Origin of the sequence: Halarchaeum nitratireducens, from assembly GCF_014647155.1 — an archaeon.
Lineage (GTDB): Archaea > Halobacteriota > Halobacteria > Halobacteriales > Halobacteriaceae > Halarchaeum > Halarchaeum nitratireducens.
Genome location: NZ_BMOQ01000005.1, coordinates 108,518 through 327,636, shown reverse-complemented (window position 1 = coordinate 327,636; position 219,119 = coordinate 108,518). Strand labels below are relative to the sequence as shown.

Annotated in this window: 247 protein-coding genes, 1 tRNA gene, 1 other RNA gene and 4 pseudogenes (2 of these 253 running past the window's edge); 126 read left to right on the top strand and 127 right to left on the bottom strand. The window is 68.7% G+C overall.

The features are described from left to right. From IEX91_RS10830 to folP, 4 genes are all read right to left on the bottom strand, one after another. Nucleotides 1-34, bottom strand: the start of a protein-coding gene (locus IEX91_RS10830) for a cryptochrome/photolyase family protein (protein WP_188878938.1). Its footprint begins 1,376 nt before the window's first position; only the first 34 of its 1,410 coding nucleotides appear in the window; it begins with the start codon at nt 32-34; its stop codon lies off the left edge, out of view. A gap of 45 nt (nt 35-79) precedes the next feature. After that, complete coding sequence (locus IEX91_RS10825) at nt 80-871, bottom strand: SDR family NAD(P)-dependent oxidoreductase (protein ID WP_188878937.1); 792 nt, start codon at nt 869-871, stop codon at nt 80-82. 67 nt (nt 872-938) lie between these two features. Further along, a complete protein-coding gene (locus tag IEX91_RS10820) occupies nt 939-1,610 on the bottom strand; it encodes a 6-hydroxymethylpterin diphosphokinase MptE-like protein (protein WP_188878936.1) in 672 nt (223 codons plus the stop codon). A gap of 146 nt (nt 1,611-1,756) precedes the next feature. Continuing rightward, nucleotides 1,757-2,887, bottom strand: a complete 1,131-nt coding sequence (gene folP, locus IEX91_RS10815) for a dihydropteroate synthase (RefSeq protein ID WP_188878934.1) — start codon at nt 2,885-2,887, stop codon at nt 1,757-1,759. 94 nt (nt 2,888-2,981) lie between these two features. Between folP and IEX91_RS10810 the strand changes: the two genes are divergently transcribed. After that, a complete protein-coding gene (locus IEX91_RS10810) occupies nt 2,982-3,743 on the top strand; it encodes an RNA methyltransferase (RefSeq protein WP_188878932.1) in 762 nt (253 codons plus the stop codon). Here the strand turns inward: IEX91_RS10810 and IEX91_RS10805 are convergent. Continuing rightward, nucleotides 3,737-4,387 (bottom strand): hypothetical protein, encoded by a 651-nt coding sequence (locus tag IEX91_RS10805; RefSeq protein WP_188878930.1) that lies wholly within the window; start codon nt 4,385-4,387, stop codon nt 3,737-3,739. The genes IEX91_RS10810 and IEX91_RS10805 overlap by 7 nt on opposite strands. Nucleotides 4,388-4,481: 94 nt before the next feature. Further along, on the bottom strand, nt 4,482-5,492 hold the full coding sequence (locus IEX91_RS10800) for a DMT family transporter (RefSeq protein ID WP_188878928.1): 1,011 nt from the start codon (nt 5,490-5,492) through the stop codon (nt 4,482-4,484). A 198-nt stretch (nt 5,493-5,690) separates the two neighbouring features. On the opposite strand from IEX91_RS10800, the gene IEX91_RS10795 reads away from it, so the two are divergent. After that, entirely contained in the window at nt 5,691-6,182 is a 492-nt protein-coding gene (locus tag IEX91_RS10795) for an Lrp/AsnC family transcriptional regulator (RefSeq protein ID WP_188878927.1), read from the top strand. A gap of 33 nt (nt 6,183-6,215) precedes the next feature. Here the strand turns inward: IEX91_RS10795 and gatE are convergent, their stop codons facing one another. The 4 genes from gatE to IEX91_RS10775 all read right to left on the bottom strand — a co-directional run bounded on the left by gatE (nt 6,216) and on the right by IEX91_RS10775 (nt 11,783). Then, the gene (gene gatE, locus IEX91_RS10790; protein WP_188878926.1) at nt 6,216-8,090 is read right to left on the bottom strand and encodes a Glu-tRNA(Gln) amidotransferase subunit GatE; all 1,875 of its coding nucleotides are present in this window, start codon (nt 8,088-8,090) and stop codon (nt 6,216-6,218) included. A gap of 36 nt (nt 8,091-8,126) precedes the next feature. Then, entirely contained in the window at nt 8,127-9,629 is a 1,503-nt protein-coding gene (locus tag IEX91_RS10785; protein WP_188878925.1) for a PH domain-containing protein, read from the bottom strand. After that, nucleotides 9,626-10,099 carry a PH domain-containing protein gene (locus IEX91_RS10780; protein ID WP_188878923.1) on the bottom strand — a complete coding sequence of 158 codons (474 nt, stop codon included), beginning with the start codon at nt 10,097-10,099 and terminating at the stop codon, nt 9,626-9,628. Before IEX91_RS10780 ends, IEX91_RS10785 begins: the two co-directional genes overlap by 4 nt. A 268-nt stretch (nt 10,100-10,367) precedes the next feature. Continuing rightward, entirely contained in the window at nt 10,368-11,783 is a 1,416-nt protein-coding gene (locus IEX91_RS10775) for a class II fumarate hydratase (protein WP_188878921.1), read from the bottom strand. A gap of 153 nt (nt 11,784-11,936) precedes the next feature. Between IEX91_RS10775 and IEX91_RS10770 the strand changes: the two genes are divergently transcribed. Genes IEX91_RS10770 through IEX91_RS10755 form a run of 4 tightly spaced genes read left to right on the top strand, consistent with a single transcriptional unit; the run spans nt 11,937 to nt 16,256 of the window. Next, nucleotides 11,937-13,265, top strand: coding sequence for an ABC transporter substrate-binding protein (locus IEX91_RS10770; RefSeq protein ID WP_188878919.1), 1,329 nt, complete (start codon nt 11,937-11,939; stop codon nt 13,263-13,265). Nucleotides 13,266-13,272: 7 nt separating this feature from the next. Continuing rightward, nucleotides 13,273-14,244 carry a carbohydrate ABC transporter permease gene (locus IEX91_RS10765; RefSeq protein WP_188878918.1) on the top strand — a complete coding sequence of 324 codons (972 nt, stop codon included), beginning with the start codon at nt 13,273-13,275 and terminating at the stop codon, nt 14,242-14,244. Beyond that, on the top strand, nt 14,241-15,110 hold the full coding sequence (locus tag IEX91_RS10760) for a carbohydrate ABC transporter permease (protein ID WP_188878917.1): 870 nt from the start codon (nt 14,241-14,243) through the stop codon (nt 15,108-15,110). Before IEX91_RS10765 ends, IEX91_RS10760 begins: the two co-directional genes overlap by 4 nt. Before the next feature lie 6 nt (nt 15,111-15,116). After that, on the top strand, nt 15,117-16,256 hold the full coding sequence (locus IEX91_RS10755; RefSeq protein WP_188878916.1) for an ABC transporter ATP-binding protein: 1,140 nt from the start codon (nt 15,117-15,119) through the stop codon (nt 16,254-16,256). A 326-nt stretch (nt 16,257-16,582) separates the two neighbouring features. On the opposite strand, the gene IEX91_RS10750 is transcribed toward IEX91_RS10755, so the two are convergent. From IEX91_RS10750 to IEX91_RS10735, 4 genes are all read right to left on the bottom strand, one after another. Next, nucleotides 16,583-19,006 (bottom strand): coiled-coil domain-containing protein, encoded by a 2,424-nt coding sequence (locus IEX91_RS10750; protein WP_188878915.1) that lies wholly within the window; start codon nt 19,004-19,006, stop codon nt 16,583-16,585. A 196-nt stretch (nt 19,007-19,202) separates the two neighbouring features. Beyond that, nucleotides 19,203-19,439, bottom strand: coding sequence for a BolA family protein (locus IEX91_RS10745; RefSeq protein WP_188878913.1), 237 nt, complete (start codon nt 19,437-19,439; stop codon nt 19,203-19,205). 76 nt (nt 19,440-19,515) lie between these two features. Further along, nucleotides 19,516-20,496, bottom strand: coding sequence for a flap endonuclease-1 (gene fen, locus IEX91_RS10740; protein ID WP_188878911.1), 981 nt, complete (start codon nt 20,494-20,496; stop codon nt 19,516-19,518). A 24-nt stretch (nt 20,497-20,520) separates the two neighbouring features. Then, nucleotides 20,521-21,105: a GNAT family N-acetyltransferase gene (locus tag IEX91_RS10735; protein ID WP_188878910.1), complete on the bottom strand. Its 585-nt coding sequence runs from the start codon at nt 21,103-21,105 to the stop codon at nt 20,521-20,523. 87 nt (nt 21,106-21,192) lie between these two features. Here IEX91_RS10735 and IEX91_RS10730 point away from each other — a divergent pair, with 87 nt between their 5' ends. The 3 genes from IEX91_RS10730 to IEX91_RS10720 all read left to right on the top strand — a co-directional run bounded on the left by IEX91_RS10730 (nt 21,193) and on the right by IEX91_RS10720 (nt 23,037). Continuing rightward, the gene (locus IEX91_RS10730; protein WP_188878908.1) at nt 21,193-21,597 is read left to right on the top strand and encodes a DUF3054 domain-containing protein; all 405 of its coding nucleotides are present in this window, start codon (nt 21,193-21,195) and stop codon (nt 21,595-21,597) included. Between the two features lie 137 nt (nt 21,598-21,734). Next, on the top strand, nt 21,735-21,998 hold the full coding sequence (locus IEX91_RS10725; protein ID WP_188878906.1) for a hypothetical protein: 264 nt from the start codon (nt 21,735-21,737) through the stop codon (nt 21,996-21,998). A 40-nt stretch (nt 21,999-22,038) separates the two neighbouring features. Next, nucleotides 22,039-23,037, top strand: a complete 999-nt coding sequence (locus IEX91_RS10720; protein ID WP_188878904.1) for an ornithine cyclodeaminase family protein — start codon at nt 22,039-22,041, stop codon at nt 23,035-23,037. 3 nt (nt 23,038-23,040) lie between these two features. Here IEX91_RS10720 and menD read toward each other — a convergent pair whose 3' ends face one another. The 3 genes from menD to IEX91_RS10705 all read right to left on the bottom strand — a co-directional run bounded on the left by menD (nt 23,041) and on the right by IEX91_RS10705 (nt 26,881). Continuing rightward, nucleotides 23,041-24,798, bottom strand: a complete 1,758-nt coding sequence (menD, locus tag IEX91_RS10715) for a 2-succinyl-5-enolpyruvyl-6-hydroxy-3-cyclohexene-1-carboxylic-acid synthase (RefSeq protein WP_188878903.1) — start codon at nt 24,796-24,798, stop codon at nt 23,041-23,043. Further along, entirely contained in the window at nt 24,795-26,168 is a 1,374-nt protein-coding gene (locus IEX91_RS10710; RefSeq protein ID WP_188878901.1) for an isochorismate synthase, read from the bottom strand. Before IEX91_RS10710 ends, menD begins: the two co-directional genes overlap by 4 nt. A gap of 107 nt (nt 26,169-26,275) precedes the next feature. After that, on the bottom strand, nt 26,276-26,881 hold the full coding sequence (locus tag IEX91_RS10705; RefSeq protein ID WP_188878900.1) for a sulfite oxidase-like oxidoreductase: 606 nt from the start codon (nt 26,879-26,881) through the stop codon (nt 26,276-26,278). Nucleotides 26,882-27,043: 162 nt separating this feature from the next. On the opposite strand from IEX91_RS10705, the gene IEX91_RS10700 reads away from it, so the two are divergent. The 3 genes from IEX91_RS10700 to IEX91_RS10690 all read left to right on the top strand — a co-directional run bounded on the left by IEX91_RS10700 (nt 27,044) and on the right by IEX91_RS10690 (nt 30,012). Further along, on the top strand, nt 27,044-27,256 hold the full coding sequence (locus tag IEX91_RS10700) for a DUF7120 family protein (RefSeq protein WP_188878898.1): 213 nt from the start codon (nt 27,044-27,046) through the stop codon (nt 27,254-27,256). A gap of 67 nt (nt 27,257-27,323) precedes the next feature. Then, a complete protein-coding gene (locus tag IEX91_RS10695; RefSeq protein ID WP_188878897.1) occupies nt 27,324-27,602 on the top strand; it encodes a UPF0058 family protein in 279 nt (92 codons plus the stop codon). A gap of 43 nt (nt 27,603-27,645) precedes the next feature. Continuing rightward, nucleotides 27,646-30,012, top strand: a complete 2,367-nt coding sequence (locus IEX91_RS10690; RefSeq protein ID WP_188878896.1) for a DUF7527 domain-containing protein — start codon at nt 27,646-27,648, stop codon at nt 30,010-30,012. Here IEX91_RS10690 and IEX91_RS10685 read toward each other — a convergent pair. Then, entirely contained in the window at nt 30,009-30,314 is a 306-nt protein-coding gene (locus tag IEX91_RS10685) for a hypothetical protein (RefSeq protein ID WP_188878895.1), read from the bottom strand. The two genes, IEX91_RS10690 and IEX91_RS10685, sit on opposite strands and share 4 nt — an antisense overlap. Nucleotides 30,315-30,542: 228 nt before the next feature. Between IEX91_RS10685 and IEX91_RS10680 the strand changes: the two genes are divergently transcribed. From IEX91_RS10680 to IEX91_RS10670, 3 genes are all read left to right on the top strand, one after another. Next, the gene (locus IEX91_RS10680) at nt 30,543-31,913 is read left to right on the top strand and encodes an adenylosuccinate synthase (protein WP_188878894.1); all 1,371 of its coding nucleotides are present in this window, start codon (nt 30,543-30,545) and stop codon (nt 31,911-31,913) included. Nucleotides 31,914-31,997: 84 nt separating this feature from the next. Next, complete coding sequence (locus tag IEX91_RS10675) at nt 31,998-32,192, top strand: methytransferase partner Trm112 (protein WP_188872891.1); 195 nt, start codon at nt 31,998-32,000, stop codon at nt 32,190-32,192. Between the two features lie 54 nt (nt 32,193-32,246). Then, nucleotides 32,247-32,795: a DUF7524 family protein gene (locus tag IEX91_RS10670; protein WP_188878893.1), complete on the top strand. Its 549-nt coding sequence runs from the start codon at nt 32,247-32,249 to the stop codon at nt 32,793-32,795. Here the strand turns inward: IEX91_RS10670 and IEX91_RS10665 are convergent. Continuing rightward, a complete protein-coding gene (locus tag IEX91_RS10665; protein WP_188878892.1) occupies nt 32,792-33,964 on the bottom strand; it encodes a DR2241 family protein in 1,173 nt (390 codons plus the stop codon). The genes IEX91_RS10670 and IEX91_RS10665 overlap by 4 nt on opposite strands. After that, the gene (locus tag IEX91_RS10660) at nt 33,961-34,857 is read right to left on the bottom strand and encodes a CbiX/SirB N-terminal domain-containing protein (protein WP_188878891.1); all 897 of its coding nucleotides are present in this window, start codon (nt 34,855-34,857) and stop codon (nt 33,961-33,963) included. The genes IEX91_RS10665 and IEX91_RS10660 overlap by 4 nt, the downstream gene beginning before the upstream one ends. Before the next feature lie 147 nt (nt 34,858-35,004). On the opposite strand from IEX91_RS10660, the gene IEX91_RS10655 reads away from it, so the two are divergent. From IEX91_RS10655 to corA, 5 genes are read left to right on the top strand one after another with little or no spacing between them, the layout of a single operon-like run. Then, nucleotides 35,005-35,508: a DUF7523 family protein gene (locus IEX91_RS10655; protein WP_188878890.1), complete on the top strand. Its 504-nt coding sequence runs from the start codon at nt 35,005-35,007 to the stop codon at nt 35,506-35,508. A gap of 50 nt (nt 35,509-35,558) precedes the next feature. Continuing rightward, nucleotides 35,559-37,037: a cysteine--tRNA ligase gene (gene cysS, locus IEX91_RS10650; protein WP_188878889.1), complete on the top strand. Its 1,479-nt coding sequence runs from the start codon at nt 35,559-35,561 to the stop codon at nt 37,035-37,037. A gap of 45 nt (nt 37,038-37,082) precedes the next feature. Continuing rightward, nucleotides 37,083-37,733 carry a DUF6517 family protein gene (locus IEX91_RS10645; protein WP_188878888.1) on the top strand — a complete coding sequence of 217 codons (651 nt, stop codon included), beginning with the start codon at nt 37,083-37,085 and terminating at the stop codon, nt 37,731-37,733. Nucleotides 37,734-37,779: 46 nt separating this feature from the next. Continuing rightward, nucleotides 37,780-37,950: a hypothetical protein gene (locus IEX91_RS10640; protein ID WP_188878887.1), complete on the top strand. Its 171-nt coding sequence runs from the start codon at nt 37,780-37,782 to the stop codon at nt 37,948-37,950. Further along, entirely contained in the window at nt 37,947-38,927 is a 981-nt protein-coding gene (corA, locus tag IEX91_RS10635) for a magnesium/cobalt transporter CorA (protein WP_188878886.1), read from the top strand. The genes IEX91_RS10640 and corA overlap by 4 nt, the downstream gene beginning before the upstream one ends. Here the strand turns inward: corA and IEX91_RS10630 are convergent. The 4 genes from IEX91_RS10630 to IEX91_RS10615 all read right to left on the bottom strand — a co-directional run bounded on the left by IEX91_RS10630 (nt 38,924) and on the right by IEX91_RS10615 (nt 42,425). After that, a complete protein-coding gene (locus tag IEX91_RS10630) occupies nt 38,924-40,171 on the bottom strand; it encodes a tripartite tricarboxylate transporter permease (protein WP_188878885.1) in 1,248 nt (415 codons plus the stop codon). The genes corA and IEX91_RS10630 overlap by 4 nt on opposite strands. Nucleotides 40,172-40,364: 193 nt before the next feature. Then, nucleotides 40,365-40,712 (bottom strand): 50S ribosomal protein P1, encoded by a 348-nt coding sequence (rpl12p, locus tag IEX91_RS10625; protein WP_188878883.1) that lies wholly within the window; start codon nt 40,710-40,712, stop codon nt 40,365-40,367. Nucleotides 40,713-40,742: 30 nt separating this feature from the next. Continuing rightward, nucleotides 40,743-41,789: a 50S ribosomal protein L10 gene (locus IEX91_RS10620; RefSeq protein ID WP_188878881.1), complete on the bottom strand. Its 1,047-nt coding sequence runs from the start codon at nt 41,787-41,789 to the stop codon at nt 40,743-40,745. Continuing rightward, the gene (locus IEX91_RS10615; RefSeq protein ID WP_188878880.1) at nt 41,790-42,425 is read right to left on the bottom strand and encodes a 50S ribosomal protein L1; all 636 of its coding nucleotides are present in this window, start codon (nt 42,423-42,425) and stop codon (nt 41,790-41,792) included. It lies immediately after the preceding gene. Between the two features lie 201 nt (nt 42,426-42,626). On the opposite strand from IEX91_RS10615, the gene IEX91_RS10610 reads away from it, so the two are divergent. From IEX91_RS10610 to IEX91_RS10600, 3 genes are all read left to right on the top strand, one after another. Beyond that, nucleotides 42,627-43,334: a thioredoxin domain-containing protein gene (locus IEX91_RS10610; RefSeq protein WP_188878879.1), complete on the top strand. Its 708-nt coding sequence runs from the start codon at nt 42,627-42,629 to the stop codon at nt 43,332-43,334. 70 nt (nt 43,335-43,404) lie between these two features. Next, the gene (locus IEX91_RS10605; RefSeq protein WP_188878878.1) at nt 43,405-43,842 is read left to right on the top strand and encodes a plastocyanin/azurin family copper-binding protein; all 438 of its coding nucleotides are present in this window, start codon (nt 43,405-43,407) and stop codon (nt 43,840-43,842) included. A gap of 135 nt (nt 43,843-43,977) precedes the next feature. Further along, the gene (locus IEX91_RS10600; RefSeq protein WP_188878877.1) at nt 43,978-44,940 is read left to right on the top strand and encodes a transcription initiation factor IIB; all 963 of its coding nucleotides are present in this window, start codon (nt 43,978-43,980) and stop codon (nt 44,938-44,940) included. Nucleotides 44,941-45,074: 134 nt separating this feature from the next. Here the strand turns inward: IEX91_RS10600 and IEX91_RS10595 are convergent, their stop codons facing one another. The 7 genes from IEX91_RS10595 to IEX91_RS16535 all read right to left on the bottom strand — a co-directional run bounded on the left by IEX91_RS10595 (nt 45,075) and on the right by IEX91_RS16535 (nt 49,552). After that, nucleotides 45,075-46,091 (bottom strand): NADP-dependent oxidoreductase, encoded by a 1,017-nt coding sequence (locus tag IEX91_RS10595; RefSeq protein WP_188878875.1) that lies wholly within the window; start codon nt 46,089-46,091, stop codon nt 45,075-45,077. Between the two features lie 69 nt (nt 46,092-46,160). After that, nucleotides 46,161-46,370 (bottom strand): hypothetical protein, encoded by a 210-nt coding sequence (locus IEX91_RS10590; RefSeq protein WP_188878873.1) that lies wholly within the window; start codon nt 46,368-46,370, stop codon nt 46,161-46,163. 51 nt (nt 46,371-46,421) lie between these two features. Continuing rightward, on the bottom strand, nt 46,422-47,390 hold the full coding sequence (locus IEX91_RS10585; protein ID WP_188878871.1) for a Gfo/Idh/MocA family protein: 969 nt from the start codon (nt 47,388-47,390) through the stop codon (nt 46,422-46,424). A gap of 49 nt (nt 47,391-47,439) precedes the next feature. Further along, the gene (locus IEX91_RS10580) at nt 47,440-47,781 is read right to left on the bottom strand and encodes a rhodanese-like domain-containing protein (protein ID WP_188878870.1); all 342 of its coding nucleotides are present in this window, start codon (nt 47,779-47,781) and stop codon (nt 47,440-47,442) included. A 2-nt stretch (nt 47,782-47,783) separates the two neighbouring features. Next, nucleotides 47,784-48,077 carry a sulfurtransferase TusA family protein gene (locus IEX91_RS10575; RefSeq protein WP_188878869.1) on the bottom strand — a complete coding sequence of 98 codons (294 nt, stop codon included), beginning with the start codon at nt 48,075-48,077 and terminating at the stop codon, nt 47,784-47,786. A gap of 44 nt (nt 48,078-48,121) precedes the next feature. After that, a complete protein-coding gene (locus IEX91_RS10570; RefSeq protein ID WP_188878868.1) occupies nt 48,122-49,291 on the bottom strand; it encodes a YeeE/YedE family protein in 1,170 nt (389 codons plus the stop codon). Between the two features lie 129 nt (nt 49,292-49,420). Further along, nucleotides 49,421-49,552 (bottom strand): hypothetical protein, encoded by a 132-nt coding sequence (locus IEX91_RS16535; protein WP_268238698.1) that lies wholly within the window; start codon nt 49,550-49,552, stop codon nt 49,421-49,423. 39 nt (nt 49,553-49,591) lie between these two features. Between IEX91_RS16535 and IEX91_RS10565 the strand changes: the two genes are divergently transcribed. Then, nucleotides 49,592-49,897 carry a helix-turn-helix transcriptional regulator gene (locus IEX91_RS10565; RefSeq protein WP_188878867.1) on the top strand — a complete coding sequence of 102 codons (306 nt, stop codon included), beginning with the start codon at nt 49,592-49,594 and terminating at the stop codon, nt 49,895-49,897. A gap of 16 nt (nt 49,898-49,913) precedes the next feature. On the opposite strand, the gene IEX91_RS10560 is transcribed toward IEX91_RS10565, so the two are convergent. Continuing rightward, nucleotides 49,914-50,531: a molybdenum cofactor guanylyltransferase gene (locus IEX91_RS10560; RefSeq protein ID WP_188878866.1), complete on the bottom strand. Its 618-nt coding sequence runs from the start codon at nt 50,529-50,531 to the stop codon at nt 49,914-49,916. An 85-nt stretch (nt 50,532-50,616) separates the two neighbouring features. On the opposite strand from IEX91_RS10560, the gene IEX91_RS10555 reads away from it, so the two are divergent. Further along, nucleotides 50,617-51,069, top strand: a complete 453-nt coding sequence (locus IEX91_RS10555; RefSeq protein ID WP_188878865.1) for a hypothetical protein — start codon at nt 50,617-50,619, stop codon at nt 51,067-51,069. Between the two features lies 1 nt (nt 51,070). On the opposite strand, the gene IEX91_RS10550 is transcribed toward IEX91_RS10555, so the two are convergent. Both IEX91_RS10550 and IEX91_RS10545 read right to left on the bottom strand, forming a co-directional pair. Then, on the bottom strand, nt 51,071-51,721 hold the full coding sequence (locus IEX91_RS10550; RefSeq protein WP_188878864.1) for an RAD55 family ATPase: 651 nt from the start codon (nt 51,719-51,721) through the stop codon (nt 51,071-51,073). A gap of 69 nt (nt 51,722-51,790) precedes the next feature. Next, the gene (locus IEX91_RS10545; protein WP_188878863.1) at nt 51,791-52,735 is read right to left on the bottom strand and encodes an NAD-dependent epimerase/dehydratase family protein; all 945 of its coding nucleotides are present in this window, start codon (nt 52,733-52,735) and stop codon (nt 51,791-51,793) included. Between the two features lie 98 nt (nt 52,736-52,833). On the opposite strand from IEX91_RS10545, the gene IEX91_RS10540 reads away from it, so the two are divergent. Beyond that, complete coding sequence (locus IEX91_RS10540) at nt 52,834-53,388, top strand: tRNA (cytidine(56)-2'-O)-methyltransferase (protein ID WP_188878862.1); 555 nt, start codon at nt 52,834-52,836, stop codon at nt 53,386-53,388. Here the strand turns inward: IEX91_RS10540 and IEX91_RS10535 are convergent. From IEX91_RS10535 to IEX91_RS10520, 4 genes are all read right to left on the bottom strand, one after another. Continuing rightward, a complete protein-coding gene (locus IEX91_RS10535; protein WP_188878861.1) occupies nt 53,377-54,027 on the bottom strand; it encodes a helix-turn-helix domain-containing protein in 651 nt (216 codons plus the stop codon). The genes IEX91_RS10540 and IEX91_RS10535 overlap by 12 nt on opposite strands. Before the next feature lie 57 nt (nt 54,028-54,084). Beyond that, nucleotides 54,085-54,366: a hypothetical protein gene (locus tag IEX91_RS10530; protein ID WP_188878860.1), complete on the bottom strand. Its 282-nt coding sequence runs from the start codon at nt 54,364-54,366 to the stop codon at nt 54,085-54,087. 104 nt (nt 54,367-54,470) lie between these two features. Next, on the bottom strand, nt 54,471-54,848 hold the full coding sequence (locus IEX91_RS10525; protein WP_188878858.1) for a hypothetical protein: 378 nt from the start codon (nt 54,846-54,848) through the stop codon (nt 54,471-54,473). A 48-nt stretch (nt 54,849-54,896) separates the two neighbouring features. Further along, the gene (locus tag IEX91_RS10520) at nt 54,897-55,262 is read right to left on the bottom strand and encodes a hypothetical protein (protein ID WP_188878857.1); all 366 of its coding nucleotides are present in this window, start codon (nt 55,260-55,262) and stop codon (nt 54,897-54,899) included. Between the two features lie 298 nt (nt 55,263-55,560). Between IEX91_RS10520 and IEX91_RS10515 the strand changes: the two genes are divergently transcribed. The 6 genes from IEX91_RS10515 (at nt 55,561) to IEX91_RS10490 (ending at nt 60,803) form a co-directional block, all read left to right on the top strand. After that, complete coding sequence (locus IEX91_RS10515) at nt 55,561-56,076, top strand: transcription factor (protein ID WP_188878856.1); 516 nt, start codon at nt 55,561-55,563, stop codon at nt 56,074-56,076. Further along, nucleotides 56,077-56,751: a DUF2110 family protein gene (locus IEX91_RS10510; RefSeq protein ID WP_188878855.1), complete on the top strand. Its 675-nt coding sequence runs from the start codon at nt 56,077-56,079 to the stop codon at nt 56,749-56,751. It begins immediately after the preceding gene. Between the two features lie 2 nt (nt 56,752-56,753). Continuing rightward, entirely contained in the window at nt 56,754-57,491 is a 738-nt protein-coding gene (locus IEX91_RS10505) for a DUF5803 family protein (protein ID WP_188878854.1), read from the top strand. 95 nt (nt 57,492-57,586) lie between these two features. Beyond that, entirely contained in the window at nt 57,587-58,273 is a 687-nt protein-coding gene (locus IEX91_RS10500) for a competence/damage-inducible protein A (RefSeq protein ID WP_188878853.1), read from the top strand. A gap of 216 nt (nt 58,274-58,489) precedes the next feature. Beyond that, nucleotides 58,490-59,581, top strand: a complete 1,092-nt coding sequence (locus IEX91_RS10495) for an ATP-NAD kinase family protein (protein WP_188878852.1) — start codon at nt 58,490-58,492, stop codon at nt 59,579-59,581. 193 nt (nt 59,582-59,774) lie between these two features. Next, entirely contained in the window at nt 59,775-60,803 is a 1,029-nt protein-coding gene (locus tag IEX91_RS10490; RefSeq protein WP_188878850.1) for a phosphate signaling complex PhoU family protein, read from the top strand. Here IEX91_RS10490 and IEX91_RS10485 read toward each other — a convergent pair whose 3' ends face one another. Next, nucleotides 60,804-62,117 (bottom strand): LEA type 2 family protein, encoded by a 1,314-nt coding sequence (locus IEX91_RS10485; protein WP_188878849.1) that lies wholly within the window; start codon nt 62,115-62,117, stop codon nt 60,804-60,806. Nucleotides 62,118-62,205: 88 nt separating this feature from the next. On the opposite strand from IEX91_RS10485, the gene IEX91_RS10480 reads away from it, so the two are divergent. Genes IEX91_RS10480 through IEX91_RS10465 form a run of 4 tightly spaced genes read left to right on the top strand, consistent with a single transcriptional unit; the run spans nt 62,206 to nt 63,918 of the window. Continuing rightward, the gene (locus IEX91_RS10480) at nt 62,206-62,373 is read left to right on the top strand and encodes a DUF7525 family protein (RefSeq protein WP_188878848.1); all 168 of its coding nucleotides are present in this window, start codon (nt 62,206-62,208) and stop codon (nt 62,371-62,373) included. A 50-nt stretch (nt 62,374-62,423) separates the two neighbouring features. Then, nucleotides 62,424-62,648 carry a DUF7123 family protein gene (locus IEX91_RS10475; protein ID WP_188878847.1) on the top strand — a complete coding sequence of 75 codons (225 nt, stop codon included), beginning with the start codon at nt 62,424-62,426 and terminating at the stop codon, nt 62,646-62,648. A 43-nt stretch (nt 62,649-62,691) separates the two neighbouring features. Further along, nucleotides 62,692-63,102 (top strand): SRPBCC family protein, encoded by a 411-nt coding sequence (locus IEX91_RS10470; RefSeq protein WP_188878846.1) that lies wholly within the window; start codon nt 62,692-62,694, stop codon nt 63,100-63,102. Between the two features lie 6 nt (nt 63,103-63,108). Then, nucleotides 63,109-63,918 carry a nitrilase-related carbon-nitrogen hydrolase gene (locus IEX91_RS10465; protein ID WP_188878844.1) on the top strand — a complete coding sequence of 270 codons (810 nt, stop codon included), beginning with the start codon at nt 63,109-63,111 and terminating at the stop codon, nt 63,916-63,918. Nucleotides 63,919-64,132: 214 nt separating this feature from the next. On the opposite strand, the gene IEX91_RS10460 is transcribed toward IEX91_RS10465, so the two are convergent. From IEX91_RS10460 to IEX91_RS10435, 6 genes are all read right to left on the bottom strand, one after another. Next, nucleotides 64,133-64,279, bottom strand: a complete 147-nt coding sequence (locus tag IEX91_RS10460) for a hypothetical protein (protein ID WP_188878843.1) — start codon at nt 64,277-64,279, stop codon at nt 64,133-64,135. Between the two features lie 77 nt (nt 64,280-64,356). Further along, complete coding sequence (locus IEX91_RS10455; RefSeq protein WP_188878842.1) at nt 64,357-65,172, bottom strand: RIO1 family regulatory kinase/ATPase domain-containing protein; 816 nt, start codon at nt 65,170-65,172, stop codon at nt 64,357-64,359. A 484-nt stretch (nt 65,173-65,656) separates the two neighbouring features. Next, a complete protein-coding gene (locus tag IEX91_RS10450; RefSeq protein ID WP_188878841.1) occupies nt 65,657-66,916 on the bottom strand; it encodes a Glu/Leu/Phe/Val family dehydrogenase in 1,260 nt (419 codons plus the stop codon). Between the two features lie 45 nt (nt 66,917-66,961). Next, complete coding sequence (locus IEX91_RS10445; protein ID WP_188878959.1) at nt 66,962-67,810, bottom strand: class 1 fructose-bisphosphatase; 849 nt, start codon at nt 67,808-67,810, stop codon at nt 66,962-66,964. 127 nt (nt 67,811-67,937) lie between these two features. Further along, entirely contained in the window at nt 67,938-70,472 is a 2,535-nt protein-coding gene (locus tag IEX91_RS10440) for a heavy metal translocating P-type ATPase (RefSeq protein ID WP_188878840.1), read from the bottom strand. Nucleotides 70,473-70,481: 9 nt separating this feature from the next. Next, complete coding sequence (locus IEX91_RS10435; RefSeq protein WP_188878839.1) at nt 70,482-71,255, bottom strand: sulfite exporter TauE/SafE family protein; 774 nt, start codon at nt 71,253-71,255, stop codon at nt 70,482-70,484. A gap of 118 nt (nt 71,256-71,373) precedes the next feature. Between IEX91_RS10435 and IEX91_RS10430 the strand changes: the two genes are divergently transcribed. The 3 genes from IEX91_RS10430 (at nt 71,374) to IEX91_RS10420 (ending at nt 73,003) form a co-directional block, all read left to right on the top strand. Then, nucleotides 71,374-71,958, top strand: coding sequence for an LOG family protein (locus IEX91_RS10430; protein WP_188878838.1), 585 nt, complete (start codon nt 71,374-71,376; stop codon nt 71,956-71,958). 73 nt (nt 71,959-72,031) lie between these two features. Then, nucleotides 72,032-72,316, top strand: a complete 285-nt coding sequence (locus tag IEX91_RS10425) for a DUF7111 family protein (protein ID WP_188878836.1) — start codon at nt 72,032-72,034, stop codon at nt 72,314-72,316. An 81-nt stretch (nt 72,317-72,397) separates the two neighbouring features. Further along, nucleotides 72,398-73,003, top strand: a complete 606-nt coding sequence (locus tag IEX91_RS10420) for a DUF420 domain-containing protein (RefSeq protein ID WP_188878835.1) — start codon at nt 72,398-72,400, stop codon at nt 73,001-73,003. On the opposite strand, the gene IEX91_RS10415 is transcribed toward IEX91_RS10420, so the two are convergent. Genes IEX91_RS10415 through cyoE form a run of 4 tightly spaced genes read right to left on the bottom strand, consistent with a single transcriptional unit; the run spans nt 73,000 to nt 76,801 of the window. Then, a complete protein-coding gene (locus tag IEX91_RS10415; protein WP_188878834.1) occupies nt 73,000-73,764 on the bottom strand; it encodes an ABC transporter permease in 765 nt (254 codons plus the stop codon). The genes IEX91_RS10420 and IEX91_RS10415 overlap by 4 nt on opposite strands. Nucleotides 73,765-73,816: 52 nt before the next feature. Beyond that, nucleotides 73,817-74,737 carry an ABC transporter ATP-binding protein gene (locus IEX91_RS10410; RefSeq protein ID WP_188878833.1) on the bottom strand — a complete coding sequence of 307 codons (921 nt, stop codon included), beginning with the start codon at nt 74,735-74,737 and terminating at the stop codon, nt 73,817-73,819. A 49-nt stretch (nt 74,738-74,786) separates the two neighbouring features. Further along, complete coding sequence (locus IEX91_RS10405; RefSeq protein ID WP_188878831.1) at nt 74,787-75,437, bottom strand: DUF7546 family protein; 651 nt, start codon at nt 75,435-75,437, stop codon at nt 74,787-74,789. Nucleotides 75,438-75,442: 5 nt separating this feature from the next. Further along, nucleotides 75,443-76,801, bottom strand: a complete 1,359-nt coding sequence (gene cyoE / locus IEX91_RS10400) for a heme o synthase (RefSeq protein ID WP_229772843.1) — start codon at nt 76,799-76,801, stop codon at nt 75,443-75,445. 139 nt (nt 76,802-76,940) lie between these two features. Here cyoE and coxB point away from each other — a divergent pair, with 139 nt between their 5' ends. From coxB to IEX91_RS10370, 6 genes are all read left to right on the top strand, one after another. Next, complete coding sequence (coxB, locus tag IEX91_RS10395) at nt 76,941-77,804, top strand: cytochrome c oxidase subunit II (protein ID WP_188878827.1); 864 nt, start codon at nt 76,941-76,943, stop codon at nt 77,802-77,804. 115 nt (nt 77,805-77,919) lie between these two features. Beyond that, nucleotides 77,920-78,786 (top strand): cytochrome c oxidase subunit 3, encoded by an 867-nt coding sequence (locus tag IEX91_RS10390; protein ID WP_188878825.1) that lies wholly within the window; start codon nt 77,920-77,922, stop codon nt 78,784-78,786. Nucleotides 78,787-78,841: 55 nt separating this feature from the next. After that, the gene (locus IEX91_RS10385) at nt 78,842-79,198 is read left to right on the top strand and encodes a DUF7541 family protein (RefSeq protein WP_188878824.1); all 357 of its coding nucleotides are present in this window, start codon (nt 78,842-78,844) and stop codon (nt 79,196-79,198) included. A gap of 46 nt (nt 79,199-79,244) precedes the next feature. Continuing rightward, nucleotides 79,245-79,493 carry a DUF6684 family protein gene (locus IEX91_RS10380; RefSeq protein ID WP_188878822.1) on the top strand — a complete coding sequence of 83 codons (249 nt, stop codon included), beginning with the start codon at nt 79,245-79,247 and terminating at the stop codon, nt 79,491-79,493. A gap of 73 nt (nt 79,494-79,566) precedes the next feature. After that, nucleotides 79,567-81,330 (top strand): cbb3-type cytochrome c oxidase subunit I, encoded by a 1,764-nt coding sequence (locus IEX91_RS10375; protein WP_188878820.1) that lies wholly within the window; start codon nt 79,567-79,569, stop codon nt 81,328-81,330. Between the two features lie 225 nt (nt 81,331-81,555). Further along, nucleotides 81,556-81,852: a DUF7520 family protein gene (locus IEX91_RS10370; protein WP_188878818.1), complete on the top strand. Its 297-nt coding sequence runs from the start codon at nt 81,556-81,558 to the stop codon at nt 81,850-81,852. Nucleotides 81,853-81,858: 6 nt separating this feature from the next. Here IEX91_RS10370 and IEX91_RS10365 read toward each other — a convergent pair whose 3' ends face one another. The 18 genes from IEX91_RS10365 to IEX91_RS10280 all read right to left on the bottom strand — a co-directional run bounded on the left by IEX91_RS10365 (nt 81,859) and on the right by IEX91_RS10280 (nt 101,139). Then, nucleotides 81,859-82,524: a haloacid dehalogenase type II gene (locus IEX91_RS10365; RefSeq protein ID WP_188878816.1), complete on the bottom strand. Its 666-nt coding sequence runs from the start codon at nt 82,522-82,524 to the stop codon at nt 81,859-81,861. Nucleotides 82,525-82,590: 66 nt separating this feature from the next. Further along, nucleotides 82,591-84,591 carry an acetate--CoA ligase gene (gene acs / locus IEX91_RS10360; RefSeq protein ID WP_188878815.1) on the bottom strand — a complete coding sequence of 667 codons (2,001 nt, stop codon included), beginning with the start codon at nt 84,589-84,591 and terminating at the stop codon, nt 82,591-82,593. A gap of 283 nt (nt 84,592-84,874) precedes the next feature. Beyond that, entirely contained in the window at nt 84,875-85,681 is an 807-nt protein-coding gene (locus IEX91_RS10355; protein ID WP_188878813.1) for a CBS domain-containing protein, read from the bottom strand. Between the two features lie 88 nt (nt 85,682-85,769). Next, entirely contained in the window at nt 85,770-87,224 is a 1,455-nt protein-coding gene (locus tag IEX91_RS10350) for a DHH family phosphoesterase (RefSeq protein ID WP_188878811.1), read from the bottom strand. A gap of 49 nt (nt 87,225-87,273) precedes the next feature. Then, nucleotides 87,274-88,746 carry an NADH-quinone oxidoreductase subunit N gene (locus IEX91_RS10345; protein WP_188878809.1) on the bottom strand — a complete coding sequence of 491 codons (1,473 nt, stop codon included), beginning with the start codon at nt 88,744-88,746 and terminating at the stop codon, nt 87,274-87,276. Then, entirely contained in the window at nt 88,747-90,264 is a 1,518-nt protein-coding gene (locus tag IEX91_RS10340; protein WP_188878807.1) for a complex I subunit 4 family protein, read from the bottom strand. It lies immediately after the preceding gene. Nucleotide 90,265: 1 nt separating this feature from the next. Then, complete coding sequence (gene nuoL / locus IEX91_RS10335; RefSeq protein ID WP_188878806.1) at nt 90,266-92,299, bottom strand: NADH-quinone oxidoreductase subunit L; 2,034 nt, start codon at nt 92,297-92,299, stop codon at nt 90,266-90,268. A 1-nt stretch (nt 92,300) separates the two neighbouring features. Next, the gene (gene nuoK, locus IEX91_RS10330) at nt 92,301-92,603 is read right to left on the bottom strand and encodes an NADH-quinone oxidoreductase subunit NuoK (protein WP_188878804.1); all 303 of its coding nucleotides are present in this window, start codon (nt 92,601-92,603) and stop codon (nt 92,301-92,303) included. Then, nucleotides 92,603-92,899: a hypothetical protein gene (locus IEX91_RS10325; RefSeq protein WP_188878802.1), complete on the bottom strand. Its 297-nt coding sequence runs from the start codon at nt 92,897-92,899 to the stop codon at nt 92,603-92,605. The genes nuoK and IEX91_RS10325 overlap by 1 nt, the downstream gene beginning before the upstream one ends. Beyond that, entirely contained in the window at nt 92,896-93,171 is a 276-nt protein-coding gene (locus tag IEX91_RS10320; RefSeq protein WP_188878800.1) for an NADH-quinone oxidoreductase subunit J, read from the bottom strand. Before IEX91_RS10320 ends, IEX91_RS10325 begins: the two co-directional genes overlap by 4 nt. After that, a complete protein-coding gene (locus tag IEX91_RS10315; RefSeq protein ID WP_188878799.1) occupies nt 93,168-93,629 on the bottom strand; it encodes a NuoI/complex I 23 kDa subunit family protein in 462 nt (153 codons plus the stop codon). The genes IEX91_RS10320 and IEX91_RS10315 overlap by 4 nt, the downstream gene beginning before the upstream one ends. Further along, complete coding sequence (locus tag IEX91_RS10310; RefSeq protein ID WP_188878798.1) at nt 93,626-94,678, bottom strand: complex I subunit 1/NuoH family protein; 1,053 nt, start codon at nt 94,676-94,678, stop codon at nt 93,626-93,628. The genes IEX91_RS10315 and IEX91_RS10310 overlap by 4 nt, the downstream gene beginning before the upstream one ends. Beyond that, nucleotides 94,678-96,354: an NADH-quinone oxidoreductase subunit D gene (locus tag IEX91_RS10305; protein WP_188878797.1), complete on the bottom strand. Its 1,677-nt coding sequence runs from the start codon at nt 96,352-96,354 to the stop codon at nt 94,678-94,680. Before IEX91_RS10305 ends, IEX91_RS10310 begins: the two co-directional genes overlap by 1 nt. Next, nucleotides 96,351-97,055 carry an NADH-quinone oxidoreductase subunit B gene (locus IEX91_RS10300; RefSeq protein WP_188872812.1) on the bottom strand — a complete coding sequence of 235 codons (705 nt, stop codon included), beginning with the start codon at nt 97,053-97,055 and terminating at the stop codon, nt 96,351-96,353. Before IEX91_RS10300 ends, IEX91_RS10305 begins: the two co-directional genes overlap by 4 nt. Further along, nucleotides 97,052-97,447, bottom strand: coding sequence for an NADH-quinone oxidoreductase subunit A (locus tag IEX91_RS10295; protein ID WP_188878795.1), 396 nt, complete (start codon nt 97,445-97,447; stop codon nt 97,052-97,054). The genes IEX91_RS10300 and IEX91_RS10295 overlap by 4 nt, the downstream gene beginning before the upstream one ends. Before the next feature lie 95 nt (nt 97,448-97,542). Then, nucleotides 97,543-98,130 carry a 5-(carboxyamino)imidazole ribonucleotide mutase gene (gene purE, locus IEX91_RS10290; protein ID WP_229772845.1) on the bottom strand — a complete coding sequence of 196 codons (588 nt, stop codon included), beginning with the start codon at nt 98,128-98,130 and terminating at the stop codon, nt 97,543-97,545. A 39-nt stretch (nt 98,131-98,169) separates the two neighbouring features. Beyond that, nucleotides 98,170-99,294 (bottom strand): 5-(carboxyamino)imidazole ribonucleotide synthase, encoded by a 1,125-nt coding sequence (locus tag IEX91_RS10285; protein ID WP_188878794.1) that lies wholly within the window; start codon nt 99,292-99,294, stop codon nt 98,170-98,172. Nucleotides 99,295-99,387: 93 nt separating this feature from the next. Next, a complete protein-coding gene (locus IEX91_RS10280) occupies nt 99,388-101,139 on the bottom strand; it encodes a flippase activity-associated protein Agl23 (RefSeq protein ID WP_188878792.1) in 1,752 nt (583 codons plus the stop codon). Between the two features lie 123 nt (nt 101,140-101,262). On the opposite strand from IEX91_RS10280, the gene ribH reads away from it, so the two are divergent. The 3 genes from ribH to IEX91_RS10265 are packed head-to-tail and all read left to right on the top strand — an operon-like array spanning nt 101,263 to nt 103,276. Next, nucleotides 101,263-101,673 carry a 6,7-dimethyl-8-ribityllumazine synthase gene (ribH, locus tag IEX91_RS10275; RefSeq protein WP_188878790.1) on the top strand — a complete coding sequence of 137 codons (411 nt, stop codon included), beginning with the start codon at nt 101,263-101,265 and terminating at the stop codon, nt 101,671-101,673. A gap of 3 nt (nt 101,674-101,676) precedes the next feature. Beyond that, nucleotides 101,677-102,819: a pyridoxal phosphate-dependent aminotransferase gene (locus tag IEX91_RS10270; protein WP_188878788.1), complete on the top strand. Its 1,143-nt coding sequence runs from the start codon at nt 101,677-101,679 to the stop codon at nt 102,817-102,819. Nucleotides 102,820-102,859: 40 nt separating this feature from the next. Beyond that, complete coding sequence (locus IEX91_RS10265) at nt 102,860-103,276, top strand: GIY-YIG nuclease family protein (RefSeq protein ID WP_188878786.1); 417 nt, start codon at nt 102,860-102,862, stop codon at nt 103,274-103,276. A 109-nt stretch (nt 103,277-103,385) separates the two neighbouring features. Here the strand turns inward: IEX91_RS10265 and IEX91_RS10260 are convergent, their stop codons facing one another. Further along, the gene (locus IEX91_RS10260; RefSeq protein WP_188878784.1) at nt 103,386-104,039 is read right to left on the bottom strand and encodes an RAD55 family ATPase; all 654 of its coding nucleotides are present in this window, start codon (nt 104,037-104,039) and stop codon (nt 103,386-103,388) included. A gap of 101 nt (nt 104,040-104,140) precedes the next feature. Continuing rightward, on the bottom strand, nt 104,141-105,799 hold the full coding sequence (locus IEX91_RS10255; RefSeq protein WP_188878783.1) for a potassium channel family protein: 1,659 nt from the start codon (nt 105,797-105,799) through the stop codon (nt 104,141-104,143). Nucleotides 105,800-105,887: 88 nt separating this feature from the next. Between IEX91_RS10255 and IEX91_RS10250 the strand changes: the two genes are divergently transcribed. Both IEX91_RS10250 and IEX91_RS10245 read left to right on the top strand, forming a co-directional pair. After that, nucleotides 105,888-106,121, top strand: coding sequence for a heavy-metal-associated domain-containing protein (locus IEX91_RS10250; RefSeq protein WP_188878781.1), 234 nt, complete (start codon nt 105,888-105,890; stop codon nt 106,119-106,121). Nucleotides 106,122-106,327: 206 nt separating this feature from the next. Further along, nucleotides 106,328-106,603 carry a MarR family transcriptional regulator gene (locus IEX91_RS10245; RefSeq protein WP_188878779.1) on the top strand — a complete coding sequence of 92 codons (276 nt, stop codon included), beginning with the start codon at nt 106,328-106,330 and terminating at the stop codon, nt 106,601-106,603. On the opposite strand, the gene IEX91_RS10240 is transcribed toward IEX91_RS10245, so the two are convergent. After that, the gene (locus tag IEX91_RS10240; protein ID WP_188878778.1) at nt 106,600-106,962 is read right to left on the bottom strand and encodes a winged helix-turn-helix transcriptional regulator; all 363 of its coding nucleotides are present in this window, start codon (nt 106,960-106,962) and stop codon (nt 106,600-106,602) included. The genes IEX91_RS10245 and IEX91_RS10240 overlap by 4 nt on opposite strands. A gap of 114 nt (nt 106,963-107,076) precedes the next feature. Between IEX91_RS10240 and IEX91_RS10235 the strand changes: the two genes are divergently transcribed. Continuing rightward, complete coding sequence (locus tag IEX91_RS10235) at nt 107,077-107,709, top strand: uracil-DNA glycosylase family protein (protein ID WP_188878776.1); 633 nt, start codon at nt 107,077-107,079, stop codon at nt 107,707-107,709. Between the two features lie 44 nt (nt 107,710-107,753). Beyond that, nucleotides 107,754-108,707, top strand: a complete 954-nt coding sequence (locus IEX91_RS10230; RefSeq protein ID WP_188878774.1) for a mechanosensitive ion channel family protein — start codon at nt 107,754-107,756, stop codon at nt 108,705-108,707. Between the two features lie 47 nt (nt 108,708-108,754). Here the strand turns inward: IEX91_RS10230 and IEX91_RS10225 are convergent, their stop codons facing one another. The 3 genes from IEX91_RS10225 to IEX91_RS10215 all read right to left on the bottom strand — a co-directional run bounded on the left by IEX91_RS10225 (nt 108,755) and on the right by IEX91_RS10215 (nt 111,248). Then, nucleotides 108,755-109,567 (bottom strand): PGF-CTERM sorting domain-containing protein, encoded by an 813-nt coding sequence (locus IEX91_RS10225; protein ID WP_188878772.1) that lies wholly within the window; start codon nt 109,565-109,567, stop codon nt 108,755-108,757. A 94-nt stretch (nt 109,568-109,661) separates the two neighbouring features. Next, nucleotides 109,662-109,871, bottom strand: a complete 210-nt coding sequence (locus IEX91_RS10220; RefSeq protein WP_188878771.1) for a DUF7543 family protein — start codon at nt 109,869-109,871, stop codon at nt 109,662-109,664. Continuing rightward, nucleotides 109,872-111,248 (bottom strand): NAD(P)/FAD-dependent oxidoreductase, encoded by a 1,377-nt coding sequence (locus tag IEX91_RS10215; RefSeq protein ID WP_188878770.1) that lies wholly within the window; start codon nt 111,246-111,248, stop codon nt 109,872-109,874. It abuts the gene before it with no gap. A gap of 113 nt (nt 111,249-111,361) precedes the next feature. Here IEX91_RS10215 and IEX91_RS10210 point away from each other — a divergent pair, with 113 nt between their 5' ends. Both IEX91_RS10210 and IEX91_RS10205 read left to right on the top strand, forming a co-directional pair. Continuing rightward, the gene (locus IEX91_RS10210; RefSeq protein ID WP_188878769.1) at nt 111,362-112,108 is read left to right on the top strand and encodes a ribonuclease H-like domain-containing protein; all 747 of its coding nucleotides are present in this window, start codon (nt 111,362-111,364) and stop codon (nt 112,106-112,108) included. Between the two features lie 44 nt (nt 112,109-112,152). Further along, nucleotides 112,153-112,488, top strand: coding sequence for a DUF5789 family protein (locus IEX91_RS10205; RefSeq protein ID WP_188878768.1), 336 nt, complete (start codon nt 112,153-112,155; stop codon nt 112,486-112,488). A gap of 218 nt (nt 112,489-112,706) precedes the next feature. Here IEX91_RS10205 and IEX91_RS10200 read toward each other — a convergent pair whose 3' ends face one another. From IEX91_RS10200 to IEX91_RS10185, 4 genes are all read right to left on the bottom strand, one after another. Next, a complete protein-coding gene (locus IEX91_RS10200) occupies nt 112,707-113,786 on the bottom strand; it encodes a PfkB family carbohydrate kinase (protein WP_188878767.1) in 1,080 nt (359 codons plus the stop codon). Between the two features lie 6 nt (nt 113,787-113,792). Then, nucleotides 113,793-114,470: a phosphoglycolate phosphatase gene (locus IEX91_RS10195; RefSeq protein WP_188878766.1), complete on the bottom strand. Its 678-nt coding sequence runs from the start codon at nt 114,468-114,470 to the stop codon at nt 113,793-113,795. 181 nt (nt 114,471-114,651) lie between these two features. Next, the gene (locus IEX91_RS10190; RefSeq protein WP_188878765.1) at nt 114,652-115,092 is read right to left on the bottom strand and encodes an acyl-CoA thioesterase; all 441 of its coding nucleotides are present in this window, start codon (nt 115,090-115,092) and stop codon (nt 114,652-114,654) included. Nucleotides 115,093-115,135: 43 nt separating this feature from the next. Further along, on the bottom strand, nt 115,136-116,245 hold the full coding sequence (locus IEX91_RS10185; protein ID WP_188878763.1) for a M24 family metallopeptidase: 1,110 nt from the start codon (nt 116,243-116,245) through the stop codon (nt 115,136-115,138). Nucleotides 116,246-116,368: 123 nt separating this feature from the next. Between IEX91_RS10185 and IEX91_RS10180 the strand changes: the two genes are divergently transcribed. The 3 genes from IEX91_RS10180 to IEX91_RS10170 all read left to right on the top strand — a co-directional run bounded on the left by IEX91_RS10180 (nt 116,369) and on the right by IEX91_RS10170 (nt 118,453). Then, nucleotides 116,369-116,632: a hypothetical protein gene (locus IEX91_RS10180; RefSeq protein ID WP_188878762.1), complete on the top strand. Its 264-nt coding sequence runs from the start codon at nt 116,369-116,371 to the stop codon at nt 116,630-116,632. Further along, nucleotides 116,629-117,807 (top strand): MFS transporter, encoded by a 1,179-nt coding sequence (locus IEX91_RS10175; RefSeq protein ID WP_188878760.1) that lies wholly within the window; start codon nt 116,629-116,631, stop codon nt 117,805-117,807. Before IEX91_RS10180 ends, IEX91_RS10175 begins: the two co-directional genes overlap by 4 nt. Nucleotides 117,808-117,868: 61 nt before the next feature. Beyond that, nucleotides 117,869-118,453, top strand: a complete 585-nt coding sequence (locus IEX91_RS10170) for a DUF6663 family protein (protein ID WP_188878759.1) — start codon at nt 117,869-117,871, stop codon at nt 118,451-118,453. On the opposite strand, the gene IEX91_RS10165 is transcribed toward IEX91_RS10170, so the two are convergent. Beyond that, complete coding sequence (locus IEX91_RS10165; RefSeq protein WP_188878757.1) at nt 118,423-119,340, bottom strand: ketopantoate reductase family protein; 918 nt, start codon at nt 119,338-119,340, stop codon at nt 118,423-118,425. The two genes, IEX91_RS10170 and IEX91_RS10165, sit on opposite strands and share 31 nt — an antisense overlap. Before the next feature lie 127 nt (nt 119,341-119,467). On the opposite strand from IEX91_RS10165, the gene IEX91_RS10160 reads away from it, so the two are divergent. Next, nucleotides 119,468-121,261, top strand: coding sequence for a DUF7261 family protein (locus IEX91_RS10160; RefSeq protein ID WP_188878756.1), 1,794 nt, complete (start codon nt 119,468-119,470; stop codon nt 121,259-121,261). A 3-nt stretch (nt 121,262-121,264) separates the two neighbouring features. On the opposite strand, the gene IEX91_RS10155 is transcribed toward IEX91_RS10160, so the two are convergent. After that, nucleotides 121,265-121,870, bottom strand: coding sequence for a HalX domain-containing protein (locus IEX91_RS10155; RefSeq protein ID WP_188878754.1), 606 nt, complete (start codon nt 121,868-121,870; stop codon nt 121,265-121,267). 283 nt (nt 121,871-122,153) lie between these two features. Here IEX91_RS10155 and ppc point away from each other — a divergent pair, with 283 nt between their 5' ends. From ppc to IEX91_RS10140, 3 genes are all read left to right on the top strand, one after another. After that, nucleotides 122,154-124,871: a phosphoenolpyruvate carboxylase gene (gene ppc, locus IEX91_RS10150; protein ID WP_188878752.1), complete on the top strand. Its 2,718-nt coding sequence runs from the start codon at nt 122,154-122,156 to the stop codon at nt 124,869-124,871. A 234-nt stretch (nt 124,872-125,105) separates the two neighbouring features. Continuing rightward, nucleotides 125,106-126,137, top strand: a complete 1,032-nt coding sequence (locus tag IEX91_RS10145; RefSeq protein ID WP_188878751.1) for an ABC transporter ATP-binding protein — start codon at nt 125,106-125,108, stop codon at nt 126,135-126,137. Then, nucleotides 126,134-126,913 carry an ABC transporter permease gene (locus IEX91_RS10140; protein ID WP_188878750.1) on the top strand — a complete coding sequence of 260 codons (780 nt, stop codon included), beginning with the start codon at nt 126,134-126,136 and terminating at the stop codon, nt 126,911-126,913. Before IEX91_RS10145 ends, IEX91_RS10140 begins: the two co-directional genes overlap by 4 nt. Here the strand turns inward: IEX91_RS10140 and rtcA are convergent. Next, entirely contained in the window at nt 126,903-127,943 is a 1,041-nt protein-coding gene (gene rtcA, locus IEX91_RS10135; RefSeq protein WP_188878749.1) for an RNA 3'-terminal phosphate cyclase, read from the bottom strand. The genes IEX91_RS10140 and rtcA overlap by 11 nt on opposite strands. Before the next feature lie 77 nt (nt 127,944-128,020). Between rtcA and IEX91_RS10130 the strand changes: the two genes are divergently transcribed. Next, on the top strand, nt 128,021-128,572 hold the full coding sequence (locus IEX91_RS10130) for a DUF1684 domain-containing protein (protein WP_188878748.1): 552 nt from the start codon (nt 128,021-128,023) through the stop codon (nt 128,570-128,572). A gap of 129 nt (nt 128,573-128,701) precedes the next feature. Here the strand turns inward: IEX91_RS10130 and IEX91_RS10125 are convergent, their stop codons facing one another. From IEX91_RS10125 to IEX91_RS10105, 5 genes are all read right to left on the bottom strand, one after another. Continuing rightward, nucleotides 128,702-129,682, bottom strand: coding sequence for a transcription initiation factor IIB (locus IEX91_RS10125; protein ID WP_188878747.1), 981 nt, complete (start codon nt 129,680-129,682; stop codon nt 128,702-128,704). A 478-nt stretch (nt 129,683-130,160) separates the two neighbouring features. Further along, entirely contained in the window at nt 130,161-130,586 is a 426-nt protein-coding gene (locus tag IEX91_RS10120; protein WP_188878745.1) for a DUF7112 family protein, read from the bottom strand. 50 nt (nt 130,587-130,636) lie between these two features. Then, complete coding sequence (locus IEX91_RS10115) at nt 130,637-131,683, bottom strand: ABC transporter permease (RefSeq protein WP_188878743.1); 1,047 nt, start codon at nt 131,681-131,683, stop codon at nt 130,637-130,639. After that, entirely contained in the window at nt 131,676-133,481 is a 1,806-nt protein-coding gene (locus IEX91_RS10110; protein ID WP_188878741.1) for an ABC transporter permease, read from the bottom strand. Before IEX91_RS10110 ends, IEX91_RS10115 begins: the two co-directional genes overlap by 8 nt. Then, nucleotides 133,478-134,365: an ABC transporter ATP-binding protein gene (locus IEX91_RS10105; protein WP_188878739.1), complete on the bottom strand. Its 888-nt coding sequence runs from the start codon at nt 134,363-134,365 to the stop codon at nt 133,478-133,480. The genes IEX91_RS10110 and IEX91_RS10105 overlap by 4 nt, the downstream gene beginning before the upstream one ends. Before the next feature lie 103 nt (nt 134,366-134,468). On the opposite strand from IEX91_RS10105, the gene IEX91_RS10100 reads away from it, so the two are divergent. Beyond that, nucleotides 134,469-135,035 carry a hypothetical protein gene (locus IEX91_RS10100; protein ID WP_188878738.1) on the top strand — a complete coding sequence of 189 codons (567 nt, stop codon included), beginning with the start codon at nt 134,469-134,471 and terminating at the stop codon, nt 135,033-135,035. A gap of 4 nt (nt 135,036-135,039) precedes the next feature. Here the strand turns inward: IEX91_RS10100 and IEX91_RS10095 are convergent, their stop codons facing one another. Then, nucleotides 135,040-135,804 (bottom strand): helix-turn-helix transcriptional regulator, encoded by a 765-nt coding sequence (locus tag IEX91_RS10095; RefSeq protein WP_188878737.1) that lies wholly within the window; start codon nt 135,802-135,804, stop codon nt 135,040-135,042. 84 nt (nt 135,805-135,888) lie between these two features. Next, on the bottom strand, nt 135,889-136,488 hold the full coding sequence (locus tag IEX91_RS10090) for a lysylphosphatidylglycerol synthase domain-containing protein (protein WP_188878735.1): 600 nt from the start codon (nt 136,486-136,488) through the stop codon (nt 135,889-135,891). Between the two features lie 113 nt (nt 136,489-136,601). On the opposite strand from IEX91_RS10090, the gene IEX91_RS10085 reads away from it, so the two are divergent. Further along, nucleotides 136,602-137,600 (top strand): succinylglutamate desuccinylase/aspartoacylase family protein, encoded by a 999-nt coding sequence (locus tag IEX91_RS10085; RefSeq protein ID WP_188878733.1) that lies wholly within the window; start codon nt 136,602-136,604, stop codon nt 137,598-137,600. Here the strand turns inward: IEX91_RS10085 and IEX91_RS10080 are convergent. Together IEX91_RS10080 and IEX91_RS10075 are read right to left on the bottom strand one after the other, a co-directional pair. Then, a complete protein-coding gene (locus IEX91_RS10080; RefSeq protein WP_188878731.1) occupies nt 137,597-138,280 on the bottom strand; it encodes an SOS response-associated peptidase in 684 nt (227 codons plus the stop codon). The two genes, IEX91_RS10085 and IEX91_RS10080, sit on opposite strands and share 4 nt — an antisense overlap. 267 nt (nt 138,281-138,547) lie before the next feature. Further along, nucleotides 138,548-139,408 (bottom strand): universal stress protein, encoded by an 861-nt coding sequence (locus IEX91_RS10075; protein WP_188878730.1) that lies wholly within the window; start codon nt 139,406-139,408, stop codon nt 138,548-138,550. A gap of 116 nt (nt 139,409-139,524) precedes the next feature. On the opposite strand from IEX91_RS10075, the gene IEX91_RS10070 reads away from it, so the two are divergent. From IEX91_RS10070 to IEX91_RS10055, 4 genes are all read left to right on the top strand, one after another. Beyond that, nucleotides 139,525-140,283, top strand: a complete 759-nt coding sequence (locus IEX91_RS10070) for a DUF2797 domain-containing protein (RefSeq protein ID WP_188878729.1) — start codon at nt 139,525-139,527, stop codon at nt 140,281-140,283. 41 nt (nt 140,284-140,324) lie between these two features. After that, nucleotides 140,325-141,317, top strand: a complete 993-nt coding sequence (locus IEX91_RS10065) for a DUF7490 domain-containing protein (protein WP_188878728.1) — start codon at nt 140,325-140,327, stop codon at nt 141,315-141,317. Continuing rightward, nucleotides 141,314-141,658, top strand: coding sequence for a hypothetical protein (locus IEX91_RS10060; RefSeq protein ID WP_188878727.1), 345 nt, complete (start codon nt 141,314-141,316; stop codon nt 141,656-141,658). The genes IEX91_RS10065 and IEX91_RS10060 overlap by 4 nt, the downstream gene beginning before the upstream one ends. 62 nt (nt 141,659-141,720) lie before the next feature. Further along, nucleotides 141,721-142,143: a hypothetical protein gene (locus IEX91_RS10055; protein WP_188878726.1), complete on the top strand. Its 423-nt coding sequence runs from the start codon at nt 141,721-141,723 to the stop codon at nt 142,141-142,143. Between the two features lie 4 nt (nt 142,144-142,147). On the opposite strand, the gene IEX91_RS10050 is transcribed toward IEX91_RS10055, so the two are convergent. Both IEX91_RS10050 and IEX91_RS10045 read right to left on the bottom strand, forming a co-directional pair. Beyond that, complete coding sequence (locus IEX91_RS10050; RefSeq protein ID WP_188878725.1) at nt 142,148-143,248, bottom strand: glycosyltransferase; 1,101 nt, start codon at nt 143,246-143,248, stop codon at nt 142,148-142,150. Then, on the bottom strand, nt 143,249-144,304 hold the full coding sequence (locus tag IEX91_RS10045) for a glycosyltransferase family 4 protein (protein WP_188878724.1): 1,056 nt from the start codon (nt 144,302-144,304) through the stop codon (nt 143,249-143,251). A 73-nt stretch (nt 144,305-144,377) separates the two neighbouring features. On the opposite strand from IEX91_RS10045, the gene IEX91_RS10040 reads away from it, so the two are divergent. From IEX91_RS10040 to IEX91_RS10030, 3 genes are read left to right on the top strand one after another with little or no spacing between them, the layout of a single operon-like run. Then, nucleotides 144,378-144,653, top strand: coding sequence for a ribonuclease P protein component 4 (locus IEX91_RS10040; RefSeq protein WP_188878723.1), 276 nt, complete (start codon nt 144,378-144,380; stop codon nt 144,651-144,653). A gap of 52 nt (nt 144,654-144,705) precedes the next feature. Then, nucleotides 144,706-144,948: a YhbY family RNA-binding protein gene (locus tag IEX91_RS10035; protein ID WP_188878722.1), complete on the top strand. Its 243-nt coding sequence runs from the start codon at nt 144,706-144,708 to the stop codon at nt 144,946-144,948. Beyond that, nucleotides 144,945-145,871 carry a mechanosensitive ion channel family protein gene (locus IEX91_RS10030; RefSeq protein WP_188878721.1) on the top strand — a complete coding sequence of 309 codons (927 nt, stop codon included), beginning with the start codon at nt 144,945-144,947 and terminating at the stop codon, nt 145,869-145,871. The genes IEX91_RS10035 and IEX91_RS10030 overlap by 4 nt, the downstream gene beginning before the upstream one ends. Before the next feature lie 191 nt (nt 145,872-146,062). On the opposite strand, the gene ffs is transcribed toward IEX91_RS10030, so the two are convergent. After that, nucleotides 146,063-146,377, bottom strand: an RNA gene (gene ffs, locus IEX91_RS10025) — signal recognition particle sRNA. 166 nt (nt 146,378-146,543) lie between these two features. Here ffs and IEX91_RS10020 point away from each other — a divergent pair. Next, nucleotides 146,544-147,592, top strand: a pseudogene (locus tag IEX91_RS10020) (RNA-guided endonuclease TnpB family protein). A gap of 287 nt (nt 147,593-147,879) precedes the next feature. Next, the gene (locus tag IEX91_RS10015) at nt 147,880-148,155 is read left to right on the top strand and encodes a DUF5798 family protein (protein ID WP_188878720.1); all 276 of its coding nucleotides are present in this window, start codon (nt 147,880-147,882) and stop codon (nt 148,153-148,155) included. Between the two features lie 35 nt (nt 148,156-148,190). On the opposite strand, the gene IEX91_RS10010 is transcribed toward IEX91_RS10015, so the two are convergent. Continuing rightward, nucleotides 148,191-148,601, bottom strand: coding sequence for a CoA-binding protein (locus IEX91_RS10010; protein ID WP_188878718.1), 411 nt, complete (start codon nt 148,599-148,601; stop codon nt 148,191-148,193). Nucleotides 148,602-148,644: 43 nt separating this feature from the next. Then, a complete protein-coding gene (locus IEX91_RS10005; RefSeq protein WP_188878717.1) occupies nt 148,645-149,475 on the bottom strand; it encodes a geranylgeranylglycerol-phosphate geranylgeranyltransferase in 831 nt (276 codons plus the stop codon). 98 nt (nt 149,476-149,573) lie between these two features. On the opposite strand from IEX91_RS10005, the gene IEX91_RS10000 reads away from it, so the two are divergent. The 3 genes from IEX91_RS10000 to IEX91_RS09990 all read left to right on the top strand — a co-directional run bounded on the left by IEX91_RS10000 (nt 149,574) and on the right by IEX91_RS09990 (nt 152,410). Then, nucleotides 149,574-149,648: transfer RNA gene (locus IEX91_RS10000), tRNA-Arg, on the top strand. Between the two features lie 597 nt (nt 149,649-150,245). Then, complete coding sequence (locus IEX91_RS09995) at nt 150,246-150,440, top strand: hypothetical protein (protein ID WP_188878716.1); 195 nt, start codon at nt 150,246-150,248, stop codon at nt 150,438-150,440. A gap of 98 nt (nt 150,441-150,538) precedes the next feature. Beyond that, entirely contained in the window at nt 150,539-152,410 is a 1,872-nt protein-coding gene (locus tag IEX91_RS09990; RefSeq protein WP_188878715.1) for a hypothetical protein, read from the top strand. A 437-nt stretch (nt 152,411-152,847) separates the two neighbouring features. Here the strand turns inward: IEX91_RS09990 and IEX91_RS09985 are convergent, their stop codons facing one another. Both IEX91_RS09985 and IEX91_RS09980 read right to left on the bottom strand, forming a co-directional pair. Then, nucleotides 152,848-153,846 carry a hypothetical protein gene (locus IEX91_RS09985; protein ID WP_188878714.1) on the bottom strand — a complete coding sequence of 333 codons (999 nt, stop codon included), beginning with the start codon at nt 153,844-153,846 and terminating at the stop codon, nt 152,848-152,850. Further along, nucleotides 153,846-154,091 (bottom strand): hypothetical protein, encoded by a 246-nt coding sequence (locus tag IEX91_RS09980; RefSeq protein WP_188878713.1) that lies wholly within the window; start codon nt 154,089-154,091, stop codon nt 153,846-153,848. Before IEX91_RS09980 ends, IEX91_RS09985 begins: the two co-directional genes overlap by 1 nt. Nucleotides 154,092-154,302: 211 nt before the next feature. On the opposite strand from IEX91_RS09980, the gene IEX91_RS09975 reads away from it, so the two are divergent. The 8 genes from IEX91_RS09975 to IEX91_RS09940 all read left to right on the top strand — a co-directional run bounded on the left by IEX91_RS09975 (nt 154,303) and on the right by IEX91_RS09940 (nt 160,076). Continuing rightward, nucleotides 154,303-154,677 (top strand): hypothetical protein, encoded by a 375-nt coding sequence (locus IEX91_RS09975; protein WP_188878712.1) that lies wholly within the window; start codon nt 154,303-154,305, stop codon nt 154,675-154,677. Further along, the gene (locus tag IEX91_RS09970; protein WP_188878711.1) at nt 154,677-155,066 is read left to right on the top strand and encodes a hypothetical protein; all 390 of its coding nucleotides are present in this window, start codon (nt 154,677-154,679) and stop codon (nt 155,064-155,066) included. Before IEX91_RS09975 ends, IEX91_RS09970 begins: the two co-directional genes overlap by 1 nt. Before the next feature lie 71 nt (nt 155,067-155,137). After that, nucleotides 155,138-156,631, top strand: coding sequence for a hypothetical protein (locus tag IEX91_RS09965; RefSeq protein WP_188878710.1), 1,494 nt, complete (start codon nt 155,138-155,140; stop codon nt 156,629-156,631). Between the two features lie 2 nt (nt 156,632-156,633). Continuing rightward, entirely contained in the window at nt 156,634-156,840 is a 207-nt protein-coding gene (locus IEX91_RS09960; RefSeq protein ID WP_188878707.1) for a hypothetical protein, read from the top strand. Nucleotides 156,841-156,895: 55 nt separating this feature from the next. Further along, complete coding sequence (locus IEX91_RS09955; protein WP_188878705.1) at nt 156,896-157,468, top strand: hypothetical protein; 573 nt, start codon at nt 156,896-156,898, stop codon at nt 157,466-157,468. Next, entirely contained in the window at nt 157,458-158,327 is an 870-nt protein-coding gene (locus tag IEX91_RS09950; RefSeq protein ID WP_188878704.1) for a hypothetical protein, read from the top strand. The genes IEX91_RS09955 and IEX91_RS09950 overlap by 11 nt, the downstream gene beginning before the upstream one ends. Continuing rightward, nucleotides 158,317-159,276, top strand: coding sequence for a hypothetical protein (locus IEX91_RS09945; RefSeq protein ID WP_188878703.1), 960 nt, complete (start codon nt 158,317-158,319; stop codon nt 159,274-159,276). Before IEX91_RS09950 ends, IEX91_RS09945 begins: the two co-directional genes overlap by 11 nt. A 140-nt stretch (nt 159,277-159,416) precedes the next feature. Next, nucleotides 159,417-160,076 (top strand): hypothetical protein, encoded by a 660-nt coding sequence (locus IEX91_RS09940; RefSeq protein WP_188878702.1) that lies wholly within the window; start codon nt 159,417-159,419, stop codon nt 160,074-160,076. Nucleotides 160,077-160,096: 20 nt separating this feature from the next. Here the strand turns inward: IEX91_RS09940 and IEX91_RS09935 are convergent. Continuing rightward, nucleotides 160,097-160,885 (bottom strand): annotated as a pseudogene (locus tag IEX91_RS09935) (hypothetical protein); the annotation flags it as partial. A 330-nt stretch (nt 160,886-161,215) separates the two neighbouring features. Then, a complete protein-coding gene (locus IEX91_RS09930) occupies nt 161,216-161,545 on the bottom strand; it encodes a MarR family transcriptional regulator (protein WP_188878700.1) in 330 nt (109 codons plus the stop codon). Between the two features lie 367 nt (nt 161,546-161,912). Between IEX91_RS09930 and IEX91_RS09925 the strand changes: the two genes are divergently transcribed. The 6 genes from IEX91_RS09925 (at nt 161,913) to IEX91_RS09900 (ending at nt 165,441) form a co-directional block, all read left to right on the top strand. Next, nucleotides 161,913-162,947, top strand: a complete 1,035-nt coding sequence (locus IEX91_RS09925) for a tyrosine-type recombinase/integrase (RefSeq protein WP_188878698.1) — start codon at nt 161,913-161,915, stop codon at nt 162,945-162,947. A gap of 571 nt (nt 162,948-163,518) precedes the next feature. Next, nucleotides 163,519-163,992: a hypothetical protein gene (locus IEX91_RS09920; protein ID WP_188878697.1), complete on the top strand. Its 474-nt coding sequence runs from the start codon at nt 163,519-163,521 to the stop codon at nt 163,990-163,992. 238 nt (nt 163,993-164,230) lie between these two features. Continuing rightward, on the top strand, nt 164,231-164,743 hold the full coding sequence (locus IEX91_RS09915; protein WP_188878695.1) for a hypothetical protein: 513 nt from the start codon (nt 164,231-164,233) through the stop codon (nt 164,741-164,743). Further along, nucleotides 164,740-164,994 carry a hypothetical protein gene (locus IEX91_RS09910; RefSeq protein ID WP_188878694.1) on the top strand — a complete coding sequence of 85 codons (255 nt, stop codon included), beginning with the start codon at nt 164,740-164,742 and terminating at the stop codon, nt 164,992-164,994. Before IEX91_RS09915 ends, IEX91_RS09910 begins: the two co-directional genes overlap by 4 nt. Further along, the gene (locus IEX91_RS09905) at nt 164,987-165,148 is read left to right on the top strand and encodes a hypothetical protein (RefSeq protein WP_188878693.1); all 162 of its coding nucleotides are present in this window, start codon (nt 164,987-164,989) and stop codon (nt 165,146-165,148) included. The genes IEX91_RS09910 and IEX91_RS09905 overlap by 8 nt, the downstream gene beginning before the upstream one ends. After that, nucleotides 165,145-165,441, top strand: a complete 297-nt coding sequence (locus IEX91_RS09900; protein WP_188878692.1) for a hypothetical protein — start codon at nt 165,145-165,147, stop codon at nt 165,439-165,441. The genes IEX91_RS09905 and IEX91_RS09900 overlap by 4 nt, the downstream gene beginning before the upstream one ends. 302 nt (nt 165,442-165,743) lie before the next feature. On the opposite strand, the gene IEX91_RS09895 is transcribed toward IEX91_RS09900, so the two are convergent. Continuing rightward, nucleotides 165,744-166,358 (bottom strand): tyrosine-type recombinase/integrase, encoded by a 615-nt coding sequence (locus IEX91_RS09895; protein WP_188878691.1) that lies wholly within the window; start codon nt 166,356-166,358, stop codon nt 165,744-165,746. A 147-nt stretch (nt 166,359-166,505) separates the two neighbouring features. Here IEX91_RS09895 and IEX91_RS09890 point away from each other — a divergent pair, with 147 nt between their 5' ends. The 4 genes from IEX91_RS09890 (at nt 166,506) to IEX91_RS09875 (ending at nt 167,824) form a co-directional block, all read left to right on the top strand. Beyond that, a complete protein-coding gene (locus IEX91_RS09890) occupies nt 166,506-166,703 on the top strand; it encodes a DUF7557 family protein (protein ID WP_188878689.1) in 198 nt (65 codons plus the stop codon). Beyond that, the gene (locus IEX91_RS09885) at nt 166,700-167,098 is read left to right on the top strand and encodes a PIN domain-containing protein (protein WP_188878688.1); all 399 of its coding nucleotides are present in this window, start codon (nt 166,700-166,702) and stop codon (nt 167,096-167,098) included. Before IEX91_RS09890 ends, IEX91_RS09885 begins: the two co-directional genes overlap by 4 nt. A gap of 194 nt (nt 167,099-167,292) precedes the next feature. Continuing rightward, on the top strand, nt 167,293-167,568 hold the full coding sequence (locus IEX91_RS09880; protein ID WP_188878687.1) for a ribbon-helix-helix domain-containing protein: 276 nt from the start codon (nt 167,293-167,295) through the stop codon (nt 167,566-167,568). Beyond that, nucleotides 167,561-167,824 (top strand): type II toxin-antitoxin system RelE family toxin, encoded by a 264-nt coding sequence (locus IEX91_RS09875; protein ID WP_188878686.1) that lies wholly within the window; start codon nt 167,561-167,563, stop codon nt 167,822-167,824. Before IEX91_RS09880 ends, IEX91_RS09875 begins: the two co-directional genes overlap by 8 nt. Before the next feature lie 92 nt (nt 167,825-167,916). Here the strand turns inward: IEX91_RS09875 and IEX91_RS09870 are convergent, their stop codons facing one another. From IEX91_RS09870 to IEX91_RS16290, 12 genes are all read right to left on the bottom strand, one after another. Continuing rightward, nucleotides 167,917-168,291: a hypothetical protein gene (locus IEX91_RS09870; RefSeq protein WP_188878685.1), complete on the bottom strand. Its 375-nt coding sequence runs from the start codon at nt 168,289-168,291 to the stop codon at nt 167,917-167,919. Nucleotides 168,292-168,470: 179 nt separating this feature from the next. Further along, on the bottom strand, nt 168,471-169,637 hold the full coding sequence (locus tag IEX91_RS09865) for a hypothetical protein (protein WP_188878683.1): 1,167 nt from the start codon (nt 169,635-169,637) through the stop codon (nt 168,471-168,473). Next, nucleotides 169,634-170,422 (bottom strand): hypothetical protein, encoded by a 789-nt coding sequence (locus IEX91_RS09860; protein WP_188878682.1) that lies wholly within the window; start codon nt 170,420-170,422, stop codon nt 169,634-169,636. The genes IEX91_RS09865 and IEX91_RS09860 overlap by 4 nt, the downstream gene beginning before the upstream one ends. Beyond that, entirely contained in the window at nt 170,419-171,018 is a 600-nt protein-coding gene (locus tag IEX91_RS09855) for a hypothetical protein (RefSeq protein WP_188878681.1), read from the bottom strand. Before IEX91_RS09855 ends, IEX91_RS09860 begins: the two co-directional genes overlap by 4 nt. A gap of 3 nt (nt 171,019-171,021) precedes the next feature. Beyond that, nucleotides 171,022-172,797 (bottom strand): twin-arginine translocation signal domain-containing protein, encoded by a 1,776-nt coding sequence (locus IEX91_RS09850; protein WP_188878679.1) that lies wholly within the window; start codon nt 172,795-172,797, stop codon nt 171,022-171,024. Between the two features lie 2 nt (nt 172,798-172,799). Beyond that, nucleotides 172,800-173,222, bottom strand: a complete 423-nt coding sequence (locus IEX91_RS09845) for a hypothetical protein (protein ID WP_188878678.1) — start codon at nt 173,220-173,222, stop codon at nt 172,800-172,802. A 107-nt stretch (nt 173,223-173,329) separates the two neighbouring features. Then, nucleotides 173,330-173,815 (bottom strand): type IV pilin, encoded by a 486-nt coding sequence (locus IEX91_RS09840; protein ID WP_188878675.1) that lies wholly within the window; start codon nt 173,813-173,815, stop codon nt 173,330-173,332. Nucleotides 173,816-173,821: 6 nt separating this feature from the next. Continuing rightward, a complete protein-coding gene (locus IEX91_RS09835; protein WP_188878673.1) occupies nt 173,822-174,292 on the bottom strand; it encodes a type IV pilin in 471 nt (156 codons plus the stop codon). 3 nt (nt 174,293-174,295) lie between these two features. Further along, nucleotides 174,296-174,724: a type IV pilin gene (locus IEX91_RS09830; RefSeq protein WP_188878672.1), complete on the bottom strand. Its 429-nt coding sequence runs from the start codon at nt 174,722-174,724 to the stop codon at nt 174,296-174,298. 3 nt (nt 174,725-174,727) lie between these two features. Continuing rightward, complete coding sequence (locus IEX91_RS09825) at nt 174,728-175,150, bottom strand: type IV pilin (protein WP_188878670.1); 423 nt, start codon at nt 175,148-175,150, stop codon at nt 174,728-174,730. 326 nt (nt 175,151-175,476) lie between these two features. Beyond that, nucleotides 175,477-175,800, bottom strand: a complete 324-nt coding sequence (locus tag IEX91_RS09820) for a repressor phrH2 (RefSeq protein ID WP_188878669.1) — start codon at nt 175,798-175,800, stop codon at nt 175,477-175,479. Nucleotides 175,801-175,804: 4 nt separating this feature from the next. Continuing rightward, nucleotides 175,805-175,954 carry a hypothetical protein gene (locus IEX91_RS16290; RefSeq protein WP_229772840.1) on the bottom strand — a complete coding sequence of 50 codons (150 nt, stop codon included), beginning with the start codon at nt 175,952-175,954 and terminating at the stop codon, nt 175,805-175,807. Nucleotides 175,955-176,263: 309 nt separating this feature from the next. On the opposite strand from IEX91_RS16290, the gene IEX91_RS16630 reads away from it, so the two are divergent. Beyond that, the gene (locus IEX91_RS16630) at nt 176,264-176,683 is read left to right on the top strand and encodes a PadR family transcriptional regulator (RefSeq protein ID WP_326838238.1); all 420 of its coding nucleotides are present in this window, start codon (nt 176,264-176,266) and stop codon (nt 176,681-176,683) included. Then, entirely contained in the window at nt 176,680-176,895 is a 216-nt protein-coding gene (locus tag IEX91_RS09805; protein WP_188878666.1) for a hypothetical protein, read from the top strand. Before IEX91_RS16630 ends, IEX91_RS09805 begins: the two co-directional genes overlap by 4 nt. 5 nt (nt 176,896-176,900) lie before the next feature. On the opposite strand, the gene IEX91_RS09800 is transcribed toward IEX91_RS09805, so the two are convergent. Then, nucleotides 176,901-177,221, bottom strand: a complete 321-nt coding sequence (locus IEX91_RS09800; RefSeq protein ID WP_188878663.1) for a hypothetical protein — start codon at nt 177,219-177,221, stop codon at nt 176,901-176,903. Nucleotides 177,222-177,297: 76 nt separating this feature from the next. Between IEX91_RS09800 and IEX91_RS09795 the strand changes: the two genes are divergently transcribed. Genes IEX91_RS09795 through IEX91_RS09770 form a run of 7 tightly spaced genes read left to right on the top strand, consistent with a single transcriptional unit; the run spans nt 177,298 to nt 179,761 of the window. Next, the gene (locus IEX91_RS09795) at nt 177,298-177,483 is read left to right on the top strand and encodes a hypothetical protein (RefSeq protein ID WP_188878661.1); all 186 of its coding nucleotides are present in this window, start codon (nt 177,298-177,300) and stop codon (nt 177,481-177,483) included. After that, nucleotides 177,476-177,607, top strand: a complete 132-nt coding sequence (locus IEX91_RS16530; RefSeq protein ID WP_268238692.1) for a hypothetical protein — start codon at nt 177,476-177,478, stop codon at nt 177,605-177,607. Before IEX91_RS09795 ends, IEX91_RS16530 begins: the two co-directional genes overlap by 8 nt. Continuing rightward, on the top strand, nt 177,600-177,884 hold the full coding sequence (locus IEX91_RS09790) for a hypothetical protein (protein WP_188878659.1): 285 nt from the start codon (nt 177,600-177,602) through the stop codon (nt 177,882-177,884). Before IEX91_RS16530 ends, IEX91_RS09790 begins: the two co-directional genes overlap by 8 nt. Further along, the gene (locus tag IEX91_RS09785; RefSeq protein WP_188878657.1) at nt 177,881-178,300 is read left to right on the top strand and encodes a hypothetical protein; all 420 of its coding nucleotides are present in this window, start codon (nt 177,881-177,883) and stop codon (nt 178,298-178,300) included. Before IEX91_RS09790 ends, IEX91_RS09785 begins: the two co-directional genes overlap by 4 nt. Further along, on the top strand, nt 178,297-178,491 hold the full coding sequence (locus tag IEX91_RS09780) for a hypothetical protein (RefSeq protein ID WP_188878656.1): 195 nt from the start codon (nt 178,297-178,299) through the stop codon (nt 178,489-178,491). Before IEX91_RS09785 ends, IEX91_RS09780 begins: the two co-directional genes overlap by 4 nt. Then, the gene (locus IEX91_RS09775; protein ID WP_188878655.1) at nt 178,488-178,721 is read left to right on the top strand and encodes a DUF7389 domain-containing protein; all 234 of its coding nucleotides are present in this window, start codon (nt 178,488-178,490) and stop codon (nt 178,719-178,721) included. The genes IEX91_RS09780 and IEX91_RS09775 overlap by 4 nt, the downstream gene beginning before the upstream one ends. Beyond that, on the top strand, nt 178,718-179,761 hold the full coding sequence (locus IEX91_RS09770; RefSeq protein ID WP_188878653.1) for a tyrosine-type recombinase/integrase: 1,044 nt from the start codon (nt 178,718-178,720) through the stop codon (nt 179,759-179,761). Before IEX91_RS09775 ends, IEX91_RS09770 begins: the two co-directional genes overlap by 4 nt. Before the next feature lie 251 nt (nt 179,762-180,012). On the opposite strand, the gene IEX91_RS09765 is transcribed toward IEX91_RS09770, so the two are convergent. Next, entirely contained in the window at nt 180,013-181,200 is a 1,188-nt protein-coding gene (locus tag IEX91_RS09765) for a sensor histidine kinase (RefSeq protein WP_188878652.1), read from the bottom strand. A 113-nt stretch (nt 181,201-181,313) separates the two neighbouring features. On the opposite strand from IEX91_RS09765, the gene IEX91_RS09760 reads away from it, so the two are divergent. Both IEX91_RS09760 and IEX91_RS09755 read left to right on the top strand, forming a co-directional pair. Further along, nucleotides 181,314-182,732, top strand: a complete 1,419-nt coding sequence (locus IEX91_RS09760; RefSeq protein WP_188878651.1) for a lamin tail domain-containing protein — start codon at nt 181,314-181,316, stop codon at nt 182,730-182,732. A gap of 79 nt (nt 182,733-182,811) precedes the next feature. Beyond that, nucleotides 182,812-185,157, top strand: a complete 2,346-nt coding sequence (locus tag IEX91_RS09755; protein ID WP_188878650.1) for a PAS domain S-box protein — start codon at nt 182,812-182,814, stop codon at nt 185,155-185,157. Here the strand turns inward: IEX91_RS09755 and IEX91_RS09750 are convergent, their stop codons facing one another. Beyond that, a complete protein-coding gene (locus IEX91_RS09750) occupies nt 185,158-186,327 on the bottom strand; it encodes an NAD(P)/FAD-dependent oxidoreductase (RefSeq protein WP_188878649.1) in 1,170 nt (389 codons plus the stop codon). It lies immediately after the preceding gene. A 43-nt stretch (nt 186,328-186,370) separates the two neighbouring features. Beyond that, nucleotides 186,371-187,348, bottom strand: coding sequence for a phosphomevalonate decarboxylase MvaD (gene mvaD / locus IEX91_RS09745; RefSeq protein ID WP_188878648.1), 978 nt, complete (start codon nt 187,346-187,348; stop codon nt 186,371-186,373). A gap of 188 nt (nt 187,349-187,536) precedes the next feature. Between mvaD and nth the strand changes: the two genes are divergently transcribed. Further along, a complete protein-coding gene (nth, locus tag IEX91_RS09740) occupies nt 187,537-188,223 on the top strand; it encodes an endonuclease III (RefSeq protein WP_188878647.1) in 687 nt (228 codons plus the stop codon). Here the strand turns inward: nth and IEX91_RS16815 are convergent. Further along, nucleotides 188,187-188,471, bottom strand: a pseudogene (locus IEX91_RS16815) (hypothetical protein); the annotation flags it as partial. The gene nth and the pseudogene IEX91_RS16815 overlap by 37 nt on opposite strands. A 305-nt stretch (nt 188,472-188,776) precedes the next feature. On the opposite strand from IEX91_RS16815, the gene bioB reads away from it, so the two are divergent. Then, on the top strand, nt 188,777-189,838 hold the full coding sequence (gene bioB / locus IEX91_RS09735) for a biotin synthase BioB (RefSeq protein WP_188878646.1): 1,062 nt from the start codon (nt 188,777-188,779) through the stop codon (nt 189,836-189,838). Between the two features lie 7 nt (nt 189,839-189,845). Here the strand turns inward: bioB and IEX91_RS09730 are convergent, their stop codons facing one another. The 3 genes from IEX91_RS09730 to IEX91_RS09720 form a co-directional block, all read right to left on the bottom strand. Further along, nucleotides 189,846-190,580 (bottom strand): NAD(+)/NADH kinase, encoded by a 735-nt coding sequence (locus IEX91_RS09730; protein ID WP_188878645.1) that lies wholly within the window; start codon nt 190,578-190,580, stop codon nt 189,846-189,848. 60 nt (nt 190,581-190,640) lie between these two features. After that, the gene (locus IEX91_RS09725; RefSeq protein WP_188878644.1) at nt 190,641-191,942 is read right to left on the bottom strand and encodes a M28 family peptidase; all 1,302 of its coding nucleotides are present in this window, start codon (nt 191,940-191,942) and stop codon (nt 190,641-190,643) included. A 66-nt stretch (nt 191,943-192,008) separates the two neighbouring features. Then, complete coding sequence (locus IEX91_RS09720; RefSeq protein ID WP_188878643.1) at nt 192,009-192,278, bottom strand: MTH865 family protein; 270 nt, start codon at nt 192,276-192,278, stop codon at nt 192,009-192,011. A 93-nt stretch (nt 192,279-192,371) separates the two neighbouring features. On the opposite strand from IEX91_RS09720, the gene IEX91_RS09715 reads away from it, so the two are divergent. The 3 genes from IEX91_RS09715 to IEX91_RS09705 all read left to right on the top strand — a co-directional run bounded on the left by IEX91_RS09715 (nt 192,372) and on the right by IEX91_RS09705 (nt 196,302). Then, nucleotides 192,372-193,436 carry a polyprenyl synthetase family protein gene (locus IEX91_RS09715; RefSeq protein WP_188878642.1) on the top strand — a complete coding sequence of 355 codons (1,065 nt, stop codon included), beginning with the start codon at nt 192,372-192,374 and terminating at the stop codon, nt 193,434-193,436. A gap of 87 nt (nt 193,437-193,523) precedes the next feature. Then, entirely contained in the window at nt 193,524-194,576 is a 1,053-nt protein-coding gene (locus tag IEX91_RS09710; RefSeq protein ID WP_188878640.1) for a M42 family metallopeptidase, read from the top strand. A gap of 463 nt (nt 194,577-195,039) precedes the next feature. Then, the gene (locus tag IEX91_RS09705; RefSeq protein WP_188878638.1) at nt 195,040-196,302 is read left to right on the top strand and encodes a digeranylgeranylglycerophospholipid reductase; all 1,263 of its coding nucleotides are present in this window, start codon (nt 195,040-195,042) and stop codon (nt 196,300-196,302) included. A 4-nt stretch (nt 196,303-196,306) separates the two neighbouring features. Here the strand turns inward: IEX91_RS09705 and IEX91_RS09700 are convergent, their stop codons facing one another. Further along, nucleotides 196,307-196,993 carry a hypothetical protein gene (locus IEX91_RS09700; protein WP_188878637.1) on the bottom strand — a complete coding sequence of 229 codons (687 nt, stop codon included), beginning with the start codon at nt 196,991-196,993 and terminating at the stop codon, nt 196,307-196,309. A gap of 199 nt (nt 196,994-197,192) precedes the next feature. Further along, nucleotides 197,193-197,939, bottom strand: a complete 747-nt coding sequence (locus IEX91_RS09695) for a proteasome assembly chaperone family protein (protein ID WP_188878636.1) — start codon at nt 197,937-197,939, stop codon at nt 197,193-197,195. Nucleotides 197,940-198,047: 108 nt separating this feature from the next. Here IEX91_RS09695 and IEX91_RS09690 point away from each other — a divergent pair, with 108 nt between their 5' ends. Next, complete coding sequence (locus tag IEX91_RS09690; protein ID WP_188878634.1) at nt 198,048-198,956, top strand: RsmB/NOP family class I SAM-dependent RNA methyltransferase; 909 nt, start codon at nt 198,048-198,050, stop codon at nt 198,954-198,956. Then, nucleotides 198,956-199,513 carry a DUF7122 family protein gene (locus IEX91_RS09685; protein WP_188878633.1) on the top strand — a complete coding sequence of 186 codons (558 nt, stop codon included), beginning with the start codon at nt 198,956-198,958 and terminating at the stop codon, nt 199,511-199,513. Before IEX91_RS09690 ends, IEX91_RS09685 begins: the two co-directional genes overlap by 1 nt. Here the strand turns inward: IEX91_RS09685 and IEX91_RS09680 are convergent. Next, nucleotides 199,510-201,021, bottom strand: a complete 1,512-nt coding sequence (locus IEX91_RS09680; RefSeq protein WP_188878632.1) for a DUF790 family protein — start codon at nt 201,019-201,021, stop codon at nt 199,510-199,512. The two genes, IEX91_RS09685 and IEX91_RS09680, sit on opposite strands and share 4 nt — an antisense overlap. A 54-nt stretch (nt 201,022-201,075) precedes the next feature. Here IEX91_RS09680 and IEX91_RS09675 point away from each other — a divergent pair, with 54 nt between their 5' ends. After that, entirely contained in the window at nt 201,076-201,441 is a 366-nt protein-coding gene (locus tag IEX91_RS09675) for a hypothetical protein (protein WP_188878631.1), read from the top strand. A gap of 39 nt (nt 201,442-201,480) precedes the next feature. Here the strand turns inward: IEX91_RS09675 and IEX91_RS09670 are convergent, their stop codons facing one another. Next, nucleotides 201,481-202,824 carry a DEAD/DEAH box helicase family protein gene (locus tag IEX91_RS09670; protein ID WP_188878630.1) on the bottom strand — a complete coding sequence of 448 codons (1,344 nt, stop codon included), beginning with the start codon at nt 202,822-202,824 and terminating at the stop codon, nt 201,481-201,483. An 85-nt stretch (nt 202,825-202,909) separates the two neighbouring features. Between IEX91_RS09670 and IEX91_RS09665 the strand changes: the two genes are divergently transcribed. The 7 genes and pseudogenes from IEX91_RS09665 (at nt 202,910) to IEX91_RS16525 (ending at nt 209,761) form a co-directional block, all read left to right on the top strand. After that, nucleotides 202,910-203,563 carry a nucleotide exchange factor GrpE gene (locus tag IEX91_RS09665; RefSeq protein WP_188878629.1) on the top strand — a complete coding sequence of 218 codons (654 nt, stop codon included), beginning with the start codon at nt 202,910-202,912 and terminating at the stop codon, nt 203,561-203,563. Nucleotides 203,564-203,727: 164 nt separating this feature from the next. After that, a pseudogene (gene dnaK / locus IEX91_RS09660) lies at nt 203,728-205,602 on the top strand (molecular chaperone DnaK); the annotation flags it as partial. A gap of 121 nt (nt 205,603-205,723) precedes the next feature. Continuing rightward, the gene (gene dnaJ / locus IEX91_RS09655) at nt 205,724-206,884 is read left to right on the top strand and encodes a molecular chaperone DnaJ (protein WP_188878626.1); all 1,161 of its coding nucleotides are present in this window, start codon (nt 205,724-205,726) and stop codon (nt 206,882-206,884) included. A 51-nt stretch (nt 206,885-206,935) separates the two neighbouring features. Next, nucleotides 206,936-208,057, top strand: a complete 1,122-nt coding sequence (locus IEX91_RS09650; RefSeq protein ID WP_188878625.1) for a pyridoxal phosphate-dependent aminotransferase — start codon at nt 206,936-206,938, stop codon at nt 208,055-208,057. Between the two features lie 50 nt (nt 208,058-208,107). Beyond that, complete coding sequence (locus tag IEX91_RS09645) at nt 208,108-208,602, top strand: NUDIX hydrolase (RefSeq protein WP_188878624.1); 495 nt, start codon at nt 208,108-208,110, stop codon at nt 208,600-208,602. A gap of 189 nt (nt 208,603-208,791) precedes the next feature. Beyond that, on the top strand, nt 208,792-209,538 hold the full coding sequence (locus tag IEX91_RS09640) for a competence/damage-inducible protein A (RefSeq protein WP_188878623.1): 747 nt from the start codon (nt 208,792-208,794) through the stop codon (nt 209,536-209,538). An 88-nt stretch (nt 209,539-209,626) separates the two neighbouring features. Next, entirely contained in the window at nt 209,627-209,761 is a 135-nt protein-coding gene (locus IEX91_RS16525) for a hypothetical protein (RefSeq protein ID WP_268238690.1), read from the top strand. 56 nt (nt 209,762-209,817) lie between these two features. Here the strand turns inward: IEX91_RS16525 and IEX91_RS09635 are convergent, their stop codons facing one another. The 3 genes from IEX91_RS09635 to IEX91_RS09625 form a co-directional block, all read right to left on the bottom strand. Further along, nucleotides 209,818-210,999, bottom strand: a complete 1,182-nt coding sequence (locus IEX91_RS09635; protein ID WP_188878622.1) for a redox-regulated ATPase YchF — start codon at nt 210,997-210,999, stop codon at nt 209,818-209,820. Nucleotides 211,000-211,046: 47 nt separating this feature from the next. Then, the gene (locus tag IEX91_RS09630; protein WP_188878621.1) at nt 211,047-211,478 is read right to left on the bottom strand and encodes a VOC family protein; all 432 of its coding nucleotides are present in this window, start codon (nt 211,476-211,478) and stop codon (nt 211,047-211,049) included. 162 nt (nt 211,479-211,640) lie between these two features. Beyond that, nucleotides 211,641-212,486, bottom strand: a complete 846-nt coding sequence (locus IEX91_RS09625; protein ID WP_188878620.1) for an acyltransferase — start codon at nt 212,484-212,486, stop codon at nt 211,641-211,643. Between the two features lie 90 nt (nt 212,487-212,576). Here IEX91_RS09625 and IEX91_RS09620 point away from each other — a divergent pair, with 90 nt between their 5' ends. After that, nucleotides 212,577-212,780, top strand: coding sequence for a DUF5800 family protein (locus IEX91_RS09620; RefSeq protein ID WP_188878618.1), 204 nt, complete (start codon nt 212,577-212,579; stop codon nt 212,778-212,780). 45 nt (nt 212,781-212,825) lie between these two features. Continuing rightward, complete coding sequence (locus IEX91_RS09615) at nt 212,826-213,137, top strand: SHOCT domain-containing protein (protein ID WP_188878617.1); 312 nt, start codon at nt 212,826-212,828, stop codon at nt 213,135-213,137. Nucleotides 213,138-213,152: 15 nt separating this feature from the next. Here IEX91_RS09615 and pan1 read toward each other — a convergent pair whose 3' ends face one another. Further along, nucleotides 213,153-214,361 (bottom strand): proteasome-activating nucleotidase Pan1, encoded by a 1,209-nt coding sequence (pan1, locus tag IEX91_RS09610; RefSeq protein WP_188878615.1) that lies wholly within the window; start codon nt 214,359-214,361, stop codon nt 213,153-213,155. 135 nt (nt 214,362-214,496) lie between these two features. Between pan1 and IEX91_RS09605 the strand changes: the two genes are divergently transcribed. The 4 genes in view from IEX91_RS09605 to IEX91_RS09590 are tightly spaced (at most 42 nt apart) and all read left to right on the top strand, a layout consistent with a single transcriptional unit that may run on beyond the window. Further along, the gene (locus tag IEX91_RS09605) at nt 214,497-214,751 is read left to right on the top strand and encodes a MarR family transcriptional regulator (protein WP_188878613.1); all 255 of its coding nucleotides are present in this window, start codon (nt 214,497-214,499) and stop codon (nt 214,749-214,751) included. Between the two features lie 42 nt (nt 214,752-214,793). Beyond that, nucleotides 214,794-216,287, top strand: coding sequence for a metallophosphoesterase family protein (locus IEX91_RS09600; protein ID WP_188878612.1), 1,494 nt, complete (start codon nt 214,794-214,796; stop codon nt 216,285-216,287). Beyond that, a complete protein-coding gene (rad50, locus tag IEX91_RS09595; protein WP_188878611.1) occupies nt 216,284-218,968 on the top strand; it encodes a DNA double-strand break repair ATPase Rad50 in 2,685 nt (894 codons plus the stop codon). Before IEX91_RS09600 ends, rad50 begins: the two co-directional genes overlap by 4 nt. 37 nt (nt 218,969-219,005) lie before the next feature. Continuing rightward, nucleotides 219,006-219,119 carry the start of a hypothetical protein gene (locus IEX91_RS09590; protein WP_188878610.1) on the top strand. It continues 225 nt past the right edge of the window, so only the first 114 of its 339 coding nucleotides appear in the window; its start codon is at nt 219,006-219,008; its stop codon lies off the right edge, out of view.

Sequence of the window (219,119 nt, the reverse complement as noted above, 5' to 3'; positions counted from 1 at the left end):
GGCGGAGATCCTGCCGGTGCCAGAACAGTTGCACGGGTGGGGAGTCGGCCGGCGTCGGCATAACGGTACTGTCCTCGGCTCAGCGATCGGGCACCTCGTACGTGTTCGGCGTCCCCGTGATGCGGACGGACTGGCCGTCGACGAACGAGGCCGCGTCGCTGGCGAGGAAGCGCACGAGGTCCGCGACCTCCGCGGGCGTCCCCCACTTCCGGTCCGCGTTCCCGCGATCGATCTCGGCGTCCAGCCCGAAGTTCTCACGGAGCTTCTCCGTGGCGATGAAGCCCGGCGAGACCGCGTTCGCGCGGACGTCCGCGTCCGCCCACTCGCGGGCGAGCGATCGCGTGAACGCGATGACGCCGGCCTTCGCGGCGCCGTACGGGCCCATGTTCTCGACGCCGTACTCGCCGGCCATGCTGGCGACGTTCACGACCGCGCTCGGTCCGCCCGCGCGCAGCGCGTCCGCGAAGGCGTGCGTGACGTTGTAGACGCCCGTGAGGTTGACCCCGATCGTCTCGTCCCAGAGTCCGGGTTCGTACTCCCCCGTGGGAGCCATCGCGGCGTTCCCGCCCGCGTTGTTCACGAGGACGTCGACGCCGCCGAACGCCCCTTCGGTGGCCTCGGCGAGCGCCGCGACGTCGTCGCGATCCGTTACGTCCGCCTCGACCGGTTCGACGTCGCCCGGGAGGGCCGCGAACGCGTCCGAGACGGCCTCGACGTCACCGAGCGTACGCGAGCAGACGACGACGTCCGCGCCGTCCGCCGCGAAGACCTCGGTGATCGCGCGTCCGATCCCCGCCGACGCGCCCGTGACGACCGCCGTCTTTCCGTCCAGACCGCTCCGCGATCGCACCGCGTCCGTGGTCTCGTTCACGTCCGAGTCGAAGCGCCGACCCGCGGTTAAAGCCCGAGACCGCGGAGAGGGTCACGGGTTCCGACGGTCAGGGGAGCCAGTCGAGGTCCCGGTGACCGTCGAGGATCGGATAGCGCTCGTCGCGGCGATCCTCCAGCCACGTGAGGAGGCGCGCCGCCCACCGGAGCTTGCGGCGTTTCGCGTCGTCCGGGGCGTCGTCGAAGTCCCAGCCGGCGAAGCGCAACCGCTCGGCGCCGACGGCGTCCGCGAGGAACGCCGCCCGGTCGCCGTCGGTGAAGCCGCCGAAGTTCCGGACGCCGTCGACGGGCCGGGCTTGCGTCGTGCCGAGGACGTTCGCGCCGTCGAGTTTCGGCACCCACTCGGCCACGAGGTCGCGGTTGTCGCCGTGGGCGTGCGCGGCGACCGGCGTCCCCTCGCGGGCGAGCTCGCGGCTCGTCTCGGGGTTCTTGTCGAGGTCGGTGACGTGGACGTCGACGGCGAGACCGCGTTCGCGCAGGACGTCCGCGGCGGTCGAGGCGGCGAAGACGCGATCGGCGTCCGCGACGGCGTCGAGGTCGTCCGGGAGCGCGGGCGCGGCGCCGACGACGGCGACCGTCTCGCCGGTCGCGTCGAGGCGCGAGACGTCGAAGTCACTCACGAGCGCGGCGAGCTCGTCACGCGCGGCCTCGTCGCCGTCGCGGTCGTAGCCGAAGTCGCGGAGGATCGCCTCGTAGGCGGGTTCCCACGTGTGGAACTGCACGGGTGACTAGTCGGCGTGGGGGCGCGAGAAATTTTTCGGGTCGCGGTGGTTCGAGCCGAGCCCCCGCAGTTTGTAGTGTACTCCTACCAGCGCGGGGCCTCGGCCTCCAATCCGGGGTTGCGGGGCTTCCGGCATAAGCTTTCTCGTTACTCCACGCTCGACCGGATCTCCCCGGCAATCCCCGCGAGCGCCTTCGACGCGCTCGTTATCCGGTCCGCGAAGGCCTCCAATTCCGTCGTCGTGCCGGCGACGAAGAGCGTCTCGTGGCCCGTGCAGACGACGTCCGTGTCAGACGCGGCGCTGACGAGCGTGTGACGCATGTCCGCGGGTGGCCGAACCTCGTAGGCGTGCGCGACCGCGTCCTCGGCGGCCGCGGCGTTCCCGCCGAGACGGGCGATGTGGCGCTCGGCCTCCCGGACGGTCGTGACGTCGAGTTCCTCGACGGCCCGGTCGCGGTGGCGCTCGCGGGTGAAGGCGTGGCCGACGAGGGCGGCGTCGCGGGTCTCCGCGACGTCGTGCGTTCGGATCACGTGCGCGCCGCGCTCGACCGCCATCGACGTCGCGGCGAGCGAGACGGGGAGGGCCTCCTCCGTCGAACGACCGGCGATGTCGCGCAGGAAGTTCTTGCGGTTGATCGAGACGAGGATCGGGCGACCGTATCCGCGGAACTCGCGGAGGCGCTCGAAGGTCTCCCGATCGTCGGCCAGCGTTTTCGCTTCGCTCCATCCACCGAAGGCCGGATCGAGGATCGTCTTCTCCGTGAAGCCGTTGCGCGCGAGCGCGTCGTAGATGTCGTCGACGTCCTCGATCGCGCCGGGGCGTTCGAGGTCGGGCGGCGACGCCATCTTCACGACCGCGGCGTCATGTTTCTCACAGACGGCAGGCATCTCGGGGTCCGCGAAGCCGCAGACGTCGTTGACCATGTCGAACCCCGCTTCGAGGGCCGCGTCCGCGACCGCCGCGTAGCGCGTCTCGATGCTGAAGGTCACGTCGTCGGCGCCGTCGACGCGCTCGATCGTCTCGATGGCCGTGTCGAGGCGTTCGAGCTCCGCCGCCTCGTCCAAGACGTCGAGGCGCTTGTTCGCGGATTCGAGGCCGACGTCCACGATGTCGGCCCCCTCCGCGACGAGCTCCGACTCGACGTAAGCGGCGGCCTCGTCGGGGTCGTCGAAGACGCTCGGCGAGTACGGAGATTCCTTCGAGACGTTCAACACCCCCATGATACGCGGGGGGTGGTCGTCGCCGATCCGCAGGCCGGCGGCGTCCACGGTGTGCATACGTGAGCCCGCGGCGGCCAACGCTATAGAACCCGCGGTCCATCGTGCCGGCGGTGCGCGCCCCTTTTGTCGACACGGCGGCTATCGGGTAGCGATGGGAGCCAGCCCCCCCGCCGTCGCCGTCGTGGACGCCGAGACGTCCGGGAACGTCGGCACGATCGCCCGCGCGATGAAGAACTTCGGCTTCGAGGACCTCTACCTCGTCGATCCGCCGGACCTCTCTCGGGAGTCGGAGGCCTACGGCTACGCCGGGCAGGCGCGAGAGGACGTCCTCCCCGACGCCGAGGTGGTCGACCTCAACTTCCTCGTCGAGACCTTCCACACCGTGGGCTTCACCGCGATCACGAACGAGGACGCGACCAAGCACGTCCGCTTCCCGTTCCGAACGCCGGACGAGCTCGCGGGGAGCCTCCGCGACGTCGAGGCCCCGACGTGTCTCGTCTTCGGACGCGAGCGCGTCGGCCTCCACAACCGCGAGATCGAGCGCTTCGACGAGGTGTGTTCGATCCCCGCGAGCGCCGACTACCCCGTCCTGAACCTCGGGCAGGCCGCGACCATCGCGCTCTACGAACTCCGCGACCTCACCGTGGACGAGACCCAACTGCCGGACGTCGCCGTCCACCGCGCGACGGAGGACGAGATCGAGGCGTTCTACGACCACTTCGACGACTTCCTCTCGCTCGTTGACTACCCCGACGAGAAACAGGCGAAGACCGGCCGGATGCTGCGTCGGATCCTCGGGCGCGCGCACCCGACGGGCCGCGAAATCAACACCCTCCACGGGATCCTGCGCCGCGCACGCTGGCACATCGAGGGCAACGGCCGGAAGGACTCCGTCGACGACGACGGTTACTGACGTCGGGTCTCGCGCTTGACGCGCTCGCGATAGACGGAGAGACACCCCCAGACGACGAGCGCGACGGCGAAGCCGTACGCGGCGATCTTCGGGACGGTGTAGGGGTCGGGGACGCGCTCGGTGGCGACGGTGCGGACGAGCGCGTAGCCGTCGTCCGTCCGGAGGACGGCCGCGGGGTACGACTGCCTGCTCGTCGCGTTCCCGTCGAGGGCGTCGCGGATCGGCGCGGGAGCGTCGGCGGGCGCGACCGCGAGGTCGGCGGCGACGGCGCGCGCCGAGACCGGCGTCGCGTTCAGCGTGAACGTCTCGCCGTCGATGCGGGCATCGAGGCGGTAGTACTGGTCACCACGGTCGTCAGCGAGGAATCGGACCTCGGTGAGACGTTCGACCTCCGGCGGAACCTCGTCGACGGGCCGGGTGACGGTGTCGTTCGCGGCCTGTCGGACGACGGTTAGCTGCGAGTCGACGCCGTACCCGACCGCTGGAAGGTGGTAGAGTGAGTGGACGGCTTCGCCGTCGTCAGCGCCGAACGGCGTCGCTCCGTAGGTGTACTGCGTGTCGAGGCCGGGCGGGTCGCCGACGACGGGCTGCGTGAGGATCGCGAGGCCCACGAGGAGCGCGAGAAGGGTACGTGCGGAGACCATACCGAACCGAACGGGCGCGCGCCCGATAATACGATCGGCGTCGCCCCACACCACGCTCCGTTCGCGTCTCCGTGCCTCCGACGGGGCGGACGCGTCAGTCGTCGGCGCGCTCGTAGCCGTGCCGGCCGCTCGACGGGACGTGCTCGCTGTGGACGAGGCGGACGTAGGCGAGCCGGGCGCGCTCGCGGGCGTCGTCGAAGACGGCGAAGCGGTCGCGTTCGACGACGACGAAGCCGGTGAAGACCGCGAGGAAGCCGACGGCGGTCGTGGGGCCGACGCCTTGACCGAGCAGGGCGACGCTCATCACGGTGGCGACGACCGGTTCGAGGTAGCTGACGAGGTGAACGGTGCTCGGACCGGCCCGATCGAGGAGCTCGAAGTAGAGGAGGAAGGCGAGCACACCCGAGATGCCGGTGAGGTAGGCGAGGGAGGCGATCGATCCGGGGGTCCAGTGGATCGCGGCGAACGACTCGCCGCGGAGGCCCGCGCCGCCGAAGAGCAGCGCGGCGCCGACGAGCATCGTCCACGCCTGCATCGACCGGAGGGGGAGCGACGTGGCGAGCGGGCGAGTGAGCACGCCGCCGAGCGCGAAGGTCGCGGTACCGAGGACGACGAGGCCGACGGGCACGAGGCCGACGCCAGCGAGCGCGCCACCGCCGGGTGCGGCGATCGCGACGACGCCGAGGATCCCGAGGCCGAACCCGACGAGTTCGACGCCGCCGATCGAGTCCTCCGAGAGGACGAGGCTGGCGAAGACGGCGGTGAGGATGGGTGCGAGCGAGACGATGACGGCCGCGACGGCGCCGGGGACGTGACGCTCGCCGAGGTAGAGGAGCCCGTGATAGACGGCGATGACGAGGACGCCGCCGATGGTCACTTGGAGCCACTCGGCGCGCGTCCGCGGGAACCAGCGCGCGGTCGTGTAGGCGGCGTAGCCGAGGACGACGAGACCGGCGATCCCGAAGCGGAGGGCCGCGAAGAGCAGCGGCGGGAAGGCGTGGAGGCCGGTCTGGATGGCGACGAACGACGTCCCCCAGAACGCCGCGAGCGCCACGAACATCGTGGCGGTGGTGCGGGGGCCGTGGAGGGTATCTGCGAGAGACATCTGTCTACGAACGGGTAGTGGACGAGCGGTGTTAAACTTGTCTACAAAGACTTCAGTATAACTGGGATATTCCTCTAACCTAATGCATTACGATGAGAAATGTACGGTATCACGGCGCACGTCGGTGGCGCCTCCGGTCGGGTCGAGCGGTCGCGCCGTCCCGGTGGAGTATTACGGCGGTCGCGCGATCGGTCCCGTATGGACGAACGGGACGTGCGCCTCCTGAAGGCCATCTCCGACCTCGGTACCGGAAGCCCCGAGCGGCTCCACGAGGAGACGGATATCCCCGTCTCCACCATCCACTACCGGCTGAACAGTCTCCGCGAGGAGGGAATTATCGAAAACGACCTCTACGATCTCGACCTCGACGCGCTCGGTCTCGGCGTCACGGTCGTCATCGAGGTGTACACCTCTTACAGCGGGAGCTACCGCGGCGTCGCGGCCGAGCTCGAGGAGATCGAGGGCGTCACGCAGGTCTTCTTCACGATGGGCGAGTACGACTTCATGGTCCTCGCGCGCCTCCCCGACTCGGACGCCGTCGAGCGCCTCATCACCGACTTCGAGGCCATCGAGGAGGTCGACCGGACGAACTCGACGTTCGTCACCTCGCGGACGAAGGACACGCCGCGGCCCCTCCAGGCCTACTCGCTCGACACGCTCGTCGACGCGCTCGTCGACGAGTCGGAGTGATCTCTAAAACGCCGTCGGAACCTCGGGCTCGGTTCAGCTCCGCTTCTGTATCTCCTCGCGCAGCACCTCGCTGACGAGATCGCCCTCCGCCTTCCCGCGGAGCGCGCCCATGGCCTCACCCATCAGACCGGAGAACGCCCCCATGCCCTCCGCCTCGATCTGCTCGGCGTTTCGCTCGACGACGTCGACGACGGCCTCGCGCACGACGTCCTCGTCCGCCGAGCCCAGACCCGCTTCCTCCGCGGCTTCCGCGGCCGTCCGATCCGGCTCCTCGGCGAGCGTTTCGAGCAGTTCGGGGACGCCCTCCTGGGTGATCTCGTCGTCGGCGACGAGATCGAAGACGCCGTGGAAGTGCTCGTCCGCGAGGTTTTTCACAGGTATGCCGTCGCGCCGGAGGCTCGTCACCGTCGACTCCACGGTGCGTGCCGCGAGGTTCGGGTCCACGCCGCGTTCCACCGCGTCCTCGAAGAGCCGCCATCGCCGCCCGTAAGCGACCTGCTCGGCGACGTCCTCGTTCAGGTCGAACTCCGCGACGTAGCGCTCGACCTTCTCCGTGAGGAGCTCGGGGACCTCGATCTCGCTCGGGTCGGGCTCGACGGGCGGGACGTCCGTCTCGGGATACATCCGCGCCGCGCCGGGGAGCGGACGGAGGTACTCCGTCGTCCCGTCCTCGTTCGCCCCGCGGGTCTCCTCCGGGACGCCCTCGATCGCGGTCCGCGCGCGGTCGGCCGCGGCCTCCGTCGCGCCGCGAGCCACGTCCGCCTCCGCGGCGACCATCGCCACGGCGTCCTCGGGGCCGGCGTCGACCGCCTCGCGCAGGGCCTCGACCTCGTCCTCGGTGACGCCGTACGCCGGCAGTTCGTCCGTGTGGAAGATGCCGCCCGCGCCGTGGCGTTTCGCGTGGTCGGAGAGCTCCGTCCCCAGCCGACGGTCCGGCTGGAGCTCCCGTCCGACGATCCCGTTGAAGCCGTAGAGCGGCACCGCGAAGACCAACCCACCGGCGTCGAGCGCCCCGCGGACCACCGAGGACTCCGTGTCCGCGAAGACGTCCGTGACGTCCTGGACCTCGCCGACCGAGGCGTCGCGTTCGTCGAGCTCGTCGGCGATCTCCAGGAGTCGGACCTGCCGTTGCACCTCGAAGCGCACCAGGTCGTCGATGTCGTCGAGGCTCTGGACGCCCTTCATCTCGACGCGCGCGCCCTCGGCGATGGAGACGTTCACGTCCTGTCGGATCGTCCCGAGGCCGCGTTTGACCTGCCCGGTCGAGCGCAGCAACATCCCGATGCGCTCGGCGGCCTCGCGGGCCTGCTCGGGGCTGCGGATGTCGGGCTCCGTGCCGATCTCGACGAGCGGGATGCCGAGCCGATCGAGCGCGAACGTCGCGCCCGAATCGCTCTCCTCGACGCGCGCCGCGGACTCCTCTTCCAGCATCATGTCCTCGATGCCGACGGGTCCCTCGCTCGTCTCGATCTCGCCGCCCTGCGCGACGAGCGACGAGCGCTGGAAGCCGCTCGTGTTCGACCCGTCGATGACGACCTTGCGCATCACGTGGGCCTGATCGAGCGGCGTCATGTCCATCAGCGCCGCGACCTCGAGGGCGACGTCGAGCGCCTCCCCGTCCATGCGGTGGGGGGGCTCGTCGTCCTCCTCGACGAGACACGTCGTGTCGAAGCCGAGGTACTCGAACTCGCGTTCGACCTGCGACTCCTCGAGGGCCGCCTCGTCGATCTCGCCGAGCTCGCTCTTCGTCGGGTGGAGGTAGCGCGTGAACGTCCGCGTGTGTTCTTCGGGTTCGCGTCGCGTCGTCGGGCACGCGCAGAAGAGCTTCGTCGCCGTATCGAGCTGCTGGTGGATCTCGAGGCCGGCGACCAGCCCCAGGTCCTCGTAGTCGAAGTCGCCGTCGGTCATTACGTCAGGATGTGCGGCCGAACCGTAAAAAACCGTTCAGTGCGAGTCGTCCGCGTCGCGTCGCGCACCGACGGCCGCCCACGCCCGTTCTACGACGCGATCCCGGATCTCCCTCGCGCGCGCGGCGTCGTAGTCGGGCGCCACCGCGTCGCCGCCCGCGGTGTCGATCGCCACCGACGCGAGGTCGCGCCGCCGCTGGAAGAGCGTCGCGCTCACCGCGGCCGTCTGAACCCGATCGTGCGGGAGGACGCGCGTCCGGCGCGTCCAGAACCCCCGACGGACGACCGCGTGGTCGTCGGTGAGGGCGACGCCGACGTTCCGCCACTGTAGGTGTGCGGCGACCGGTGCGAGGACGAGGAGGAGCGCGGGCGCCCACGCGTACGGAACCGGCGTGAAGAGCGCGTCGACCGCCGCCGTGAGCGCGAGGAGACCGCCGACGCCGAGCGCGTAACGGATCGCGTACCGCTCTCGCGCGCGCGTCGGCGGGCGCTCCATCGCCACGTCCGCGAACGGTTCGAGGTCGCGGGCGAGCGAGAAGACGTCAGCCCGAGTCGCCAGGGGCACCGCGGCCGCCGACCCGCCGGTCGTGTTCGACCCCACGGATCCGGCGGTCACGACCGACAGCGACGCGTACCCGAACGCGCGTTCGAGCGCCGTCTCCTCGACGGCGAGCGTCTGGAGCTTCTCCAGCGGGATCGTCCCCGTGTAGCGCCGGCCGAGCCCGCGTTCGTACCGGAGGTCGTCGCCGGCGCGCACGAGTCGGAACGCGTAGTAGCGCGCGAACGTCCGGGCCGCGCTCGCCAGCCAGAGTCCGACGGCGGTGAGGAGCGCCACGAGGAGCGCGACGACGGTCGTGACGCCCGCGAGGTCGCCGACGAGCGGGGCCAACAGCGGCTGGACGACCGGCTGGGCGACGAAGACGACCGAGAGGAGCCGCACGTCGAAGGAGAGCGCGCTGGCGAGCAGCAGCCGACGGTGCCCGAGATCGAAGATCACTTCGCTCGCGTCGTCCATCGCGCCCCCCACCACGTCGCCCGTCGAACCCGCCGTCCCGCCGGCGCGTACGCCGTCCGAGCCCTCGGTCACCTCGTCCGCATCCGCGGCCGCGCGCTTCAGCCGCCTGAGCTCGGTCTGGAGGTCCTCGGCCGCCGCGGCGCTCACGCACTCCAGCACGGCCTCCGTGTCCCCACCGCCCGCCGTCTCGACGCGGACGGTGGCGAGTCCGAGCACCCGCTGTCCGATCGTCCGCGAGACGTCCACGTTCTGGACGCGCTCGATCGGGATCTCGCGCTCGCGCCGCGACAGCACGCCCGATCGGAGTTCGAGCGTCGTCCCCGCGAGGGCGTACGTGAAGCGCCGGTAGCGCGCGACCTCGTAACCGACGAGGACGAGGAGGGCGAGCGCGAGCGCCACCACGATGAGTCGCCGATCGACGAACGGGATCGAGGCCGCGCCCGCGAAGCCGACGACGACCCCCCAGCCGAGGTTCACGGCCCGCCGGCCGATCCGATAGACGACGGTGAGCGGGTGGAGTCTCATACGGCGTCGGTGGGTTCGCTCTCGATGGCGAGATCGCGCAGGCGTTCCTGCAGGGTGGTCGCGCGCTCGGCGGCCAGCCCCGGGATCGAGACGTCCGCGCCGCGCGACCCCGCGGTGTAGACGACGACCGTCCCGAGCCCGAGGAGGCGTTCGAGGGGGCCGCGCTGGCTGTCGACGTGCTGGACGCGGACGTACGGGACGATCGTCTCGACGCGCGTGAGGACGCCGCGCTCGATGTAGAGCGTGTTCGTGCGGACCTCGTACCGCCACGAGCGATACCGGAGGCCCGCGTAGGCGACGCCGAGAACGAACACGACGCCGAAGACGGCGCCCGTGACGACGAGCGGTGGGAGGGCGAGCGAGAACGGGTCGACGAACGCGATCGCACCGGCGACGACGGCGACGACGGCCGCGGTGACGAGCGCGCCGGCCGACCACTGCGCGAGGACGCGGGTGTGGAGGCGCTCCATACCTCGGCGTTCGGGCGCGCGATGAAAGAACTCGGGGGTCGCGACCGAGCGCGCCAACCTGCTGTCGAGGTCGTCGTCCGTCGGCGTGTCACGCGGCCCCGCGCTCGGGTGATCCCCCCGCTATCACGCGATGACGCGGCCGTCCGACGGTCCGCGTGGCCGACTTCGCGCCTCCATTCGAGACCGCGCGTCGTTCGGTTCCGCGTTGCTCGCGTGCCGGTCGCCGGCGCTCCCTCCCGCTCTCCTCGCGCCGACGCCGCGCGTCGGCTTACTCCTCGTCGCCGAGGATCCCGCGGCGCGTCATCTTCTCCGGGTCGAGCACCTCGTCGGCCTCCGCCTCGGTGAGGTACCCCTCCTCGACGGCGACCTCGCGGACGGTCTTGCCCTCCGCGATGGCCGTCTTGGCGACCTTGCTGGCCTTGTCGTAGCCGATCGCGGGGTTGAGCGCGGTGGCGAGGGCCATCGAGCGTTCGACCTGCGCCTCGCAGTGCGCCTCGTTCGCCTCCAGTTTCGCCACGAACTTCTCCGCGAACGCCTCGCTCCCGTTAGCGATCAGCGTCGCGGATTCGAGGAAGTCGAAGGCGAGCACGGGCTTGTAGAGGTTGAGGTCGATCTGACCCTCCGCGGCCCCCGAAGAGATCGCGGCGTCGTGGCCGACGACCTGCTTGTGGACCTGATTGATCGACTCCGCGACGACCGGGTTGATCTTCCCCGGCATGATCGAGGAGCCGGGCTGATTCTCGGGCTGTTCGATCTCGCCCAAGCCGTTGCGCGGGCCGGAGGCGAGCAGTCGGAGGTCGTTCGCGATCTTGTTCAGGCTCCCCGCGACGGTGCGGAGGGCGCCGTGGGCCTCGTTCATCGCGTCGTGGGCGGCCTGCGCCTCGAAGTGGTTGTCCGCCTCGCGGAACTGGACGTCCGTCTCCTCGCTGATGTACTCGGCGGCGCGCTCGGGGAACTCGGGATGGGTGTTGAGCCCCGTCCCGACGGCGGTCCCGCCGAGGGCGAGCTCGCGGAGGTGCGTCTTCGTGTTCTCCACGCGAGCGAGCCCCTTCTCGATCTGGGCGCGATAGCCGCCGAACTCCTGACCGAGCCGGACCGGCGTGGCGTCCTGCAGGTGGGTGCGCCCGGTCTTGACGACGCCGTCGAACTCCTCCTCTTTGGCTTCCAGGGCGCCGACGAGCGTTTCGAGGGCCGGACCGACGTCCTTCTCGACGGCGACGAGCGCGGCGACGTGCATCGCGGTCGGGATGACGTCGTTCGAGGACTGCCCGAAGTTCACGTGGTCGTTCGGGTGGATCTCCCGCGTGCCGACCTCGCCACCGTAGATCTCCGTCGCGCGGTTGGCGATGACCTCGTTGGCGTTCATGTTCGTCGAGGTCCCGGAACCCGTCTGGAAGACGTCGACGGGGAACTGATCGTCGTGCTCGCCCGCGATGACCTCGTCCGCGGCCGCGATGATCGCCTCGGCCTTGTCCTCGGGGACAGTGCCGAGATCGCGGTTGGCCTGCGCGGCGGCCTTCTTCACGGCGCCGAGCGCGTGGACGAACGCGGGCTGAAAGCCCCGCCCGCTGATCGGGAAGTTCTCGACGGCGCGCTGGGTCTGTGCGCCCCAGTAGGCGTCCGCGGGGACTTCCATCTCGCCCAGGCTGTCCGACTCGATCCGGTAGTCTCCGTCGTCGCTCATGGGCGGTGGGTCGCGCGGCGGCGCGTAAAACCCACCGGTCCGCTCCGGCGTCGAAACCCACCGACGCGCTACGTCCGCTGTCATGACTGACTCGGACTGTTGTTAATAATAACTATTTTGTAGCTGAGCGACCCAGCTCCTAACGAGCACACCATGACAGAAAACGATTCGGACGAGCGGCTTTCGCGGCGACACTACCTGACGGCAGCGGGTGCGACGGGCGTGGCGGCGCTGGCGGGCTGTGCAAACGGCGGGGGCGGGGGCGGGAGCGGAGGCGGCGAAGGTGGCAGCGGCGGGTCGAACGAACTGGAGATCCTGCACGGATGGACGGGCGGTGACGGGCAAGCGGCCTTCCAGAGCATGCTGGAAGGGTTCAAGCAGGCGTACCCGGACGTCACGGTCAACGACAAGGCGATCGGCGGCGGCGGGAACACGAGCCTGAACACGCGTATCAACGTTCGGCTCGGCAACGACAACCCGCCGAGCTCGTGGGCGGAGTGGCCCGGGAAGAACCTCCTCCAGTTCACCGAAGCGGGCCTCCTCGGCGACATCGAGGAGTCCGTCTGGAGTCAGAACGACATGAAGGAGGCGTACGTCTCCGGGCCCCAGGAGGCCGCCAAGCCCGACGGTATGTACGTCGCCGTGCCGACGAACATCCACCGGATGAACAACCTCTTCTACAACCCCTCGGTCGTCGAAGAGGCCGGTGTCGACGTCAGCGCCATCGAGACGCCGAGCGACCTCACCGACGCCCTCGCGCAGGTCGAGGAGAACACCGACGCCGTCGGCATGGCCCAGTCCAGTCAGTCCCCGTGGACGACGCTGCAGCTCTGGGCGGCCATCTACCTCGGTCAGGCCGGCTGGGACACCTACCAGCGCTTCATGGCCGGCGAGGCCGACGTCGGCCCCATCGCCGACGCGTTCAAGACCCTCAACGCCTACAGCGACTACTTCAACTCGGACGCCGGCACCGTCGGCTGGCAGGAGGCCAACAACCTCATCATCAACGGCGGCGCCGCCTTCTTCCACCAGGGCGACTGGGCCGCCGGCATGTACGCCGGCACCGACGACTTCGAGTACGGCACCGACTGGGACTGCGTGACGTTCCCCGGGACGGACGGGCTGTACGCGCTGAACATGGACTCGTGGGTCTTCCCGTCGAACAACCCCTCGCCGGAGGCCACGGAGAAGTGGCTCACCTACGTCGGCACCAAGGACGCCCAGGTCCGTTTCAACACGGAGAAGGGCTCCATCCCGCCGCGCAGCGACGTCTCCATGGACGAGTTCGGCGAGTTCCAGACCAACCAGTACAGCGACTTCCAAGAGTCCACGGCCCAGCCCCCGAGCGTCGCGCACGGGCTGGCGACGACGGCGGAAGTCCTGAGCAACCTCCAGACCGCTATCAGCCAGAGCTACTCCGGCTACTCCGATTCGGCGGCCGAGGAGACCGCACAGGCCTTCGTCGACGCCTTCGACAACTGAGCGAGCGATGCGTGGAAAGCTCGCAGCGTATCTCGGCCGGCTCGTCCGCCGGAACCGGATTCGCGCCGACGGCGGCGAGGTGAACGCCACCCGCGACAGCGGGCTCGTGAGCGACGAGTTCACCTCGTCGCTCCCGTACTGGCTCCCGCCGTTCGTCGTGATGGGGCTGGCCGTCTACGGGGCGATCCTCTGGAACTTCTTCCTGAGCCTCACGGACTCCTCGGGGTTCGGCGCGCCGGACTACGCGAACCTCGACTTCGAGATGTACGCGAGGGCGTTCGCCGATCCCGTCTTCATCGGGGCGTTGCGAAACACCTTCGCGCTCCTCGTGGCGTTCACCGTCCTCTGTCTCGTCGTCGGCCTCGTCGTGGCCGTCCTCGTCGATCAGGGCATCCGCTACGAGAACACCTTCCGGACGATCTACCTGCTCCCGATGGCGCTCTCGTTCGTCGTCACCGCCCAGTTCTGGCTCTGGATGTACAACCAACAGAACGGGCTGGTGAACATCATCCTCGGCGTCGTCGGCCTCGGCCCCTACGAGTGGATCGGGAACCCCTCGCTCGTGCTCGGCGCGGTCGTCTTCGCGCTCATCTGGCAGTTCAGCGGCTACGCGATGGTCGTCTACCTCGCCGGCCTGCGCGCGATCCCGACCGAGCAGTTCGAGGCCGCGCGCGTCGACGGCGCGACCACCCTCCGCATGTACTGGCGGGTCATCATCCCGCAGCTGAAGGGTGCGACCATCTCGGCGTCCGTCGTCCTGATGGTGTTCGCGCTGAAGGCGTTCGACTTCCTCTACTCCCTCACCGGGAGCTACTACCCACCGAAGGGGTCGGACATTCTCGCGACGATGATGGTTCGGCAGGCGTTCGTCGCCAACAACCGGGCGTACGCCGCCGCGATCGGGATCATGCTGTTCGCGCTGGCGCTGGTCGTCGTCGCACCGTACCTCCTCTACCAGTACCGCGCAGGTGAACTATGACAGATACGAACACATCCTCCGGACGGAGTTGGCGCTCGACGGCGCTGTACGCCGTCCTCGTCCTCCTGGTGGTCTTCTACCTGCTGCCCCTCTGGACGGGGCTGATGACCTCCATCAAGGCGGACGTTCTCGCGACCGCACCGTTCCTCCCGCCCGCGCCCGCCGGTTTCACGAACATCCACTGGACGCGCGCGATCAACGCGCTCGCGGGCGGGTTGGTGAACAGTCTGATCCTCGCCATCCCGGCGACGATCCTCTCCGCCCTCCTCGGGAGCATGGCGGCCTACGGGCTGACGACCCTCGATTGGCGCCACCAGGTGCCGATCCTGATGCTGTTCATCGCCGGGATCTTCATCCCCTATCAGGCCGTCCTCATCCCGCTCTCGAAGTTCTGGGCGTCCGTCGTGCCCGTGAGCGACCTCGTCGGCTACGTCGGACTCGCCGGCTGGGTCGGCGATCTGATCGGCCTCATCCTCTCGCACGTCGCGTACGGGATCCCGATCTGTACGCTGCTCTTCCGGACCTACTACAAGGACTTCAACGGGGAGATGATCGAGGCCGCGCGGATCGACGGTGCGACGACGCACACGATCTACCGCCGGATCATCCTCCCGCTCTCCGTGCCGATGTTCGCGGTGACGCTCATCTATCAGTTCACCCAGGTCTGGAACGACCTCCTGTTCGCGCTGGTGCTCGTCGGCCCGGGGGCGGGTGCGCCCGTCACCGTCCCGCTCAGCCAACTCGGTGCGAGCCTCTCCGAGGTCGGCTTCGGGATCCGGATGGCCGGCGCGTTCGTCGCCGCGCTCCCCACGATCATCGTCTACGTCCTGTTCGGCGACCAGTTCGCAGAAGGGGTCTCCACCTAACACACTATGGCTAGACTCGAACTCGACGACATCACGAAGCACTTCGACGACGACGGCGAGACTATCGTCGCCGTCGACGACGCCAGCATCGACATCGACGACGGCGAGTTCCTCGTCCTCGTCGGCCCCTCCGGGTGTGGGAAGTCCACCACCCTCCGGATGATCGCCGGCCTCGAAACGATCACGGAGGGCGAACTCCGCATCGGCGGCCGACGCGTCAACGAGGCCAAACCCCGCGACCGGGACATCGCCATGGTGTTCCAGTCGTACGCGCTCTACCCGCACATGACGGTGCGGGAGAACATGAGCTTCGGTCTTGAGGAGTCCACCGACCTCTCCGAGGCCGAGATCACCGAGCGCGTCGAGTCCGCGACGGACACGATGGGCATCAGCGACCTCCTCGATCGGAAGCCCTCGGAGCTCTCCGGCGGCCAGCAACAACGCGTCGCGCTCGGGCGCGCGATCGTCCGCGAGCCCGAGGTCTTCCTCATGGACGAGCCGCTCTCGAACTTGGACGCGAAGCTCCGCGCGCAGATGCGCACGGAGCTCCAGCGTCTCCAGGAGGACCTCGACACCACAACCGTCTACGTCACGCACGACCAGACGGAGGCGATGACGATGGGCGATCGCATCGCCATCCTCAACGACGGGATCCTCCAGCAGGTCGCCACGCCGCTCGAAGCCTATCACGCGCCCGCGAACCAGTTCGTCGCGGGGTTCATCGGCGAGCCGTCGATGAACTTCTTCGACGTCGACCTCGAGGGCGACTCGGTCGTCGGCGACGGCCTCGACTACCCCGTGAGCGACGACGTCCGCGCCAAACTCGACACCGACGCGCTCGTCCTCGGCATCCGCCCGCAGGACATCGAGCTCGTCGACGCGGTCGAGTCGGGTCACGACGTCGCCGTCACCGTGGACGTGGTCGAGCCGATGGGCGACGAGAACAACGTCTACCTCACGTTCTCGGACACCGCGGGGAACGAGACGTTCATCGCCAACGTCGACGGCCGGACGCTCGTCGACGAGGGCGACGACATCGTCGCGCGCATTCCGGAGGAGGCGGTCCACTTCTTCGATCGTCGGAGCGGAGAGGCGCTACGCAACCGCGAGTTCGACGGCGACGCCGACGTCGACCTCTCGCTCTAAGCGCTCTCGTCTCCACGCGCCTCGACGGCCGGTATCGGTGTGACCTTGTACGGGCCGACCCGCGTCGTGGTTCGGAGACGACGCTCCCCGGCGCGTCTTGCCGACACATCGTCGCTTAGATCGGGAACGGTCGCCCCCGAGCCGACCCTGTTACCGTCCCGCACCGTGTGAGTAGACCGGGAGCCATCGCCGATCCGAAGACCTCATCAAGTGAGAAAGACACCCCGCGATGCGGTCGCCCTTTTCGATGACGTGTGGTTCGTTCTCACCGCGGACGAGCCGATCTCGGGACACCGGCGGGGAACGGTGGCGATGAGACCGGCGTATCAGTCCTCTTCGGTGACCAAGCCGTTCTTGATGCCGCTGACTATCTCTTCGAGGTCCTCGGAGTCCGCGTCGATGTCGATGTCCAGTGAGAGCGCGTGAGGTTCGGACGCCGGACCCGATTCGTTCGCGGCGCCGTTACCGGTGACGCGCGCTGCCGCGTCCTGTGCCTGCTCTGCCGCCTCGCGGGCCTCGCGAGCGGCCTCTCTGGCTTCCTCGGCCGTCTCGGCGATTTCCGTGACGAGTTCCCCGACAGACTCGACGTCCGAGAGGTCTTCGAGTCCGCCCGCAGCCGCCTCTGCGGCCGCGTCCTCGGTTTCCGCCGCGACGGCTTCGGCTTCCGAGGCCGTCTCTTCGGTCCCGGCGGCTCCCTCCTCAGCAGCCGCTTCGACTCCGTCGGTCGTCTCTTCGACTGCTTCGTCGCTCGCCTCATCGGCCTCTTCGCCCGCCGCCGGCTCTGCCTCGCCGGCTCTCTCCGTGGCTTCTCCCTCCGTCGTCTCCGACCCCTCCTCGGCCACCGCCTCTTCTGACTCGTCGGACGGCGACTCCGCAGTCCCCTCGTCGGATTCCGCGGTCTCCTCCGCGGGCTCGGTCGCGTCCTCCGGTTCCTCGTCGAGGGAGATCGTGATTCCCGGGCCCGCGCCGATGTCGATCCGGACGGTGTCGTCCTCCTCGGAGAGCTCGACCGAACCGCCGTCGGGAACGGGGTCCCCGACACCACCGTCGGCCTGTAGGTCGTCGGACCCGGACGTTTCGCCGCCTTCGTGGCCCGAACTCCCCGTGTCGATTTGGATCCCGTCGGGAAGGTCGACGTCCCGTAAGTCGGCGTCACTATCGAGGCTGATTTCGGTGCCGGACTCCTCGTCGACGGTTATCTCCACGCTCGGCTCGTCGCCGACCGAGATCTCGATCTTCCCGGCGTCCTCGAGGAGGTCACGCGTCACCTCCTCGGCTGCCTCCGCGACGTCCCCACCGGTCCCCTCCACGGCCTCGGTGAGCGCCTCTTCGGCCTGTGACGCGGGCTCAGGGACGTCCTCGGCCGCTGGCTCGTCAGCTTCGGCCTCCTCGGCACCGTCCTCCGCGGCTCGGGCGGCCGCCTCCGTGGCTGACTCGGCGGTCGTCGTCTGAGCGCTCTCGGCGAGGTCCTCGACGGTTTCGGCGGCGTTCGCCGCGGTCTCGGCGGCGCGTTCCACCTCGTCCGCGGCGTCCTCGACGACCTCGCGGGCGGTTTCGGCCGCGGTCTCCCGTGCCGACGTTCGAGCGACCTCACGCGCGGTCTCGCGGGCGGTTTCCGCCGCGGTCTCTTCGATCGACTCCTCATCGACGGTCTCCGACTCGACCCGCTCCGCGACCCGACGTGCCGTCTCGGCGGCCTCCTCGGCGGTCGTCGCGGTCGTCTGCAGGTCGTCGGCCGTCCTCTCGACCACGTCGGTCGCGGTTTCCTCCGCGAGGTCGCGAGCGACGTCCGTCGCCCGTTCCTCCGCGACGTCCGCGGCGGTGTCGGCCGCGACGTCCGCGGCGACCTCTTCGGCAGCCGACGCGGCGGTCTCTTCGACCACCTTCTCGGCCGTCTCCCTCGCTGCTCGGCTGGCCGCGGCCCGTGCGGTATCGGTCACGACCCGTTCGGCGATGTCCTCGATCGTCTGCTCGATCCGTTCGGACGCGTCCGCCGCCCCGGTTTCATCCGTCGCGTACTCGGCGGCAGAGGCCGCTCGATCGGCGACGCCGGCCGCCTCTTCGGCGGTTTCCCTGGCCGTCTCGACGTCGGCAGAGACGCGTTCGGGAGAAGCCTCCTCGGCGGACCCGACGGGCCCGTTCGCTTCGCTCCCGGCGACCTCCCCGCCGGGGGCTTCTCCGGACTCTCCCGTCGGCCGGTCCGTCGCCTCGACTGCGTCCTCGGACGTCTGGTCGGCCACCGCGGACGCGGAGGACTCAGGGAGTCGGAGCCGGTCGTCCTCGTCGCGCTCCACCAGGCCCGCCCACTCGTAGAGATCCAGTAGCGTCGTCACCCCCGTCCTGACGCGGCTGGTCTCCAGATCCTGACCGGCCAGGTCGGCGACGATCGGTACGAGCTCCGCTGCCGTCGTGGGGTTCCTATCGAGGACTCCCCGGACGTCCTCGGTGAGTTCCCAGTCGGACAGGAGATCCCGCATTCGCTCGCGGCTCCGCTCCCCCTCGCCCTCGGTCAGCGCTGCGGCGATCTCCTCGCCGGCGTCGGTCAGTCGGTGCTTCTGCCGATGGGGCTCGATGATCCCGAGCTCCTCCAGAAATCTGGTCTGGCGCCCGACTGCGTCGGAGACGCTGGTGACGTCCTCGACGTCCGAGGTGTAACGGGGCTCGTCGTCGGCGCCGGCCTCGGCCCACCCGCCGATGATCTCTCGGAGGGTGTCGAGACTGACGCCCTTCGGAATGTGGTGTTCGGTCATCGGCCGAACGTTTCTGAGGATTCATCAAAGATTCAACGGCCGGAACGGTCGGGGCGAATGGCCGGCCGTCGGTCCGCGAGACCGACACGGCGCTTCGAAAACGAAGCGCGGACCGGTCGCGTTCGCACGGAAGCGGCGGATCTGAACAGGCCCCCGCGTCTCGCCGCGGATCGCCGTCCCGCGGCCCTCGTCGACGCTACTCCTCGGGCGTCTTCGTCGTCAGTTCGAGCGCGTGGATCTCCGTCGTCATCGCGTCGCCGAGCGCGTCGTACACCTGCTGGTGTTGATCGACGATGGTCTCGCCCTCGAAGGACGGCGAGACGACGGTCGCGGCGAGGTGGTCGTCGTCGTGTTTCCCCCGCGCACGGGTGACGTCGGCGTCGCACTCGGGCAGCCGGTCCTCGATCCGTCGCTGGACTTCCTCTGGACTCATGGACGGAGAATGGGCGCGCGCGGACAAAAGGGACGCGGAGACGCGAGCGATCGGTCGTCGCCGGCCCGCGATCGCCTCAGGTCCAGCGGTCGAGGCCGGTCTGCGTCACGGACTCCTCGATACGCTCGAAGGCGCGCTCGATCTCGTCCGCGGCGATCCCCCAGTCGTCGACGAGGTAGTCGCGCGCGGCGTCGAGGTCCGGGTCGACGTCGTCGTCGTAGTCGTAGTCGTCGGTGACGTCGGGATCGAGGAAGAGCTCGCGGATGCGATCGGCGTCGTCGATGTACTCGTCTTCGTCATCGAGGACGGCCCAGAGGTCGCCGTGCTCTTTGACGGCCTTCAACGCGGTCTTCGGGCCGTAGCCGGGGAGTCCGTCGTTGAAGTCGGTGCCGCAGAGGATGCCGACGTCGACGAGTTGCTCCCACGTGACGTCGTGTTCGGCGAGGGTGGCCTCGAAGTCCATGCGCTCGACGTCGCCCGTGCTCGTGAGCTGGCGCAGCGTGAGGGGCGCGCCCAAGAGCAAGCAGTCGTAGTCGTCGCTGCCGACGTAGCGGACGTCCTCGTCCGTCCGGGCCATGTGGGAGGCCTGGGCTTCGCCCTCGGCGGGCGCCTCGATCATCGGGACGTCGAGCAGGCGGAGGAGTTCGCGCGTCGTCTCGTGGATGACGTCGGTGAGGCGCTGGGTCTGCGAGTCGAGGCGCGCGACTTCGAGGGCGTCGCCCGCCTCGCGGGCTTCTTCGAGTTTCGCCTCGCGTTTCTCGCGCTCCTCGCGGCGCGACTCGACCTCCTCGTCCTTCAGGCCGACGACGCGGCCGTCGAAGACGAAGACCGGCGTGAGATCGTTCTCGAAGAACTTCGGGAGGCCCCGCACGACGCCGATCAGGTTCGGGACCTCGGTCCCGTCCGCGGTCGTGTACGCGTCGTCGCGGGTGAACCTGACGGTCGTCGTGAGGTACTTGTAGAGCCAGTTGTGGGCGTCGACGGCGACCGCCCCGTCGAGCTCGTCGAATCCGACCTCCTCGATGACGGCGAGCTGCCGGAGGTCCGCGTTTCCCATACCCGCCCTATCGGCGCGCGGGCCTTAACGCTCGCCTTCGCCGGCCGGCGCGTCGACGATCGGCGGCGGACCGTCGCGCGAGTCGACGAAGGCCCGCTCGTCGTCGCTGAGGTCGCGTTCGCGGTAGACGTCGAGGCCGGCCGCGTAGCGCGCCTCCCGTTCCTCGCACGGCCGTTCGAGGACGAGCTCCGCCAGTCCCGCCCGCTCGCCCGTGTAGCTGAACCCGGCCTTGTGGAGCGCCTCGTAGGCGTAGGGATTGTTGACGTCGATGCGGACGCGGGCGTAATCGTCGCGGAGGCGTTCGGCGGCGAACGCACAGAGGCGCGCGCCGATCCCCTCGCCACGCCGGTCGGCCCGAACGGTGACGTAGCGGAGGACGGCGGCGTCGGGATCGGCGTGGTGTCGATTGAAGGAGACCGCGCCGAGCACGCCCTCGGCCTCGGCCTCCCGGGCGTCGGGCGGCCATCCCTCGCGGTCGAGCACCCCGTCCGCGACGGCGACGGCCGTCCCGGCGTCGCCCGTGACGAACTTCCCGGCGTAGGCGAAGCGCCGCCAATCGAGTCGGAGGCGGGGGGCGTCCGGGGGCCGTCCGAGCAGGGCGAACTCCATGCCCGTCGTGGGGGCCCGACGCCCTTGTGGGTGGCGTCGCTTCGGGCGAACCGATACGGGAAAGCCCCGACCGACCCAAGCGCGAGTATGTCGCTCCTCGACGTCGATCGCCGGACGGTCCGAGCGTTCGCCCTCGCCGACCTCGTCGCCATCGTCGCGTTCGTGCTCGTGGGCGAGTACCAACACGGGATGCTCGTCTACACCGCGACGCACCCGCTTCGCTTCCTCGGCGTCCTCGCGCCGTTCCTCGTCGGCTGGATCGTCGCGGCACCGCTCCTCCGGGCGTACAGCGTGCGGACGCACGACCCCCGCGGACTCGTCGGCTGGACGCTCGCGTCGTGGCTCGCGGCCGACGTGCTCGGGCAGGTCCTCCTCCTCTCGGGCGCGTTCCCGATCGGCTACGACCCGATCTTCGCGGTCGTGGTCGCCGTCTTCGGCTCGCTGTTCCTCCTGCTCACGCGCGGCGTGACCCACGCGACGCTGCGCCGCTGAGCGCGTGCCGCTTCTCGTCAGTTTCGACCGATACTATCGAATCAGCCGATCTATAAGTTATAGGTTGCGTACCCAGTAGTAACAGGTCAACTATGCAAAACACTTATATATGATCTCTGCATAGTACGAAATACATTATGACGAGTTATTACGACCACATCTTGGGCCTGATCCCCCTCGCGTTCGTCGCCGTCGCCGCGGCGGTCACCATCTTCGGCTACTCGACGACGGTCGCGATACCCGCGGCGGGTGGTGTGGGCGTCGTACTCGTCGGTCACGCGCTCTTCGTCCGCGGTCCCACGGACGAGTCCGCGGGCGTCTCCGCGAGCGCGAGCGCGAGTACCCCCGTCGGACCGGGCGCGTCCCCGGACGACCGATCCCCGATGCCGGCTGCCGAGTAACCCCTCAACCCTTTTCCGCACGGTCGTCTAACCGTCCCGTATGACCGACTGCCTCTACCTCGGGAGCGGCGACGTCGCCGACCTCGCGGAGCCCGCCGAGTACGTCGCCGCCGTCCGCGACGCCTACCGTCAGCGCGGCGAGGGCGCGCCCGCCGAGCCCCGAACCAAGCTCGTCAGCGAGGAGCCGCCGGGGATGTTCACGACGTACGCCGCGGTGCTCCCCGAGACCGGCGCGATGGGCGGCTACATGTACGGCGCGGGCTTCGGCGATCGCGACGCGTGGTTCGTGGCGCCGGTCTTCGACGCCGAGAGCGGCGAGCCGCTCGCGCTCCTCGACGGCGCGAGCATGAACCCCTTCAAGACCGGCGCGGTCGGTGCCGTCGGGACGGACGCGCTCGCGCGCCGCGACGCCACCTCGCTCGCCATCATCGGAAGCGGCGCGCAAGCCCGCGGGCAACTGCGCGCCATCGACACCGTCCGGGACTTAGAGACCGTGTGGGTCTACTCCCCGACGAAGGAGAACCGCGAGGACTTCGCGGGCGAGATGAACAAGCGCCTCGACGCCTCCGTCGCCGCCGTCGCCTCCTCCGCGGCCGCCGTCGAGGACGCCGACATCGTCGTCACCGCCACGAACGCGTCCGAACCGGTCTTCGACGGCGACCACCTCGAACCCGGGGCGCACGTCACCGCGATGGGACAGTACGACCCCGAGAAGCGCGAGCTCGACGCGCGCACCCTCGAACGCGGGACGTACGTCCTCGACCTCGCGGCGCGCGCCGAGACGGACGCCGGCTCGTTCATCCAGGCGAAAGCGGAGGACGCGGTCACCGACGCGGACGTCTACGGCGAGCTCGGGGACGTCCTCGTGAACCGACTGCCGGGGCGCGAGGACGACGAGGAGATCACGATCTTCGACTCCGGCGGCACCGCCATCGAGACCGTCGCGGCCGCGCACATGCTCTACGAGCGCGCCGCCGAGGCGGATCGCGGACAGACGATCGACTTCGCGCCCGCGAGCGAGGCGCTCACCGGCGAGTGACGGTCACTCGTCGAGGCGAGCGACGACGCGCTCCCTGATCGACTCGCGCGTCCGGTGACTCCGTTCGGCGTCCGAGGTCACCTCGATCACTTGCGTCCCGTCGCTCGCGAGGCTCGCGCGATAGGCGTCCGCGAAGTCGTCGCCCGCCCCGACGCGAACGTAGTCGAAGCCGTAGAGCGCCGCGGTCGGCGCGAAGTCGAGGCCGTGGGGCGTCCTGAACTGCCCCTCGAACGGCGGATCGAAGGCCTCGATGGGGAGCATGTGGAAGATGCCGCCGCCGTCGTTGTTGACGAGGACGATCGTGGCGTCGACCCCGCAGCGTTCGAGCGCGAGCAGTCCGTTCGCGTCGTGGTAGTAGGCGAGGTCGCCGATCAGGAGGACGAGCGGCTCGTCCGTCGCGCTCCCCGCGCCGAGCGCCGTGGAGGTGATCCCGTCGATCCCCGACGCGCCGCGGTTGCCGAGGACGGTGAGAGCGGCGTCGCGGGGCGCGGCGAAGCGATCGACGTCGCGGACGGGCATGCTGTTCGAGACGACCAGCGTCGCGGGGTCCGGGGCGTCCGCGACGACGCGGCGCGCGATCGCGCCCTCGAAGCGTCCCTCCGCGGCCGTGACTTCGGCCGCGTGGACGCGTTCGGCGCGCTCGAACCCCGGCCAGTCGGCGCTCTCCGTATCGAGGCGTTCGGCGAGTTCGACGGCGAGCAGTCCGGGGTCCGCCGTGACGAGATCGGTCGCGCGGAACGTCGCCTCGCGCCACTCGCCGGCGGGGTCGACGACGAACTGTCGCGCGCCCTCCCGAGCGAGATAGCGACGCAGGGGCTTCGAGGTCGGCGACGCCCCGGTTCGAACGACGACGTCCGGGGCCGGCCAGGCCGCCGTGACGCGCTCGTCGAGGTAGCCGTCGTACGCGCCGTAGACGGGAACGTCAGCGGTGTGCGGCCCGTAGCGGAGCCCCGAGAGCGGATCGGCGAGGATCGGGAAGCCGCTCGCCTCGGCGAGCGCGACCAGCGCGGGCGCGTACCCCCGGTCTGTCGGCCCGGCGACGAGCAAGCCGCGCTCCGCGTTCGTGATCGCCTCCGAGAGGGCGGCGAGCGCGCTCTCGTCGAGCGCCATGCGTCCCGCGGTCGTCGCCACGAACGGACCGTCGCGCCCGCGGGCGGCCAGCGGGTGGTCGTCCGCCCACCCCTCGGGGACGGCGTGTGGCGAGTCGTCCGGCACCGCGGTCGGTTCGAGGGGTTTGGCGAACGGGACGTTCAGGTGGACCGGGCCGGGGTGCGTCCCCGTCGCGGCCGTCACGGCCCGATCGACGCGGACGCGCAGCGAGCGCAGCGTGCGGTCCTCGACGGCGGGCTCGGGGAGGTCGTCGTAGTAGCGGACGGCGTCGCCGTAGAGCTTCTCCTGATCGATCGTCTGGTTCGCGCCGCTGTCGCGGAGCTCGGGCGGGCGGTCCGCGGTCAGGGCGACGAGCGGCACGCGGGCCTGACTCGCCTCGATCACGGCCGGGTGGAAGTTCGCGGCCGCCGTCCCCGACGTGCAGACGAGCGCGACGGGGTCGCCCGCGCGCTTCGCGCGCCCGAGCGCGAAGAACGACGCCGAGCGTTCGTCGAGGTGAGAGAAGACGACGAGGTCGGGGTGCGCGTCGGCGGCGACGGTCAGCGGCGTGGATCGGCTCCCGGGCGCGACGCAGACGGACGACACGCCGGTCTTCGCGAGCTCGTCGACGAGGACGCGCGCGTGGAGCGTCGCGCGGTTGGGCGCGCTCACGCGTCGCCGCCCCCCGAGCGCGCGTCCGTTCCGTCGTCTCCGTCGTCCTCGAAGACGTCGAGAATCGGTCGGTACTTCAACTGGACCTCGTCCCACTCGGTGTCCGGGTCGGAGTCGGCGACGATGCCCGCGCCGGCGAACGGACGGACGCGCGTCTCGTCGGCGAGCGCGGAGCGGAGCGCGACCGCGAACGTCCCGTCGCCCGACCGGTCGAACCACCCGACCGGCGCGGCGTACCACCCGCGATCGAACGTCTCGGTCTCCCGGATCACGCGGAGCGCGGCGTCCGGCGGGAGCCCGCCCACCGCGGGCGTCGGGTGGAGCGCCTCCACGAGGGTGAGGACGTGCGCGTCGCTCGATGCCGTGATCGGCGTGAAGAGGTGCTGGACGGTTTCGAGCTTGCGGACGCGGCGCTCGCCCGTCTCGACGGCCGTCGCTACGTCGGCGAGCTGGTCGCGGATCCGCTCGGCGACGACTTCGTGCTCGTGGCGGTATTTCGACGACGAGCGGAGGTCGGCCGCGAGCTGCTGATCCTCGTCCGGCGTCCCGCCGCGTCCGACCGTCGCCGCGAGCGCGCCCGTCCGGAGGGCGTCGCCGTCGCGGGTGACGAGGCGCTCGGGCGACGCGCCGAAGAACGCCGCGCCGTTCGTCGGCCGGAGCGCGAAGCGAAAGCACGAGGGATAGGTGTCTCCGAGGCGCGCCATCGCGTCGGGGAGCGAGAACGCCCCGGCGAGCGTCACGTCGAGCGCCTGGGCGAGCACCACCTTCTCCAGTTCGCCCGAGCGAATGCGGCCGGTCGCGGCGCGCACCTGCTCGCGCCACTCGGCGCGCGACGTCGTGCGCTCCGTCGCGACGACGCCGGGGGGCGACGCGGCCGCGCGCTCGTCGGGCGCGAAGCGCTCGGTCACGTCCCGAAGCGTCCGCTCGACGGCCGACTCGCTCGCGTTCTCCCCGTGCGCGTTCACGGTCAGCCACGTCTCGCCGGCCCCGGTGACGACCTGCACGTGCGGGAGGACGAACGCGGCGGTCGGGAAGCCGTCCCACGGCCCCGTCCCCGCGTGGCCGTCGTGAAAGGCGAAGCCGCCGAGGAAGCGCGGCCGGGCCACCGCGGGGGCGTCCGCGGGGCGGTCCGGCGACGCGAGCACGTCGTCGGCGCGTTCGCGGACCGCTCCGAAGCGTTCCGCGCCGTCGGCGGTCACCTGCGCCGCGGCCCCGTAGCCGACGACGCCGGGTTCGTCAGGCGCCGTCCACACGGCGTTCGGCCGCCCGAGCGTCCGCAGTACGCCCGTCAGCGACGCGTCCGGCAGGCGGACCGTCCGACTGACGAGCCGTGCGGTGTCGGCCCGTGCGATACCCTCGCGTGAATCCATCTACTACGGACTCGGAGTGCGCGCGCCTTAGCCCCTACGACCGACGACGCGTCGGCGCGCTCGACCGCGGGCGCCGCCGCCCGACGAACCGATCGAGGGCGGCAGCGTCACGAGTAGCGCTCCTCGCTCCACGGATCCGCGGTCACGGAGTACCCCCGCTGCTCCCAGTAGCCCCGCTCGGGCTCGGTGAGGAGCGTGACGCCGTCGACCCACTTCGCGCCCTTGTAGGCGTACTTGTGCGGAGTGACGACGCGCAGCGGTCCGCCGTGTTCTCGCGGGAGGGCGTCGCCGTCGTACCCCCACGCGAACAGCACCTCGTCGCGCGCGACGGCGTCGAGCGGGAGGTCGGTCGTATAGCCGTCGAGGGCGTGGAACATGACGTGCACGGCGTCGGACTCGACGCCGACGGCGTCGAGGAGCGACGTCGCGGTGACGCCCGTGAACTCGCAGTCGAACTTGCTCCAGCCGGTGACGCAGTGGAAGTCCTGCCGTTGCGTCTCGCTCGGGAGCTCGCGGAACTCCTCCCACGTGAACGATCGGGGCCGCTCGATCGCGCCGCCCACGTCGAACGACCACGTCTCCGGGTCCCAGTCGGGCGTACCCCCCATCGAGAGCACGGGGAAGCGTTCGACTTCGCGCTGGCCCGGCGGGAGGCGCTCGTCGCCGAACTCCCGATAGAGGGCCGTGACGTCGCGCACGTCCGTCTCGTCCATACCGACCGACACGTCCCGAACGCCCCTGAGCGTACCGGTACCGGGAACCAACGCAATACGGAGAGGGAACTATGTTTTCGGATACAGTAATGATAATTCCTCTAATAGTCAAATCGCCCCGCCAAGCTTATACCAAGCGACGCCAAACCTCGGAGTAGACGAATGCCAAAGGTCGAAATCAACATCCCCGACCACATCGAGATGCAGATCGCCCAGCTCGTCGAGCAGGGCGAGTTCCTCACGCGGGAGGACGCGATCAAGGACCTCCTCTCCGCCGGTATCAAAGCGTACAAGACCAGCGGGCCGATGGACGAGGACGAGCCGGGCCTCGAGGACGAGGGCATGATGGGCCACGACGACGAGTACGTCTTCTAACTCGCCTTTTCACGTGTGTGACCGGCTGGCGAGCAAGGTTTAACCCTCGCTGTGTCCAATTCGCGGTATGCACAAGGACGAACTGCTCGAACTCCACGAGGAGATGGTGGAGATCAAAGAGACGTTCTCGGGGTACGAGGGCGTCGACGCGAGCGTCTTCGAGCCGTACGAGGAGCTCGACATCGACCCCTCACACGTCCACAAGTCGAAGAGCGAACACAAGCACGCGGTCTTCGTCCTCGGTAACGCGCTGGCGGTCGCCATGAGCGAGGACGAGTTCTCCAACGCCGGTCGGATCTCCAAGCGCATGGAGGAGCTCGCGGACGACGCCGGCGGCAAGCTGTAGGTCTCCGGAAAACGTTTTACGTCGGTGCCGCCACGGGGGGCGTATGCAGACACGCACGGCCGAGCGCGTCGAGTCGTGGGACGCCCGTCCCTACGAGGGCGGTGCGGACGCGCTCGCCCAACTCGCGGCCGCGGACTTCTCCGGCGTCGTCGCCGCCGGCGGCGCGCACCTCTTCTTCGTCAACGGCCGCGCCGTCGCCGTCGCCGACGGCACCGTCGCGGACGTCGTCGAGGGGTCGGGCGAGGCCCGAAGCGCACCGGAACGGTCCCTCTCCCTCCTCTTGGCGATGCACGAATCGGACGGCGAGACGCGCGCACGCTACTACACGAACGAGACGCCGCTCGCAGAGACCGACGAGGCGCTCCGCGACGCGGGGTTCACGGGCTACGTCGAGCTCTCGGAGAACGTCCTGAGCGGCGACTATTACGTCGCCTACTACGGCGGTCGCTCGTTCCCCGTCGCCTTCGTCGGGAACGTGCCGACGGTGCTCACGGGCGAGGAGGCGTTCGAACGCGCGGCCGACGAAGTCGGCGTCTACGACGTCGTCTCGGTCGACTTCGACTTCCCGGACCTCCCGGAACCCGAGGAGTCGGTCGACGGGACCGACGGTGCGGCGGCCGGGGCCGGCGGCGACGACGCGACGAGGGCCGGAGCGGACACCGAGGTGCGCGGCGACGACGCGGCGACCGTCGGTGGCGCGGCGCTCGCGGACGAGAACGACAGGGTCGACGACGAGGACGCGCACGAGAGCGACGACGCCGGTGGAGAGGGAACTCGCGAGCGCGACGTCCCCGACGAGCTCGCCATCGCGGCCGCCGGACCCGCGGACGACGAAGGGGCCGACGCCGACGGTGGCGCAGGCGGAACCGGCGACGAGAGCCCGGGCGAGGCTGACGACGAGAGCCGGGACGGGACCAGCGACGAGGACGCGGACGACACCGACGCCGGGGATTCCGGTGGCGAATCGGACGCCGCGGCGCTGGAATCGCTCGGGGCCGGTAGCGACTCTCCGGTCGACGCCGACCGCGACGACGGAGCGAGCGATCGACGGGGGGACGTGACGAGCGAGCGTGACGCGCCGACGGCCGACGCCGAAGAGACCGACGCCGTGCAAAGCGACGGTGAAAGGACTGAGACCGCGGAAAGCGACGACGGGGTTGACGTCGGGGCGACGGCGGACGCGCGGACGACGGGACGCGACGCGCCGACGGCCGACGACAGACCCACGGGGGACGACGAACGCCCCGGCTCCGTCGGGGCCGACGAGACGTCTCCGGCGGATTCGGGGCCGGACGCCGATGACGCGGGCGCGGACGGCGACGGGGTCAGAACCGGAACGAAAGCCGACGACGACGCCGACGCCGACGCTGACGGACCGGCGCCGGAGAACGGGACGGAGCGCGTCGGGGTGGCCGAACGCGAGGTGCACGTCGCGGAACTGCGGGAGGCGATCGAGGAGCGAGAAGCGCGCATCGCCGACTACGAGGACCGCCTCGCCGAGCGTGCGGAGCGAGTCGAGACGCTGACGGAGCGGGCCGAGACGGCCGAGGCGGCGGTGGAGGAACGCGACGCGGAGCTCGATCGGCTCCGCGCGGAGCGCGACGACCTCCGCGAGACGGTAGCGACGCTGGAGGATCGCGTCGCGGAGCTGGAGTCGGCGCTCGACGCCGCGGGCGGGCGGGTCGATCCCGCGACCGAGCTCGACCCCGAGACGGCACTCGCGGGGACGAACCTCTTCGTGCGCTACGAGTCGAAGGCCGAGCCGACCCTGGACGCGCTCGGGGAGGCCGACCCCGAGGCGATCGACGCGAACCTCCGGCTCGAACACCACACGAGCTTCGACGCGGTTGACGCCACGGTGTCGGGCGACGACTATCGGACGTTCCTCGAAGCGTCCGCGCCCTATCGGTTCGTCTCGTGGGTCGTCCGCGACCTCCCGTTCGAGATAGACGAGACCGGGCACCGGACCGGCCTCGCGGAGCTCTACGAGGCGATCCCGGAGATCGACCGCGCGGAACTCGACGGGACGGTGGCGGTCGGGACCGAGAGCGGTGAGACGGTGACGGAGTCCTTCGACGTCGTGTTACGCGACGGCATGGGCGATCCGCTCGCCGTCGCGGCGCTGAACACCGGCCGCGGCCCCGTCGACGGCGACGAGATGGAGGCGTTGACGGCGGCGGCGTCGCGGATCAGCGAGGGCGTGGAGACGCTGACGGCGGCGTTCTACGTCACGGCGTCGTTCTTCGAACCGGACGCGCTGGAAGCGGCGAACGATGCGACGTCGGACGGCAGCTTCCTGCGGCGAAGCGAGAAGGAGAGTTACGTGAGAGTCGCTCGCAAACGCGGCTACCACCTCTGTCTCGTGGAGGATCGCGCGGGATCGTTCCACGTGACCGTGCCCGGGCTCTAGTTCTCCGCTTCGGCGGGGGCCTCGATCTTCATCGACTGGAGCTTCTGGACGGTCTCGTCGACCTTCTCATCGAGTTCCTCGACGAACTCGTGGGTGTGGTCGGTCGTGATCGCGCCCTGACTGGAGGGCTCGATGAGGTTCTCCTCTTCGAGGACGCGGAGGGAGTAGCGGACCTTGTGGTGCGGGTAGCCCGTCTCGTTGGACATCTTGACGATCCCGATGGGCTCGTTCTCGATGACCATCCGGAGCACTTCGAGATGGCGTTCGAGCATATCAACCTCTTTCTCAAGCCGGTCTATCATGGCATTTGTTAACTCGTCGGGACAGCGTTTAAAGGTTGTCCTACGCCCCGGAGAGTGCGGGCGTGTCCCGTGGTTTCACACGGGGAGGGCTTACGTCTTTCTGCCCCGATTAGTGGGCCCGTACGTGGGTAGCCAAACGAGCTCGATACCGCGACGTGTCCACGTCTGTGTACATCTCGGGAACGGGGACCGTAACGAGTTTCACCGAGGGGGCGAAACGTCCGGCGTATGACCGTCACCATCGTCGGCTCGCAGTTGGGCGACGAGGGCAAAGGCGGCGTCGTCGACATCTTCGGCGACGCCGTCGACGTCGTCGCCCGCTATCAGGGCGGCGACAACGCCGGCCACACCGTCGTGCACGAAGGCGAGGAATACAAGCTCTCGCTCGTGCCAAGCGGTGCCGTCCGCGGCAAGACCGGCGTCCTCGGCAACGGCTGTGTCGTCAACCCCGCCACGCTCTTCGAGGAGATCGACGCCCTCCGCGAGCGCGGCCTCGACCCGGACGTCCGGGTCGCGCGTCGCGCACACGTCATTTTCCCGTACCACCGCGTCCTCGACGGCATCGAGGAGGAAGCCAAGAGCGAGGACGGCGAGGAGGTCGGCACCACCGGACGCGGCATCGGCCCGACCTACGAGGACAAGGCCGGCCGGCGCGGCATCCGGGTGGGCGACCTCGTCGACCCCGACCTGCTCCGCGAGAAACTGGAGTACGTCGTCCCGCAAAAGCGCGCGCTCGCCGAGGACGTCTTCGGCGTCGAAGTGGACGAGGCGTTCGATATCGACGCCCTCCACGCCGAGTATTCCGAGTACGCCGAGCGACTCGTCGAGGAGGGCATGCTCGTGAACGCCGGCGACTTCCTCGCCGACCGCCTCGACGACGACGCGAACGTCATGTTCGAGGGCGCGCAGGGCACCCTCATCGACATCGACCACGGGAACTACCCCTACGTCACGTCCTCGAATCCGACCGCGGGCGGCGCGTCGACGGGGACGGGTCTCGGCCCCGGCGTCGTCGGCGGCGACGACGGCGACGTCGTCGGCATCGTGAAGGCCTACCTGACGCGCGTCGGAAGCGGCCCGCTCCCCACCGAACTCGGCGGCGTCGAGGGCGACACGCCGGACTACACGCCGGGCGAGGGTCGCGAGGAGGAGCTCGCCACGTACATCCGAGACGAGGGCGGCGAGTACGGCACCGTGACCGGCAGACCGCGCCGCGTCGGGTGGCTCGACCTCCCGATGCTGCGTCACGCCACGCGCGCGAACGGCTTCACCGGCGTCGTCATCAACCACCTCGACGTGCTCGCGGGGTTGGACGAGGTGAAGGTCGGACGCGCCTACGAACTCGACGGCGAGACGGTGTCGACGATCCCCGCGACGACGGAGCGCTGGGCGGCGTGCGCTCCCGTCTTCGAGACCTTCGACGGCTGGGAGGCCTTCGACTCCGAGGTCGTCGCCGCGGAGGGATACGACGCCCTCCCCGCGAACGCGCGCGCCTACGTCGAGTACGTCGAGGACGAACTCGGCGTGCCCGCCTACGCGCTCGGCGTCGGACCCGGCCGCGAGGAGACGGTCGTGCGGACGAACCCCTTCGAGGCGTAACGCGCGCAGCGAAGCGGCGGGCCGTCACCGACGACCGCGGAAAGTGAGGAAGGCTTTTGGGTGGCCGCCACCCACCCACGAGGCATGAAGCGGGACCTCATGGACATCATCTGCTGTCCGCTCGACAAACACGACCTCGACCTCGACGTCGAGTCCGAGGAGGACGACGAGGTCGTCGCCGGGACGCTGACGTGCACGGACTGCGGCGAGACCTACCCGATCGAGGACGGCATCCCGAACCTCCTCCCGCCGGACATGCGCGAGGAGACCCCGGCGTAGCCCGCCGAAGCGGACGAAGCTTTTTGCTGTCGGGCATCGTCTCCCCGGCCGCACGTGCCCCTGACGCTCACGGTCGACCTGAACGACGGCCGCGCGCACGCGTTGGCCGCCTCGCCGGTCCCGTTCGAGGCGGACGGGTCGTTCGCCGTCGAGATCCGTAACCACGGCGCCGGGAGCCACGTCCACATCCACACCGACGAGGCTCTCTCGCGGGTCGCGCGTCCGGCGGGCGGCAACTACTACGTCCCGCCCGAGTCGCGCGAGCGGATCACCGTCTCCGTCGGAGAACCCGGCCCGCGTCCGGTCGAGGGGACGCTTCGGATCGCCGCAGGCTACGGGGCCGAACGCCTCGAGATCCCCGTGCGGATCGTCGAGCGCGACACGCCGGACACGGTCGAGGTCGACGAGTCGCTGGGGGAGGTCACGACGCCGGAGGAGCGCGACGACGGACCGGACCCGCGGGCGTTCGTCCCCGCGGCGATCGCCGTGGTCGGCCTCGCGCTCGCGGTGCTCGCCGTGTTACTTCTGAGTGAACTCGTCGGGGTCGTGGTCGGCGCGCTCGCGCTCTGCTGTGGCGTCGCGGCCTGGTACGCGCTCCGCTAGGAGTCGATGCCGAGGTCGCGGCCGCGCTTCGCGCGCAAATAGCGCACGCGATAGCGGTTCGCACCGTCGTCGAGGTCGGCCTCGCGGACCTCGTCCACGCGGTCCTCCGCGACGGCGTCGACGAGATCGCCGAGGCCCTCGACCTCGCTCTCCGAGAGCGTCACCTCGTGGGTGTCCTCGGGCTCGCCTTCGAGTTTCGTGAACTCGCGGGCCGCCGCGACGAACAGCGAACACGGCTCCCGGCAGGGGAACTCGCCGTCGCCCCGCGGAACGTCGAGTTCGGTGCCGGCGTCGTGGTCCCACTCACGGCGCTTCAGACACTGACTGTCGACGCAACAGGCCTCGGCGGCCCACGTGAGCGCCTCGGTCGGGAGGTCGGAGACGAGGCCGTAGATGCCGGTCTGTCGCGCCGCCGTCTCGCGCCAGTGGGTGACGTCGAGGGCCCCCTCGCGCTCGCGGTGCCAGTTGGCCACCGTGGCCGGGTAGACGAAGTCGACGGTATCGACGAGGGCGTCGCCGTCGAGTTCGACGAACTGCCAGCCGTGCGGGAGCGAGGGCGCGGTGGAGAGCGGCCGGTAGCGCCCGCGGTCGTCGTACTTGACGAGGTCGTGGGCCGCCCCCGGATCGCGGAACGCGTCGAGGTCCCGCGGGTCGGCGGCGGCGTCGTCCCGGTGGCGGACGTCGTAGACGCGCTCGCCGCCCGCATCCGCGAGGCGAACGCGGATGCGGAGCTCGCCCCACGTCCGGGCGCGGCCGCCGTCGCGGAGAGCGGCGAGGCGCTCGCGGGCGTCGACGGTCGCGTCGTCGCCGCCTTCGTCCCCGTCGGTGTCCCCGCGCTGCGCGCCGTCGCCTCGTCCCGCGTCGCTGTCCCCCTCGGTGTCGTCGCCACTTTCGGCGTCGTCAGTCCCCGCGGCGTCCGCGCCCTCCAGCCACCGGAGGAACGCCCGCCGTGCGGTGCCGCGCCCGCCGACCGTCTCCGCCCAGTACCGCCAGTTGGCGACGTACGGATCCCCGTCGGCGAGCGCGGCGAGCTCGCTCGTGTCGATCCCGCGCTTCGAGACCTCGGGCGTCTCGAAGCGGTAGCCGTAGGCGGTGTCCTCGACGACGAGACCGTCGAAGTCGATCCCGTCGCCGGCCGCCTCGATCAGGGCGGCGACGTCGCCCGTCATCGCGATCGCCCCGTCGCCGTCCCGGTGGTCGCCTCCGGCCCGCTCCGCGTCCGTTCGCGCACGGCCGCGATGGCGTCGGCCACGTCCGCGCCCGCGTCGGCCGCGCGTTCGAGGACGACGTCCGCGACGAGCGGTTCGGTGCCGACCGCGCCGGCGTACCAGATCCGGACGCCATCGACGGCCGTCGGGACGTCGTACCCCCTCCGATAGTCGTCGGTGAGGCCCAGGTCCTCGGGGATGTCCTCCCGGGTGTGGAAGCCGTCCGCGACGAAGAGCGGCACGACGACGACATCGTCGGTCTCGAAGAGCGTCGCCACGTCGTCGACTTCGGGCTCCTCGTCCATGAACACGGCGCGGACCTCCGCGAACAGCCCGCTCCGGCGGAGGCGATCCGCGTGGTAGTGGATGGCCTTCGCGGAGTTCTCGTTTCGCTCGGTGCCGTGGCCGACGACGGCGAGGCCGAAATCGGCGAGGTCACGGTCCTCGGTGATCGAGCGCGCGCGCTCGACGATGACGTCGCCCATCGCGTCGTGCGTCCCGACCGGCCCGCAGTAGTGGACGGTCTTCTCGACGTCCGCGGCGCTCAGCGTGGCGTGGTCGGCGTCGGTGCCGTCCGACTCCCAGTCCGAGACGTTCCACCCCTCCAAGCGGAGCTCGCGCGGGATGACGCGCTCGGTGAAGTAGCCCTCGGAGACGAACAGCGGCACGACGTACACCTCGTCGGATTCGAGGGTTCGCAACACCTCGCGGAACGACGGTTCCTCCTTCCAGAACGCCTCGCGGACCTCGTCGAACGCGCCGGTGGCGCGAATCGTCTCGGCGTGCGCGAACGTCGGTTCGCTCGACCCCGGGTTGAGGTGCGAGCCGTGGGCCGCGATGACGAGCGCTTGCATGTCCCGCAGTTGGCTCGCGCCGACCTTAGGACCACCGTCTCTCCCGACCCTCGCCCGGGGACGTACCCGAGGCGGAATCGCCGCGGCGTCGTCCGGCGCGCGTCCGCACGAGAAGAGTTACCCCGTCGCCGTGTCTGCGGTGTGGGTATGACCGAGACGCTCGCCGAGCGCGCACGCGAAGCGCTCCGGGATCACCCGTTCCTCGTCACGGCGCTACGCGCCGGCGTCGTGAACTACGCCGCCGCGGCGCGGTTCCTCGACCTCGACTCCGACGCGGACGTCGAGGCGGCCGCGACGGCGCTCCGACGGTACGCCGACGACCGCGAGGCGTACGCCGTCGAATCGCGCGACGCCCGCGTCACCATGGAGAGCGGCCTCGGGCGCGCGGAAGACGCACCCGACGGCCTCCTCTCGGTGAACGGCGTCGGATTCGCGCCGGGGGAAGGGACGCTGACCGGCGTCATCGCCACCGGCGACGTGGACGCGGCCGCGCTCGGGTCCGTGCTCGGTCGTCTGGCGACTGACGGCATCGAAATCGAGGCCGCCGGCGTCGCGGGCGACGGCCTCCTCGTCGTCGTGAGCCGTCGCGACGGCCCGGACGCCCTGCGCGCGGTCGAGGCGGCGCTCGCCGCCGTACCGACGACGGCGTGACGGCAGCGAGAGCGATGGTTTAACCACCGGGGTCGCCCTATCCGGCGACCATGACGCTGCGCGTGCGCAACACGCTCTCCGGCGAGACCGAGGAGTTCGTCCCCCAGGACCCCGACGACGTCCGCCTCTACTACTGTGGGCTGACGACTTCCGACCCGCCGCATCTCGGCCACGCACGCTCGTGGGTGCACGTCGACGTGATGAGCCGGTGGCTCCGCCACCTCGGCTACGACGTCCACCACGTCGAGAACTTCACCGACGTGAACGAGAAGATCGTGGCGCGCGTCGGGCGCGACGGCGACGACGAGAACGACGTCGCCGAACACTACATCACGGAGATCCTCGACTCGATGCGCGCGCTCAACCTCGAACGCACCGAGGTCCGCCCGCGCGTCTCCGAGCACATCCCGGAGATCGTCGACCTCGTCGAGACGCTCGTCGAGACCGGCCACGCATACGAGTCGAACGGCTCCGTCTACTTCGACGTCACCACCTTCGACGACTACGGGAAACTCTCCAATCAGGACTTAGCGCACATCGAAGAACAGGGCGACCCCGACGAGCGCTCCGAGAAGCGCAACCCCGCGGACTTCGCGCTGTGGAAGGCAGGCGGCGTCGACACCGACGCCATCGAGCGCCACCGCGGGCACGACCACCCCGGGACGCCCGCTCACCCCGAGGGACAGACGTGGGAGTCACCGTGGGGCGAGGGCCGTCCCGGGTGGCACATCGAGTGCTCCGCGATGAGCATGACGCACCTCGGCGAGACCCTCGACATCCACGTCGGCGGGCGCGACCTCGTCTTCCCGCACCACGAGAACGAGATCGCCCAGTCGGAGGCCGCAACCGGCCACACGTTCGCGAACTACTGGCTCCACTGCGCGCTCTTCGAGATGGACGAGGAGAAGATGAGTTCGAGCCTCGGGAACTTCATCACGGTGCGAGACGCCGTCGACGAGTACGGCCCGAACGCCCTCCGCCTGTTCATGGTCTCGGGCACCTACAACAGCAGGCAGACGTACTCCGAGGCGGCCATCGACGAAGCCGTCGAGCGCTGGGAACGCCTCTCGCGGTCGTACGACGACGCGGTCGCCGCCCTCGACTCCGTCGACGCGCACACGAAGGCCGTCGACGACGAGCTTCGCGAGGCGGCCGAGACGGCGACGGCGGACTTCGAGGCCGCGATGAACGACGACTTCAACACCCGCGAGGCGCTGCGCGCGCTCTCCGATCTCGCCTCCGCGCTCAACGTTCACCTCGCCGAGCGCGACGACTACGACTATCGCGGACTCCGCGAGGCCGTCGAGGCCATCGAGACCTACGGCGGCGGCGTCCTCGGACTCTCCTTCGGCGACGAGCCCGGCGGCGACGTCACGCTCGCCGAGGACCTCGTCGAGCTCGTGGTGGACCTCCGGGAGGAAGCGCGCGACGCCGGCGAGTACGAGCGCGCCGATCGCCTCCGCGACGAACTCGACGCGCTCGGTGTGACCGTCGAGGACACCGACAGCGGGCCGACGTATCGTCTCTGACGGCCGATATCCTTTTTCCCGGATGGCGTGTAGGCGGGTTCGGACATGCGAGAACGTATCGTCGCGGTCGCGGGAGTGGTGTTGCTCGTCGCCTTCGCCGGCTGTTCGGCGCTCACCGGGGGACCGGTCACGTTCGGCGCCGATAAGGCCACGGTGAGCGAGCAGGCCCTCTCCCAGACCGGTTACGAGGAGCAGTCGGTGAACGAGTCCGTCATCACGCGGAACGTCAGCGCGGCCGACCAGTCGAAGACGGTGAAAGTGACGAACTGGATCGCGCAGTACGACCGGTCGATAGACCTCGGGCCGCTGGGCTCGCAGCGCGCCGCGGTGTTCAGTACCGTCGCCACCCCGCAGGTGAACGTCCTCGGCCAATCGTTCAACCCGATCGGCGACTACCCACGCGAGCAGCTCGTGATGATGCTCCAGTCGCGCTACGAGAGCATCGAGAACGTACAGCCCGTCGGGAACTACTCGACGACGATGCTCGGGCAGAACACCACCGTCGGGAAATTCAGCGCCGACGCCCAGCTCGTCGGCGGGGGGTCCGTCGACGTCTACGTCCACGTGACGCGCGTCCAGCACGGCGACGACTACGTCCTCGCGATCGCCGTCTATCCACAGCGTCTCGACGACAGCGAATCCGAGCACGTCCGGACGCTCCTCGACGCCGTCGAACACGCGACCGAGAGCGAGTAGCGAGGCGACGACAACGCTTTTGCTCGGCCCGGTCGACCCACGCGGTATGGATCGGATCGCCGGGGTCGGCCTCGCCCTCAGCGCGCTCGGCGCCCTCGGATACGTCGCGGGCGTCCTCTACGCCTACCCCGGCCGCGCGTTCACCATCACGGCGGTCATGGTCGGGATCACGCTCTGTGCGATCAGCGAGGGGCGTCTCGTCGGGGGCGGTGAATGACCGTCGAGGCCGTCGTCTACGCCGCCGGCGGGGTGACGACCTACGACGACATCGACGCCGCGAAGGCGGCCGCCGGGACGACGTGGGTGCGGTTGTTCGACCCGACGCCGGACGAACTCGAACACGTCGCGTCCGTCTACGGCCTCCATCCGCTCACCGTCGAGGACGTCCAGAAGGACATTCGACCGAAGGTCGAGGAGTTCGACGACCACACGTTCGTCCTCGTGAAGGCCGCCCGCCTCGCCAGCGGCGACACCTCGTTTCGCGGCGAGCTCCTCACGAACCCCATCGGACTCTTCCTCGGCGAGGACTGGCTCGTCACGTACGCGACCGACGACTGCGCGGCCGTCGAACGGACGTGGCGGTTCGTCCGCACCGAGGACGACCGCGTCCTTCAGCGCGGCCCGGACTTCACCGCCTATCGGATCGTCGACGCCGTCGTCGACGACTACTTCGGGGCGCTCGACGACGTCGAGGACCGCCTCGAATACGTCGAGGACACCGTGCTCGACGAGACGGAGGCCGACGTCCTGACGGAGATCAACGACGCCCGCCGCGAACTGCTCGCCCTCCGCAAGCTCCTGTGGCCGACCCGAGACGCCATCGGCGTGCTCTCCCGCGGTGACCCGCCACAGGTGCGCGCGGAGACGGAGAAGTACTACCGCGACGTCTACGATCACCTCGTCCAGCAGGTCGATCTCGTCGAAACGTACCGGGATCTCGCGGCCGGCGCGCGCGACATCTACCTCAACACGCTCTCGATGAGCACGAACGAGGTGATGAAGAAGCTCACCGTCGTGGCGACGATCGTCCTCCCGCTCACGCTCGTCGTCGGCGTCTTCGGGATGAACTTCGCCGACACGCCGTGGAACATGCCCGAGCTCGCGTGGCCGTACGGCTACCCCGCCGTCATGATCGGGATGGGACTCGTCTCCCTGATCCTCCTCTGGTACTTCCGCCGCGAGAGCTGGCTCTAAGCGACGAGGAGCGGGACGATGAGCACGCCCATCAGGTGGACGCGACGCGCGCCGAAGTGCGGCGGGACGAACCCGAGACCGGTCGCGCCGGCGAGCACCGCGAGTCCGGTGGGGCCGGCGAGAACGACGCTCAGTGCTGCGACGAGGACGCACGCACCCGCACAGACCCACGCGGTCGGGAGCGACGCCACGGCGGCGAGATAGCGTTCCCCGATAGCGACGACGAGGACGACGCCTACGGCGGCGGCGAGGAGGAGGCAGGCGACATAGAGCGAAAGGTCGAGCGGGGCCGCGCTCCGATCAAGCGCGACGACGACGCCGGTGTGCGCCTCGCCGAGGGCGACGAACGCGAAGAGAGCGAAGATCGTATTACTAGTATTGACGCCGCTCGTGGCGACGAGGAACGCCCGATCGCCGGTCTCCTCGTCGAGTCCGGGGAGCACAGCGAGCGCGACGACGGCCGCGACGGCGCTCGACACGCCGGCGACGTAGCTCACCGCGGCGCCGGCGACGGCCCCCGCGAGCGCCGCGAGCGACGTGATCGGTTTCGGTGCACGGATCGCGGCGTCCGTCTGCGCGGGCGGCCCGCGACCCCGCAGCGCCGCGAGCAGCACGGGCAGGCCGAACAGCCCCGCGAACGCCGGCATCAAGAGGTCCCCGTCACCGAGCAGCGGGTTCGTCTGGAGTCCGAGGGCGACGAGTCCGAAGGCCCCAGTGAGCGCGAACGCGAACGCGGCCCCGACCCGCCGGCGGCGCGTCGGCTCGGTGCACACGAGGAAGACGACGACGGCGGCGAGGAGGAGGGGGAGGTGCGCCCGGACGGCGGGCGCGAGCGGGCGAACGAGGAGCGTGATCGGCCACCCGAGGACGCACGCGAGCAGGGCGGCCGCGCCACTCCCGAGCGCCGAGAGCCGGAGCGCCTCGCGTCCCCGACCGTCGAGGACGAGGCGGTGACCCGGAAGCGTCGACGGCGCCATCGCGGCGTCGGGCACGCCGAGCGCGAGCGCCGGCACGACGTCGAGGATCGAGTGGACGACGCCGGCCACGAGTATCGCCACCGCGACGCCGCGTGCCGGCCCCGGTACGAGAGGCGCCGCGGCCGCGAGCAACACGGCGAGCGTGTTCACGTGCAGGCCGGGCGTCAGCCCCGAGCACGTCCCGAGGCCGATGCCGACCGCGACGCAGGCCAGCGCGGCCGCCGTCGACTGCGTTTCCAGACCGAGGCGGACGCCGAACGCGTACATCGGACCGGAGTGGGCGCGCCCTCGCACTTGAACGCGCGCCACCGCTGGCACCTTCGGGGCCGTAGAGCCGAGGTATCGCGCAGTCCCGTCGAGGTATCGATTGGACGCCGGGTACTCTCTCGATTGGACTGCACGACGCCGTCGCTACGCGGCGTGCCGTCGAAAGAAAGAACGTGATTCGAGTCGCGGACGGTTAGCCGAAGAGGTCGCCGAGACCCTCGCCGGAGGCCTCCTCGTCCTCTTCGTCGCCGCCTTCGTCCGCCTCGTCGGCGGCCTCTTCGTCCTCGGACTCCTCTTCGGTGTCCTCGGACTCCTCCGCGGAGCCGCCGGACGCGGCACCACCGGAGGCGCCGGCGGCCGGGACGGCCGCGGCGGACTCGATGGCCTCCTCGATGTCGACGTCCTCCAGCGCGGCGACGAGGGCCTTGACGCGGGACTCCTCGACATCGACACCGGCGGCCTCGAGAACGGCCGTGACGTTGTCCTCGTTGATCTCGTCGCCCGATTCGTTCAGGATGAGCGCAGCGTAAACGTATTCCATTGTTCTAGGGGTGTTGTGGGTGTGGTATAGTCAGTCGCCGAACATGTTTCCGAGGCCTTCCGCGCCGTCGTCCTCGTCGCCCTCGTCGTCGGGCTCCGCGGAGTCGGAGTCGGCTTCGTCGGTCTCGGTCTCGTCGGCGTCCGATTCGTCGTCGTCGGGCTCCGCCGCGGGCTCCGCGGGCGCTTCGACGCCGCGGAGCTCCTCGGGGAGCGCGTCCTCGTCGTCGATGTTGGCGGCGAGCGCGCGAACCTGCGCGTCGGCCGTGCTGACGAGGTCGTCCATCAGGTCGGGGCTCTCGATCGCGGCCTCCAGACCGACGCTCTTCGCCTCGCCCGCGGCCGTCTGCAGCATGGCCGGGACGGTGGCGGCGGTCGGGTACTCGGCGTTGATCGAGAGGTTGCGCGCCGAGGCGACGGCGGACTGGATGTCCGCGCGGTACTCCTCGACGTCGATCGCGAGGTCCTCGGGATCGAAGAGGACGCCCTCGCTGTAGACGCTCCGGAGATCGAGACCGACCTCCTTGGGTTCGATACCGAGCTCGCCGAGGACGTTGGCGACGTCGTCCGAGACGACCTCGCCCTCCTCGGTGACGACCGAGTCGGAGAGCACCTGAATGGAGCCCTCCTGGATGCGCGCGTCGGCACCGATCTGCTGGAGTTCGCCGACGAACGGACCCGGATCGATCCCGGTGTCACCCTCGGGGATGACGATGTCATTCGGGGCGACCTCGCCCGCGTTGATCGGCGCGGGCGTCTTCGAGGCCTCGAGCTCCTTGTAGAGACCGAACGGGTTGTCGTTCGTCCCGACGAGCCCGACCTGGCCGGTGAGGAACTCGGAAAGCTGTTCGAGGCCGTCGTCGACCTCGTCGAGCGCGCGAGCGAGGAGCGTGTTCCGGCTCATCCGGAGTTCGGCGCTCCCGTGGAGCTCGCGGCGCATGTCCTGGAGCTGGCGCGAGGGGATGCCCGCGACGTTGACGACGCCGACGGAGTCGTAGGAGCGGAGGAACTCGGTGAGTGCCTCGACCTCCTCTTTCTTCCACTCGGGGATCGTCTCGGTGGTACGCTCGGATGCGGACATTTAGGCCACCTCTACGGACGGGCCCATCGTCGTCTTCACGTAGATGGAGTCGACGTTGAGCGGGCCCTTCTCGAGGTTCGCGTGCAGTCGGCGGACGATCACGTCGATGTTCGACGCGATCTCCTCCGCGCTCATGTCCTCCGCACCCACGCGGGTGTGGAAGGTGCGCCGGTCGCGCGAGCGGAGCTGCACGGTGTTTTTCATTCGATTGACGGTCTCGACGACGTCGTCGTCGGGCTGGAGCGGGGTCGGCATCTTCCCGCGGGGACCGAGGACGGTACCGAGGTAACGACCGATGTCCTGCATGAGGGAGGCTTCGGCGATGAAGAAGTCCGTCTCATCGGCGAGGTCCTTCGCAGCGTCATCGTCGTCGCCGAGGTCTTCGAGGTCGTCCCCACCGAGGACGTCGTCTGCGACGTCCTCGGCGCGAACGGCCGTCTCGCCTTCGGCGAATACCACGATGTTCGTCTCCTGTCCGGTGCCCGACGGCAGCACGACGCTCTCGTCGACGCGGTTCGACGGGTCGTTGAGGTCGAGGTCACGAAGGTTGATCGCGAGGTCGACCGTCTCGCGGAAGTTCCGCGGCGGTGCCTCGTCGATCGCGTTCGCAACTGCCTCTTCTATGTTGTCTGCCATCTTTCACCTCCGTAGTGTGTCTGCCCCCGTCAGGGGAGCTGCTACGGGTCAGTGAAACAGGCTACGCCTGTCTCCTCTGAAGGGAAGCGGATGCGACGCATAAAAGCGTCGTTTCAACGGCCCCGTGGGCCGGTCTCACGTCCGCACGGGACGGCGTCGCGAGGCGGTGAGCCTATGCGTCGCACCCCCGTTCGACGACACATGCGAACGCGACGCGACGTGCTGGCGACGGCGAGCGCACTCGGCGCGGGACTGCTCGCGGGTTGTACCTCTAGCGGCGACGGCGAGTCGACCGGGTCGGGCGGCTCGACCACGACGCGGGACCTGCTCGACGTCGACGTCCCCGACGACCCGGACGTCGAGACGGTGGACTCGCTCCCGACGCCGGTTCGGGGCGACCCGGACGCCGCCGTGACCGTCCAGGCCTTCGAGGATTACGCCTGCCCGCACTGTGCGACCTACTCGAACGAGGTCGTCCCGCGGCTCGTCGAGTCGTACGTCGATCCCGGCGAGGTCCGCTACGAGCACCACGACTTCCCGCTCCCGGTGAACGAAGAGTGGTCGTGGGCGGCGGCGAACGCGGCCCGCGCGGTGCAGGACGCCCTCGACGACGCGGCGTTCTTCGAGTACGCGGCGACGCTCTTCGCCCATCAGGACGCGTACGTCGGCGCGGGCGCGACCGGCTACGACTACCTCGGGACGGTCGCGGACGACCTCGGTGCGGACGCGACGACGGTCGTCCGGGCCGCGAAGGGCGGCGCGTACGATCCCGTACTGGAGGCCGACCGGCAGGCCGGCCGCGACATGGGCGTCCGGGGGACGCCGACGGTGTTCGTCGACGGCACCGCGACCGACGACCCGGGGTACGACGCGATCAGCTCGGCGATCGACGACGCGCGCTCGGCCTGACGGGCCGGCGCGAGACCCGAGAGCGATCACCGACCGACACGCGTTTTCTCGCGCGCGGGCTAGGGCGCGTGTGCGACGACGAACGTATCTGTCCGGCGTCGGTGCACTCGCCACGACCGGACTAGCCGGCTGTGGTAGCGATGCGTCTACGGCGTCGACATCGACGACGCCGCTCCCGCCCGACACCGTCCGGTGCGCGCTCGTCGACTACGCCTTTCGGCCGGGGACCGACGAGCCGTTGGTGATCGACGCGGGGACAACCGTCCGTTTCGTCTGGCGGAGCAACGGCCACAACGTCGTGCCGACGGAGAAGCCCGCCGGGGCCGACTGGACGGGCGAGCCCGAACTCCGCTCGCGCGGTCACACGTACGACCACGAGTTCACCGTCCCGGGCACCTACCACATCGTCTGCGAGCCCCACGTCAACCTCGGGATGGTGGGGGACATCGTCGTCACGGAGTCGGGGGGCGCGGCGACGACCGGCGGCGCGAACGACACGCGGGAGTGACTCACACCCGCGTGATGGCGGATCGGATGCGGAGATATCTACCGGAGACGCCCCGTACCACCGTTGTGTGCCGAAAGAGACCTATATCCGACTGGGCAAAGGGCTTAAATCTATCGGTGTCATTGGTCATCATACATGGCACGCCGCAGCCGCCAGCAGGAGCGAGACGTCGAGGCGGAGACGACCGACGGGGAGCAGGAGGAGACGCGCACCTGTCCGGAGTGCGAGTCTTCCAACCTCTCGGTGAGTGCGGACCAGGGTGAGCTCATCTGTGAGGACTGCGGCCTCGTACTAGAGGAGGACAACGTCGATCGGGGGCCGGAGTGGCGCGCGTTCAACCACTCCGAGCGCCAGCAGAAGAGTCGGGTGGGCGCGCCGACCACCCAGACGATGCACGACAAGGGGCTGACGACGCAGATCGACTGGAAGGACAAGGACGCCTACGGTCGCTCGATCTCCTCGAAGAAGCGATCGCAGATGCACCGTCTGCGAAAGTGGCAAGAACGCATCCGCACGAAGGACGCCGGCGAGCGAAACCTCCAGTTCGCGCTCTCCGAGATCGACCGGATGGCCTCGGCGCTCGGCGTCCCGCGCTCGGTCCGTGAGGTCGCGTCCGTCATCTATCGTCGCGCGCTCAAGGAGGACCTCATCCGCGGGCGCTCCATCGAGGGCGTCGCCACGTCCTGTCTCTACGCCGCCTGTCGAAAGGAAGGCATCCCGCGCTCGCTTGAGGAGGTGGCCGAGGTATCCCGCGTCGACCAGAAGGAGATCGGGCGCACCTATCGGTACGTCGCCCAAGAGCTCTCCTTGGAGATGGAGCCCGTCGACCCCAAACAGTTCGTGCCGCGCTTCGCCAGCGAGCTCGAACTCAACGAGGAGACGATCGCCAAGGCCAACGAGATCATCGACATCTCCGCCGAGCAGGGCCTCCTCTCTGGGAAGAGCCCGACCGGCTTCGCCGCCGCCGCGATCTACGCCGCCAGCCTCCTCTGCAACGAGAAGAAGACCCAGCGCGAGGTCGCCGATGTCGCGCAGGTGACCGAGGTCACCATCCGCAATCGCTACCAGGAGCAGATCGAAGCGATGGGCTTCGAGTAACGGCGCGGTCGAAACGGGGACGACCGGACCGACGCGTACGATCCGCCGAACTCCACAGGACACGGTCCTGCGTGCTCGACGGCTCGTAGCGCCGTCGAACGTGGAGAGATCTATCGTTCTCGCGTGCCCGACGCTTACGCGTCGGACTCGGCCTCGACCCGCACCACCTGCTTTCCGACGTTCTCGCCCTCGAAGAGGCCGACGAAGGCGTCGGGGGCGTTCTCCAATCCGTCCACGACGGTCTCGCGGAACGCGACGTCACCGCTCTGCACCCACCCGACGAGGCGTTCGGTCGCCTCGGCGAACCGCGGGGCGTAGTCTCCGACGAGGAACCCTTCGACGCTCGCGCGCTTCTCGACGAGCGTGTGGAGTTTCCGCGGGCCGGTCGGGACGCCCTCGTCGTTGTAGAGGGCGATCTGTCCGCAGACGGCGACGGACGCGCGGACGTTCAGGTGGTCGAAGACCGCGTCCGTGATCGGGCCGCCGACGTTGTCGAAGTAGCCGTCGACGCCGTCCGGGACGGCCTCGGCGAGTGCGTCGGCGACGTCCGCGTCGGCGTAGTTGATCCCGGCGTCGAAGCCGAGGTCGTCTTCGAGGTGCGCGACCTTCCCGTCGCTCCCGGCGATCCCGACGACGCGACAGCCGTTCAGTTTCGCCAGCTGGCCGACGACGCTTCCGACGGCCCCCGCGGCCGCGGAGACGACGACGGTGTCGCCGGGGTCGGGGTCGAGCACGTCAGTGACGCCGAAGTACGCGGTGCGGCCGGGCATCCCGAGGACGCCGAGCGCCGCGGAGTCCGAGACGTCACCCGTATCGACGCCGACGAGGTCGTCGCCGTCGGCGACGGCGTAGTCCGCCCACTGGAGGTTCCCGGTGACGGTGTCGCCCGCCGCGAAATCGGGGTGGTTCGACTCGACGACCTCGCCGACGACGGCACCCTGAAGCACGTCGCCGACGGCCCAGGGGTCGGCGTACGACTCGCCCGCGCGCATCCGACCGCGCATGTAGGGGTCGACGCTGAGATAGCGGGTACGAACGAGCACCGCACGCGGGCCGGGGTCGGGGACGTCCGCCTCGACGAGTTCGAAGTCGTCGTCGGTCGGTTTCCCCTCGGGGCGACGCGCGAGTACGAACTGCCGGTTCGTCACCATACGTCGGTACTGGGTGTCGACCCGGACGTGCGTTGCGGTAGCGGCGTGATCCGTCGCGGGCCGGCCGACTCAACGCTCCGCGGGCCGCCAGGTTCCGCCGTCCCACTCGACGCGCCCCTGCGTTTCGAGGCGGTTCAGACAGCGTTCACAGAGCTGCATTCCGAATCCGTCGGTCGTCACGTCCGCGTGTGCGGCCAGGTCGCGCAGTCCCCAATCGTCCTTCTCGGCTACCGCGAGCAGCGCCTCGTAGATGTCGTCCTCGACGTCCGAGCTCGGCATGCGTGTAGGTGACACCCCGATAACACATAAACGATGTGCCTGCTCCGCGGCTCAGAGCGTGACGCGCTCTCCGGTGGCGGCCGCCTCGGCGAGCGCGTCGATCGCGCGCATGTTGGCGAGCGCGTCCGCGCCGTCGGTGCGAGGCGTCATGCCGCTCTCCACGCAGTCGGCGAAGTGTTCGGCCTCGCGGGCGTACTGATCGACCGGCTCGAACGTCTCCGTGACGGTGCGCCCGTCGCGGCCGTAGCGGAGTTCGGCGGACGCGTCCGCGGGGACGTTGAACGCCGGGGTCGCCTCGATCCAGCCGTCGGTCGTCTCGATCCGGTAGCGCTGGTGTTCGGGGGCGTCGAACCAACAGCGGAGGGTGGCGCTCGCGCCGCCCTCGTACTCGAACGTCCCGGCGAGGCGGGTATCGACACCGCAGTCGCGGCTGTCGTACGTCGTCGCGGTGACGGCGTCGGGTTCGCCGAGGAAGGTCCGGAGGGCGTTGACGGGGTAGCACCCGACGTCCATGAGCGACCCGCCGGCGAGCCCGGGTTGGAGTCGGACGTCCGCGGGATCACCGCGGAGGGGGAAGCCGAACGACGCGGACGCGGAGACGACGTCGCCCATCGCGTCGAGGAGGCCGTGGACGCGTTCGGTGCGCGGGTGGTAGCGGTACATGAACGCCTCCATGAGGGTGACGCCCCGGTCGGCGCAGTAGTCGACGACGTCGCGGGCCTCGTTCGCGTCGCGCGTGAGGGGTTTCTCACAGAGCACGTGGAGTCCGGCGTCGGCGGCGCGCGTCGTCCACTCGGCGTGGAGGGCGTTCGGCAGGGGGTTGTAGACGGCGTCGATGTCCGCCTCGAGGAGTGCGTCGTAGCTCCCGTAAGCGTCGGGAATGTCGTGTGCGGTCGCGGCCGCGGCGGCGCGCTCGGCGTCGCGCGAGGCGATGGCCGCGACCTCGTGTTCGGTCCGGGCGACGCCGGGGACGAAGGAATCGAGCGCGATGTCCGCGGTGCTGAGGATACCGAAGCGCATACCGGCCCGTCGCGGGGCCGACACGAAAAGCTGTCCGTCGCCCCCGCCCTCAATCGCTCCCGGCGTCGAGGGCGTCGACGTCGTCCGCGACCTCGACCTCCCCGTCCCACTCGTCCATGCCGCCGGCGACGCTGTAGACGTCGTCCGCGTCGCCGTACTCCTCGACGAAGCGAGCGGCCTGCTGGGAGGACTTGCCGATGTAGCAGAGGAACGCGACGGTGTCGTTCCACTCGCGCTCCTCGACGGTCTCTTCGAGTTCCTCGAGGGTGAGGTTCTCCGCGCCGGGGACGTGGCCCTCTTCGTAGGCCTCGGGGTCGCGGATGTCGACGAGCGTGAAGTCCTCGTCGTCGAGTCGCTCGCTGGTCTCGGCGGGGCTGAGTTCTGCGGGCATGATCAGTTCTTCCGGAGGTAGATGCGGTAGACGCCGTCGCCGCTGCGCCAGACGGTCGCTTCGGCGTCGTCGCCGACGGCCTTCGGGACGTTCTCCGTGCAGGGGACGTGGTCCGTCTCCTGAACGAGGAGTTCGTCCGATTCGAGCTTCTGGAGGCCCTTCTGCGCCTCGACCTGCGGGTACGGGCAGACCTCGCCCATCATGTCTTGGGTGCGGTCGGCGTTCTCGTAGAGTTCCTGTGCGGTCTCGTCGTCCAGTTCGTCGGGGGAGTCAACAACGTCGTCGATGGATGGCATTGGTGTGTCGTAGTCGGTGGAGGGGTGTCTGTCTGACGGTTCCGTTAGATCGCGCAGCCGACCTCGCGGTAGATCCAGTGGGTCATCACGTAGACGCCGGCGATGATGCCGACCGTCGCGATGAACGAGTGGACGGAGAGCTCGGCGAGCCCGGAGTAGATGTTCCCGATGTTGCAACCGGGGGCGAGCCGGGAGCCGGCGCCCATGGCGAACCCGCCGAGGACGGCGTTCGGGAGCCGGCGCTTGCGCGGCATGCGAAGCGAGAAGTCGCCGCTCCAGTACGCGGCGAGCGCGGAGCCGAGGATGAGGAAGGCGATCATCACCATGTCGACCGTGACGCCGACGCCGGCGCCGCGGAAGAGGACGGACCCCCAGTAGGCGAACGAGCCGGCGTCGACGCCGGCGAGCGAGAGCAGATAGCCGCTCCAGCGGGCCTCGGGACCGGTGACGCCGACGATCGAGACGCTCGTGAACCAGATGAGCGCGAAGACCGAGATGCCGAGCGCGGCGGTCCGCGGGTCCCACGGGCGCTTGCTCGCGGCGACCGGATCGGCCCACGCGTCGCGGAGGCCTGCGGCGTACGCGCGCGTGCCGGCGGCGAGGCGCTGGAGGCCGACGACGGGCGTCCCGACGATCGTCGCGGGACGGGCCTCGGCGGCCGTCGCGCGCTCGCTCCCGCCCGCGTGCTGGCGACCGAGGACGGTCGCGTAGGCGAGCGTGGCGACGACGGCGACGGCGATGGCGAGGAGGCCGGCCGGGACCGGGGAGATCTCGAACAGCGAGACGCCCTCACCGAACGTCAGCGAGGCGAAGTACGTTGACTGAAGCGACGGGAACGCGATCACGAAGGCGACGTACCCGACGCCCATGAACAGCAGGGTGAGCCAGTACTGGACGTACCCCTCGCCGGCGCGGTAGAGCGTCCCCGAGGCGCAGGCCCCGGCGTACGTCATCCCAACGCCGAAGACGAACCCACCGACGAGGCCGGTGAGCCCCCAGCCGGGGGTCCAAAAGCCTTGGAAGTAACCGAACTGATAGGCGGTGCCCCAGAACACCATCGTCACCAAGACGGCGGCGATGACGCCCTTCGTGACGCGGGTGTCCTTGTACGCGAAGAGGTCGCGGAAGGCGTTGACGAAGCAGAATCGGCCCTTCTGGAGGCAGGCGCCGATTCCGAGGCCGACAACGGCCGCGATGAGCAGTTGTGATACCACGGGTGACCTCCGCTATCGGTTTCAGTGGGATAACTGGCCGCATTACGGTACGACTGTACCGTCACCGGTGACGCTCCGTCGAGAGCGTCGGCAACGGATTCCGGTTATTCGATGACGATCGATGATGCGCTACGACGCCCGCGCGTGCCGGGCGTCCGACGCCGAGCGCGTCGCCAGCGAGACGACGCCCGCCGCGCCGCCACCGGTGCCCGCGGCGCGATCGGCGAGGACACCACCACTGACCGGGGTCACGTTGGCCACCGGAGTTAAACGGCGTTCGATCTTCCGTTCGGACACGCGATGCACGACCTCACCGGCTTTCAGCGCGACCTCCTCTTCGTTACCTGCGGGCTGGACGAACCCAACGGACTCGACATCAAGGACGAACTCGAGGAGTACTACGGGACGGCGATCAATCACGGCCGACTCTACCCGAACCTCGATACGCTCTGCGAGAAGGGGCTCGTCGATAAGCGCAAGCAGGACGAACGGACGAACGCCTACTCGCTGACCAGACGGGGTCGGCGCGAGATCATCGACCGCGAGAGCTGGGAACACCAGTACATCTCCGCACTCCTCGAAGAGGAGGCGGAGCGCGCCCGGTGACGGCCCGTCCCTCTTTTCAGCGTCGGCGCAGCCGGTCCTCGGCGGCGTCGAGCGCCGCTCGCGTGTTCAGGTTCGTGAACGCGCCCGGAGCCGCGTGCGTCCCGATCGCGGCCTCCCGGACGGCGCTCGCGTCGAGGGCGTCGAGCGCCGCGTCCGCGCGGCGTCGCCCCCCGTCGAGCGCGCGCTCGATCGCGTCGAGGGCCGGTTCGACCTCGTAGACGGCGTGGAGCGGTTCGGGGTACCCCTCGCGGTACGGCACCGCGGCCTCGCGCGCCGCCGCCCGATCGAAGAGGTAGCGGACGAACGCGGGGTCGACGAACGGCACGTCGCAGGCGACGACGAACGCGCGCTCGGCGTCCGTCGCGCGCAACCCCGCCCCCATCCCGGCGAGCGGCCCCTCGCCCGCGCGGTCGGGCGCGTCGAGGGCGTACGTCACCGGCCGCGGGTAGTCGGCGAGCACGTCCGCGATCACGGCGCGCTGGGCGGGCCGGCAGTTCACGACGAGCGACTCGACGGGGCCGGCGAGCCGGTCGGCGACCCGGCGGATTAGCGGCGTTCCGGCGAGCGACGCGACGGCCTTATCGCGCTCACCGAACCGGGTCGAGCGACCGCCCGCGACGACGACGGCGTGCACGCCACACCGTCGGTGCGCCGCGTACAAGAACGCTCTGACGGCCGAGGGGGTAAGATTAACCCCACGCCGCGTCACACGGACACGTATGAACGAGGAAGCCGAGGCGTTCGTCGACGCGCTCCGGGACGCCGACGTGGGTCGGATCCGGCGCGCGATCGCGTACGACGGGGAGGCGTACGATCACCTCTACACCCGCGACGACGTCGCGGACGCCCAGACGCCCGAGGAGATCGAGGAGACCACGAAGAACCTCATCCTCAAGGGCTTCGACGACGAGCTCGACCAGCCCGAGTTCTCCCGCTTCGGCCACCTCGACCTGAGCGTCCGGTGGTTCCACGAGGTCGTCGTCCTCCAGGTGCCCCTCGGGCAGTGGAGCGGCGTCATCGTCTCCTTCGATCGCGACAGCGTCGTCGACACGGGCGCGTTCACCGACATCGCGCTCGACTACATCGAGAATCCGGCGAGCGAGCTCCGCGAGTCCGAGGGCGAACCGGAGGGCGAGGAACTCGACGACGCCGTCGAGGAGCAGTTCTCCTGACTCAGTAGGGGATCCACTCGGTCGGCGACGACGTCACGCCGACGACGCGGAGCTGGCGCTTGCCGTCCTCGTTCGTCCGCGTCTGCACCATCCCGTCGAAGAGCGGCGCGAACCGATCGAAGGCCTCCCGGTCGCCGAGTTCGATGAGCGCGAACCCGAGCTGTCCGGCCGACTGGATCCGGCCGGTGTAGACGTGGAGGAACCGGAAGAGCCGGCGCGGCTCCGTGTACATCAGCATCGTCGGAATGGAGACGAACCCGGAGCGGACGCGCTCGACGCCCCCTTCGTCGAGCGCCTGAAAGAGCCCCGCAGAGCGGATCCCGATGTCGGTCACGTCGCCCGGAGAGGACGCGTAGCGGATCCACCGCTTGTCCCGGACGTCCTCGCCGCGCTCGCGCGTCACGCAGTCGACGACGCCCGCCCGTCCCTCCGCGACCGCGTCCGCGAGCGGTGCGGACTTATCGAGCAGCCGCTCCACGTCGTCGCGCATCGTGACGACGAGCGCGCCCTCGCCTCGACGGCAGCCCGACTCGACGAGCGAGAGCGCGAGGTCACGTTTCCCGGTCATCGGCGGCCCGCCGATCATCAGGTTCGTGCCCGCCGGGATCTCGTCGATCGGGAGGGCGTCGCCCACGTCGTAGCTGTCCCCCATCGGCCGACACGTTCGATCGACGGGCGTTAAAACGTACCGACCCCCGCGCCGGGCGCGACCCGTCCCCGCTCAGGCCTCGCGCTCCGCGCGTATCTCCGCCGCCAGCTGCTCGGCCGCTTTCCTGACCGCCTCGTCGCTCGACTGACTCGGCTCCCACCCCAGCGCCGCGAGCTTCTCGATCGAGAGGCGCATCTTCGGCACGTCGCCCGTCCAGCCGCGGTCCCCGCCCGTGTACGCGTAGTCGGGGTCGCAGTCGAGGACGTCCGCGACGACGTCCGCGATCCGATTGACGGACGTCGTCGTCCGCGTCCCGAGGTTGTACGTGTTCACGTCCCGGTCGGCGTGCTCGACGACGTACTCGATTGCCTCGACGCACTCCTCAACGTGCATGTAGGACTTCTGCTGGCGGCCGTTTCCGAGGATCTCCAGCTCCCTGGGGTCTTCGAGGAGCTTCTCGATGAAGTCCGGGACGACGGTCCCGCGCTGGCGCGGCCCGACGATGTTGGCGAACCGGAAGAGCCACACCTGGAAGTCGTAGGAGTGGCCGTAGACGGAGAGCAGTCCCTCGTCGGCGAGCTTCGACGCGCCGTAGATACTGATCGGTTCGAGGGGCGCGTAGTCCTCGGGCGTCGGCATCGGCGCCTCGCCGTAGACGGTCGATGAGGACGTGAACGCGATCTTCGAGGCCCCGACGTCCGCCATCCGTTCGAGGACGTTGTACGTCATCGCTTGGTTCTCCTCGAAGAGCGTCCGGTCGTCGTCGAAGTTCGTGTCCGTGTACGCCGCGAGGTGGAAGACGACGTCCGTGTCAGCGGGGATCGTGTCGGCGGTCTCCGCCGCGTCGCGGAGGTCGGCTTCGACGAAGTCGACGCCCTCGGGCACCGCCGCGCGCTCGCCCTTCGAGAGGTCGTCGACACCGATCACGCGGTTGTCAGCCGTCAGTCGCGCGGCGAGGTGCGAGCCAACGAGGCCCGCAACGCCCGTTACGACGACGGTCCGGTCCGTGAGGTCCATGGATCATCGAACGCGAGGCGGTGCAAGTGCCTTTTCCTTTCTCACCCCCCGCGCCGCGTTCCGTAAGCCGTTACCCACCCACGCCCCTCGAATGCGGTATGCAGGACGACCCCGAAGTCGCCGTGCTCCGGTTCGGCCACCGACCGGGACGCGACGACCGGATGACGACGCACGTCGGGCTCACGGCGCGCGCGCTCGGCGCGGACCGCGTGATCCTCCCGGACAACGCCGGCCAATCGCTGGAGACGATCCGCGACATCACGACGCGCTTCGGCGGCCCGTTCGACGCCGAACTCGACGACTCGCAGGCGGCGACGATCCGCGACTGGGATGGCCGGGTCGTCCACCTGACGATGTACGGCGAACGCGTGCAGGACGTCGAGGGCGAAGTCCGCGCGGCCCGCGAGGAGACCGACGAGCCCCTTCTGATCGTCGTCGGCGGCGAGAAGGTCCCCTTCGAGGTGTACGACGAGGCCGATTGGAACGTCGGCGTGACGAACCAACCCCACTCGGAGGTCGCCGGCCTCGCCGTCTTTCTCGATCGGCTCTTCGAGGGCGACGAACTCGAACGCGAGTGGACCGACGCCGAGCAGGTCGTCGTCCCGGAGGAGACGGGCAAGACAGTCGTCTCGCCCGACGAGCTAGAGGAGTGAGTACCGAAGGCGGGAGAGCGGGTCGGCGACGCGCTCGGCCAGTCGGACGGTGAGCGTGAACGGATCGAACGCGTCGCCCGCGAGCCGATATCGGCCGTCGTCGTCACGCTCGACGGTGCCGCGGGCGTCGAGGACGGCGAGCGCTTGCCGGACGCGTGCGGTCTCGACGCCGAGGCCGTCCGCGAGCGCGGCGGGCGCTCGGGGTTCGTCGCGGAGCGCGCGCAGGCACTCGCCCGCGAGGTCCGCGTCCGCGAAGGCGTCGGGATCGACGCCAGTCTCGTCGACCGCCCGGGGCTCGTGGGATCCGCGCGCGGTCTCGGTCGCGCGCGGCGTCGCGCCGGACCGCCGGGCGAGCGCGTCGAGGGCGAACCAACACGCGAGCGGGACGGCGACGAGGGCGACCCAGCGCGCGCCCCGCACGAGCGCGAGCGCGGCGAACGCACCCGATACGATGGCGAGCGTCGCGTGCCGGGCCGCCGTCGCGGCGTCGTACCGCTCGCCCGCGGCCTCGGCGAGGCCGACGGCGAGCGCGGCGAGGCCGACGGCGAGTGCTACCGGGTACTCGAAGCCGATGGCGAGCGCGAACCCGCCGAGGACGGCGGCCTCGGCGGCGCGCCAGCCGAGGGTGCGCGTCTGCATCACGGGCGGGTTTCGACGCGTCGCGCGAAAAGCGCCCCGGTCAGCGGCGGCGTGGCGTCACGCCGCGTCCGACCGGTCGCGGAGGGCGCGAACGGCGATCAGGGTCCCGGCGAGCACGAACCCGGCCGCGAGGAGCGTCATCAGCGGTGCCGACGAACCCGCGTACGCGTAGAGGCCGGCCGCACCGAACGCGACCGCACAACACCCCCCGACGACCGATCGGACCCACGCGGGAACGCCGAACGCGGCGGCGACGGCCGGTGCGATGGACGCCGCAATGAGGACGGTAAGGAGGAGAGCAAAGCCGGCGACGGACCACCCGATGAGGACGGTCAGCACGGCAGCCGTAACGACCCAGAACGCGACTCTACGGGCGAGTTCGCGTTCGTTCGCGGCCGTGCGGAACGACGGAGGGACATGTGAGAGACGTCTGCTCTCGAACGCTAAACCGTTTCGCCGTTCACACGGCGGTCCAGGTCTCGGAGGGCACGAAACAGCCCGCGCACGCCCACGACAGCGGCCCCGACGCCGACGAGCACCAAGAGGACGGCGTGCGCGTCGACCCCCCAGTCGGCGATAGCGACCCCGAGGGCACAGAGAGCGGCGCCACTGGCCGCCTTCCTGGACCGATACGGAACGTCGAACGCGTCCGCGAGGGCGGCCGAGAACGGGACGGCGACGCCCGACGCCGCGAGGACGGTGAAGCCGCCGAGCGACTCGCCGCTCCAGAACGTGACCGCGACGGCGACCACCAGCCAACCGGCGAGGACGCCCGCGTTCGTGTGCTCGCGAAGGGCGTCGGGGAACTCGTGAAGTGACACGGGCGAATGATTGGTCGCCTGACTGCTAAGCCGTTTTCGTCGGCGCCGTCACGTGGCGGCCACCGGCGAGTCGCGAAACGCGCTGGCGAGGCTCACGAGACCGAGGAGCACCAGCACGACGGAAGCGACCGTGGCGCCGAGGCCGGCGCTCCCCGCGTCGAGGAGGAGGGCGGCCGCGCCCATCGCGATCACGCAGATCCCGACGACCGCCTGTCGGATCCACCCGGGGACGCCGAGGACGACGGACGCGACAAAGAGGAGTTCGACCCCGAGCATCGCGGCGTAGCAGAGGACGAACCCGACGGGCGACCAATCGTTGACGACCGTAAGGGCGAGGGCGACGACCGCCCAGAGGAGGGCGTGGCGGACGAATCCGCGCTCGCGAGTGGCTTCTCGGAACTCTCGGAGGGACACGTTGACGAGTCGACACCGGGGCGTGATGAATCCTCGGTGCGCCTCGACGGCGTCTCAGGACTCGCGGCTCGGTCTCACTCCCCGCTCGTGTGTACCGAGACCTCGCTGCGCGCGGCTCACACATCGCTCACGGTCGTTCGCTCCCCGCTCGCTCTAAACGCGGCGTCACCGGAACGCACCGCGTTCCGGTTGGCGCACGAGACGCAGTGCGTCTCGTGAACGCCCTCGCCATCGCTCGGCCCCGCGTGCATCGTACCCGATGGTATTAAGGGTCGCTCGGCCCCGAGTTTCACGCATCATGGCTTTCGAGGGGTTGTTGGAGGACCCAGTCGTACAGAAATACCTCCACGAGCTTGTCGGACCGAAGGGGATGCCGGTAGCGGCGGCACCGCCGGACGGCGAGGTGACGGACGAGGAACTCGCGGAGCGCCTCGACCTCGAACTGAACGACGTCCGCCGGGCGCTGTTCATCCTCTACGAGAACGATCTGGCGACCTATCGGCGGGTGCGAGACGAGGACTCGGGGTGGCTCACCTACCTCTGGACGTTCCACTACGAGAACGTCCCGGGGAACCTCCACGAGGAGATGGAGCGACTGCGCGAGGCCTTAGCGGAGCGTCGGGAGTACGAGCGTGACAACGAGTTCTACCTCTGTGAGGTGGACTCGATCCGCTTCGAGTTCGACGAGGCGATGGACTTCGGCTTCGAGTGCCCCGAGTGCGGTTCGCCCCTGGAGGCGATGGAGAACGACGAGATGGCCGAGGCCATCGACGAGCGTCTCGAAGCGCTCGAAACCGAACTGGGTATCGTCTGAATGGTCGTTCTCGCGACGAAAGTCTACGTCGAGGGCGACGCCCGCGAGCGCGCGCTCGACTCCCTCGGATCGCTCGTCGGCAACGCCCTTGGCGACCTCGACGTCTCCTTCGACATCGGGCTGCGCCACGACGGGTTCCCGTCCGTGACGCTCGACGGGGACGACGCGCCCGTCGCCCGCAACGTCCTCCGCGAGGAGTGGGGGACGATCACGCCCGAGTTCGCCGACGGCGAGACGTACGTCGGTACCCTTGAGGCGTGGGACGACGACGGCTTCGTCCTCGACGCCGGTGAGGAGGTTCGGATCCCGGCCGACGGCATCGGCCTCGGTCCCGGGACGCCCGAGCAGGTCCGCACGCGCTTCGGGCTCGTCCAACACGTCCCCCTGCGCTTCGTCTACGACGCGACGGACGGCCACGAGCTCGCGGACGCGGAACGCGACCGACTCTACGACTGGACGCGCGCGGAGTCGGGGCGCGTGAACGTGAACTCGGCGACGCGCGCCGAAGTGCGCGCGACCGTCAACCGCGCGGGTCACGCCCGCGACATCGTGACCGTCGAGCGCCTCGGGCTCCTGGAGCAGAGCATCGTCTGCCGGGAGGACACGGACGCGCCGGGGCTGCTCGCCAGCATCGGTGAGTACGTCCCCGCGGAACTGCTCTGCGTGGTCCCCTGACGATGCGACGGCGCTGGCTCCTCCTGCTCGCGGCGGTCGGCCTGCTCGCGGTGAGCGCCGGCTGTCTCGGCACGAGCACGGTCAGCGATCAGCAGCTCAACCAGAACGCGACGTACGAGTGGAACGCGACCCAGGCGCAGAACGCCTCGGCGGTCGTGAACGCAACCGGCGGGCAGTACCGGGCGGTGTTGAACGTGACCGGAACGAACGGGAGCGCGATGCGCTTCTCGCAGACGAGCCAGTTCACCGGCGAGCAGCCGATCCCGATCCGCGCGATCCAGTTTCGCTACCCGAACGGAACGGTGGTGAACGCCACCGCCATCGACGTCTCGCAGTCGCGCGACGCGGTGACGGTGACGCCGCCCGGTGATCGCGGGCAGTTCGCGTACACCGCGCCGATGGGCGATCGGTCGCTCGACGTGCCCGTTGTCCTCCCGGAGCGATCACACGAGGTGATCCTCCCCGCGGGGATGCGCGTTCGCGTCCCCGTCTTCGGGAGCGTCAGTCCCGGCGGGTACGAGCGGACCATCGTCGACGATCGCGTGCACGTCCGCTGGGACAGCGTGGACGCCGAGTCGCTCAGCCTCCAGTTCTTCTTGCTGCGCGACGTCTACCTCTTCGCGGGACTGCTCGCGCTCGGCGGACTCGTCGCCGTCGGCGGGATCGTCTACTATCGGCGTCAGATCCGTCGCCTCGAACGCGAGCGCGCGGAGAGCGGCCTCGACGTCCGCGAGGAGTGAAGGCAGGGCAGACCCGGTGATCGCCGCCCGGCTCCCCGTCCCCACCGGCGTCGACGACGGGCGCTTTTTTCCCACCGCGGTGCGGTGATCGGCTCATGGACGTGGCCGTGTTGACCGTCGGCGACGAAGTGCTCGCGGGAGAGACGACGAACACGAACGCGGCGTGGCTCGGCCGCCAACTCACCGAGCGGGGCGCGACGGTGGCGCGCGTCGTCGTCGTCCCCGACGAGCGCGAGACGATCGAGACGACCGTTCGCCTCCTCTCGACGGGCTACGACGCCGTGATCGTCACGGGCGGCCTCGGGCCGACGCCGGACGACGTGACGATGGCCGGGGTCGCGGCGGCGTTCGACCGCGATCTGATCGCACACCCCGACGCAGTCGCGTACTTCGAGACGCGCGACGGCTACTCGAACGCGGACGCGGACGCGACGGCCCTCCCCGAGGGGGCGCGGTTCTTGGCGAACGACGCGGGCGTCGCGCCGGGTGCGGTCGTGGCGAACTGCTACGTGCTCCCGGGGGTGCCCGACGAGATGCGAGCCGTCTTCGAGCGCGTCTCCGGGGAGTTCGGGGGCGAGACGCGCGTCGTCGAGACGGTGTACGCCGCCGAGCCGGAGAGCGCGCTCGTCGATCGGATCGAGGGCGTCCGCGAGCGCTTCGACGTCACCGTCGGGAGCTATCCGGGGGACGGCGTCCGGGTTCGGATCCGCGGCGCGGACGCGGGGGAAGTGAGCGAGGCGGCCGCGTGGCTCCGCGAGCGCGTCGACGGCGGCGAGGAGTAGCGGACGCGGTCAGCGGACCTCGTAGGCCCACCAGGCGGCGGCGAGGACGATGCCGAGCACGAGGACGATCCAGCTCACCGCACTGAGGGGGAGCGCGGTCTCCGCGAGGGGTGCGAACATACGCGATCGGTTCTGCGGGCGCGCCCTTAACCGTTTAGCATCGCCGTCGCGGTCGTGGCGAACGGGCTTTACGCGGGGCGCGCGAAGCGGGGGCGAATGCGCACGATCGGCGTCGTCGTCAACCCGATCGCCGGGATGGGTGGGCGCGTCGGCCTGAAGGGGACGGACGATCGGGTCGAAGAGGCGCGCGAACGCGGTGCGGAGCCGCGCGCACCGGAGCGCGCGCTCGCGGCGCTTCGAGCGCTCGCGGACGCGGCCGACGCGACGGACGCGGGGGACGGACACGGAATCGCCCTGCTCGCGTACGGCGACGCGATGGGCGAGAACGCGGCCCGGGAGGCCGGCTTCGCCCCGACGGTCGTCGGTCGACCAGCGGGTGCGGAGACGACGGCCACTGACACCCGCGACGCGGTGCGCGCGTTCGTCGAGCGCCGCGTCGATCTCGTCCTCTTCGTCGGCGGCGACGGGACCGCGACGGACGTCGCGGACGCGATCGATGAAGCGGGGAGTGAGACGCCGATGCTCGGCGTCCCCGCGGGCGTGAAGGTCTACTCGTCGGTGTTCGCGCGGACGCCGCGCGACGCCGGGCGGATCGCGGCGACGTTCGAGCGGACGGAGCGCCGCGAGGTGAACGACATCGACGAGGACGCGTACCGCGCGGGCGAGGTCCGCGCGGAACTGCGGGCGGTGGCGACGGTGCCGGTCGCCCCGGCGCTTCAGTCGGGCAAGCAGCGCACCTCGGGGAGCGTCGACACCCTCGCGGCCGGGTTCGCCGCGGACGCCGAGGCGGGCGTAACGTACCTCTTCGGGCCCGGCGGGACGGTCGGCGCCATCGAGCGCGCGCTCGGAATCGAGGGGTCCCCGCTCGGCGTCGACGCCTGGCGCGACGGCGAGCTGCTCGTCCGCGACGGGAGCGAGGCCGAGCTCCTCGACGCCCTCGGGGAGCGCACCGTCGTCGTCGTCTCGCCGATCGGCGGACAGGGGTTCGTCCTCGGACGGGGGAACCAACAGCTCAGCCCCGCGATCGTGCGCCGATCGGAGCTCGCGGTCGTCGCCTCGCCGGAGAAGCTCGCGGCGACCGGTGTCCTCCACGTCGATACGGGCGATACGGCCCTCGACGCGGACCTCCGAGGCTGGATCGAGGTCCGGACGGGTCGTCACACCCGCCGGCTCGTGAAGGTCGAATAACGTCCTTAAGGACGTAAGGCGATGGTATACACGGAGAGCACCGCGGCCGTGAGGCGTCTCTACGCGCATCGGTGCGGAATCGTCGAGTCGTTCGGGAGCCCTGTTCGGCGCATCGGGTATTCGAAGCAAGTTCCTTAGAGAATATAATGTGTCGAGCGCAAGATTAAGGTACTGCAGTGGCTACGGTCGAGATATGGAGAGCCGAAAGGTGCAGCGACTCGGGCCGTCGACGCTGGCGATGACGCTTCCCGCGCAGTGGGCCCGATCGCAGAACGTCGAGAAGGGGGACGAGGTCACGGTCCGCGAGAGCGGGAAGGGGACGCTGACGGTGACGCCGGCGTCGGCGAGCGACGACGAGAGCGAGGCGACGATTCACGCCGAGACGTTCGACGCCGCGGCGGTGGAGCGCGCCATCGTCGGCCAGTACGTCCTCGGTCGACGCGTCATCCACGTCACGGACGAGGACACCCTCGACAGCGACCACATCAACGCCGTCTACAAGGCCGAGACGCAGCTGATGGGACTCGGCGTCGTCGAGGAGACCCCCGAGCGAATCACCATCCGCTGTTCGGTCGACCCCGAGGACTTCACGCTCGACAACCTCCTCCAGCGACTGGAGAACACGGGGAGCACGATGCGCGGAGAGGCCGTGAAGGCGCTCGCGCACGGCAACCCCGACCTCGCCGAGCGCGCGCTCAACCGCGAGCGGCAGGCGAACAAGATCTTCGTCCTCCTCCTCCGACTCATCTTCACGGCCTACGAGAACCCGAACCTCGCGCGCGCCGTCGGCCTCGACGACGGGTTCTCGCTCATCGGCTACCGGTCGGTGGCGAAGAACCTCGAACTCACCGCGGACAACGCCGAGGACATCGCGGAGATCGTCCTCGAATCCGACGGCCACACCCTCGACGTCGACAACGCGACGATGCGCCAGATCCGCGAGTTCACCGACGAGGTCGACGAGCTCACGCGCCTCGCCGTCGAGGCCGTCGTCGAGCGCGACTACGCGAAGCACGTCCAATGCCGCGAGCGCTTCGCGCAGGTCGCGGACCTCGAAACCGAGATGCTCGAAGCGCTCCCCGAGATGGAGAACCTCCGCCTGCTCCGCGTGCGGGACGTCCTCGTGAGCCTCCAACAGATCGCCGAGCTCGCCATGCGGAACGCGGAGATCGCCGCGAACCTCGCGCTCAACGAGCAGTCGGCACACACGACCCTGGAGTGATCAGGGCGCGCCGAGGGCGAGCAGGCCGTCGGTCGTCGTACCTCTCGTCGTCGTACTCGTCGTATCCCCTCCCGCCGACGTCTCTCCCGCCGTCGACGTCCCTCCCGTCGTAGTCGTTCCTTCCGTCGTCACCGCCGTCGTGTTCTCCGTCGTCGTTCCTCCCGTCGTGCTCTCCGATGTCGTCGCCGTGTCGGTCTCCGTCGTACCGCCGTCGAGAACGCCGCTGAGACCGTCGCTGGTCGTCGCGTTCGGTCCGTCGGAAACGAAGCCGTCGCGAGAACTCCCGTCGGCGGATTCGTTCGCGGACGCGTTCGACGAGTCGGGCGCGCCCGTCCCGCCGGCCGATGCGTTCGCGCTCGCGTTCTTCGTCCCGAAGATGTCCGTCTCGATCGTCTCCCGGTACGTGAGCCCGTGCAACGGCACGCGTACCCCCTTCGCCCCGTCGACGGAGAGGCGCGCGTAGAAGTCGATGGCGACGTCCGTCTTTTGGTTCCGTCGGAGGTGCGTCACCCACCACTCGTCGATCCGCTCGGTGTCGATGACCGTCTCGGCGCGCACGGTCCGCGTCCCCCCGGGCGGGATGACGACGGTGTGCTCCGTCTCGCCGCTCCCCACCGCGACGTCGTTCATCGTCACGTCGTACCCGATTCCGCCGATGGCGACGGGGACGGGCTTCGGGTTGTGGACGACGAACGAGGTCTCCAGGGGCGTCGACTCGTTCGTCACGTTCCCCCAGTGCGCGCGCGTCTCGTCGACGACGAGGACGGGATCGCTCACGAGCGGGAGGCTGGCGTTCACCGGCCGGTCGGCCGTCGAGTTGAACTGATCGCTGATGTTCGTGGTCACGGTCCGCGTCACGGGAACGACGTAGACGGTGCGTCCGAGGGTGCCCGAGGTGACGTCCGCGGCCACGGAGACCGTCGTCTCCTCGCCGTTCCGGACGTGGCTCGTCCACCACGTCGGGATGCGCTCGTTGCGGATGTAGCTCTCGAAGCGCAGGGTCGTGTTCCCGGTGCTGACCGCGACGCCGCGCTTCTCCCCGCGCGCCAACCCGACGCCGTTCATCGAGACGGTGTAGTCGACGCTCACGCCGCCCAGACGGACCGCGAGCGGGTTCGGGTTGCGGATCGTTAGCGCGGTGTCGACGGTCGTCGTCGTCTCGTCGACGTCCGCGAAGGTGTTCTGCGTCGCCGCGACCGACGGCGCACCGATCCAGCCGAGGGCGACGGCCGCCGCGACGACGCCGACGACGGCGATGAGACCGACGGCGACCGAGCGGCGACGCGTCCCGAACGCGAGCGCGCGGATGTCCATGCGCCGTGAGCGGCCGCGACCGTCGAAAGCCTTGCGTCACGGGACGGGGACCGCAGGCGCTAAGTCGCGGGCGTCGGTATGCGGACGCGTGACAGAGACGACCACTGATGAGGGAATCGGAGTCGGACTGGTCTGCGGTGCGATCGCGACGCTCGGCGCGCTCGGCGTGCTCACGGGGGTCGCCGTCTCGACCGGGTTCGCCGTCGCGGTCGCGTTCGCCGCCCTCTCCGTCGCGGCGTTCCACGCGTTCGCCTGAGGGTCCCGGGACCGGAAACGGTTAAGCACGCGAGCCGTTTACACAGACCCATGACGGAGTACACCGAGGACGAACGCCGCATCCTCGCTTACCTCAACGAGAGCGTCGCGGCCGGCGAGCGGTACTTCCGGGCGAAGACGATCGCCGGCAACCTCGGCCTCACCGCCAAACAGGTCGGGGCGCGCCTCCCCCGGCTCGCCGAGAAATCGGAGGACGTCGACATCGAGAAGTGGGGGCGTTCGAAGTCGACGACCTGGCGCGTCGAACCGGCGTGAGTCGAACCGGCGGTTTTTTGCTCGCGCTGCTTCACCTCCACGTATGACTGTCCGGGTCGAACGGACGTTCGAGTTGGACGTCCCCGCGGCGGACGTCTGGGAGTTCATCGCCGACCCGACGAAGCGCGCGTCGGCCATCAGCGTCGTCACCGGCTACGAGCGCCGTGGTGACGTCACCGTCTGGTTCGTCGAACTCCCCGTCGTCCGGCGGACCATCGAAGTCGAGACGCGCGACGTCGATCGCCGCGAGGGCGAATACGTCGAGTTCGTCGGGAAGTCCTCCGTGCTGAACGTCACCGGAGAGCACGAGATCGAGCCGACCGAGGACGGCTGTCTGCTCCACAACACCTTCGTCGTCGAGGGGAAGTTCCCCGGCGTGGAGTCCTTCTTCAAGCGCAAGCTCGACGACGAGCTCGACAACCTCGAACGGGAGCTCGGCTCCCGGGAGTCGTAGCCCGCGATGCGCCTCGCACTCGCCCAGTTCGACCCCGCGGCGGGCGACGTCACGGCGAACGAGCGGGCGGCACGCGACGCCGTCGCGGCGGCGGCCGACCGCGGGGCGGACCTCGTAGCGCTCCCCGAGCTGTGGGACGTCGGGTACTTCTCGTTCGACGACTACCCGAGCGCCGCCCAGGGTCTCGACGGCCCTCGACTCGACGCCCTCGCCGACGCCGCCGCGGACCACGGGATCGCGGTTCTCGCGGGGAGCGTCGTCGAGGACCTCGAAGCGAGCGCCGCCGCCGGGTTCGAGACCCCCAGCGCCGACGGCTACGCGAACACGAGCGTGCTCTTCGACCGGACCGGCGAGCGCCGCCTCGTCTACCGTAAACGGCACCTGTTCGGGTACGACTCGCGCGAGGCCGACCTGCTCGCGCCGGGCGACCGACTCGACACCGCGGACGTCGGCGGCTTCACCGTCGCGGCGACGACGTGCTACGACCTCCGTTTCCCCGAACTCTACCGCGACCTCCTCGATCGGGGCGTCACGCTCGTCCTCGTTCCGTCGGCGTGGCCGTATCCGCGCGTCGAGCACTGGCGAACGCTCTCGCGGGCGCGCGCCGTCGAGAACCAGTGGTACCTCGGCGCGGTCAACGGCGTCGGCGAGCAGGGCGAGTCACGGCTGCTCGGGCGCTCGACCGTCTACGACCCGTGGGGGACGCCGGTGGCGAGCGCCGGCGACGAGGCGACGCTCGTTGTCACCGACATCGACCCCGAGCGCGTCCGATCGGTCCGCGACTCGTTCCCCGCGCTCGACGACCGACGGTCGTGAATCGGCCGTCGGTAGATAACTTTTTACGCGCGGAGGGCGAATGAAGGGATGCCGACGCGAGACGCTTTTCTCGTCGCGTGTTGGCACTAACGCCCGCACCTCGTCTCCACGCCGACCCCGAGTCGTCCGGAATCCCGCGCCGGACGACCACCGGCCCCTGCCGACAAGGTGGGGCCACCCCCATCGCCTCCCACCGTTCCCCGCATCCGACAGCTCAGTCCGACTCCTCGTCTACGTTCACGTCGATGAGGAGGTCCTGTAGCGCGCTCCGAAGCAGGTAGCGCGTTCGGTCGTTCTCGGCGTGCTCTAAGGCCTCCTCGAGTTTCTCCTGTACCGTCACGGACCGCTCGTCCCCCTCCATGGTCGTCGCGTTCCGAATCGGGACGTATAGGTATGGCGGAGGCTGCGGGAACCGCCGGACCGAACGGGGGCACGTCGCTACCCGTCTCGATCGCTGGCCGCGCCTTCGAGTTCGCCGCGGAGCGCGGCGGCGTCGAAGTCGTGATCGGGGCGGATGGCGACGAAGTCGAGGAACTCCCGGGCGGCGAGCAGCGCCTCGACGTCGAAGGCCGAGCGGGCCGCGCGTACGGCGACCTCCGCGCCGACGAGCGGTTCGAGGACGGCGAGCGCGCACGCGAGGTCGTACGCCTGCGCGGAGCGTTCGACGTCCGCGTCCTCGCGGACCCGGGTCGCATCGATGAAGTAGAGGTCGCCGCGGTGGACGAGGACGTTCTCGGCGCGGAGGTCGCCGTGTGCGAGGCCGTGGTCGTGCATCGTCCGCAACGCGGCGAACAGCTCGGGCGCGCGGGCCTCGATCCCCGCGGCCGGGAGGTCGTCGAGGGTCTCGAAGTCCGGGAGGTACTCCATGACGAGGACGCCGAGGTCGTCGACGGCGAACACCTCGATCGGCTCGGGGACGTTGAGGCCCGCCTCGCGCATCCGTCGCGTCGCCGCCAGTTCGTGTTCGGCCATCTCCACGGGACCGTCGAACGGCTCGAAGAACCCCTCCGCGCCCGCAGAGAAGATGCCGAGGTTCCGCATCCCCGTGAACAGCGAGTGGACGAAGGCGTTCTGCGGGGAGACGATCTTACAAAACCACCGGTCGTTCACGACGGCGGGCGTGGAGAACCAGTTGTCCGCCTCCAGGAACGTGACGCGCACGCGCTCCTGGTCGTAGCGCTCGGCCATCTCGCGGGCGACCGCTTCGAGCGACGACCACGGGACGGTGCCGCGGACGAACTGCCGGAGGCTCATACGCACTGCAACGCCGCTCCGCGTATAGTCCCTTTCGCCCCACACCCGTGGCCGCGACGGCTCGTCCGCGTCGCCCCCGGACTTTTCGGTCGGGCGGACACAGCCGATCGGGTAGGCGTCATGTCGAGCGAACGGGGCGGCTCGGAGACCGGACCGGCGTGGGGATCGAGCGCGATCGGTGACGCGTTCGAGACGCTCGAAGCCGAGAGCGATCGCGCTCTCGCGTTCTCGCGACCCGCTCGAACGGGGTCGAACGCACGCTCAAGGAAACCGCGTGAGCGGCCTACCCGTTTTCCTTCCGTCGGGCGACTCCGCGGGCGCCGTGTCGGACTCCACCGACGGCGCTCGTGACGACGCGAACGCGGCCATCGACACGGTGGCCGACGGGCCGCGAACGCACGTCGACGAGGTGGCGTACGACGCGACGGTCCGAGTAGGCACGAAGAAGGGAGCCGCCGGGCACGTCGCGCCCGGAGATGGGGTTTCAGGGCCAGTTCCCGTTGCCCGTGTAGGCGTCGACGACACGCTGGATGGCGACGACGTACGCGGCGACGCGGAAACTCGGGAGGTCGAGCGTCTCCGCAGCCTCGACGAGGTCGTCGAACGCGTCGACGATGACGGTTTCGAGCTCGTCGTTGACGCGCTCCTCCGACCAGTAGAAGCGCTGGCGGTTCTGCACCCACTCGAAGTAGCTCACCGTCACGCCGCCGGCGTTGGCGAGGATGTCCGGGATCACCGGCACGTCGCGCGCTTGGAAGACGTCGTCGGCATCGGGAGTGAGCGGGCCGTTGGCGGCCTCGACGATGGCGTCGGCCTGCACGTCCGCGGCGAGATCCCCGTCGACGGCGTTTTCGAGCGCGGCGGGGACGAGGAGGTCGACGTCGAGTGTGAGCAGGTCCTCGTTGGTGATGTTCTCGCTTCCCGCGTAGTCGGAGACGGTCCCGGTGTCGTTCTTGAACTCCTTGACCGCCCGCGGGTCGAGGCCGTCCGCGTCGTGGATACCGCCCGATGAGTCGGAGACGGCGACGACGGTCGCACCGAGGTCGGCGATGAGTTCGGCCGCGACGGAGCCGGCGTTGCCGTACCCCTGCACGGCGACGGTGGCGTCGTCGACGGGCGTATCGAGGTAATCGAAGAGCTCGCGCGCGGCGAGCATCACGGAGCGACCGGTGGCTTCGACGCGCCCTTCGCTCCCCCCGTTCTCGATGGACTTCCCGGTGACGACGCCGGGTGCGGTGGTGCGTTCGAGCGTCTCGTAGGTGCTCTTGATCCAGTTCATCTCGCGCTGGCCGGTGTTGACGTCGGGGGCGGGAATGTCGCGGTCCTCGCCGACGAGCGGGCGGATCTCCTCGGCGAACGAGCGCGTGAGGCGTTCGAGTTCGGCGGCGCTGTACTCACCGGGATCGACGACGATGCCGCCTTTCGCCCCACCGTACGGGACGTCGACGACGGCGCACTTGTAGGCCATCCAGCCGGAGAGGGCCTTCACCTCGTCGCGCGAGACGTCGGGGTGATAGCGGACGCCGCCCTTGTACGGACCGCGATCGCCGTTGAACTGCGAGCGGTAGGCCGTGAACGTCTCGAGGGACCCGTCGTCCATGTCGACGGTGAGGTTCGTCTCGAGGACGCGCTCGGGGTGCTTGAGCCGCGTGAGGACGTCGTCGTTGACGGTGGAGGGGAGGTACGACGCCGCGTCGTCGATCTGTTCTTGGAGGTTCGTGAACGGGTTCTCGTCGGAGGCCATACCCGGACGTGTATCCGGTGACCGAAGAAAGATGCGGCCCGCCGATCAGGAGACGATGCGTTCCGCGCGATCGATGAGCGCGTCGTTGCCGAGGTAGATCGGCGTCCGCTCGTGGAGGGTGTCGGGTTCGACGTCGAGGAGGGAGCGCGTGCCGTCCGTGGACGCTCCGCCGGCGGCCTCGACGATGTACGCCATCGGGATGGCCTCGAACTGCGTGCGAAGCTTGCCCGTCGGCCGATCGCGGAGGCCGGGGTAAGCGAAGACGCCACCGTACGTGAGCACCTGATTGACGTCGGCGACCATCGCGCCGCTGTACCGGAGTTTCAGCTCGTCCTCGACGCGACGGGCGTAGTCGGTGAACGCCGCCGTCCAGTCGGGGACGCGACCGCCGAATCCGTAGACGGTCGGGTCGTCGGGGAGGACCGCGGGTTCGTCGTCCCGTCGCCCGTCGGAGGTGATCGCGTACCGCGTCGCGCCGTCGTCCGTTGCGGCCACCATCGTCGTGAGCGGGCCGTAGAGGACGTAAGCGGCGGCGACGAGATCGCGTCCGGCCGCGGGAAGCGGCGCGTCGTAGACGCCGACGATGGTGCCGGTCGGGTTGTTCGCGCTCAGGTTCGAGGAGCCGTCGAGGGGATCGACGCTGATCGAGAGCGGGCCGGATCCGACGTCGCTGACGTCCTCGGCCTCCTCGCTGGCGTACTGGCCGACGGCGTCGAGCCCGCCGAGACGCGCACGCAGGATGTCGTCGGCGTGGATGTCCGCGTGGAGCTGCCGGTCGCCGGTCGCGTTACGGTCGTCGGTCTCACCGGCGCGTCCCGCGAACCCCGCCCGTATCTCTGGCGCGGCCGCGGCGAGCGCGTCGAACACGTCCGCTACCGGCACCGCGTCGGACATCATCATCGGTTCACTATGGCCGTCCTATCGACTTAACCCTTTCCGACGAGACGGCGTTTTCAAGCGGTATAGCGCCCCATACGACGATATTGGAAACTACACTCCGAGTTAATCATATCCGGAGCAGTCACTCGTCCGGCCGATAGGAGCGCGCGGAGTTGGCGACGACGAGGAGACTGGACGCCGCCATGGCGATCGCCGCGAGCAGCGGGTCGACGAGGCCGAGCGCGGCCAGCGGGAGCGTGATCACGTTGTAGCCGAGCGCCCACGCGAAGTTCTGCCGGACGCGCGAGCGTGTCGTCGTGGCGATCCCGAAGAGCCGCCGAACGGAGCGCAAGCCGCCCTCGGTGACGGTGGCGTCGGCGGCCTCCGTGGCGAGCTCGGTGCCGGAGGCGAACGCCACGCCGAGGTCGGCGGCGGCGAGCGCCGGCGCGTCGTTCGTCCCGTCGCCGACCATCGCCACCGTCCCCTCCGCGCCGCGCAGTCGTTCGACGACGGCGGCCTTCGCTTGCGGGAGGACGCCCGCGAAGACGTCGGCGACGTCGGGGTGCGCCTCGAACTGCGACACGCGAGACTGGTCGTCGCCCGTCACGACGACGATCTCCCGGCCGTCGCGGGCGAGCGCCTCGACCGTCTCCCGCCAGTCGTCGCGGGGGGTGTCGCGCGCCGCGAGCACGCCGCGCGCCCGTCCGCCCCAGCCGACGACCGTGGCGATCGCACCGTCGTCCTGCGCGCTCGTGACGGCGCGCGAGACGGCGCCGGGGACGGTCCAGTCCTCGCCCGCGAACAGGTCGGGGTGTCCGACGAGGACGCGCGCGCCGTCGACGGTCCCGATCGCCCCGCGTCGCCGCTCCTCGAAGTCCGCGACGCGGAGCGAGTCCGCCGCGGCGTCACCGTCGTCCGTCGCCCCGTCGGTGACGGCCGCCCCACCGTCGCTCGCGAGCGTGCGCTCGCCGGACGTGCGCACGCCGCGCTCGTCTGCGTGGCCGACGACGGCGTCCGCGACCGGATGGTTCGCCTCGCGCTCGATCGCGGCCGCGTACCGCAGGACGTCGCGCTCGGTCGCGTCGTCGACTGCGACGTCGGTGACGCGCATCCGCCCCTCGGTGAGCGTCCCGGTCTTGTCGAAGGCGACGACGTCGACGTCAGCGAGCGACGCCACGGCGTCCGTGTTCGTCACGAGCACGCCGTCGTCGGCGGCGCGACTCACGCCCGCGGCGACGGCGACGGGGGTAGCGAGGCCGAACGAGCACGGACATGAGACGACGAGGACCGAGACGCCGATCGTGAGCGCCTCGCGGACGGGCGCGCCCGTGAGGAGCCAGCCGCCGGCGACGACGAGCGCGAGCGCGAGCACGAACGGCACGAAGAGCGCGGCGATCGTGTCCGCGAGGCGCTGCGTGCCGCCCGAACCCGACTGGACGTTCCACAGTTGCGCGAGCAGGCGGTCGTACGTGCTCGCCGCGCGCTCGCCCACGCGGACGACGAGGCGGCCGTCCGTGGCGACCGACCCGCCGATGACCGCGTCGCCCGGTCCCCGCGTTTCGGGGACGGATTCGCCCGTGACGAGCGCCTCGTCGACCGCCGCCTCGCCGTCCACGACCGTCCCGTCGAGCGGGACGCGCTCGCCGCGCTTCACGACGACTTCGTCCCCGGGTTCGAGGGCGTCCACGTCCACCTCGTGCGTGCCCGCGGCGTCGCGGACGCGCGCGCTCCTCACGCGGTCGAAGTCGAGATCGCCGATCGAGCCGAGCGCGCGGCGCTTCACGCGGCGCTGGACGAAGTCGCCGAGCGTCACGACGGCGACGATGGCGACCGCGACGTCGAAGTAGATGACGACGCCGCCCGTGGCGACGACGTACATCGAGTAGGCGTACGAGGCGAGCGCGCCGCCGGCGATCAGCACGTCCATGCTCGGCGTTCCCGCGCGTAAACTGACGTACGCCGATCGGACGATCGGATAGCCGACGAGGAAGACGACGATGGTCGAGAGCAGCGGGATGGGGACGAAGACGATCACGTGCGTCGCCGGTTCGTAGAGGAAGGACTCCGAGTAGATGCCGAGGTAGCTCGGGTAGAGGAAGAGGACGTAGATCATCATCACCGACATCGCACCGAGGACGCCGAGAACGGTGCGCAGTTCGTCGCGCCCGAAGCGTTCCTCCTCGGCGGCGGCCGTCCCGACCTCCGGGACGCTCGCCCGATAGCCGAGGCGGCTCACCGACTCGGCGAGCGCCTCCTCGTCCGTCTTCGAGCCGTCGTAGGACACCTTCAGCATCTCCGTCGTGTAGCTCGCTTCGGCGTCGTAGACCCCCTCGCCGGCCCGCGCCGTGGTCTCCAGGAACGCCTCGCAGGCCGTGCAGTGCATCCCGTCGACGGCGAGGAACGCCGTCTCGGCGTCCTCGGGGACGTCGCGTCGGTCCGCGTCGCCGTCGCTCGCGTCTTCGAGGTCGTCTGTGGACACCGCCTCGGGGTCGGCGTCGCCGAGCGTGCGATACACCTCGAGACAGCCGCGACAGCAGAACGTCTCGCCGGCGGCGTCGGTCGCGTCCGTCTCCGACTGGCTCGCGGCGCCGTCGCCGTTCGCGTCGTCGTCGGCCGTCACGGGATCGCCGCGGATCGGGAGGTCGCAGAGGGTGCAGGTATCGGTCGTGTCGGTCATGGTGTCGTGTTACGGCGTCGCGGTGTAGTGTGGGATGTGGAGGTGCGGGACGGGGACGCCGAGCAGGCCGAGGCCCGCGAGGAGCGGGATGAGTCCCAGCAGGACGAACGCGCCGCCGAGGACGCGATGGGCGGCCGCGCGCCGCGCGGCCGGAACCGACCCGAGGACCGTCCCGTAGAGGAACAGCGTCGGAACGGTGCCGACGCCGAGCGCCGCGAGGTTCAGCGCGCCCGCGACGGGCCGTCCCTGCCCGAGCGCGTAGACGAACGCCGGGTAGAGGAGCGGGCAGGGGAGGAAGGCGTGGATCGCGCCGAGGAGGGCGATCCTCGGGCCGGTGGCGTAGTCGTCGATGCGCGAGCTCGCGTACCCGGCGACGCGCGAGAAGACCGCGCTCGTGCCGAGCGAGACCGGGAGGAGCCCGTGGAGCCGATCGCTGCCGAGGACGCGCGTCAGGCCGACGGCGATCACGACGACGCCGACGGCGACGCCGACGACGCCGCGCAGGAGGTCGCCCACACCGCCGAACGCCGCGCCCGCTCCCGCGTAGACGGTCGCGCCGACGAGGCCGAGCAGGCCGCCGACGAGCGCGTAGCTCGCCGTCCGTCCCGCGTTGAACAGCGCGTGTTGACGGAGCTCGAACCACGACGGCCCGCGATCGTCCGAGGGCATCCGCTCGGCGTACGTCGTGACGAGCGGCCCGCACATCCCGAGACAGTGTGCGCCGCCGAGCAACCCCACGAGCGCGAAGAGCGCGAGTTCGGTCGGCGCGACGAGCGGGGGCATCTGTGTACGCGGACCTACGGCGCTCGGGCCTAAACCCTCACCGGGTTCGGCGTCGGCGGTCGGCCGCGATCCCCGCGAGCCCGGTGGACTTTACACCGCCGCCGGCGGACGGACGAGTATGGACGCACTCTGTGTCTACTGCGGATCGAGTCCGGGCACCGACGACGCGTACCGCGCCGCCGCGGAGGCGCTCGGGCGCGAGCTCGCCGCGCGCGACGCGACGCTCGTCTACGGCGGCGGCCGCGTCGGCCTGATGGGCGCGCTCGCGGACGCGACGCTCGACGCCGGCGGCGAGGCCCACGGCGTCATCCCGGAGTCGCTCGAAGCGAAGGAGATCGCCCACCACGGGCTCACCGAACTCGACGTTGTCGACTCGATGCACGCGCGCAAGGCCCGGATGGCGGAGCTCGCGGACGGGTTCGTCGCGCTCCCCGGCGGCTTCGGCACGCTCGAAGAGATCGTCGAGGTGCTCACGTGGGCCCAGCTCGGCTTCCACGCGAAGCCGTGTGGCTTCCTCAACGTCGCGGGCTACTACGACGAGCTCGCGTCGTTCTTCGATCACCAGGTGTCGGCGGGGTTCGTCGAGTCGAAACACCGCGAGATGGTGACGGTCGCGGACGACGCCGCGGCCCTCCTCGACGCCTACGAGTCGTACGACGCCCCGTCGGTGAAGTCGGTGCTCTCCGAGGCCGAGGAGACGTGACGCACCGGACCGCGTCGCGACGCGCGAGCGGCGAGCCGACAGCCTCACTTACCGGGCGCGAGAACCGCCGACGATGACCGACACGGACGCCGACACCGCGGAGGCCGACGGTATCACGGCGCGCTACCGCGAGACCGACGCGGAGCGCGTGCTGGAGTTCGAGCGCGACGGCCGGAGCGCCTGTATCGCGCAGAACCGTGAGGGGTACGCGATGTTGAAGGTGCGCCCGAGCGTCGACGGCGACGAGCTCGAACGCTACTACGGCTTCGACATGGCGCTCGACCACGCCGCCGAGCTCCTCGGTTGCGACCCGAACGACCTCCCGGTCCCCGAGCGCGCCGCGGACATGGGGATGTAGGCCGAGACGGGACGGCGACGCGGACGGGACGGCCGCGACGCGAAGCGTACAGGATAAGGCGCGCGCACGGCAATCCGACGTATGAACGTACGCGGCGCGGTCCGCGCCCGCCCACGGTGGGTCACGGCCGTCGTCTCCGTCGTCGGCTACGCGCTCGTCATCGGGACGTTCGCCGGCGTCGTGCCGATCTTCCCCGAGATCAGCCGGGACACGGTGTTGCTCTTCTCCGACCTCATCGCCGTCGTCAACACCTGCGCGCTCACCGCGCTCCTCGTCGGCTACTACTGCATCCGAAACGGCAAGGTTCGCGCGCATCGGACGGCGATGTTGACGGCGTTCGCGCTCATCATGGCCTTCCTCGTGCTCTACCTCTGGAAGGTCGGGGGCGGCTTCGAGAAGCGCATCGTCATCGAACAGGGGCAGTTCCTCTGGCAGTACGCGGACGTCGTGCACGTCGCCTACCTCGCCATGCTCGCCGTCCACATCCTCCTGAGCGTCGTCTCCGTCCCGGTCGTCCTCCACGCGGTCGTCCTCGGGCTCACCCACGACACGAACGAACTGCCGAACACGTCGCACCCGACCGCGGGGAAGATCGCCGTCGTCGCGTGGACGCTCAGCCTCGGCCTCGGCGTCGTCACCTACTGGATGCTGAACCACGTCTACTCGTGGGTTCCGATGGCGCGCTAGCGCTCGGTCCACGGGAGCAGCCACGCGCCGAGGGCGAACGCGACGATCGCGAGGACGAGCAACACCGCGTAGTCCGCACCGACGGAGCCCGGCCAGCCGGTGTGGTTCCCCGGGTAGGTCGCCGCGCGCACGCCGTACGCGAAGTAGCTGAGCGGCGAGAGGTCCGTCACCGGACGGAACCACGCGGGGAGCGACGCGGGCCCTAAGAAGGTGTTCGAGAGGAACAACAGCGGGAGCGCGACGCCGTTCGACGCCGTGATCGCGCCGTCCTGGCTGTCGGCGAGCGCGCCGAGGATCGCGCCGACCCCGCAGAACAACACCGAGCCGGTGAGGACGAAGGGAACGAGCCACGGGGAGAGGCGGAACTGCGCGCCCGTCGCGGCGAGGAGCGCGAGCAGCGCGGCACAGGCCACCGCGATGAGCGCGGTGTTGATGGCCGTCTGGGCGATGAGCCACTCCCAGCGGCGCATCGGCGACGCGGCGAGCTTCTCGAAGCGATTGCCCTCGCGGAAGCGCGCCACCTCGCTACCGAGGCGCGAGAGCGGCGTGAAGAGGACGACGACCGCGAGGTACGCGGGAACGTAGTAGCCCGGCGGCTGACTGAACAGGCCCGTGCCGCCCCCGCCGGTGCGGACGAGCCCCGCGAAGATGACGATCAGGAGGATCGGAAAGAAGAACGTGAAGAAGACCGCGACCCGCCGCCGGACGAACGACTTGTAGGCGGCGCGCGCCTCGGCGGCGATCCGCGCGGACCGACTCACGCGACCCACCTCGACGTGCGGGCGTCGGTCGGGTCGCGCGACGCGAGACGGCTCACGCCGTCACCTCCGTCTCGTCGGCCCCGGCGGCGCCCGGACCGTCGGCGAGCCGGAGGTAGACGTCCTCCAAGTCGGGCTCCGTCCACGAGAGGGCGTCGAACGGGACGCCGCGGGCGTCGAGCGCCGCGGCGACGTCGCCGATGGCCTCGGGCGGGACGCCCAGGACACGCAGTTCGTCGCCCGCGCGCGTGACTTCGTAGCCGAGGTCGTCCACCGCACCGGGGTCGGCGTCTGTCTCGACGGCGAGGTACTGCTCGCCGCCGTACGCGGCGATCAGATCGTCAGGCGTCCCGGTGGCGACGAGCGAGCCGTCGGCGAGGAGACCGACGCGGTCCGCGAGGCGCTCGGCCTCCGCCATGTAGTGCGTCGTGAGGAAGACCGTGGTGCCGGCGTCCGCGAGGTCCTCGAAGACGTCCCAGAGCGCGCGCCGCCCCGCGGGATCGATGCCCGTCGTCGGCTCGTCAACGAAGAGGACGTCGGGGTCGTTGGCGAGCGACGCCGCGACGCACGTGCGGCGCTGCTCGCCGCCGCTCATGTCGCCGTACCACGTGTCGGTGTCGGGGTCCATCCCGACCGTCCGGAGGAGGGAGTCGGGAGCGCGCGCGTCGTCGTAGAGCCCCGCGTAGTAGGCGACGAGCTCGCGCGCGCTCAGCCGATCCGGCGGGTCGAAGTCCTGCGGGAGCAGGCCGAGACGCTCCCTTGCGGCCTCGATCGGCGGGCTGCCGAGCAGTTCGACTCGCCCTCCGTCGGGCGTCCGCGTGCCCGTGAGACAGCGGGTGAGCGTCGTCTTTCCGGCGCCGTTCGGCCCGATCAGCGCGAACACCTCGCCCGCCTCGACGGCGAGCGAGACGCCGTCGAGCGCGACGGTGTCACCGTAGCTCTCGGAGACGTCGTCGGCGACCACAGCCGGAGCCATCACTACCCGAACGTGGGCGCGGCTGTGCGGTAAGGGTATCGCTCTCGCGTCAGCGCGTCGGCCGCCACGTCAGCGCGATGACCGAGACGACGAAGACGACCGTCGAGACGCCGTACGCCCGCGTCATGGCGATCGACGAGAGGGCCGACGCGCTCCCGAAGAGCCCGGTGGCGAGCGTGGCGAGCACCGGCCACGTACAGGAGACACAGGAGACGAGGCCGACGAGACCCGAGAGAGCGGACGCCGAGGCGTCCCGGACGGTGACGGAGACGAGGTAGGCGAGCGCGACGTACCCGACGACCTTGAACGGCATGAGGACGAGGGTGAACGCGGACGCGCTGTAGACCGGCGTCGGCCCCCACCCGGGCGGGAGCCAGTGCGTGGAGAACCCGAGCCCCGCACCCGAGAGGTGGTAGAGGCCGCCGGCGTAGCCGACCAGCAGGAAGTACGCGACGCCGACGATGGCGGCGGCCCAGCGGGCGCGCCGCGACGTCGGCGTCGGTCGGACGCGCAGGACCCCCCAAACGGCGACGTTCACCCACACCCACGGGTAGACGTAGATCAGGGGGTCCGTCGGGGTGTTCGGGGAGAGGACGACGTACGCGAGTGTCACCAGGATCTCCGCGTTCACCACCGCGGCCCAGCGGAGCAGCGTCGCGGCGTCGGGCGTCGGGACGGCGCGATCGATGAGCCGGTACATCGGTTTCAGAGTACGAGCGCGTCGACGAGGACGGCGACGAGCGTCGCGCCGAGGAACGCGTTCGAGGCGTGGAACGCGCGCATCGCGGCCGCCCGATCGCGCTCCTCGTGGAGACGGACGACCATCCAGAGGAAGACGCCGCCGAGGGCGACGACCGTCGCGGCGTACAGCCACCCGAGGTCAGTCACGGCGGCGAGGGCGGCCGCGCCGACGAGCGTCGCGCCGAGCCAGCCGACGATGTGCTTGCGCGTGACCGCGGCCCCGCGAACGACGGGCATCATCGGGAACCCCCCGCGCTCGTAGTCGTCGCGGTAGGCGAGCGCGAGGTTGTAGAAATGGGCGGGCGTCCAGAGGAAGATGAGGCCAGCGAGCGCGAGCGCGGGGAGCCCGATCGAGCCCGTGACGGCCGCCGAGCCGATGAGCGCCGGAAGCGCGCCCGCTATGCCCCCGATGACGGTGTTCTGGACCGTGTTCGGCTTCAGCACGAGCGTGTAGACGACGGAGTAGAAGACGATCGCGGTCAGCCCGAGGAAGGCGGTGAGGAGGCCGATCTGAGAGAAGACCGCGAGCGAGGCGAGCGCGAGGAACGCACCGAAGGCGAGCGCGTTTCGCTTCGGGATCGCGTCGTTCGCGAGCGGGCGGTCCGCGGTGCGGTTCATCTTCCGGTCGACGTCGCGCTCCAAGACGTGGTTGAACGTCCCGCTCGCGCCGATCGAGAGGACGCCACCGAGGAGGGTGAGGACGACCGTCCGCACGGTGAGCGCGGGACCGGCCGAGAGCGCCATCCCCGCCGAAGCGACGAGGCAGAGCAGCCACATCAGCCGCGGCTTCATCATCCGGAAATAGGCTCCCGCGAGCGCCCGCCACCCGAGGTCGTCGGGCGACGACGCGACCGACGCCGGCGCGGGATCGCTCCCGTCCTTCGGTTCGCCGTCCCACTCGGCGGAGGGCTTGTGCGCCGTCCGCGATTCGAGCGCCCACGCGAGCGCGACGACGAGCGCGGAGAAGATGGCGACTCCCAAGCCGAGGTGGATCGCCGGGACGTACGCGACGGAGTCGGTCGCGGCGAGCGCGCCGACCGCCACTTGGAGGGGATAGCAGACGAGCGCGACGCCGATCGCGGCGAGGACGCGGGTGTCGGCGTCTCGAACGTACGCGAGCCCGATCGTTCCCACGAGGAGGAGCGCGACGAGGGCCGCGAGGAGGCGGTGCGCCCAGACGACCTCCAGCGGGAAGGAGGTGAGTGCGAACCACTGACCGTCGCAGGCCGGCCACGTCCGACAGGCTGCGGCGGCGTCCGTCAGCGCCGTCGTCGCGCCGACGACGAGGAGTGCGTAGACGCCGAGGACGGCGACGACGAGCACGTGGGAGAGACGGGGGCGTATCGGTCGCACGATGACTCTATCGGAGGTTGGGTCGGGGCGTACTTATCCCCCCCGACTCCCGCCCACGGAGCCCGAGTCGGTAGTTACTTGTCCGGCACTTCCCAACGATCGGGTAGCAATGTCCCGGAAGCGGCTCTCGTCCGTCCTGACGATGGGGCTGATGGGGCTGGTGCCGTTCGTCGTCGCCGCACAACCGGCAGCCGCGGCGTCGTCCGTGACGAGCCAGTACATCGACAACGTCAGCAACCTGCTGCTCGCCGTCGCGCTCCCCATCACGATCATCGTCGAGGGGGTCCTCTTCTACGCCATCTGGAAGTTCCGGAAGGCCGACGAAGCGAAGCCCACTCAGGAGAACCGTCGCCTCGAGATCACCTGGACCGCCGCGACCGCGGTCGTCCTGCTGTTCGTCGGCCTCGTCGCCTACGGCGCGATGGGGTCGCCGTACGTCCTCGCCTCTCAGGAGGACTCCCAGCAGATGATGGAACAACCCGACACGACCGTCGTCCACGTCGACTCCTACCAGTGGTCGTGGCAGTTCCACTACCAGCACAACGGGACGAACTTCACGTCCGAGAATCTCGTGCTCCCCGCCGAGAAACAGGTGGTGTTACGAATCACGTCACGCGACGTCCTCCACGCGGTCCACATCCCCGCGCTGGGGCTGAAGAAGGACGCCTTCCCCGCCCGGACGACGTACATCGCCACGGAGATCAACGAGGACTCCGTCCGCGAGGAGCCGTACGTGCTCTACTGTGCGGAGTTCTGTGGGGCCGGCCACTCCAACATGCTCGCCGACGTCATCGTGAAAGACCAGTCGGAATACGAGCAGTGGGCGAGCGAGCAGGCCCAACAGGCCCGAGAAGAAGCGAGCGGATCGAGTAGCGACGAGTCCTCGAACGCGACGGCGACGGCCACGAACGAGACCGCGATGAACGCCACGGCGACCGACGAGACGGCAGCGCTCGCGGCCCCGTCTGTCTAACGCCGCTCCCTTCCGTTCTCACCGTTTCCACCCGAGTCCGTAGCGATCGGTCTCGACGTCGCCGGCGGAGCCAGTTGGGAGGTTTTTTATCGTATCCCGCGTTACCCGCCAGTATATGGCTACGGAGGAAAGCGAAGACCACGGACACTTCTTGCCCGCCGTCCGCGACTGGCCGCGCGGCTACGGCGAGGCGAGCTGGTGGCCGTTCGTCACGGCCATCGGGCTCTTGGTCGTCTACACCGGCGCATCGCTCTACGTGATCGGACGCGGTACTGACCTCGTCTCGTCGAGCGTCGGCCTCGGTGCGTTCGTCGCGGGCTGGGCCGTCACGATCCTCGGGATGTTCGGCTGGATCTATCAGGCGTTCGTCGTCGACTTCTGGGACCGGGGCTCGCACAACGGCGGCGCGTCGCTCCGCCTCGGGATGTTGCTGTTCCTCGGGACCGACATCGCCACGTTCGGCGCCGGGTTCGCGTACTACTTCTTCATCCGCACCGGTGGCTGGCACACCGAATACCTCCCCGAGAGCGGCATCCTCACGAGCGTCCTCGTGATCAACACGGTCCTGCTCGTGTTCTCCAGTTTCACCATCCACTGGGCCGAGGGCCACCTCCAGAAGGGGAACCACCAGCGGTTCGTACAGGGGCTCCTCGTCACCTTGCTCTGCGGGATCGTCTTCATCGGGGGGCAGATCTACGAGTACTACGAGTTCATCGTCCACGAGGGATTCACTCTCACCTCTGGGGTCTTCGCCAGCGGCTTCTTCGGGCTCACCGGCATCCACGGGATCCACGTGTCCTTCGGCGCACTCCTGCTCGCCATCCTCCTCGTGCGCGGGCTTCGCGGGCACTACGACGCCGATCGGCACGTCTCCGTCACGACCGTCTCGTGGTACTGGCACTTCGTCGACGCCATCTGGCTGTTCCTCGTCGCCGTCGTCTACATCGGCTCCGTCTTCGGGACGGAGTTCAGTCCCTTCTGAGACGCGGCGATCCCGGAGCGATACGCTTCTTACGTCCGCGCCCCAACGCATCGGTATGGAAGAGCAACCGGGCCTGAGCGAACAGTACACTCGCGCGAGCCCGTGGCCGGTGTTCGTCGCGCTCGGACTCGTCCTCACCGAGTTCGGCGTGTTCCTCGGCAACTACCTCCTCCCCGTCGGGGTCGGTGGCGTCCTCCTCTTGGAGGCGAGCGTCGTCGGGATTCTCCGGGAGTCCGGGTACGTCGACTCGCTGTGGCCGTCGTCGCTCGGTGTCGGGCTGTTCGTCGGCGGGGTCGGCGCCGCGCTCCTCACCGTCGGACGGTTCAACCGCGGGGCCGCGCTCGCCGGCGCGGGCGGGATCGCGGTCCTCGCCGCCGTCGGGTTCTGCTGCTACGAGCGGGGCTACCTCTGAGGGAAACCCTCAACATATATTTGCTCGGGGACCGCACGCTCACGCAATGAAGGCGAAATCCAGCGTGTTCGAAAAAGAGGTCCTCCTCGACATCGCGGTGAACATCATCCCGCTCGCCGTGATCGTCGTCTTCGCGGCCGTCTTCCTCGTCGTCAACCCGTGGGCGAACGACACGACGTTCAGCCGCGTGCTTCAGTACGCACTGCTCGTCCTCCCGTTCATCGGACTCTCGATCCTGACGTACGCCGCCGCGCGCCGGATCGAGGTGGAAGAAGACATCGAAGTCGGGCCGTAATCGGCGGACAGTTCGTCGCCGTGCGACGGGCGAACCCGTACCTTTCTTTACCGTGGGACCCCCACTGCCGAACATGGCAGTCTCCCCCGAACTCGTATTCTCGGTGCTGATGGGGCTGCTGCTCCTGGTCGTGGCGGGGTGGCTGACCCGCCTCGAAGACTGGCAGGCGTACACGCCTGTCGGCGGGGGCGGCTACGGCGAAAGCACCGGGCACGGGCACGAAGAGAAACCGGCTGGACTGACTCGGTGGCTCACCACCGTTGACCACAAGGACCTCGGCATCCTCTACTCGCTCTTCGGCATCGTCGCGTTCGCCTGGGGCGGGATCACGGCGATGCTCATGCGCGTCGAGCTCACGACGCCGGGGATGGACTTCTTGGCCTCGTTCGGCGGGGTCGGGCTCTACAACGCCCTGCTCACCACGCACGGCATCACGATGCTGTTCCTGTTCGCCGCCCCGCTCATCTTCGGCTTCGCGAACTACATGGTGCCGCTGCTCGTCGACGCCGACGACATGGCGTTCCCACGGATCAACGCCATCGCGTTCTGGATCCTCCCGTTCGCCACGATCCTGATGTGGGCGGGCTTCTTCCTGCCGCTCGTCGGAATCGACATCCAGGCCGCGAAGACGAGCTGGACGCTCTACACGCCCCTCTCCAGCACGATGCAGGGGACGGGCGTCGACGTCTTCCTCCTTGGGTTCCACCTCTCCGGGTTCTCGACGACGATGGGCGCGATCAACTTCATCGCCACCATCGTCGCCGAGCGCGACAGCGTGAACGTCCCGTGGAGCAAGCTCGACATCTTCAGCTGGACGATCCTCACGCAGGGTGGGCTCATCCTGTTCGCCTTCCCGATCCTGACCGCCGCGGTCACGATGCTGCTGCTCGATCGGAACTTCGGGACGATGTTCTTCGCCGGCGAAGGTGGGGGCGCGATGCTCTGGCAGCACCTCTTCTGGTTCTTCGGCCATCCGGAGGTGTACATCCTCGTCCTGCCGCCGATGGGGCTCGTTAGTCTCATCCTCCCGAAGTTCGCGGGCCGCAAGCTCTTCGGGTTCAAGTTCATCGTCTACTCGACGCTCGCCATCGGCATCCTCTCCTTCGGCGTGTGGGCGCACCACATGTTCACGACGGGGATGAACCCGCGACTCACCGCCTCGTTCATGGCGATCTCGTTGGCGATCGGGATACCCTCCGCGGTGAAGGTGTTCAACTGGATCACGACGCTGTGGAACGGGAAGCTGCGGATGACCGCACCGATGCTGTTCTCGGTCGGTTTCGTCCAGAACTTCATCATCGGCGGCGTCACCGGCGTCTTCCTCGCCGCCGTCCCGTTCGACCTCGTGATGCAGGACACCTACTACGTCGTCGGGCACTTCCACTTCATCGTCTTCGGCGCGATCGGCTTCGCGCTCTTCGCGGCGATGTACTACTGGTTCCCGATCATGACGGGTCGGATGTACGACCGGCGCCTCGCGCTCTGGCACTTCTGGCTCTCCATCATCGGCGGGAACGTCACGTTCATCGCCATGCTGATCCTCGGCTACGGCGGGATGCCCCGCCGGTACGCGACGTACCTGCCGAAGTTCATGACCTGGCACGCCGTCGCCACCGTCGGTGCGTTCATCATGACGTTCGGCGTGGTCGCCTTCGTCTGGAACATCTGGCAGTCGGCGCTGTACGGTAAGCGAGTCGACTCCGGCGACCCGTGGAACCTCAAGCAGTCCGATCAGTTCAGCAACGAGTGGAAGTGGTACGAGGGGAAGCGACAGACGATGCTCGCCGACGGCGGTGAGGAAGACGCGGACGACGCCGAGCGGAACGCGGCCGACTGACGGACGCGCGACTCGCCGTTTCGATTCCGGTCTCGGCTTCGGTCTTCAGTTCTCGAGTTCGACGTCGACTCGTCGTTCGTTACGTGATGACGACGAGGAACGTGGCGACCATCATCGCGGTGGCGACGCCGTACAGCGTGAGCAGCAGTTTCTCCTTCTCTTCCATACGGGGACGAACGGTCGGCGACGGCAAAGGCTAATCGCCTCCGGGACCGATGACGGGGTGTGAGTACGCTCGCGTCTATCGCCGGTCGTCGCGTCGTCTTCCTCATTGCCGCTGTCGCGGTAGTCGTCTCTGCGCTCTTCGGCTACATCCTCGGCTACGTCGTACAGCCGAACGCCCTCGACGGCACCGTCGGCTCGCTCGGGCCGATCACGTTCGCGCTGACGCCGCTGAACCTCGCGATCTACGGTGCGGTGATGGTCGGGCTGTCGTTCGGCGTGGTGTTGGCGCTCGTCGCGTACGCCTCCCGGTACGACGACGCGACGCCGGCGGACGCGGAGCCGAACGAGGAGGGATAACGGCGATCAGAGCACGTCGGCGAGCGCGACGAGGTCCTCGACGACCACGTCGGCGTCCCCGCCGACGCGCTCCGCGGGGTCGTTGTCGCGGTTCACCCACGCCGTCGCCATGCCGGCGGCGCTCGCGCCCGCGACGTCCCAGCCGTTCGAGGACACGAGCCGACAGGCGGGGAGCGGGCGATCGAGTTCGCTCGCGACGTGTTCGTACACCGCGGGGTCGGGTTTGAGCGCGCCGGCGTCGTCCGCACTCACGAGCCCGTCCACGCGCGCGTCGATCCCCGCGTTCGCCGCGAGCCGATCGAGCATCGCCGGCGTACCGTTCGAGAAGACGACGGCGTCGCGTTCGTCGGTGAGCCTATCGAGGGCGTCGAGCACGTCGGGATACGGATCGAGATCGTCGTACGCGGAGAGGAGGGCGTCCGTCGCGGCGACGTCGAGTCCGTAGTAGTCGAGGGCGTACCCGAGCGCGTCGCGCGTCACGACGTCGAACGGCTCGTAGCGATCCATCGCCCCACGGTGATACGCGTACTCGATCTGTTTCGAACGCCAGAGCGCGTCGACGTCCGCGGCGAGTCCGCCCGGAATATCGAGTTCGCGCTCAATCGCGTCCGCGACGCTGGAGACGTCGCAGAGCGTGCCGTACATGTCGAAACAGAGCGCCTCGTCGGCCATACTCAGAACAGTTGGACGGCCGGCTCCCTAAACCGTGTGGCCCGGACGGGGGCCGTGATCGCCGCGTCAGTCGTCGGACTTCGAGCGGATGTCGTCGACGATACCGGGGTTCTGAAGCGTCGAGGTGTCGCCCAGCTCCTCGTCGTTGGCGATGTCCTCGAGGAGGCGGCGCATGATCTTCCCGGATCGGGTCTTCGGGAGCTCGGGCGTGAAGACGACCTCCTCGGGGCGTGCGATGGGACCGATGGCGTCCTCGACGCCCTCGACGATGGCGGCGCGCATCTCGTCGTTTCCTTCGTAGCCGTCTTCGAGGATGACGTAGGCGTAGACCGCTTCGCCCTTCAAGTCGTGGTCGCCGCCGACGACGGCGGCCTCGGCGACGCCGTCGACGCCGACGATCGCGGACTCGATCTCCATGGTCCCGAGTCGGTGCCCGGAGACGTTGATCACGTCGTCGACGCGGCCGAGGACGGTGATGTAGTCCTCGTCGTCGACCTTCGCGCCGTCCTCGGGGAAGTAGACCCAGTCCTCGGGGTCGTCAGAGTCGGTGTCGGAGTACTCCGCCCAATACTCGTCGATGAACCGCTCGTCGTTCTTGTAGAGCGTGCGCAGCATCCCGGGCCACGGCTTCTGGACGGTCAGATAGCCGGCGCGGCCGGGCTCGACTTCCTCGGCGTTCGTGTCGACGATCTCGACGTCGAGGCCAGGGAGCGCGGGACCGGCGCTCCCGGGCTTCATGTCGTTAACGCCGGGGAGCGTCGTCACCATGTGACCGCCGGTCTCCGTCTGCCACCACGTGTCGACTACCGGGCACTCCTCGCCGCCGATGTGCTTGTAGTACCACTTCCACGCGCGGGGGTTGATCGGTTCGCCGACCGTCCCGAGCAACCGCAGCGAGGAGAGGTCGTTGTTCGCGGGGTATTCCGCGCCCCACTTCATGAACGATCGGATGGCGGTGGGGGCGGTGTAGAGTTGGTCGGCTTCGTACTCCTCGATGATCTGCCAGAGGCGCTCGCGCGTCGGGTAGTCCGGCGTCCCCTCGTACATCATCGACGTCGTCCCGAGGGCGAGGGGGCCGTAGACGATGTAGGAGTGGCCGGTGATCCACCCGATGTCCGCCGAGCAGAAGTAGGTGTCCTCGGGTTTGACGTCGAGGACGGCCTGCGAGGTCCACGCCGTCCACGCGAGATAGCCCGCCGTCGTGTGTTTCACCCCCTTCGGTTGGCCGGTGGTCCCGGAGGTGTACATGAGGAAGAGCATGTCCTCCGCGTCGCGCGCGACCGGCTCGACCGTCGCGCCGGCGTGGTCGGCCACGAGGTCGGCGTAGTCGTGTTCGTCCTCGTCGAGGTCGTGGCCGAAGTCGTCGCCGTTCGGGCCGAGGCGATCGACCACGACCGTCTCGACGTCGTGATCGACGTCCGCGAGCCCCTCGTTGGTCTTGTCGAGGTGATCGAGGGGGTCGCCGCGCCGGTAGTAGCCGTCGCAGGTGACGAGGTACTCGGAGTCGGCGGCGTTCATCCGCGTGGCGAGCGCCTCGGCCGAGAAGCCGGCGAAGACGACCGAGTGGGGCGCGCCGATACGCGCGCAGGCGAGCATGGCGATGGGAAGTTGCGGGATCATCGGCATGTAGAGGGTGACGACGTCGTCCTCGCCGACCCCGAGATCGCGGAGAGCGGCGGCCTCGTTGACCTCCCGGTGGAGCTCCTCGTAGGTGATCGAGCGATTGTCCTCCTCGACGGGCTCGCCGATCCATTCGAGGGCGGCCTCGTCGGCGCGCTCGGGCAAGTGTCGGTCGATACAGTTGTAGGAGGCGTTCAGCGTTCCGCCGGTGAACCACTCGTAGAACGGCGGGTTCGAGTCGTCGAGCACCTGATCGTAGTCGTCGTCCCACGAGAGGAGGTCCGCGGCGCCCTCCCAGCACTCGGGCCAGTTCTCCTCGAACTCCTCGTAGATTCCCGCGTCCGTGACGTTGGCCTGCTCGACGAACGATTCCGGCGGCTCGAAGACGCCCTGATCGGCCAGTCGTGCTTCGAGCTCCACGTCGTCCGCGGGATCCTCGTCAGCCATAGTTCGTGTGTACGATGAACTAATCTGAGTATAAAACTTACCAAAGGATCGTGAGGGTTTATAGGCCGTTTCGCGTCGCGGCTCGGGGAGCAGAAATGTATGATTATGGAGTGGTTGGAGACGGGCATACGCCCGCGGCCGCGGACCGACGGGGCTGAAGCTGTCGACGAGCATAGCGCGATCGACGTCCGTCCTCCGAGAAGAGACCGTCCCCCGCCGGGTGCGATGTGCACTGGACCGCGTCGTCGACAGACCGTAACTCGGCTCTCGACGCCCGCCGAAGTTACTGGAAGCGTTCGGTCGTCTCGACGAGCGGGTGGCGCGCGTAGTCGACGACGTTCACGTCCTCGACCGACTCCAAGCCCTCCTCGCTGGCCGTGCGCGCCATCCCGAGATCGACGCGCGTGCCGAGGACGATGACGTACGCGTCCATCGTCTCGACGTCCATCGTGTGTGCGGCCATCGCGCGGTGGTGGCCGTCCGCGAGCAGGAGGTCGCCGCCGTTATCGATGACGACGAGGGGTTCCGTGAGGCCGTGCTCGATCTCGTAGCGTCGCCCCTCCAGTTCGTCGGCGTACACTTTCCCCTGCGTCGGCACGAGGTCCGCGATCGCCACCTCGCGGCGCTCCTCGCTCGCGTCTACGTCGTGGATCGTCTCCAGCGTTCGCAGGAGCTTCCCGACCTTCTCGGGGGTCGCGCGTTCGATCTGGGAGCGGATGACGTCGGCGTTCGAGATGATGCCGACGAGCGTTCCCGCGTCGTCTACCACCGGGAGCTTCTGGATGCCCGAGCGGAGGATGACGCGCGCCGCGTCGTTGACGTCCATCTCCGGGTGCGCGACGAGCAGGTCGTCGGACATCACGCGGAACATCGGCGTGACGTCGTCGGCGAGGAGCAGATCGCGCGCCGTGACGAACCCCTCGACCTTCCGTCCCTGCGTCACCGGGAAGCCGTTGTGGCCGTCGCTCTCGACGATACGTCGCGAGACGTCGGCGACGGTGTCCTCCGGCGCGACGGTAGCGACGTCCCGCGTCATGTAATCTCGGACCCGTGGTTTCCCACCGGCGTCGACGTCGAGCGGTTCGTCCATCGTGTCGGTTCGATGCGGTCGACGGACAAAAACGCGTTGCCACATCGAGACCCCCGGCCGACCTCCGGCCCGTCGGCGTCGCCCGACGCTACTCCGCGGTCGCGTCGCCCACCGGCGCCAGCCCGTCCCCGCTCGCCGCGTCGCGCACCGCCTCGAAGAACCGCGGCGTGATCGCGCCCTCGAGCACCGACGCCAGCGTCTCCCCCTCGTCCTCCTGAACGGCGTCGAAGACGCCGAGCGGGAGCTGTGCGCCCGCCATGTCGGTGTGCCCGCCCGCGCTCCCGACGCCGTCGAACGCGACGCGGAGCACCTCACCGAGATCCACGTCGTTGCCCCGCCCGCGCGCCGAGGCGTAGATCGTCCCGTCCATGAAGCCGTAGACGAACGTGATCGTCACCCCCTGGATGGCGAGCAGGCGGTCGGCGGCCTGTGCGATCGCGTCCCGATCGGAGATCGCACCGACGCAGGACGTGAGCACGTCGCCTTCGACCTCGCGGTTCCGGATGCCGCGCGCGACGACCTCGAAGGTGTCCGCGCTGATCGACGGGCTCTCGATCCGCTCCAGGACGTCGACGGCCGCGTGGGGGAGGAGGGCGGCCGCCGCCGAGAAGTCCTGCTGTGTGATCTCGCGCTTGAAGTCCTTCGTGTCGATCCGGATGCCGTAGAGGAGCGCCGTCGACAGCGCCTCGGTGTACTCGATGCCGAACCAGTCGAGGTACTGCGTCATGATCGTGCTCGTCGCACCGATATCCTCGCGGATGTCCGCGAACGGCGCCGTCACGTCGCCCTTCGGCGGGTGGTGGTCGATCACGATGTCGACCGCGGTCTCGGGGTCGAGCTGGTCGTTCACACCGGGCGCCGAGTGATCGACGAGCGCGACCGCGTCGAAGTCGTGTGCCTCGTCCGGGTCGAGGCGCGTGAGATCGAGTTCGAGGAGATTGACGAACGCGCGGTTCTCCTGGTGGCTGATGTCACCGAAATAGCACGGTTCGGCGTCGATCCCGAGCGCTTCCGCGATCCGACAGAGCGCGATCGCGGCCGCGATCGCGTCCGGATCGGGATTGTCGTGAGCGAGCACCGTCAGTCGCCCGTCCACGGATTCGAGCGTCTCCCGGAGGTGACGCGCTCGGGCGTCCGTCCCGCGCTCGACGCCCGCCTCGACGTGGTCGACGACGGCGCCACCCGCCGAACACACCCGATCCGCGGCCGCCCCCAGCCGCGTCCGGTCATCGGCGGTCGCGCCGGTGCCGGTGTACGCGACGAGGTAGGCGTCGGGGAACGCCGTCGCCGCCGCCTCGGCCGCGCGGGCGTTCATCGCGGCGTCGTCGCTCGCGACGAAGACGACGTCGGGACCGTCCCCGTGTTCGAGGAGCGCGCCGGGGTCGGTGACGTCGGCCGTCTCCGCGGCGACCTTCTCGTTCCGTAGCGACTCGATGCGGCTCTCGTCGGGGTCGAGAACGAGCAGGTCGCCGGGGCGCTCGCGGATCGCTTCCAGGACGGTGTGCGCGACCGTCCCGCTGCCGAGCACCAGACGGGATACCATCTGCCCTAGCTCTGTGCCGACGGGCAGTAAAGCCTGCCGTCTCCGTCGCTTACGCGCTCACGAGCGCGCGTGCCGCCGCGTCCGCCCACGAGAAGACGAGGTCGGGGGCGACGAGGAGCACGACGGTGACGACGGTGGCGACGACGACGGCGGCGTAGATGCCCGTCGGGCGCTCGCGGGCGACGCCGGTCTCGTCGGGGGCGTCGACCCAGACGGCCTTGACGAGCCGACTGTAGTAGAACAGCGAGAGCGCGCTGTTGACGATCCCGACGGCGGCGAGCCACCAGAGACCGGACTGGACGGCGCCGAGGAAGAGCGCGTATTTCGTCCAGAAGCCACCGCCGACCGGGAGGCCGGCGAGGCCGAAGAGCAGGACGGCGAGCGCCGCCGAGGCGACCGGCGCGGAGCGCCCGAGACCGGCGTAGTCCTCGAAGGTGCGCCCGACGCCCCAGCGCTCGGCGAGCGCGACGACGAGGAACGCGCCGGTGTTCGTGAAGCCGTAGACGAACAGGTGAGCGAAGCTCGCCCCGACGACCGCGATGTCGCTCGACGCCGGCCCGGAGAGGGCCGCGAGACCGATGAGCGCGTAGCCCGCGTGCCCGATGCTGGAGTACGCGAGCATCCGCTTGACGTTCGTCTGCGTCGCCGCCGCGACGTTGCCGAGCGTCATCGTGAGGACGGCGAGCACGGCGAAGACGAGCGTCCACGGGATGCCGAGCGCCTCGAAGGCCGCGAGCGGGAAGGCGAGCAGGAAGACGCGGAACGCGAGCACGAAGCCGGCGGCCTTCGACGCCGACGAGAGGAACGCGCTGACCGGCGCGGGCGCCCCCTCGTAGGCCTCGGGGGCCCAGAAGTGGAAGGGCACGCTCGCGGTCTTGAACGCGAAGCCGCCGATCAGCATGACGACGCCGGCACCGAGCACGGTGACGTGTGCGTTCCCCTGTACGGCCGCCGCGAGCGCCTCGAAACCGAAGACGCCCGTCGCGGCATAGACGAGGCTGATCCCGTAGACGAGGATCCCCGAGGAGAGCGCGCCGACGACGAAGTACTTCAGCCCCGCCTCGGCGCTCCCCGCATTGCGCTTGAGGAACGCGACGAGCGCGTACGCCGGGAGGCTGACGAGTTCGAGCGCGAGGAACGCCGTAACGAGCGAGTTCGCGGCCGCCATGACGCTCATCCCGGCGGTGGCGAACAGGACGAGCGCGTAGTAGGCCGACTGATTGGGTTCGTCGCGGACGTAGTCGTAGCTCGCGGCGGCGACGAGCGCCGCGACACAGCCGAAGACGGCCGTGAAGAACGACGTCGAGGCGTCGACGGCGAGCGCGCCGTCGAAGAGCGTCGTCCGCCCCGTCCCGCCCGCGAAGAGCCACGCGGCGACGCCGGCGCTCACCACGCCCGCGAGCGCCGTGACGCCGGCGAGCAGGCCGTTCTTCCGCGACGTCGGCGCGAACGCGTCAACGACGAGGACGAGCAGTGCGGCGAGACCGAGGACGTACTGCGGGGTGAGTGCGGGAAGCGCCATTTAGAGACCACCTCCGAAGACCGCGACGAACGCACCGACAGCGTCCTGAATCGCCCCCATCAGCGTCCCGGGGGCGACCCCGAGGTAGATCGAGAGGAGGACGAGGGCGACCGCGGGCGCGAGGTCGCGCCGCGAACGCGGCGTGACCGTCGTCGGCGCCTCGAACGGACCCATGAGGACGCCCTGGAGGAGCCGCAGGAGGTAGCCGGCGACGACGACGATCCCGAACATCGCGGCCGCGGTGACGAGCTGCGCGTGCGGGTACGGCGCGGCGAACGAGCCCGTGAAGACGAAGAACTCGCCGGCGAAACCGGACATGAGCGGGAGGCCCATGTAGCCGAACGCGCCGGCGACGAGCACCGCCGCTGTCACCGGAAGCCGATCGGCGAGCCCGCTCAGCTTGTTGATCATGCGCGTGCCGGTCGCGTCCTCGACGTATCCGACGGCGAGGAAGAGCACGCTCACGAGCAGGCCGTGGCTCACCATCTGGAACGTCGCGCCGGCGAGCCCGTAGTTCGTCGCGGCGACGCTGCCGAGGAGCACGAAGCCCATCGACGGGATCGACGTGTAGGCGACGAGTCGCTTGGCGTCGCGCTGTGCGAGCGCCGCGAGCGAGCCGTAGAGGACGGTGAGAACGGCGAGGAGCGCGAGCGGGAGCGCCCACTGCCGGATCAGGTCGGGGAACATCGTGACGTTGAAGCGCAGCAGCGAGTACGTCCCCATCTTCGTGACGACGCCCGCGAGCAACACGGTGACGGGCGTCGGAGCCTCCGTGTACGCGTCCGGGAGCCACGTGTGGAACGGGACGAACGCGCTCTTGACGGCGAAGCCGAAGAAGAGCGCGAGGAACGCGACGCCGGTGACGGCGCTCGCGGAGAGGCCGAAGGCGCCCGTGACCGCGCCCGACCGGACCGCCTCGGCGACGGCCGCGAGGCCGAAGCTCTCGACGGGCGTCGCAACGACGAGCATGACGAAGCCGACGAACAACACGAGGCTCGCCACGTTCGTGTAGACGAAGAACTTGATCGCGGCGTAGCGCCGCCGCGGCCCGCCGTACACCGCGACGAGCAGGTACATCGGCACGAGGACGAACTCCCAGAAGACGAACCAGAGGAAGAAGTCGAGCGCCGAGAAGACGCCGATCAGGCTCGCCTCCGTGAACAGGAGGAGCGCGTAGAACAGCGAGCGCCGCCCCTCGATCTCGCCCCGGGCCGCGACGATAGCGACCGTCGTCAGAACGGCGGTGAGCACGACGAGCGGGAGGCTGATGCCGTCGAGGCCGACGTGCCAGTCGACGGCGTAGCCGCCGATGTCGACCCACGGGACGACCGTCTCGAAGGCGGGCGTCCCGCCGAGCAGCGCGTTCCCCGCCCCGTCGAACGCGGCGTAGGCGTAGAGGCTCCCGACGAGCGGGACGAGACTCAACACGGCCGCGATGCGACCGGCGTACCGTGCCGGTGCGAGGAGCACGGCGAACGCGGCGACGAACGTGACGGCGAGTAGGGCTTCTACGAGCATGTCAGAACCACCCCCCGAGGAGGAGGACGATGAGGAGCAAGACGACGAGCCCGAAGACGAGCTGTGTCGTGTACGTCGTCACGACGCCGGTCTGGACGCGCCGCAGGCGATCGGACGCGACGAGGCTCGTCGAGGAGACGCCGTTCACGACGCCGTCGACGACGCTCGCGTCGAAGACGTCCACCGCGTTGGCGAGCGGTTCGGTGACGCCGGTCGCGAGCCACGTCTGGAACTCGTCTTGGTAGTAGTTGTTGTACAGGACCGTCTTCGCCGGACCGAGGGCGTCCGTCTTCTCGACGGGCTCGGGGACGTTGTACCACGTCCACGCGAGCGCGACGCCCGTGAGCGCGAAGACGAGCGACACGACGGCGGAGACGACGGGGCTGACGGTCGCACCGTGGAACCCCGCGACGTCGACGACGAGCTCATGATAGTGCTCGGCCGTCGCACCGGCGAGACCCGGTAGCGGCCCGTTCAGCCAGCGTTCGAGGAACAGCAGGCGTTCACCGACGACGCCCTTCAGCGGGTCGACGTTGACGAGCCCGACGACCGCGGCGAGGACGCCGAGGATCGCCACCGGAACGCGCATGTTCGCCGAGGCCGCGTCGGCGTCGCGCGCCGTCTCGGAACGCGGTTCGCCGTGGAAGGTGAGGAACACCATCCGGAAGGTGTAGAACCCCGTGAACGCGACGGCGACGAGCCCCATGAGGTACGCGAACAGCACGAGCGGCTGGCCGCCGAGACCGACGGTGAGCGCGTGATGGAGCACGGCGTCCTTCGACCAGAACCCCGCGAACGGCACGATGCCGGCGAGCGCGAGCGACCCGGAGAGGAACGCCCAGTAGACCGTCGGCATCCGATCCTTGAGCCCGCCCATCTTCCACATGTCCTCGTCGTGGTGCATGGCGATGATGACCGCGCCGGCGCCGAGGAACAAGAGCGCCTTGAACGTCGCGTGGGTCAGCAGGTGGAAGACGCCCGCGACGTAGCCGCCGGAGCCGAGGCCGAGCATGATATACCCGTATTGACTGATCGTCGAGTAAGCGAGCACCTGCTTGATCTCGCGCTTCACGAGCGCCATCGTCGCGGCGAACAGCGCCGTGAACCCGCCCACGAGGGCGATGACGGTGAGGGCCGTCGGCGTGAGCGCGTAGAAGCCGTACAGCCGGGCGACGAGGTAGACGCCCGCGGCGACCATCGTCGCGGCGTGGATGAGCGCAGAGACCGGCGTCGGGCCCTCCATCGCGTCGGGAAGCCACGTCTGGAGCGGGAACTGCGCGGACTTCCCGATCACGCCGCCGAGGATCAGGAGGCCGAGGATCGTGAACCACGTCGCGGGATCGACGCCGAACGTGTTCACGCTCGCCTCGCCTTCGAGGGCTGCGTGCGCGAGCGCCGGGAAGGACGCGTCGCCCGCGAACGCGGCCGTTCCGAACGTCCCGAGGACGCCGACGAGGCCGACGAGCAGGAAGTAGTCGCCGAAGCGCGTCACGAGGAACGCCTTCTTCGCGGCCGAGGCCGGGCCGGGCTCGCGGAACCAGTGGCCGATGAGCCACCACGAGCAGAAGCCGACGAGCTCGAAGAAGACGAAGGCCTGCAGGAGGTTCGACGCGAGCGCGAACGCGAGCATGCTCGCCGTGAACAGTCCGAGGCCGGCGTAGTACCGCGCGAGCCCGGTCTCGCCCTCGTCGTTCATGTAGCCGAGGCTGAAGACGTGGACGAGCAGGGAGACCCCGGAGACGACGACGACCATCAGCGCCGACAGCGGATCGAGGAGGAGCCCGAACGTCAGCGCGAACGAGTCGTTCGCGGCCGGGACCCACGTCCAGACCTGCGAGACCGTCGCTCCGCCCGCGCCTACCGTGAGGAACGCCCACACGGAGAGCACGAGCGAGATCGCGGTCGCGGCGATCCCGGGAAGCGCGCCGCCCTTCGGAAGGGCGCGGGGCGCGTAGTGGCCGACGAGGAGCGCGACGAGGAACGCCGCGAACGGCACCAGTGGAATCGCGGTGACGGCTGCGGTTACGTCCGCCATCTTACCACCTCATACTCGTCGGATTCGTGATGTCGATGTCTTTGAACTTCCGGTACGCGACGAGGACGATCCCGACGCCGACGGCGACTTCCGCGGCGGCGAGGGCCATCGTGAACAGGCTGAAGACCTGCCCGCTGATCGTCCCGTAGTGCGCGCTCGACGCGACGAAGACGACGTTCGCGGCGTTGAGCATGAGCTCGACGCTCATGAGGTAGACGAGCGCGTTCCGGCGCGCGAGGACGCCGAAGACGCCGATGCAGAACATCGCCGCCGAGAACAGCAGGTAGTATTCGAGGGGGACCATCAGCGCTCACCTCCGTCCCTGCGCGCGAGCGTGATCGCGGCGACGACGGCCGCGACGAGCACGACGTCGACGATCTCGAACGCCGCGAGGAAGCCGTTCGAGAGGAGCGGCGTCTCCCCGGCGAGGCCGATGAGCGCGTAGCCGATCCCCTCGGTCATCGGGGCGTCCGCGGGGAACCACGCGGCGCTCCCGAAGTCGGCGGCGAGGAACGCGCCGGCGAGCACGACGAAGAGGGCGAGCGCACCCACACCGCGAGCGAGGTTCGCGTCCGTCGCCAGCTCGGGGCGAGACGTCATGCGACCACCTCCTCGTTCTCCTCGTCGCCCGCGTCGTCGGTGAGCATGACGGCGAACGCCAGCAGGACGAGCACGCCGCCGACGTAGACGAGCACCTGCATCGCGGCGACGAACGCCGCCTCGAGCATCACGTAGTGGACCGCGACGCTCAACAGCGCGCCGCCCAGCGAGAGCGCGGCGTGCCACGCGTGCTTCGAGAGGACGACGCCGGCGCTGAAGCCGAGCGTCACGAGCGCGAACGCCGCGAACGCCGCGAGTTCGAGCGTGCTCACTGGTAGTCGACCTCCCCGTCGCCCTCACCGACCCACGCGCCGCGATCCGGTTCGCGCGACGCGAGGGGGTCGATGTCCTTGTACCACGGGACGTTCCCGAGCTGTTCTTTGTTGTAGACGAGATCGTGTTTCGTGTCGCCCGTGAACTCGAAGTTCTCCGTGAGGAGGATGGCGTCCACGGGGCAGACCTCCTCGCAGAGCCGGCAGTAGATGCACTGCGCGACGTGGAGGTTGTACTGTTCGCCCTGCCGTTTGTCGTCGGTGACGATCTGGATGGTGTCGTTCGGACACACCTTCTCGCACTGGCGACACCAGATACAGCGCTCCTGGCTGAACTTGTGGATGCCGCGGAACCGCGGGGAGACGTCGGGGGCCTCCTCGGGGTACTCGACGGTGAACGTCTTGCCGTCCAGTGCGTGTTTCATCGTCGTCGCCATCGACTTGAGGAGTCCGATCATGCTATCACTCCCACGATGATGGCCGTGAGCACCAGGTTCGCGAAGGAGAGGACGAGGAGTCCTTTCCAGCCGATCTCGAGCATCTGGTCGATGCGGACGCGCGGGACGGCCGCGCGACACCACTGCGTGAAGAGGAAGACCGCCCAGATCTTCACGCCGAACCAGACGATGCCGAGCCACGCCGGGCCGGGCCCGGCGGGGCCGCCGAGGAACAGCGTCGTGAGCACCGCGGCGCTGAGGAAGATGTGGAGGAACTCGCCGAGGAAGAAGAGGACGAAGTAGATGCTTGAGTACTCGGTGATGTACCCGCCGACGATCTCGGTCGGCGCCTCGCCGATGTCGAAGGGGTTGCGCCCGACCTCCGCGAGGCTCGCCACGAGGAACAGCGCGAGCGCGAAGGGGTTGAGGAAACCGTACCACGCCGGGATGGCGATTGGGCCGAGCGAGACGAGCGTGCCCTGTTGGGCCGCGACGATGTCGCTCAGCCGCAGCGTCCCGGCGAGCAACACGACCGAGGCGGCCGTGATGACGAGGGGGATCTCGTAGGCGATGCTCTCCGCGACCGAGCGCATCGAGCCGAGCAGGGAGTACTTGTTCCCGGAGGCGTACCCGCCGACGACCATGCCGACGCTGGCGATGCTGGAGACGGCGAAGACGTAGACGAGGCCGATCTCCGGGTCCGCGAGCTGGAGGCCGCTCCCCATCGGGATGACGGCGAACCCGAGCAGCGCGGACAGCGGGAGGACGGCCGGCGCGATGTCGAACGCCGGCCGGTCCGCGCCGTCGGGGATGATGAGCTCCTTCGACATCAGCCGGACCGCGTCGGCGGCGATCGTGAAGATCCCCGCCGGACCGTTACGATTGATGGCGATCCGATCGGTGAACATCGCGGTGATCTTCCGTTTCGCCCACGGGCCCGCGAGCGCGGACGTCGTCAGCATGACCGTGACGACGACACCGGAGACGACGGCGGCGAGGACGATCTGCAGCCAGAGCGGCGCCGTCGCGTAGCCGAGCCACTCGGCGATCGAAACCGGCGTCGTCGCCATCAGCGGTCCACCTCACCGAGGATGATGTCGAGGCTCCCGAGCGTGGCGACGAGGTCCGGAACGTACTCACCGCGCGCCATCTCCGGGAGCGCCTGGAGGTTGCTGAAACAGGGGCTCCGGATCTTGAAGCGCGCGGGCTTGTCCGTTCCGTCAGAGCGGATGTAGATGCCGAGTTCGCCCTTCGCGCCCTCGACGGCGCGGTAGACCTCGGCGTCGGGTTCGGGGTTGAGCGTCCGCGGGACGTTCGCCTGGATCTCGCGCTCGTCCTCCGGCCACTCCTCTAGGAGATCGACGCACTGCTGGATGATGCGCGCGGACTGCTCGACCTCGCGCATCCGGACGAGCAGGCGCGAGTAGTTGTCGCCGCCGTCGTCCGTGATCACGTCCCAGTCGAGGTGTTCGTAATACCCGTAGGGGTCGTCGCGCCGGAGGTCGTAGTCGATCCCGGAGGCGCGTGCGACGGGACCCGTGACGCCGTACTGCTTTGCGGTCTCGGCGTCGAGGACCCCCGTCCCGACCGTCCGGAGCTGGAAGAGTTCGTTCTCCGTGATGAGGTCGTGGTACTCGTCGACGCGGCTCGGGAGCTCGGCGAGGAACTCCCGGACCATCTCGAAGAACTCCTCGCGGGACTCGGGGAGGTCCCAGACGACGCCTCCCAGACGGAGGTAGTTGAACATCATCCGCTGGCCGGTGAGCTCTTCGAGGATGTTCTGAACGACCTCCCGGTCCCGCATCGCGTACATGAAGATGGCGGTGAAGTCGCCGTAGATGTCGAGGCAGAACGTCCCGAGCGCCAGCAGGTGAGCGGCGATCCGACAGAGCTCGGCGCTCATCGTGCGGACGACCTGCGCGTACTCGGGGACCTCGATGTCGTTTAAGTCCTCGGCGACGCGCGCGTACGCCCACTCGTTCAGGATGCCGGCGGAGCCGTAGTCCCAGCGGTCGGGGTACGGCATGATCTGGTGGCGATACGTGCCAGATTGGGCCATCTGCTCCTCGCAGCGATGCAGGTAGCCGATGTCGGGTTCGACGTCGAGGACGGTCTCGCCGTCGAGGACGGTCTCGAGGTGGAGGACGCCGTGCGTCGCCGGGTGGTGGGGACCGATGTTGACGAGCATCGTGTCGGACTCCCGGTGGTCGTCGGCGAGCGGATTGACGTTCTCCTCGAACTCGACGATCTGGGGTTTGTCCTGGTTGTAGTCGCGCCCGAGCGGGTGGCCCTGCCACGTCTCCGGGAGGAGGATGCGACGGAGGTCCGGGTGCTCGTCGTAGTCGATTCCCACCAGATCGTACGCCTCGCGCTCGTGCCAGTCGGCGGTGCGGAAGACCGGCTCCGCGCTCTGACTCACCGGGTCGTCCCGGGGCGTCGGCACGACGACGCTCACCTCCTGCGTCGGGTCGTCGTACTTCTTCAGGTGGTAGATCGACTCGAAGCGGTCGTGGTACTCCTGCGCGGAGACGTTCGAGAGGTGATCGAAGCCCGCCTCGACCTTGAGCGTCGAGAGGGCGTCCTGCACGCGGTCGGCGCGGACGACGAACGCCTCGGCGTTGAGGTGGCTCTCGCGGCGCACGACGGCGTCACCGAGCAGCGCCTCGAGCGCGTCGTAATCCACGGCGCCGACCGGCTCGGTCGCCTCCGGCTCGGCGTCCTCCGCCGGCTCTTCAGTCTTGCTCATGGCGAATCGGCCCAATTGTACCGCATGACGAGGGTCTCCTCGTCGATGTCGTCGGCGAGCTTCTCCACGAGTTCGTCCTTCTCGAGGTCGCCGAACTGTTCGAGTTCGTACGGCTTCACCGTCACGGGCGACGTCTCGCCGTTCTTGACGCGCTCTTGGAGTTTGGCGATGCCGTAGACGAGCGCCTCGGGGCGGGGCGGACAGCCCGGGATGTGGATGTCGACCGGGATGACCTCCTCGGCGCCCTTCACGACGTTGTACCCCTGCTGGAAGGGACCACCGGAGGTCGAACAGCTGCCCATGTTCACGACGAACTTCGGCTCGGGCATCTGATCGTAGACGCGCTTCATCCGCGGGGCGAACTTGGAGACGATCGTTCCGGGAACGATCATCACGTCCGCCTGGCGCGGCGACGCGCGGGGGACGCCGGAGCCGAAGCGATCGAGGTCGTGTTTGACCGCGTACGTGTGCATCATCTCGATGCTGCAACACGCGATCCCGAACTGGAGCATGAACATCGAGGAGCCCCGGACCCAGTCCATGAACGCGTCGAACTTCGTGAGGACGAACGGCGTCGAGCCGAAGGCCTCACGCAGGGTCGAGTTGAACCGCGAGTCGACCTCGGACATGCGGTCCTCGCGGGTCTTCGTCTGCGGTGCGGTCGTGTCGATGATGTCGTCGCGGGGGTGATCGCTACTCATGTGTTGAACTCCGTGTTTGCGCTCGACACCCAGCGGATGACGCCGGTGCGCCACGCCCAACCGAGCCCGACTACGAGGACGGCGATGAAGACCAGCATCGGGGCGAGCGCCGACCCGAGGCCGGCGGCGCCGACGGCGTCCTGATAGACGACGGTCCACGGGAAGATCAGGACGGTCTCGATGTCGAAGACGACGAAGAGGAGCGCGACCATGTAGTACTGGATGTTGAAGTTGAGTCGCGTTCCGCCCGTCGGGACCTCACCGCTCTCGTAGACGGCTTTCTTCCCTTTCTCCGGCACGCTCGGCCGCAGCAGCCTCGACGCGCTCACCATCACGGCGGGTATCGAGGCGGCGACGACGGCGAACACGCCGACGGCGATCCATTCGTTCATCGTTCCGTATCACGCCGGACTTCACCCCCCACGCGTATAAGCGTTGATTCTTTACGATACTGCCGAAACCCGAGAATACGTGGCTTTCAGACTCTCTACTCGAATTTCTCGGTGCCGAGTTCGTGCAGGCGACGCGAGACGTCCGCGACGCCGTCGCGCCGGTCGTCGTGGAGGGCGACGAGTCGATCGCGCAGCTCGTCGTGTTCCCGTGACAACACTTGTGCGGCGGAGAGCGCGGCGTTGTAGGACTTCCCCGCGTCGACGGCCGTGAGGGGTGCGCCGGTCGGCATGCCGATGACGGAGTCGACGGACTTCTCCTGCACCGGCACGCCGATGACCGGGACCGGGAACGCGATCGAGGCCGTCATGTTCGGGAGGTCCGCGGACTTCCCGCCCGCGCCCGCGATGATCACGTCTAGGCCGCGCGCCTCGGCCGTTTCCGCGTACGCGTACAGCAGGTCGGGCGTCCGGTGTGCGGAGACGACGTACGACTCGAAGGTGAATCGTTCCTCGGGCGGGTCGTCGTAGTCCGTCACCTCGGCGAACCCCAACGCCGTGAGCGCCTCGGACGCGCCGCGCATCGCCGGGAGGTCGGAGTCGCTCCCCATCACGATTCCCACGTCGGGCGTCCGCTCGCGCTCGCGCTCGGCCTCCTCGTAGAACTCCTCGCAGAGCTGGGCCACCGCGTCCGTCTCGTCGTGGTCAGTCGTCGTCACGTTCGATCACTCGAATCCGAGGGCGTTACGCGCTTCGTTCGCGCGCTGGCTGGCCGCCTTGGCGTCCTCGCCGAGCGCGGTGACGTGTCCCATCTTCCGCAGCGGGCGCACGTCGTGCTTCCCGTACCAGTGGAGCGCGGCGGTCGGCACGGCGAGCGCCTCGGGAACGCCCAAGAGGTCCGCGGGCTTGGTCTCCGCGACGTCGCCGAGCACGTTCACCATCGCCGTCGGGTCCCGCAGGCTCGGATCGCCGAGCGGGAGACCGAGCACCGCGCGAACGTGCTGCTCGAACTGCGACGTGACCGCGCCCTCGATGGTGTAATGCCCTGAGTTGTGCGGGCGCGGCGCGATCTCGTTCACGAGCACGTCATCGTCGACCTCGAAGAGCTCGACGCCGTAGACGCCGCGTCCGCGGAGGACGTCGAGCACGTCGGAGACGATGCCGCGCGCCTCGGCCACGACGTCGTCGCCCGCCGCCGGGGGCACGCGCGTCTCCCGGAGGATCTCGTCCTCGTGGACGTTCTCGACGATCGGGAACTGCGTCTCCTCGCTCGCCCCCTTCGCGCCGATCGCGGAGAGCTCGCGCTCGAAATCGAGGAGCTCCTCGGCGACCAACCCCTCCAGGTCGTCGAAGTAGTCCTCCGCGTCCGCGACCGTCTCCGTGACGTGGTTCCCGCGGCCGTCGTAGCCGCCGTGGCGGGCTTTCAACATCAGCGGGGCACCGAGGTCGTCGAAGGCCTCCTCCAACGCCGCGGCGTCGTCCACGCGGCGATACGCGGGCACGGGCACGCCGGCCTCGTCGAGGGCCTCCTTCTCCGCGAGCTTGTCCTCGGTCGTCCGCAGCGTCCACGGCTTCGGGTGGACGGGGACGTCGACGTCGGCGAGCAGCTCCGGGTCCGCGAGCTCGATCTCGAAGGTGAGCGCGTCCGCGCGCTCGACGAGTTCGGCGAACGCCTCGGGGTCGTCGAAGTCGCCCAGGACGTGGTCGGCGGCGGGAGTCGCCGCGGGGCAGTCGGGCGTCGGGTCGAGGACGACCACGTCGACGCCGAGCGGCGAGGCGGCCTCCGCGAGCATTCTGCCGAGTTGGCCGCCGCCGACGACGCCGAGCGTGGTTCCGGGTGGCGTCTGCATACCCGATGGGTGTCGAGGGGAGTGCATAAGGGTTGCCGAATCACACGCCAAGTGTTCACGAACGTGCTGTCGTCGCGGCTGGCGACGTGCGCGTTACCGGCTCGCGGTCGTCGCCCTCGCCGGGGTCGCCTCGCCCGACGGCGACCGGACGGTCGCGGCGTCGACGCTCCCGGCCCCGCTCGCCGTGTCGTTGCGCACGAAGAACACCGTCGGCGTGTCCGTCGCGGTGAGCCGGTACGTCGTGGCCTCGTACCCCTCCAGCTTCGGGGCGACGACGTCGTAGTTCCGCGCACGCGTGACGACAACGGGCGCGGTCGTATCGTTCAGCGCGTCGGGATGACCGACGCTCGCCGTCTCGGCGCCCATGGCCTCGAAGTACCACGGGAGGGGAAGGCGTCGCGTCCAGTGGCCGGGCTCGGAGAACGACTCGTCCGGCGCCGCCGACGGCTCCGAAGCCGCGTAGAAGTGCCCGCCGTAGTAGAGGACGTCCGGACCCGCGGCGTTCGCGTTCGCCGCGACCGCGCCGTCGATCTCGGCGAGCGTGTCGGTCATCTCGGCGTTCGGCTGGCCGTACTGGACGAGCGGGCCGGGCTGTTGGGGGTGGACGAACGCCGCGCCGACGCCCGTGGCGACGCTCCAGCCGAGGAGGGCGACGATCAGGAGGACGGCGACGACCGCCCCGGCGTCGACGGCGCGCACCCGCCGCCTGACGTCTGCGTCCGCCGGCCACGAGAGCCCGGAGACGAGCAGGCCGCCGCCGACGGCGGCCGGGACGGCGAGCGGGACGACGACGTGAATCATCGCCCACGGCGCGGTGATGTCGGAGATGGCGGGGTAGATGACGAGCGACGCGCCGCCCCAGTAGCCCGCGAAGGCGACGAGCGGCCGCGGGCCGTCGCCCGTGTATCGGTCGTGGAGGAAGCCGACGACGGCGAGGCCGGAGAGCACGAGCGCGCCCCCGGCCAGCGTCCCGAGGTCGTGGACGAAGAAGTGGACGTAGCTGTGCGAGTGGCCGCCGACCCACGTGTCCGCGAACTTCCCGACGGACCCGACCGTCGCCCGCGCGATGACGTCGGGAAGCAACGCGGGGTTCGCGAGCGCGTGCCCGAACTCGGGGCGGGGGGCGTAGAAGACGACGAGGACGACGGAGAAACCGACGACGGCGCCGACGAGATGGCGCGTCCACGCCCGCAGGCCGCGCCCGACGGCGACGCCGCGCTCGGCGAGAACGGCGACGGCGCTCCGGTCGCGGACGCGCGCCCGGACGAGGACCCAGTCGAGCAGGAGGCCGAGCGCGCCGACCCAGCAGGCGGCGTAGACGAGGGCGTTCTCCTTGGTCGTGAAGGCGAGGCCCAAGGCGAGCGCGCCGGCGTACAGGTGTCGGCGCAGACCGGTGTCGTACGCGCGGACGAAGAACGCGAACGCGGCGAACGCGAACGCGGCGACGAGGACGTCGCTGCGCATGAACCGAGAGTAGTAGAGGAGGAGCGGGTTCGCGGCGAACGCGACGGCGAGCGTCACGGTCTCGGCCCCGGAGAGACGCTCGCGGAGGAGCCACGCCGTCAGGGGGAGGAGGCCGCCGGTGACGGCGACGACGGCGCGCATCGTGAGGTCGCTCGCGCCGAGCGTCTCGAAGACGACGCGGTTCACGTGGAAGAGGAACGGGCCGTGGACGATCGGGTGATAGGTGTACGCGCCGGTCTCGGCGTAGCGCAGCACCCAGTAGCCGACGCGCCCCTCGTCCCAGTGAGCGACGCGCGCGCCGAGCGAGGCGAATCGGGCGACGAGCGCGACCGCCGTCACGGCGAGGACGGTGACGGCGACGCGACGATCCGAGTCGGACATCTGTGCGGAGCCTCGTGGCGGGCCGGGGTAACTGTTTCTGAAGCCGACGGCGACGGGGGCGTGCGGGCGCGCCGCGCACGCGAGAACGGTACCGTTTTGCCGGCCCGGGTGGACGGTTCGCACATGGTGTCCCTGGGACTGGTCGTCGCCGAGTTCAACCGCAGCGTCACCGAGGGCATGGAGGAGGCCGCGCGCGACGCCGCCGCCGACGCGGGCGCGACGGTCGCGGAGACCGTTCACGTACCCGGCGCGTACGACGCGCCGCTGGCCGCGGACCGGCTCGCCCGGCGTGCCGACGTCGACGCCGTCGCGGTGCTCGGCGCCATCGTGACCGGTGACACCGACCACGACGAGGTGATCGGCCACGCCGTCGCCTCGACGCTCAGCGAGGTGAGCGTCGATCGCGACGTGCCCGTCACCCTCGGCGTCTCGGGCCCGGGGATGTCCGGTGCCGAGGCCAGAGAGCGGATCGAGAAGGGCGCCGAGGCCGTCGAGAGCGCCCTCGCACTCGCGGACACACTGGAGGACCTCTAACACATGGAATTCGCAGATCGAATCACGCGTGTCGAACCGAGCGCGACGCTCGCGGTGAGCAACCTCGCGAAGGAACTCGAAGCGGACGGGAAGGACGTCGTCGACCTCTCGGTCGGCGAACCCGACTTCGACACCCCGGCGAACATCGTGGAGGCGAGCGAGACGTCGCTCGAACGCGGCGATACGGGGTACGCGCCGTCGAACGGCGTGCCCGAACTCCGCGAGGCAATCGCGGCCAAGCTGCAGGACGACGGCCTCGGCTACGAGGCGGGGAACGTCATCGTCACGCCCGGCGCGAAGCAGGCGCTCTTCGAGACCTTCCAGACCGTCGTCGACGAGGGCGACGAGGTCGTCCTCCTCGATCCCGCGTGGGTCTCCTACGAGGCGATGGCGAAGATGGCCGGCGGGGACCTGACGCGCGTCGATCTCGCCGGACACGGCTTCCAGCTCGAACCCGCGCTCGACGACCTCGCGGACGCGGTGAGCGACGAGACGACGCTCCTCGTCGTCAACTCCCCGAACAACCCGACGGGCGCCGTCTACAGTCGGGAGGCGATGGAGGGCGTGCGCGATCTCGCCGTCGAGCACGACGTCACCGTCATCTCCGACGAGATCTACCAGCACATCAACTACGGTGCGGAGCACGTCAGCCTCGCCGGCCTCGACGGGATGTACGAGCGCACGGTCACGATCAACGGCTTCTCGAAGGCCTACTCGATGACCGGGTGGCGCCTCGGCTACCTCGCCGCGCCCGACGACATCGTCGACGAGGCGGGGAAGATCCAGTCGCACTCCGTCTCCTCCGCGACGCACTTCGTCCAGTACGCGGGCGTCGAGGCCCTGGAGAACACCGACACGGCCGTCGAGGAGATGGTCGAGGCGTTCAGCGAGCGCCGCGAGTTCCTCCTCGACCTCCTCGCCGAGCACGGCGTCGAACCCGCGACGCCCGACGGGGCGTTCTACATGATGCTCCCCGTCGACAACGACGACCAGTCGTGGTGTACGAACGCCCTGGAGGACGCGCACGTCGCCACCGTCCCCGGGTCCGCGTTCGGCGCGCCCGGGTTCGCCCGCGTCTCGTACGCGAACAGCAAGCAGCGCCTCGCCGAGGCCGTCGAGCGCCTCGACGCCGAGGGCTACCTCTGACCCCCGCGCTTTTGCCGCCGGCGTCCGTCCCCAGCGGGACGTGAGCCCCGGCACGTACACGCTTCTCCTCTCGCGTTCAGCACCCGCGACGATCGCCTTCGGCGCGGCCGGCGAGCGCCGCCTCGATCGGGGCTGGTACGCCTACACCGGCTCGGCGTTCGGCCCCGGCGGCCTCTCGCGCGTCGAGCGCCACCGCCGCGTCGCGTCGGGCGAGCACGACGTCCGCCACTGGCACGTGGACTACCTCACCGGCGACCCGGGGACGCGCCTCGACGCCGTCTTCGTCACCGAGGACGCGGACCGCGAGTGCGACGTCGCCCGGGCGCTGGCCGACGCGGGCGAGCCGGTCCCCGGCCTCGGGGCCTCGGACTGCGATTGCGGGACGCACGTCGCGTACGCGGCGGAGCGCGAGACGCTCGCGGCCGTCGCGAGCGAGGAACACGAGTCGGTGCGGTGAGACGCGGACCGGTGCGGTGTGCGGATCAGGACGGTTCGTCGGTCGCTCGACGTGACGCGGCGATCGCACTCGGCGGCAGAGAGGAGGAGAGAGGGAGTAGCCACGTCGGTCAGTCGAGCGCGATCCAGTCGGTGGGCGTGTCGGTGACGCCGCGGGCGCGTGCTTCGCGGCCGCCGCCGTCCGCGAGGCGGATCTCGATGATCCCGTCGAAGAGCTGGCTGATGGTGTTGACCTCCTGTTGGTCGTGGCTGTCCGGGTCGATGGCGAAGAGGCCGAGCCAATCGCGGCTCTGGATCTGACTGGTGAAGACGTGGAGGAAGCGGAAGAGCCGCTGGAGGTCGACGTACATGAGGAGCGGGGAGAGCGAGTCGAAGCCGACGCGGACGCGTCCGAGATCGGCCTCCTCGGCCTCGCGGGCGATCTCTGAGAACTCGATCCCGATACCGGTGAGGTCGCCGGGCGAGGAGACGTCGTGGACGCGTACGCCGTCGACGTTCGTCTCGGAGCCGACGCAGTCGATGATGCGGAAGAAGTCGTGGCCGTCGCTCGGTCGGACGCCCCGGTAGGCGTCGACGACGTCGTCGGCGGGGTTCCGCGAGGTGACGACGACGGAGCCCTCGCCCTCGCTCTCGCCGCGGGCGAGGAGCTTCAGCAGGAGCTGTCGCTTGCCCGACATCGCCGGGCCGCTGACGAGCAAGTTCGTGCCGGGTTCGACGTCCGTAAGCAACTCCGGCGGGAGGGCGCCGTCGATCTTGTATGGCATGTCTGCTGGGTGTACCGACATCTCCTCTCGATGCTGTCCTTGGGTCGTCTATGCCCAGCCAACATAAGTATGTGCGGGATAGCGGCCAAACGCTGGATGACTCAGTCGTCGACGATCGCTTCGGCGGCGCCGACGGAGCCGGCGAACTCGTTGAACGAGGCGACGTCCTCGTCGGTTCCGGCGACGATGAGGCGGTCGTCGGCGCGGAACTCGAAATCGGGCGGGAGGGCGGTCCGAACGTCGCCGTCGCGCTCGACGGCGATGACGGTGCAGCCGGTTCGATCGCGAACGTCCGCGCCGGCGAGCGTGCGCCCGGCGAGGTCGGGCGCGACCGTGTTGACGATCGTGACGCCGGTGTCGAGGCTCATGACGTTCTCGCCGAGAACGGTGTCCGCGAGCATCCGGCCGCTGACGGTGGCGAGCGCCATGACGTAGTCCGCGCCGGCGGCGTACACCTTCGGGGCGGCGTCGGCCTCGTCGACGCGGGCGACGATGTCGAGATCGATCTCCGCCTCGCGCGCGACGAGCGTGGCGAAGACGGTGTCCGCGTCCTCACCGAGTGCGAGAACGAGCGCGGCCGCCTCGTCGACGCCGGCCTCGTCGAGGACGCTCGGGTCCGAGACGTCACCGACGACGTCGACCGCGCGCGCGTCCTCGGCGTCGACGACGGTGTTCTCGACCCCGCGTCTGTCGAGGACGTTCTTGACGGTCGAGCCGACCTCACCGTGGCCGGCGATGACGACCGGGTTGTAGGCGTGCGATCGGTGCTCGGCGATCGTCTCCCCCTTCAGCGATTCGAGGTCCGACTCGGCGCCGGCGACCAGCAGGATCGTGTCGCGGCTGATGGACCGCTCGGGGTCGGGACCGCCGACGAACTCGCCCTCGAACCACGCGCCGACGACGTGGGCGCCGGCGCGCTCGCGGATCCCGCTCTCGGCGATCGTCACGCCGTCGAGGTCGCTCCCGGACTGGATCGGCATCTCGGCGATGACGAAGTCCTCCCCGATGGTGACGGTCTCGCCGAGGTCGGCGCTGACGGTCGCGGTCACCTTGTCCGCGAGCGAGCGCCCGAGGATGTCGTGCGGGCTGAGCACCTCGTCCGCGCCCGCGTATTCGAGGTACGTCTCGACGTCGGGGTCCTCGGCGAAGCTGACGATCCGCACGTCGTCGTCGACGGCGCGGACGGAGAGCGCCATCATCGCGTTCGCCTCGTCGGTGTCGTCGAGGACGACGCTGCGCGCGGCGCTGACGTTCGCGGCGTCGAACCCCCCGGTCGTCTCGGGGTCGGCGAAGACGACGGAGCGCCCGACCTCGTGGTGGCGGCGGGCGGCCTCACGGTCGTCGACGAGGAGGACGTACGGGACGCCGGCGGCGGCGAGCTCGTCGATGAGCGTCTCGCCGCGCGCCGAGAAGCCGGCGACGACGACGTGATCGGTGAGGTCGCTCGACGTCGGCGGATCGACTTCGAGGCGACGCTCGACCCACGGCGCGGCGAACAGCGGGAGCGTGAGCACGAGGAGGACGAGCCCGGCGAGCTGCATCAGTATGACGAGCACGTGCATCGGCGCTGTCGCCCACGGGGCGTCCTCGCCGTATCCCGTCGAGGTGAACGACTGGACGGTCACCTCGAGGGCGTGGATAAGCGTCACCGGGCGCCCCTCGAGGTACGCCATCCCCCACTGGTAGGCGAGGGTAAAGGCGACCGTGACGGTCACGAGCAGAGCGACGTAGCCCGCGGCCCGTCGCTGTTGGGCGTTCATCCGAACCGGAATAGCGGCGGCAGTCGTATAACTCCGTGCACTCGCCGCGGCCCACAACGCCCTAAGGGCTGCCGGTCCAAGCGGTGGTATGGTCACGAAACTCCGCGTCCGCGGAATGGGTTGCGACGGCTGTGTCGACATCGTCTCCGGCGCGCTCTCCGAGGCGTCGGGTGCGGGCGACGTCGACGTCGATCTGGCGTCGGGCGAGGCGACGGTCGAGGGCGACGTCGATCCCGACGAACTCGTCGGGAAGGTCGAGCGCGCCGGCTACGAGGCCGAGGTCACCGGCGCCGAGCCGGTCTCGGATGACGACGAGGAGTAGGGCGACCCGCGCCGCGACCGACCGCGATTTCTCGGAGGCACGACGCCCGCCCAGCGACGGCCATCCGGACCGCTCGATGCGGGGGTGGACGGGGGACGAGTCGCGGCGCGGCCGGCGGGACGCGCCACCCCAGTTACCTGCAGGTAACCCCCTCACGCAGGCGTTACCGAGGTACTATAGTGGTGGCGCACCTTCCATCGAATACGATGAACGAAGAGACGGTCCAAGACCTCCCGCCGAGCGCGAAACTCGTTCTGAAGGTACTCGAGTACAACGGTGGGCTGACGCAGAAGGAGATCGTCGAGAAATCCCGTCTCTCCCAGCGGACCGTTCGAGACGCCCTCGAACGACTGCAGGAGAGCGGCGTCGTCCAGAAGGACATCTACATCCCGGACGCTCGACAGAACCTCTATCAGCTCGACGTCGAGACGGAGGCGGACGCGGACGCGGCGGACGAACAGAGCGCGGCGCTCCTCGATTAAGGCGTCGCTTCGGTTCCGGCTTCGAGGTGCTCGTCGCCCCACTCGGCGAGCGCCAGCACGACCGTTTCGAGCGATTCGCCCGTCTCCGTGAGCGAGTAGCGCACGCGGACCGGCTTCTCCTCGATGACTTCCCGGTCGAGCAGGCCCTTCGCTTCGAGGTCGTCGAGGCTCTCGGAGAGCACCTTACTGGAGATCCCATCGACCTCGTCCTGTAGCTCGTTGAACCCCGCCGGCCCGTTGACGAGCAGGCGGTGGATGATGACCGGGTGCCACTTCTTGCCGATGAGCGTCGCGGTGGCGGTGATGGGACACCAGTCGTCCCCGGGACATTGGATCTCGAGCCGCTCGGTCTTGCTCACACGTACGCTGGAGACCCCGACGGGAAAAAAGGTTACCTCTAGAAAGGGGGTTACCCGTCCGTAGCCGACCGGGCGAAGCACATCGTTCTTATTCGCGCATCGCCACGTGTACGTATGGAGAACGTCACGGACCGGACGAGCAACCCGTTCGGGATGCGGCCGGACGCGGAAGCGTACGTCCCGGGCTACGGCGACGCGAACGCCGACTTCCACGTCGTCGGCGATCACCCGGGTGCGCACGGCGGCGCCGACACCGGCGTCCCGTTCACCGGGACCGACGCGGCCGTCCGCCTCCAACACGCCCTCGCGGCCGTCGACCTCGTCGCCGAACCGGGTGACGAACCGACCGTGGACGACCTCTTCGTCTCCTACCGCCACATGGGGGTGGTCGACGGCGAGCCGAGCGCCGCTGACTACGCCGAGATGGAGCCGTTCTTCGACGCGGAACTGCGCGCGATCACGGCCCACGTCCTCCTCCCGGTCGGCCGCGCGGCGACCGAGCACGTCCTCGCGGAGTACACGGCCCGCCTCGGGAAGGTGGACACGGACGACATGGCCGCGCGACACGGCGAGGAGATCCACGGTAGCGGCTTCCTCGTCGTCCCCGTCCGCGATCCCCGGGAGTGGGAAGAGGGGGACGACGAGGCGCTCGCGGCCGCGCTCGCTGACCTCAAGGCCCGCGACTACCGGCGCGAATCCGACCTCGGGCGCTTCCTCACCGGCCCCGACCCGTACCTGGTGCGATAGCCCGACCGGCCGGTTTTTTGTGCCGGCCCGCCGCAGGGCGTGGCGTGCAACGTGGGTACGCCGCGCTCTGTCTCGCCGTCGGCTGTGCGATAGCCGGCAGCCTCGCACTCGACGCCGGCGGCGCGCTCGCCGGCGCGATCGGCTACGGCTACACCTACGGCGAGCTCATCGGACGCGCGTTCCTCGCGTGCGCCGTCGGCTGCGGGTGCTATGGCGCGTACGTCCTCGTCGGCTCGTTCCTCGCCCACCGCACCGCCGATAAGGTCGAGCGACACAAGCTCCGCTCGATCCTCCGATTGGCCACCGCCGTCGTCGGGACGATCGCGGTGCTCGGCGTCGTCACCGACCGCTGGGTGCCGGCGCTCGTCTCACTCGGCGTCGCCGGCTTCGCCGTCACGTTCGCCCTCCAGCAGCCGCTGCTCTCGCTCTTCGGCTGGGTCTACATCATGGCGAAAGAGCCGTATCAGGTGGGCGATCGGGTCGCCATCGACGACGAGATGGGCGACGTGATCGACGTGGACTTCCTCGTCACGACGCTGTGGGAGATCGACGGCGGGCTCGTCACCTCGAATCAGCCCTCCGGGCGACACATCACCGTCCCGAACAGCGTCGTGCTCTCGACGGGCGTGACGAACTTCAGCCGCGAATCGTTCCCCTACGTCTGGAACGAGGTGTCGGTACAGGTCGCCTACGAGACCGATCTCGACTTCGCCAGCGGGGAGATGCGCGCCGTCGCCGAGGAGCTGCTCGGCGAGCAGATGGCGCGCGCCGTCGCCGACTACCGCGAACAGCTCGCCGAGACGCCGGTCGAGCTCGAAGTGAACGAGCGGCCGAGCGTCAACGTCGATCCGGAGGGGACGTTCGTCACGCTTCGTCTGCGGTATCTCGTCCCGCCCAAGCGCGGCCGACGGACGAAGAACGAGCTCTACCGGCGGATCATCGCGCGCTTCAACGAGAACCCGGAGCGCGTCGCGTTCCCGGTCGGTCGCAATCGCTAACGGGCGAGCGCGACGCCAAAAAAGCGGATCGGCGGGCGTTCGAGTCGTTAGCGCTCGCGGGCGGCGACGAGCGCCGCACCGGCGAGCGCGACGAGCGCGAGGCCGGCACCGAAGCCGGGCGAGGAGCCGCTACTCGTCTCCTCGGTGCTCTCCGTGGTCGTCGTGGACGTCTCCTCGGTCGTCGACGTCGTGCTGGTGGACGTCGTGGAGGCGTTCGTGGACGTCATCGTCGTCGTCTCCGTGGTCGTCGTGGACGTCTCCTCGGTCGTCGACGTCGTACTGGTGGTCGTCGTGGAGGCGTTCGTGGTCGTCGTGGTCGTCTCGTTCTCCGACGTCGCGTTCTCGACCGTCAGCGACGCGACGGCCTCGCTCCCGCTGGACTGCGGGTTGATGTCGGCCGTGACGTTGTGCGTCCCGGCGTCGGGGTTCGTGACGTTGCCGTAGACGAGGACGACCTCGTCACCCTCGTAGAGGCTGTAGGAGCCGCCGAGGCTGAACGTGACCGTGCCGCCGTTGTTGCTGACGGAGACGCCTTCGAGGTCGTCGGAGGCGTTCACGTCGACGGCCGCGCCGGAGCTGTTCCCGTCGCGGTCGATGCCGATGGCCTGCACGTCGGCGGCGCTGACGTTGCTCGCGTCGGCGCTCGTGTTCGTGTAGTCGACGGCGAAGCCGTTCCAGGAGGACGTGTTGAGCGTGCTCCCGACGGTCTCGGTGACGGTGTGCGTCGAGGCGTCGCCGGGCGTGCTCGGCTCCGCGGAGATGGTTGCGGTGTTCGCGGCGGCGGCGAGGCCCGAGGCCCCGACGACGACGGTGAGTGCGAGGAGCGCAGCGATGAGACTGCGTGAGATGCGACTAGTCATACTGTGAGTTACGTTGACTATCGGCCGTAACAAAGTCGTTTCGAAGTACGAAAGGCGAGCGCGCGGCCATCGCGCGTCCGACCGGCCGGAAGCGTCAGTCCCGCCACTCCGCCGCGAGCGCCAGCGCGTCCGCTTCCGTCTCGCACGTCTCCCGACGGTACGCCTCGCCCTCAGGGGCCTGCCGGAGCCGGTCGTACGTCACCGCCCACTCACCGGTCGCCGTCTGACGGACCGACACGACCGCGTGACCGTCCCCGCGCTCCCAGCGCGTGCCCACGTCGGGAGCCGTCTCGTGCCACTCCATCTAGTAGCGGTACTCGGCCTCGCGCAGTTGCGTGTACTTGCCCTTCCGGTAGCGGAACTTCGCGCTCTTGTAGTTCTTGTAGAGGCGGAGCCCGTCGAGACCGACGCTCGCGTTCTTGCGCGTGACGATCTTCCCGGAGTCCGCCGAGTCGAGCATCTGTCGGCAGACGCGAAACGCGGTGTCCCAGTCGTCGGGCCCGTACTCCTCGACGACATCGGCGATGGCGACGTTCCGCAGGATCTCGTCGCCGATCGCGTCCTTCCACGCGTCGTTGTAGGCCTCCAGCCGATCGAGCGCGGCGAGCTCGCCCGCGATCTTGCCGGTCCGAATGGCGACGTGATCGCCGCCCTCGTGGAACGCGGAGGTGGTACCCATCGCACCGCCGACGACGGCGATGCCGGCCGCGGTCGGCGAGTCGATCGGCCGCGTCGAGGAGATCGAGTACGTTTCGGTCCCCTTCGACTTCCCGTAGCCCTCCTCGACGACCGGGAAGTCCGACTCGACGTCGTACTCGTCGCCGTAGAGCTCCTCGAGGAGCCGCCGGATGTACTCGCCCCCGTTCGGGATCGACTCGTCGTCCTCGTTGAGGAGTCGGTAGTCGCTCGTCTCGATCCCCTCCAGATCCATCCCGATCGGCATCGTGAGCCCGACGCGCGCGACGTTATCCGCGTTCGGGAACACCCACGGGTAGGCCGTCTCGCCCGGCATCCACCCCCACCAGAACTTGATGCTGCGCGAGTCGAGGACCCCCTCCGGGAACCGCCTGTACTCCTGGTAGGCGATGTGGTTCGTCTTCGGCGGGCTCAGCCGCTCGCTCGCCGACTCCCCGGCGGGGAGGAACCGATCGAGAACGGGGATGGTGACGCGGCGCTGCGGGCCGTCCGCGAGGATCACGAACTCCGCCGTCCACTCCTCGCCGTTCGAGAGCGTGAGCGTGTGCTCGTGGCCGTCCGAGAGGTCCGTCTCGACGTCCGTGACGCTGGTCCCGACGCGGTAGTCGGCGCCCGCGTCCTCCGCGCGCTCGCGGAGCCAGTCGTCGAGCTTCGCGCGCTGGAACGTGAACCCGAAGCCGTCGTACGACGACTCGATCCCGGTCCGGTCGACGGACACCGACTCCTCGGGGCCGATGAACTCCGCGTCGTCGAGCTCGCACTGGACGACGTCCTCCGGGAGGGCGTCCACGTCGAGGTCGGCGATGTCCACCCAGTAGTCGAGGAATCCGGCGGCGTCTGTCGAGTCCGGCCCGAGGCGATCCCGGTCCGCGCGCGGGACGCCGGTCTCGAAGACGACAGTCGAGGCCCCCTCGGCGGCCGCCCGTTCGGCGGCCGACGTGCCGGCGGGTCCGCCGCCGACGACGGCCACGTCTACGTGGTTCATACGCACCCCCACTGTGCGCGCTGACAAAAAGGCTTCAACTCACGACGGACCGATCGACGACTCGCGGGCGCGCGCTGCGTAGCACTCATACGCGTCCGCGACTACGGACCGATATGCGCGTCGAGAACTCCTTCATCGCGGTCGACGGCGTCGGCGAGCGCACCGAGCGGTCGCTCTGGGCGGACGGCGTCCGTCATTGGGACGACTTCGACCCCGACCACCTCGGCGAGAAGACCGGCCGGGCGGTCGAGGCCTACATCGGCGACGCCCGCGACCGCCTCGCGGCCGGTGACGCCGACTTCTTCGCCGAGACGCTCCCCGACGGCGAGCTCTGGCGGACCTACGAGAACTTCGCCGAGGACGCCTGCTTCTTCGACATCGAGACGACCGGCTTGGACGCCGCGACGAACGACGTGACGACGGTCAGCTTCCACCGGGACGGCGAGACGACGACGCTCGTCCGCGGCGACGACCTCACCGCCGGGAACGTCCGCGCCGAACTCGACGACGCGGCCCTCCTCGTTTCCTTCAACGGCAAGCGCTTCGACGCGCCCTTCCTGGAGGCGAGTTTCGACCTCGACGTCACCACCCCTCACCTCGATCTCATGTACCCCTGCAAGCGCCTCGACCTCACGGGCGGACTGAAAGCCATCGAGGCCGAACTCGGTCTCGACCGCGAGGGGGTCGAGGGCGTCGACGGCCGCGAAGCCGTCCGCCTCTGGCGGCGCTACGAGCGCGAGAACGACGAAGGCGCCCTCGATCGCCTCGTCGAGTACAACCGCTACGACGCCGTGAACCTCCGCGCGCTCGCCGAGCGCGTCACCGCGGGCCTGCACGAGCGGGCGTTCCCGACCGAATGAGTCGACCGTAGCGCTTTCGGAAGTAGCGTCCGTCAGGTCACTCCATGGCTGCTCGCCCGCCCCCGAGCGACGACACCGACGACGAACCGACGGTCGTAACGTTCGGTATCGCGGCCGTCGAGGAGTTCCTCGCCGGCGCGGATCTCTCCTACCCGGTCGACCGGCAGACGGTCGTCAACGCGACCGGCGACCCCGACGTCCCGATCGACACGGGCGGACGCACGCTCGCGCTCTCGACGGCGCTCGAACGCACCGATCAGCGGCGCTACGAGTCGCGCCGCGACCTCCTGAACGCCCTGCATCCCGTCTTCGAGGACGCGCGGCAGTCGGGGCCCGGCGGGATCGTCGGCTTCGTGCGCTCGCTCATCCCCTCGTTCTGACGCCGAACGCTTCACCTCTCTCCGACGCCGTCCCGAATCGACCCCGCGGCACCACGCCCGTCGGTCGATCGCTCGATCGAACCGTGAGACGACGGTGTCCGGCGAGCGCTCACCGGGCGCACCGGAGTCGGCGGCGTCGTCGACCGCGGGTCGATCAGCGAGAGGGGGTCACGCGGGTCGCCCTCTCGACGCGGGGTCGAAGGGAGCCGGGGGCGTCGTCAGACGCCCGCGTCCCGCTCGGCGAGCCACGCCGCGAGGCGTTCGGTGCCGGCGGTCTCGGCGTGGGAGACGTAGAACGTCGCGCAGGCGTTGGCGAGCGTCAACGCCTCGCCGAGCGTCCAGTCGGCCGCGAGCGCGTACGCCAACCCCGCGCTGAAACGGTCGCCGCCGCCCGTGTACCGCCGCGCGTCGACGGTGAGGTTCGGACACCGCGTCGTCCCGCTCGCGTCGCGCGCCACGGCCGCATCGGCGGCGTGGACCACTGCGAGGTCGAGGGAGCCGCGCTCGCGGACGAATTCGAGGCGCGCGGCGCGGACGTCGGTCCCGGCCACGCTCCCGCGGGCCGCGTCCGTCCCGCCGTCGATCGAGTCCGCGAGAAAGGCGAGCTCGTCGTCGTTGATGCTCAACGCGACGTCGAAGGGATCGAGCGCCGCGAGCGCGTCGAGGAACGGGCCGACGGCGTCGCGCTCGCACGCCGTCACGTCGCCGGGGTCGACGACGAGCCACCGGCGATCGCGGCCGCGCGTCGCTCCCTCGTCCGCAGTCCCGTCTTCGGCCGCGCGGTCGCGCTCCGCGAGCGCCCGCAACGCCGCCGTTCCGTTCCCCGTCGACGCCCAGTTCGTCCACACGACCGCGTCGGCGTCGAACGGATCGCCGCCGGCGACGGCGTCGAGGTCGTCGAGGTCCCAGTCGGCGATGGCCGACGACTCCTCCGTGAACATCACCGCGTCGTCGTCGAACTCGAAGACGGCGACGTCGGCCGGCCGGCCCATCGAGTGCGCGGCGAACGGGAGGCCGTCGAAGACCGCGTGACCGAGGTGGCCGTAGAGCGTCGTCGTCGCGCCGAGGGCGTGAAGCTGTCGCGCGGCGTTCACCGCCTGTCCGCCGGGGGCGGTCCCCTCGTGCTCGACGCGGAACGACTTCGCGTGGCCGGCCGCGATCCGTCGGCCGAGGTCGCGGCGCGTCTCGACGTCGCCCGCGGCGTCCTCGACCGCGTAGCGCCGGTCGACGCTCCCGTCCGGCAGGCACGTCACCGAGACGGCCGCCTCGCGCGCGAGCGCGTTCGCGATGTCCTCCATCACCGACTACTCCGATCGCTCCGCGATGGCCTCTGCGGCCTCGACGAGCCCGTCGGCGTACGACGCCTCGGTCACGTGGTCGGCCGCGCCGAGCGCGTGCTCGTCCGCGTTCGCCACCGCGTAGCTCACCCCCACCTCCTCGAACATGTGCGCGTCGTTCCGCGAGTCGCCGACCGCCGCGAACGCCGTCACGTCGTAGCCGAGGCGGTCCGCGACGTCGCGCAAGGCGCGCCCCTTGCTGATGTCCGGGGCCTTCACGTGGTAGGCGTAACCCGTGTCGACGACTTCGAGACCCTCGGCTTCCGCGAGGCGTCGCAGGGGCGCGAGCGGTCGGTCGCGGCTCACTGCCACCTCCGTCTCGCGCCACCGGTTCGTCAGGTCGATGCCGCCCCACCCGAGGTCGTACCCCTCGTCTCGGTAGGCGTCCGCGACGCGCTGTGCGCCCGCGCGATCGCCGTGCACGACGAGGTCGTCGCCGACGAGCGAGACGCCGCCGTTCTCCGCGATCACCGCGCGCTCGATCGCCAGGAAGTGCGCGAGCGCCACCGGGTACGGGAAGGCCTTCCCGGTCGCCACGACGACCGGCGACGCCCACGCCTGCAGGACGTCGAACACCCGCGGGTCGATCGCGCCCGCCCCGTCGGTCAGCGTGCCGTCGATGTCGACGGCGAGGGGTGGAACCATGGTCGAGTGACGGGCCCGCGCCGACAAAACCCCCGCGGATGCGTCGACGGGAGAGCACGCCCACGGGTCGCATTCGTCGTACGGGCGACCCCTGAGTCACCCGTACGGACACGCGGGACCGCCGGTCCCGCACGGCTCCCCGGTCGCCTAACGCGGTTCCTCGCTGCCGCTCGGAGCCGCGCTACTCCGCTTCCTTCTCCAGCGCCGCCGCGCGCAGCTCCTCGTCGCGCCCGCTCTCGACGTCGAGCGCCGGCACCGACGTCGGCCGGTTCTCCTCGTCGACGGCGACGTAGACGAACGAGGACTCGGTCGTCTGCTCGCGCTCGCCCGTCCGTGGGTCCTCGGCGAACGCCTGCAAGCGGACCTTCAGGCTCGTCGAGCCGACGTCGTAGACGTACGCCCGAATGACGACGATGTCGCCGACGGGGACGGGCCGGATGAAGTTCATCCGATCGATGCTCGCCGTCAGACAGGACTCGCCGGCGTGACGCATCGCACTCATCGCGCCGACCTCGTCCATCCACTTCATGACGTTTCCGCCGTGGACGGCGTCGTAGTTGTTCGCGTGGTTCGGCTGGACGCGGTTTCGGTTCTCGATGTAGGTCTCCGAGACGGTCGCCATACCCGTGCCGAGGGCGCGGTAGCCGTAAAAGCGCGGTCGCCGGTCAGATTCGCCACCCGCGCGGCGTGTCGTTCAGCCGCTCGCATCCCGTCTCGGTGACGACGACGAGGTCCTCGACGCGGACGCCCCACGCGCCCTCGACGTAGATCCCGGGTTCGACGCTGAAGACCATCCCCGCCTCTAAGGGCGTCGCGTTCCCCGCGACGATGGTCGGGGCCTCGTGGACGCCGAGGCCGACCCCGTGGCCGGTTCGGTGGACGAACGCGTCGCCGTACCCCGCGGCCTCGATGACGTCGCGCGCCGCGGCGTCGATCTCGTGCGCCGGAACGCCGGGTTCGACGGCGTCGACCGCCGCGCGCTGGGCGTCGCGGACGGTCTCGTGCGCCGCGGCGTACTCCGCCGGGGGGTCGCCGGCGAAGACGACGGTCCGGGTCTGATCGCTCGGATAGCCGTCGACGCGCGTGCCGAAATCGAGCGTGACGGGATCGCCCGCCTCGATCGCCCGTTCGCCGGGATCGTGGTGTGGGTTCGCGGCGTTCGGCCCCGACGCGACGATCGTCGGGAACGCCGTCCCGTGCCCGCCGTGTGCGTCCAGGCGCGCCGCGATCCGGCGCGCGAGCTCGCGCTCCGTGCGCCCGACGGCCTCGTCGCCCCACCCGCGGACGTCGCGCATCGCCCGGTCGGCCGCCCGGCCGGCGCGCCGTAAGGCGTCGATCTCCGCGTCGTCCTTCCGCGCCCGCAGCGGTCCGAGCGCGCCGTCCGCGAGGGCGAACTCGCAATCGGGTCTGAGCCCCTGGAGGTCGAGGACGAAGCGGGCGGCCATCTCGGGGTCGAGCAGGACCTCGCCGCCCGCGACGCCGCAGTCGTCGAGCGCGTCGCCCGCGACCGCGAGCGGGTCGTCCGCGTCGCCCCACGTCCGCACGTCGGCGACGGCCGCGTCGGTACGGGCTCGGGCCCCGTCGAGCTCGGGCACGACGAGGATCGGCTCGCCGCGCGCCGGGAGGAAGAGGAAGGCGTGGCGCTCGCCGGCGTCGGCCGCGTAGTCCACGAGGTACGCGGTGTTCGCGCCCGGCGTGAGCGCGAACGCCGCCGCGCCGCGCTCGCGGAGGGCCGCCCGCGCGGCGCGCGTCCGCCGGTCGAAGGGAGATCGCATACGCCGCGCTTGGGCGGGTGCGGGCAAGAACCCCTCGACGCGCCCACCGCGCGAACCGCCCGACGACACCCGCTCAGGCGCGTCCCATCACGCTTTTGCTCCCGCCGGACCGATCGCGCACTGATGCGCTCTACGTTCGGCTCCCGGTTCTTCGAGGCGATCGGATCGCGCTCGCGCGAGTTCCTCGGCGGCGTCGTCGGCTGCGTCGGCCTCCTCCACTTCGCGGCGTGGGCCGCGGTCGGCGACGGGGCGGGCGCGCGAGCCGCGCTCGAAGCCGGCGACCTCGCGCTCGCCGCCGCCGGCGTCGGCGGGTACGTGAGCGCGCACCCCGCGTACGTCCTCGCGTTCGTCGCCGGAGTCGCCGTCCTCCTCTCGGCCCGGCGGTGAGCGACGAGCGCGGGTGGCGCGGCGTCCTCGTCGTCGCGCTCTGGCAGGTCGTCGCCAGCCTCTGTTACTACTCGGCGTTCCCCGCGACGGACGCCTTCCAGACGGACTTCCACCTCTCGGGCGTCGAAGTCGGGTTCGTCATCACGACGCTCACGCTCGGCTACACGCTCATGCTCTTCCCCGCGGGCGCGCTCGTCGACGCGTACGGCGACCGGCCGGCGATGGTCGCCGGCCTCGCCGGTCTCGCCCTCGGGGCGTTCGGCGTCTCCCTCGCCACCAGTTACGCGACGCTGCTCGCCGCCGTCTTCGTCCTCGGCGCGGCCTACGCGACCGCGATGCCGTCGACGAACGTCGCGGTCGCCGAGCGCGCCCCGCGGGGGTCGTACAACCTCGCCGTCGGGATCAAGCAGGTCGGCGTCACGCTCGGCTCCGCGCTCGCGGCGTTCGTCGTCGCCGGCCTCGCCGCGTACGCGCTCGGATGGCAACTCGGCTTCCGCGTCGCCGCGGCCGCCGCGGCCGTCGTCGGCGTCGGCTTCCTCGTCTCCTACGAGGGGAGCGGCGGCACCGGGTCGCTCTCCTTCCCGGACGTCGGCGCGCTCTGGGGGAACCGCCCCCTGATGGCGCTCGCCGCCGGCGGCTTCTTCGTCGGCGCCGGCGTCTTCACCACGACGGGGTACGCGGTCCCCTACTTAGAAGCGGACACGACCGCGACGGCGGCCGTCGCCAGCGTCGTTCTCGGCGTCACCCAGCTCACGGGGAGCGCCGGCCGGATCGGCGTGGGCGCGCTCGCCGATCGCGTGCGCGGGACGGCCGCCATCGCCTCCATCCGCGTCCTCGCCGCCCAGTCCGGCCTCGGTGCGGTGACGATGGCCGCGATCCCGTTCTTGGCGATGCCGGGCGCGGCCGTCGGGTTCGCCGTCCTCGGCCTCGGCGTCCTCGGCGTCACCGGCCTCTACCACGGCGCGCTCGTCGCCCTCGCCGGCGAGGGCGAGTCCGGCGCGGCGACCGCGGCCGGCCAGACGACGCTCAACTGTGGCGGCCTCGTCATTCCACCGGCTTTCGGCTACCTCGCGGACACGGCGGGCTACGCGGCCGGATGGGACCTCCTCGCCGTCTGCATCGCCCTCGGCGTCGGCTTCGCGCTCGTCGCCGGCCGCCTCGCCGCGGCGGAGTGACGCGCCGGATCGGACCCGGCGAGCCGCGCGACTTTTGCGCGTCGCCCCCGTCCCCTCGTCTGTGACACCCACGACGACCGGGACGTACCGCGTTCGCTCGCGGTCGTCCGACGGCCGCCTCCGCTGCGTCTCCCTCGACGACGGCGCGGTGGTCGACGTCGCGCCCACCGAGTCGCTACGCCCCGGCTACCGCTTCGACGGTGACCTCGCGTGGGACGACGGGGCCGCGCGCGTCGCCGCTCACGAGGTCACGGACCGCACGCTCTTCGCGTACGCGGACGGCGTCGCCAACCTCTTCGAGGCCGCCCTCGACACGTGGGAGGAAGCGCGTCACGAGAACAGCGGCGTCAACGCCCGCCCGACTTACGACCAGTCGGGCGAACCGAACGGCGCCGTCTACACCTTCGCCGAACAGGCCGGCGAGCGCGACGTCTACGCCGAACTCCGCGACGGCACCGCGCCGCTCGAACCCCTCCTCGAACGGTTCCGCGACGGCGAGGCGGGCTTCGACGCCCCGAACGAGGTCTTCGTCCTCCGCCCCGCGACGCACGGCTTCGTCCTCGTCTACCTCGTCGCCGAGAAGAGCGGCGTCCTCGCCGACACCGTCCGCGACACTTACGGGTGTCCGCGCTCCGACGCCGCCTGAGCGAGACGCACGAGATCCGCGAGCGTCCGATTCACCGGCGCGGGGAGGTCGTGCTCGGCCGCGCGCGCGACCACCGCGCCGTGGAGCGCCTCGATCTCCGTCTCGCGTCCCGCCTCGACGTCCTGGCGCATCGAGGAGACGTTCGACGCCGTCCGCTCGGCGACCGTCACCGCCTCCGCGATCGGATCGCCGACGTCGACGCCCTCGGCGCGGGCCACCCGCGCGGCCTCGGCGACGGCGCGCCGGAGGAGGCGACTGCCGGACGCGTGCTCCGCGAGCGCGCCGTTCTCGACGCGCGCGAGCGCCGTCGACGCGTTGATTCCGACGTTCACGAGCACCTTGTGCCAGAGCGCCGTCCGCGGGTCCGTGACGACTGCGGTGTCGATCCCCGCAACGGAGAGCGTCGCGGCGAGGCGAGCGGGCGCGTCGTCGGTGGGTCCGTCCCACCGACCGAGACGGGTGTCGCCGACGCCCGCGTGCCGGACGACGCCGGGGTCCGCCACGACCGCGCCGTGGCTCGTCGTCCCCGCGAGCACCGACTCGAAGCGGCCGGCCAGCGTCTCAGCGTTTCCGAGGCCGTTCTGGAGCGTGGCGACGTGCGCGTCCGCGAGCGCGCCGCGCCACTCGTCGGCGGCGTCGGCGGTCGCGTGGCTCTTGACGAACACCAGCGCGGCGTCGAGGGACGGCGCGGCCGCGGGGTCGGTGACGACCTCGACGCCGACGGCGTCGGACGAGCCGTCGACGCACTCGATCCGGAGACCGCGCTCCCGGATCGCGTCGACGTGTGGTCCCTCGTGGGCGAGCAGGGTCGTCGCCGCCCCGTCCGCCGCGAGCAGACCCGCGAACAGCGATCCCATCGACCCCGCGCCGAGCACCCCGACGTGCATACCCGTCACCTCGCGGCGTCGGCGGGTGAGCCTTGCGGTGTCGTGTGTCCGACACCGAGGTCGGGTCGGCGGCGTCGACGTCGGGGCGGGAAGCTATTTCCCGGCGGGTCGACAACGGAGTGCACGAATGGACGAACCGCGCGGCGACGAGCGGGGCCAGCTCATCCTCATCGCCGGCATCGGCATCGCCGTCGCGCTCGTCGCGCTCGCACTCGTCCTCAACAGCCTCGTCTTCACGCAGTACCTGGCGACGAAACCGACCGCCGACGGGAGCGACGCCATCGCGTACGAACGCGCCGTCGAGGACGGCGTCCGCGGACTCGTCTCCGAGGCGAACTATCGGGAGTACGGTCCCGGAGTCGACGAGACCGTCGAGGACGGGATCGCCGGGAACTGGTCCGACTCGCTCACGAAGCAGTACGGGGCGCACGGGACGCTCGTGAACGTTTCGGTGCGCACCGTCGAGGAGGGGACGAGCGTTCACCAGGACGACGCGCGCCGCTTCACCAACGCCTCCGGGAGCGGCAACTGGACGCCGATCGAGAGCGCGGACGGCGTCCGCGGGTTCCGGCTGACGGTCACGAACGCGAGCGAGACGAGCGCCGACCGCCCGCTTCGCGTCAACGTGACCCTAGATGGGGGACTGACGACGCCGGTCGAGATCTACGACGACGGGACCGGCGTCGTCCTCAACGACACCACCGAGGAAGACACCGTGTCCGACGGCTTCTCGACTCCCGCGACGATCAACTTCTCGAACGGGAGCGTCGACGGCCGAGAGACGGACGAGCTCGCGTTCTACGACGGCCCGAACGTCACGCAAGTCTCGATCGCGAACGGCGATCGGGCGGTCGGGAAGTACGTCGCCGTCGCGAACGACACGGGTGCGGGCGGCGTCACGTCGGCGGACGACTACCAGACGACGACCGATCGCTCGCCGTACGCCGTCGACGCCGTCTACGCGACGACGCTGCACGCGACCTACGTCGGCCCGGACGTGACGTACGAGACCGGACTGCGCGTCGCGCCGGACGCGTTCGGCGCGGGGCCGAACGGACTGGCGTCCGAGTACGGCGTCTTCGGGCCCCCCGGGGGCATCGTCTTCACGTACAACGACGCGCCGACGAACCTCGCGGTGACGAACGCGACGGGCGTCGATCCGCGACGCTTCTCGCCGACGGACGCGACCGTGATCGGTCCGCGCGAGTACGACTTCACGGGCGACGACGTCCTCGATACCCCGTACGTCGATAGCTCCGGCGCGCTCTCCCTCACTAACGAAAGTGGGACGACGAGAATCGCGACCGACGTCGATCACACCAAGTCGCTACTCGCCGTCGGCTACTGGAACGGTACCGGGCCGTCGATATTCTACACGAAGCCCGGCGACGGACGGGTGTACCGAGTCGCCCCCAGCGAGAACCCGACCGTCGTGCTTGACAACAGCGCCAACGGTGGCGTCGACGGCGTCAGCGGAATCGGCGACGTCGACGGCGACGGGGAGAACGAACTGGTGTTCGTCGGCGGTAGCCAAGAGCAGTACGTCTACCAGCCGGAGGGCGGGAAAGCGACGCAGATCTCGAACGGGAAGGCGGCGCAGAATCAGGGTGTCGGCGCATCTCAACCGACGGATTTCGACGGCGACGGGGTCGCGCGGGTGCCCCGCGTCGACGGCTCGGGTAACCTCAATCTCGTCGACGTGCGTGACGGAACGAACGAGAAAATAGTCTCGGGCGGCGTCGCCAAATCGCCCATAACTGCCTACGACATCGACGGCGACCGCGCGCTTGAGATCGTCTACGTGAACACGAACAGTCACCTGATGTACGCGGACAACGTGACCGGGACGGCGATGACAGAGCCGCTACGCAACGCGACCGGGGAGGAAGTCCTCGGAAGCAAGGCGACCGGCGTCGCGTAACGCCTACCCTTCGATCTCGCGGAACGCGTCCTCGAAGTCTTGGACCTCCATCAGCGCCTCGTCGACGGTGTCCTTGAGTTCGTCCTTGCGTCGTTCGAGCCGCTGGTACTCGTCGCTGTCGGCGCGTTCCTCCGGGGAGAGTTCGGCTTCGAGGGTGGCGATCTTCTCGGAGACGGCGAAGTACTCCTGCACCTCGTCGTCGTAGTCGGCACGCGCGAGCAGGCGCTCGACGACGTCGACGACGTCCTGGCGCGTGACCGGCTTCACGAGGTATTCGTCGAACCCCATGTCGACGATGTCGACGTCCGGTTCGACGGCGGTGAGCATTGAGACGCGGACGTCGTAGCCGGCGTCGCGGATCGATTCGAGCACCTCGCCGCCGGACATGTCGGGCATCCGTCGATCGAGGAGGACGACGTCGACCGACTCGTCGATCGTCTCCATGGCGCTCTCGCCGTCGTACGCGGTGCGGACGTCGTAGTCGTCGCGGAGCCAGATGGCGTACGTGTCGGCGAGGTCCTGATCGTCGTCGACGGCGAGAACAGTCGGAGGACCGCGCTCGTCCGCGTCGGAGTCGGCGCCGTGGTCCGGGTCGTCGTCGGATGACATGGTGGGGGGAGTGAGGACGGGGGATACTGCGGTGGCTCTAGTGTGGCAGTCCCGAAGTATAGTCTTTAGGCTTTGGCGCGTGGCCGCGCGAGGAGAAACCCGGGTGTGCGCAGGCGACGCACGCGGACGGCGCGTGAGTCGTCGGCGCGACTTCACCCGTCACCGCGGAGCCGAACGGTCGAAACGGGTGTGACACGACGGGCGCCACAGAATTAACTCGGGACCGTGGCAATACTGGGAGAAGTCGGTGCTTTATAGGGATCACGCCGCGGACTACCGTGGCATGGAACTACACGGACGGAGCGTTCGACAGGACGTCCGCGAACTCGGAGAGTTGCTCGGCGACGCCGTCGAGCGACACGCCTCGTCGGCGGCGTTCGAGGCCGTCGAGGACGCCCGAACGGCGGCGATCGCCTATCGACGCGGAGAGGCGTCGAGCCGGGAGGCGCTCCAGCGGATCGTCGAGTCGAACGACGAGGACGTCAACGCCTCGGTCGCTCGCGCGTTCACCACCTATTTCGAGCTCGTGAACCTCGCCGAGGAGCGCGAACGTGTCCGCTCGCTCCGCGAGGGCGAGGACGCCGGGACGCTCGCGGACGGCCTCCCCGCCGCCGTCGAGACGCTCGCCGATCGGGGCGCGAGCGCGGACGACGTCGCCGACGTCCTCGACGCGGTCCGCGTCGTCCCCACCTTCACCGCCCACCCGACGGAGGCCCGTCGAAAGACCGTGAAGGCGACGCTCGTCCGCGTCACCGACCTCCTCGAAGAGCTCGATCAACACCGTCTCACCGAGCGCGAGCAGGCGAACAAGCTCGCGCGCCTCGGCGCGCTCGTCGAGAGCGTCTGGACCACCAAGCAGGTACGCGATCGCCGCCCCGAGCCCTTCGACGAGGCCCGGAACGTCCACTGGTACCTCGCGAACGTCATCTTCGATCAGGTCCCCGAGGTGTACGCGCGCATCGAGGACACGCTCGCCGAGCAGTACGACGATCCACCGGCCGTCCCCGAGATCCTCGACTTCCGCTCGTGGGCGGGGAGCGACCGCGACGGCAACCCCTACGTCACCCCCGAGGTGACGAGCAAGACCTTAGAGCGCCAGCGTCACATCGCCGTCGAGAAATACCGCGAGACGCTCGACGACGTCTCCGGCGTGCTCAGCCAAGACGCCTCGCGCATGGACCTCGGGAGCGTCGAGGCGTCGCTCAACCGCGACGCGGAGCGCGTGCCGTCGCTCGTCGCCGAGACCCGCGAACGCTACCCGGACGAACCGCTCCGTCAGAAGGTGCTCGTCATGTGGCGCCGCCTCGGGCGCATCGCGGACGTCCGTCCCGGAGGGTACGACGACGCCGACGAGTTCCTCGCCGACATCGACGTCGTCGAGGACGCGCTGCGCGCCAACGGCGCTGACCGCATCGCCGACGAGTACCTCGATCCCCTCGAACGACAGGTCAGGACCTTCCGGTTCCACCTCGCCAGCCTCGACCTCCGCGACCACCAGGAGATGCACACCGACACCCTGGAGGAGGCCCTCGAACGCGAGGGCATCGATTACGCGGGAATGGACGAGGACGAGCGCGTCGAGTTCCTCACCGAGGCGATGCTCCAGGCGGACCCCGTCCTCGATCTGGCCGACACCGAGGAGCTCTCCGAGGACGCGACGCGCGTCTGCTCGCGCTTCGACGCGCTCGCCGACTGGCACGCCGAGTACGGCGAGGCCGCCATCGACACCTACTGCATCAGCATGACCGAGCGTCCGAGCCACGTCCTCGAAGTGCTCTTCTTCGCGGATCAGGCGGGCGTCGTCGACCTCCCCGAGCACTGCGGACTCGACGTCGTCCCCCTGCTCGAAACCGAATCCGCGCTCGGGAACGCCCGCGAGACCATGGAAACCCTCTTCGACAACGAGGCCTACAGCGCCGCCGTGGAGGCCCGCGGGAACGTCCAGGAGGTCATGCTCGGCTACTCCGATTCGAACAAGGAGAACGGCTTCCTCGCCGCGAACTGGGCGCTCAACGAGGCCCAGCGGAAGCTCGCCGACATCACGGACGACCTCGGCGTCGAGTTACGGCTCTTCCACGGCCGCGGGGGCTCGATCTCCCGCGGCGGCGGCCCGATGAACGAGGCCCTCCTCGCCCTCCCGCCCGAGACCGTCACCGGCGAGGTGAAGTTCACCCAACAGGGCGAGTCCATCGCCGACACGTACGGCAACCCCTACATCGCCGAGCGGAACCTCGAACAGATGCTGAACGCCCAGATCCGGGCGCGCTACGACGCGGTCGACCGGGGCGAGCGCGACGCCGCGTCCGATCGGGGCGACGCCATCGATCCCGACTGGATCGAGGCGATGGAGACGATGGCACCCGCGGCCCACGAGGCCTATCGGGACCTCCTCGACACCGAGGGGTTCGTCTCCTACTTCGAGCAGGCGACGCCGATCACCGTCATCGAGGAGCTGAACATGGGGTCGCGGCCCGCGAGTCGCTCCGCGGAGCGCAGCGTCGAGGACCTGCGCGCGATCCCGTGGGTGTTCTCGTGGACGCAATCGCGCTGCGTCGTCCCCGGCTGGTTCGGCCTCGGGACCGGCATCGAAGCCTATCTCGACGCGGGCGGCGACGTCGAGACGCTCCGCGAGATGTACGAGGCGTGGCCCTTCTTCCGCACGACGATCGACAACGCGTCGATGGCGCTCGCGCGCACCGAGATGGAGGTCGCGGCCGAGTACGCCGCGCTCGCCGAACCGGACCTCCGCGAGCGGATCTTCCCCACGATCGAGGCGGAGTACGAACGCGCGAGCGAGGGCGTCCTCGACGTGCTGGAGTCCGAGGAGCTCGTCGCGCGCGACTGGCTCGCCGAGAGCCTCGAACGCCGCAACCCCTACGTCGACCCGCTCAACGCCCTCCAGGTCTCGCTCCTCCGACAGACCCACCGCACGGACGAGGCCGAGCGGACGCTGCGCCTCACCGTGAAGGGGATCGCGGCCGGGATGAAGAACACGGGGTAGGCGGGACCGAGCGGAGGGAGGCCCCGCCGAACGGCGAGCGGGGGCGGGGAGCGGCGAGCGGAGAGCACGGCGACCCGCGATCGCCACCGAGCGCGGCGCGCGGTCCGGACGGTCCGACGGGACACCGTCTCGAACGCGACGGCCGAGTGCGTGTGACTCGGTCCCGCGGTTCTCGGCGTTATGCCCCGGGTTCCGCCGGTCTTAATCCGGCCCGTCGCCTCCATTCGGACACGAATGCCACCAGCCATCCGCGTCGAGGGTCTGGAGAAGGACTACGGCGACGTCCAGGCGCTCGACGGTCTCGACCTCACGGTCCCCGAGGGGTCGTTCTTCGGTCTCCTCGGGCCGAACGGCGCGGGGAAGACGACGTTCATCAACGTCCTCGTCGGCCTCGTCCGCAAGACCGGCGGCCGCGCGGAAGTCTTCGGCAACGACGTCGAGGAGGACTATCAGGGCGCACGCGACGCCATCGGGCTCGCCCCACAGGAGTTCAACGTCGATCGCTTCTTCCCCATCGAGGAGGTCCTCCACCACAAGGCCGGCTACCACGGGATCCCCGAGGCCGAGGCCGAGGAACGCGCCGCCGAGGCGCTCAAGCGCGTCGGCATCTACGACAAGCGCGACGTCCGCTTCGACTGGCTCTCGGGTGGGATGAAACGGCGCTTCATGCTCGCCCGCGCGCTCGTCACCGACCCCGACCTCCTCATCCTCGACGAACCGACCGCGGGCGTCGACGTCGAGTTGCGCCACGACCTCTGGGAGGTCATCACCGACCTGAACGACGAGGGGACGACGATCCTCCTCACCACGCACTACATCGAGGAGGCCGAACGCCTCTGCGACGAGGTCGCCATCATCGACTCGGGACGGAAGGTGACGGTCGCGACCCCGGACGAGCTCACCGAGAAGGGAAGCGACACCCTCACCGTCTACTGCGAGAGCGCGATCGGGGACGCGCCCGCCCTCGACGACGAGCGGATCGAGCGCGTCGCGGTCGAGGGCGACGCGATCCGCGTTCGCGCGACGAGCGCGAGCGAGGTTGTTCCGAGCGTCCTCCGGCAACTCGAAGCCGCGGGTCACACCCCGCTCGACATCGACATCGAGCGCACCTCGCTCGAAGAGGTGTTCGTCGACCTGACGCGCCGCGAGGCGGGCGCGGACGCCGACGCGGAGAGCCACGAAGCGGCGAGCGACAGCGCGGAGACCGGTGACGGCGACGACGGCGAAGGCGCGGGCGACCGCGTCACCGCGGAGGCGAGCCGATGAGCGAGAGCCGCCTGTTCTCAACGGGGACGAAGACGCTCACGAAGCGCGAGATCCTGCGTTTCCTCCGGCGGCCCTGGAACACCTTCCTCCCGCCCTTCATCACGAACGTCCTCTACTTCTCCGTCTTCGGCGTCATCCTCGGCTCGCGGATCCAGGAGATCCGCGGCGTCCCCTACATCCAGTTCATCCTCCCCGGCCTCGTCGTGCTGGGCGCGATCGGGAACGCCTTCGAGAACGCCTCGTTCTCGATCTTCCACGGCCGGTGGAACGAGTACATCCACGAGCCGCTGACGTCGCCGCTCTCCTACCGCTCGATGGTGTTCAGCTACGTCGCCTCCTCGGCGCTGCGCGGGATCATCATCGGCGTGCTCATCGCGGTCATCGGCGCGGTCTTCACGCCCGTCCACTCGCTCGCCAACCCCGCGTACGCCGTCGTCTTCCTGCTCGTGATCGCCACGCTGTTCGCGGGTCTCGGCGTCATCGGCGGCCTCGTCGCCGACGACTTCGATCACCTCACGGTGCTCAATCAGTTTATCCTCCGGCCGCTCGTCTTCTTCGGCGGGGTCTTCTACAGCCTCGACGCCCTCAGCGGCGCGGCGCTCACCGCCTCTTACCTCAACCCGATGGTCTACATGGTGAACGGCGTCCGCTACGGCGTGCTCGGCGTCTCTGACATCCCGGTCAACGAGGCGCTCGGCGTCCTCGTCGCCCTCACCGTCGTCGTGCTCGCCGTCGACGTCGCGCTGTTCAAGCGCGGATACGGCCTCACCGACTGAGGCGCGGCGCGACGCGCACCCGCACGCACTCGTCGTCCGCGTCGCCGTCGTCGCCTCTGGCTTCCTCCCCGATCGTCACGTCGACCCCGAACGCGTCGAGCAGGTCGGCGTGCGTCTCCAGGTGATCGCTCCGCTCGGGCGCGACGTACGCGCCGCCCGCGAGCGCCGCGAACGGGAGGAGCTGATCCGCGAGGTGGGCGTCGACGCTCGCCGCCGTCGCGTCGAAGCCCTCGAAGGCGGCGACGGCCTCGCGGGCGACGTCTTCGGCGGGTTTCCCCCGCTCACCGAGCGCCGAGAAGCCCGCGCGCGTCTCCGCGTACCGGGCGACGAGCGTCACCACCGATCCCGGGGAGTCCGTTTCCGCCGACGTGACCGTCGTCGAGACGTCGCCCGGCACCGCCTCGCTCGCGGCGTCCGCCTGGCGCTGCGCCACGTCCGCGTCGGCCAGCGACGCGCTCGCCACCGAGCGGACGTCGATCGCCCGCCGGGGACCGCGCGAGGGGAGCACCAGCGGGTCGATCTCGGAGGGGCGAAGCGTCAGCGTCGCCGCGCCACCGCCCGCGGGGTAGAAGCCGCGGCGATCGGGGGTGACCGTGGCCTCGAGGCCGTGCGCTCGGAGGAGCGGGAGTTTCACGCGGGCGAGGTAATCGAGCGGCGGCGCCCAGCGGACGTCCGTTCCGCCGGTGACGGTCAGCTCGAAGGCGGAATCGAGGCGCGCGGCCAGCGGGAGGACGGCGTCGAAGACGAGCGGGACGCTCCCCGCCGTTCCGATCTCGACGCGCGCCGCGCCGCCCGTCACGGGCCCGGGATCGATCGTCACGCGTTCGGAGCCGACGCTCGCGCCGTCGAGATCGGCGTCGGTGATCGCGGCGAGGGCGTCCAGCGCCGCGACGTGCTGGCGTTTCAGGCCGGGCGACTCACGGGCGGCGCGGACGTCCGTCACCTCGACGGCGTGACCGCTCAGGCAGGCGAACGCGGCGGCGCTCCGGACGAGCTGGCCGCCGCCGTCGGCACCGGAGATCGAGCGCACGTCTCGCCGCTCGCGCGGGCGGGACAAAAGCGCGCCGCTACCGCACGCCTTACCGCGGCGGAGACGGTACGGAGCGTATGCCCGAATCCGACTTCGACGAGCGCGCGTGGCGCGAGCGCATCGCCGAGTACCGCGCGGAGAAAGACGAGTTCCTCGCCGAGCATCCCCAGTCGCCGATCCCGCCCGGCGAGCGCGACGCCTTCGACGGCCTCGACTACTACGCGCCCGATCCCGACTACCGCGTCGTCGGCCGGATCCAGGTCCCGAGCGAACGCGAGGAAATCGAGTTGGCGACGACGGCCGGCCCGGATCGGACCTACGAGCGCGCCGCGACGATCGGCTTCACGCTCGCGGACGAACACCACGTCCTCGAAGCGTACGCCGCGCCCGCGCAGGAGGGACTCTTCGTCCCGTTCACGGACCCGACGAACGGCGAGGCCACGTACGAGCGGGGACGATACCTCGAACTCGACGTCGAGGCGTTCGAGACCGGGGACGACGTGATAGTCGACTTCAACACCGCGTACAGTCCCTTCTGCGCGTACGACGACGGGTTCGCGTGCGTCGTGCCGCCCGCGGAGAACCGCGTGAGCGTCCCGGTCGAGGCGGGCGAGCGCACTCGGGAGTGAGAGTGGCGGTGAGTGAGTAAGAGGGAGAGAGCCGTCGCTACGCGCGATGGCGTCGGGAGAAGACGAATCGAACGCGTGCGACGAGCCGTCACACGGCGCGGGGCCGCGCGGAGGACACCGGAGATCCGCTTACGCCGCGTTCTCGGCGGCTTCGAGGAGCTCCTGGTAGCGGTTGCGGATCGTGACCTCGGAGACGTCCGTCACCTCGCTGACCTCGCTCTGCGTGACCTTCTGGTTGGCGAGCAGGCTCGCGGCGTAGATCGCGGCGGCGGCGAGGCCGACCGGGGACTTACCGCTTGTGACCCCCTGGTCGCCGGCGGTCTTCAGGAGGTCGCGGGCCTGACGCTCGACCTCGTCGCTGAGGTCGAGTTCGCTGACGAAGCGCGGGACGTAGCTCGCGGGGTCGGCGGGGGCGACTTCGAGGTTGAGCTCGCGGACGATGTAGCGGTAGGTCCGCTTGAACTCCATGTCGTCGATGCGCGAGACGGTGGCGACTTCGTCGAGCGAGCGCGGGGTCTGCATCTGACGCGCCGCCGCGTAGAGGGCGGCGGTGGCGACGCCCTCGATGGAGCGACCGGGGAGGAGGTCCTCGTCGAGCGCGCGGCGGTAGATGACCGACGCGGTCTCCCGGACCTCCTTGGGGAGGCCGAGGGCGCTGGCCATGCGCTCGATCTCGCCGAGCGCCTGCTTCAGGTTCCGCTCCTTGCTGTTGCGGGTGCGGAAGCGCTCGTTCCAGGTGCGCAGGCGCTGCATCTTCTGGCGCTGGCGGCTCGACAGCGAGTTGCCGTAGGCGTCCTTGTTCTGCCAGCCGATGTTGGTCGAGAGCCCCTTGTCGTGCATCATGTTCGTCGTCGGGGCGCCGACGCGCGATTTCTGGTCCTTCTCCTGGCTGTTGAACGCCCGCCACTCCGGCCCCCGGTCGATGCCGTCCTCCTCGACGACGAGACCACAGTCGGCGCAGACGGTCTCGCCGTGGGTCTCGTCGGTGCGGAGCGTGCCGCCACACTCGGGACAGACGTCGACGTCGGTTCGCTCGTCGGTCGTCTCCTCGGTCGTGCGCTCTGTTCGCTGACTGTCGCTGGTGTACGTGCGGATCGTGGTGTCGCTCATGATGGATACTCCGGATCCGGTAGGAGAAGAATGTATAAGTTCCTCCGACCGGCGGTTCCTAACCACAGATAAGGTCGACAAGTACTTAAACCCTTCGGTAATGGCAGCGGACAGTGGTATCTACTAACACCCACTACAGGTCCCTTAGAGTCGCCTGAGAGGCGTTTCGTCGTCTCGACGATCGCTGTCACTCGACCGGTATTCTTATATGTTTATCGTGGCAGACGGTCCCACGGTCAGCCGCCGCGCGAGGGAGAGCGGTAGGTCTGTCAAACCGGAAATCGCACCGGTGGCGATGAGCCGTATAGGTACGCCGAAAACGGGTTCGCAACGCTGGTGCGAAGAGCGCAGCGACGACACGGGAGTGGCCGTGACCGCCGGGACGCGGCGATCGGCGAGCGACGGCGCGCTCTCGACGCCGTCGCCACCGAGCTCACCCGCGACGACTACCGCGCGACCTTCCGCGACACCCCGATCCCTAGCCGTCGAGGTCCCGCGCGATGCTCGCCAACCCGTCGTCGGGGGCCTCCGTCGCTGCGTACGTCGCTCGCTCGCCCGGCGCGCGGACCCCGTACTTGTAGTCGGACGTCACGACGTCGAGGTGGATCGTCCGACCGTAGTCGAGATCGAGCGCGTGCAGCCACGCGCGCAGGTGGTTCTCGCCCTCGCCGGGCGTCCGCGCGAGCCGCGGCGACTCGAACGCCCCGCGAAGCACCGCGCTCCCGGAGGCGTCCTCCGCCACCCGCGTGCGGTACTCGGCGTCGTCGACGGCGAGGCGGACCACCTCGCCCACCGGCACCGCGTCGGAGTCGGTGACGCGGAGCTGGGGACGGTTCGTCGATCCGTAGCGTTCGAGGACGGTGTCGACCGTGCGGACGCCCTCGCTGGTGACGCGTTCGACCATACCCCCGGTAGGGTGGCCGGACCGAAGAACGGTTCGGCGGCGGACGGGAGCTACGTGGTCGCCGCCCGGGCCGCGGCGACGCGGGTCGCGGCGTAGCTGACGACGCCGAGGACGATCGCGCCCACGACCGTGAGCCACGTGATCGTCGTCGGCGACCCGATGGCGAGCTTGGCGACGACGTTCTGCGGGCTCTCGGGGAGGAGGCTCGCCGCGCCGAACGCGCCCAGCGCGCCGAAGGAGTAGACGAGCTGAGCCTCGCGGTGTTTCGGGACGGCGAGCGCTGCCGCGACACCGCCGACGACGAGGAGGCCGGTCAGCGCGGTGACGAACCCGAGCGCGGCGAGGGGCGCGTGGATCGGCGTGCCGTTGAGCGCGAGGAACGCGAACCAACACGCGACCTGCGCGGGCGCGATGGCGACGAACGCGAGCGCCTTCCCGTCGACGATCTCGGGGATCGAGAGCGGTGCGCTCCGCAGGAGGTCCCACGTCTCGCGCTCGCGCTCCTCCGCGATGCTGTCGGCGGCGATGGAGCCGCTGATGAACGCCGGCAGGAAGGCGAGCGCGGGGATGAGCACCGTGTAGGTGAACCCGTGATACGTGCTCCCGCCGCGCTCGGGCGGGAGGTCGAGGGGCTGGCGATCGAGGCGCGTCGAGAGGGCGGCGCGGCGCTGGCGCTCGTAGCGCGAGAGCGCCGCCTTCAGCCGACTGACGACGACGGTGGTGGCGAACGAGCCGTCGGGGACGGTGGCGTCGACGTACGTGCGACCGCTGTCGAGGCGATCGGCGACGAGGACGGCGTCGACGTCGCCGCGCTCGAAGCCGGCGCGCGCCGCCCTCTCCGCGTCGTAGTAGGTCGCGTACATGGCGTCGCCGCGATCGACGACCGGCCCGAGGTCGTCGGCGGCGTCGCCCGTCACGCCGACGTCGACGGCCACGGCACCGCCCGCGGCGCCCGGCGCGTAGAGGCTCACGAGGCCGACGACGAGGACGGACGAGAACGCCGCGACGAACAGCTGGATGGCGAGCGCGAGGACGATCGTCTTCTCGCGGCGCAGGGAGGCGAGTTCGCGGCGCGCGAGGACGAGGCGACTATCCAACGGTGGTCACCACCGTGTAGTTGTAGCCGAGGTGGAGGAGAACCGCCCCGGCGAGGGCGATCGCGTACCCCCGCGCGCTCCGGCGCGCCCCGAGCGCCGACACCGAGGCGGTGACCGCGTGGAGGACGAGCGGAGCGGCGAGGAGCGCGAGCGATCCCGCGCCGAGTTCCGCGTTGCCGAACGCCGCGCCGCCGACGGTGAGATCCGAGAGACCGACGAGGCGCGTGAGGAGGAGGAGTTTCTCGCCGAGGAAGAAGCCGACGCCGGAGGCGACGCCGAGCGCGAGCGCCGCCCGCGTGGCGCGCTCGAAGCGCGCGTTCGTGAAGCCGGCGTAGACGTGGACGCTCTTGGCGACCTCCTCGATGACGGCGACGAGTACGAGGACGATCGGCACGGCGAGGTCGGGCGGCGCGACGAACAGCGACGCGACGGCGAACAGTTCGGCGATGAGGACGAAGGGGACGAGCGCCACGGTCAGCAGACCGACGCGCCGGACGGACGTGAGGGGGGCCGCGAGCGCGTCGAGCGCCTTCGCGGGGAGGCGTTTCTGGGTGAAGAGGTCCTCCTCGCGGTAGACGCCGAGGCCGAGGCCGTAGCAGACGACCGCCGCGGTGGCGACCGGGACGGTGGCGAGGAGGAAGCCCCCGAGCTGGAAGGGATCGCCGCGGATGTCGCGGACGACGACGGAGAGCGGGCTGATAGCCGCGATGGGGTGGACCTCGGTGAACACCGCGGGGACGAAGGCGTAGGCCATCAGGACGACCGTGACGGTCACCGTGACGAACGTGAGCTCCTTGTACGAGCGCGCGAAGAGCGCGCCGAGGAAGGTGACGCCGAGGAAGAGCGCGGCGAGCGGGAGGACGGCGAGCACGGACGCGACGCCCGCACCGACCGCGTAGGCGATGGGGACCGTGACGAGCGCGGCCGCGGCGAGATACGGGAGGGTCTTCCCGGCCACGATGTCGGCGCGCGTCGCCGGGGAGACGAGGAGCGGTTCGCCCCGGCGGTCGACCCGTTCGTCGAGCACGCTGGAGCCGTAGGACTGGATGACGACGTTCAGCGGGAGGACGAAGACGAACGCGAGCAACAGCGACTCCAAGGGGAACGGCGGCGTGAGACCGCCGGGCGTGTTCGCGGGCGCGCTCGCGTCGCCGCTCACGCTCGGTCCCGCGGTGCCCGCGGATGCGCCGCCTCCGACAGCCGTCGTCGTGCCGGTCCCGTCGCCCGTCGTTGCCCCACTGTCAGCAGTCGTCCCGCCGCCGACGGTCGTTCCGCCGTCGTCCGTCCGCGCGCCGGCCCCGTCGTCGGCGTCGATCGCTGCACTCCCGCCGGAGCCGCCGGCGACGCGCGTCCCGCGCTCGACGTACGAGACGTCGACGGTCACGGGGAACGCGGCGGCGACGTCGTTCTCCGTCGCCATCAGCCGGTCGTTGTACGCCTCGGTGGCGCTTCGCAGGGCGGCGAGCGCCGCGCGCCCCTTCGCGCTGTCGGCGACGACGAAGCCGCTCGTGCCGACGACGGCGACGTCCGCGCGGCCGCGTTCGACGGCGTTCGCGCCCGGCGGGACGGCGCTGAGTCGGTCGTTCAGCGCGACGGGCGCGCGGTAGGGGTTCGCGTCGTCGACCGCGACGCGGTAGACGCCCTGGCCGGGCGTCGGCGCGGACAGGACGAGCGCGGGCGCGACGAGCGCGACGACGAGGAGCGTGCACGCGAGGAGGATCGCCGTCCGTCGGTCGATCGTCCCGGCGTTGCGTCCCGCCTCCCAGCGCGCGATCCGGAGGACGCGTCGCGGGCTCACGCCGGCCCTCCCGTGACGGCGAGGAAGACGTCCTCCAGCGTGGACTCGCGCGTCCGGATGTCGAGGACGTCGCCGCCGGCCTCGGCGGCGCGCTCGCGGACGTCCTCGACGGCGGCCATCGAGTCGACGCGCACGCGGTACCGAGCGCCGTCCCCGCGCTCGGCGTCGAGGCGCTCCGCGCCCGGGACCCCGACGTCCGTGAAGACGCGGTACTCGACGCGGCCGTGCGCGGCGCGGATCTCGTCGAGCGTTCCCTCGGCCGCGATCGCCCCCTCGGAGACGATGGCGACGCGGTCGCAGACCGACTCGACGTGGTGGAGGTCGTGGGCGCTGAAGACGATCGTCTTGCCCCGCGCGGCGAGGTCGCGCGTGAACTCGATGACGACGTTCGTCGTCGTCGGATCGAGCCCCGAGGCGGGTTCGTCGTAGACGAGGACGTCGGGGTCGTTGACGAGCGAGCGCGCGATGGCGACCTTCCGCTTCATCCCCTTCGAGAAGTCACCGACGGGGCGGTCGCGGGCGTCGAGGTCGAGGCGGTCGAGCGCGGCGGCGATCCGCTCGTCCGCCGTCTCCCGATCCACGTCGTAGAGGTCGCCGAAGAACCGGAGGTACGATCGCGGCGTCATGTCCTCGTAGAGCGGCGACTCCTCGGGGAGGAAGCCGAGGGTGCGGCGCATCTCGGGATCGCCGGCGTCGTAGCCGTTCACGACCACCTCGCCCGACGTGGGTTCGAGCAGGCCGGCGAGGGTCTTGAGCGTCGTCGTCTTGCCCGCGCCGTTCGGGCCGACGAGACCGAACACCTCGCCGTCGGCGACCTCGAAGTCGATGCCGCGGACGGCCTCGACGTCGCCGTAGGTCTTCCGCAGACCGGACACGGAGAGCACGTTCGTCCGCGCGACCGGCACCGACAAGGGCGTTACGGCGCACTCGACGCGCGTGTCGCCCGGCCGGTGGACCGTAGTAGCTCGCGGTGATACGTCTCGGACGATGTCGTCACTCCCCTTCGATTGGTCGCCGAGCGGCGAGTCGGAAGTCGGCTTTCGCGGGTACGGAACGCGCGTCCGCCGACTCGTCGGGCGGTCCGTCGTCCTCGCCGCGGGCGTCGTCGCCTTCGGCCTCTCGGTCGGACTGACCTTCGTCGCGTACCTCACGGGCGTCGTCGCGGCGGGTCGGACGCGTCTGCTCTTCGCGCTCTACGTCGTCCTCGCGACGGTGTGGTACGCGCTGACGCTCGTGTGGGGGAACGTCGAACAGCGCCGGACGCGGCGCGCCGACGCCGCCCCCGAGATCGTCCTCGAAACGCGGGGCGGCACGCTCGTCGCCAGCAACGTCGGCGCCGGACCGGCCATCGACGCGCGGATCGCGGTGTCGGTGGGCGGCGAGCGCGTCTACGACGAGCTGTGTCCCGTCCTGCGCGCCGGCGAGCACCTGTCGGTCGCGTCGGCGGTTCGCGACGACGCGGCGGTCGCGCTCGGCGTCTGGTCGGCGACGCGGCTCTCGGACGTCGAGTACCGCGTCGAGCGGACGTACGAGGGCGCGACGCTCCGGACGTAGCCGCTCAGCGAAGAGGGCGGGCGGCCGCCGCGACGCGATCGAGGCGTTCGCGCGCCCACGAGAGGGCCTCGCGGGTGTCGTTGACGAGGAGGAGTGCGACACCGCGATCGCCGCAGGCGAGACAGACGACCCGCCTACCGTCCGGGAGGTGACAGAGCGCGAGGCCGAACGGGTAGGTCGGTTCGACCTCGAAGAGCGTGACCGTCTCCGCTTGGAGGACGGCTTCGATGGGCCCGCGGAAATCGACGAAGAGCGCGTCGAGGACGTCCGGGACGACGTACGCGTCGAGGACGAGTCCCGCGTCGACGCGCCGGCGGAGCGTGTCCATCGCCTCCGGGAGCACGCGCGTGGCGTACAGTTCGACGCGCACGGCCTCCGCCAAGAGGTCGGTCAGAACGGAGACGGGACGGTGCGGCGTCTTCGAATCGGCGTCGACGATCTCGGCGTTTCGCACGACGTCGAGCGTGACGGACGCGGTGGCGGGGAGGGCGGAGAGGGAGGCGGCGCCCGCGAGCGCGTCGACGTCGGCGCGGAAGGCGTCGTGCGCGGCGAGGCCGAGTCGCCCGATCAGCGTGAGAGCGACGGCGCCGTCGCGGCGCTCGACGGCCCCCGTGGCCTCCAGGTCGCGGACCGCGCGATCGACGGTGGAGCGTGAGACGTCGTGCGCGTCGGCGAGCACGCGCTTCGGGACGGCGCCGTCGGCCAGCGTCCGGAGGAACGGTGCACGATCGACGAGCAGTCGTGCGAACTGTTCGGGGTCGCTGGCCATACGCTCCGGTGGTGCGTTCTCGGCGTATAAGCTCGTTGGTACGATCGAAGCGCTGAACGGTATGAATGTACGAAGGATTTATTATCACGTATTGCCCGACGGGAGTCGATCCAACAGGTGAGTTAAACACCGGGCCGTCCCACTCGATACGTGCCGGTGGTTGTCACCGGTTGTGCCTCTGAGTCGTTCCGGGGTCACCGAGTGGTGACCGACGGAACGGCCTTCCGAACGGAGTTCGGCGGCTTTTTTACCACCGTTGCGGCGGTAGGGGGTGTGATCGATAACGCCCGCGACGTCCCGTGGTGCGTGACGAGCGCGAGCGACACGGGTGACTATCGGCCGGCGGCCGATCCCGCGACTGAGGGCGGCGAGGACGCGGACGACGTCGCCGCCCGCCTGCCCGAACGGCGTGACGTTGTTGGCGAACGACGCGGCCGCGTAGACGAGGACGGAGTCGCCGTAGGGGAGCGTCGGACCGATCGCGCCGAGGACGAGGCGGAGGGCGAACGCCCACGCGCCGAGCCACGTGAGCGCCGCCACGCCGACGAGCGCGATCAGACCGAGGTCGGCGGCCGCGAGCTCCGCGGTCACCTCGCCCGCATCGACGAACCAGAAGGGGCCGGCGAGGGCGAGCGCCGCGACGAGGAAGCCGACGACGGCCGCGCGGCGGCGGGCATCGAGCACGCCCGTCCCTCGGAATGAGGGACCTGAAACTCACGGCTCGGCCCGACGGCGATTGTGTATCGCGTCTTGTGGTTTACGACTTCGATAAGTGCCCGGCGCGCCTCGGTGCTCGCATGGCTACTCCCTTCGAGTACGGCGGCGGCAGCGTACCGCCCGGCGAGGTCCGACACGCGCGGTACGCGATCAGCGAGACGTTCCTCGGGGACCCCATCCGGGTGCCGGTGACCGTCGTCAACGGCGAGCGCGACGGGCCGAGCGTCTTCATCTCGGCGGCCGTCCACGGCGACGAACTCAACGGCGTGAAGGTCGCCCACGACGTCGCCGTCCGATACGACCCCGCCGACCTCGCCGGTACCCTCCTCATCGTTCACGTCGTCAATCCGCCGGGCTATCTCGCCCAGCAGCGCTACCTCCCGATCTACGATCAGGACCTGAACCGCTCGTTCCCGGGGAGCGAACGGTCGACGCCCGCCCAACGCATCGCCAACGAACTGTATCGGGGGCTCTTCTCGCACTGCGACTACGGGATCGACCTCCACACGTCGACGCGCGGGCGCACCACGATGTTCCACACCAGAGCGCAGACGGAACGCGAGGGGGCGGCCCGCCTCGCGGAGGCGTTCGGCGCGAACGTCGTACTCGCGGGCATCGGCGAGGAGGACAACTCGATCCGCTCCTCGTGTACGAACCGGGGGACGCCGACCATCACCGTCGAGATGGGCGAGGCCCACCGCTTCCAGCGGGCGCACGTCGAGCGCGCGAGCGCCGGTATCGAGAGCGCGCTCACCGAACTCGGGATGTACGACGGCGAACGCCTCGAACCCACGTGGCGCCGCGTCGTCAACGCGCGCACGGAGAAGGCGTGGGTCCGGTCCGACGCCGGCGGCCTCGTCGACCTGCACGTCACGCGTGCGAGCGTCGTCGAGGACGGCGAGGCAATCTGCACCGTCCACGACCACTTCGGCACCGAGCGACACGTCGTTCGCGCGCCGTTCACCGGCCTCGTCGTCGGTCTCCTACAGAACCCGGTCGCCCAGCCCGGCCACCCGGTCTGTCACCTCGTCAGCGTCGACGAGGAGACCCGAGCGGCCATCGACGCGGAGAGCGCTTAGACCGTCTCGACGAGGTCGGGACGATCGTTCGCCGGATCGTTCACGGCCCGCGAGACGGGACGTGCGACGAGGTCGACGTCGTTGGCACGGTCGAGGAGCCCCGCGTACTCCGCGGAGAGCCAGCGCGACTCCTCCTCGGGCGCGAGGAGGACGGACTCGCGGTGGTGGTAGTCGGCGACGGTCCCGGTCGCGTCGCGCGTCAGGACGGCGAACGACCGCACGGGGTCGGCCGCACGGTCCGGCGAGCCCTCCGCCCCGAACGCGTCGAGACCCGTCTGCGTCGTCTCGGGTTCGTACGTCGCCCAGATCCCGGCCATGGCGAACGGCTCGCCGTCGGGGCGGTGGAAGTAGTAGGGGCGTTTCGTCCCGCCCTCCTCGCGCCACTCGTAGAAGCCGTCACAGGGGACGAGACAGCGCCGCTCTTCGAGGCTCTCGGCGAACGTCGGTTTCTCGCGCACCGTCTCGACGCGGGCGTTGATCGGCCCGGGGCTCGCGTCGTCCGCCCACGGCGGCACGAGACCCCACTGGAACGCCCTGAGGGTCCCGGGATCGTCGTCCGCGATCACGGGCAGGGACTGCGACGGCGCGGCGTTGTACGTCGGTTCGTAGCCCGACGTCTCGACGTCGAAGCGTCGCGCGAGCGTCTCGTGATCGCTGAACAGCGCGTAGCGGCCGCACATACGTCGAGGGTGACGGCGTGGGGCCTTAACGACCGCCATCGGCGGTTCTCGATTCGAGGGCGCGATAAATCACATCATGCGATACGGAATCGCCTCGTGCCGGTGCGGTCACTCGGTTCGCGGATCGCGTCGCCTCGCGAGACATGCGGCGCGTAGAGGTGGCCGTGGGCGGTGTCACGCCGCGTCCAGCCGGACGCGGCGGTAGGCGAAACGGCATACTGGAGGAGACGAGGTCGAGCGAAAGAGGGACGACGGTGGCGGTTCGCGTTACTCCGGCCGGACGGTCAGCACGGGCACGTCGGCGCTCCGGACGGTGCGCTCGGTGACGCTCCCGAGGAGGACGCGATCCAGGCCGCTTCGACCAGTCGTTCCCATGACGATCGCGTCGGCGTCGACCTCGCCCGCCCGGTCGCTGATGACGTCCGGGGGCGACCCGTGCGCGACGTGACCGTCGGCCTCGATTCCGCGCGCCTCGGCCTGTGCGACGGCGCTGCCGACGGTCTCGTCGGCCTGCGCTTCGAGCTCGTCGAGGATCACCGTCGAGCGGGTGTCGAGGCCGAGCGACGCCTCGTTCACGACGGAGAGGACGTCGACGTCGGCGTCCATCGACTCGGCGAGATCGAGGGCGTGGTCGATCGCCGCGTTCGCGGTCGTACTCCCGTCCGTCGGAACGAGGAGACGCTCGTAGGGGAAGTCGTAGCGCTCGTCGCGGCTGCGCGCCGTGAGCACGGGAACGTCGGCGTCGCGGACGACGGACTCCGTGACGCTGCCGAGGAAGAAGCGCGAGACCCCCGTCCGACCGTGCGTCGGCATGACGACGAGGTCGTGTCCCCTCTCGGTGGCCTGTTCCACGATCGCGTCGGCGGGACGACCTTGGACGACGGCGGTCTCGTAGCCGACGCCGTGGGCGTCGAACGTCTCGCCGGCCTCCGCGACGACCTCCTCGCCGTAGCGGACGAGCGCGTCGATCACGTCGTCGCCGAGGACGGTGACGCTGTCGCGCGTCGTATCCGCGACGTAGAGGAGTTCGACGGTCGCGTCGGCCCACTGGGCGAGCTCCGCGGCGTGACGCCGGACGATCTCCGCGTGAGCGCTACGGTCGACCGGCAGGAGTATCGAGTCGTACATACCGTCTCGTACGATAGAGGGTCCCTAAACCGTTCCCCCGGCGGGAGCTGAACTGCCTCCGGCCCGCCGCGGTGACGAGCGGGACGGCTATACGGCGCGCTCTCGTACCCTCGCGCGTGCAGTTCGTCGGCTACCGCCCGCGCGATCAGCACGGCCCCGCGAGCCTCCAGCTCGCCGACGGCGGCGCGATAACGCGCGTCGCACTCGAACCCGGGCGCGAGCTCGCGTACACGCTCGGCGAGCGGCGGTGCGCGGGGACGATCACGGACGACGGTCACGTCGCGTGCGCGAACGCCGACGCGCCCTACTGCCCGCAACACACCTCGACGTGGGTGTGCGCGAAGTGCCGGGGGGACTGCCTCAAAGACGAGATGGACTGCCACGAGGCCCACGCCATCTACCTCGCGGCGTTCGCGCCCGACGTCGTGAAGGTCGGCGTCACTCGCGCGTGGCGGCTCGAAACCCGCCTGCGCGAGCAGGGTGCCGACCGGGCCGCGCACCTCGACACCGTCGAGAACGGCAGGATCGCCCGCGAGCGCGAGGCCGCACTCGCCGCACGCTTCCCGGATCGCGTCCGCGTCCCGACGAAGATCGCGGGGCTCGACGCGGCCGTCGACGAGGAGACGTGGCGCGACGCGCTGGCCGACTTCGACCCGGTGGACACGTACGCCTTCGACTACGGTCTCGACCTCGACGACCGGCCGGTCTCGGAGGTGCTCGCCACGGGGACGGTCGTCGGCGCGCGCGGCCGCGTGCTCTGTCTCGAACGCGGGGGGACGGTGTACGCGGTCGACCTCCGCGACCTCGTGGGTCACGAGGTCCGGGCCGAAGCGGACGAGCGCGACCTGCAGGCGAGCCTCGGCGCGTTCGCCTGAGACACCCGAAGGCACTTATCGGCCGAGTGAGAGGTGCCGGCGTGAACGTCGAACGAGCCCTCCTCGGCGCCGCCGCGGCGATCGCGGCGCTCGCCGTCGTGGCGGCGCTCGCCGTCCCCGGCGCCGTCGCACCCCCGGAGCCCGATCGGCCGCCGGCGTACGTGGAGTACGCGGAGATGACCGTCTCGCCGTCGAGCGTCGCGGGCGACACCGTCACCCTCGACGTGACGAACTACCTCACCCACGAGGGAAGTCCCGCGCGGAACGTCACCGTCCGCACGCGCGCCGTCGACACCGATACCGGCTTCGTGGCGACGAGCGCGCGGGCGTCGCTCGGGACGCTGACCGGCGACGGCGAGCGCGAGGCGACGCTGTCCCTCACGGTCGAACGCGAGGGCGGCTATCGCCTCGAAACGGCGGTGTACGAGAACGGAAGCCGCGTCGCCGCGGGCCATCGGACGGTGCGCGGCGTCGGCGCGCTCGTCCCCGACTACGCGCGGAGCCCGGTACGCTTCCACGCGTTCGAGAGCGGCGCGATCCCGTCGGTGCGCGTCGGCGTCGCGGAGGCCGGCGCGGAGCGGACGGCGCTGGACGTCGGCGCGTACGTCACGAACGCGGGCGGCGAGAGCGAGCCGGTCCGCGTCGAGTACGTCGCCCGACAGGTGGAGTCGAACCTCGTCGCCGACCGCGCGACGGTCGAGGTCGCGAGCGTGGCCGCGGGGCAGACGGTGACGCCGAACGCGACGCTCGACGTGCCGGCGGGGTACAACTACTACGTCGACGCGATCCTCTGGAAGGACGGCGTGCTGATCGAGACGACGACCGCGGCGGCGAACCTCGATCCGACGCGGACGATCAGCGTGAACGAGACGCGCGAGGACGTGGGACTCGACGTCAGCGACTTCGAGGGCGGGAGCACGGGCGCGTCGACGACGACGCCGACGATGTCGGGAGGCTCGCCCGGCTTCGGCGCCCCGGTCGCGCTCGCGGCGCTCGGCGGCGCCGCGCTCCTCGCACGGCGGTGGTCGGCGTGAGCGACGACGAACACCCGACGACGGACGAGGCGACGGACACCGAGGAGACGATGGACACGAACGAGAACGCGGCCGCCGACGGTGAACGAGACGGAGAGAACGCGCGAACGGAGGACGACGGCGTCGCACTCCGACGCGGCGCGCGCGTGCTCGGCATCGCGATCGCCGGCCTCGTCGCGCTCGTCGCGTGCGTCTCGCTCTACGGCGCGGTCGGCACGCTGATCGCGCAGTGGGTCGCTCCGCGCTATCAGCCGCTGTACGAGGCGGGATTCGACCTCGCCGTCCTCCTGCTCGCGGCGGCCGTCGTCGCTCGCCTCGCTCGTGGGACCGAGGCGTTCTGAGGCGCCGCGTGCGCGGGGAGGAGGACACAGGGCTTTTCACACCGTCACGCGAAACGTGGGGCATGGCAGACGACGAACCCAGCGAGGACGAGGGAGAGGAGGAAACGAAGTCCTTCCGCGAGCGCGTCGAGGAGATCCGCGCGGAGCGAGAGGAGCGCGAGGACGGCGAGGGCGGGTCCCGCCGCGAGGAGCTCGAAGAGCGGATGGGCGGCGAGGCGGGCGGGATGGGCGGTGGCGGCGGCAACCCGTTCGCGCAGATGATGGGCGGCATGATGGGCGGTGGCGGCGGCCCCGGCGGCATGGGCGGTGGCCCCGGTGGCATGGGCGGCGGTCCCGGGGGCGCCGGCCCCGGCGCGCGGGGCGAGGACGGCGACTCGGGCGCGCGAAAGAAGATCGGCCGCGAGCTCGAGGAGCTTCGCAAGGAGATCGAGCGCACGAACAACAAGCTCGATCGGATCGCCAACGCGCTCGAAGACCGCGACTGATCGGTTAGCCGAGCAGTCGATCGTAGACCGCGGCCAAGCGATCGACGGCCCGCGAGACGCTCACTTCTTCACGCCTGTCGAGACACGTCTCCGCGAGCGCGTCGCGCTCGTCGAGGGCGCGCCGGATCGCGTCGCGGAAGGCCGCGGCGTCCCCGACCGGGTAGTGATAGCCGGTCTCGCCGTCGTCGACGGTCTCGATCAGCGCGCCGGCGTCGGCACCGACGACGGGCGTTCCGCAGGCGTTGGCCTCCAAGGCGACGAGGCCCTGCGTCTCGACGGGACTGGGGAACGCGAAGACGTCGAGGGCGCTGTAGAACGCCGGGAGTTCCTCGCGGGGAAGGAACCCGAGGAAGCGCGCGTCGATCCCGCGCCGGCGCGCGCGGGCTTCGAGGTCGTCGCGGGCGGGCCCGTCACCGCCGAGGACGAGCGTCGCGTCGAGGTCCGCGGCGGCGTCGACGAGATCTGAGAGGCGTTTCTCGTAGCCATGCCGGCCGGTGTAGCCGACGAGCGTCCCCGAGAGGCCGTAGCGCTCGCGGAAGTCGCTCGCGTCGGTGGGCGCGAAGAAGTCGACGTCGACGCCGTTCGGGAGCGAGTCGGCGGGCGTCGAGACGCCGAGGTCGCGGACGCGGTCGCAGGCGCGCTCGCTCGGCGCGAGCACGAGGTCGGCTCGATCGAGGAACCACCGCTCCCACGCCGCGCTGACGCGCTCCAGGGAGGGCGTGAGCGCGTCCGGGGCGACGTACTCGACGTACTCGCTCGTCGGCGTGTGGTAGGAAACGACGAGCGGGGCGTCGTGGCGGCGGGCGTAGCGGTAGCCCGCGACCCCGACGGCGAACGGCGAGTGAGCGTGGACGACGTCGGGCGTCACGACGCCGCGCGGCGTGTGCGGGGCGGCGAGACGGTACCCCTCGTAGAAGGGGAAGTCGACGCTGGCGACGGGGTGCTCGCCGGGGTCGGGGTCGTAGTCGGCGTCCGGGTAGACGACGTCCATGCGGCCGCCGCGGGCCTGCCAGCGCTCGCGCCACGTGCGGACGGTGTAGGTCGCGCCGTTGACGGTAGGGAGGTAGGTGTCGGTGAACGCCGCGACGCGCGGGTGATCGGCCATTCAGGTCGCCTCGACGAGGTCGTGGTAGACGTCGGCGAGCTCCGCGCCGACGCGATCGAGCGAGTGTTCGCGCGCCGTCTCGCGGGCGTTCGCACCCAGCTCGGCGCGGAGCTCGGGATCGGCCGCGAGGCGGTCGATCGCGTCGACGTACTCGGCCTCGCTCCCGCAGAGGAGGCAGTCCTCGCCGTCCGTGAAGTACTCGCGGAAGACCGGGAGGTCGCTGAGGACGCAGGCCTTCCCGCACGCCATCGCCTCCAGAGCGACGAGTCCCTGCGTCTCGCTCTTCGTCGGGAAGACGAACACGTCGCCGGCCCCGAAGGCCCCGCGTTTGTCCTCGACCCACCCCGTGAACGTGACGCTCTCCGGGGGGTCGTTCACCCACCGCTTCACCGACTCCGAGGCGTGCGGGCCGGTGTCGTAGGGCCCGAACCAGACGAACTCGTACTCGGTGCGCTGGGCGAGTTCGCAGAACGTCGTCAGCCCCTTGCGCTCGAAGACGTTACCGACGGTGAAGACGACGGTCCCCTCCAGATCGAAGCGCTCGCGGTAGGGCTCGCGGAACTCCTCGACGCCCGCCAGGGAGTCGAGGTCCACGCCGTTCGTCAGGACGTCGATCGGCGCGTCGATCGGATACGTTTCGAGGCGCTCTTTCGCGTACGTCGAGGGTGCGATCACGCGGTCGGCGAGCGAGTAGAACCACCGGAGATACCGCTCCAGGGGGTCTGCGAGGAGTTCGACGCCGCGCCAACTCCCCATCGTGTTCTCGCGGAGCGTGTGCGCGTGGAGGACGAGCGGGGTGTCCGTGCGGCGGGCGTGGCGCGCGACGGCGACCGATCCCGGCCCGAAGAGGTGGCAGTGTGCGAGGTCGACGTCCGCGAAGACGCCGTCGCCGCGCGCGACGGAGAGCGCGGTGTCGAGCGGGTCGTCGCCCGCCCACGGCCGCGTTCGGACCGCGACGTCGGTCGGGGCGAGCGCGGCGTGCTGCTGGCGGGCGGCGGTGGCGATCCCGCTGCGTTCGAGCGGGCCCGCCAGCTCCAGATAGTTGAGCGCGCGCATCGGGTGGCGTCGACGGCCCGGGGGCGAAAAGGTGTATCGAAACGCTTTGCCCCGTCGGGCCCCGAGGGGGCGTGTGAGCGGAATCGCCGCGGAGCGGATCGATCGATTGGCGTCGCTGGCGGCGGCGGCCGCGCGCGACGGCGACGTCGACCGGGCGCGCGAGTACGTCCGGCTCGCCCGCCGGATCGCCGAACGCAACCGCCTGCGTCTCCCCCGGCGCCTCGTCCGGTTCACGTGCGACGACTGCGACGCCTACCTGATTCCGGGGCGGAACGCCCGAACGCGCCTGCAGGACGGTCACGTCGTCACGACGTGTGCGTGCGGTTCGCAGGCGCGACACCCCTACTGAGCCCCGTCCGGGGACAATAGATTCAAACCGCCGCCGCGAGATACGAGAACGTATGGCTAATCTACGTCGGAAGGCCCACGAAGCGGACGTAACGGTATGGGTCGGCAAGGGTGGCGTCGACGCCGTCGTCGACGAGCTCGACGACCAGCTCGCGGACAGGGAGGTCGTGAAGGTGAAGTTCCTCCGCTCGTCGCGGGGCGGGACGACGACCGAGGACCTCGCTGAAGAACTGTGCGACGCCGTGAACGCCGATCTCGTCGAGACCCGAGGGAACACGGCGGTATACACGCGATGACGGCCCTCCCGTTGCAGGCCGGCGGCGCGGGCGGCTTCATCGGCAACTGGCTCCAGTCGGCGATCGGTCTCGCGCCGAGTTACGCGGCCGCGATCGGCGCGGCCGTCACGTTCGTCGTCGTCGCGGTCGTCCTCTACGTCCTCGGGAAGGCGATCATCACGCCGCTCGCCAACCGCGTGATGGATCGCCGCGGCCTCGACAAACACGCAAAGGTACCGCTCCAGAAGGTTGTCTCGATCGGCATCGTCGCCGTCTCGGTCGGCGTCGCGTTCGCGTTCGCGGGCTACGGCAACATCCTGACGGCGCTGGCGACCGTCGCCGCGGCCGCGACGCTCGCCATCGGCTTCGCCATGCAGGACGTGATCGCGAACTTCGTCGCCGGCGTCTTCATCTACACGGACAAGCCGTTCCGCATCGGCGATTGGATCGAGTGGGACGGCAACTCGGGGGTCGTCGAGGACATCAGCCTCCGCGTCACCCGCGTCCGGACCTTCGACAACGAACTGCTCACCGTCCCGAACTCGAACCTCACGGACGGCGTCATCAAGAACCCCGTCGCCAAGGACAAACTCCGCGTGCAGTTCGAGTTCGGAATCGGCTACGACGACGACATCGACAAGGCGACCGAGATCATCGTCGAGGAGGCCGAGAAGCGCGACGACATCCTAGACGATCCCGGCGTCTCGGTCCGCCTCTCCGAGCTCGGGGGCTCCTACGTCGGCCTGAAGAGCCGCTTTTGGATCGCGGACCCCTCGCGCGCGGACTTCGTGAAGACCCGCGGCGAGTACGTTCAGGCGGTCAAAGAGCGCTTCGACGCCGAGGGCGTCAACATCCCGTACCCGACGCGCACGCTCGAAGGCGGTCTCACCATCGAGGGCGAGGCGATCAGTCCCGAAGCCTTCGACGCGGGCGACGAGCGGTAAGCGACCCGGATCGCTCGGTTCCGCCTTCTCGCGCTCCGGGGACGACGGCGCGCGCCGAAATCATCGAGGGACGAGTCGACGCGGCGCTCGAACGGGTCACGGTCGACGAGAACGCCGAGTGGGCGGAAACCGAGGGGCCCGTGAGACAGCGAGGAGCGCGGCCGCTCTCGGTGCGCGATCGGCGGTATGAATGGTGAACGGGCCGAGGTTGCCCGACCGTTCCGGACCGGATAGTCCCGGTCGCCTCCTCCACCCCGCGACCCTTCGAGCGACGGACGTCCGGTGCTCCGCTGCTCACTTCCGTGCCTGACGGGGTCGCACCGACGAGTCGCGCCGTGACGCCCCTGCAGGCGCACGAGCCGCGAGCCGTCGCCCCCGAAGGACGAGGTTTCTCTGTCGGCTTCCGGGGTCCGACCCGGGCGGGTCGGACGTCCTCGGTGTTCGGCCCCCGCTAATGACCGTGTCGCGGGTGAGGGCGGGGCCAAACCGCCCGGCCTAGTTCACCTCATCCTACTCGGGTGGGACGTAAGGGCCTTTCGTTAGGAAGTGCGAGGAGAACGCCCCGTGCTTTAGCGCGGGAATGAATCCGACAATCACTTACATAAACTACAGTCGATGGCATGGCCTGTTATTCCAATATATTTTTAAGATATCAATCAAATTACATTTGTAATGGTCACGGTGACTGTCACCGCGAAGTTCCACAATCCATCTCTCACACGGCGTAAAGAGTGGCAACACGCTACTCGCCTCTACCGTGACACCAAACAGTTCTGCATTGACGGATGGGAGAACGGCGACTTCGGCAAATCCGTGACCACCGCCAGCATCGACAACGACCTCTACTCGGCCATCCAGAACCAAGCCATCCGAGAGGCGAAATCCGACCACAACAAGGACGGAGAGGTTCAGTATCGAGAGAGCCAACCGTTCGCCGTCAACAACCAGAACTGGGAACTCGACACAACCGAGAACGGCACGGTCGTCGTCGGCTTCCCGTGTATCTCTCAATGGTGGTACACCCCGATCGTGGTGTACGACGACATTGCCGACCCCGTAGACCGACTAGTCGAGGGTGACGCGAAGAAGACGCGATTGCAACTGTACCGTCGTGGCGACGACTGGTACTGCACGTTCAACATTGAATACGACACCGACCTGTCGGGTAAGACGCCCATCGGTGTCGATATTGGTGAACGCCACATCCTCGCTGCGACGGCCTACGGCGAAGACGAGTCGATGCTGGTGTCGGGTGGTGAGGCGAAGTACGTTCGACGCAAATATCGTTCCCTACGCGATTCGCTCCAACAGGCGGGTGTGCTTCGCGCACGCAACCGTGTGGGTGACAAAGAACAGCGTCGAATAAAGACCTGAACCACAAACTCTCCCGTCGCCTCATCACGTTCGCGGAACAATTCGAAACCCCTGTCATTCGGATGGAAGGCCTCGAAGGCATCCGCGAGAACAGTTCGTGGTCGGGCGTCCACTCGTGGCATTTCCACCAACTCCAACGGTTCATCACGTACAAGGCTGAACGCGCTGGGATTCGCGTCGAGACGGTCGATCCAGAATATACCAGTCAACGGTGTTCAGCGTGTGGTTCGATGGGAACCCGTGATGGCGACCACTTTTCGTGTCCGGAGTGTGGTCGTGGACGCCACGCCGACCTGAACGCGTCGGAGAACATCGCACAACGGGAGGGAGAACCATGCACGGCGTAACAGTTCGGCTGACGCGACCCGTGCTCCCTCGCTGGGTGAAGAGCCAGCCATCTTTGATGCCCGCAGATTGCGGGGAGGAAGGCCCCTTTGACAGGGCTGTACGCGCTGGAAAGCACGTCCTTGGTCACAACTGGACGGCGACCTTCGACGGCCCACGCGAAAGCGTGCTTGAGGCCCGAGGAAACGCGCAACCTGAATATCCACTTCGTGGAATTCTCGCCCTGTAGGGCGGGGAGGATGTCAACCCGTGGGGAAGGCCTTTGCGTCCCGCCGTCCGAAGGAAAGCCATGGGACTCACGAGCACGGCGAACACGGTGAGCAAACTCTCCGATCTCGCGGAGAAGCTCTACAAGCGCGTCGAGGCCATCCGCAAGCGAGTCGAGGGGATGAGCGAGACCGTCGGTGACACGAACGAGCGCGTCGAGCGACTGGAGGGCGAACTCGCCGAGCAGCGCGCGCTCGTCGAGGCGCTCGCGGCGGAGAGCGGCGTCGACGTCGAGGCCACCCTGGAGGAGCTCGACGATCCGGGAGCGGACGTGGAGACCGACGACGCCGAGGCGTAAGCGCGGCGGAGAAGCGTCCGCGCTTCGGCGTCGCGTCAGCGCTTCAGTCGACCGTGTTCGACCTTCATACAGCGATCTTGGACGACGGTGAGCCCCGCGTCCGTCGCGCGCCCCGCCGCGTCGTCGTCGCGGATGCCGAGTTGCGTCCAGATCGCCGTCACGTCGTCGCGTTCGATCGCTTCGTCGACGATCCCCGCGACCTCCTCGCTCGGTCGAAAGACGTTCACGACGTCGACCTCCGCCTCGACGTCCGCGAGCGTGTCGTAGGCGCGCTCACCGAGCACCTCGTCGGTCGTCGGGTTCACCGGGACGATCCGGTAGCCGTGACGCTGGAGGTACTTCGGGACGTCGTGGGCGGCCTTCCCGGGCGTGCCCGAGCAGCCGACGACCGCGATGGTCTCGTAGTCGAGGACGCGTGACAACACCTCGTCGTCCGAGTCTGTCATACGCGAATCGACGAGCGCCACCGACAAAAAGCCGCCGCGCCGCTCAGGCGGCCGCGCGCCCGACGACGAACGCCGCCGCCGCGAGGAACATCCCGTACTTCAGGATCCCCTGCGCACGCGCCGGATCGTCGAACGCCACGTACGCCGCGTACGCCATCACGAGGTCCGCGGGGACGATGGCCGCGAGGTACGCGACGCCGAAGAGGTCGCGGAGGTACGGCACCGGACTGGCGAGCACGGCGACGACGAGCACCGCCGCCGCGAGGAGACACGCGTTTCGCTCTCCCACCGCGATCGGCAGCGTGTTGAGACCCTCCTCACGGTCGCCCGCGACGTCTTCGATGTCCTTGATAATCTCGCGCGCGAGCGTCGAGAGCGCCGCGAGCGCGAACAGGACGACCGCCGCGAGGGGTCGCCCGACCGCCGCCGCGCCGAAGAGGAACGTGCTCCCGCCGAGATACGCGACGACGGCGTTCCCCGCCCCCGGCAGGCCCTTGAAGACCTTCGTGTACGTGACGAGCGCGAGGAGGTTCACCACCGCGACCGCGATGGCGAACAGCGGGAGGGAGAGCGCGAGGACGATCGAGCCCGCGAAGAGGACGACGCTGAAGGCGAGCGCCCCCCGGGACGTGACCGCACCGCGGGGGATCGGCCGCTCCGGATTATTGATCGCGTCAATGTCCCGATCGAAGTAGTCGTTGATCGCGTTCCCCGCCGCCGTCGCGAACACCGTCGCGACCGCCGCGACGAGCGCCGCGAGCGCGAACGGTCGCCCCGCGACGTACGCCCCGATGAGCGTCAGCACACCCGAGACGACCGCGTTCGCCGGCCGACAGAGTTCGAAGAGCCCACGCACCCGCACACCGAGAGTCATACTCGCGTCACTCGCGCGCCGCCCGCAAGAAACGTTCGTGTCGCGGTCGACCAACGAATCGCGGGACTTAAGCGCCACCGCCGGGAACGATGAGTCGCGGGCGTTTAGCTCAGCTTGGACAGAGCACTTGGCTTCGGACCAAGACGCCGCGGGTTCAAATCCTGCAACGCCCACTCGCAAAACGCCCGAATCGACGCAAAACCGATTCTGTCGTCTCAGGGCTTCTTTATCGCCTCCATGGCGATTTAGCTTCGTTTGAGAACGGCGCATATTCTGATCTAAACAGCGTAGCTTTCGCGCCCCTTCGCTGTCTGGCGATTACGTTCGCAAAGGCTGGTCCCTCGATCTGCGCGCGCGGCCAGAATCTCGTCGATTTCTGCTCGGCCAGCGCGAGCGCTGCGCCGCGAGCGCGGACGGTACCGCCCGGCGGTAGGTGCTCGGTCCTCGACGATCCACCGTTTCAGTCCCGACCGAAGGGAGGGGCCCCTCGTCGCGGTTCGCGTGGAGGTGATTCGCGTGTCTAATGCCTCCCACGGGTCCCACGGTTCGACCACACCGAGTAACCCGGAGACGCGCGCTACCGCCGCGGAGTTCCGCGCAGAGCTCAAGGCTCGTCTGACTGCCGATCTCGACGCCGACCAACGCTCGTACCAATGTCGGAACTGCCGACAGCTTTGTCTCAACCCCGCCGGGTCCATCCTCTTCCGCGCACGAGTCTGCCTCGACTGTCACGCGCGCTATCTCGCCGGTGAACCCCGGAGGTCGTCGAAATGACTGACTGGGATACCGTTGATCTGCTCTGTCATCGGTTCGCGGCCTCCCCCAAGTGGGACGACGTGGACGCCGCCACGCTTGCGTGGCTCGAAGCTGCACGCCACACCCGGGAGGCTGTCACCACCGTCCTTCTCAACGAGCGCCCGACGGTGTTCTCCGAATCGACCGCGTTCGACCTTCGGGCCAAATGAGCACGGCTGACACCTCCGGCGGTGCGGCTTGGCCAGCCAACAGGACTAACTCTGAAAAGTCGTCTCAGGCGCTCAGGACGGCCATCCGGCGATACGGTTTGCACGATCTCGACGTTGACCCGACGCGCGACCTTCCGCATCCCGCGCACCGGCTCGCAGAGATCTGGGCCGCGTACGGTGGCCGGCTGATAACGCCGCTCTCGGAAACGAACGGGCGGACGCTTCGCTCGGAAGTCGTCGAAGAGGACTGGGTCGAGTACCGGGTGAACGAACCGGGCCCGACCGGTGATACGTTCGACGTGAGCGAGGTCGAGGAGCGCCGCGCCTCGACGTGGTTGGACGCTATCGCTGCGATGCTCGCGTGGTACGAACGTGCCCGCGGACGTCGCGGCCGTCTCGCTCGCGGCTACCAGGGAGAACCAGAGTACGAGGAGTTCACCATCGACCTCGAAAACTCATGGCAACCGAGCTACTGTAAGCGCGAGGTTGCCCGGTTGAAGGCTCTCGAACGCGAAACCGTCGGTGGCGAACGTCCGTCCGGCGGCGAAACGAACCCCGAGTACGAGAACCCGCATTCGGTGATACTCACTCTCTCCGGTACGTCCACACCGAACGGCGACCGGATCGGACCCGCCGACCACGACCGCGAGATCGCCGACTCGTGGACGGCCGGCGTGTACGATGCGCTTCGCTATCAGCTCGACAAGCTCGGTGTGTCCGACTACCTGTACCACAAGCAGGGAGAGCCACACCCCGGCGACGGACCGAACGTCGGGTACGGGCATCACCACGTGATGCTGATGGTCGATGCCGGCCCGCTTGGAGCGGGCGATCAGACGCCACGGCTTGAAGCTGCGTTCCGCGAAGTGATCGACAAGCACGTGGACGTGTGCGACCTCGCGGGATCGAGCGCGCACGGCGACGGCGCGATCTCGGTACGGCGTGTCGGTGACGACGACGAGGAGATCGAGTCGTGGTCCGCGTACGCCGCCGAGTACATCGCGTCCGCCGAAGAGGACTTGCTCGAACGCTCGGACCAGTACGTGATGTGGGCCGCGACCCAGTGGGCGACCGGCTCGCAGAAGGCGACGCGCTCGATGACGGCGAACAGCGCGATAGCCGCCGACGCCTGTAAGCAGCGACACGAGTCGGAGCGGTCGCACCAAGACGTCGGGCACGGCGAGCGTATCGTTCGCTCGTCTCGGCGCGGCGTCGATTTCGAGTGCGCGTGTTGTGGCTCGCCCTGGCAGATTCCACAGCACTACGACACGCTGACCGAGGCTCGTCGAGAAACCGGCGCGCGAGTTCTCGCAGCCGACGGGTCAGGTGGCGATCTCGACGACGACGGGGACACCGACCGGTGGGACGATGGAGACATTGGTAACCGGTGGCCGTCTGCACGCGCAGCGGCGTCATTTGGGACGAAAGTTGATCCACACCACGGCGTCTGTACCGAGTTCGAGTCGGCTACCCGCCCGCCATCGTGGCGGATGGACGCGATCATCGAGTCGTCCGGCAAGGAGAAGCCCGCGACTGGTTCCGGCGTCGATATGCGTGAGCTACAGTTTCAGACACTTCCACGAACGCGCGGTGAGATCGCGGCGTTTCTCTCCGACCCCGCGACGTACGTCGTCTGTACCTGTGACGTACTCTCTCGCTCCCTCGATGCGTGGCGAAACGGCGAGTGTCCGTCGCGCTGCGAATGTGACGGCGCTGAGCTACGGTTTGCGAACGCCGCTGAAAACTGGTCGCTCGGGTCGCTCTCGGTAGACGAGTGGCTATCGTTCCTGTCGCCCGATCCCGTCGTTCGGGAGCTGTCGTTCGAAGAGGAGCGCGAACTTGCGAATGCGCTCGACCGCGCTCGCCGGCTCGCGGAGAATACGCAACTTTCACCGATGGGCGTCGTCGCGCAGGCTGGTGTCCCACCGGAGCACTTGGAGACCGCATTTAAACAGATGGAGGAAAGATAAACCAATAACCGGCTGTTTACGGATCAAAGAATATCTCAAATGCTATTTTTATAGATGTCTGATTCAGAGAATATTATGTCAGTTATTAAGACGCAGATAAAACCAACTGTGCCAAAGAACAGTACCTCATGGACGATGCTATTCATACAGAAGCTCAGCCAGAGACGATACATTGAATGAATGAGTAGAATAATCCAGGAAACCCCACAGACCCAACCAATTACCGTCACGAAAAGTTCTACGTTCTTTGCCTCTTCAGCAGGAATACCGTCAATAGCATTATAAATGAATGCGGACGTGATCGCGGATCCGGTTGCCGCGACGAACATATATGGGTATGTCGTTGTAGCAAGAAGGTATGTGTCATTCACTAAAGGTAGAAAGAAGAAGAGCTTTGGCGTGTTGAGTAATTGCTCAAAATCACTTACTGACATTGATCAAGCGACTAAGTCATCCGTCGTTGTTGGATCAATTCTATAACAGCGTTCGTATTCATTCCTTCTTTCTTCAAATTCTGCCCCCGCTGTTGATTCCTTTACCTCTTCAACAACTTTTTCAGCGACCTCGATGTTTCGCTTTCCCCGCGCTCGTAGGTCAACAAATGGAACGGAATATTCATAGATATCATATTGTTTTAACTTCTTCACTAATTCTCTTAGTGTTTTCCATTCACTGTCGAACCTTCCAACATAAACAACAAACGGCTCTCCTATGACAACCTCATTATATAAGTATTCAATCTGTTCGCGCTGATCGTAGGTAGATGCGATTTGGCGGATAATTTTCCGCATCACGCGATCTTGATCGTAATAGCCAGAGCTACAGAGGTTCGGTACATTCTCACCTGGCTTACCGAACTTGTTCTCCAAATCTGTCTTCCACTGGTTAATCTGTTCGTCGGGAATATACCGATTCGATTCCCATGCAGTCCGGATGTATAGCGACCGCTGAAGCAGTTGCTTTTGGTTGCTACTAGTGTATTCCCCGAAAAAGTCTAGTATCTCTTGGTTCCTATCGTCTTCATTCGCATTTTGTATAATTTCTAGCTCTGGTTCTTGCTCTGTAGAAAGCAATCTACCCTGTTCCTGATAAGTCTTTTCAACCTTTTGTAAAATTCGATTTTTCTGGTCTGTGTTGAACGCATCCAGATTTAACTCAATAATCGACTCATTTCCACGACGGTCTTTTTTGAAAGGTTGTGTTTGACTCCCTTTTTGCACGATTTCAATCGTTTGGTCGGGGTCATCCAGTATATCTAAATTATACTGACGTGTGTCGCTCTCTGGCTTGGTTCGTGAAAAAGTCTTCCTGAGACCACGTCGTACCACTTCAACTACTTGGTTCTGATAGGCGATCGCCTCTTCTGACTGTAGTATACCTACTGCTGTGGCGAATATGTCTTCGTCTTCATCGCTGGACTGATCGTCTTTAGGCACTATTCATCATCTTGGCGATGTTGTTCGACATACGCCGAGAGAGAATTGAAGTCCTTCTTAATGAATACCCGTGAGCCCTTAGCTGCGCCAGCGAATTCTTCGAGAGTCATCGGCTCATCGCTATCGCTCGGGATTTCAGGCTTTTCAGATTCCTTATCAACGAGAACGCCATCTTTTTCCTTAAGCCCAAGCTGCTCCGCAACTGACTCAGCCGCACTCTCACCGAATGTAATTGTTGGTGCCATCTGTAGATGCACCGCGACGGTTGCTATCCTTGGGTAGCGATTCCGTGCATATAGACTTTGTTATCGTCTCTTTACATCTTCATTTTCCCACCCAGGCAGGACCTTCATGTTTTTCAATATATTTCAGCCGTGTTTCTGTGGTACATAAGTCTAATCCACCCTATCGGGGGGACCGGTAGTTCTAGCTGATTCCCCCTGAATGTTGCTACGTATGTCGCAAGGCAAACAGCCGAGTTGGGACGACCTCTCCGAGGTCTCCTCCGGTAACGACGACGAAGAGTACGACGACGTGCTGAACCTCGACCCCGGTGACTCCGTGGTTGCTGAGGTCCGTGCTATCGAGCGCGACGCCGACCGGTACGGGCGTGATCGGTTCCACCTCACGCGCGTCGATGGCGAGGAGCCGCGGTATGTCTCCTATTTCGCGTCCGCGTCGGTCACGCGGCCGCTCGACAACGCGGACGTCGGTCCGGGCGACGTGGTCGGTATCAAGAAGGACAACGACCCGTACACCTTCGAGGACGACGACGGCGAGGAGCAGGAGGCGTACGGGTTCGAGGTCCGCGTTCGGGACGGTGGTGAGTGATGGCGACCTCCTCCGGCGGGTTCGCCTCGACGATCCGCGCGTACAAGCGGATCAGTATTCTGTCCTCGGTCGGCCTGCTCGTGTTCGGGATCTGCGGACTCGTCATGACCGGGCTCGCACAGGAAGCCATCGACCTCCTCACGCGGTACAAGTACCTCCCGTGGGGCGCGTCGATGGCTGCTCTCGCCATCGTGTTCATGTCGTCCTCAACCCGCGACCCACGGTACTACCATGCGAGCGAGTGGTTCATCGTCGCGGCGGTGATGCTTCTTCTCGGCGCGTACGCTTTCCTGCCCGCCGTACAGGAGATGATGGCCACGTACTCGCCGTGGTCTGATGGGATCGTGCTCGGACTGCAGATCGTCGTCGGAGCTATCGTAGCGAGGTAACGATGAGTGAGCACACATCTTCCCTCGCTCGCGTCGGGCGTGTCGTCCTCATCGTCGCGCTCGTCTCCTCGATGGTCGCCGCGCCAGTCGCGGGCTCGATCGCCTCACCGGCCGCCCCTGACGGTCCCGCTGCTACCGGCTCCGGGACGTGTTCGTTCGCCAGCGTCCTCCACTTCTTCGGCGTCGCAGACGATTGTGTCGTCGGCAGTACCACCACCGAAGTGCAGCAGGTGAAGAACGCCGAGGACAATCAGACCGCTCTCCAAATCTACAACGCTGCGGCCGCCCAGCAGGCTAGCAGCAAGCAACTCCTCGCCTCCACCGCCAACTACGCCAACGACACACGGAACGTCGCCTGGTCCAAGGCTGAAGTCGCGTACTATCAGGCCCTCGAAAACGACTCCGTGAAGGAGGTTGCTCGCGAGAAGGCGATGCGCGCCATCGAAGACTACTACACGAAGCGTCAGATGTCTCTCGTGAAGTCCTGGGAAGTGAACGTACACGCTGCCTACGACCTTCATGAGCGTGGCGCCAACGAGAGCGGCATCCCCAACGACCTTGTAGACATCGTTCCACACGGTCCGCCTGCCTCAAACGCTGCAAACAATGAATACGGGAATCCCGGTTCTCCTGAGTGGAACAAGACCGTTACCGTCGATTACGTGAACGGCTCGACTACCCAGATGTTCACCTTCGGTGGATCGAAGCCGTACATCGACGCGTCTAGTGCCGGGCACTACTCGCACGCGAAGCGCGACATCGACGGTGATGATCACGCCTCACGCCAGTCAGGGAACTATCTGCGGATCGTTGTTCACTCGCCCGAAGGATCTGATATCGGCCAGTCTGGCGTGTTTAACTCTTCAAAGTACACTGACCGCTGGCAACAGTACGGCGATCTTTCCGCGGAGCTGAAGACCGAGTTCTCGACGTACGCGAACAACACCTACCCCGCCGTCGAAAGCGGCCGGATCAACGCCTCCGAGGTCGTTTCGCGCGAAACCCGGATGTTCCAACTCGGCACGCAGGCCGGCCAGTCCGGCTCGCTCTACGACTCCGTGGCCGCTCTCTCCATGATGGGCCTCGCTACTCCGAACCTGAACGGAACGGGGACGATGACGGTTAACTACCAGAATCGACAGTATCACGGCCTCCTCCTCGCTCCCGAAGTTCCCAACGGCACGTGGACGGCCGGCACCTCGTATAACGCGACCGCGCCCCCACTGAACGGGTCCGCGGTTCTCGCCACCACCACCGGCGAGACGGTTCCCCTGGACTCCGGGACCTTCCGCCTCGCGTCGATCTCCTCACAGAACGGCGAGTCCATGCAGTCGGTGAACGCCACCCGCTCACAGTACCAGACCACCAACGTCACCAAGCTTGTCGAGCAGCTGAACGAAACCCAACGGCTTATCGAAGACGTCGAGGCCAGACAGGCTACCGGCTCGAATCCGTCGGGTTCATCGTCGGGCTCACCGCTCGACGGTGACGGGCCGATCTACCTCGTAGTTGGCCTGTCGATCATCTCGCTGCTCGTCGTCGTCGCGCTCCAGAGGGATCGATAGCGATGGCTCGGCCACTCCTCTCGATCCTCCTGATGCTGTTCGCGGTCTTCGGACTCGTCGCCGCCGTCGGCATGGCGACGGGTGCGTTCGACCTCGGGCAGATTCTCACGAGTGCCCTCGGACAGACCGTACACGGACTCGTGGACGCGGCCGTCGGCGGTCTCAAATCCTTCCTCTCTGACGTGGTGTCGTCGAGCGTCCCCTGGTGACGCTCGGTAGCCATCCGTGGTCGGCTCGCGCTGGTTCGATTCCGGTGATGGCTCTATGAGACGTGTCCTACTGGTCGTCCTGTTCGTGGCTCTCGCTGCCACGAGTCCGGTAGCCGCAGCGAACGCGACGGCGAACAACTCGACAGCCTCGACGAACGCGACCTCGGCGAGCGAAACCGTTGTCTCTGGTGGTCCGGTCCCCGTCGATGGCGTCACGACGATCACTGGCTGGTCGTATCAAGACGGCACGATGAGGGTGACGCTTGAGGTGAGTCAGTACCACGTCGTCACGCTCTCCGGGTCGGCCCAACGCTCCGGGCGCGTGGCGCACTCTGCGTTCCGGCGCGTCATCCTCCAGAGTGGCGAGACGCGAACCGTCGCCGTGCCCGCGGATCGCGTCGACGGTCGCGCGTCCGTCGGTGCGACGACGAGCGCGTGTATCGAGTCGGGCTCGTGCCCGGCCGTCTACTCCCGCGAAGACTCCTCGATGTCGTTGCTTCCGGGTCGCCCGTCCGGGAGTGACTGGATCGTGACGTTCTTCGCTGCCGGCTTCGCCGCGCTACTCGGTGCGGCCGTCGCTGGCTTCGGCTACAAGCGGTACGTCGGAGGTCGTCGCCGTGTCTTCTGATCCCGAACCCAGCCCGACGCGCGAGGCCGCCGAGTCCACCTCGTCGTGGCGTTCGAGTGTCACGGACGTGCTGCGTGTCGCTGCGATTCCCATCGTCGTCGGTCTGCTCGGTCTGCTCGCCGTGATCGTCGTCTGGGTCGCTGACGTTCCGTCCCGCTCGCTCGCGCTCACGACGCTCGTGCTGTCCGGGTTCGTGCCGTACTTCGCTACGCTCGTCTTCCTCGTGCTGTACGTGCTCGCCGGACGGATCTCTCGTCCCGTGCTGTACGCCGATCCCGACAGCGAGGAAATCGGACTAGAGTTCTTCAGCCCCTCGTTCTTCGCCAGCACCGAGGTAGACGGGTCGCTCGACCGGCGGCACTCTACCCGCGACGGTCGAACCGTCCACATCGCCGAAGGCCTGCACGCCGAGTCCCGCGACCGCGTACAGGACGACGGATCGGTATCCCCGGAGAAGATCGTTGTCCTCGACGGGACGTGGTCGGGCTCGGTGAGCTACTGGCAGTTCCTCGAAGACAAGGACACGCTCGTCACCTGGCGCGACGAACTCGTCCCCATCGTGCAGTCCGCCCTCCAGGTGCGTGCGTCCGCCGACTCGAAGGTCGTTCGGAACTCCGTCTCCGTCGGTCGCTCGCTCATCGCCGGTGCCGAGGCGGACGAGTTCGCTGTCGGCCTGAAGGACATGAGTGACTTCGATCTTGGCGTACGCGAGGACACGCCGTCCCTAGACGACTTCGCGGACGGCGCGCCGTCGACGGACACCCAGCCGCTTGGCGACGATCTCGATGACCTCGATCTCTCCGTGGATCTCGACCAGGACCTCGACGGCGACGTCGGAGGTGACGACAGTGGACAGTAGCGCCGATGGCGTGACCGCTGCGGAGTTCCGCGAAGTGAGCGAGGGGAAGCTGACGAGCAATCGTCGAACACTCCCGCTCGCGCCCTTCCTCCAAGGCGAACCCCTGAAGCGGTACATCTGGTACAAGCAGCACTACGCACAGATCCGAGACTACCACGCCGAAGCCGACGACTCGACGGGCGTCGATCTCCCGCCGACATTCGAGACGACGGCCTACTGTCGCCGGCTCGTCGAACGGTACGGTTCGGAACTCGCTACGTGGGCCGTCCGAAACGGCCACCTCGAAACGCTGAACTACCTTTCCGGGCTCACCTCGCGCGATACCGACGTCTCCTCTCTGCAGGCGTTCGTCCGTGTCGTCGAGCGGATGCGGACGGACGGGTATCTCGCGCAGTTCGTCGGTGACACCGACGGCGGCAAGACGATGACCGCGCTCGTCATGGCCGAGCTCGGACTGCGCGACGACGATGATCTCGTCCTCGCCACGAACGTTACCTCCCTCGTCTGGCAAGACGACTGGCTCCAAGAGCGCACCGTCTTCGTCGAATCGAAGAGCGAGCTACGTCGCGTCCTCGATGACCACGAGAAGGTCGCCGTCGTCCTCGACGAACTCTCGACCGTCCTCGACGGGCAGACGAACAGCTACGCCGCGAACGAAGAGATGTACCCGCTGATCACCGGGAAGGCGAAGGACGGTGCGCGCTACATCCTGATCGGCCACCGGAAGGACGGTAAGGACATCATCAAGTCCGTCCGTGAGCACGCCGACGACTTCATTGTGCAACACCGCGAGCAGCGCCGCGGCGACGACGACGTCTACTCTGCCGAGTTCTTCGCCGAGCTCGGCGAGTCCGGGGCGCGCGATCTCAACTTTCCCTTCGGGAACGTCCCCGCAATCACCGGCACCTACGAACCTGACGAGAAGTCCGTCTTCGACCTCGATGCCTGACGTGTCGGTACACTCCCGCTCGCCCACTCGCTTCCGCGCGAGCGTCCGCGCCCGCGGCCCTCAACGGGCCCCGGCACGGACGCGACAAAACGATATCCTCAGAGAACAACCTTATCAGGATTGACTATAATCTATTGCTTATGGATACTAGCTTATTAGTTGCAATTATCGGCGTTGGTGGAACATTAGCTGCATCAATAATCGGATCGTATGTCAATCTAAGAAACACGAAGATACAAGAGAAGAGAGCTAGCTATCGGAAAGTCGCTGAATACACACTTGACAAGAAGATCAATGGTTTGGTTGAGATACATAGGTGTATTGAAGAAATGGGGGACTTCGGGACATTTGCGTACTTATCGAGGACTAATCAAGATATTACGGTTGACGAAGAAGAGTACCAATCATATCAAGATAGTGTAGATTCTTTTTCGGATGCTGTCAGCGAATCTGAGATATTTCTGTCAGAAAATCAGAAGTCTATCCTAAATAAATGTCTTCTTGTTCACAGAAGTACGGTATCTGCGATGGAGGAGACCGAAGATGGGTACAGAATTAATTGGGCCATTGTAGAGGACGAGCCATATATTGATCAACATGATATAGACCTAGACCACTTCGGCGTTCATGCAAGAATAGCGTCTGAGATGGTCTATAATGAGATTAATGCTCCATTAGATGAGATATTGGAGCATAGTGGTGAAAAAACAATGACAGAAGAAATGGAAGATTATCTGAATAATCATGGGTTTACAACATACAATATTGAACGCATAGCTGACGATTTCAACTCAAATTAGAGGGTGTCTCCACATTATATGAATTCCAGATTCGAGTGCTTGTACGTGTAGAGCTTGATATCCTGATCGTCGCAATACGACGCTAATTTTGCCGGATGAATCGTCTCCCAGTCTCCCGGTCCGTCCTCTAGGTGACCCGGGAACGCAACGTTCACGGCTTCCTCCTCCATCGTGTTTCCGTAGATGCTTGCCTCCGTCTCCGGTGGCAGCACCTCGACGACGACGGCGGGATCACCACGGTGCCCCTCGACCTTCTCGACGCGATCTCCTGGCCCGAACGGGTTCTCCGGCATCTGGTTCAGATGTGCGGTGTTGGGTCCGAGGTCGATCAGACCGTTCATCGGGCTCGCCGCAATCGGTTCGAGCTTCGCCGGTGTCTCGCCCGTGTATTCCTCTTCCATCTCGACTTTCGTCGTGAGGCTTTGTACCCACTCCCATCCGAGGAGGATCAGGGCGTCCTCGTTGTCACGGTGCCACGCCATCACGATGATGTCGTCCTCGTCGTCGTTCTCCGCGAGCGCCTGCGGTGTGAACGCCGAGATGTCGCGCGAGGTCTTTACGTCCACCTCGTAGCCGAATATCTCGAAGTCGTGCCCCGAGAAGCTCTCCGGGTTACAGCGGCGAATCGCTTCCTCGTTCTCCCACGTCCACATCTCTGCGGGAAGGTACTCACGACAGAACCGCTCGAACGCGATCTCCCCGAGGTTCCCGATGCGTTTCTGCTTCAGCTCCTCACCTTCGCACCCCTGTAAGAGGGCTTGGTGGTGCGCGCGTTCACTATCAATCTCGTCGGGTTCGAATCGGTACATGCTATCTGGAAGTGTACCCGGGCCGTTCGCTCTTCTTCGGTGGTGGTCCGACACGGACCGGACCTGGTGCTGGCACGTCCTCGGCGCACATCTGGCCATTGAGATATAACTGGCCGCTGGTAGTTATCTCATACATCCGTGAATTTAGCCAGAGGGGGCCGATAAGTCCCGAAGCCGCTAGACGGTGACATCGGCTCCTTACCTTCGCTCGTGACTCGGTCGACCGGAAGGCCGTGGTCATCGTTTCAGGCTCTGCCCATGCAACCTCGCTGAGGTGTTCGAGTATCCGCTCGTCGAGTTGAACCATCCAGGGAGCGGAGTAGCGCATGGTTAGGATTCCTGTTCCTCGGATGAACTCTTAGAGTCTTCGACCCCTGAAGTAGCCGATCCGTCGCCGTTATTGATATAGACCCAGTTCTGGGTGTCGAGACGCCCCTCAAGGTACGCCTCTCCCTCGTTGGTGATCATATAGACCGCGTTCCCCAGATGCTTGAGGAGACCCTTCTCCGCCAGTTTTCGGCAACGACGCGCGACGTGCTGGCGTGAGTACTGAAGTCGGCCCTCTTCCATGATCTCCTTTGGAGACCCGGATTCGTTCTCGTGGATGTACTCTAGGATACGGTCGTCCACGAGAGACATCCAGTCTCCCGAATAGCGCATACGACATAACCGAGCGTAGGGAACCTAATTCACGTGCTACGCTCCCTAGCGGTTCGGCGGAACATTGATGTTCCGAGAGAGTGATGGTGTACCTGCGAAGCCGTCGCTGGTCGAAGATGACTGTCGTCGGTCGGTGGAGAACGGGACGCGTCCTAGCGCGCCCCGAAGGCGGTTTCGCGGCACCACAGATGCCGGAAACCAGAATCGTGGGCCTGCAAGCCCACACGACGATTACCGTATCGGTAGCCGATAAACCCGCCGTCTCGCAGTGTGCCGTCTGCCGTGACGTTGCGGACGGACACGACGCGAGTCTTGACCTTCCAATCTGCCGGTCGTGCGCTCAACGTCTCGATGAAGAGGTGTGTGCATGACCGATCTGAAACCGATTCCTCCGACGAAGGCCGTCGAACTCCACTTAGAGGCGATGAAGCAGGATTCGGCGGAGTGGACGCGAACTTCGCACGAAAGCCACCTTCGCGCGTTCGTCGAGTGGTGTCGAGAGCACGGCGGCGTAGACAACATGAACGACCTCGATGGACGCGACCTCTACGAGTTCCGCGTGTGGCGGCGCAACGGCGGCTACTCGAAGGGGAAAGACGGTGAGATCGCACCGAAGACCATCCACTCGGTGCTGACGACGGTGCGCTCGTTCCTCCGGTTCTGCGCGCAGATTGAGGCGGTTCCCGAGGACTTGTACGAGAAGGTGCCGTTGCCAAACCTCTCGACGGCAGACGAAGTGAGTGATTCGACGATCTCGCCCGACCGGGTGCCCCCGATCATCGAGTACCTGCGTCGCTACGAGTACGCGAGTCGTGATCACGTAATCTGGGTCCTCGTCTGGCATACGGGTGCGCGGCTCGGTGCTGTCCGGGCGCTCGACCTCCACGACTGCGAGCTCGACGGCGAGAAGCCCGGTCTCGATTTCGTCCATCGGCCGAGTACCGGGACGCCACTGAAGAACGACGAAGACGGCGAGCGGTTCAACCGAATCAGTCGCGACGTCGCGCAGACGCTCCAGGACTACATCGGCGGTCCCCGGAAGAACGTCCAAGACGATACCGGTCGGACGCCACTGGTGACGACGAAGTACGGTCGCGTCTCGCATACGACGGTGCGAAACGCGTTCTACCGGTGGTCCCGTCCCTGCAAGGTCGGTATCGTCTGTCCCCACGACAAGGACCCGGACACCTGCGAGTACGCCCGAGACGACGGGATGACGAGCTGTCCGTCGTCGCGCTCGACGCACGATGTACGGAAGGCGCGCGTGACGAAGTACCGCGACGACGGCGTGCCGCGCGGCGTCGTCTCCGACCGCCTCGACACCTCCGAGTCGATGATCGACAAGCACTACGACCGCGCTTCGAAGCGCGAGAAGGCTGACCGCCGGTGGGAGTTTCTATGACTGCCACCTGCCCGAACTGCGGAAGCGAGAACCTTCACGAATCAGTCACTCAGCAGAAAGCCGCGTGGTGTGGTGATTGTGGACTACGCTGGGCTCGAAAATCTGAGTGTAACGAATGCGGTGCTGACCTCGACGCCCACCGAGACCTCTGCTTCAGCTGCTGGTGTAAGGAGAAAGTAGTCCCTGAAATGCTCCGGTTCCCATCAGGTGATCCGCGATGACCGCAGAAACTTCGCGCAGCCGGATGCGCGGCCGCTCCGGTTTCAGAGACCTGCAACGCCCACTTCTCTCCCCCGCGAATCGCCGCTAATCGAAAACCGGACAGAGACACCCGTTTACCGTCTGGTTTCTGGACTTCAGCACCTACCGAGTACCCCCGCTGAATCCGGATACCAACACGTCACGGCCGGCGGCCTCGCGCTGTCGGTCGATTCTGCGCGCCAACGGAGGTGGTCGGCGTGAGCGCGACCTACCGCTTCTGTCCGAGCTGTGGCGGGCGACTCACGACGACGACGACGCCGGGCGGGCTCACACGTCGCGTCTGCCTGCGGTGTTCGGGAGGTGACGATCGATGAGCGGGTATCTCGACTTCGACGACGAGCGTCCCGATCCTGACGATCCCGATGATGATGGGAGTACGTCGTGGCAGCGAGCTGATCCCGACCACGCGCTCATCGAGCGTCGCGGGCCCACGACGTTCGTCGTGATGCTCCAAGATGGTGCGGCCGCTCACGACGTGACGTACGGCCTCGAACGCGGGGCGCGTGTCGGCTACTGTGACTGTGACGGCTACAAGTATAGCGACGAGAGCGTGCCGTGCGCGCATCTCTGTGTCCTCCGTAAGGCCGAGTTCATCGGCGCCGAGAGCGTCGACGGCCAGCGCATCGAGGCGGTCGACACGGCTGTGCTCGCCGAGGCGGACCACGATCCCGGCCTTCGCGCCGACGGCGGCCCACGACGTGCGCCGAGTCATGATCCAGACGCACGCGATCGCGTTGCTCCGCCGGTTGATCGTGGCCCCGAACCGAGGTGGTCGGGTCGATGACTCCCGACACCCCCCGTTGTAAGTGTTGTTCCACAGATTTCGAGGCTGTTCCACAGACGCAAATGACGATTTCGAGCGCGACAGATACCAAGGCGGCGCATCGCACCCGTGTGGAAACACCCGTGGGGGGAAATCTGCTAATGCAACCATGTGTGCGGGCGCACCAGCGTGCGCAAATAGGAAACGCGCGCGTGCTGCAGCGCGCGGACATGGGGGCGGTCAGCGGGGGTGTCGTGGCGTGACGGATGCGCGGGCGCGGCTCAGCGGCGAGTTGGCGGAGTGGTACGAGGAGCGTGAGAACGGGTCGGAGACGGTGCGTGATGCGCTCCGGTTGTTGATGGCCCGTGAGGAGGCACGCGAGTTCGAGGGGCTGAGTGACGATCAGGAGGTGGCTGAGTCGTGGTTGCTTGAGAACGTCGGGATCGGGAACAACACGACGTTGTCGTGGGTGGAGAACCGGCTGGCGCAGCAGTTGTCGTTGGATATGGAGCAGATTCGGATGCAGGTGACGAAGCCGCTGAATCAGCAGGGGTATATTTCGGTGAAGCCGCGTCGGGAATCGGTGGATGTCGTCGTACAGCCGCCGACGGCCGGCGAGTCGGTATCGGCGTCACGTGAGGGTGTCGGAGAGGCGTCGAGTGGGCGCGACGGCGGCGGGCTGTCGGAAGCAGAGGCAGAGGTGCTGTCGGAGGCGCGTGAGCGTCTCGCGGATGCTGAGCCGGCGCGGGCTGATGGAGGTGGGTCGGCGTGAAGTCTTCGAGCGGGAACGAACACCGGATTGAACGGCAGACGTGGGTGTCCGACATCGAAGTCTTCGAGCTCGACGACGACGGCAACCTCGTCGTCCACCACAACGAGGGGCGCGGCCCAGTCAAAAACGAGGATACACTTCGATGCTCCTGTGGTCGAGAATTCGAGAGCAAGCAAGTCGCTGCCGAGCATCTTCGCTCGCGTGAAGTCTCTGCGGACACCGAACGATCCGGGGGTGACGACGATGAGTGAGTCGCTGATTGAGACTGCGGTCCGACGCGCTCGTGAAGCCGACGAGCGCGCTCAGTCGGTCGACGACCCTGAGCAAGCGGCGTTCTTCCGGGGAGTGGCGAGTGCCTATCGGTCAATCGTCGACGACGCCGGCGTCGAGGAGGGGTCACGGTGACGCTGGGGAAGCTCGTGGATTACGCGACGGCGACGGTTGGCGAGGTGGTGCTGGCGTATCTCGTTGCGTTCATCGCGCCCGGCGGGACGTTGACGTTCGCTAAGCTCGTGCTGGCGTTCAAGCTGAACGTGTTTGCGATCCCGTTGTCGTGGACGCCGGTGCTCTCGTTGCCGCCGTGGTGCTGGTACGTCGTCGCGGTCGTGTGGGTCCGGCAGTGGCTCTACCTCTCGCCGTACAGCGCACGTGACGTCGCCGAGCAACTCGAAGACGACTATGCGGTCCTCCGGAAATAGCGGCGACCGGCGTCGTCCTCTCGTGCGAAGTACGACGCCCTTTCACTTTCACTCCACTCGGATCACACTAAACATCCTGCGGAGAGTGGAAAATACTGGAAGATGAGAGGGAAGTGTCCACATTGCGATTCAACCCGGGGTGTCGTCTACGAGGTCATCGGTAAGGAGCAAGAGTGGGTTCAGAAACAATGGAAGTGCGACTCTTGCGGCCAAATTATTGGGGTGACTGAGTCTCCCTCAAAGAAAATCCGGAGGAAGCTGAAGCGCCTCTGATTCGTTTCTGCTCTCAATAGTCCTGTTTGTTAGATCGTTTCGAAGTGGTCGTACTCGCGTTCGGTGGTGAGAATCGTGGCGTGGCGTAGTCGGTTCCGAACATCGTACAGCGTGTTCCCTTCTTCTGCGCGGAGCATGCGCCACGCGACGCTGTGGCGGAGCGTATGGGCGGTGACGTCGTCGGGGTCGCCGCGACCGCCGACGGTGTAGGGGCGGACGTCGGCGCGGTCTGCGAGGCGCTTCACGACGTCGTTGATGGCTTTCCCGGTGAGCCGGTCGCTCTTCCGACTCGGGAAGAGCGCGGGCGAGTCGTCGTCTCTCGACTGAAGGTAGATGCGGAGGGTGCGGACGGTTCGGAGGTCTCCGCTCGGGTCGAGGGCGAACGTCGCGGCGCTCGGGGTGTTGTCGTTGGGGTAGTCCTTCTGGATGCTCGCCGGGATGCGGAGCTGGTCGTCGTTGAGGTCGAGCATGTCGCGGTTCACCTGCGCGAGTTCGGCGCGACGGAGCCCGGTGTCGTAGAGTGTGGTGACGATCGCGTCGTCGCGGGTGCCGTGGCGGCCTTCGTGTGCGGCGTCGCGCATGGCTTCGACTTGCTCGGGCTTCAGCCAAATGTTCGAGTTTGCAGAGTTGGCGGTCGGGGGCATGGTGTGTATATAAAGAAGGTTGGCCGGTTCGGGCTTGAATGTTCGGGTCTATTAGTAGAGTCGAACATTGGAACGGGTCTCGTGGACTCACGTCGAGACTGGGTTTACGCCGAAAGCTAATTGCGACTGCATGCAGTTCGTATACATATGAGCACGTCCATCCGGGTGTCTGACGGCACGAAACGGATGCTTGAGTCTCTGAAACAGGAGGACGAGACGTTTGACGACCTCCTTGAACGCCTTGCACAGAGCGAGAAACCGATCGATATCGGCGCGTGGAGTACCGAGAAGGCTGAGCGCGCCCGTGAGTCGGTGAAGCGCTCTCGGGAGAGCTTCGAGCGGTGACGTTCCTGGACTCTTCGGTCATCATCGGGATGCTTGAAGGCGTCCCGGATGTTGTTGAGTCCGTCGAGAGTCGGGGTCAGCCCTACCTGACGTCCGCGATCTGTGTGTTCGAGGTTGTGAATGGGGTGGTTGGGTCTGGTACTACCGATGTCGTTGCGGTTCGGCAGGACTTCGGTGGTGTCCGCTCTCTTGACTTGAACGAGCAGATTGCCTTGGAGGCGGGGCGGATGCAGGATCAGCTGATGAATGATGGTGAGCGGATGGCTGCGCGCGATCTTCTTATCGCGGCGACCGCTCGGTCTACCGGTGATGAGCTCATCGTCGCGGACGCTGATTTTGAGACGGGGCTGCTCACGGACGTGATGGACGTCACGAATCTACGTGGAGAAGACTGATTTCTCGTGGGCTCACGTCGAAACCGGTCTTGAAGATGACGCGGCGAGCCCGACATCGTACTGAGTGTGGTCGCGGCGATCGCTGACACCGCCTCCACAGGACCTGTTGTCGTTGAGTCTGTTGCTCATCGCTCGATTGGCCCGCGCGAGTAGTCGACAGAACCCTTTTGTGTGATACAGATGTATCACAAGATATGAGTACCGACGCCGAGGGTGGCGACGATCGAATGGAGAAGATCAACGTTCGTGTGCCCGAGTCTCTCCTCGCGGAGATTGATGAGGAGTGGCAGCGTCGCGGGTATGCGAGCAAGTCTGAGGCCATCCGTGATGCGCTTCGTGATTGGGTGAATCCGCCGGCGGATCTCTCTGAGGAGACGCTTGACGACCTAGAAGAGAGCCGCGAACAGCGTGAGCGCGGTGAGACGGTGTCGGGTGAGGATGCGCGCGAGCGTCTCGGTCTCGATGACTGACGTCGAATACACCGAACAGGCCCTCGAACACCTAGACGGATTAGACCCACAGGTCGCCGACCGTGTTCTCAACAAGGTTGAGGAAGCGACTGAGTGGACGGAACACCGCCTCGAACGGCTCTCGGGTTACCCGTACTACAAACTCCGCGCTGGCGACTATCGTGCGATTATTACGTGGGATCGTGACGGTGATCGGCTCGTTGTTGAGGCGGTCGGTCATCGTCGGAATGTCTACGACCGCCACCTGCCGCCGTAGCTACCCGAAGACGTCGGTGAGCGCGTCGGCGAGGGGGACGATGACGCCCATGCCCATGCAGAGCGCGGCGAGAAGCGTTTCGGCGTGCATCGTTAGAAGACGTCTTCGATGGCGAGCTTCGCCTGCTCGGTTCCTCGATGCTCGCCGCCGCCGTGCCAGCGGACGGTCGGGAGCTTCGAGGCGCGCCGTGTCGTCGTCTTCAGTACCTCGGTGCCCGTACCTCTGATTCGGTAGACGGCGAAGCCGTAGCGGCCACCCTCTTCGACGAGTCGACGATGGTACTCGCGGTAGATCTTGAAGTTGCCCGGCGTGTCGTCCGCGTGGCGGTGTGCGGTTGCTTTGAACTCCCACGGGACGCCGGCGCGCATGCCGTCGCGCCAGCTCGCGCGATCGAGCTCGACGTCGTACTTCTCGGCGAGGACGTATTCGCACGCCGTTCCGTGTGCGTTCGCTCGATGCGACGGCATCTACCGCCACCTCGCGTTACGCGAGCGCGTCGCGCGCCGATATATATACGCCTCCGCCGCCGTCTCTCCGAGTGCGCCCATCGGTCGTGTCGCTCCCGTGGAGCGACGCGACGTGGCGGATGGGCCAGCTACAGTAAAGGGGGGTTGGTTTGGTTTCGAGGGTTTGGAAGTCGGCGCTGTCATGCGGTTACGGCCTCCACTTCCCGAACCCACTCGGCTTTCTCGCCGCCCTCATCGTAGTCTTCAAGCCAGTTTCGGACAGTAGCGTCGCTATACGGGACGTAATCGGCGGTTTGGTACGGGGATATCCCCATATCTCGGCACTCGACCATCGTCCACATGGCGACCTTTTTGACGTCGTCTTCGGGGAGGACGACGTCGTCTTTCTCGCCGGACGGCGCCGACCACGACCAGTCGGCTTCGTCGTTCGTGTCGAAGCCCCAGTCAGTCGGTGGGATTCCCTCAAGCGGACGTGGGTCGACGTCTTGGAGTGACCCGCCGCTGATCCGGTCGGCGACGACGGCCTCCTTCTGTGAGGTCTTCTTGATGATGGTGCCGACCCGCCACAGGAGTGGGTGGATCGACGATTCGTCGTGGCCGATGTAGATGAGTGCGCCGCCGTATTTGCGGATCTTGAAGACGAGCGGTCCCATCTTCTGTCGGACCTTGTGGCCGTCCGCACCGGTTCCGCTCGCGTTCGTGGAGAACTCGTCGCCGATGAAGAGCTTCGGTTGTTGGTGGTTCTCGACGGGATCGCCGTCCTGTTCGACCCACTCGCGGAGGAGTGGATAGTGTGGGATCCAGCCGTCCTCAAGGCTGCCGTCGTCGCGCTCCCACGGATCGAGGCGGCCGAGTGTGCGGATGTTGGAGCCGACGAGGAGGGTGCCGTCGACCCAGCGCTCGCGGAGCTGGCCGAGGAGGCCGGCGAAGTCGGTCTTCCCGTTGCCCATGTCGCCGAGGAGGACGATGACGGGTGCGGGCCCGGCGACGATCTCCTGCAGGCGCGTGACGGCTTTGATGCCCGCAAGGTCGGCCTCCTGACTGGGGTCGCCGAGGTAGTGTTTGAGCGTGACGGTGTCGCCGTTGTCGAGGGCGTTGCGCGCCGTGTCGCCGCCGTGGACGCGGAGGATATCGCGGTTCTTCCCGACGCTCAGATAGTCCTTCGCGGGCTTGGAGTCCCAGCGGTCGGTGTCGTGGTGGATGGCGCGCATCGCGAGCTGGCGGTCGACGTCCTCGTCGCGGACGAACCCGGTGTGTGGAAACACCTCGTCGGGGTCGCGCTCTTGGTTGCCGTCCTGATACTCGCGGAAGCCGCCGACGGTGTAGTTGTCCTGTTCGTCGCTCATGTATCGCTCTCGGCTTGCTGTTGGGTCTGTGGGAGGCCGTCGCGGGCCTCGATGCTGTGCTCGTCGTAGTACTCTTCGACGAACGCGCTGGCGTCCTCGATGCCGTCGGTGGCGTTCTCCTTCGCGTCGCCTTCAGCGTCCTCGAAGCGTTCTTGCACGGAGGAGCCGGGGTTCATCAAGGAGCGTTCATCGGCCTCGGCCTCCTTGTTGATGACGTCACCCTGAATCTGGAGGCCCATCTTCGAGATCCGGGGACGGAGGCGGTTGTAGGCGAGCCACGTTTCGATCATGTCGCCGTGGATGTCTTCGAGCATCGCTTTCACGGAGACGAGTTTGCTGTCCGCTAACTGCGACATGTAGCAGCCACGAACGCGGAGGTCGCCGACGTCCTCGATGTACTCGAACTCGCGGACTTCGAAGGCGCCGGCGTCGTTGACGGGGTACGGGCTGGGGCCGTCGACGGTGCGGGTCTCCCAGACTTCGGGGGCGACGTAGTACTTCTCGCGGGTGTCGGTGACGCCGTTGATGTGGTGGACGGTGACCATTCGGGCGTCGCGGAGGCGGCGGACGAAGGTGATCCAGAAGCCGAGGAGCGGCGGGCCGAACAGCAGTAGCGACGCGAAGATGGAGATGGCGACCGGTGGGACGTTCGGCAGGTCGGGTTTGAAGAGGAAGAGGGCGGCGCCAGCGGTGAAGAGGACGCCGAGGACGACGAGTTGCGCTTCGGCGACGATGTGCGTGATGCGGTCCGCCCAGCCGCCGAAGGTGCTGCTGGTGTCGCTCACGCTTTCGTCACCCCCGTCTCTTCCTTTCTGAGGACGTACCACGCGCCGAGCAGCGAGGTGAGGATGGTGATGCCGATCCCGGAGAAGAGCCCGGAGGTGCCGCCGAAGTACTGTAGGGGGTCCTCTCCCTGCTGCATGTCCGTGCTGAGGCGGACGCCGGTGTCGCCGATTGCGACGCCGACGACGTGGCCGTCGAAGGCGGTGGCGACGGGCATGGTGACGATCGTCGTTTCGCCGCCCCAGACGCGCTGGGTGGTCTGCGGGATCCGCGAAGCGCCGGCTTCTTCGAGCCCGGCGGCGCCGTCGGTGATGGTGACGGTGGTCAGCGAGTCGGCTTCGATGGCGACGCGCACCGTGTCACCAGAGAACTCCCAGCCGGTGATGCGCGCGTCATCGGTCATGGTGATGTTCGCGTCGTTAGCGAGGGTGGAGCCGTCGCCGGGCATCGTCGAGGCCGCCGACGTCGTGGGCGCGGTCGTCGTTGTGTTCGCCGCTGTCGTGGTGTTCGTCATCGGTGCGTTCGCGGCGGCGGCCGGTCCGGTGGCGAGTACAGCGATGGCTCCGAGGGCGACGAGCACGAGAAAAATCGAGCGCATGGATTACGTCGTCCGGCCCTTGAAGTACGAGAGGCCGGCGATGCCGCCGAGGAGCACCGCGAAACCGCCGATCAGGCTCCCGGTGTCGCCGAGGCCGCCGAGCCCCGGGATCGAGAAGCCCCCGGAGTTCTGCGAGTCCTCGTACTTCTCAATCAGCTCTTGGTTCTTCTTCTGCATCTCTTCCCACTCGTCTTGGGTGATGTAGTTGTCGTCTGTCTGTGGTTCCGTCTGCTCGAACGTCGCCGACTCTGCGGATTTCCCGTCGCGTTTGATCGATTTGACCGTGAAGGGATCGTCAAGGATGATCGTCTTCGTCTTCGATTCGGTGACGCCTGACGCGAGTTGGACGGACTCCACCTCCGTGATCGGATTGGCGAGCTTCTCGGAGAGATCGACCTCCCAATGATCCGGCGTCGTCGAGACCGGATCAACCTCCGAGCCTGAGGAGTCGACTGGCGTGAAGTCGCCGCCTTGGACGGTCACGCTCTCGTTTGCCGCCGTACTGATTCGGTACGCGGTGCCCTCGGTCGGCGCGGCGGTGAAGGCGACGATCCCGCCATCCACCGCAGTCTGATACGCACTCCACGTTCCGCTCGCGGTTGACTGGTCGTAGGTGAAGTAGGCGACAGCGTCGCTCCACGAACTCGGGTCGTACGTCGTCCCCGACTGGATCGTCTTGTCGCCCGTGTAGGCGAGTGTCCCGGAGAGGGTGAGCGTCGCGTTCGTCTTCTCGATCTCGATCGTCGTCTGCTCGCCCGCCGTGATCGGGATGTTGAGGGCTTGGAGGTCCGCGATCGCGTTCGCCTCACCGCCCTTCTCGTCGGCCATCTGGTTCGCGCGCATTCTCGGGGTTGTCAGGTCGCCGAGTTCGAGGTCGCCGCTTTGGACTTGGCCGTAAACGCTGTCGACCCACGTCACGAGGCCGTCGTTGACGTCGGTTTTGACGGTTTGGAGGTCCGACCAAATCCCATTCCACAAGCCATATTCTAGATAAACAAAGTCCTCCTCTCTCAAGGCGATTTTATAGTTATCGGCCCCACTTTGAGATTCTTTATTAACAGGATCCCAAGTCGACTCCTCAAATCCCGCTTCTATCCGGGAAATATCGAAGTCCGTCCCATCGGAGAGAGTCAATGATGCAGAAACCTGAGCGATCGCGGGAGCCCGATCATCTTGCCCTCCTTTATACCACGCTGCCAAGACATCTTTCGGTGACGCGTCAGGATGGGATTTAAGAGCAGATGCGAGAGTGTTGAGTTCGTTGACGCTCTCGTTCCACGTCTTGAGGAGGTTCTTCTCCACCGTCGTCATGTGCGCTTCCATCGCGTTGATCGCGGCGCTCTGGACTTCATCCTGGGTTTTGCCGTTGTTCAACTGCTCGACGGCGGCGGTTTTGCCTTCGATGTAGAGGGTGTTTTCGAGGCCGGCCGAGATGATGTTCTGGTTGTCGATGATCGTTGAGGCGTTCGTGCTCTTGCGGGTTTTGACGGTTTGCCGGACGCGTTGTTTGAGGGCGTCGGCGGAGAGGCCGTCTGGCGGTGAATCGCCCGCGAATGGGTTCCAGTCCCGAAGCATCCATGCGACTTGTGCGCCGGCGAGGCCGGTGGCGGACCCAGCGGCGGCGAGGGCGGTGCCGACGTCGATCGCGGCGGCGTCGTCAGTTTGTTGGAGGCCGACGCCCCCGATGGTTGCGGCACCCACGCCCACGCCAACCGTCTTGATGAGGCCGCGACGCGTCATCTGCCGCGAACCAACGTCTGGCTGTTTGTTCTCGCTCATTGTTAGTTGGAGTAGGAGATGTAGGTGGCTGCGGCGGAGACGGCCATGGTCCAGAGGAGTTGGCTGATGCCGTTGATCATGACGAGGTTCTTGAAGGAGGGGACGAGGACGTAGAGGACGGGTGAGGCGAGCGCGAAGACGATGATCGCCCATTGCCAGTCTTCGTACGCGGCGCCGTCGATTTCGTTGGTGGCGAGGATCCATGCGAGCCCGCCGAGGACGACGAGGAAGGCGATGGAGATGTCCGCGCCCATGATCGTCCAGATTGGGGCGGTGAAGTCGAGGCCGCCGAAGATTGAGAGCGCGGACGTCATCACGCCGAAGAGGATCGCCGCGAACCACGGAATCCCCATCAACGCGATCACGTCCAAGATTATGTTCTGTTTGCCGTTCAGGTCGGCGTAGCCGCCGGTTGCGGTTGCCATTGCGCCTCGATAGTCGTGCGCTGGTGACTAGTGTCGGTCTAACTCCATTGGAGTTTCAGCGGTGGATCGACAACGCGAAGAAAAACGAGAACGGCCCGAGGGGTTGGTTACTGCGGGGTCGTCGACTGGCTGATGATCGACGACGAACCGCCCGAAGACTGCCAGACAATCTGCACGTCTGAATCATTTCCGAATGGATTCGTGCCACTCCCATTTTGCCACGTACTTAGCGTGTCACCTGCCGAGAGTTGTTCAGTGTCCCAGCCAGATGAAGCGTAACCTGCACCAGTACTTCCGTCTTGTGCCGAGGCATTCTCGTAGATCGTGGCATCTCCGACATTGACCGTCAGAGTGGAGGTTTCGATCGCGTCACCACCCTGGTCGGTGATATTGAGTCCACGATCACTCGTTGACCAGTCGTTGTAGTCGTAGTTGAAGGTGGCGCTGGGTGCGTTGTTGCCGACGTTACTGCCGAGGCCGAGAACGAACGTGCCGATGACGGCGGCGAGGATCACGGTGATGGCGACCATGAGGATCACGCCGATGACGGGTGAAACGCCACGATCGTCGTCGAGTAGCTGTGTCAAGTCCATTGTGAGTTAGTTGGGGGTCGTTGAGGAGCTGATGATCGACGAGGAGCCACCGGAGGACTGCCAGACGACCTGCACGTCCTCGTTGTTGTCGAAGACGTCGCTAGTGTCCTCCTTGAGGCGGAGGGTGTCACCGGCCGTAACCGGGTCCGACCACGCATCTGTGACATTGGCATTGTCTATGTCGGTCACGTTATCTAACGTGAAGTCGCTGCCGACTGAGACGGTGAGCGTGCTCGCTTCGATGGAATCCCCACCTTGATCGGTGATCGTGATCGTATCGGTCCCCGTACCGTCGCTAAAGTTGTCGTACTCGTAGTTGAACGTGGCGCTGGGTGCGTTGTTACCGACGTTGCTCCCGAGGCCGAGAACGAACGTGCCGATGACGGCGGCGAGGATCACGGTGATGGCCACCATGAGGATCACGCCGATGACGGGTGAGACACCGCGGTCGTCGCTAAGGAGTTGTTTCAGGTCCATTGTTTAGCCCTGGTACTCCCACTCACCAATGATTGAGGACGATCCACCGGAAGACTGCCAGATGACCTGTGCAGAGTTGGGCGACCCGCCGTACTCGATTGTTGCGCTGTCACCAGCAGTCCACTGGTCTCCACTCACGCTGTAGCTGATGTTGTCCTGCGCAGCGGTAGCCGGGTCCGACGTGATGTTGATCGTCGAGTTCTCGATCGCGTCCCCGCCCTGATGGGTGACTGTCAGGTTCCCGCCCGAACTGTTTCCGCTGTAGTCCCAGTTGAAGGTGGCGCTGGGTGCGTTGTTGCCGACGTTACTGCCGAGGCCGAGAACGAAGGTCCCGATGACGGCGGCGAGGATCACGGTGATGGCGACCATGAGGATCACGCCGATGACGGGTGAGACGCCGCGGTCGTCATTGAGGAGCTGTTTCAGATCCATTGTTTAGCCCTGGTACGTGGAGCTGCTGATAATCGACGAGCTACCGCCACTAGACTGCCAGACCATACTCGTCGTATTGCCCGACGAAACCTCATTCGCGTAGACTATGGTTGTCGTCTCACCGGCAGTCCATTGGCTATCGTCCCCAGTAGGGCCCGCTACGCTGTTGATCTCTCCATCCGATGTGTAGGATATCGACGAGTTATCTATGACGTCTCCCCCCTGGTGGGTGACATTGACGCTGGTGTCGTTGCCGTAGTCCCAGTTGAAGGTGGCGCTGGGTGCGTTGTTGCCGACGTTACTGCCGAGGCCGAGAACGAAGGTACCGATGACGGCGGCGAGGATCACGGTGATGGCGACCATGAGGATCACGCCGATCACAGGTGAAACGCCACGATCGTCGTCAAGTATGTGTGTCAAGTCCATGTTGATCTGCGTCGGAGTCCGCCGCAGCTGCCGGTGGTGGCCGTGGTAGGCCGTCCCGGCGCGGGCTGCGATGTTCCGACGTTACCGACTAGTCGGCTTGGTGATTACTTAAATTGGCTGGCCGAAACGAATCGTAAAACGGGGATGGCGGTTGCTCACTGGGTGGAATGTGGATCGCCGACGCGGTGTCGGCGAGTCCGACGCAGATGCACGGACCGGATTGGACAGCTACTCAGGCAGCCACTCCCGGAGTTTCACCGTATTACCCCGTGCTGGCTCTACGTCTAGGTTATCTGTTGTGGTACTTAGAATTTCTGTCTGTTCGGTCAGCCGAGGACGTGGCCGGGGCGTCGCGGATCCGGGCGGGGGATGTGGAGGTCGGCGCGGACGTCGCCGTCGAGATAGAGGCGACCCCAGACGGTGATGTGGTAGGTAACGTAGTCACGGCTTGATGGAGCGGCGTAGCCGGCCTGACTGAGGACGCGGAGGCGTTGGCGGGCGAGGTAGGGGCTGAGGGGATAGCGGATGGTGCGTGCGATCTCGCCGGGCGCGATGCCGCCGTCGTCAGCGTCGTCGCGGCCGTCGTGCTCGGCGAGGTACTCAAGGAGGGCTTCGTCGAGCCGGTGCATCCAGTCGCCCTCACGCCGCATGGGGTTACACCTCCGTGGTGTCCTCGACGCCGGCGCTCGCGCTCTTCCCGTTCGCTTGATCGACCCAGACCCCGGTCTCGACGTCGTACTCGCCATTTAGGTAGCCGCGGCCTTCGTCGGTGATTCGATAGACGCCCTGCTTGATGGCCTGCAAGAGTCCGTGGTCAGCGAGCTTTACACAACGCTTCGATACATATGCCCGAGAGTACCGGATGCGGTCGTCTTCGGCTATCTCACCGGGCTGTAGGAACTCTTCGTCACTCTCTACGAAGTATTCTAGAATGCGGTCATCGAGAAGAACTTGCCAAGACCCGGCTAATCGCACGACTCACTCTATATGATAGAGGAACAAAGGACCGTATGTTGTGTACGTATTAGATTCCAATTCTCTTTACTTCCTACCCAAAGCTATTTGTTACCGGCTGTAACAATACGAACAAGGAGCAACCATAGGAGAATCCCGTTGCTGTACGGGTTCTATGACCGGACGGCGGTGCAACGCCGCCCGGTGAAAAACGTGGTTGGTCCGTCAGAGACCATGACGGAAACCACCGATGCGGGCTCTGAGGCCCGCACGACGCTAGACGGATCGGCATCGGATAAATTCGCGCACCTCTCGGCGTTCCAGCGAGACCTGCTGCACGCGCTCGATCAGCGTGGGCCGGCGAAGGGGCTGGCGGTGAAGGACGCGATCGCGGACTACTACGGCGAGGAGATCAATAACGGGCGTCTGTATCCGAATCTCGATGCGCTTGCGGAGGGTGGGCTGATCGAGAAGCGGATTCGGGAGGCTGACGGGCGGACGAATGAGTACGAGTTGACTGAGCTGGGTCGTCGCGCGCTGTCGGCGCGGCGGGCGTGGACTGGGGGTGCGTCGGCGTGAGTGACGATCGTCAGGAGCGCCGCGAGTACGTCGGCGACGAGATGGACGCGGACGCGGCGGCGGCGATTGCGGCGTTGGAGGAGGCGCGTAAGAAGCTGGGACGGCTGCGTATTGAGCAGATTCCGGAGTCCGACCGGCGGTTCCTTCTGACGTTTCAGGGGCAGCTTGGGACTGCTCGGGATATCGTCGAGCGGGGTGATCGCGATGAGTAGTGTGGTCAGTAGCGGCTACTGGTGCCGTTCTCGAAGTCGTGGACGCGCGATTGCGGGATGTCGATGGTCCAGCCGCCGCTGGATGGGCCGTCGGTCTTGTGCCCGGCGACGGAGCGCTCAATCTCGACTTCGCTCGGGGGGAATTTCCGTTCGAATTTCTCGGTCTCCCAGAGGGAGTGGTGGACGCCGCCGGGGGTTCGTTTGGAGTCGACGCGGAGGTAGTAGTAGTCGCGTCCGGTGTCGGTGTCTTGGACGCGGTTTTGGACGGTGTATGTGTCGCCGTTCGGTTCGTGGATCGTGGTGTCGACGGGGTACGCGAACGACATCGGCCGTGGGTTCGCTCCGAGTTGGGATAGGTTCTCGGGGCGGTGTGTCTGCGGCGTCGAATGGGGGTGCGTCGGCGTGAGTGACGATCGTCAGGAGCGCCGCGAGAGGACGGCCGAGGCGCTTGATGCCGCCGCGGACGCTATCGAGGCGCTCCATCTCGGCGATGTTGGGCATGGCGATGATGGCGATCTGCGTGGGCTCCGCGACGGTTTGCGGTCGTGGGCGTGCGACCTTCAGGGTGGGGTGATCGGCGATGAGTGACGGGCATCCGACGATCGAAGACGTGTACGCGAACGCGACGGATGCTGAGAAAGAAGCGGCTCTCGCCGCCTGCAACCGTGCGCTCACGCAAGCACTAGCTGACGAGGCGGATGGCGATGAGTGACGCCAGCCCGCGCTCGGGGCATCCTGACGACCGGCATGGCCTCGGCGAGCTTCGTGGGGCGACCGTCCGTGAGGATCGCGTGCTCGAACTGCATGGCGCGTCGGGGTCCGTCGCTGTTCGCGTGCCCGTCGGGATGGTGGGTGCGCTCCTCGATGTTGTCCGCGATCTCGATGAGGACTCGTTGGGGCCGGAGCTCCAAGCGTGTCCGGTGTGTGGGGCTGTCGGGCTTCCTGAGCGGATTGAGGAGCACGACTGTCCCGTGGAGGGCGAGCGATGAGCGAACAGACGCGGTGCTGGTCGTGCCAGTGCTACCTCGCCGAGGCCATGCAGGATGAAGACGGCTACTACTGCCCGAACTGCCGGGACGAACCGAACGCCGTCGAACTCCGTGATAACGGATGGGCGTTCAACGGCCAGCGTTGGGTCCGTGCGGAGCTCGTGAGCGAGGGTGAGCGCGGCGTGGTTGGTGACGTCATCCACGACGATGATCGTGCGATGAAGGCACTGCGTGAATCGGTCGGACATGGCAAAATCGAGGGGTACAGTTACGCGATCACGCAGAACCTCGCAGATGCGACGATCGCTATCGAGTTCGACGGCGTGAGTGTCGAATACGCGATGTCTGATTTCGTCACGGACGCCTACGAGCGTGCGGTTCTCGCGGACGTCGAGAGCGAGGTGAGTGAGTCGTGAGCGACGACGGCTACCAGCGTCGTCGTCCCGACCTCCCCCGAACGCATCACGTGATCGGGCTCGGTGATGAGCGCCGGATACTCCTCGGCACACCGGTCGTCGACGCGCTCGGTGCCGAGCCGGGGGATGCGGTGGTTGTCGACCGGGACGAACGCGAGCAGGTGACGCTCACCGTGGAGGAGTCCCGATGAGCGACGAGTCGTATGACGTGAAGCTCGTGATGACGCGGGGGACGGGGTCGAACGACAAGGAGAAGCTGCAGGTGGAGGTGTCCGCGGATACGCTCGAAGAGTTGGACGAGAAGGTCGCGGGCGTGCGCGAGCGGATGGGTGAGTGGGCGGACGAGATTCGCCACATCCAGCCGAACGCGGACGATCCGCTCCCGGAGGATCAATCGACGCTTGGGCGGGGTGACGCATGAGCGACGATCTTGAACCGCTCGCGCCTGCGGACGCGGTCGACCTCTATCTCGACTCGCGGCGTGACGATGCGGCGGCGTGGACGGTCACGTCGCACGAGAGCCGCCTGCGGCCGTTCGTCGAATGGTGTCGCGTCGAGGACGTCGAGAACCTGAACGACCTCTCGGGGCGCGCGCTCTACCAGTATCGCGTCTGGCGGCGTGAGGGGAACTACTCGGGGGCGGACGTCGAGGAGCTCGCACCGGCGACACTCGAGTCTGCGCTCACGACCCTTCGGACGTTCCTCAGGTTCTGCGCGCAGGTGGACGCGGTGCCGTCGGATCTATACACGAAGGTGCCGATCCCGGACCTCTCGCGGAGTGATGAGGTGTCGGATTCGAAGATGGTGCCGGAGCGCGCGCCGCCGATCATGGAGTACGTTGAGCGCTACGAGTACGCGAGCCGCGATCACGTTATCCTCCTGTTGTTCTGGCATACGGGATGCCGAACGGGGGGTGTTCGTGCGCTCGATCTCGGTGACTGCGATCTCGACTCGGAGAATCCCGGGCTGTCGTTCGTGCATCGGCCGGATACGGACACGCCGTTGAAGAACGACGAGAAGAGCGAGCGGTTCAATCGCGTGTCGGGCGAGGTCGCGCAAGTCCTCCGGGACTACGTCGACGGCCCGCGCGTCGAGCAGCTCGACGATCACGGGCGTGCGCCGCTCGTGTCGACGACGTATGGCCGTGCGTCGCAGTCGACGGTCCGTGAGACGGTGTACAAGTGGACGCGGCCGTGTTTCATCGGTGAGGGATGCCCGCACGACCGGGATCCCGAGGAGTGTGAGGCGACGGCGTACAAGAAGGCGACCGGGTGCCCGTCGTGTCGGAGCCCGCATGACTGGCGGAAGGCGCGGGTGACGAAGTATCGGAACGACGGCGTGCCGCGGAGTATCGTTTCTGACCGACTTGATGCCTCGGAGCGCGTGCTCGACAAGCACTACGATCGTGCGTCGAAGCGCAAGCGCGCCGAGCGTCGCTGGACGGAGATTTCTCAAGCATGAACGCGAGCATGACGGTAGGTACGACGGGAGTGACGGAATTGATCGGCGGGCGGCGAGCGGGGTGTGAGACGCCTGCAACGCCCACTTCCTCGCGGCCCGGATCGGCGCAAAGCCGGTTCGTTCCGTTCATCGCTGCTACACCGTATCGCCGCCGCTTCCGAGTTCTCGAATCAGCGGCGCACATCTATCACGACGAGGCCTCCCCCTGTGGCCCCGCGCCTCGGTCGATCTGTCGGCAAAGACAGCCTCCGCTATCGGAGCGGCGACTCGTCCGGCGCGTCGCCGTCGTTCGCTGTGTCGGCGCGCGGGAGAGCGACGGTGAAAGTCGTCCCGCCGGGGCCGGTCTCGGTGAGCGCGACGTCGCCGTCGTAGCGATCGACGAGGTGGCGGACGAGGTAGAGACCGAGGCCGTGCGTGCTGCCCGTGTTGTCGCTCCGCTCGAAGAGGGAGGAGCGCTCGTCGTCGGGGATCCCCGGGCCGTCGTCGGAGACGGTGACGAGGACTTCATCGGGGTGTTCGTCGATGGTCACGTCGATCGCGACGTCGCCGGTGTCGCTGTGTTCGACGGCGTTGTCGAGGAGATTGGAGAAGACCCGCGGGAGGAGGGCGTCGGCGGAGACCGGGGCGTCGCTGGGGAGGTCGGCCTCGACGTGCACGCGCTCGGTGCGATCGCGGACGTCCGCGATGGCGTTCCGAACGATCGGGACGAGATCGACGGCGGAGAGTTCGTCGGGTTCCTCGGTGGCGTGGATGAGGACGCGGACGTCCTCGATGACCTCGGCCATCTCGTCGCTGTTGCGCCGGATGACGTCGAGACGCTCGCGGAGGACCGGATCGTCCACGTCCTCGGCGACGAGCGCGGCGTACCCCTCGATGACGTTGGCCTTGTTGAGCACTTCGTGGCGGAGGAGGCCGTTGAGGTAGTCGAACCACTGCTGTTGGCGCTCGGCGTACTCGGCGCGCGCGACGGCGCGTTCGGCGCGGCGAGCACGCTGGATGGAGCGGGCCTCGACGATACCGAGGAGGAGCCCGCCGAAGGCGCCGAGCACCGCGGTACCGCGCGCCCACGCGACGTTCGCGCGGGGCGTCGGTGCGGGGGAAATCATCATGATGAGGAGGTTGAAGAGAAGGAAGCCGAGGAGGCCACAGAGACACCAGCGTGCGATCCGCGGATAGAGATCGACGGAGTAGTCACGGGTCGTGATCCAGTAGCCGCCGTACGCGAGGGCGGCCGCGAGGGCCAGCGAGATGAGGAACTCGCCGACGAGCTGGCGCGGGGCCGTGGTGCCGTCGAGCATCCCGAAAGCGAGCCACTCGGCGACGAGCGCGACGAGCGCGAGCGCGCCGAGGGCGACGAGGCCGTGTGGGACTAGTCGCGCCGCGTCGCTGACCCCGTCCCGGTCTCGCTCACCGCGATCCATCGTGCGTGCCGGGTGCATGGTCCGTACATACATAACGTGAGGGGCGAATCGGTTCGCGGTCCGGACGCCACGGGACGGGACGCACCGGAACGGCCACGCCCCTTTTATCGACGCGTCGACAAGCCGGCGGCATGAGCGAGGACTACGATCCGGCGTCGCCGGACGGGACGTCGGCCGAGGGCGCGTCGCTGTCGCGGCGCGAGTACGTGCTGGGGGCCGGCGGCCTCGGCGCGCTGGCGCTCGGCGGCGGCGGTCTCTTCGGGGCGACGAACCGGGACGCGCCGAGCGGGTCGCGCCCGGACTCGTACGTCGTCCAGCAGGGCTACCTCCGCTGGGAGGTCGCGCCGCTCTCACACGACGGGGAGACGGTCGAGGAGTTCTACAACTACCGGGGGTCGTCGGCGAACCCGCCCGCCGACCTGACCGCGGAACCGGACGCGTCGCGGCTGTTCGTCTACGACGGTCCCGTGGGGTCGTCGCTCGTCTTCCTCCACGGGAGCGCGCGCGCCGAGCACGGCGGGACGGCGTTCCTGACGTTCTCGGGGCTCTCGCGCTCGAAGGGCGAGTGGGCGGTCCGGGACGACCCGCTGGGGGGCGACGACGACTTCGAGAAGTGGGAGGGTGGTAACGCGAAGGTGAGGTGGGAGTGGGAGGCCGGCGAGACGGACGGCGGCGCGTACTGGGGTATCGGCGACGGGAGCTCGACGATCGAGGTCACGCCGAAGACGTTCTCGAACGTCCCGGCGTGGCGCGTCCTGAGCGACGATGGCGACGCGACGTCGTCGTTCGACCTCTCGACGGAGAAGCCGGTGAAGATCAGGCCGGCGGGGAAGCGCAGCGTGAGGCGCGCGAACGTCGAGATCATGCCGTCGGACGATCCGAACACCTTCGACCCCTACGAGGAGGGCGACGTCACCGTCGTCATCCGCTCGCCGCCGGAGGGCGCGAACGCGAGCGAGTGGGTCGATCCGAGCGACGTCGACCCGGGGAACTACTCCGTCTACTTCGGGTCGCGGGACTACCTCGCCGGGCAGAACGGCGCGTCGCCCCAGAAGCACATCCGGCGGGACGGCGACCTCTACCTGAAGTACAACCGCACGTCCGCGAACTTCGCTCTCGACTCGGCGTACGGCTTCCTCGTCGGCAAGACGGGGTCGTACACGTGGTTCCGCGGGCGCGATACGGTGCGTCCGGGGGACTTCGAGAACGCGACGTCCGGGCCGTCGCTCGCCGTCACGGAGACGCACGTGGATCCGGACGGCGACGACGCCGAGAGCCTCGCGCGGGAGTACGTCGAGCTCACGAACGAGGGAAGCGAGACGCTCGACGTGGGCGGCTACACCGTCGCCGACGCCGAGGGCTGGGAGTTCCACTTCCCCGAGACGTTCGCCCTCGACGCCGGCGCGTCCGTCCGACTCCACACCGGCGACGGCCAGTGGAGCGAGACCGACCTCTACTGGGGGTTGGATCAGCCGGTGTGGGACAACGACGGCGATACGGTCCGCGTCACGGACGCCGACGGTACCGTCGTCCTACGTCACGAGTACTGATCGCGGCGGGTGCGACGCGAGAGCGTCGGCGCGCCGGTGCGGCGAGGACACTTATACGCGTTAGCGGCCAAGGGGAGGTATGACGGGAGGGGACACGATCTCGGTTCTCTGCGTGGACGACGAGCCGGGGCTCGCCGAACTCGTTGGGACGCACCTCGAACGCGCCGACGAGCGGCTGACGAGCGTCGCGGTGACGAGCGCCGCGGCGGCGTTCGACGCGCTCGACACGATGGGGATCGACTGCGTCGTCAGCGACTACGAGATGCCGGGCACGGACGGGATCGAGCTCCTCGAAGCGATCCGGGCGGACGATCCGGGGTTGCCCTTCGTCCTGTTCACCGGGCGCGGCTCGGAGGAGTTGGCGAGCCGCGCGATCTCGGCGGGCGTCACTGACTACCTCCGAAAGGCGCGCGGGGCCGAGCAGTACGCTCTGCTCGCGCGACGGGTGGTGCACGCCGTCGAACGCGTCCGTGCCCGCCGGGCCGCGGACGCCGCGGAGGAGCGACGACGGCTGATCTTGGAGGGATCACCGGACTCGATCGTCGTGATCGTCGACGGCGCGATCGCGTACGCGAACCCACCCGCGGTGGCGACTGCCGGCGTCGAGGACGAGTCCGGCCTCGTCGGCCGATCCGTCGACGCGTTCGCCTCGGGTGGAACGCGCGAGTCGGTGCTCCGCGCCATCGAGCACGCGGCGTCCGGCGACGAGCGACGCGCCCGGGTCACGCGGCCGTTCGAGACACCGGACGGCCGACAGTTGACGATGGAGGCGACCGGCCGACGGCTGACGTGGGACGGCGCGGACGGGGTCGTCGCGGTCCTCCGCGACGTCACGGACCGCGAGGCGCGCGACGAGGGGCGTGCTCGCTACCGCGCGGCGTTCGAGGAGGCCGCGACGGCCATGGTGATCGCCGACGACGACGGCCGATACGTCGAGGTGAACGCGGCGGCCTGCGAGCTGTTCGACGTGCCGCGCGCGGAGCTCGTCGGGAGCCGGGTGAACGACTTCGCCGCCCCGGGCTACGACGTCGAGGGCGAGTGGATGTCGTTCCGGGAGAGCGAGATCGTCCACGGGACGTTCCCGCTAGTCCGCTCGGACGGGGAGGAGCGCATCGTCGAGTACGGGGCGACGGCGAACGTCGCCCCCGGCGAGCACCTCTCCGTCCTCCACGACGTCACCGAGCGCGTTGACCTCGGTGAGCGCCTCGAACGTGAGCAGGCCGCCCTGGAGGAGATGTACCGGATCACGGCCGACGGCGAGGCGTCCTTCGACGAGAAGGTCGAGCGTCTGCTCGATCTCGGCCGCGACTATCTCGACGTCCCCGGCGGCTACTTCATGCAGATCGACGAGGGCCACCAGCGCGTCGTCACCGCGGTCGGAGACGACGATATCTCGCCCGGAGAGACGTGTCCGCTCGAAGAGGCGTACTGCAAGCGGACGATGACGCACGGCGAGCTCGTCACCGTCCAGAACGCCACGAGAGAGGGGTGGGCGGACGATCCGGCGTACGAGCGGTTCGGGTTCGGCTGTTACATCGGCGCGAAGGTGACCGTCGGCGGCGACCTCTACGGGACGTTCTGTTTCGCCGGCAGCGACCCCCGGACGGAGCCGTTCGGCGACGCCGAGCGAACGTTCGTCGAGTTGATGGCGCGCTGGGTGAGCTACGAGCTCGAGCGCCGTCGGACGACCGATCGCTTGGCGGAACAGAACGAACGCCTCGAACGCTTCGCGTCCGTCGTCAGCCATGACCTCCGATCGCCGCTGTCGGTCGCGCGCGGCTACCTCGCCCTCGCGCGCGAGGGCGACGACCCGGAGGCGTTCGACCGGGTCGAGGCCGCCCACGAGCGGATGGAGACAATCATCGCGGACCTCCTCACGCTCACCCGGGAGGGCGAGGAGCTCGGGTCGGTGAAGTCCGTCGACCTCGACGCCCTCGTGGCGTCGTCGTGGGACCTCGCGGTCGGCGAGGAAGCCGACGCGACGCTCGACGTCGCGGGTCCGCTGGGCACGGTGGCGGCGGACGACGAGCGCCTCCGCCACCTCTTGGAGAACCTCTTTCGGAACGCGCTCGAACACGCGGCCGACGGGGCGCTCACCGTCACGGTCGGGACGACCGACGATGGGTTCTACGTCGCGGACGACGGCCCCGGCATCCCCGCCGACCGACGAGAGGAGATCTTCGAGGACGGGTTCACGACACGTCAGGACGGCACGGGACTCGGTCTCTCGATCGTCGAGCAGATCGCCGATGCCCACGGCTGGGACGTCGCGGTCTCGGAGGGAGAGCGCGGCGGGGCGCGCTTCGAGATCGACGGCGTGAGCGGGGCGGACGAGGCCACCGCCAGCGACGCCGACGGAGGCGGCGGTGACGCAACCGACACAGACGACGATGCGGGCGACGCGCCCCGCCGGACGCGCGAGTAGTCAGAAACCGCGGTCCTCGCGGTCCGGGAGGACTCGATCGTCGCCGAGTTCGTCGCGGACGACCGCGACCGCGTCGCGGAGTGAGCCGTGTTCGGCGAGGTAGGTGAGGCCGACGCTCGTCTTGATGACGTTCGCGGCCGTCCCGCGGAACACCTCGGGGCCGAGCTGGGCGACAGCGTCGTCGCCGACGCTGATGAGCCAGCCCGGCGTCTCGAAGGCCCACTTCTCGAGGTGTCGAACGGAGTCGCCGGTGCGCGCGGCGTCGAGGACGCGTTCGACGTTCCGCGCGACCACCGGTGCGGAGCGGACGGCGGCCTGCGCGCTCGCGGGGACGCGCTCCCCGTCGGCGTCCACGACGTCCGCGGCGTCGCCGGCGATGAACGTCCGCTCGGAGAGGCGGAGGTCCGCCCGAACGGCCCGCCGCTCACCGCCGAGCGCGTCCGGGCCGCGGACGCCGCCGGTCCACGCGAGCACGTCGTACGGGACGTCCCGGTCGTCGGCGACGACGGTCGACGCCGTGACTTCCGTCACTTCGGTCCCGGTTTCGAGGCGGACGCCGAGGTCGCGGAGGGCGTCGCGCGCCGCCGTCCGGAAGTGCTCGGGGAACGAGGGCGCGACCGTCTCGGCGCGCTCGAGGAGCACGACGTCGACATCGGCGGCGACCCCCTCGCGGTCGGCGAGTTCGGCGAACTCCCCCGCGGTCTGGATGCCCGAGAGGCCCGCGCCGACGACGGCGACCGTGCCGGCGTTCGGGTCGACCGCGTCGAAGAAGTCGCGTCGGAGCGTCGCGGCGTGTTCGAGGCGCTTGAGCGGCGTCGCGTGCGCGGCGACGCCGGGGATGTCGTAGTCCGCGGTCTGGGAGCCGAGCGCGACGACGCCGGCGTCGTACTCGATCGAGCCGCCGTCGGCGAGCGCGACCGTCCCCGCGTCCGGGTCGAGGTCCGCCACGGTCGCCTCGCGGACCGTCGCGCGTGTGACCAGTGCGTCGAGGGGAACGGTGATGTCGTCGGCGAAACCGGGGTAGCGTATCGTTCGGTGGAGCTCGTGTTGGACGAGGTGGTCGCCCGTCTCGTCGACGAGGACGAGCTCGTCGTCGGGGGGGAGTCGCTCTTCGAGTTTGCGTGTGACCATCAGGCCGGCGTAGCCACCGCCGAGCACAGCGACGCGCATACTCGAACCGTCGTGGAGCGCCCCCTTTGAAGTTCGGGCCGTCTCAGAACAGCGCCGCGCCGTCGTCGAGGATCCGCGCGGGCCCGCCGACCTCCCAGACGCGCGTGTCGACGCCGGTCGCGGCGATCGCGTCCTCGACCGCCGCGGCGTGCTCGGCGTCCGTGTTCACGTACACCGTCGCGCCCGTGTCGGTCGAGAACCACGCGGGCACGCCGTCGGCGCGGAGGTCGCGCACCGTCTCGAAGACTTCGAGGGTCTCCGGCTGCCAGTAGACCCACCCCTCGGGGCCGGTCATCGTCGTCGCGGCGAGCGAGAGGGAGTCGTGTTCGGCGGTCTCGAAGACGCGCTCCGTGTCGCCGTTTCGCACCGCGTCGCGCATCTCCGCGAGTTGGTCCTCGACGTGGACGCGCCGCGCGTCGAACATGTGACTCTCCTCGGCCTCGTCGTGGGCGGCCTGCGTCTCCTTGTACGCGGGGACTTCGGCGATGACGATGCGGACGTCCTCCTCGAGGCGCTCGGCGGCGTCGAGGCGGTGGCTCCGACACTCCGCGTCGCTCAGCCCGCCCCCGAGGTCGGAGTAGCCGCCGGTGACGGCGCGCGCGGCGGACGCCGACCCGCGTCGGGCGATGGTCGACATCTCGGGATGCGAGAGGTCGAGCCCCGCGGCCTCGCAGGCGGCGACGGCGGCGGCGGCGAACCCCGACGCCGAGGAGCCGAGGCCGATGTTCGTCGGGAAGTCGTTTTCGCTGACGAGCCTCGCGCGCGTCTCGATGCCGGCGCGCTCGCGCACCTCGTCGAGGACGCTCTCAACGCGCTCGGCGCCCCGTCCCGTCACGTCCTCGCCGCCGATGACGTACTCGTCGGCGTCCAGCCGGTCGTCGAACGCGACCGTCGTCGTGGTGCTCGCGGGCGCGGTGCAGACGCTGATGCTGTCGTGGTACGGGTAGCGCGCGTCGTGATCCCGCATCCCGTGGTACTTCACGAGCCCCTGAATCGGATGGGCTCTCGCGGTGGCTTTCATGCCTGCACGCGGGACGCTCGCGCGCATAAACGTCCCGAAAGCCCGCGTTCGCGTTTCCATCCATTACTTCGGCTCGCCCCGCCCACGCGCGACGGCGCGACGGCGTTTCCGTCCTGCGGAGACTCGAACGCTCTCGTCCCCCCGCGGGGGTCCGCAACCCTGAAGGCCGCCGTCCGAGTTGCGCCGGCATGGGCGACCCACTCGACACGCGCGCGGCGCAGGCGTCGGAGGTCATCGAGCGCCTCCAGCGCGAATACCCGGATCCGGAGATCTCGCTCGATTTCTCGAACCGCTTCGAGCTCCTCGTCGCCGTGATCCTCTCCGCGCAGTGCACGGACGAGCGCGTGAACGACGTGACTGCCGACCTCTTCGAGACGTACGACGGCCCCGCGGCGTTCGCGGCCGCGGACGTCGACGAGATCGCGTCGCACATCGACTCGATCACGTACTACAACAGCAAGGCGGGCTACATCCACGACGCCGCCGAGCAGATCATCGCGGCGCACGACGGGGCGGTGCCCGACACGATGAGCGCGCTCACCGACCTCCCGGGGGTCGGGCGAAAGACGGCGAACGTCGTCCTCCAGCACGGACACGACCTGACGGAGGGGATCGTCGTCGACACGCACGTCCAGCGCCTCTCGCGGCGACTCGGCATCACCGAGGAGGAACGCCCCGAGAAGATCGAGGCGGACCTCATGGACGGTGTCGTCCCCGAGGAGCACTGGAAGAACTACACGCACTGGCTGATCGCGCACGGCCGGGACACCTGCACGGCGCGCAACCCCGACTGCGAGGAGTGCGTGCTCGAAGACGTCTGTCCGTCCTCCAAGCTCGATCACGCCGTCGATCTCGCGGACGGAAGCGAGTGGTAGCGCGGGGGCGCACATCGCGTGCGCCGCGGGACGGGGGACGGGGGACGACCCTCACGACGCCGGTCTCGGCTGACGTCGACGTCGGCCGTCGCCACGACCCGATCACCGTCGGCGCGGGGCGAACCGTCTACGTCGGGGGAGCCGTCCGTTTCGTCACCGCCGGTGACCCGATGCGCTACGACGGCGAGCGCCACGCCCTCCTTCGGCGGCCCGTCGAGCATCATCCGCACGCTCTCGTGCGTGCCCGCGTCGAGGGACTGGTCGTATCTGTCATCGTGGCGGTCGCGGCGGGACCGCCGTTCGCGTCCGCTCGCTTAGCCGGCGGCGAGTACGGGGAGCGCGACGCGGAGCACCACGCGGAGAGTTCTATCGAGGGTCGTCGTCCGACTCGCCGGCGTCGGCTGGTCGGCCGCTCGATGGATGACTGGATGGGGCGATTCGGCCGGTTCACGGCCGATAGCGCCGGTCGTGTCGGCTGTCGCGGTCGGTTAGCGCCGCCCGTCAGCGAGGTGTGGACCCAATCCTTACGGTCCCGTAAACTAGGGACTGGATCATGGTTTACGAGACCGGCAATCGAACGGTCGACGACGCGCTCGAACGCGTGTCGGCCGGCGAGACGCTGACGCGCCGTGACGCGCTCGCCCTCGTCGCGCAGCCGATCGAAGCGCTCGCGCCCGCGGCGGACGCCATCCGCGCGCGCTACGGAGACGGGACGGTCGACGCGTGCAGCATCGTGAACGCGAAGGCGGGCGGCTGCGCGGAGGATTGCGGGTTCTGCGCGCAGTCGGGTCGCTTCGACACCGGCATCGATACCCACGACCTGCTCGACCCCGACGCGATCCTCGAGGCGGCGAAGCGCGCCGAACGGGACGGCGCGCAACGATTCGGGATCGTCGTCGCGGAGCGCGGCGTCTCGAAGGAGCGCCGCCCTGACGAGTGGGAGCGAGTGCTGGAGGCGATCCGGCTCGTCCGCGACGAGACCGCGGTCGCGGTGGACGCCAGTCTCGGCGTTCTCACCGAGGCGGAAGCCGAGACCCTCTCGGACGTCGGGCTGAACCACTACAACCACAACATCGAGACCTCGCCGGACTACTTCCCCGAAGTCGTCGGCAGCCACGACTTCGCGGACCGCGTCGAGACGCTGGAGACCGCGAAGGCCGCGGGGCTCGACCTCTGCGCGGGCGTGATCCTCGGGATGGGGGAGAGTCCGACGGACCGGATCGACGCCGCGCTCGCGCTCCGCGAGGTCGGCGTCTCCTCGCTCCCCGTGAACGTCCTCGACCCCGTCCCGGGGACGCCGCTCGGCGAGCGCTTCCCGGACGGACCGGCCATCGACACCACGGCCGTGGTGAAGACCGTCGCCGTCTACCGGTTCCTCCACCCGGAGGCGCGCGTCCGACTCACCGGCGGGCGCGAGGTCGCGTTCGACGACGCGGACGCGCACCGCCCCTTCGAAGCGGGCGCGGACGGCCTCTTGACGGGCGACTACCTCACGACGGACGGGCAGAGCGCGGCGGCCGACCTCGACGTCGTCGAGCGGGCGGGGCTCCGCCCGAACCGAGCGGTGAACGAGTTCGACCCCGAGGCGGTGCGAGCGCGCGGCGGCGAGGAGTGAGGCGGACTCAGTTCTCGGTCGTCGCGGCGAGCGTCACGGGCTCGCCGTAGGAGAGATCGACGGGCGCGCCCGGCTGGACGAGGCCGACGTCGGCGTCGTCGATCAGGAGGACGACGTCGGTCTCGTCGCGTTCGACGGTGAGCGTTCCGGGGAGCGAGACGACCCAGTTCGGACACTCGACGCGGAACGGAGCGATCGGAACGACGGCGACGGCGTCGACGGTCGGCGAGAGCGCGGGGCCGTCCGCCGTGGCCGTGTACCCGCGGCTCCCGAGCGGCGTGGCGACGGCGATACCGTCGGCGCGGACCGTATCGAGGGGCGCGACGCCGGCCTCGCCACACGCCTCGATGGCGTACTCGGAGATCCGCGCGGCCTCCGCGGTGGCGAGCATGACGTCGGAGAGCGCGCGATACGTCTCGCGGCGCGCCTCGACGGCGATCGTCGGTCGCTCGCGCGAGTCGTACTCGCCGCGGACGAGGCGGCGAAGTGCGCGGTCGCGCTCCGTCGGGGTGACGGCGTCGGCCACCGGGTCGGCGTTGAGGGGGAGCACGGGCGTTTCGGGGGGGAGACCGGCGCGGACGAGGGCGTAGAGCGCGCGCTCGGCGAACGCCGCGACGGCGTCGACGTCGTCGGCGAGGACCGATCGGGCGTCTCCGACGGTCGCGGTTCCGCCGGCGTTCTCGACGACGGCGGCGGCGCTCTCGGCCTCCGGGCCGACGAGCCCGACGTGTGCCTCGGTCATCGTCGGAGGGTGGCCCCCCGCGGGCAAAAAGCTGCTGTCGGCGGTCGATCCGCCCGGGGATCAGTACGGCCAGTCGCCGGTGACTCGCATCCCCGCGGCGAGGTCTTGGGCCTCGCAAGCGGCCGCGATATCGGCCGGTGCGGCGTGCGCGACCGTGAAGCCGTCGTCGGCGAGCGCGACGGCGAGCGCCGTGAGGAGGATCGCCTGCTCCCGGAAGGTGCGTGCTTCGAGCTTGTCGAGTGTGTCCGCGGCGGTGTGGCCCCACCCGCGCCCGCTGTCGCCGGTGTCGCTCGCCACCATGTAGCCCGGGACGCCGTGCTGGACGTAGTTCCAGTGATCGGAGTGGGGCCCGAGCTCCGGGTCGATCGTGATCGGGTGCGAGAAGCGGTCGGCGACCTCACGGGCGACGCGACCGAGCGCGTCGAATCCGTGCGTCGTGCACTCGAGCGTGCGCGCGGCCGCGACGCCGTCGAGGTTCAGCACGGCGCGCACGCGATCGAGGTCGCGGGTCGCGGCGTCGTGCGCGGAGCCGACGAGCCCAACCTCCTCGGCGCCGAAGACGACGAAGCGAACCCGCGTGTCGAGTTCGTCCTCGCGCGCCGCGAGCGCCCGCGCGAGCTCGACGACCATCGCGGTCCCGGCCCCGTTGTCCATCGCGCCCTCGCTGATGTCGTGGGCGTCGACGTGCGCCGTGACGAGGAGCGCCTCGTCGGTTCGCGGTCCGAGTTCAGCGTGGACGTTCTGCGAGGTGGCGTCGCCGAGCGACGCCTCGACGTCGACGGTGACGGTCTCGTCCGCGAAGCGCCGCGCGAGGCGCGCGCCGACCTCCCGCGAGACGCCGACGGCGGGGATCTCGCCGACCGGCGCGTCGGCGGTACCGACGCTCCCCGTCGGCGCCAACCCTCCGGGGTAGTGGTTTGCGAAGACGAACGCGGCCGCGCCCGCCTCGACCGCGCGGTAATACTTCTCGCGGCGGTGGACGACGCGCTCGGCGTGGTCGGGGACGGTGGAGTCGACGAGCACCACGGCCCCCGAGAGGTCGCGGCCGGCGAAGTCGTCGGGGAGACCGTGATCGAGGTCGACGAGGGGGCCGGACGCCGATCCGGGGGGGCTGCGCGGGAGCGCGATACAGCCCTGCTCGGTCCCGCCCGCGACGATCGCGGACGTCCCCCGGTCCCACCCCTGGATCTCGAACTCGTCGAGGTGGGCGTTCCGGGCGTGCTCGGCGAGAGCATCGCGCGTGGCGACGGCGGCCTCGCGTTCGCCCGCGCTTCCCGCCATCCGGTTCCCGATGTCGACGAGCGTTTCGAGGTGCGTCCAGCCCGTCTCGCTCGTGAAGGTCCGGCCGATCCAGTCGGTCATGTGGTGAGTGGCGTCGCCGACCGGCAAAAGCGTGGGTGAAGTCGGTGCGGAGTGGGCGGAGCGGGCTTACAGTTCCCCCTCGGCTCGCAGGCCCGCGATGACGTCGTCGACGAGGGTCTCGACGTCGTCGTAGGGGAACTCCTCGTGACCGGAGAGGAGCTTGGCGAGTTCCATCGCGGAGAAGGTGCGGTCGCCGGCGTGGAACTTCGTCATCGGGCCGCGCGGGAGTTCGGGGACGAGGCTGGTCATGCTCGTGACGGGGTAGTCGGCGCCTTCGAGTGCGGCGGTGAGCTCCTCGCGGAGCTCGGCCTCGGCGTCCGTATCTGCGTCGCTCATGGGCGTTCGTCGCCGAGATAGCGGAAAAGGATTGCGTCTGCGGGGGGCGCGAAGGTGGCAGCTTTTTGCCCCGTGACCGCGAACTCGCTCGACATGTCCAAATCGCTCTCGGAATGGCGACCCGCGGTGGATCGCGAGATCGAACGCGTCCTCCCGCGCGAACTGACTGCCGACTACCTCCGCTCGTTCTTCGGGGAGGGTCGCTACGAGTACGACCCCGACGCCATCGAGGACGCCCTCTCGACGCCCGTCTGGGACCTCCTCGATCGCGGCGGGAAGCGCTGGCGCGCCGTCGTCTTCCTGATGCTCGCCGAGGGGTTCGGTGCGGACCCCACGGAGCTCCTCCCGTACGCGGTCATCCCGGAGATCCTTCACAACGGCACGATCATCGTCGACGACGTGGAGGACGGCGCGGAGATCCGCCGCGGCGAGGAGGCCGTCCACCACCGCTACGGGCAGGACATCGCGCTGAACGCCGGTAACGCGCTCTACTTCATCCCCCTGAAGATCGTCGAACGCAACCCCGCCGACCTCGACCCCGCGACCCGCCTCGCCGTCTACGAGATGCTCACGCACGAGCTGAACCGGACGCACCTCGGTCAGGGGATGGACATCCGCTGGCACAACAGCGACGAGGTGGCGATCACCGAGGCGGAGTACATGGAGATGTGCGCGTGTAAGACCGGCTGTCTCGGGCGGATCGTCGGCCGCCTCGCGGCGATCGTCACCGATCAGGACGACGACGTCGAGGCCGAACTCGCGGCGTTCATGGAGACGGTCTGCATCGCCTTCCAGATCGCGGACGACATCCTCGACGTCGAGCACAGCCTCGATCGCGCCGGCGACTTCGGGAAGGCCGTCGGGAACGACGTCAAAGAGGGGAAGAAGACGCTCATCGCCGTCCACGCCGTGCGCAACGCCGCGCCCGAGGACGCGGCGCGCCTCCAGGAGATCCTCGCCGCGGACGACACGACCGACGCCGAGGCGCTCGCGGCCATCGAGATCATGGAGGAGACGGGGAGCGTCGAGTACGCCCGCGAGCGCGCCCTCGCGCTCGTCGAGGAGGCGCGCGACCACCTCGACAGCGTCCCGCTCACCGACGACGTCGCCGCCGAACTCGCCGCGTTCGCGGAGTACGTCGTCGAGCGCGACGCCTGAATCGGCCCGCCGTTTCGGTCCGCGCGCACCGCCCGCGTCGGCGCTGATCGCGGGCGTTTATGAGCCGGGCGGCCGTCGTCTCCGGGCATGGACGCCGACTTCGACCTGCTGACGGAGCTGACGGAGGCCCACGGCGCGCCGGGTCACGAGGACCGCATCCGGGCGATCGTGCGCCGCGAGCTCGACGACGTCGCGGACGCGATCCGGACGGACGCGATGGGGAACGTCGTGGCGACGATCGAGGGCTCGACGAACCCCGACTACGAGGTCGCGGTGGCGGCGCACATGGACGAGATCGGCTTCATGGTGAAACACGTCACCGACGAGGGGTTCCTCCGACTCGACGCGCTCGGCGGGTGGGACCCGCGCGTGTTGCGCGCCCAGCGCGTCACCGTCCACGCCGCGGAGGGCGACCTGGAGGGGGTCATCGGGTCGCCGCCGCCGCACACGATGAGTGACGAGGAGCGCGAGTCCAGCGACGAAGTCGAGGACCTCTACGTGGACCTCGGGCGGGACGGCGAGGACGTCGCGGAGCGCGTCTCCGTGGGCGACGTCGTGACAATGGCGCAGGACACCCGACGCCTCGGCGAGACGGTGACGGGGAAGTCGCTCGACGACCGCGTGTGTCTCTTCGCGGTGTTGGAAGCCGCGAAGCGGATCGATCCCGACGTGACGGTGCACGTCGCGGCGACGGTGCAAGAGGAGGTGGGACTGCGGGGAGCGACGGCGCTCGGCGTCGACCTCGACCCGGACCTCGCCGTCGCGCTCGACGTGACGGTGGCGAACGACATCCCGCAGTTCTCGGACGCCTCGAAACACGTCACGGAACTCGGCGACGGCGCGGCGATCAAACTGAAGGACGGGAGCGTCATCACGAACCCCAAGGTGCGAAAACGCATGGAGTCCGTCGCGGAGACGGAGGGAATCGACTACCAGCGCGAGGTGCTACCGGCGGGCGGGACGGACACCGCGGGGTTCCAGAACACGCACGGCGCGAAGCCGGTCGCGGCGATCAGCGTTCCGCTGCGCTACATGCACACGGTAACGGAGACCGCGCACCTCGACGACGTGGACGCGGCGGTCGCGTTGCTCGCGGTGTTCCTCGACACGGAGACCGGGGAGCACGACTATCGTCTCTAAACGACCTTTTGCTGCGCGCCTTCGGCGCTGGCAAAAGCTCGGCCGAAAGCACTGCGAGCCTCCCGTTGGTCGGCTCTCGGCCCGCTCGCACCCTGCGGTCGCGCGCGGTAAGTACGCTGGCTGAGTCTGACGGATGCCTCGACTCGTTCCTCTCCGAGTCTCTCCCCCCGTAGAATCTGCACGGCTATCTCGCCCTCCTCGTCGTCGCCGTCGCCATCCACGACATCGCCCGGTGGGTGTATCGGGACGCGACGGCGCGGGGGAGCGAGTGGGCGCGGCAGTGAGCGTTCCTCACGGCCGTCGCGCTCTTCGCCGCCCTCGTTCCCGGCGTCGTCGTACTCGCGCTCTCCTCGTGGGCGTGACGGACCGCCCGCGTCCTTCTGTTCTCGCCCAAACGTCGAAAACGGCCCCGAGGCGTGCGTATTCAGCAACACTCATTAGCGAAACCCCGGTTCCGTACTGTATGACTGACCACTTCGACGTGGTTATCGCCGGCGCCGGGCCCGCGGGCGCGCAGTGCGCCAGGGACCTCGCGGCACGCGACTACGACGTGCTCGTCCTCGAGACGGAGACCGAGGACGACTTCCCGCGACAGAGCAACAAATCGACCGCCGGGACGTTCCCGGGGATGATGGGGGCGTTCGGGATCCCCGACGACGTCGTGATGCAGTTCACGGACGGCGTCGTCCTCGAATCGCCGTCGAACCACTTCACGCAGTCCCAGCCGGGGGCGGTGCTCGAGTTCGCGGAGTTCAAGCGCTTCCTCGTCCGCGAGGGACGCGAGAACGGCGCGGAGTACCGCTTCGACTCGCGCGCGACCGCCCCACTCACGGAGAACGGCTCCGTCGTCGGCGTCCGCTACGACGGCGACGAGGAGGTCCGCGCCGACATCGTCGTCGACGCTACCGGGCCCGCGGCGCCGCTCGCCAAGCAACTCGGCGTCTCCGACCTCGAACGCGAGAACCAGGCGATCGGCATCGAGTGGGAGATGGAGGGCATCGAGATCGATCATCCCGACTACGCCGACCTCACGGACGCGATGATGCTCCGCCTCGATCACGACCTCGCGCCGGGTGGGTACTCTTGGATCTTCCACACGGGCGGCGATACCGCGAAGGTCGGCCTCTGCTACATCCAGAACGAGAAGTACCACTCGAACACCGACGGGATGAGCATCGACGACTACCTCGAACACTGGCTGGAGAGCGACCCGCGCTTCGCGGACGCGGAGAAGCTGGAGGGCAAACAGCACCGCGGGTCCGCGCACATCCAGCCGCCGGGTCAGCTCTCCACGGACGGCTTCATGGCGATCGGTGACACCGTTCCGTCAATCGATCCGCTCTGGGGTGAGGGGATCCACAAGGGGATGAAGTCCGCGCGCGCCGCCGCGATCGCCGCCGATCACTGTCTCACGGGCGCGGTCGACACCTCCGCCGAGGAACTCGGCATCTACGACGAGCTCTGGCACCGCGACGTCGCGCCCGACGCCGGCGTCCGCCTCCTGATGACGCACCTCCTCTACTACGCGCCCAACGAGCGCTACGACCGACTCATGCGCGACATCAACGAGGTCGACCTCGACACGCTCGCCGCCGCGAACGGCGGCAGCGTTCGCGCCATCGCCGAACTCCTCCACCGCGAGGACCTCCCGATGCTCCGCGACTTCGCCCGCGAGAACCCGAAGATCGTCAAGTTCGGGCTGAAGGACGCCGTCCCGCTCCTCTGAGGGGCTACTCCAGCTCGAAATCTTCCATCTTCACGCGATAGATTCGGATCGCCTCGATCCTGTCGCGGGGGACGAGCTCGACCGTCATCGTGAGTCGTTCTTCGTCGATGTCCGGGCTCCCGACCCCGGCGAAACTCTTCTCTGCGAGGTCGTCGTACCGGAGTATCTCGATGTCGTCGTCGCTATACCCGTTTAGAAACCCGCGCTTGGTTCGTACTTCGCCGTCTACGCCCGGGACCTCCACTTCGACGTAGTACTCCTTCGTGAAATCGTTCAACCCGTCTTTGACGTAGCTTTGTACCGTCTTTTGCCACCGAGAGACGTTCCCGACATCGAGACCCTCAAGCCGTTCGGTCCGTCCGACGATGTACGATTGGTACCAGTCGACGCCGACGTTGATGAAGAGACGATGGCCGATGTCCGCGAGGATTCCCAGCACCAGCGGGAAGACGAAGTAGAAGAGGAACTGGTACGGGAGCCACGACATGAGACCTCCCGAGAACCCTCTCGCAATCTGGAAGAACAGCGTGAAGAAGAGGACGAGTACGACGTGACCCCGCTTCAGTCGGTCGTATCCGACTGCGCGAACGCCGACGTACACGAAGTACGTGAGGAACCCGGGGAAGAGGATCGTGAGCGACGCGACGACCGCGTCGAGATGCGTGAGGACGTCGGTGAGAACGCTGGCCACGACCTATTCGTCGTCGCTCGTCGGCTTCGACCCCTTCGCCATCGTCGCGGGCGCGTCCTTCGAGTCGTTCCCGCCGCTCTTCGAGTTCTTGCTGAGCTCCTCACTCTCTCGGTCGTCTCCCATGCGTGACGATAGGGCGTCACGTCGCAAAAAGATGCGGCCCGATACGGGGGTCTGACGGTCGCCGTCCGCTCCCGCGCTATTCGAACATCCGCATCGACTGGGCCTGCGTGGACTCCTCCTCGCTGGCCTGTTGCATCCGCTGGGCGAGTTGCTCTTTCTGGTCGCGGATCTGCTCGGCCTGCTCGACGAGCGTGTCGGTCTCGATCCCGACGTCGGCGATCGGCTCGATGCCCTTGTCGATGAGCTGCTTGGACGCGGCGGGATCGGGGAACTGGGGGTCCGATTCGACGACGATGCCGACGCCGGTGAGGTCGTTGACGTCCGCCCGATTGACGAGCGCACCGGTCGGCCCGCCGATGACGCCCTGCTCGGGAGGCGCGCCGATCCCGTGCTCGTCGAGGATTCCCGCGCCGTCGCCGGTAGCGACGCCGAACACGTCGGGGACGTGCGCCGGGTCGTCCTCCTGGTTCGGGAAGCCGCTGAGGTAGAGCGGCGTCGCGCCGACGTCGGTCACCCAGTCGGTGACGCACTTGGCGAACTCGGCGGCGGCGACGCGGTTGACGGGGATGTCGGCCTGCAGGGCGAGCAGGTCGTGCTCCTCGTCGGCGTAGAGGCGGACCGGCGGGCGCGCGGTGTAGTCGTCCGCGCCGTAGACGGCGACCTCGGGGAGCCCCTCGCAGTCGACGCTGCCGACGTACGCCATGTCGAACTGATCGACGAGGTGATCGGTGGCGATCTTCCCGACGAGACCGACGCCCGGCAACCCCTCGACCAGCACGGGGTCGTCGAGGTCGAACTCGGCTCGTTCTCTGACGCGTGCCATGGTAGCGACGACTCGCGCGAGGGAGATAAGTCCGGGGGCGAGACGGCCCGCCGGCGACCGGGAGAAACGCAACCCCCAAGCGCCGGGGGCGCGAGTGGACGGACACGAATGGACGCGCTCGAACGCTACGAGCCGATCGTCGACGACTACGCGGCGTTCCGCGAGGCCTGCGAGCGTCCGCTCCCCTCGGTCGTCCGCGCGAACGGGATCAAGGCCGACCCCGACCGGGCGGCCGCGGCCCTTGAGGACGAGGGCGTGACCGTGACGCGCCGCGCGTGGAACCCCTCGATCCTCGAAGTCGATACGGACAAACCCGGGAACACGTGGCCGTACTTCCACGGGTGGATCCACGGGCAGGAGGAAGTCTCGGCGATCCCCGCGCGCGTCCTCGACCCGGAGCCGGGCGACGCGGTGTGGGACGCCTGCGCCGCCCCGGGCTCGAAGACGACGCAGCTCGCCGACCTGCTCGACGACGCGGGACTGCTCATGGCGAACGACGACAACCTCGGGCGGCTCTCCGCGCTGCGCTCGAACGCCGAACGCCTCGGCGCGACGTGCGTCGCCGTCACGAACGAGGACGCGCGGCGCTTCACCGCGGACGGCTTCGGGATCGACGCCTTCGACGCCGTGCTCGCCGACGTCCCCTGCACCTGCGAGGGGACGATCCGGAAGAACGCGGACGCCCTCGACACCGTCGGCCGCGAGGCGAGCCTGAACATCGCCGCGCTCCAGACCGACATCCTCCGGCGCGCGATCCGCCTCACCCGCGAGGGCGGCACGGTCGTCTACTCGACGTGCACGTTCGCGCCCGAGGAGAACGAGGGCGTCATCGATCGCGTCCTCGACGACGAACCGGTCGCGCTCGTTGACTTCGATGTCGACCTCGCGCACTCGCCCGGTCTCACCGCGTGGAACGGGGAGACGTACGACGGCTCGCTGACGAGGGCCAAGCGCTTCTACCCCCACCAGAACGACACCGGGGGGTTCTTCTGCGCGAAGCTGGAGGTCGGTGCCTGATGGAGAACACGAGCCACCGCTTCGAGCGCCTGCCCGCGAGCGCCGACGAGCGCGACGTCGAGGGCCGGGCGACCCGCGAGGCGGTCCTCTCCTACTGGACGGATCGCTTCGGCGTCCCGCGTGACGTCCTCGCCCCCTACACCTTCTGGGAGAAGGGCGCGGGAAAGATCTGGATCGCGGCGAGCGACGTGCCCGACGGCCTCGAAGTCGAATCGCTCGGCATGACGTTCCTCCGAACGCGACAGGAGCACTGGAAGCCGACGACGAACGCCGCCCAGCGCTTCGGCCGCCACGCGACGCGGAACGTGATCGACCTCTCGCCCGCGGACGCCCGGGCGTTCGTCGCGGGCGAGGACCGGGAGGTCGAGTGGGACGGCGACTGGGGCTACCTGATCGCCGCCCACGAGATCGCGGACGGTGCGGCGGACGAGGCGCGCGAGGATGCGGATCGCGCGGGCGCCGAGTCGAGCGCGCGACGCGAACCGCTCGGCGTCGGCCTCTACCTCCACGGCGAGCTCCGCTCGATGATCCCGAAGGGCCGCCGTCGGGAGCTCTAGGAACCCTTCTCGCGCACCACGCCGCCCCCGAGGCCCTCCCACTCGACGCGATACCCCAGCGCGGCGAGCACCGCGCTCGTCTCGGTGAGCCCGTGATCCGCCAGCACCGCTTCGGCGGCGTCGAGCGCCATCCCCGCCTCGATCTCCGTCCCGAGGGCGTCTAGCACGGCGGGCCGGACGAGCGTCCGCCCGACCAGCTCGTGCTCGGGGACGGCTCGCGATTCGACCGCCTCGACGGGGACGCCGTACTCCGCAGCGACGTCGTCCAAGGCGACGACGTCCGCGGTAGGGGTGAGTTCCGCGGGGAGGTCGCGGCTCGCGTCGGCTTCGAGGGCGGCCTCGAACTCGCGGAGGGCGTCCACGACGTCCTTCACGCGCACCGACCCCGTGTAGGGGATCGCGCGGTGATCCCGCGTCTCGATCTCGTCGCCCACGCCGAGCGACTCGTCGACGGCGACGAGCAGTTCGACGTCCGTCGCGTCCAACTGCGCGAGCTTCTTCTCGACGTACTCGGGCGTCCAGAACCCCATGATCTCGAAGTAGACGCGCACGTCGGCGTAACGGTAGTCGAAGGCGAAGTCGGGGACCATCAGGTGCTCGCCGGCGTCGAGGAGGTCGGGTTCGCGCACGAGGTCCCAGTCGAGGTCGAGCGCGTCGAAGCGCGCCGCGAACTCGCGCTCGACGCCGCTGTCGTAGGAGACGTCGGCGACGGGGTCGGCGTCGGGAGCGCGGAGCGGATCGGCGTCGCTGAGCGTCATCGCCCGCTCGGTCCCGCGGTCGTCGATCGTCGCCTCGATGCGCCAGTCGTCCCGATCGACGACGGCGCGGAGGACGCGCGCGAAGCGGGTGCCGTACCGTCTGGTGCGACGGAAGAGCGCGTCCGGGCCGGTGAGGACCACCTCGCGGCCGACCCCGTCCTCGGTCGATCGCACCTCGTAGAGGAGGCCGAGGCGCTTGATCGCGAGGACGAGCGAGCGGGGGTCGTCCGTGCGGACGCGGACCTCGGTCGCGTCGAACAGCGCGGTCTGGGCGAGCGAGAGGTTGTACTGGGCGACGAGGCCGTCGGCGTCCCAGCGCGCGTCGGCGTCGACGAGCACCTCGCGCGACTCCCGGTCCGCGTGGAGGCTCGAGCGCACGTCGTCCGGCGTCGCGTCGAGGCGGTCGGCGGCGTCCGCGATGGCGGCGTCGCGCTCGGCCTCCGTGACGACGCCGACGTCCTCCGCGGCGGCGAACGCGACGTTCCGGGCCGTTCGGGGTTCGACGGGCGCGCGCACCTCGAAGGTCGCGTCACGCTCGACGAGCTTGGCGAAGCCGCGCACGAGCTTGAAGTCGGGCGAGTCGCGTTCGACGTCGGTGAGGGCGTCCGTCAGCGTCGCCCGCTCCGCGCCGACGGCGTCCCGATAGGCGTCGAGAACCCGATCGGCGACGGCGGCGTCGTCGGGGCCCGCGAACCGCGGCCGATAGCCGCCGCCGGCGCGCGACACCCGGAGGAGGTCCTTCGTGAGCACGACCGCCGGTTGGCGACCGGCGGATAAAAGACACCGGGGACCGACCGACTCGGTATGGATCGACGGACGTTCCTCGCGCGAGGCGCCGGCTTCGCGGGTCTCTGCGGGCTCGCCGGCTGTCTCGACGCGTCGGCCGACGCCGCGCCGGTGCTCGTGGCGAGCAGCGACGTCGCCTTCGACGAGGCGGGCGCGCTCGTCATCGAGGCCATCGTCTCGAACGTCAAGGCTGATCCGTACGCCGCGACCGTCGTCTTCCGCCCCGAGATCGACGGGGAGACGCGCGAGCGGACCGTCGGCGTGACGCTCGACCCGAACAGCACCCGGGTCGTGCGGGCGACCTACGGCGACGTCCGGCGCGCGAACGCGCCGAGCGTGACGCCCCACGTCTCGCTGCGCGACGTTCGGCGGGTGCGGGCGTAGCGGACGAGCTCGTGAGCGACTGCCGCCGACCGTCACCCGTCACCGCCGCCGGTCCGCGACGCGCTCCTCTGCGGTGTCGGCGCTCACGAGCTCGTAGAGCGTCGCGCGCGACCCGTCGTCCTTCGGCCGGAGGACGCGCCCGAGGCGCTGGGTGAACTCGCGCTCGCTCCCCGAGCCCGCGAAGACGACCGCGACGTTCGCGTCCGGGACGTCGACGCCCTCGTCGAGGACGTTCGCGGTCACGACCCGCGAGTACGTCCCCGCGCGGAACTTCCTCAGGATTTCGCGGCGCTCGCTCGCCCCCGTCTCGTGCGTGATCGGCGGGATCAAAAAGCGCTCGGAGAGCCGGTAGACGAGGTCCGTCGACGCCGTGAAGACGATCACTCGATCCCCGCGGTGGCGGCCGAGGATCGAGGCGAGCTCGGCGACCTTCGCGTCGGACTCCTGCACGATGGTGCGCGCGCGCTGTTTCGCCAGCAGGGCCTCGCGCGCCCGCGGATCGTTCCCCGAGCGCTTCACGAGCTCCTGGTAGTCGCTCCCGGAGGTGAACGTGATCGAGGACTGCTGGAGGTAGTCCGTGAAGGTGCCCTGCGCGTCCTCGTAGCGCTCGCGCTCCTCGGGGGTGAGCGGGACTTCGAGCCGGCGCACGTCGTACGCCGCGAGGTGCTCGCCCGCGAGGTCGTCGACGTCGAGGCGATACACCACGTCCCCGACGAGGTCCGTGAGGACCTCGTGCGCGCCGTCCGGGCGTTCGAACGTCGCGGTGAGGCCGAGGCGCGCGGGGGCGGCGAGCAGGCGCGCGACGTCGCGGTAGCCCTCGCCGCCGAGGTGGTGGACCTCGTCGAAGACGACGAACCCGAAGTGATCGCCGAGCTCGTCGGCGCGCAGATACGCGGAGTCGTAGGTCGAGACGGTGACGTCTCCGACGGTCTGCTCGCCGCCGCCGAGCTGGCCGATCTCGCAGTCGAACTCGCTCGCCAGCTCCTCGCGCCACTGCGTGAGGAGGTCGATGGTCGGGACGACGACGAGCGTCGTCTCCCCGACGGCCTCGATGGCCTTCAGCGCGAGGACGGTCTTGCCCGCGCCCGTCGGGAGTTCGACGACGCCGCGCCGGTCGTTCTCGCGCCAGGCGTCGAGCGCCGCGCGCTGGTAGTCCCGGAGCTCGTACGTCGTGGCGACGGCGAGGCGCTCCCACCGGGGGACCGAGTCTTCCACCGTCGTGCCGAGCGTGCGGAGGTGGGCGCGCAGCGGGCCGTACCGGTAGCCCGGAACCCGCCCCGAGTCGGTGCGATCGTCGCGCTCGACGTAGGGGAGGCGTCCGTAGACGTCGGCGTCGCCGTCCACCCGCACCGTGCCGTCCGCGTAGCCGAGCGTGACCGTCATCGCTCGGACGTTGGACGGACGCGCGTTTAGGTCCCTCGAACGGTCTTCTGAAACCCTTATGCCGCGTCGGGCGCTTCCTCCGGGCATGACAGACGACGCCGACGGTGTGGAGGTCGACGTGGAGGACCCCGAGGCGAGCGACGCCGAGGCGGACGCGGACGAGGCGGCCGATCCCGAGACGGTCGGGGACCCGCTCGCCGACCGCGTCGCCGAGTACGACGAGGACCTCGCCGAGGAGGTCGCGGACGTCGTTGGCGACCGAAACCGCCTCGCGGAGGACGTCGAGGACCTCGAGGCCGAGGTCGAGGACCACGAAGAGCGCCTGCAGCGCGTGCAGGCGGACTTCCAGAACTACAAGAAGCGCGCGAAGCGCAAGCAGGCGGAGACGGAGGAGCGCGCGACGGAGGACTTGGTGACGCGCCTGCTCGACGTTCGGGATAACCTCACGCGGGCGCTCGCGGAGGAGTCGGGCGACGTCGACTCGCTGCGCGAGGGGGTCGAGATGACGAAACGCGAGCTCGATCGGGTCTTCGAGGACGAGGGCGTCGCGGAGATCGCGCCCGAGCCCGGGAGCGAGACGGATCCGCACCGTCACGAGGTGATGCTCGAGGTGTCGAGCGACGAACCCGAGGGGACCGTCGCGGAGGTCTACCGGCCGGGGTACGAGATGGGGGAGAAGGTCCTGCGCGCGGCGCAGGTGACGGTGAGCGACGGGTCCGGCGACGCGAACGACGCGTAGGGGCGGCGCGTCGACGCGGTCGATCGCTTACCGGTTCATCATAAACCCAGCGTTCCCCGCGGCTCTCACGCCCCGAAACGCTCGTATTCGCGTTCGTTGACGGTCGTGTGAGCCGTCCACACTAGCAAGCTTTAAACCGAAACGGCGACTCATTACCTCCCAAGATGGCCAGTCAGAAGATTCTCGGTATCGACCTCGGTACCACGAACAGCGCGTTCGCGGTGATGGAGGGCGGCGAGCCCGAGATCATCGCCAACAGCGAGGGCGACCGGACGACGCCTTCGGTCGTCGCGTACGACGACGGCGAGCTCCTCGTCGGGAAGCCCGCGAAGAACCAGGCGGTGCAGAACCCCGACCAGACCGTCGCCTCCATCAAGCGCCACATGGGCGAGGAGGACTACACGGTCACGCTCGGCGACGACGAGTACACGCCCGAGGAGATCTCGGCGCGCATCCTCCAGAAGATCAAGCGCGACGCCGAGGATTACCTCGGCGACGACGTCGAGAAGGCCGTCATCACCGTCCCGGCGTACTTCAACGACAAGCAGCGCCAGGCGACGAAGAACGCGGGTCAGATCGCCGGCTTCGACGTCGAGCGGATCGTCAACGAGCCGACGGCCGCCTCGATGGCGTACGGCCTCGACGAGGAGGGAGAGAACACCGTTCTCGTCTACGACCTCGGCGGCGGGACGTTCGACGTCTCCGTCCTCGAGATCGCCGAGGGCGCCTACGACGTCATCGCGACGAACGGCGACAACGACCTCGGCGGCGACGACTGGGACGAGGCCCTCATCGACTACCTCGCCGACGAGTTCGAGGACGAGCACGGCATCGACCTCCGCGAGGACCGGCAGGCCCTCCAGCGGCTGAAGGACGCCGCCGAGGAGGCGAAGATCGAGCTGAGCAGCAGAAAGGAGACGACGGTCAACCTCCCGTTCATCACGGCGACGGACGACGGTCCCGTCCACCTCGAACAGGACGTGACGCGCGCGACGTTCGAGAAGATCACGAGCGACCTCATCGAGCGGACCGTCGGCCCGACCCAACAGGCCCTCTCGGACGCCGGCTTCGACGCGAGCGACATCGACGACGTCGTGCTCGTCGGCGGCTCCACGCGGATGCCCCAGGTCCAAGAGAAGGTCGAGGAAGTCGTCGGCCAGGAGCCCCGGAAATCCGTCAACCCCGACGAGGCCGTCGCGCTCGGTGCGGCCGTGCAGGGCGGCGTCCTGAGCGGCGACGTCGACGACGTCGTCCTCCTCGACGTCACGCCCCTGAGCCTGGGTATCGAGGTGAAGGGCGGGCTCTTCGAGCGCCTCGTCGAGAAGAACACGACGATCCCGACGGAGGCCTCGAAGGTGTTCACGACCGCCGCCGACAACCAACAGAGCGTGCAGATCCGGGTCTTCCAGGGCGAGCGCGAGATCGCCGAGGAGAACGAGCTCCTCGGCGCCTTCCAGCTCACCGGCATCCCGCCGGCCCCCGCCGGTACTCCGCAGATCGAGGTCTCCTTCGAGATCGACGCGGACGGCATCGTCCACGTCTCCGCGGAAGATCAGGGGTCGGGCAACTCCGAGGACATCACCATCGAGGGCGGCGCCGGCCTCAGCGACGAGGAGATCGAGCGGATGCAGGAGGAGGCCGAGGAACACGCGGCCGAGGACGAGGAGCGCCGCGAGCGCATCGAGGCCCGTAACGAGGCCGAAACCGCAGTCCAGCGCGCCGAGACCCTCCTCGACGAGAACGAGGAGATGGTCGACGACGAGACGCGCGAGACGATCGAGGCCGACTGCGAGGAGATCGAGGCGCTCCTCGACGACGAGGACGCCGAGACCGAGGCGATCCAGGACGCTACGGAGCAACTCTCCGAGGACCTCCAGGAGATCGGTAAGCAGGCCTACCAGCAGCAGGCCGGCGCGGGCGGTGCCGGTGCCGGCGCTGGCATGGGCGGTATGGGCGGCATGGGGGGGATGGGCGACGTGGACCCCGAGGACGTCGACGCCGAGGACTTCGTCGACGCCGACTTCGAGGACGTCGACGAATCGCCGAGCGACTCGTCTGCCGACCAGAACGCTTCGCGTTCTGGTGACGTCGACGAATCGGACGACGAGAGCTGAAGCCAACGCCTAACCGCACACACCCACTACCTCCGCCACCTACCCGATGAGCCAGGACTTCTACGACGCGCTCGGGGTCAGCCGCGACGCCGACGAGAGCGAGATCAAGAAGGCGTATCGCGAGAAGGTCAAGCAGTACCACCCGGACGTGAGCGACGAGCCCGACGCCGAGGAGAAGTTCAAGACCATCCAAAAGGCCAAGGACGTCCTCACGGACGAGGACAAGCGCGAGGCCTACGACCGCCTCGGCCACGAGCGCTACGAGGAGGCCGAGAAGCACGGCGCCGACCCCGGCGGTGACGGCGGTATGGGCGGTGCCGGCGGCATGGGAGGAATGGGCGGCATGGGCGGCGCCGGCGCTGGCGGGATGAACGACATCTTCGAGCAGTTCTTCGGCGGCGGCCGTTCGCAGGACCCGAACCGCCCCCAGCAGGGTCAGGACCTCCGGACCCGCATGGAGATTGACCTCGAAGAGGCCCACGACGGCGCGACGAAGCAGCTCACCGTCACCCGCCCGGAGGCCTGTCCGGCGTGTGACGGGAGCGGCCACCCGCCCGACGCCGACGTCCGCACCTGTCCGGAGTGCGACGGGCAGGGCCAGACGACGACCGTCCAGCAGACGCCCTTGGGGCGCGTCCAGCAGCGCCAGACCTGTCGGCGCTGCGGCGGCGAGGGGCAGATCTACAGCGAGCGCTGCGACGAGTGCAACGGCGACGGGACGGTCCGGCGCGAGGCGACGCTCACCGTCGAGGTCCCCGCGGGGATCGCCGACGGGCAGACCCTCCGCATGGAGCGCGAGGGCGCGCCCGGCGAGAACGGCGGCCCGAACGGCGACCTCCTCATCGAGATCTCGGTCGCCGATCACCCCGACTTCGAGCGCGATGGGGACGACCTCGAACACCGCCACCCCATCTCGTTCCCGCAGGCCGTCTTCGGTGCGACGATCCAGGTGCCGACGCTCGACGGTGCGGTCGAACTCGACGTCCCGAAGGGGACGCAGAGCGGCGAGCGCTTCCGCCTGCGGGGGAAGGGGATGCCGCGCCTCCGCGGCCGGGGGCAGGGCGACCTCTACGTCACCGTCCAAGTGGTGACGCCCGACTCCCTCAACGAGGAGCAACGCGAGGCCCTGGAGCAGTTCGCGGAAGCCGGCGGCGAGGAGGTCGACGTCGAGCAGGGCTTCTTCGAGAAGATCAAGAGCAGCCTGTAGGCGAAACCCCGTTCCGGTTCCTTTAATCGGGTGCGCACCGCCCTCTCACGCATGAGCGACTTCTCCCGACGCGTGGAGGCGATCGACATCAGCGGCATCCGGAAGGTGTTCGAGGCGGCGAGCGAGGACGCGATCAACCTCGGACTCGGCCAGCCGGACTTCCCGACGCCCGAGCACGCCCGGCGGGGGGCCATCGACGCGATCGAGGCCGGACAGGCCGACGGTTACACCTCGAACAAGGGGACGGCGAGCCTCCGCGCGGCGATCGCGGAGAAGCACGGCCGCGACAACGCGTTCACGGCGTCCCCCGAGGACGTCATCGCCACTTCGGGCGGGAGCGAGGCGCTCCACCTCGCCATCGAGGCGCACGTCGACGAGGGCGAGGAGGTGCTCTTCCCCGATCCGGGCTTCGTCTCCTACGACGCGCTGACGAAGCTCGCGGGCGGGACGCCGGTCGGCCTGCCGCTGCGCGACGACCTGACGCTCGATCCGGCTACGGTCGAAGAGTACATCACGGACGACACGGCGGCGTTCGTCGTGAACTCCCCGGCGAACCCGACGGGCGCGGTGTCGCCGCCCGAGGACATGCGCGAGTTCGCGCGTATCGCCGCGGAGCACGACGTGCTCTGCATCAGCGACGAGGTCTACGAGCACATCGTCTTCGAGGGCGAACACCGCTCGCCGAGGGCCTACGACGACGCGGGGAACGTCGTCGTCGTGAACGCCTGCTCGAAGACGTACTCGATGACCGGGTGGCGGCTCGGGTGGGTGACGGGCGACTCGGAGCGCGTCGAGCGGATGCTCCGCGTCCACCAGTACGCCCAGGCCTGCGCGTCCGCGCCGGCGCAGTACGCCGCCGAGGCCGCGCTCACCGGCCCGCAGGACCCCGTCGACGAGATGGTCGCGGCGTTCGAGGAGCGCCGGAACGTCCTCCTCGACGGCCTCGAAGACATGGGCCTCGACGTGCCGACGCCGAAGGGCGCGTTCTACGCGATGCCCGAGGTGCCGGCGGGCTGGGTCGACGCGGTGCTCGATCGCGGCGTCGTCGTCGTCCCCGGCGGCGCGTTCGGCGCGCGCGGCGAGGGGTCCGCCCGGATCTCCTACGCGACGAGCATGGAGAACATCGAGGCGGCGCTGGACGCGATGCGCGAGGCGACCGCCGCGGTCCGGTAGGCCGGTCGCCATCCCCGGGGTTTTAGCCGCGCTCGGTCGAAGTTCGAGGCATGTCCGACGCACCGCGACGCATCGAGGAGAAAGCGTACGCGTACGTGACGCGAGCCGGCGGCACGGAGTTACTCGTCTTCGATCCGCCGACCGGCGAGGGTCCACAGGTCCCGAAGGGGGGAATCGAGCGGGACGAGGACCCCGCGGACGCCGTCCTGCGTGAACTCAGCGAGGAGACGGGTCTCGCGGACGCGACGCTCCGGGACCGCGTGGCGACCGACGAGTGGCCACACCCCACGAAACCGAAGGCGTACCGGCGGCACTTCTACCACGTCCGCGCCGACTCGGCGCCGGATCGGTGGACGCACGAGGTCACGGGCGGCGGCGAGGACGACGGCCTCGTCTACGCGTGTCGGTGGGTCGACGTCGGGACGGCCGCCGCACGGCTCGTTCGCGATCAGGGCGCGCACCTCGACGACATCGTCGCCGACGGTCTCGACACCGGCGCGGACGATACCGGCGTTCGGAACGCCGACAGGACGCCCCCCTCGTAGACCGTCTCGATCGCGTCCTCTCCGACGTCGGCGGCGAGCGACGCGAGCTCACTCCCGCCGTGCCCCTCGCTCGACCGCGCGTAGCCGACCGCCGCCCGTGCTGGAAGACGCGCGCCGGGACGCCGTCTCTCGGAGCCGTGATCCGCCGGTGCCACACGGCTTAATCCGCCCGCGGTCCTGCGTCCTCGCATGGAAGTCGCGATCCTCACCGTCGGCGACGAACTGCTCGCCGGCGACACGGAGAACACGAACGCAACGTGGCTCGCTCGACAGCTGTCCGCTCGCGGCGCGTCCGTCAAGCGCGTCCTCGTCGTCCCGGACGAGCGCGACACGATCGCCGAGTACGTCCGCGAATGGCGCGACGCCTACGACGCCGTCATCGTCACCGGCGGCTTGGGCGGGACGCACGACGACGTGACGATGGACGCGGTCGCGGACGCCGCCGGCGTCGACCTCCACGTTCCCGACGAGGCCCGCGAGGCCGTCGAGCGCGCCGCGCGCGCCTACCGCGACGCGAACCCCGAGGAGGCCGAGCGCTTCGAGCTCGACCTCGACGTGGAGGCGTGGGCGACCGTCCCGGTCGGCGCGCGCGTCATCCCGAACGAACCCGGGCTCTCCCCCGGCGCGAAGGTCGGCGACGTCGACGAGGGGGCGATCTACGTCTTCCCCGGCGTCCCCGACGAAGTCCACGCGATGTTCGACCTCGTGGCCGAGGACTTCGGCGGCGACGTCGTCTCCGAGATCACGTACACGAGCGCCCCCGAGGGCGCGATCGGCCCGGACATCGAGGCGATCCGCGACGCGTACGACGTCGTCGTCGGAAGCTATCCCTCCGGCGAGGGCCCGAACCGCCTGAAGGTCACCGGTGAGGACCCCGACGAGGTCGCCGACGCGCTCCGCGCGCTGGAGGAACGCGTCGAGCAACCGTCGGACTGATCGGCCGCGAGGCGGGGCGCGACGGACGCCGGACGCGGGGAAACCTTCAATACGCTTCACCACAAAGTATATCAATGGGGAACCCACCATGCCAGTTCCGACGTACCCGAGCGACGAACCGGACCGTCGCGGTGGTGCCCCCGACCTGGACGACCTCGTCGGGCGCATCATCCGCGGGAACGACGAGGGCGCGCGGACGCCCCGCCCGACGGCCGGACCGTAGCGGGACGGTCCGCGCGTCGTCGACCGACGGGTCGTTTTTTCGCCCGCCGTCGATCGCTACTTCGCGGTGCTGATGATCTTGATGACGTCGCCTTCCTCCAGCTCGTACTCCTCCGCGACCTCCCGAGCGGTGCGGGCGTTCACCGCGTGGAGGTAGCCGTCGCCGATGTCCGAGTGGACGGCGTACGCGAGGTCCTTCGGCGTCGAGCCGCGGGGAAGCAAGAAGGCGTCCGGGAGGACGCTCCCCGTCCCGTCCGTCCACTTCGACGCGTCCTGCACCGGGTAGACCGTGAGGTGATCGAGGAGGTCGTACACGGCGGCGTTCAGCGACGCCTGCACGCCCGTTCCGCCGTACTCGCTCATCGTCTCGCGCAACTCGGAGAGGAGGGCCGCCTGCTCGTCCGGGAGCTCGCCCGTCACGGCGAAGGTCTCGTCGCCGGGATCGTAGTCGAGGACGCCCGCCTCCGCGCCGCGGCGGAGCGCGAGCTCCCCCTGTGCGGTCGCGGGGATCACGGGCTTATCCAGCGCCAGCAGTCGCTCGACGTACTCGTCGGGCGCGACGTCGATCTTGTTCGCCACGACGACGATCGGCTTCGTCCGCTGTCGGATGTCGCGCGCGAGCGCTTCGCGGTCGTCGTCCGTCCACTGGATCGGGTCCTCGGGGTAGTCGATCTCGCGCAGCGTCGCCATCACGTCGTACTCCGTCGCGCCGAAGCCCGTCAGGAGGTCCGTCACGGCCTCCTCGATGTCGAAGCCCGGACTCCGCGATTGGCGCTCGACGGACTCCCAGTTGCGCTCCACGATGCTCGCCAGCCAGAGGTCCATCTCCTCCTCGACGAAGTCGATGTCGGTGAGGGGGTCGTGCGTCCCCGCCTCGACGGGTTCGCCCTCCGCGTTCGTCCCCCCGGAGGCGTCGACGACGTTCAGGATCGCGTCCGCGTTCGTCAGTTCGTCGAGGAACTGATTGCCGAGCCCGCGCCCCTCGTGCGCGCCCGGGACGAGACCCGCGACGTCGAGCAACTCGACGGGCACGTAGCGCGTCCCGTCGCGGCAGTGCTCGCTGTCGCAGCGCTCCTCGCGGTCCGCACAGGGGCACGTCGTGCGGACGTGCGTGACGCCGCGGTTCGCGTCGATCGTCGTGAACGGGTAGTTCGCCATCTGGACCTCCGCCATCGTCGCCGCCGTGTAGAAGGTGGACTTGCCGGCGTTGGGCTTGCCGGCGAGCGCGAGGGAGAGCATACGCTAGGCTATGCGACGACGCGAAAGGCCGTTTCGCTTCCGCCCGCTCAGGCGTCGAGGATCTCGACCGGGTTCCCGTCCGGGTCGCGCACGAAGAGGATCGTCGTCCCGCTCTCGGTCGTGCGCGGACCGTCCGCGATCGTCTCCACGTCGTCGGGGAGCGACTCGTGGAACGCCTCGACGTCCGGGACGGAGAGCCCGAGATGTGTCGCCCCCGTGTCGTTCACCGTCCCGCCCCGACGGTCGTCGCCCTCGGGATCGTACTCGACGAGCTCGATCCGCGCGCCGCCCGCGTCGAGGTGCGCGAACGACGCCGACGCCCCGGCGACGCCGACGCCCTCCGCGAACGCCTCGCCACCGACGTCGAACTCAGCGAGGACGTCGAGGTCGAGGATGTCGCGGTAGAACGCCAGTGACTCGTCAAGGTCCGAGACGGTGATGCCGTAGTGGTGCGCGCTCGGCGTGACGTCGTTGCTCATACGCGTGGCGTGGACCGGCGGGCGCAAAACGACAACGACTGCGGACGCGACGCGCACGGGGTCGTCGGCTCCGCACGCCGCGCACGGACGCGGACGCCGCGGGGAGTCAGCGGGTCCCGCGGCGACTCTTCGTGCGTCCGGGCGCCCCCTCGGACGTGGCGACTACTCCGGGTCCCGCCGGGGCTCTCGATCCAGCGTCATCTCGCCGCGCGCGCGGATGCCGCCGTCGATGTCCGCGTCCGGATGGACGATCACGTTCTCACCGGAGACGTCCCCGAGGATCAGCGCGCCCTCGCGGACGTAGACGTCGCCACCGCGCGTCGTCACGTCGCCGTGGACCTTCGTGTCGACGCCGACGACGATGTCGTCCTGCGCGCGCAGGCTCCCGAAGAGGTTCGAGTCCGCGCCGACCTCGATCTCCGTCGCGCGGACGTTCCCGTGGAGGCGACACTCCGCACCGATCTCCGCGGGCGTCGACGCCCGCCACGCGTCGTCGCTGACGTGCGCCCCGCGCGGGATCGTGATCGGCGGGGCGTCGGCGTCGCTACTGAGCTCGTCGATGAGCTCCTGCGCTTCGGCCTCCTCGCCGAGCCGCAACAGCTGGGCGAGGTACGCCATGAAGAAGACGACGGTCGGCATCGGGTTGCGGATGACGATCCAGCCGTTGGCCTCGAAGCCCTCCTCGATGTCGACGTCGTCGCCGATGTCGAGGTCGCCGCCGACGACGAGCCGACCGGAGATGTGCGCGCGCTCGCCGAGGTAGGCGTCGCCGCCCGCGAGGACGTTGCCCTCGACGTCGCTCCACATGTCGAGGCGGACGTCCGCCTCGGCCTCGATGTCGCCGCCGAAGCGGGCGCGCTCCCCCGCGACGACGTTTCGCCCCCGGACGCCGAACTCGACAGTGCTCTGCCCGCCGACGAGGACGTCCCCCTCGTTCACGAGGTCGTGCTCCTCGACGGTCGTCCCGTCGGGGAGCCGCAACCGGTCGAGTGGGTCCGAACCGAACACGGCCGTACGGAGCCACCCCACCGCAATAAAGGGCTCGTCGGACGGGCCGCCGACGCGTCGCTTTTACGCGTCGATCGCCTCCGGGCGGATATGACCACGCTCTCCTTCACCGAGGACGGCGTCGACGTCGTCTACGAGGGTACCGAGTTCCGTCTGGAACGAGATCTCGTCGAGGACGCGACGCAGAAGGACTACTTCGACGTCACCGACCACGAGGTGTTGCGGATCGTCGAGACCGACCCCCACATCTCCGGCGAGGCCCGGCAGATCGGCGACATCGTCGACGAGCAGTAACGGCCGCTCCCACCTTTTTTCTCCCCGGCGCCCGACGGCGCCGGTATGGACGATTGGCTGAAAGCCGTGCTCGCGCTCGGCGTCCTGTTCGTCGCCGCTCCCGTCCTCGCGATGCTGCTCTTCGTTCCGGTGATGGGCGGCGGTGGAATGTACGGTGGCGGAATGGGCGGCTGGATCGGCCTCCTCGTCCCGTTCGGGATCCTGCCCGTCCTCGGCTACGCCGTCTATCGGGCGTTCGGTACGGCCGAGCGCGGGGACGCGGCGCTGGACGAGCTCCGCGCGGCGTACGCGCGCGGCGATCTCACGACCGAAGAGTACGAGGAGCGCCGCGAGCGCCTGGGGGAGTCGCGGGAGTAGGAGGGGACGAGCGAGCTACGCGAACGTCCGCGAGATGTCCGGCTCGTCGTCGTGATCGAGCTTTTCGAGGGCGTTGCGGAAGTCGTCCATCCGGACCTCCGTCCGATCGTCGCGGATGGCGTACATGCCGGCCTCGGTGGTGACGGCCTTCACGTCCGCGCCGGAGAGTTCCTCGCTCTCGCGCGCGAGGACGTCGAAGTCGACGTCGTCCGCGACGTTCATGTCGCGGGTGTGGATGCGGAAGATCTTCGCGCGACCCACCTCGTCGGGCTTGGGCACCTCGATGAGGCGATCGAAGCGGCCTGGACGGAGGATGGCGCGATCCAGCATGTCGAAGCGGTTGGTGGCGGCGATGATGCGGATGTCGCCGCGCTCGTCGAAGCCGTCCATCTCGGAGAGGAGCTGCATCATCGTCCGCTGGACCTCTGCGTCCCCGGAGGTCTTCGAGTCCGTGCGCTTCGAGGCGATGGCGTCGATCTCGTCGATGAAGACGACGGCGGGCTCGTGCTCCCGGGCGACTTGGAAGAGGTCACGGACGAGCTTCGCGCCCTCGCCGATGAACTTGTGGACGAGTTCGCTGCCGGCCATCTTGATGAACGTCGCGTCCGTCTGGGCGGCGACGGCCTTCGCCATCATCGTCTTCCCCGTGCCCGGCGGGCCGTAGAGGAGGACGCCGCTCGGCGGCTGGATGCCGACGTTGTCGAAGAGACCCGGGTTCTCCATCGGGAGTTCGACGGTCTCGCGGACCTCGCGGAGCTGATCGTCCAGCCCGCCGATGTCCTCGTAGCCGACCGCGGGCGACTCCTCGACCTGCATGACTTGAGCGCGGACGTCGGCCTCGTCGTTCAGCTGCTTGACGATGGAGAGGCTGTTGTTGACGGCGACGCGCGCGCCCGGTTCGAGGTCTTCGCGAAGCTCCTCGGTCACCTCGGTGAGCGCCTCTTGGTTGTTCCCGTGCTGTTTGATGATCGCGCCCCGGTCGTTCAGCTCTTGGACCGTGGCGACGAACAGCGGGGACTGCTTGAGCTTCTTGTTCTCGTGGGTGAGCCGCTCGAGCTTCTGCTGGTACTTGTTGTTCTCGGCGTTCGCGTCGAGGAGCTCGTCTCGCATCTCCTCGTTTTGCTCCTCGAGGACGTCGAGGCGCTCCCGTAGGGCCTCGATCTTCTCCTGCTGAGGCGCCCCCTCCTCGTACGGGAGTTCGACGTCGTCGACGGTGTCACTCATCGCCCATCGCTAGGGCGTTAGTTCATAAGAGGCTTCGGGTGACGTACCCACACCCCTGCGCGGGTCGAGAGTAATGTCCTACAGTAATCTAAGAGAAGAAAAAGTATTATCACTGTGTATCCCGTGGTCGATCGTATGAGCGCGATTCGGACGGCCGACGAGGCCACCGTCGAGCAGTTGCGTGACCTGCCGCCGAGCGCGAAGCTCGTCGCGAAGGTGCTGGAGTACGAGGAGTCCCTCACGCAGAGCGAACTCGCCGAGGAGACGCTGTTGCCGCCCCGTACCGTCCGCTACGCGCTGACCCGCCTCGACGAGGCCGGCGTCGTCGACTCGCGGTTCTCCTTCGTCGACGCGCGCAAACGCCTCTACACGCTCGCCGTCGACGAGTAATCCGACGCTGCATACTTACGACGGAGCGCGTAACTGTGGAGTATGACGAAGGTGATCCACACGGGGGACACCCACCTCGGGTACCGACAGTACCACTCCCCCGAGCGCCGACAGGACTTCCTCGAGGCCTTTCGCCAGGTCATCGAGGACGCGATCGCCGACGACGTCGACGCTGTCGTCCACGCCGGTGACCTCTACCACGACCGCACGCCGGGCCTCGAGGACCTCATGGGCACCATCGAGATCCTCCGCCCGCTCGCCGACGCGGACATCCCCTTCCTCGCCGTCGTCGGCAACCACGAGGGGACGCGCCACGCTCAGTGGCTCGACCTCTTCGAGACGCTCGGACTCGCAGAACGCCTCGACTTCGCGGGTCGCCGCGTCGGCGACACGGTCTTCTACGGTCTCGACTACGTTCCGGAATCCAAGCGCGACGCCCTCGACTACGACTTCGCCGAGCACGACGCCGCGCACGCCGCGCTCGTCTCGCACGGCCTCTTCACGCCGTTCCCGCACGGCGAGTGGGATCTCGAAGACGTACTTGAAGCCTCGCCCGTCGCCTTCGACGCCGTCCTCCTCGGCGACGACCACACGCCCGACACCGTTCGGCTCGACGGCACGTGGGCGACCTACTGCGGGTCGACGGAGCGCGCGAGCGCGAGCGAACGCGACCCCCGCGGGTACAACCTCGTCACGTTCGATGCGGGCGACGCCGAGCGAAGCGAGACGTCGCCGAACGAGGGAACGGGAAGCGAAGCGCGGCGCGAAGCGCCGCGAACGGCGAGCGGCGGAGCCGCGAGCGAAGCGCCCCGTGAGCCCACCGACGCCGAGCGCGCCACCGGCGAGGGCGTGACGATCAGTCGCCGGGGACTCGACACGCGCGACTTCGTTTTCGTCGACCTCGAACTCGGGGAGTCCGAGGGCGAGGAACGCGTCCGTCGACGCCTCCGCGAGGAAGCCATCGACGACGCCGTCGTCGTCGTCACCATCGAGGGCGCGGGCGGAGAGGTGACGCCCGCGGACGTCGAGCGCTTCGGCGACGAGCAGGGCGCGCTCGTCACGCGCGTCAACGACCGCCGCGAGGTCGACGTCGAGGCCGACTACGAGGTGTCGTTCGCCGATCCGGACGAGGCCGTCCGCGAGTGCGTCCGCGACCTCGGACTGAGCGAGGCCGCGCGCGAAATCGACGAGACCGTCCGCGAGGGATCGATCGCCGACTCGAACGTCCGCGACGAGGTGAAGGGCCGGATCGAGGAGATCGTCGCGGAGGACGACCTCGCGGCGTTCGAGGCCGCCGCGAACGACACCGCCTCGACGGACGTCGACGCGGCGGACGCCACGGGGGACGACGCGACGACCCCGGACGCGAGTGACGCGGCGACCGACGAGGCGGCGGCTCGTACTGACGAGTCGACGGACGCGACGACAGACGGGGCGATGGACCGCCCCGGCGCACCGACCGACACGGAGCGCGCCGACTCCGACGAGCGCGCACCGGACGACACGGAGACGACCACCGTGGAGGACTACCTATGAGGGTCGATCGCCTCCGACTCCGCAACTTCAAGTGTTACGAGGACGCGGACGTCTCGCTCGACTCGGGCGTCACGGTGATCCACGGCCTCAACGGGAGCGGGAAGTCCTCGCTCTTGGAGGCGTGTTTCTTCGCGCTCTACGGCGCGACGCCGCTCGATCGCACGCTCGACGAGATCGTCACCATCGGCGCTGAGGAGGCCGAAGTCGACCTCTGGTTCACCCACGCGGGCGGATCGTTCCACCTCCACCGGCGCGTCCGCCACGCGGGCGAGCGGGCGAGCACGGCCGACTGCACGCTGGAGACGCCCGACGACACGATCGACGGCGCGCGCGACGTCCGCGACTACGTCGTCGACCTCCTCCGGATGGACGCGGACGCGTTCGTCAACTGCGCGTACGTCCGGCAGGGCGAGGTGAACAAGCTCATCAACGCCTCGCCGGGGGAGCGACAGGACATGATCGACGACCTCCTCCAACTCGGAAAACTGGAGGCGTACCGCCAGCGCGCCGAGAAGGCCCGTCGCGGGGTTCAGGCGGTCCGCGACGGCCGCGCCGAGCGTCTCGACACCCTCGACGAGCAAGTCGCGGAACTCGAGGCGCGCGACCTCCACGCCGGACTGAACGAGGCCGAGACCGAGCTCGCGGCGGTCGAAGACGAGATCGAGACCTTCGAGGCGAACCGGGAGCAGGCGGCGGAGACGAAGGCCGACGCCGAGCGCGTCATCGAGGAGTACGCCGACCGACGCGCCGAACTCGACGAACTGACGGAGACCGTCGCCGACCTCAAAGAACAGATCACGGAGACGGAGCGCGAGCGCGAGGAGCTCGCCGACGCCGTCTCGACGGCGCGCGAGCGCGTCGAGGGACTCGACGAGCGGATCGAGCGCCTCCTCGCGGAGACCGACATCGAGGCGTCCCCGGACGACGTGACCGTCGAGACGGTGCGCGAGCGCCGCGCGGTCGTCGCCGACGAACGCGACGACGTGCAGGACGCCCACGGCGACTGCCGGACGACGATCCAGACGCGCGCCAGCGAGGCCGAGTCGAAGCGCGAGCGCGCCGCGGAACTCGCAGAGCGCGCCGCGGAGGCCTGCGAGCGCGCCGTGGCGCTCGACGGTGAGGCCCGGGAGGCCGCCGAGCGGGTCGCCGAGGCCGACGCGCGGATCGACGCCATCGACGCCGAGCGCGGGGAGTTGCGCGACGCGTTCGTCGACGCGCCCGTCGACCCCGGCGAGGCCGAGTCGTACCGCGAGTCGATCCGCGCGGACCTCGACGACGTCCGCGAGCGCGAATCGGACCTGAAGGGGGACCTGCAGGCCGCGCGCGCCGCCCTCGCGGAGGCCGAGGAACTCCGCGACGCCGGGAAGTGCCCCGAGTGCGGTCAGTCGGTCGAGGGCTCGCCGCACGTCGACGCGATCGACGAGCGCCGCGACGCGGTCGAATCCATCGAGGCCGACCTCGACGCCGTCCGCGAAGAGAAGGCGGCGCTCGAAGCCGACCTCGAACGCGCGAACGAGCTCGTGGACGCCGAGAGCGAGCTCGAAACGCGCACCGAGCGCCGCGCGGACGTCACCGACCTCCGCGACGGGCACGCGGACGCCGTCGAATCGAAGCGCGACGAGGCCGAAGCGAAGCGCGACGAGGCCGCGGACCTCGAAGAGCGTGCGGACGCCGCCCGCGAAGCGGCCGCGGAAGCCGACGCGGCGGCCGACGACGCCCGCGAGCGACTCGGCGAGCTGAACGGTCGGATCGCCGACCTGAAAGACCGCCTCGAAACGCTCGACGACCTCGCCGACGCGCTCGCCGACCGCGAGAGCGCCGCGAACGACCGAGAGAACGCGCGCGACCGGCGGACGGACCTCGAAGAACTGAACGACGAGCGCCGCGAGCGCCTCGCGGACGCCCGGGAGCGAAAGCGCGACCTCGAAGCCGAGTTCGACGAGGAGCGCCTCGCGGAGGCGCGCACAGAGCGCGACCGGGCGGCGGAGTACCTCGAACAGGTCGAGGCGAAACTCGACGAGCTGAGCGAGCGCCGCGACGACGTGCGCGACCGCATCACCGCCCTGAAAAAGGACATCGGGACCCTCGAGGACCTCCGCGAGAAACGCGACGCCGCGCGGGAACGCGTCGAGGCGCTCGACGATCTCGTCGCGGAGACGGAGGCGTTGGAGGCGACGTACGGCGACCTCCGCGGGGAGTTACGCCAGCGGAACGTCGAGAAGCTCGAACGCCTCCTCAACGAAACCTTCGACCTCGTCTACGGGAACGACTCCTACGCGCGTCTCGAACTCGACGGGAACTACGAGCTCACCGTCTATCAGAAGGACGGCGAGACGCTCCGGCCCGATCAGCTCTCCGGGGGCGAGCGCGCGCTGTTCAATCTCTCCCTGCGCTGTGCGGTCTACCGGCTGCTCGCCGAGGGCATCGACGGCGCGGCGCCGCTTCCGCCGCTCATCCTCGACGAACCCACCGTCTTCCTCGACTCGGGGCACGTCTCGCGGCTCGTCGACCTCGTAGAGTCGATGCGCGATCTCGGCGTCGAGCAGATCCTCGTCGTCAGCCACGACGACGAACTCGTCGGCGCCGCGGACGACCTCCTCCACGTCGAGAAGGACGCCACCTCGAATCGCTCGCACGTCTCCCGCGGCGTCGACGCGGCAGCCGCCGCGACGCTCGACTGACGGGAACTCTTTTTTCGTCCGCTCTCCACGGGGATGTATGTCTGATACGCCCTCCCGCGTGTCCATCGCCGTCTCACTCCTCGGGCTCGCCTGCATCGTCGCGGACGCCGCCCTCGACGTCGCGTTCCCGCTCGGCGTCGCCGGCAGCTTC

Coding starts and splice junctions, on each gene's coding strand:
- folP (WP_188878934.1), bottom strand. CDS start 2,887: ATGCACACCGTGGACGCCGCCGGCCTGCGGATCGGCGACGACCACCCC.
- IEX91_RS10810 (WP_188878932.1), top strand. CDS start 2,982: ATGGGAGCCAGCCCCCCCGCCGTCGCCGTCGTGGACGCCGAGACGTCC.
- IEX91_RS10805 (WP_188878930.1), bottom strand. CDS start 4,387: ATGGTCTCCGCACGTACCCTTCTCGCGCTCCTCGTGGGCCTCGCGATC.
- IEX91_RS10800 (WP_188878928.1), bottom strand. CDS start 5,492: ATGTCTCTCGCAGATACCCTCCACGGCCCCCGCACCACCGCCACGATG.
- IEX91_RS10795 (WP_188878927.1), top strand. CDS start 5,691: ATGGACGAACGGGACGTGCGCCTCCTGAAGGCCATCTCCGACCTCGGT.
- gatE (WP_188878926.1), bottom strand. CDS start 8,090: ATGACCGACGGCGACTTCGACTACGAGGACCTGGGGCTGGTCGCCGGC.
- IEX91_RS10785 (WP_188878925.1), bottom strand. CDS start 9,629: ATGAGACTCCACCCGCTCACCGTCGTCTATCGGATCGGCCGGCGGGCC.
- IEX91_RS10780 (WP_188878923.1), bottom strand. CDS start 10,099: ATGGAGCGCCTCCACACCCGCGTCCTCGCGCAGTGGTCGGCCGGCGCG.
- IEX91_RS10775 (WP_188878921.1), bottom strand. CDS start 11,783: ATGAGCGACGACGGAGACTACCGGATCGAGTCGGACAGCCTGGGCGAG.
- IEX91_RS10770 (WP_188878919.1), top strand. CDS start 11,937: ATGACAGAAAACGATTCGGACGAGCGGCTTTCGCGGCGACACTACCTG.
- IEX91_RS10765 (WP_188878918.1), top strand. CDS start 13,273: ATGCGTGGAAAGCTCGCAGCGTATCTCGGCCGGCTCGTCCGCCGGAAC.
- IEX91_RS10760 (WP_188878917.1), top strand. CDS start 14,241: ATGACAGATACGAACACATCCTCCGGACGGAGTTGGCGCTCGACGGCG.
- IEX91_RS10755 (WP_188878916.1), top strand. CDS start 15,117: ATGGCTAGACTCGAACTCGACGACATCACGAAGCACTTCGACGACGAC.
- IEX91_RS10750 (WP_188878915.1), bottom strand. CDS start 19,006: ATGACCGAACACCACATTCCGAAGGGCGTCAGTCTCGACACCCTCCGA.
- IEX91_RS10745 (WP_188878913.1), bottom strand. CDS start 19,439: ATGAGTCCAGAGGAAGTCCAGCGACGGATCGAGGACCGGCTGCCCGAG.
- fen (WP_188878911.1), bottom strand. CDS start 20,496: ATGGGAAACGCGGACCTCCGGCAGCTCGCCGTCATCGAGGAGGTCGGA.
- IEX91_RS10735 (WP_188878910.1), bottom strand. CDS start 21,105: ATGGAGTTCGCCCTGCTCGGACGGCCCCCGGACGCCCCCCGCCTCCGA.
- IEX91_RS10730 (WP_188878908.1), top strand. CDS start 21,193: ATGTCGCTCCTCGACGTCGATCGCCGGACGGTCCGAGCGTTCGCCCTC.
- IEX91_RS10725 (WP_188878906.1), top strand. CDS start 21,735: ATGACGAGTTATTACGACCACATCTTGGGCCTGATCCCCCTCGCGTTC.
- IEX91_RS10720 (WP_188878904.1), top strand. CDS start 22,039: ATGACCGACTGCCTCTACCTCGGGAGCGGCGACGTCGCCGACCTCGCG.
- IEX91_RS10710 (WP_188878901.1), bottom strand. CDS start 26,168: ATGGATTCACGCGAGGGTATCGCACGGGCCGACACCGCACGGCTCGTC.
- IEX91_RS10705 (WP_188878900.1), bottom strand. CDS start 26,881: ATGGACGAGACGGACGTGCGCGACGTCACGGCCCTCTATCGGGAGTTC.
- IEX91_RS10700 (WP_188878898.1), top strand. CDS start 27,044: ATGCCAAAGGTCGAAATCAACATCCCCGACCACATCGAGATGCAGATC.
- IEX91_RS10695 (WP_188878897.1), top strand. CDS start 27,324: ATGCACAAGGACGAACTGCTCGAACTCCACGAGGAGATGGTGGAGATC.
- IEX91_RS10690 (WP_188878896.1), top strand. CDS start 27,646: ATGCAGACACGCACGGCCGAGCGCGTCGAGTCGTGGGACGCCCGTCCC.
- IEX91_RS10685 (WP_188878895.1), bottom strand. CDS start 30,314: ATGATAGACCGGCTTGAGAAAGAGGTTGATATGCTCGAACGCCATCTC.
- IEX91_RS10680 (WP_188878894.1), top strand. CDS start 30,543: ATGACCGTCACCATCGTCGGCTCGCAGTTGGGCGACGAGGGCAAAGGC.
- IEX91_RS10675 (WP_188872891.1), top strand. CDS start 31,998: ATGAAGCGGGACCTCATGGACATCATCTGCTGTCCGCTCGACAAACAC.
- IEX91_RS10665 (WP_188878892.1), bottom strand. CDS start 33,964: ATGACGGGCGACGTCGCCGCCCTGATCGAGGCGGCCGGCGACGGGATC.
- IEX91_RS10660 (WP_188878891.1), bottom strand. CDS start 34,857: ATGCAAGCGCTCGTCATCGCGGCCCACGGCTCGCACCTCAACCCGGGG.
- IEX91_RS10655 (WP_188878890.1), top strand. CDS start 35,005: ATGACCGAGACGCTCGCCGAGCGCGCACGCGAAGCGCTCCGGGATCAC.
- cysS (WP_188878889.1), top strand. CDS start 35,559: ATGACGCTGCGCGTGCGCAACACGCTCTCCGGCGAGACCGAGGAGTTC.
- IEX91_RS10645 (WP_188878888.1), top strand. CDS start 37,083: ATGCGAGAACGTATCGTCGCGGTCGCGGGAGTGGTGTTGCTCGTCGCC.
- IEX91_RS10640 (WP_188878887.1), top strand. CDS start 37,780: ATGGATCGGATCGCCGGGGTCGGCCTCGCCCTCAGCGCGCTCGGCGCC.
- corA (WP_188878886.1), top strand. CDS start 37,947: ATGACCGTCGAGGCCGTCGTCTACGCCGCCGGCGGGGTGACGACCTAC.
- IEX91_RS10630 (WP_188878885.1), bottom strand. CDS start 40,171: ATGTACGCGTTCGGCGTCCGCCTCGGTCTGGAAACGCAGTCGACGGCG.
- rpl12p (WP_188878883.1), bottom strand. CDS start 40,712: ATGGAATACGTTTACGCTGCGCTCATCCTGAACGAATCGGGCGACGAG.
- IEX91_RS10620 (WP_188878881.1), bottom strand. CDS start 41,789: ATGTCCGCATCCGAGCGTACCACCGAGACGATCCCCGAGTGGAAGAAA.
- IEX91_RS10615 (WP_188878880.1), bottom strand. CDS start 42,425: ATGGCAGACAACATAGAAGAGGCAGTTGCGAACGCGATCGACGAGGCA.
- IEX91_RS10610 (WP_188878879.1), top strand. CDS start 42,627: ATGCGAACGCGACGCGACGTGCTGGCGACGGCGAGCGCACTCGGCGCG.
- IEX91_RS10600 (WP_188878877.1), top strand. CDS start 43,978: ATGGCACGCCGCAGCCGCCAGCAGGAGCGAGACGTCGAGGCGGAGACG.
- IEX91_RS10595 (WP_188878875.1), bottom strand. CDS start 46,091: ATGGTGACGAACCGGCAGTTCGTACTCGCGCGTCGCCCCGAGGGGAAA.
- IEX91_RS10590 (WP_188878873.1), bottom strand. CDS start 46,370: ATGCCGAGCTCGGACGTCGAGGACGACATCTACGAGGCGCTGCTCGCG.
- IEX91_RS10585 (WP_188878871.1), bottom strand. CDS start 47,390: ATGCGCTTCGGTATCCTCAGCACCGCGGACATCGCGCTCGATTCCTTC.
- IEX91_RS10580 (WP_188878870.1), bottom strand. CDS start 47,781: ATGCCCGCAGAACTCAGCCCCGCCGAGACCAGCGAGCGACTCGACGAC.
- IEX91_RS10575 (WP_188878869.1), bottom strand. CDS start 48,077: ATGCCATCCATCGACGACGTTGTTGACTCCCCCGACGAACTGGACGAC.
- IEX91_RS10565 (WP_188878867.1), top strand. CDS start 49,592: ATGCACGACCTCACCGGCTTTCAGCGCGACCTCCTCTTCGTTACCTGC.
- IEX91_RS10555 (WP_188878865.1), top strand. CDS start 50,617: ATGAACGAGGAAGCCGAGGCGTTCGTCGACGCGCTCCGGGACGCCGAC.
- IEX91_RS10550 (WP_188878864.1), bottom strand. CDS start 51,721: ATGGGGGACAGCTACGACGTGGGCGACGCCCTCCCGATCGACGAGATC.
- IEX91_RS10545 (WP_188878863.1), bottom strand. CDS start 52,735: ATGGACCTCACGGACCGGACCGTCGTCGTAACGGGCGTTGCGGGCCTC.
- IEX91_RS10540 (WP_188878862.1), top strand. CDS start 52,834: ATGCAGGACGACCCCGAAGTCGCCGTGCTCCGGTTCGGCCACCGACCG.
- IEX91_RS10535 (WP_188878861.1), bottom strand. CDS start 54,027: ATGCAGACGCGCACCCTCGGCTGGCGCGCCGCCGAGGCCGCCGTCCTC.
- IEX91_RS10515 (WP_188878856.1), top strand. CDS start 55,561: ATGGCTTTCGAGGGGTTGTTGGAGGACCCAGTCGTACAGAAATACCTC.
- IEX91_RS10510 (WP_188878855.1), top strand. CDS start 56,077: ATGGTCGTTCTCGCGACGAAAGTCTACGTCGAGGGCGACGCCCGCGAG.
- IEX91_RS10505 (WP_188878854.1), top strand. CDS start 56,754: ATGCGACGGCGCTGGCTCCTCCTGCTCGCGGCGGTCGGCCTGCTCGCG.
- IEX91_RS10500 (WP_188878853.1), top strand. CDS start 57,587: ATGGACGTGGCCGTGTTGACCGTCGGCGACGAAGTGCTCGCGGGAGAG.
- IEX91_RS10495 (WP_188878852.1), top strand. CDS start 58,490: ATGCGCACGATCGGCGTCGTCGTCAACCCGATCGCCGGGATGGGTGGG.
- IEX91_RS10490 (WP_188878850.1), top strand. CDS start 59,775: ATGGAGAGCCGAAAGGTGCAGCGACTCGGGCCGTCGACGCTGGCGATG.
- IEX91_RS10485 (WP_188878849.1), bottom strand. CDS start 62,117: ATGGACATCCGCGCGCTCGCGTTCGGGACGCGTCGCCGCTCGGTCGCC.
- IEX91_RS10475 (WP_188878847.1), top strand. CDS start 62,424: ATGACGGAGTACACCGAGGACGAACGCCGCATCCTCGCTTACCTCAAC.
- IEX91_RS10470 (WP_188878846.1), top strand. CDS start 62,692: ATGACTGTCCGGGTCGAACGGACGTTCGAGTTGGACGTCCCCGCGGCG.
- IEX91_RS10465 (WP_188878844.1), top strand. CDS start 63,109: ATGCGCCTCGCACTCGCCCAGTTCGACCCCGCGGCGGGCGACGTCACG.
- IEX91_RS10460 (WP_188878843.1), bottom strand. CDS start 64,279: ATGGAGGGGGACGAGCGGTCCGTGACGGTACAGGAGAAACTCGAGGAG.
- IEX91_RS10455 (WP_188878842.1), bottom strand. CDS start 65,172: ATGAGCCTCCGGCAGTTCGTCCGCGGCACCGTCCCGTGGTCGTCGCTC.
- IEX91_RS10450 (WP_188878841.1), bottom strand. CDS start 66,916: ATGGCCTCCGACGAGAACCCGTTCACGAACCTCCAAGAACAGATCGAC.
- IEX91_RS10445 (WP_188878959.1), bottom strand. CDS start 67,810: ATGTCCGACGCGGTGCCGGTAGCGGACGTGTTCGACGCGCTCGCCGCG.
- IEX91_RS10440 (WP_188878840.1), bottom strand. CDS start 70,472: ATGACCGACACGACCGATACCTGCACCCTCTGCGACCTCCCGATCCGC.
- IEX91_RS10435 (WP_188878839.1), bottom strand. CDS start 71,255: ATGCCCCCGCTCGTCGCGCCGACCGAACTCGCGCTCTTCGCGCTCGTG.
- IEX91_RS10430 (WP_188878838.1), top strand. CDS start 71,374: ATGGACGCACTCTGTGTCTACTGCGGATCGAGTCCGGGCACCGACGAC.
- IEX91_RS10425 (WP_188878836.1), top strand. CDS start 72,032: ATGACCGACACGGACGCCGACACCGCGGAGGCCGACGGTATCACGGCG.
- IEX91_RS10420 (WP_188878835.1), top strand. CDS start 72,398: ATGAACGTACGCGGCGCGGTCCGCGCCCGCCCACGGTGGGTCACGGCC.
- IEX91_RS10410 (WP_188878833.1), bottom strand. CDS start 74,737: ATGGCTCCGGCTGTGGTCGCCGACGACGTCTCCGAGAGCTACGGTGAC.
- IEX91_RS10405 (WP_188878831.1), bottom strand. CDS start 75,437: ATGTACCGGCTCATCGATCGCGCCGTCCCGACGCCCGACGCCGCGACG.
- coxB (WP_188878827.1), top strand. CDS start 76,941: ATGTCCCGGAAGCGGCTCTCGTCCGTCCTGACGATGGGGCTGATGGGG.
- IEX91_RS10390 (WP_188878825.1), top strand. CDS start 77,920: ATGGCTACGGAGGAAAGCGAAGACCACGGACACTTCTTGCCCGCCGTC.
- IEX91_RS10385 (WP_188878824.1), top strand. CDS start 78,842: ATGGAAGAGCAACCGGGCCTGAGCGAACAGTACACTCGCGCGAGCCCG.
- IEX91_RS10380 (WP_188878822.1), top strand. CDS start 79,245: ATGAAGGCGAAATCCAGCGTGTTCGAAAAAGAGGTCCTCCTCGACATC.
- IEX91_RS10375 (WP_188878820.1), top strand. CDS start 79,567: ATGGCAGTCTCCCCCGAACTCGTATTCTCGGTGCTGATGGGGCTGCTG.
- IEX91_RS10365 (WP_188878816.1), bottom strand. CDS start 82,524: ATGGCCGACGAGGCGCTCTGTTTCGACATGTACGGCACGCTCTGCGAC.
- acs (WP_188878815.1), bottom strand. CDS start 84,591: ATGGCTGACGAGGATCCCGCGGACGACGTGGAGCTCGAAGCACGACTG.
- IEX91_RS10355 (WP_188878813.1), bottom strand. CDS start 85,681: ATGGACGAACCGCTCGACGTCGACGCCGGTGGGAAACCACGGGTCCGA.
- IEX91_RS10350 (WP_188878811.1), bottom strand. CDS start 87,224: ATGGTATCCCGTCTGGTGCTCGGCAGCGGGACGGTCGCGCACACCGTC.
- IEX91_RS10345 (WP_188878809.1), bottom strand. CDS start 88,746: ATGGCGCTTCCCGCACTCACCCCGCAGTACGTCCTCGGTCTCGCCGCA.
- IEX91_RS10340 (WP_188878807.1), bottom strand. CDS start 90,264: ATGCTCGTAGAAGCCCTACTCGCCGTCACGTTCGTCGCCGCGTTCGCC.
- nuoL (WP_188878806.1), bottom strand. CDS start 92,299: ATGGCGGACGTAACCGCAGCCGTCACCGCGATTCCACTGGTGCCGTTC.
- nuoK (WP_188878804.1), bottom strand. CDS start 92,603: ATGGTCCCCCTCGAATACTACCTGCTGTTCTCGGCGGCGATGTTCTGC.
- IEX91_RS10325 (WP_188878802.1), bottom strand. CDS start 92,899: ATGACGTCTCGCCCCGAGCTGGCGACGGACGCGAACCTCGCTCGCGGT.
- IEX91_RS10315 (WP_188878799.1), bottom strand. CDS start 93,629: ATGATCGGACTCCTCAAGTCGATGGCGACGACGATGAAACACGCACTG.
- IEX91_RS10310 (WP_188878798.1), bottom strand. CDS start 94,678: ATGGCGACGACGCCGGTTTCGATCGCCGAGTGGCTCGGCTACGCGACG.
- IEX91_RS10305 (WP_188878797.1), bottom strand. CDS start 96,354: ATGAGCAAGACTGAAGAGCCGGCGGAGGACGCCGAGCCGGAGGCGACC.
- IEX91_RS10300 (WP_188872812.1), bottom strand. CDS start 97,055: ATGAGTAGCGATCACCCCCGCGACGACATCATCGACACGACCGCACCG.
- IEX91_RS10295 (WP_188878795.1), bottom strand. CDS start 97,447: ATGAACGAATGGATCGCCGTCGGCGTGTTCGCCGTCGTCGCCGCCTCG.
- IEX91_RS10285 (WP_188878794.1), bottom strand. CDS start 99,294: ATGCAGACGCCACCCGGAACCACGCTCGGCGTCGTCGGCGGCGGCCAA.
- IEX91_RS10280 (WP_188878792.1), bottom strand. CDS start 101,139: ATGTCCGACTCGGATCGTCGCGTCGCCGTCACCGTCCTCGCCGTGACG.
- ribH (WP_188878790.1), top strand. CDS start 101,263: ATGGTGTCCCTGGGACTGGTCGTCGCCGAGTTCAACCGCAGCGTCACC.
- IEX91_RS10270 (WP_188878788.1), top strand. CDS start 101,677: ATGGAATTCGCAGATCGAATCACGCGTGTCGAACCGAGCGCGACGCTC.
- IEX91_RS10260 (WP_188878784.1), bottom strand. CDS start 104,039: ATGCCATACAAGATCGACGGCGCCCTCCCGCCGGAGTTGCTTACGGAC.
- IEX91_RS10255 (WP_188878783.1), bottom strand. CDS start 105,799: ATGAACGCCCAACAGCGACGGGCCGCGGGCTACGTCGCTCTGCTCGTG.
- IEX91_RS10250 (WP_188878781.1), top strand. CDS start 105,888: ATGGTCACGAAACTCCGCGTCCGCGGAATGGGTTGCGACGGCTGTGTC.
- IEX91_RS10245 (WP_188878779.1), top strand. CDS start 106,328: ATGAACGAAGAGACGGTCCAAGACCTCCCGCCGAGCGCGAAACTCGTT.
- IEX91_RS10235 (WP_188878776.1), top strand. CDS start 107,077: ATGGAGAACGTCACGGACCGGACGAGCAACCCGTTCGGGATGCGGCCG.
- IEX91_RS10225 (WP_188878772.1), bottom strand. CDS start 109,567: ATGACTAGTCGCATCTCACGCAGTCTCATCGCTGCGCTCCTCGCACTC.
- IEX91_RS10220 (WP_188878771.1), bottom strand. CDS start 109,871: ATGGAGTGGCACGAGACGGCTCCCGACGTGGGCACGCGCTGGGAGCGC.
- IEX91_RS10215 (WP_188878770.1), bottom strand. CDS start 111,248: ATGAACCACGTAGACGTGGCCGTCGTCGGCGGCGGACCCGCCGGCACG.
- IEX91_RS10210 (WP_188878769.1), top strand. CDS start 111,362: ATGCGCGTCGAGAACTCCTTCATCGCGGTCGACGGCGTCGGCGAGCGC.
- IEX91_RS10205 (WP_188878768.1), top strand. CDS start 112,153: ATGGCTGCTCGCCCGCCCCCGAGCGACGACACCGACGACGAACCGACG.
- IEX91_RS10200 (WP_188878767.1), bottom strand. CDS start 113,786: ATGGAGGACATCGCGAACGCGCTCGCGCGCGAGGCGGCCGTCTCGGTG.
- IEX91_RS10195 (WP_188878766.1), bottom strand. CDS start 114,470: ATGGTTCCACCCCTCGCCGTCGACATCGACGGCACGCTGACCGACGGG.
- IEX91_RS10190 (WP_188878765.1), bottom strand. CDS start 115,092: ATGGCGACCGTCTCGGAGACCTACATCGAGAACCGAAACCGCGTCCAG.
- IEX91_RS10185 (WP_188878763.1), bottom strand. CDS start 116,245: ATGCGATCTCCCTTCGACCGGCGGACGCGCGCCGCGCGGGCGGCCCTC.
- IEX91_RS10180 (WP_188878762.1), top strand. CDS start 116,369: ATGCGCTCTACGTTCGGCTCCCGGTTCTTCGAGGCGATCGGATCGCGC.
- IEX91_RS10165 (WP_188878757.1), bottom strand. CDS start 119,340: ATGCACGTCGGGGTGCTCGGCGCGGGGTCGATGGGATCGCTGTTCGCG.
- IEX91_RS10160 (WP_188878756.1), top strand. CDS start 119,468: ATGGACGAACCGCGCGGCGACGAGCGGGGCCAGCTCATCCTCATCGCC.
- IEX91_RS10155 (WP_188878754.1), bottom strand. CDS start 121,870: ATGTCATCCGACGACGACCCGGACCACGGCGCCGACTCCGACGCGGAC.
- ppc (WP_188878752.1), top strand. CDS start 122,154: ATGGAACTACACGGACGGAGCGTTCGACAGGACGTCCGCGAACTCGGA.
- IEX91_RS10145 (WP_188878751.1), top strand. CDS start 125,106: ATGCCACCAGCCATCCGCGTCGAGGGTCTGGAGAAGGACTACGGCGAC.
- IEX91_RS10140 (WP_188878750.1), top strand. CDS start 126,134: ATGAGCGAGAGCCGCCTGTTCTCAACGGGGACGAAGACGCTCACGAAG.
- IEX91_RS10130 (WP_188878748.1), top strand. CDS start 128,021: ATGCCCGAATCCGACTTCGACGAGCGCGCGTGGCGCGAGCGCATCGCC.
- IEX91_RS10125 (WP_188878747.1), bottom strand. CDS start 129,682: ATGAGCGACACCACGATCCGCACGTACACCAGCGACAGTCAGCGAACA.
- IEX91_RS10120 (WP_188878745.1), bottom strand. CDS start 130,586: ATGGTCGAACGCGTCACCAGCGAGGGCGTCCGCACGGTCGACACCGTC.
- IEX91_RS10100 (WP_188878738.1), top strand. CDS start 134,469: ATGTCGTCACTCCCCTTCGATTGGTCGCCGAGCGGCGAGTCGGAAGTC.
- IEX91_RS10095 (WP_188878737.1), bottom strand. CDS start 135,804: ATGGCCAGCGACCCCGAACAGTTCGCACGACTGCTCGTCGATCGTGCA.
- IEX91_RS10085 (WP_188878733.1), top strand. CDS start 136,602: ATGGCTACTCCCTTCGAGTACGGCGGCGGCAGCGTACCGCCCGGCGAG.
- IEX91_RS10080 (WP_188878731.1), bottom strand. CDS start 138,280: ATGTGCGGCCGCTACGCGCTGTTCAGCGATCACGAGACGCTCGCGCGA.
- IEX91_RS10075 (WP_188878730.1), bottom strand. CDS start 139,408: ATGTACGACTCGATACTCCTGCCGGTCGACCGTAGCGCTCACGCGGAG.
- IEX91_RS10055 (WP_188878726.1), top strand. CDS start 141,721: ATGGCAGACGACGAACCCAGCGAGGACGAGGGAGAGGAGGAAACGAAG.
- IEX91_RS10050 (WP_188878725.1), bottom strand. CDS start 143,248: ATGGCCGATCACCCGCGCGTCGCGGCGTTCACCGACACCTACCTCCCT.
- IEX91_RS10045 (WP_188878724.1), bottom strand. CDS start 144,304: ATGCGCGCGCTCAACTATCTGGAGCTGGCGGGCCCGCTCGAACGCAGC.
- IEX91_RS10035 (WP_188878722.1), top strand. CDS start 144,706: ATGGCTAATCTACGTCGGAAGGCCCACGAAGCGGACGTAACGGTATGG.
- IEX91_RS10030 (WP_188878721.1), top strand. CDS start 144,945: ATGACGGCCCTCCCGTTGCAGGCCGGCGGCGCGGGCGGCTTCATCGGC.
- IEX91_RS10015 (WP_188878720.1), top strand. CDS start 147,880: ATGGGACTCACGAGCACGGCGAACACGGTGAGCAAACTCTCCGATCTC.
- IEX91_RS10010 (WP_188878718.1), bottom strand. CDS start 148,601: ATGACAGACTCGGACGACGAGGTGTTGTCACGCGTCCTCGACTACGAG.
- IEX91_RS10005 (WP_188878717.1), bottom strand. CDS start 149,475: ATGACTCTCGGTGTGCGGGTGCGTGGGCTCTTCGAACTCTGTCGGCCG.
- IEX91_RS09995 (WP_188878716.1), top strand. CDS start 150,246: ATGACTGACTGGGATACCGTTGATCTGCTCTGTCATCGGTTCGCGGCC.
- IEX91_RS09980 (WP_188878713.1), bottom strand. CDS start 154,091: ATGGCACCAACAATTACATTCGGTGAGAGTGCGGCTGAGTCAGTTGCG.
- IEX91_RS09975 (WP_188878712.1), top strand. CDS start 154,303: ATGTCGCAAGGCAAACAGCCGAGTTGGGACGACCTCTCCGAGGTCTCC.
- IEX91_RS09970 (WP_188878711.1), top strand. CDS start 154,677: ATGGCGACCTCCTCCGGCGGGTTCGCCTCGACGATCCGCGCGTACAAG.
- IEX91_RS09965 (WP_188878710.1), top strand. CDS start 155,138: ATGGTCGCCGCGCCAGTCGCGGGCTCGATCGCCTCACCGGCCGCCCCT.
- IEX91_RS09960 (WP_188878707.1), top strand. CDS start 156,634: ATGGCTCGGCCACTCCTCTCGATCCTCCTGATGCTGTTCGCGGTCTTC.
- IEX91_RS09955 (WP_188878705.1), top strand. CDS start 156,896: ATGAGACGTGTCCTACTGGTCGTCCTGTTCGTGGCTCTCGCTGCCACG.
- IEX91_RS09940 (WP_188878702.1), top strand. CDS start 159,417: ATGGATACTAGCTTATTAGTTGCAATTATCGGCGTTGGTGGAACATTA.
- IEX91_RS09930 (WP_188878700.1), bottom strand. CDS start 161,545: ATGCGCTATTCGGGAGACTGGATGTCTCTCGTGGACGACCGTATCCTA.
- IEX91_RS09925 (WP_188878698.1), top strand. CDS start 161,913: ATGACCGATCTGAAACCGATTCCTCCGACGAAGGCCGTCGAACTCCAC.
- IEX91_RS09920 (WP_188878697.1), top strand. CDS start 163,519: ATGAGCGGGTATCTCGACTTCGACGACGAGCGTCCCGATCCTGACGAT.
- IEX91_RS09905 (WP_188878693.1), top strand. CDS start 164,987: ATGAGTGAGTCGCTGATTGAGACTGCGGTCCGACGCGCTCGTGAAGCC.
- IEX91_RS09895 (WP_188878691.1), bottom strand. CDS start 166,358: ATGCCCCCGACCGCCAACTCTGCAAACTCGAACATTTGGCTGAAGCCC.
- IEX91_RS09890 (WP_188878689.1), top strand. CDS start 166,506: ATGAGCACGTCCATCCGGGTGTCTGACGGCACGAAACGGATGCTTGAG.
- IEX91_RS09880 (WP_188878687.1), top strand. CDS start 167,293: ATGAGTACCGACGCCGAGGGTGGCGACGATCGAATGGAGAAGATCAAC.
- IEX91_RS09875 (WP_188878686.1), top strand. CDS start 167,561: ATGACTGACGTCGAATACACCGAACAGGCCCTCGAACACCTAGACGGA.
- IEX91_RS09870 (WP_188878685.1), bottom strand. CDS start 168,291: ATGCCGTCGCATCGAGCGAACGCACACGGAACGGCGTGCGAATACGTC.
- IEX91_RS09865 (WP_188878683.1), bottom strand. CDS start 169,637: ATGAGCGACGAACAGGACAACTACACCGTCGGCGGCTTCCGCGAGTAT.
- IEX91_RS09855 (WP_188878681.1), bottom strand. CDS start 171,018: ATGCGCTCGATTTTTCTCGTGCTCGTCGCCCTCGGAGCCATCGCTGTA.
- IEX91_RS09850 (WP_188878679.1), bottom strand. CDS start 172,797: ATGAGCGAGAACAAACAGCCAGACGTTGGTTCGCGGCAGATGACGCGT.
- IEX91_RS09845 (WP_188878678.1), bottom strand. CDS start 173,222: ATGGCAACCGCAACCGGCGGCTACGCCGACCTGAACGGCAAACAGAAC.
- IEX91_RS09840 (WP_188878675.1), bottom strand. CDS start 173,815: ATGGACTTGACACAGCTACTCGACGACGATCGTGGCGTTTCACCCGTC.
- IEX91_RS09835 (WP_188878673.1), bottom strand. CDS start 174,292: ATGGACCTGAAACAACTCCTTAGCGACGACCGCGGTGTCTCACCCGTC.
- IEX91_RS09830 (WP_188878672.1), bottom strand. CDS start 174,724: ATGGATCTGAAACAGCTCCTCAATGACGACCGCGGCGTCTCACCCGTC.
- IEX91_RS09825 (WP_188878670.1), bottom strand. CDS start 175,150: ATGGACTTGACACACATACTTGACGACGATCGTGGCGTTTCACCTGTG.
- IEX91_RS09820 (WP_188878669.1), bottom strand. CDS start 175,800: ATGCGGCGTGAGGGCGACTGGATGCACCGGCTCGACGAAGCCCTCCTT.
- IEX91_RS09800 (WP_188878663.1), bottom strand. CDS start 177,221: ATGTCGTTCGCGTACCCCGTCGACACCACGATCCACGAACCGAACGGC.
- IEX91_RS16530 (WP_268238692.1), top strand. CDS start 177,476: ATGAGTGACGGGCATCCGACGATCGAAGACGTGTACGCGAACGCGACG.
- IEX91_RS09790 (WP_188878659.1), top strand. CDS start 177,600: ATGAGTGACGCCAGCCCGCGCTCGGGGCATCCTGACGACCGGCATGGC.
- IEX91_RS09785 (WP_188878657.1), top strand. CDS start 177,881: ATGAGCGAACAGACGCGGTGCTGGTCGTGCCAGTGCTACCTCGCCGAG.
- IEX91_RS09775 (WP_188878655.1), top strand. CDS start 178,488: ATGAGCGACGAGTCGTATGACGTGAAGCTCGTGATGACGCGGGGGACG.
- IEX91_RS09770 (WP_188878653.1), top strand. CDS start 178,718: ATGAGCGACGATCTTGAACCGCTCGCGCCTGCGGACGCGGTCGACCTC.
- IEX91_RS09765 (WP_188878652.1), bottom strand. CDS start 181,200: ATGCACCCGGCACGCACGATGGATCGCGGTGAGCGAGACCGGGACGGG.
- IEX91_RS09760 (WP_188878651.1), top strand. CDS start 181,314: ATGAGCGAGGACTACGATCCGGCGTCGCCGGACGGGACGTCGGCCGAG.
- IEX91_RS09755 (WP_188878650.1), top strand. CDS start 182,812: ATGACGGGAGGGGACACGATCTCGGTTCTCTGCGTGGACGACGAGCCG.
- IEX91_RS09750 (WP_188878649.1), bottom strand. CDS start 186,327: ATGCGCGTCGCTGTGCTCGGCGGTGGCTACGCCGGCCTGATGGTCACA.
- mvaD (WP_188878648.1), bottom strand. CDS start 187,348: ATGAAAGCCACCGCGAGAGCCCATCCGATTCAGGGGCTCGTGAAGTAC.
- nth (WP_188878647.1), top strand. CDS start 187,537: ATGGGCGACCCACTCGACACGCGCGCGGCGCAGGCGTCGGAGGTCATC.
- bioB (WP_188878646.1), top strand. CDS start 188,777: ATGGTTTACGAGACCGGCAATCGAACGGTCGACGACGCGCTCGAACGC.
- IEX91_RS09730 (WP_188878645.1), bottom strand. CDS start 190,580: ATGACCGAGGCACACGTCGGGCTCGTCGGCCCGGAGGCCGAGAGCGCC.
- IEX91_RS09725 (WP_188878644.1), bottom strand. CDS start 191,942: ATGACCGACTGGATCGGCCGGACCTTCACGAGCGAGACGGGCTGGACG.
- IEX91_RS09720 (WP_188878643.1), bottom strand. CDS start 192,278: ATGAGCGACGCAGATACGGACGCCGAGGCCGAGCTCCGCGAGGAGCTC.
- IEX91_RS09715 (WP_188878642.1), top strand. CDS start 192,372: ATGTCCAAATCGCTCTCGGAATGGCGACCCGCGGTGGATCGCGAGATC.
- IEX91_RS09710 (WP_188878640.1), top strand. CDS start 193,524: ATGGACGCCGACTTCGACCTGCTGACGGAGCTGACGGAGGCCCACGGC.
- IEX91_RS09705 (WP_188878638.1), top strand. CDS start 195,040: ATGACTGACCACTTCGACGTGGTTATCGCCGGCGCCGGGCCCGCGGGC.
- IEX91_RS09695 (WP_188878636.1), bottom strand. CDS start 197,939: ATGGCACGCGTCAGAGAACGAGCCGAGTTCGACCTCGACGACCCCGTG.
- IEX91_RS09690 (WP_188878634.1), top strand. CDS start 198,048: ATGGACGCGCTCGAACGCTACGAGCCGATCGTCGACGACTACGCGGCG.
- IEX91_RS09685 (WP_188878633.1), top strand. CDS start 198,956: ATGGAGAACACGAGCCACCGCTTCGAGCGCCTGCCCGCGAGCGCCGAC.
- IEX91_RS09675 (WP_188878631.1), top strand. CDS start 201,076: ATGGATCGACGGACGTTCCTCGCGCGAGGCGCCGGCTTCGCGGGTCTC.
- IEX91_RS09670 (WP_188878630.1), bottom strand. CDS start 202,824: ATGACGGTCACGCTCGGCTACGCGGACGGCACGGTGCGGGTGGACGGC.
- IEX91_RS09665 (WP_188878629.1), top strand. CDS start 202,910: ATGACAGACGACGCCGACGGTGTGGAGGTCGACGTGGAGGACCCCGAG.
- dnaJ (WP_188878626.1), top strand. CDS start 205,724: ATGAGCCAGGACTTCTACGACGCGCTCGGGGTCAGCCGCGACGCCGAC.
- IEX91_RS09650 (WP_188878625.1), top strand. CDS start 206,936: ATGAGCGACTTCTCCCGACGCGTGGAGGCGATCGACATCAGCGGCATC.
- IEX91_RS09645 (WP_188878624.1), top strand. CDS start 208,108: ATGTCCGACGCACCGCGACGCATCGAGGAGAAAGCGTACGCGTACGTG.
- IEX91_RS09640 (WP_188878623.1), top strand. CDS start 208,792: ATGGAAGTCGCGATCCTCACCGTCGGCGACGAACTGCTCGCCGGCGAC.
- IEX91_RS16525 (WP_268238690.1), top strand. CDS start 209,627: ATGCCAGTTCCGACGTACCCGAGCGACGAACCGGACCGTCGCGGTGGT.
- IEX91_RS09635 (WP_188878622.1), bottom strand. CDS start 210,999: ATGCTCTCCCTCGCGCTCGCCGGCAAGCCCAACGCCGGCAAGTCCACC.
- IEX91_RS09630 (WP_188878621.1), bottom strand. CDS start 211,478: ATGAGCAACGACGTCACGCCGAGCGCGCACCACTACGGCATCACCGTC.
- IEX91_RS09620 (WP_188878618.1), top strand. CDS start 212,577: ATGACCACGCTCTCCTTCACCGAGGACGGCGTCGACGTCGTCTACGAG.
- IEX91_RS09615 (WP_188878617.1), top strand. CDS start 212,826: ATGGACGATTGGCTGAAAGCCGTGCTCGCGCTCGGCGTCCTGTTCGTC.
- pan1 (WP_188878615.1), bottom strand. CDS start 214,361: ATGAGTGACACCGTCGACGACGTCGAACTCCCGTACGAGGAGGGGGCG.
- IEX91_RS09605 (WP_188878613.1), top strand. CDS start 214,497: ATGAGCGCGATTCGGACGGCCGACGAGGCCACCGTCGAGCAGTTGCGT.
- IEX91_RS09600 (WP_188878612.1), top strand. CDS start 214,794: ATGACGAAGGTGATCCACACGGGGGACACCCACCTCGGGTACCGACAG.
- rad50 (WP_188878611.1), top strand. CDS start 216,284: ATGAGGGTCGATCGCCTCCGACTCCGCAACTTCAAGTGTTACGAGGAC.